The sequence below is a fragment of the Streptomyces sp. EDA2-14 genome, assembly GCF_054963755.1.
In genome coordinates this window covers 328,153-500,729 of sequence record NZ_JBUEGE010000004.1, presented here as the reverse complement: position 1 = coordinate 500,729, position 172,577 = coordinate 328,153, and the positions used below count along the sequence as shown (strand labels likewise).

At 70.7% G+C, this 172,577-nt stretch carries 187 protein-coding genes (1 of these 187 running past the window's edge); 79 read left to right on the top strand and 108 right to left on the bottom strand.

All coding sequences use genetic code 11. The annotated features are described in order from the left end of the window. Positions 1 to 231: 231 nt before the first annotated feature. Positions 232 to 738: a flavin reductase family protein gene (locus ACY34M_RS15525; RefSeq protein WP_462718228.1), complete on the bottom strand. Its 507-nt coding sequence runs from the start codon at positions 736 to 738 to the stop codon at positions 232 to 234. A gap of 208 nt (positions 739 to 946) precedes the next feature. After that, positions 947 to 1,267 carry a TlpA family protein disulfide reductase gene (locus ACY34M_RS15520; protein WP_462718227.1) on the bottom strand — a complete coding sequence of 107 codons (321 nt, stop codon included), beginning with the start codon at positions 1,265 to 1,267 and terminating at the stop codon, positions 947 to 949. A 186-nt stretch (positions 1,268 to 1,453) separates the two neighbouring features. On the opposite strand from ACY34M_RS15520, the gene ACY34M_RS15515 reads away from it, so the two are divergent. Then, complete coding sequence (locus ACY34M_RS15515) at positions 1,454 to 2,179, top strand: lysophospholipid acyltransferase family protein (protein WP_462718226.1); 726 nt, start codon at positions 1,454 to 1,456, stop codon at positions 2,177 to 2,179. A gap of 1 nt (position 2,180) precedes the next feature. On the opposite strand, the gene ACY34M_RS15510 is transcribed toward ACY34M_RS15515, so the two are convergent. From ACY34M_RS15510 to ACY34M_RS15485, 6 genes are all read right to left on the bottom strand, one after another. Further along, positions 2,181 to 2,780, bottom strand: a complete 600-nt coding sequence (locus tag ACY34M_RS15510; protein WP_462718225.1) for a transglutaminase domain-containing protein — start codon at positions 2,778 to 2,780, stop codon at positions 2,181 to 2,183. Between the two features lie 78 nt (positions 2,781 to 2,858). Further along, the gene (locus ACY34M_RS15505; protein WP_462718224.1) at positions 2,859 to 3,929 is read right to left on the bottom strand and encodes a threonine aldolase family protein; all 1,071 of its coding nucleotides are present in this window, start codon (positions 3,927 to 3,929) and stop codon (positions 2,859 to 2,861) included. Next, the gene (locus ACY34M_RS15500) at positions 3,926 to 4,687 is read right to left on the bottom strand and encodes an SDR family NAD(P)-dependent oxidoreductase (RefSeq protein ID WP_462718223.1); all 762 of its coding nucleotides are present in this window, start codon (positions 4,685 to 4,687) and stop codon (positions 3,926 to 3,928) included. The genes ACY34M_RS15505 and ACY34M_RS15500 overlap by 4 nt, the downstream gene beginning before the upstream one ends. 29 nt (positions 4,688 to 4,716) lie before the next feature. Then, positions 4,717 to 6,126, bottom strand: coding sequence for a DUF6421 family protein (locus tag ACY34M_RS15495; RefSeq protein ID WP_462718222.1), 1,410 nt, complete (start codon positions 6,124 to 6,126; stop codon positions 4,717 to 4,719). An 81-nt stretch (positions 6,127 to 6,207) separates the two neighbouring features. Then, a complete protein-coding gene (locus ACY34M_RS15490) occupies positions 6,208 to 7,230 on the bottom strand; it encodes an alpha/beta hydrolase (protein ID WP_462718221.1) in 1,023 nt (340 codons plus the stop codon). Positions 7,231 to 7,294: 64 nt separating this feature from the next. Further along, the gene (locus ACY34M_RS15485; protein WP_462718220.1) at positions 7,295 to 8,425 is read right to left on the bottom strand and encodes an LLM class flavin-dependent oxidoreductase; all 1,131 of its coding nucleotides are present in this window, start codon (positions 8,423 to 8,425) and stop codon (positions 7,295 to 7,297) included. A 147-nt stretch (positions 8,426 to 8,572) separates the two neighbouring features. Here ACY34M_RS15485 and ACY34M_RS15480 point away from each other — a divergent pair, with 147 nt between their 5' ends. The 4 genes from ACY34M_RS15480 to ACY34M_RS15465 all read left to right on the top strand — a co-directional run bounded on the left by ACY34M_RS15480 (position 8,573) and on the right by ACY34M_RS15465 (position 10,694). Then, on the top strand, positions 8,573 to 9,115 hold the full coding sequence (locus ACY34M_RS15480; protein WP_462718219.1) for a heme-binding beta-barrel domain-containing protein: 543 nt from the start codon (positions 8,573 to 8,575) through the stop codon (positions 9,113 to 9,115). Positions 9,116 to 9,140: 25 nt separating this feature from the next. Next, positions 9,141 to 9,743, top strand: coding sequence for a PadR family transcriptional regulator (locus ACY34M_RS15475; RefSeq protein WP_462718218.1), 603 nt, complete (start codon positions 9,141 to 9,143; stop codon positions 9,741 to 9,743). A 78-nt stretch (positions 9,744 to 9,821) separates the two neighbouring features. Next, on the top strand, positions 9,822 to 9,947 hold the full coding sequence (locus ACY34M_RS15470) for a hypothetical protein (RefSeq protein ID WP_462718217.1): 126 nt from the start codon (positions 9,822 to 9,824) through the stop codon (positions 9,945 to 9,947). A gap of 63 nt (positions 9,948 to 10,010) precedes the next feature. Further along, on the top strand, positions 10,011 to 10,694 hold the full coding sequence (locus tag ACY34M_RS15465) for a glycerophosphodiester phosphodiesterase (RefSeq protein WP_462718216.1): 684 nt from the start codon (positions 10,011 to 10,013) through the stop codon (positions 10,692 to 10,694). Here ACY34M_RS15465 and ACY34M_RS15460 read toward each other — a convergent pair whose 3' ends face one another. After that, positions 10,695 to 11,231: a GNAT family N-acetyltransferase gene (locus tag ACY34M_RS15460; protein WP_462718215.1), complete on the bottom strand. Its 537-nt coding sequence runs from the start codon at positions 11,229 to 11,231 to the stop codon at positions 10,695 to 10,697. A 78-nt stretch (positions 11,232 to 11,309) separates the two neighbouring features. Here ACY34M_RS15460 and ACY34M_RS15455 point away from each other — a divergent pair, with 78 nt between their 5' ends. Both ACY34M_RS15455 and ACY34M_RS15450 read left to right on the top strand, forming a co-directional pair. Continuing rightward, positions 11,310 to 11,702, top strand: coding sequence for a VOC family protein (locus ACY34M_RS15455; RefSeq protein WP_462718214.1), 393 nt, complete (start codon positions 11,310 to 11,312; stop codon positions 11,700 to 11,702). Positions 11,703 to 11,953: 251 nt separating this feature from the next. Then, on the top strand, positions 11,954 to 13,384 hold the full coding sequence (locus tag ACY34M_RS15450) for an NAD(P)/FAD-dependent oxidoreductase (protein WP_462718213.1): 1,431 nt from the start codon (positions 11,954 to 11,956) through the stop codon (positions 13,382 to 13,384). 30 nt (positions 13,385 to 13,414) lie between these two features. On the opposite strand, the gene ACY34M_RS15445 is transcribed toward ACY34M_RS15450, so the two are convergent. Further along, positions 13,415 to 14,818, bottom strand: a complete 1,404-nt coding sequence (locus tag ACY34M_RS15445; RefSeq protein WP_462718212.1) for an MFS transporter — start codon at positions 14,816 to 14,818, stop codon at positions 13,415 to 13,417. A 465-nt stretch (positions 14,819 to 15,283) separates the two neighbouring features. Here ACY34M_RS15445 and ACY34M_RS15440 point away from each other — a divergent pair, with 465 nt between their 5' ends. From ACY34M_RS15440 to ACY34M_RS15430, 3 genes are read left to right on the top strand one after another with little or no spacing between them, the layout of a single operon-like run. After that, positions 15,284 to 16,399, top strand: a complete 1,116-nt coding sequence (locus tag ACY34M_RS15440) for a Gfo/Idh/MocA family protein (RefSeq protein WP_462718211.1) — start codon at positions 15,284 to 15,286, stop codon at positions 16,397 to 16,399. After that, positions 16,396 to 17,349, top strand: a complete 954-nt coding sequence (locus ACY34M_RS15435; RefSeq protein WP_462718210.1) for a DUF6807 domain-containing protein — start codon at positions 16,396 to 16,398, stop codon at positions 17,347 to 17,349. Before ACY34M_RS15440 ends, ACY34M_RS15435 begins: the two co-directional genes overlap by 4 nt. Beyond that, the gene (locus tag ACY34M_RS15430; protein WP_462718209.1) at positions 17,343 to 18,098 is read left to right on the top strand and encodes a cupin domain-containing protein; all 756 of its coding nucleotides are present in this window, start codon (positions 17,343 to 17,345) and stop codon (positions 18,096 to 18,098) included. Before ACY34M_RS15435 ends, ACY34M_RS15430 begins: the two co-directional genes overlap by 7 nt. 75 nt (positions 18,099 to 18,173) lie before the next feature. Here ACY34M_RS15430 and ACY34M_RS15425 read toward each other — a convergent pair whose 3' ends face one another. The 3 genes from ACY34M_RS15425 to ACY34M_RS15415 form a co-directional block, all read right to left on the bottom strand. Beyond that, on the bottom strand, positions 18,174 to 19,613 hold the full coding sequence (locus ACY34M_RS15425) for an SMI1/KNR4 family protein (protein WP_462718208.1): 1,440 nt from the start codon (positions 19,611 to 19,613) through the stop codon (positions 18,174 to 18,176). A gap of 101 nt (positions 19,614 to 19,714) precedes the next feature. Continuing rightward, a complete protein-coding gene (locus tag ACY34M_RS15420; protein WP_462718207.1) occupies positions 19,715 to 20,251 on the bottom strand; it encodes a MarR family winged helix-turn-helix transcriptional regulator in 537 nt (178 codons plus the stop codon). Between the two features lie 56 nt (positions 20,252 to 20,307). Beyond that, the gene (locus ACY34M_RS15415) at positions 20,308 to 21,981 is read right to left on the bottom strand and encodes an FUSC family protein (protein ID WP_462718206.1); all 1,674 of its coding nucleotides are present in this window, start codon (positions 21,979 to 21,981) and stop codon (positions 20,308 to 20,310) included. Positions 21,982 to 22,167: 186 nt separating this feature from the next. Between ACY34M_RS15415 and ACY34M_RS15410 the strand changes: the two genes are divergently transcribed. Further along, positions 22,168 to 22,716, top strand: a complete 549-nt coding sequence (locus tag ACY34M_RS15410; protein ID WP_462718252.1) for a DUF5134 domain-containing protein — start codon at positions 22,168 to 22,170, stop codon at positions 22,714 to 22,716. A 6-nt stretch (positions 22,717 to 22,722) separates the two neighbouring features. Here ACY34M_RS15410 and ACY34M_RS15405 read toward each other — a convergent pair whose 3' ends face one another. After that, the gene (locus tag ACY34M_RS15405; protein WP_462718205.1) at positions 22,723 to 22,902 is read right to left on the bottom strand and encodes a hypothetical protein; all 180 of its coding nucleotides are present in this window, start codon (positions 22,900 to 22,902) and stop codon (positions 22,723 to 22,725) included. 147 nt (positions 22,903 to 23,049) lie between these two features. On the opposite strand from ACY34M_RS15405, the gene ACY34M_RS15400 reads away from it, so the two are divergent. From ACY34M_RS15400 to ACY34M_RS15385, 4 genes are all read left to right on the top strand, one after another. After that, on the top strand, positions 23,050 to 23,985 hold the full coding sequence (locus tag ACY34M_RS15400; RefSeq protein ID WP_462718204.1) for a M56 family metallopeptidase: 936 nt from the start codon (positions 23,050 to 23,052) through the stop codon (positions 23,983 to 23,985). A gap of 76 nt (positions 23,986 to 24,061) precedes the next feature. Continuing rightward, positions 24,062 to 24,748 carry a phosphatase PAP2 family protein gene (locus ACY34M_RS15395; protein ID WP_462718203.1) on the top strand — a complete coding sequence of 229 codons (687 nt, stop codon included), beginning with the start codon at positions 24,062 to 24,064 and terminating at the stop codon, positions 24,746 to 24,748. A 33-nt stretch (positions 24,749 to 24,781) separates the two neighbouring features. After that, complete coding sequence (locus ACY34M_RS15390; protein WP_462718202.1) at positions 24,782 to 25,477, top strand: HAD family hydrolase; 696 nt, start codon at positions 24,782 to 24,784, stop codon at positions 25,475 to 25,477. A gap of 178 nt (positions 25,478 to 25,655) precedes the next feature. Beyond that, entirely contained in the window at positions 25,656 to 26,372 is a 717-nt protein-coding gene (locus tag ACY34M_RS15385; RefSeq protein WP_462718201.1) for a TetR/AcrR family transcriptional regulator, read from the top strand. Here ACY34M_RS15385 and ACY34M_RS15380 read toward each other — a convergent pair. Further along, positions 26,360 to 27,859, bottom strand: coding sequence for an LVIVD repeat-containing protein (locus ACY34M_RS15380; protein WP_462718200.1), 1,500 nt, complete (start codon positions 27,857 to 27,859; stop codon positions 26,360 to 26,362). The genes ACY34M_RS15385 and ACY34M_RS15380 overlap by 13 nt on opposite strands. Positions 27,860 to 27,966: 107 nt before the next feature. Between ACY34M_RS15380 and ACY34M_RS15375 the strand changes: the two genes are divergently transcribed. The 3 genes from ACY34M_RS15375 to ACY34M_RS15365 all read left to right on the top strand — a co-directional run bounded on the left by ACY34M_RS15375 (position 27,967) and on the right by ACY34M_RS15365 (position 31,522). Further along, positions 27,967 to 28,605, top strand: coding sequence for a DUF305 domain-containing protein (locus ACY34M_RS15375; protein ID WP_462718199.1), 639 nt, complete (start codon positions 27,967 to 27,969; stop codon positions 28,603 to 28,605). Between the two features lie 94 nt (positions 28,606 to 28,699). After that, on the top strand, positions 28,700 to 30,049 hold the full coding sequence (locus ACY34M_RS15370; RefSeq protein WP_462718198.1) for a ferredoxin--NADP reductase domain-containing protein: 1,350 nt from the start codon (positions 28,700 to 28,702) through the stop codon (positions 30,047 to 30,049). 87 nt (positions 30,050 to 30,136) lie between these two features. After that, the gene (locus ACY34M_RS15365; RefSeq protein WP_462718197.1) at positions 30,137 to 31,522 is read left to right on the top strand and encodes a nucleobase:cation symporter-2 family protein; all 1,386 of its coding nucleotides are present in this window, start codon (positions 30,137 to 30,139) and stop codon (positions 31,520 to 31,522) included. Here the strand turns inward: ACY34M_RS15365 and ACY34M_RS15360 are convergent. Continuing rightward, positions 31,442 to 31,816 carry an ArsR/SmtB family transcription factor gene (locus ACY34M_RS15360; protein ID WP_462718196.1) on the bottom strand — a complete coding sequence of 125 codons (375 nt, stop codon included), beginning with the start codon at positions 31,814 to 31,816 and terminating at the stop codon, positions 31,442 to 31,444. The two genes, ACY34M_RS15365 and ACY34M_RS15360, sit on opposite strands and share 81 nt — an antisense overlap. Positions 31,817 to 31,994: 178 nt before the next feature. Between ACY34M_RS15360 and ACY34M_RS15355 the strand changes: the two genes are divergently transcribed. Next, the gene (locus tag ACY34M_RS15355) at positions 31,995 to 33,077 is read left to right on the top strand and encodes an NADH:flavin oxidoreductase/NADH oxidase (protein WP_462718195.1); all 1,083 of its coding nucleotides are present in this window, start codon (positions 31,995 to 31,997) and stop codon (positions 33,075 to 33,077) included. A 54-nt stretch (positions 33,078 to 33,131) separates the two neighbouring features. On the opposite strand, the gene aztD is transcribed toward ACY34M_RS15355, so the two are convergent. Genes aztD through aztB form a run of 4 tightly spaced genes read right to left on the bottom strand, consistent with a single transcriptional unit; the run spans position 33,132 to position 37,445 of the window. Next, positions 33,132 to 34,337, bottom strand: a complete 1,206-nt coding sequence (gene aztD, locus ACY34M_RS15350) for a zinc metallochaperone AztD (protein WP_462718194.1) — start codon at positions 34,335 to 34,337, stop codon at positions 33,132 to 33,134. A 26-nt stretch (positions 34,338 to 34,363) separates the two neighbouring features. Continuing rightward, entirely contained in the window at positions 34,364 to 35,335 is a 972-nt protein-coding gene (aztC, locus tag ACY34M_RS15345; protein ID WP_462718193.1) for a zinc ABC transporter substrate-binding protein AztC, read from the bottom strand. Continuing rightward, complete coding sequence (locus ACY34M_RS15340; protein WP_462718192.1) at positions 35,332 to 36,558, bottom strand: hypothetical protein; 1,227 nt, start codon at positions 36,556 to 36,558, stop codon at positions 35,332 to 35,334. The genes aztC and ACY34M_RS15340 overlap by 4 nt, the downstream gene beginning before the upstream one ends. After that, positions 36,555 to 37,445 (bottom strand): zinc ABC transporter permease AztB, encoded by an 891-nt coding sequence (aztB, locus tag ACY34M_RS15335; protein WP_462718191.1) that lies wholly within the window; start codon positions 37,443 to 37,445, stop codon positions 36,555 to 36,557. The genes ACY34M_RS15340 and aztB overlap by 4 nt, the downstream gene beginning before the upstream one ends. 14 nt (positions 37,446 to 37,459) lie before the next feature. On the opposite strand from aztB, the gene aztA reads away from it, so the two are divergent. Beyond that, the gene (gene aztA / locus ACY34M_RS15330) at positions 37,460 to 38,203 is read left to right on the top strand and encodes a zinc ABC transporter ATP-binding protein AztA (protein ID WP_462718190.1); all 744 of its coding nucleotides are present in this window, start codon (positions 37,460 to 37,462) and stop codon (positions 38,201 to 38,203) included. Between the two features lie 14 nt (positions 38,204 to 38,217). Here the strand turns inward: aztA and ACY34M_RS15325 are convergent, their stop codons facing one another. Beyond that, entirely contained in the window at positions 38,218 to 38,712 is a 495-nt protein-coding gene (locus ACY34M_RS15325) for a nuclear transport factor 2 family protein (RefSeq protein WP_462718189.1), read from the bottom strand. Between the two features lie 30 nt (positions 38,713 to 38,742). Beyond that, positions 38,743 to 39,555, bottom strand: a complete 813-nt coding sequence (locus ACY34M_RS15320; protein ID WP_462718188.1) for a helix-turn-helix domain-containing protein — start codon at positions 39,553 to 39,555, stop codon at positions 38,743 to 38,745. Between the two features lie 119 nt (positions 39,556 to 39,674). Here ACY34M_RS15320 and ACY34M_RS15315 point away from each other — a divergent pair, with 119 nt between their 5' ends. After that, a complete protein-coding gene (locus ACY34M_RS15315; protein ID WP_462718187.1) occupies positions 39,675 to 40,034 on the top strand; it encodes a nuclear transport factor 2 family protein in 360 nt (119 codons plus the stop codon). A gap of 26 nt (positions 40,035 to 40,060) precedes the next feature. Here the strand turns inward: ACY34M_RS15315 and ACY34M_RS15310 are convergent, their stop codons facing one another. Continuing rightward, the gene (locus tag ACY34M_RS15310) at positions 40,061 to 41,971 is read right to left on the bottom strand and encodes a hypothetical protein (protein ID WP_462718186.1); all 1,911 of its coding nucleotides are present in this window, start codon (positions 41,969 to 41,971) and stop codon (positions 40,061 to 40,063) included. Positions 41,972 to 42,153: 182 nt separating this feature from the next. Here ACY34M_RS15310 and ACY34M_RS15305 point away from each other — a divergent pair, with 182 nt between their 5' ends. Beyond that, on the top strand, positions 42,154 to 43,206 hold the full coding sequence (locus tag ACY34M_RS15305; RefSeq protein WP_462718185.1) for an Lrp/AsnC family transcriptional regulator: 1,053 nt from the start codon (positions 42,154 to 42,156) through the stop codon (positions 43,204 to 43,206). 280 nt (positions 43,207 to 43,486) lie between these two features. On the opposite strand, the gene ACY34M_RS15300 is transcribed toward ACY34M_RS15305, so the two are convergent. The 3 genes from ACY34M_RS15300 to ACY34M_RS15290 form a co-directional block, all read right to left on the bottom strand. Then, positions 43,487 to 44,257: an amino acid ABC transporter ATP-binding protein gene (locus ACY34M_RS15300; RefSeq protein WP_462718251.1), complete on the bottom strand. Its 771-nt coding sequence runs from the start codon at positions 44,255 to 44,257 to the stop codon at positions 43,487 to 43,489. A gap of 110 nt (positions 44,258 to 44,367) precedes the next feature. Next, complete coding sequence (locus ACY34M_RS15295; protein ID WP_462718250.1) at positions 44,368 to 45,156, bottom strand: amino acid ABC transporter permease; 789 nt, start codon at positions 45,154 to 45,156, stop codon at positions 44,368 to 44,370. 59 nt (positions 45,157 to 45,215) lie between these two features. Continuing rightward, positions 45,216 to 46,049 (bottom strand): transporter substrate-binding domain-containing protein, encoded by an 834-nt coding sequence (locus tag ACY34M_RS15290; protein WP_462718184.1) that lies wholly within the window; start codon positions 46,047 to 46,049, stop codon positions 45,216 to 45,218. A 216-nt stretch (positions 46,050 to 46,265) separates the two neighbouring features. On the opposite strand from ACY34M_RS15290, the gene ACY34M_RS15285 reads away from it, so the two are divergent. The 3 genes from ACY34M_RS15285 (at position 46,266) to ACY34M_RS15275 (ending at position 48,962) form a co-directional block, all read left to right on the top strand. Then, positions 46,266 to 47,180: a LysR family transcriptional regulator gene (locus ACY34M_RS15285; RefSeq protein ID WP_462718183.1), complete on the top strand. Its 915-nt coding sequence runs from the start codon at positions 46,266 to 46,268 to the stop codon at positions 47,178 to 47,180. 36 nt (positions 47,181 to 47,216) lie between these two features. Next, a complete protein-coding gene (locus ACY34M_RS15280; RefSeq protein ID WP_462718182.1) occupies positions 47,217 to 47,660 on the top strand; it encodes an RrF2 family transcriptional regulator in 444 nt (147 codons plus the stop codon). A 108-nt stretch (positions 47,661 to 47,768) separates the two neighbouring features. Then, entirely contained in the window at positions 47,769 to 48,962 is a 1,194-nt protein-coding gene (locus tag ACY34M_RS15275; RefSeq protein WP_462718181.1) for a globin domain-containing protein, read from the top strand. Between the two features lie 4 nt (positions 48,963 to 48,966). Here ACY34M_RS15275 and ACY34M_RS15270 read toward each other — a convergent pair whose 3' ends face one another. Continuing rightward, positions 48,967 to 49,581, bottom strand: coding sequence for a nucleotidyltransferase domain-containing protein (locus ACY34M_RS15270; RefSeq protein WP_462718180.1), 615 nt, complete (start codon positions 49,579 to 49,581; stop codon positions 48,967 to 48,969). 134 nt (positions 49,582 to 49,715) lie between these two features. Between ACY34M_RS15270 and ACY34M_RS15265 the strand changes: the two genes are divergently transcribed. Further along, positions 49,716 to 50,546 carry a transporter substrate-binding domain-containing protein gene (locus ACY34M_RS15265; RefSeq protein ID WP_462718179.1) on the top strand — a complete coding sequence of 277 codons (831 nt, stop codon included), beginning with the start codon at positions 49,716 to 49,718 and terminating at the stop codon, positions 50,544 to 50,546. 3 nt (positions 50,547 to 50,549) lie between these two features. On the opposite strand, the gene ACY34M_RS15260 is transcribed toward ACY34M_RS15265, so the two are convergent. Further along, positions 50,550 to 52,130 carry a M81 family metallopeptidase gene (locus ACY34M_RS15260; RefSeq protein WP_462718178.1) on the bottom strand — a complete coding sequence of 527 codons (1,581 nt, stop codon included), beginning with the start codon at positions 52,128 to 52,130 and terminating at the stop codon, positions 50,550 to 50,552. Further along, entirely contained in the window at positions 52,127 to 53,320 is a 1,194-nt protein-coding gene (locus ACY34M_RS15255; RefSeq protein ID WP_462718177.1) for an ROK family protein, read from the bottom strand. Before ACY34M_RS15255 ends, ACY34M_RS15260 begins: the two co-directional genes overlap by 4 nt. A 227-nt stretch (positions 53,321 to 53,547) precedes the next feature. Here ACY34M_RS15255 and ACY34M_RS15250 point away from each other — a divergent pair, with 227 nt between their 5' ends. The 9 genes from ACY34M_RS15250 to ACY34M_RS15210 all read left to right on the top strand — a co-directional run bounded on the left by ACY34M_RS15250 (position 53,548) and on the right by ACY34M_RS15210 (position 64,118). Continuing rightward, the gene (locus tag ACY34M_RS15250; protein WP_462718176.1) at positions 53,548 to 55,413 is read left to right on the top strand and encodes a peptide ABC transporter substrate-binding protein; all 1,866 of its coding nucleotides are present in this window, start codon (positions 53,548 to 53,550) and stop codon (positions 55,411 to 55,413) included. Then, positions 55,410 to 56,360, top strand: coding sequence for an ABC transporter permease (locus ACY34M_RS15245; RefSeq protein ID WP_462718175.1), 951 nt, complete (start codon positions 55,410 to 55,412; stop codon positions 56,358 to 56,360). Before ACY34M_RS15250 ends, ACY34M_RS15245 begins: the two co-directional genes overlap by 4 nt. Then, complete coding sequence (locus ACY34M_RS15240) at positions 56,357 to 57,271, top strand: ABC transporter permease (protein ID WP_462718174.1); 915 nt, start codon at positions 56,357 to 56,359, stop codon at positions 57,269 to 57,271. Before ACY34M_RS15245 ends, ACY34M_RS15240 begins: the two co-directional genes overlap by 4 nt. A gap of 45 nt (positions 57,272 to 57,316) precedes the next feature. Then, positions 57,317 to 59,350 carry an ABC transporter ATP-binding protein gene (locus tag ACY34M_RS15235; protein ID WP_462718173.1) on the top strand — a complete coding sequence of 678 codons (2,034 nt, stop codon included), beginning with the start codon at positions 57,317 to 57,319 and terminating at the stop codon, positions 59,348 to 59,350. 91 nt (positions 59,351 to 59,441) lie between these two features. Continuing rightward, positions 59,442 to 60,530, top strand: coding sequence for a WD40/YVTN/BNR-like repeat-containing protein (locus ACY34M_RS15230; protein WP_462718172.1), 1,089 nt, complete (start codon positions 59,442 to 59,444; stop codon positions 60,528 to 60,530). A gap of 91 nt (positions 60,531 to 60,621) precedes the next feature. Next, entirely contained in the window at positions 60,622 to 61,299 is a 678-nt protein-coding gene (locus ACY34M_RS15225; protein ID WP_462718171.1) for a uracil-DNA glycosylase, read from the top strand. After that, positions 61,296 to 62,348, top strand: coding sequence for an N-acetylglucosamine kinase (locus ACY34M_RS15220; protein WP_462718170.1), 1,053 nt, complete (start codon positions 61,296 to 61,298; stop codon positions 62,346 to 62,348). The genes ACY34M_RS15225 and ACY34M_RS15220 overlap by 4 nt, the downstream gene beginning before the upstream one ends. Positions 62,349 to 62,428: 80 nt before the next feature. After that, positions 62,429 to 63,364, top strand: a complete 936-nt coding sequence (locus tag ACY34M_RS15215) for a sirohydrochlorin chelatase (RefSeq protein ID WP_462718169.1) — start codon at positions 62,429 to 62,431, stop codon at positions 63,362 to 63,364. Between the two features lie 103 nt (positions 63,365 to 63,467). Further along, the gene (locus ACY34M_RS15210; RefSeq protein WP_462718168.1) at positions 63,468 to 64,118 is read left to right on the top strand and encodes a class I SAM-dependent methyltransferase; all 651 of its coding nucleotides are present in this window, start codon (positions 63,468 to 63,470) and stop codon (positions 64,116 to 64,118) included. On the opposite strand, the gene ACY34M_RS15205 is transcribed toward ACY34M_RS15210, so the two are convergent. The 3 genes from ACY34M_RS15205 to ACY34M_RS15195 all read right to left on the bottom strand — a co-directional run bounded on the left by ACY34M_RS15205 (position 64,115) and on the right by ACY34M_RS15195 (position 68,183). Then, positions 64,115 to 65,152: a lactonase family protein gene (locus ACY34M_RS15205; protein ID WP_462718167.1), complete on the bottom strand. Its 1,038-nt coding sequence runs from the start codon at positions 65,150 to 65,152 to the stop codon at positions 64,115 to 64,117. The two genes, ACY34M_RS15210 and ACY34M_RS15205, sit on opposite strands and share 4 nt — an antisense overlap. 61 nt (positions 65,153 to 65,213) lie before the next feature. After that, entirely contained in the window at positions 65,214 to 66,491 is a 1,278-nt protein-coding gene (locus tag ACY34M_RS15200; RefSeq protein ID WP_462718166.1) for a nitric oxide synthase oxygenase, read from the bottom strand. Between the two features lie 207 nt (positions 66,492 to 66,698). Next, complete coding sequence (locus tag ACY34M_RS15195; protein ID WP_462718165.1) at positions 66,699 to 68,183, bottom strand: FUSC family protein; 1,485 nt, start codon at positions 68,181 to 68,183, stop codon at positions 66,699 to 66,701. Between the two features lie 528 nt (positions 68,184 to 68,711). Between ACY34M_RS15195 and ACY34M_RS15190 the strand changes: the two genes are divergently transcribed. After that, the gene (locus ACY34M_RS15190) at positions 68,712 to 69,005 is read left to right on the top strand and encodes a hypothetical protein (protein WP_462718249.1); all 294 of its coding nucleotides are present in this window, start codon (positions 68,712 to 68,714) and stop codon (positions 69,003 to 69,005) included. 193 nt (positions 69,006 to 69,198) lie between these two features. After that, entirely contained in the window at positions 69,199 to 70,167 is a 969-nt protein-coding gene (locus ACY34M_RS15185; protein ID WP_462718164.1) for a phosphotriesterase family protein, read from the top strand. On the opposite strand, the gene ACY34M_RS15180 is transcribed toward ACY34M_RS15185, so the two are convergent. The 5 genes from ACY34M_RS15180 to ACY34M_RS15160 form a co-directional block, all read right to left on the bottom strand. Then, on the bottom strand, positions 70,130 to 70,372 hold the full coding sequence (locus tag ACY34M_RS15180; RefSeq protein ID WP_462718248.1) for a hypothetical protein: 243 nt from the start codon (positions 70,370 to 70,372) through the stop codon (positions 70,130 to 70,132). The genes ACY34M_RS15185 and ACY34M_RS15180 overlap by 38 nt on opposite strands. A gap of 59 nt (positions 70,373 to 70,431) precedes the next feature. Beyond that, the gene (locus ACY34M_RS15175) at positions 70,432 to 71,169 is read right to left on the bottom strand and encodes an HNH endonuclease family protein (RefSeq protein ID WP_462718163.1); all 738 of its coding nucleotides are present in this window, start codon (positions 71,167 to 71,169) and stop codon (positions 70,432 to 70,434) included. A gap of 84 nt (positions 71,170 to 71,253) precedes the next feature. Continuing rightward, positions 71,254 to 71,835, bottom strand: coding sequence for a hydrolase (locus ACY34M_RS15170; RefSeq protein ID WP_462718162.1), 582 nt, complete (start codon positions 71,833 to 71,835; stop codon positions 71,254 to 71,256). A gap of 75 nt (positions 71,836 to 71,910) precedes the next feature. Next, complete coding sequence (locus tag ACY34M_RS15165) at positions 71,911 to 73,314, bottom strand: MFS transporter (RefSeq protein ID WP_462718161.1); 1,404 nt, start codon at positions 73,312 to 73,314, stop codon at positions 71,911 to 71,913. After that, positions 73,311 to 73,766 carry a MarR family winged helix-turn-helix transcriptional regulator gene (locus ACY34M_RS15160; protein WP_462718160.1) on the bottom strand — a complete coding sequence of 152 codons (456 nt, stop codon included), beginning with the start codon at positions 73,764 to 73,766 and terminating at the stop codon, positions 73,311 to 73,313. Before ACY34M_RS15160 ends, ACY34M_RS15165 begins: the two co-directional genes overlap by 4 nt. A 172-nt stretch (positions 73,767 to 73,938) precedes the next feature. On the opposite strand from ACY34M_RS15160, the gene ACY34M_RS15155 reads away from it, so the two are divergent. After that, positions 73,939 to 74,310 carry a DoxX family protein gene (locus ACY34M_RS15155; RefSeq protein WP_462718159.1) on the top strand — a complete coding sequence of 124 codons (372 nt, stop codon included), beginning with the start codon at positions 73,939 to 73,941 and terminating at the stop codon, positions 74,308 to 74,310. Positions 74,311 to 74,315: 5 nt separating this feature from the next. Here ACY34M_RS15155 and ACY34M_RS15150 read toward each other — a convergent pair whose 3' ends face one another. Further along, on the bottom strand, positions 74,316 to 77,240 hold the full coding sequence (locus tag ACY34M_RS15150; RefSeq protein WP_462718247.1) for a carbohydrate binding domain-containing protein: 2,925 nt from the start codon (positions 77,238 to 77,240) through the stop codon (positions 74,316 to 74,318). Between the two features lie 192 nt (positions 77,241 to 77,432). After that, a complete protein-coding gene (gene pulA, locus ACY34M_RS15145) occupies positions 77,433 to 82,745 on the bottom strand; it encodes a pullulanase-type alpha-1,6-glucosidase (protein ID WP_462718158.1) in 5,313 nt (1,770 codons plus the stop codon). A gap of 217 nt (positions 82,746 to 82,962) precedes the next feature. Between pulA and ACY34M_RS15140 the strand changes: the two genes are divergently transcribed. Continuing rightward, the gene (locus tag ACY34M_RS15140) at positions 82,963 to 84,396 is read left to right on the top strand and encodes an alpha-amylase (protein ID WP_462718157.1); all 1,434 of its coding nucleotides are present in this window, start codon (positions 82,963 to 82,965) and stop codon (positions 84,394 to 84,396) included. Positions 84,397 to 84,400: 4 nt separating this feature from the next. Here the strand turns inward: ACY34M_RS15140 and ACY34M_RS15135 are convergent, their stop codons facing one another. The 5 genes from ACY34M_RS15135 to ACY34M_RS15115 form a co-directional block, all read right to left on the bottom strand. Beyond that, complete coding sequence (locus tag ACY34M_RS15135; protein WP_462718156.1) at positions 84,401 to 84,817, bottom strand: hypothetical protein; 417 nt, start codon at positions 84,815 to 84,817, stop codon at positions 84,401 to 84,403. A 2-nt stretch (positions 84,818 to 84,819) separates the two neighbouring features. Beyond that, positions 84,820 to 86,481, bottom strand: coding sequence for a glycoside hydrolase family 13 protein (locus ACY34M_RS15130; RefSeq protein ID WP_462718155.1), 1,662 nt, complete (start codon positions 86,479 to 86,481; stop codon positions 84,820 to 84,822). A gap of 24 nt (positions 86,482 to 86,505) precedes the next feature. Next, positions 86,506 to 87,435 (bottom strand): sugar ABC transporter permease, encoded by a 930-nt coding sequence (locus ACY34M_RS15125; RefSeq protein ID WP_462718154.1) that lies wholly within the window; start codon positions 87,433 to 87,435, stop codon positions 86,506 to 86,508. Between the two features lie 19 nt (positions 87,436 to 87,454). Further along, positions 87,455 to 88,447: a carbohydrate ABC transporter permease gene (locus ACY34M_RS15120; protein WP_462718153.1), complete on the bottom strand. Its 993-nt coding sequence runs from the start codon at positions 88,445 to 88,447 to the stop codon at positions 87,455 to 87,457. Positions 88,448 to 88,549: 102 nt separating this feature from the next. Beyond that, positions 88,550 to 89,824, bottom strand: a complete 1,275-nt coding sequence (locus ACY34M_RS15115; RefSeq protein WP_462718152.1) for an extracellular solute-binding protein — start codon at positions 89,822 to 89,824, stop codon at positions 88,550 to 88,552. Between the two features lie 275 nt (positions 89,825 to 90,099). On the opposite strand from ACY34M_RS15115, the gene ACY34M_RS15110 reads away from it, so the two are divergent. The 6 genes from ACY34M_RS15110 to ACY34M_RS15085 all read left to right on the top strand — a co-directional run bounded on the left by ACY34M_RS15110 (position 90,100) and on the right by ACY34M_RS15085 (position 96,974). Then, complete coding sequence (locus ACY34M_RS15110) at positions 90,100 to 91,185, top strand: LacI family DNA-binding transcriptional regulator (RefSeq protein ID WP_462718151.1); 1,086 nt, start codon at positions 90,100 to 90,102, stop codon at positions 91,183 to 91,185. 578 nt (positions 91,186 to 91,763) lie between these two features. Beyond that, complete coding sequence (locus ACY34M_RS15105) at positions 91,764 to 92,951, top strand: hypothetical protein (RefSeq protein WP_462718150.1); 1,188 nt, start codon at positions 91,764 to 91,766, stop codon at positions 92,949 to 92,951. After that, positions 92,948 to 95,146 (top strand): tetratricopeptide repeat protein, encoded by a 2,199-nt coding sequence (locus ACY34M_RS15100; RefSeq protein WP_462718149.1) that lies wholly within the window; start codon positions 92,948 to 92,950, stop codon positions 95,144 to 95,146. Before ACY34M_RS15105 ends, ACY34M_RS15100 begins: the two co-directional genes overlap by 4 nt. After that, complete coding sequence (locus tag ACY34M_RS15095) at positions 95,143 to 95,682, top strand: flavin reductase family protein (protein ID WP_462718148.1); 540 nt, start codon at positions 95,143 to 95,145, stop codon at positions 95,680 to 95,682. Before ACY34M_RS15100 ends, ACY34M_RS15095 begins: the two co-directional genes overlap by 4 nt. A 57-nt stretch (positions 95,683 to 95,739) precedes the next feature. Continuing rightward, positions 95,740 to 96,225 carry an Lrp/AsnC family transcriptional regulator gene (locus ACY34M_RS15090; RefSeq protein ID WP_462718147.1) on the top strand — a complete coding sequence of 162 codons (486 nt, stop codon included), beginning with the start codon at positions 95,740 to 95,742 and terminating at the stop codon, positions 96,223 to 96,225. Between the two features lie 32 nt (positions 96,226 to 96,257). After that, positions 96,258 to 96,974 carry an HAD family hydrolase gene (locus ACY34M_RS15085; RefSeq protein ID WP_462718146.1) on the top strand — a complete coding sequence of 239 codons (717 nt, stop codon included), beginning with the start codon at positions 96,258 to 96,260 and terminating at the stop codon, positions 96,972 to 96,974. Here the strand turns inward: ACY34M_RS15085 and ACY34M_RS15080 are convergent. After that, complete coding sequence (locus ACY34M_RS15080; protein WP_462718145.1) at positions 96,922 to 98,586, bottom strand: AMP-binding protein; 1,665 nt, start codon at positions 98,584 to 98,586, stop codon at positions 96,922 to 96,924. The genes ACY34M_RS15085 and ACY34M_RS15080 overlap by 53 nt on opposite strands. Positions 98,587 to 98,597: 11 nt before the next feature. Continuing rightward, complete coding sequence (locus ACY34M_RS15075; protein ID WP_462718144.1) at positions 98,598 to 99,251, bottom strand: TetR/AcrR family transcriptional regulator; 654 nt, start codon at positions 99,249 to 99,251, stop codon at positions 98,598 to 98,600. 85 nt (positions 99,252 to 99,336) lie between these two features. On the opposite strand from ACY34M_RS15075, the gene ACY34M_RS15070 reads away from it, so the two are divergent. Both ACY34M_RS15070 and ACY34M_RS15065 read left to right on the top strand, forming a co-directional pair. Then, positions 99,337 to 102,489, top strand: a complete 3,153-nt coding sequence (locus tag ACY34M_RS15070) for a carboxyl transferase domain-containing protein (RefSeq protein ID WP_462718143.1) — start codon at positions 99,337 to 99,339, stop codon at positions 102,487 to 102,489. 29 nt (positions 102,490 to 102,518) lie between these two features. Continuing rightward, complete coding sequence (locus ACY34M_RS15065) at positions 102,519 to 103,550, top strand: Ppx/GppA family phosphatase (RefSeq protein WP_462718142.1); 1,032 nt, start codon at positions 102,519 to 102,521, stop codon at positions 103,548 to 103,550. Here the strand turns inward: ACY34M_RS15065 and ACY34M_RS15060 are convergent. From ACY34M_RS15060 to ACY34M_RS15050, 3 genes are all read right to left on the bottom strand, one after another. Continuing rightward, positions 103,530 to 104,597 (bottom strand): LLM class flavin-dependent oxidoreductase, encoded by a 1,068-nt coding sequence (locus ACY34M_RS15060; RefSeq protein WP_462718141.1) that lies wholly within the window; start codon positions 104,595 to 104,597, stop codon positions 103,530 to 103,532. The genes ACY34M_RS15065 and ACY34M_RS15060 overlap by 21 nt on opposite strands. Next, positions 104,597 to 105,115, bottom strand: coding sequence for an SRPBCC family protein (locus ACY34M_RS15055; RefSeq protein WP_462718140.1), 519 nt, complete (start codon positions 105,113 to 105,115; stop codon positions 104,597 to 104,599). The genes ACY34M_RS15060 and ACY34M_RS15055 overlap by 1 nt, the downstream gene beginning before the upstream one ends. 96 nt (positions 105,116 to 105,211) lie before the next feature. Continuing rightward, positions 105,212 to 105,709, bottom strand: a complete 498-nt coding sequence (locus tag ACY34M_RS15050; RefSeq protein ID WP_462718139.1) for a winged helix-turn-helix transcriptional regulator — start codon at positions 105,707 to 105,709, stop codon at positions 105,212 to 105,214. 146 nt (positions 105,710 to 105,855) lie between these two features. On the opposite strand from ACY34M_RS15050, the gene ACY34M_RS15045 reads away from it, so the two are divergent. Together ACY34M_RS15045 and ACY34M_RS15040 are read left to right on the top strand one after the other, a co-directional pair. After that, positions 105,856 to 106,713, top strand: a complete 858-nt coding sequence (locus ACY34M_RS15045) for an AAA family ATPase (RefSeq protein WP_462718138.1) — start codon at positions 105,856 to 105,858, stop codon at positions 106,711 to 106,713. Beyond that, positions 106,710 to 108,065, top strand: coding sequence for a vWA domain-containing protein (locus tag ACY34M_RS15040; RefSeq protein WP_462718137.1), 1,356 nt, complete (start codon positions 106,710 to 106,712; stop codon positions 108,063 to 108,065). The genes ACY34M_RS15045 and ACY34M_RS15040 overlap by 4 nt, the downstream gene beginning before the upstream one ends. Positions 108,066 to 108,074: 9 nt before the next feature. Here ACY34M_RS15040 and ACY34M_RS15035 read toward each other — a convergent pair whose 3' ends face one another. Next, a complete protein-coding gene (locus tag ACY34M_RS15035) occupies positions 108,075 to 108,317 on the bottom strand; it encodes a hypothetical protein (RefSeq protein ID WP_462718136.1) in 243 nt (80 codons plus the stop codon). Between the two features lie 114 nt (positions 108,318 to 108,431). On the opposite strand from ACY34M_RS15035, the gene ACY34M_RS15030 reads away from it, so the two are divergent. Further along, positions 108,432 to 109,484, top strand: a complete 1,053-nt coding sequence (locus tag ACY34M_RS15030; RefSeq protein ID WP_462718135.1) for an acyltransferase family protein — start codon at positions 108,432 to 108,434, stop codon at positions 109,482 to 109,484. Here the strand turns inward: ACY34M_RS15030 and ACY34M_RS15025 are convergent. Beyond that, positions 109,438 to 110,919, bottom strand: a complete 1,482-nt coding sequence (locus ACY34M_RS15025; RefSeq protein ID WP_462718134.1) for an aminotransferase class I/II-fold pyridoxal phosphate-dependent enzyme — start codon at positions 110,917 to 110,919, stop codon at positions 109,438 to 109,440. The genes ACY34M_RS15030 and ACY34M_RS15025 overlap by 47 nt on opposite strands. A gap of 173 nt (positions 110,920 to 111,092) precedes the next feature. On the opposite strand from ACY34M_RS15025, the gene ACY34M_RS15020 reads away from it, so the two are divergent. After that, positions 111,093 to 112,070 carry a YihY/virulence factor BrkB family protein gene (locus ACY34M_RS15020; protein WP_462718133.1) on the top strand — a complete coding sequence of 326 codons (978 nt, stop codon included), beginning with the start codon at positions 111,093 to 111,095 and terminating at the stop codon, positions 112,068 to 112,070. 9 nt (positions 112,071 to 112,079) lie between these two features. Here the strand turns inward: ACY34M_RS15020 and ACY34M_RS15015 are convergent, their stop codons facing one another. Genes ACY34M_RS15015 through ACY34M_RS15000 form a run of 4 tightly spaced genes read right to left on the bottom strand, consistent with a single transcriptional unit; the run spans position 112,080 to position 116,902 of the window. Beyond that, complete coding sequence (locus ACY34M_RS15015) at positions 112,080 to 113,201, bottom strand: XdhC family protein (RefSeq protein WP_462718132.1); 1,122 nt, start codon at positions 113,199 to 113,201, stop codon at positions 112,080 to 112,082. Then, on the bottom strand, positions 113,194 to 115,323 hold the full coding sequence (locus tag ACY34M_RS15010; protein ID WP_462718131.1) for a xanthine dehydrogenase family protein molybdopterin-binding subunit: 2,130 nt from the start codon (positions 115,321 to 115,323) through the stop codon (positions 113,194 to 113,196). The genes ACY34M_RS15015 and ACY34M_RS15010 overlap by 8 nt, the downstream gene beginning before the upstream one ends. Continuing rightward, entirely contained in the window at positions 115,320 to 116,312 is a 993-nt protein-coding gene (locus tag ACY34M_RS15005; protein ID WP_462718130.1) for an FAD binding domain-containing protein, read from the bottom strand. The genes ACY34M_RS15010 and ACY34M_RS15005 overlap by 4 nt, the downstream gene beginning before the upstream one ends. Next, positions 116,309 to 116,902 carry a (2Fe-2S)-binding protein gene (locus ACY34M_RS15000; protein WP_462718129.1) on the bottom strand — a complete coding sequence of 198 codons (594 nt, stop codon included), beginning with the start codon at positions 116,900 to 116,902 and terminating at the stop codon, positions 116,309 to 116,311. The genes ACY34M_RS15005 and ACY34M_RS15000 overlap by 4 nt, the downstream gene beginning before the upstream one ends. A 212-nt stretch (positions 116,903 to 117,114) precedes the next feature. Here ACY34M_RS15000 and ACY34M_RS14995 point away from each other — a divergent pair, with 212 nt between their 5' ends. Next, entirely contained in the window at positions 117,115 to 117,702 is a 588-nt protein-coding gene (locus ACY34M_RS14995; RefSeq protein WP_462718128.1) for a TetR/AcrR family transcriptional regulator, read from the top strand. On the opposite strand, the gene ACY34M_RS14990 is transcribed toward ACY34M_RS14995, so the two are convergent. Then, entirely contained in the window at positions 117,699 to 118,505 is an 807-nt protein-coding gene (locus tag ACY34M_RS14990) for a LysR family substrate-binding domain-containing protein (protein WP_462718127.1), read from the bottom strand. The genes ACY34M_RS14995 and ACY34M_RS14990 overlap by 4 nt on opposite strands. Before the next feature lie 58 nt (positions 118,506 to 118,563). Here ACY34M_RS14990 and ACY34M_RS14985 point away from each other — a divergent pair, with 58 nt between their 5' ends. After that, positions 118,564 to 118,968, top strand: coding sequence for a DUF5997 family protein (locus ACY34M_RS14985; protein ID WP_462718126.1), 405 nt, complete (start codon positions 118,564 to 118,566; stop codon positions 118,966 to 118,968). 71 nt (positions 118,969 to 119,039) lie between these two features. Here the strand turns inward: ACY34M_RS14985 and ACY34M_RS14980 are convergent, their stop codons facing one another. Together ACY34M_RS14980 and ACY34M_RS14975 are read right to left on the bottom strand one after the other, a co-directional pair. Beyond that, positions 119,040 to 120,278: an MFS transporter gene (locus ACY34M_RS14980; RefSeq protein WP_462718125.1), complete on the bottom strand. Its 1,239-nt coding sequence runs from the start codon at positions 120,276 to 120,278 to the stop codon at positions 119,040 to 119,042. Beyond that, positions 120,275 to 120,862, bottom strand: a complete 588-nt coding sequence (locus ACY34M_RS14975) for a helix-turn-helix domain-containing protein (protein ID WP_462718124.1) — start codon at positions 120,860 to 120,862, stop codon at positions 120,275 to 120,277. The genes ACY34M_RS14980 and ACY34M_RS14975 overlap by 4 nt, the downstream gene beginning before the upstream one ends. A gap of 555 nt (positions 120,863 to 121,417) precedes the next feature. Here ACY34M_RS14975 and ACY34M_RS14970 point away from each other — a divergent pair. Beyond that, positions 121,418 to 122,032: a GntR family transcriptional regulator gene (locus tag ACY34M_RS14970; protein ID WP_462718123.1), complete on the top strand. Its 615-nt coding sequence runs from the start codon at positions 121,418 to 121,420 to the stop codon at positions 122,030 to 122,032. Positions 122,033 to 122,340: 308 nt separating this feature from the next. On the opposite strand, the gene ACY34M_RS14965 is transcribed toward ACY34M_RS14970, so the two are convergent. Beyond that, the gene (locus ACY34M_RS14965) at positions 122,341 to 122,592 is read right to left on the bottom strand and encodes a hypothetical protein (RefSeq protein WP_462718122.1); all 252 of its coding nucleotides are present in this window, start codon (positions 122,590 to 122,592) and stop codon (positions 122,341 to 122,343) included. A gap of 37 nt (positions 122,593 to 122,629) precedes the next feature. On the opposite strand from ACY34M_RS14965, the gene ACY34M_RS14960 reads away from it, so the two are divergent. From ACY34M_RS14960 to ACY34M_RS14950, 3 genes are all read left to right on the top strand, one after another. Then, the gene (locus tag ACY34M_RS14960) at positions 122,630 to 123,103 is read left to right on the top strand and encodes a hypothetical protein (RefSeq protein ID WP_462718121.1); all 474 of its coding nucleotides are present in this window, start codon (positions 122,630 to 122,632) and stop codon (positions 123,101 to 123,103) included. A gap of 25 nt (positions 123,104 to 123,128) precedes the next feature. Beyond that, complete coding sequence (locus tag ACY34M_RS14955; protein WP_462718120.1) at positions 123,129 to 124,463, top strand: helix-turn-helix domain-containing protein; 1,335 nt, start codon at positions 123,129 to 123,131, stop codon at positions 124,461 to 124,463. A gap of 66 nt (positions 124,464 to 124,529) precedes the next feature. Further along, positions 124,530 to 124,706 (top strand): hypothetical protein, encoded by a 177-nt coding sequence (locus ACY34M_RS14950; RefSeq protein ID WP_462718119.1) that lies wholly within the window; start codon positions 124,530 to 124,532, stop codon positions 124,704 to 124,706. On the opposite strand, the gene ACY34M_RS14945 is transcribed toward ACY34M_RS14950, so the two are convergent. After that, entirely contained in the window at positions 124,703 to 124,834 is a 132-nt protein-coding gene (locus ACY34M_RS14945) for a hypothetical protein (RefSeq protein ID WP_462718118.1), read from the bottom strand. The genes ACY34M_RS14950 and ACY34M_RS14945 overlap by 4 nt on opposite strands. A gap of 63 nt (positions 124,835 to 124,897) precedes the next feature. Between ACY34M_RS14945 and ACY34M_RS14940 the strand changes: the two genes are divergently transcribed. Beyond that, positions 124,898 to 125,161: a hypothetical protein gene (locus ACY34M_RS14940; protein ID WP_462718117.1), complete on the top strand. Its 264-nt coding sequence runs from the start codon at positions 124,898 to 124,900 to the stop codon at positions 125,159 to 125,161. Between the two features lie 136 nt (positions 125,162 to 125,297). Here ACY34M_RS14940 and ACY34M_RS14935 read toward each other — a convergent pair whose 3' ends face one another. Next, positions 125,298 to 125,486, bottom strand: a complete 189-nt coding sequence (locus tag ACY34M_RS14935) for a hypothetical protein (protein WP_462718116.1) — start codon at positions 125,484 to 125,486, stop codon at positions 125,298 to 125,300. A 55-nt stretch (positions 125,487 to 125,541) separates the two neighbouring features. Here ACY34M_RS14935 and ACY34M_RS14930 point away from each other — a divergent pair, with 55 nt between their 5' ends. Genes ACY34M_RS14930 through ACY34M_RS14920 form a run of 3 tightly spaced genes read left to right on the top strand, consistent with a single transcriptional unit; the run spans position 125,542 to position 127,060 of the window. Further along, entirely contained in the window at positions 125,542 to 125,913 is a 372-nt protein-coding gene (locus ACY34M_RS14930; RefSeq protein WP_462718115.1) for a hypothetical protein, read from the top strand. 59 nt (positions 125,914 to 125,972) lie between these two features. After that, on the top strand, positions 125,973 to 126,830 hold the full coding sequence (locus tag ACY34M_RS14925) for an ATP-dependent DNA ligase (protein ID WP_462718114.1): 858 nt from the start codon (positions 125,973 to 125,975) through the stop codon (positions 126,828 to 126,830). Between the two features lie 44 nt (positions 126,831 to 126,874). Next, positions 126,875 to 127,060, top strand: coding sequence for a hypothetical protein (locus ACY34M_RS14920; RefSeq protein WP_462718113.1), 186 nt, complete (start codon positions 126,875 to 126,877; stop codon positions 127,058 to 127,060). A gap of 142 nt (positions 127,061 to 127,202) precedes the next feature. Here ACY34M_RS14920 and ACY34M_RS14915 read toward each other — a convergent pair whose 3' ends face one another. Continuing rightward, entirely contained in the window at positions 127,203 to 127,646 is a 444-nt protein-coding gene (locus ACY34M_RS14915; protein WP_462718112.1) for a hypothetical protein, read from the bottom strand. Positions 127,647 to 127,863: 217 nt separating this feature from the next. Further along, positions 127,864 to 128,202 carry a hypothetical protein gene (locus ACY34M_RS14910; protein WP_462718111.1) on the bottom strand — a complete coding sequence of 113 codons (339 nt, stop codon included), beginning with the start codon at positions 128,200 to 128,202 and terminating at the stop codon, positions 127,864 to 127,866. 219 nt (positions 128,203 to 128,421) lie between these two features. Between ACY34M_RS14910 and ACY34M_RS14905 the strand changes: the two genes are divergently transcribed. From ACY34M_RS14905 to ACY34M_RS14875, 7 genes are all read left to right on the top strand, one after another. Next, the gene (locus ACY34M_RS14905) at positions 128,422 to 129,291 is read left to right on the top strand and encodes a recombinase family protein (protein ID WP_462718110.1); all 870 of its coding nucleotides are present in this window, start codon (positions 128,422 to 128,424) and stop codon (positions 129,289 to 129,291) included. A gap of 88 nt (positions 129,292 to 129,379) precedes the next feature. Continuing rightward, entirely contained in the window at positions 129,380 to 129,970 is a 591-nt protein-coding gene (locus ACY34M_RS14900) for a hypothetical protein (protein ID WP_462718109.1), read from the top strand. A 122-nt stretch (positions 129,971 to 130,092) separates the two neighbouring features. Further along, positions 130,093 to 130,464 (top strand): hypothetical protein, encoded by a 372-nt coding sequence (locus ACY34M_RS14895; RefSeq protein WP_462718108.1) that lies wholly within the window; start codon positions 130,093 to 130,095, stop codon positions 130,462 to 130,464. Between the two features lie 2 nt (positions 130,465 to 130,466). Then, the gene (locus ACY34M_RS14890; RefSeq protein WP_462718107.1) at positions 130,467 to 130,718 is read left to right on the top strand and encodes a hypothetical protein; all 252 of its coding nucleotides are present in this window, start codon (positions 130,467 to 130,469) and stop codon (positions 130,716 to 130,718) included. Positions 130,719 to 130,729: 11 nt separating this feature from the next. Next, on the top strand, positions 130,730 to 130,906 hold the full coding sequence (locus tag ACY34M_RS14885) for a hypothetical protein (protein ID WP_462718106.1): 177 nt from the start codon (positions 130,730 to 130,732) through the stop codon (positions 130,904 to 130,906). A gap of 7 nt (positions 130,907 to 130,913) precedes the next feature. After that, positions 130,914 to 131,078 carry a hypothetical protein gene (locus tag ACY34M_RS14880; protein ID WP_462718105.1) on the top strand — a complete coding sequence of 55 codons (165 nt, stop codon included), beginning with the start codon at positions 130,914 to 130,916 and terminating at the stop codon, positions 131,076 to 131,078. Between the two features lie 258 nt (positions 131,079 to 131,336). Beyond that, positions 131,337 to 132,002, top strand: a complete 666-nt coding sequence (locus tag ACY34M_RS14875) for a hypothetical protein (RefSeq protein WP_462718104.1) — start codon at positions 131,337 to 131,339, stop codon at positions 132,000 to 132,002. Positions 132,003 to 132,014: 12 nt separating this feature from the next. Here ACY34M_RS14875 and ACY34M_RS14870 read toward each other — a convergent pair whose 3' ends face one another. From ACY34M_RS14870 to ACY34M_RS14825, 10 genes are read right to left on the bottom strand one after another with little or no spacing between them, the layout of a single operon-like run. Then, positions 132,015 to 132,290 carry a phage fiber-tail adaptor protein gene (locus ACY34M_RS14870; RefSeq protein ID WP_462718103.1) on the bottom strand — a complete coding sequence of 92 codons (276 nt, stop codon included), beginning with the start codon at positions 132,288 to 132,290 and terminating at the stop codon, positions 132,015 to 132,017. Positions 132,291 to 132,292: 2 nt separating this feature from the next. Then, positions 132,293 to 133,213, bottom strand: a complete 921-nt coding sequence (locus tag ACY34M_RS14865) for a hypothetical protein (RefSeq protein ID WP_462718102.1) — start codon at positions 133,211 to 133,213, stop codon at positions 132,293 to 132,295. After that, entirely contained in the window at positions 133,213 to 133,662 is a 450-nt protein-coding gene (locus ACY34M_RS14860) for a hypothetical protein (protein ID WP_462718101.1), read from the bottom strand. The genes ACY34M_RS14865 and ACY34M_RS14860 overlap by 1 nt, the downstream gene beginning before the upstream one ends. Positions 133,663 to 133,664: 2 nt before the next feature. Next, the gene (locus ACY34M_RS14855; RefSeq protein WP_462718100.1) at positions 133,665 to 133,985 is read right to left on the bottom strand and encodes a putative phage holin; all 321 of its coding nucleotides are present in this window, start codon (positions 133,983 to 133,985) and stop codon (positions 133,665 to 133,667) included. After that, positions 133,982 to 134,194 carry a DUF7620 family protein gene (locus tag ACY34M_RS14850; protein ID WP_462718099.1) on the bottom strand — a complete coding sequence of 71 codons (213 nt, stop codon included), beginning with the start codon at positions 134,192 to 134,194 and terminating at the stop codon, positions 133,982 to 133,984. The genes ACY34M_RS14855 and ACY34M_RS14850 overlap by 4 nt, the downstream gene beginning before the upstream one ends. Further along, positions 134,157 to 134,477 carry a hypothetical protein gene (locus ACY34M_RS14845; protein ID WP_462718098.1) on the bottom strand — a complete coding sequence of 107 codons (321 nt, stop codon included), beginning with the start codon at positions 134,475 to 134,477 and terminating at the stop codon, positions 134,157 to 134,159. Before ACY34M_RS14845 ends, ACY34M_RS14850 begins: the two co-directional genes overlap by 38 nt. Before the next feature lie 24 nt (positions 134,478 to 134,501). After that, complete coding sequence (locus ACY34M_RS14840; protein ID WP_462718097.1) at positions 134,502 to 134,867, bottom strand: hypothetical protein; 366 nt, start codon at positions 134,865 to 134,867, stop codon at positions 134,502 to 134,504. A 9-nt stretch (positions 134,868 to 134,876) separates the two neighbouring features. Next, complete coding sequence (locus tag ACY34M_RS14835) at positions 134,877 to 135,230, bottom strand: hypothetical protein (RefSeq protein WP_462718096.1); 354 nt, start codon at positions 135,228 to 135,230, stop codon at positions 134,877 to 134,879. Then, positions 135,227 to 136,024: a CHAP domain-containing protein gene (locus ACY34M_RS14830; protein WP_462718095.1), complete on the bottom strand. Its 798-nt coding sequence runs from the start codon at positions 136,022 to 136,024 to the stop codon at positions 135,227 to 135,229. The genes ACY34M_RS14835 and ACY34M_RS14830 overlap by 4 nt, the downstream gene beginning before the upstream one ends. Continuing rightward, positions 136,021 to 136,203, bottom strand: coding sequence for a hypothetical protein (locus tag ACY34M_RS14825; RefSeq protein WP_462718094.1), 183 nt, complete (start codon positions 136,201 to 136,203; stop codon positions 136,021 to 136,023). The genes ACY34M_RS14830 and ACY34M_RS14825 overlap by 4 nt, the downstream gene beginning before the upstream one ends. A gap of 223 nt (positions 136,204 to 136,426) precedes the next feature. Here ACY34M_RS14825 and ACY34M_RS14820 point away from each other — a divergent pair, with 223 nt between their 5' ends. From ACY34M_RS14820 to ACY34M_RS14805, 4 genes are all read left to right on the top strand, one after another. Then, a complete protein-coding gene (locus ACY34M_RS14820) occupies positions 136,427 to 136,636 on the top strand; it encodes a hypothetical protein (RefSeq protein WP_462718093.1) in 210 nt (69 codons plus the stop codon). After that, positions 136,629 to 137,048, top strand: coding sequence for a helix-turn-helix domain-containing protein (locus ACY34M_RS14815; protein WP_462718092.1), 420 nt, complete (start codon positions 136,629 to 136,631; stop codon positions 137,046 to 137,048). Before ACY34M_RS14820 ends, ACY34M_RS14815 begins: the two co-directional genes overlap by 8 nt. Continuing rightward, positions 137,041 to 137,439: a hypothetical protein gene (locus ACY34M_RS14810; protein ID WP_462718091.1), complete on the top strand. Its 399-nt coding sequence runs from the start codon at positions 137,041 to 137,043 to the stop codon at positions 137,437 to 137,439. Before ACY34M_RS14815 ends, ACY34M_RS14810 begins: the two co-directional genes overlap by 8 nt. A gap of 104 nt (positions 137,440 to 137,543) precedes the next feature. Continuing rightward, positions 137,544 to 137,768 carry a hypothetical protein gene (locus tag ACY34M_RS14805; protein WP_462718090.1) on the top strand — a complete coding sequence of 75 codons (225 nt, stop codon included), beginning with the start codon at positions 137,544 to 137,546 and terminating at the stop codon, positions 137,766 to 137,768. Here ACY34M_RS14805 and ACY34M_RS14800 read toward each other — a convergent pair. The 19 genes from ACY34M_RS14800 to ACY34M_RS14710 all read right to left on the bottom strand — a co-directional run bounded on the left by ACY34M_RS14800 (position 137,765) and on the right by ACY34M_RS14710 (position 158,117). Continuing rightward, positions 137,765 to 138,031 carry a hypothetical protein gene (locus tag ACY34M_RS14800; RefSeq protein ID WP_462718089.1) on the bottom strand — a complete coding sequence of 89 codons (267 nt, stop codon included), beginning with the start codon at positions 138,029 to 138,031 and terminating at the stop codon, positions 137,765 to 137,767. The genes ACY34M_RS14805 and ACY34M_RS14800 overlap by 4 nt on opposite strands. Further along, on the bottom strand, positions 138,031 to 140,691 hold the full coding sequence (locus tag ACY34M_RS14795; RefSeq protein WP_462718088.1) for an SGNH/GDSL hydrolase family protein: 2,661 nt from the start codon (positions 140,689 to 140,691) through the stop codon (positions 138,031 to 138,033). Before ACY34M_RS14795 ends, ACY34M_RS14800 begins: the two co-directional genes overlap by 1 nt. A 20-nt stretch (positions 140,692 to 140,711) precedes the next feature. Next, on the bottom strand, positions 140,712 to 142,619 hold the full coding sequence (locus tag ACY34M_RS14790; protein ID WP_462718087.1) for a right-handed parallel beta-helix repeat-containing protein: 1,908 nt from the start codon (positions 142,617 to 142,619) through the stop codon (positions 140,712 to 140,714). A gap of 22 nt (positions 142,620 to 142,641) precedes the next feature. After that, positions 142,642 to 143,658, bottom strand: a complete 1,017-nt coding sequence (locus ACY34M_RS14785; protein WP_462718086.1) for a hypothetical protein — start codon at positions 143,656 to 143,658, stop codon at positions 142,642 to 142,644. Further along, positions 143,658 to 145,445, bottom strand: a complete 1,788-nt coding sequence (locus tag ACY34M_RS14780) for a Gp37-like protein (protein ID WP_462718085.1) — start codon at positions 145,443 to 145,445, stop codon at positions 143,658 to 143,660. The genes ACY34M_RS14785 and ACY34M_RS14780 overlap by 1 nt, the downstream gene beginning before the upstream one ends. 1 nt (position 145,446) lies before the next feature. Next, entirely contained in the window at positions 145,447 to 146,391 is a 945-nt protein-coding gene (locus ACY34M_RS14775; RefSeq protein ID WP_462718084.1) for a phage distal tail protein, read from the bottom strand. After that, complete coding sequence (locus ACY34M_RS14770) at positions 146,391 to 152,333, bottom strand: peptidoglycan DD-metalloendopeptidase family protein (protein ID WP_462718083.1); 5,943 nt, start codon at positions 152,331 to 152,333, stop codon at positions 146,391 to 146,393. The genes ACY34M_RS14775 and ACY34M_RS14770 overlap by 1 nt, the downstream gene beginning before the upstream one ends. Before the next feature lie 16 nt (positions 152,334 to 152,349). Then, positions 152,350 to 152,739, bottom strand: coding sequence for a hypothetical protein (locus ACY34M_RS14765; RefSeq protein WP_462718082.1), 390 nt, complete (start codon positions 152,737 to 152,739; stop codon positions 152,350 to 152,352). 14 nt (positions 152,740 to 152,753) lie between these two features. After that, positions 152,754 to 153,182 carry a hypothetical protein gene (locus ACY34M_RS14760; protein WP_462718081.1) on the bottom strand — a complete coding sequence of 143 codons (429 nt, stop codon included), beginning with the start codon at positions 153,180 to 153,182 and terminating at the stop codon, positions 152,754 to 152,756. Positions 153,183 to 153,283: 101 nt separating this feature from the next. Further along, on the bottom strand, positions 153,284 to 153,874 hold the full coding sequence (locus ACY34M_RS14755; protein ID WP_462718080.1) for a phage tail tube protein: 591 nt from the start codon (positions 153,872 to 153,874) through the stop codon (positions 153,284 to 153,286). Between the two features lie 9 nt (positions 153,875 to 153,883). Continuing rightward, the gene (locus ACY34M_RS14750; RefSeq protein WP_462718079.1) at positions 153,884 to 154,312 is read right to left on the bottom strand and encodes a hypothetical protein; all 429 of its coding nucleotides are present in this window, start codon (positions 154,310 to 154,312) and stop codon (positions 153,884 to 153,886) included. Positions 154,313 to 154,314: 2 nt separating this feature from the next. Further along, a complete protein-coding gene (locus ACY34M_RS14745; RefSeq protein WP_462718078.1) occupies positions 154,315 to 154,617 on the bottom strand; it encodes a hypothetical protein in 303 nt (100 codons plus the stop codon). 14 nt (positions 154,618 to 154,631) lie between these two features. Further along, entirely contained in the window at positions 154,632 to 154,970 is a 339-nt protein-coding gene (locus ACY34M_RS14740; RefSeq protein ID WP_462718077.1) for an HK97 gp10 family phage protein, read from the bottom strand. Beyond that, complete coding sequence (locus tag ACY34M_RS14735; RefSeq protein ID WP_462718076.1) at positions 154,970 to 155,308, bottom strand: hypothetical protein; 339 nt, start codon at positions 155,306 to 155,308, stop codon at positions 154,970 to 154,972. Before ACY34M_RS14735 ends, ACY34M_RS14740 begins: the two co-directional genes overlap by 1 nt. Continuing rightward, positions 155,308 to 155,682: a head-tail connector protein gene (locus tag ACY34M_RS14730; protein WP_462718075.1), complete on the bottom strand. Its 375-nt coding sequence runs from the start codon at positions 155,680 to 155,682 to the stop codon at positions 155,308 to 155,310. The genes ACY34M_RS14735 and ACY34M_RS14730 overlap by 1 nt, the downstream gene beginning before the upstream one ends. Before the next feature lie 3 nt (positions 155,683 to 155,685). After that, positions 155,686 to 156,027 (bottom strand): hypothetical protein, encoded by a 342-nt coding sequence (locus ACY34M_RS14725; protein ID WP_462718074.1) that lies wholly within the window; start codon positions 156,025 to 156,027, stop codon positions 155,686 to 155,688. Continuing rightward, positions 156,027 to 156,407 carry a hypothetical protein gene (locus tag ACY34M_RS14720; protein ID WP_462718073.1) on the bottom strand — a complete coding sequence of 127 codons (381 nt, stop codon included), beginning with the start codon at positions 156,405 to 156,407 and terminating at the stop codon, positions 156,027 to 156,029. Before ACY34M_RS14720 ends, ACY34M_RS14725 begins: the two co-directional genes overlap by 1 nt. Positions 156,408 to 156,442: 35 nt before the next feature. Then, positions 156,443 to 157,300 (bottom strand): P22 phage major capsid protein family protein, encoded by an 858-nt coding sequence (locus ACY34M_RS14715; RefSeq protein ID WP_462718072.1) that lies wholly within the window; start codon positions 157,298 to 157,300, stop codon positions 156,443 to 156,445. A 19-nt stretch (positions 157,301 to 157,319) separates the two neighbouring features. Beyond that, a complete protein-coding gene (locus ACY34M_RS14710) occupies positions 157,320 to 158,117 on the bottom strand; it encodes a hypothetical protein (protein ID WP_462718071.1) in 798 nt (265 codons plus the stop codon). Positions 158,118 to 158,271: 154 nt separating this feature from the next. Between ACY34M_RS14710 and ACY34M_RS14705 the strand changes: the two genes are divergently transcribed. The 4 genes from ACY34M_RS14705 to ACY34M_RS14690 are packed head-to-tail and all read left to right on the top strand — an operon-like array spanning position 158,272 to position 162,605. After that, complete coding sequence (locus tag ACY34M_RS14705; RefSeq protein ID WP_462718070.1) at positions 158,272 to 159,132, top strand: hypothetical protein; 861 nt, start codon at positions 158,272 to 158,274, stop codon at positions 159,130 to 159,132. Then, entirely contained in the window at positions 159,132 to 159,653 is a 522-nt protein-coding gene (locus tag ACY34M_RS14700; protein ID WP_462718069.1) for a hypothetical protein, read from the top strand. Before ACY34M_RS14705 ends, ACY34M_RS14700 begins: the two co-directional genes overlap by 1 nt. Positions 159,654 to 159,656: 3 nt before the next feature. After that, positions 159,657 to 160,907 (top strand): PBSX family phage terminase large subunit, encoded by a 1,251-nt coding sequence (locus tag ACY34M_RS14695; protein WP_462718068.1) that lies wholly within the window; start codon positions 159,657 to 159,659, stop codon positions 160,905 to 160,907. 15 nt (positions 160,908 to 160,922) lie between these two features. Next, complete coding sequence (locus ACY34M_RS14690) at positions 160,923 to 162,605, top strand: hypothetical protein (RefSeq protein ID WP_462718067.1); 1,683 nt, start codon at positions 160,923 to 160,925, stop codon at positions 162,603 to 162,605. A 234-nt stretch (positions 162,606 to 162,839) separates the two neighbouring features. Here ACY34M_RS14690 and ACY34M_RS14685 read toward each other — a convergent pair whose 3' ends face one another. From ACY34M_RS14685 to ACY34M_RS14650, 8 genes are all read right to left on the bottom strand, one after another. Next, on the bottom strand, positions 162,840 to 163,310 hold the full coding sequence (locus ACY34M_RS14685; RefSeq protein WP_462718066.1) for a hypothetical protein: 471 nt from the start codon (positions 163,308 to 163,310) through the stop codon (positions 162,840 to 162,842). Positions 163,311 to 163,468: 158 nt separating this feature from the next. Then, on the bottom strand, positions 163,469 to 163,648 hold the full coding sequence (locus ACY34M_RS14680) for a hypothetical protein (RefSeq protein WP_462718065.1): 180 nt from the start codon (positions 163,646 to 163,648) through the stop codon (positions 163,469 to 163,471). Further along, complete coding sequence (locus ACY34M_RS14675; protein WP_462718064.1) at positions 163,645 to 164,010, bottom strand: hypothetical protein; 366 nt, start codon at positions 164,008 to 164,010, stop codon at positions 163,645 to 163,647. The genes ACY34M_RS14680 and ACY34M_RS14675 overlap by 4 nt, the downstream gene beginning before the upstream one ends. Before the next feature lie 137 nt (positions 164,011 to 164,147). After that, positions 164,148 to 164,693, bottom strand: coding sequence for a DUF3560 domain-containing protein (locus ACY34M_RS14670; protein WP_462718063.1), 546 nt, complete (start codon positions 164,691 to 164,693; stop codon positions 164,148 to 164,150). Beyond that, entirely contained in the window at positions 164,690 to 164,959 is a 270-nt protein-coding gene (locus ACY34M_RS14665) for a hypothetical protein (RefSeq protein WP_462718062.1), read from the bottom strand. Before ACY34M_RS14665 ends, ACY34M_RS14670 begins: the two co-directional genes overlap by 4 nt. Further along, positions 164,956 to 165,126 (bottom strand): hypothetical protein, encoded by a 171-nt coding sequence (locus ACY34M_RS14660; protein WP_462718061.1) that lies wholly within the window; start codon positions 165,124 to 165,126, stop codon positions 164,956 to 164,958. The genes ACY34M_RS14665 and ACY34M_RS14660 overlap by 4 nt, the downstream gene beginning before the upstream one ends. Before the next feature lie 9 nt (positions 165,127 to 165,135). Continuing rightward, positions 165,136 to 165,528 (bottom strand): hypothetical protein, encoded by a 393-nt coding sequence (locus ACY34M_RS14655; protein ID WP_462718060.1) that lies wholly within the window; start codon positions 165,526 to 165,528, stop codon positions 165,136 to 165,138. Positions 165,529 to 165,599: 71 nt separating this feature from the next. Next, positions 165,600 to 165,926 (bottom strand): hypothetical protein, encoded by a 327-nt coding sequence (locus ACY34M_RS14650; RefSeq protein WP_462718059.1) that lies wholly within the window; start codon positions 165,924 to 165,926, stop codon positions 165,600 to 165,602. Positions 165,927 to 166,055: 129 nt separating this feature from the next. Here ACY34M_RS14650 and ACY34M_RS14645 point away from each other — a divergent pair, with 129 nt between their 5' ends. Genes ACY34M_RS14645 through ACY34M_RS14635 form a run of 3 tightly spaced genes read left to right on the top strand, consistent with a single transcriptional unit; the run spans position 166,056 to position 167,078 of the window. After that, positions 166,056 to 166,325, top strand: a complete 270-nt coding sequence (locus ACY34M_RS14645; RefSeq protein ID WP_462724116.1) for a hypothetical protein — start codon at positions 166,056 to 166,058, stop codon at positions 166,323 to 166,325. After that, the gene (locus ACY34M_RS14640) at positions 166,322 to 166,831 is read left to right on the top strand and encodes a GIY-YIG nuclease family protein (RefSeq protein ID WP_462718057.1); all 510 of its coding nucleotides are present in this window, start codon (positions 166,322 to 166,324) and stop codon (positions 166,829 to 166,831) included. The genes ACY34M_RS14645 and ACY34M_RS14640 overlap by 4 nt, the downstream gene beginning before the upstream one ends. A 49-nt stretch (positions 166,832 to 166,880) precedes the next feature. After that, positions 166,881 to 167,078 carry a hypothetical protein gene (locus ACY34M_RS14635; protein ID WP_462718056.1) on the top strand — a complete coding sequence of 66 codons (198 nt, stop codon included), beginning with the start codon at positions 166,881 to 166,883 and terminating at the stop codon, positions 167,076 to 167,078. 1 nt (position 167,079) lies between these two features. On the opposite strand, the gene ACY34M_RS14630 is transcribed toward ACY34M_RS14635, so the two are convergent. The 8 genes from ACY34M_RS14630 to ACY34M_RS14595 form a co-directional block, all read right to left on the bottom strand. Beyond that, positions 167,080 to 167,370 carry a hypothetical protein gene (locus ACY34M_RS14630; protein ID WP_462718055.1) on the bottom strand — a complete coding sequence of 97 codons (291 nt, stop codon included), beginning with the start codon at positions 167,368 to 167,370 and terminating at the stop codon, positions 167,080 to 167,082. Further along, the gene (locus ACY34M_RS14625) at positions 167,367 to 167,564 is read right to left on the bottom strand and encodes a hypothetical protein (protein ID WP_462718054.1); all 198 of its coding nucleotides are present in this window, start codon (positions 167,562 to 167,564) and stop codon (positions 167,367 to 167,369) included. Before ACY34M_RS14625 ends, ACY34M_RS14630 begins: the two co-directional genes overlap by 4 nt. 48 nt (positions 167,565 to 167,612) lie before the next feature. Beyond that, positions 167,613 to 168,764 carry a DUF2637 domain-containing protein gene (locus tag ACY34M_RS14620; RefSeq protein WP_462718053.1) on the bottom strand — a complete coding sequence of 384 codons (1,152 nt, stop codon included), beginning with the start codon at positions 168,762 to 168,764 and terminating at the stop codon, positions 167,613 to 167,615. A 39-nt stretch (positions 168,765 to 168,803) separates the two neighbouring features. Then, positions 168,804 to 169,265, bottom strand: coding sequence for a hypothetical protein (locus ACY34M_RS14615; RefSeq protein ID WP_462718052.1), 462 nt, complete (start codon positions 169,263 to 169,265; stop codon positions 168,804 to 168,806). 186 nt (positions 169,266 to 169,451) lie between these two features. After that, positions 169,452 to 171,593: a helicase HerA domain-containing protein gene (locus tag ACY34M_RS14610; protein WP_462718051.1), complete on the bottom strand. Its 2,142-nt coding sequence runs from the start codon at positions 171,591 to 171,593 to the stop codon at positions 169,452 to 169,454. Beyond that, entirely contained in the window at positions 171,593 to 172,264 is a 672-nt protein-coding gene (locus ACY34M_RS14605) for a hypothetical protein (RefSeq protein WP_462718050.1), read from the bottom strand. Before ACY34M_RS14605 ends, ACY34M_RS14610 begins: the two co-directional genes overlap by 1 nt. A 2-nt stretch (positions 172,265 to 172,266) precedes the next feature. Then, entirely contained in the window at positions 172,267 to 172,542 is a 276-nt protein-coding gene (locus ACY34M_RS14600) for a hypothetical protein (protein WP_462718049.1), read from the bottom strand. A gap of 13 nt (positions 172,543 to 172,555) precedes the next feature. Further along, on the bottom strand, positions 172,556 to 172,577 hold the 3' portion of the coding sequence (locus ACY34M_RS14595) for a hypothetical protein (protein ID WP_462718048.1). 458 nt of this gene lie beyond the right edge of the window; the window shows 22 of its 480 coding nt (coding positions 459-480); its start codon lies beyond the right edge, outside the window — the gene reads right to left on this strand; the stop codon is at positions 172,556 to 172,558.

The window sequence follows — 172,577 nt, the reverse complement described above, 5'->3', positions numbered from 1 at the left end:
TTAACTGGGCGGCTGTATTGCTGCCAGCTGTACTGGCCCACGCCTGCTGTACTGCTCGGCTGAAACGCCCTCTCGCAGGCAGCATATGCGCCTTGTGCGGACTCTTCCGGTCGGGGCGGCCCGCGCTCCGAAGAAAAGGTTACTCGCCAGTACACCCGGCTTATGCCCACTAAGCAAGCGCTTTGAACTGTGACCTTCCCAACGCTCTGTAATCACGCGACCCAGGAACTCTCAGTCGCGCAGCCCGTTGAAGCGGCCCTGGTGGTACAGCAGCGGGCGGCCGGCGCCCGCCGGGTCGCCGTGGAGCGCCTCCGCGAGCACGATCTGGTGGTCCCCCGCGGGAACCCGCGCGATGACCTTGCAGACCAGCCAGGCGAGCACGCCGTCGAGGATCGGTACGCCCTCCGGGCCCTCGAACCAGCGGGTGGGCGCGCCGAAGCGGTCGGCGCCGCTCTTCGCGAACGTCGCGGCGAGGTCGGCCTGGTGCTCGCCGAGTATGTGCACGCCGACGTGCTCGGCCTCGGCGACGGTCGGCCAGCTCGACGAGCCGAGGCCGATACCGAACGAGATCACCGGGGGCCGTGCGGAGACTGAGGTGAGGGAGGTGGCGGTGAAGCCGACCGGGGCCGCACCGGGCGCGGTGACCACCGCCACTCCCGCCGCGTGCTGTCGGAAGACGGAGCGGAACAGATCGGGGGTGACTGCCTGGGCGGTGCGCAGATCGGGTGTGGCCGTCATGGAGTTGTCCTTCTGGCAGGAGGGTTCGAGCGGGGGTCCGTGGCTGCGTCAGACACGCGGACAGCGGGCGCTCGAACAGCGAGCCAGGTCCACGTGGACCCGCTCGACGAGAAGGAGTTCCGGAGGCATAAGGTCACCCTGACGATACGTGGCGCGTGCAGTCAAGTGCGTTCCGTCATCTGGGAGATGCGTCACGCCCCCCCGCGTCTCAGACGGCTTCGCCCAGCGCGGCGATCACGTCCGCCTTGCGCGGCTGGCCCGCCGCCCGGCGCACCTCGCGGCCGCGCGCGTCCAGGACGAGCACGGTCGGGGTCTTGAGGACCCCGGCGTCGCGCACGAGGTCGAGCCGGGCCTCGGCGTCGATCTCCACATGCGAGACGCCCGGCACCATCGCGGCGACCTCGTCGAGGACCCGGCGGGTGGCCCGGCAGGGGGCACAGAACGCGCTGGAGAACTGCACGAGCGTGGCCCGGTCCCCCAGCTCCTCGCCCAACTGCGCGGCGTCCCACGTCCGTTCACCGACCGACACCCTGCTCCTCCTTTGCTCCGCACCCTTGTGTGCAGCGATTTCCGGCCGTTCGCGTATTCCCGGCACGTGACAAGGATCTCGTACGACCACGGAACCAGGACTGGCCACCCGGCCGTTGATGGGGCACGATCTGCGCAAGCCGGAAAACCTACGGCCGCGTAACTTACTGAAGGGCCAACCCCCTCCATGGCAGAGCTCGTCTACCCTCCGGTCATCGGCGCCGCCCGCACGATGTTCAAGGCGCTCGACCTGAAGATCGACTGCAAGGGCTCGGAGAACATTCCGCGTACCGGCGGAGCAGTCCTGGTCAGCAACCACATCAGCTACCTGGACTTCATCTTCGACGGCCTGGCGGCCCTGCCGCAGAAGCGTCTCGTCCGCTTCATGGCCAAGGAGTCGGTCTTCCGGCACAAGATCTCCGGCCCGCTCATGCGCGGCATGAAGCACATCCCCGTGGACCGCTCCCAGGGTGAGCACGCGTACCAGCACGCGCTGCGGTCGCTGCGCTCCGGCGAGATCATCGGCGTCTTCCCGGAGGCGACGATCTCGGAGTCGTTCACGCTCAAGAGCTTCAAGACGGGTGCCGTGCGCCTGGCCCAGGAGGCCGGAGTGCCGATGATCCCGATGGCACTGTGGGGCACGCAGCGGCTGTGGACCAAGGGGCGCCCGCGCAACTTCAAGCGCCAGCACATCCCGATCACGGTCCGCGTCGGCGAGGCCATGGAGGCGCCGAGCGACCAGTACGCGGGAGCGATCACGCGCCGCCTGCGGACCCGCATGCAGGAGCTGCTGGAGGCCGCACAGCGCGCCTACCCGGTCCGCCCCAAGGGGCCCGACGACACGTGGTGGATGCCGGCGCACCTCGGCGGCACGGCCCCGACCCCCGAAGAGGTCAAGGCCGCCGAGGCCTGAGTCACGCCGGGAGCGCGTCCGGAAGGTGCTCCCACAAGTACGGACGGTCCGGCGCGCCGCGCAGCGCGTCGAGCACCGCCGGGTGCGGCGCGTCGTGGAGCGCCGGGTAGTCCACCTCCCCCGCCGCCGCGTCGGGGACCCACGCCAGCCGCTCACCCTCCAGCGAGAACTGGGCGTCGACGCCCGGCTTGTTCCCCCGGCAGTCCTGCCGGTGCCACGCGCCGCGCAGCCGCACCGCCACCAGGCCGTGCACGCACCAGCCCGCACCCACGTCGTGCGTCAGCCGCTGATAGCAGAGCGCCGTCGGGATGTCCTCGGCGCGCAGCAGCGCGGCCAGCGCGTGCGCCTTCGCGTGGCAGATCCCGGTGCCCTTCTCCAGGACGTCCGACGCCCGCCAGGTGACGCGGAGATCCCCGCTGTCGGCGGAGTGCGGGACGGTGTCCCGCACGTACTCATAGGCGGCTTGAGCGTATGCATATGAATCGGTGACGTCCCGCGCGAGGCGCGCCGACGTCTCGCGCACGAGCGGATGATGATGGTCGATGACGTCGTCGGCCGCCAGATAGCTGGACAAATCAGGGTTCTGCTGGATCAGCTGCATGGCACGCGAGCATAGAAACGCGGCCGACCACCCGTCAATGGATTTACGGTCGACCGCATACCTATGCGTTTTCGGTGGCTACCGCGCCATCTCCTCCTTGAGGGCCGCCACGAAGGAGTCGACGTCCTCCTCGCGCGTGTCGAAGGCGCACATCCAGCGCACATCGCCGGCCGCCTCGTCCCAGAAGTAGAAGCGGTACTTCTTCATCAGACGTTCGGAGACGTCGTGCGGGAGGCGGGCGAAGACGCCGTTGGCCTGCACCGGGTAGAGGATCTCGACGCCGTCGACGGCGCGGGCGCCCTCGGCGAGGCGCTGGGCCATCTCGTTCGCGTGCCGGGCGTTGCGCAGCCACAGGTCCTTGGCGAACAGCGCCTCCAACTGCACCGAGATGAAGCGCATCTTGGAGTGCAGCTGCATGGACAGCTTGCGCAGGTGCTTCATGTGGCGCACCGCGTCCTGGTTGAGGACGACGACGGCCTCGCCGAACAGCGCGCCGTTCTTGGTGCCGCCGAGCGACAGGATGTCGACGCCGACCGCGTTCGTGAACGTCCGCATGGGGACGTCCAGGGACGCGGCGGCGTTGGATATCCGGGAGCCGTCGAGGTGCACGGTCATGCCGCGCTCGTGGGCGTGCTCGCAGATCGCGCGGATCTCGTCGGGCGTGTAGAGCGTGCCGAGTTCGGTGGACTGCGTGATCGAGACGACCTGCGGCATCGCCCGGTGCTCGTCGTCCCAGCCGTAGGCCTGCTGGTCGATCAGCTCGGGGGTGAGCTTACCGTCCGGGGTCGGCACGGTGAGCAGCTTCAGGCCGCCCATCCGCTCCGGGGCGCCGCCCTCGTCCACGTGGATGTGGGCGGACTCGGCGCAGATCACCGCGCCCCAGCGGTCGGTGACCGCCTGGAGCGCGACGACGTTGGCGCCCGTGCCGTTGAACACCGGGAACGCCTCGGCGGTCGGGCCGAAGTGGCTGCGGATGATCGCCTGGAGATGGTCCGTGTACTCGTCCCCGCCGTACGCGACCTGGTGCCCGCCGTTGGCGAGGGCGAGCGCCGCCATCACCTCGGGGTGGCCCCCGGCGTAGTTGTCGCTCGCGAACCCCTGGTTCTCGGGGTCGTGATGCCGGTGGGCATCGGTCTTCGGCGGATTCACGGCTTCTCGGTCAGCCACAGACGGGTCCCGTTCAGTTCGGCGGCGGGCCGCTCCCAGACGCCGGTGATGGCCTCGGCCAGCTCCGTGACGTCCGTGAAGCCCGCGAACTTCGCGTTGGGGCGTTCGGCGCGCATCGCGTCGTGCACCAGCGCCTTGACCACCAGGATCGCAGCCGCCTGCCGCGGTCCCGCCTCGCCCCCCGCCTTGCGGAAGGCGTCGCCGAGCGCGAGCGTCCACGCCTCGGCGGCCGCCTTGGAGGCGGCGTACGCCGCGTTGCCCGCGGTGGGCTTGGAGGCGCCGGCGGCGCTGATGAGCAGGTAGCGACCGCGGTCGCTGCGGGACAGTCCGTCGTGGAACGCGAGGGACGTGTGCTGCACCGTGCGGATCAGGAGCTTTTCGAGCAGGTCCCAGTCGGCGAGGTCGGTGTCGGCGAAGGTCGCGCCGCCGCGCCAGCCGCCCACCAGGTGCACGAGGCCGTCGACGCGGCCGAAGTCCTTCTCGATGCGGCCCGCCCAGTCGCGGGTGGCGTGCAGGTCGAGCAGGTCGACGTTGTCGCCGATGACGGTGGCGCCGCCGTGCGCGTAGCGCGCCTCGTCGACGGCCGCCACCAGGCGCTCGGCGTCGGCGTCGGCCCCGATGACGGTGGCGCCGGCCTCCGCGAGCCGCTTGAGGGTGGCCTTTCCGGCGGGGCCCGCGGCTCCGGCGACCGCGATCACCGCACCGTCCAGCGTGTCCCCGGTCCCGTTGGCGTCGGTCATGACAGTCGCCTCCTGCTGTTCGCGATGGCTCACGCGGCCACCTGCTCGGCACGCTCCGCGGTGATCCCCTTCGTAGAAGCGATCACAGTCTTCAGCTTCTTCGAAAGCGCCTCATAAAACATGCTGAGCGGAAACTCGTCGGGAAGCACCTCGTCCACGAGTTTGCGCGGCGGCAGGGACGTGTCCAGGGCGTCAGGGCCCTTCGCCCAGCGGGAGCCGGGGTGCGGCGACAGGTACGTGGACACCAGGTCGTACGCGGCGAACCAGTGCACCAGCTTCGGGCGGTCGATGCCGTCCCGGTACAGCTGCTCGATCTCGCCGCACAGCTGGTTGGTCACCTCGGGGGCGCGCTTCCAGTCGATGTGCAGCTTGTTGTCGGTCCAGCGGACCACGTCGTGCTTGTGCAGGTACGCGAAGAGGAGCTGGCCGCCCAGACCGTCGTAGTTCTTGACGCGGTCGCCGGTGACCGGGAAGCGGAACATCCGGTCGAAGAGGACGGCGTACTGCACGTCGCGCGCCTGCGGGACGCCTTCGGCCTCCAGCTTCACGGCCTCCTTGAAGGCGGTGAGGTCGCAGCGCAGCTCTTCGAGGCCGTACATCCAGAACGGCTGCCGCTGCTTGATCATGAACGGGTCGAAGGGCAGGTCGCCGTGGCTGTGGGTGCGGTCGTGGACCATGTCCCACAGTACGAACGCCTGCTGGCAGCGCTCCTGGTCGGCGACCATCGCCTCGATGTCCGCGGGCAGTTCGACCCCGAGGATGTCGACGGCGGCCTCGGTGACGCGGCGGAAGCGGGCCGCCTCGCGGTCGCAGAAGATGCCGCCCCAGGAGAAGCGCTCGGGCGCCTCGCGCACGGCGATCGTCTCCGGGAACAGCACCGCCGAGTTCGTGTCGTAGCCGGAGGTGAAGCCCTCGAAGGTAATGCCGCAGAACAGCGGGTTGTCGTACCGGGTCGCCTCCAGCTCGGCGAGCCAGTCCGGCCAGACCATGCGCAGGACGACGGCTTCCAGATTGCGGTCCGGGTTGCCGTTCTGCGTGTACATCGGGAAGACCACCAGGTGCTGGAGGCCGTCCCGGCGCTGCGCGGCGGGCTGGAAGGCGAGCAGCGAGTCCAGGAAGTCCGGGACCCGGAAGCCCTCCTCGGCCCAGCGGCGCAGGTCGTGCACGAGCGCCTCGTGGTACGCGGCGTCGTGCGGCAGCAGCGGGGCGAGCTCCTCGACCGCGGATATGACCCGGTTCAGGATCCGCTCGGCGTCGGCCTTCGCGGGGGCACCTTCGGCCTCGAAGTCGATCGAGCCGTCCTTGCCCTGCAGGGGCCTGAACTCCTCCACGGCGTCCTTGAGCAAGGGCCAGGCCGGGTGTTCCACCACCCTGGGTCCGACCACCTGGACCGGAGAATCCGTCCCCTCCGCGCCAGCCTGCACAAGAATTTCCGTCATGTCCCAACCTCCACGGGAGAACCTCGCGTAAGGACACCGTATGCACGCGAGGTTCTCGACCACAAGGGGGACCTCGGGAAATTATCCTGCGCCACCCCCTTGATCACCGCTGTTTTTCCTGTGGTGGGCGGTGTCGGCGATCGCCTCTACCGCGCCGGCCAGGGCCTGCCGGGCGTCGTCCAGGAGCTCGGGAAACCCGAAGAACCCGTGGAACATCCCCGGGAAGTGCCCCTCCGTGACGGGGACCCCTGCGTCCCGCAGGGCCTTTCCGTACGCCCGCCCCTCGTCGCACAGCGGATCGCAGCCGGCGGTGACGATGTGCGCGGCGGGCAGTCCGGCGAGGTCCTCGGCAAGGAGGGGCGATACGCGGGGGTGGGCGGGGTCGCCGTCGGCCCCGAGGTACTGCTCGCGGAACCAGGCGCAGTGCGCCGCGGTCAGGAAGTAGCCCTCGGAGTTGGCGTCGAAGGAGCCGGACTTCTGGCGGGCGTCGGTGGCCGGGTACACGAGGATCTGCCGGGCGACGGCGGGGCCGCCCTCGTCCCGGGCGATCTGCGCGACGACCGCGGCGAGGTTCCCGCCCGCGCTGTCCCCCGCCACGCTCAACGCCGCCGGATCCGCTCCGAGTTCGTGCGCGTGCTCGGCGACCCAGCACAGGGCGGCGTACGCGTCGTCGACGGCGGCGGGGAACGGGGCCTCCGGCGCGAGCCGGTAGTCGACCGACACGACGACGGCGCCCGCGCCGCGGCACAGCGCGCGGGCGGTGTGGTCATGGCTGTCGAGATCGCAGATGACCCAGCCGCCGCCGTGGAAGAACACGACGACGGGCACCGGCCCCGCCGCCGCGTCGGGCTCCCGCTCCGGCCCCGGCTCCGGCAGGTACACGCGCACGGGTATCGCGGGCGCACCGGGCGGCCCGGGTATCTCCCGGTCCTCGACGGCCCCTACGACCGGCGCGGGAAAGGGCGAATCGGGCGCGGCGGCCAGAATCCGCCGCGCCTCGACGGCATCGGTGACGGCGCCGCCGAGGTCGGGGAACGCGGCGGCGACGGCATCGACGAGCGGGCGCGCTTCGGGGGCGAGGCGGTCGACGGGGGTGGCGGACACGGGCGGCTCCAGGATGGGTGTGGACGTACGGGACGGCGGACGGATTCCTGCCCAGCGAAGGGCCTCACGCACCGCCCTCGCCCCGGAAGTGCGGGATCACCTTCTCGCCCCACTGCCGGAGCGTCTCCATGCACGCCTCCTGCGGCACCGTGCCCATCTGGATCAGGCACATGATCTCGTCGGCGCCCGCGTCGCGGAGGCGTTCGACGTAGGCGATGGCGTCGTCGGCGGTGCCGTACGCGTGGTCGGCGTTGAAGGTGGCCGTGGCGGTGGGGCGGACGGGGATGTGGTGTTCGTGGAGGCGGGCGACGACCTGTTCGGCGGCCCGGCGCATCTCCTCCGCCTCGTCCGCGCCCTCCACGACCGCCTCGTCGGGGATGCCCGCGCCGCCGTACCAGTGGCCGATGGACTGCGCGAAGAAGCGCTGGCCGCGGATGCCGATGTTCCGGGCGGTCTCCCGGTCGTCCAGGACGATCGTCGGGCAGAGGACGGAGAAGTGGTCGTTGACCACCGAGGAGACGAGGCGCTCGGGGGTGCGGGCCGCGATCGCCGCGTCGTAGGCGCCGCGCATGTCGGCGATCGCCTCCGGGCCCGCGAACCCCATCACCAGGGCGCCGACACCCAGTTCGGCGGCCTGGCGCAGCGTCTCCGTGCGGCTGCACGCGAGGAAGAGCGGTGGATGCGGGGTCTGGGCGGGGCGGGGCAGGATCGGGTGCGGGTCGATGTCGAGGAGCGGGCCGTGGTGCTCCAGCTCGTCCTTCTCCCACGCCTTCCCGATGATCCGCAGCGCCTCCTCGACCTCCTGCGTGGTCCGTTCCTTGTCGACGCCGCACAGCGACGTCTCCTGCGTGGTGCCGCCGCGCCCTGCCCCGAGGTCGAGCCGCCCGCCGGACAGCAGATCGAGCATCGCGGCGCGTTCGGCCACGCGCGCGGGGTGGTTGAAGTTGAACGGCATGCACACCACTCCGTGTCCGACGCGGATGCGGGAGGTGCGCGCCGCGACCCAGGTCAGGAAGATCTCCGGCGCGGACATGTGCGCGTACCACTTGAGGGAGTGGTGCTCGACCGCCCAGATCCGGTCGAATCCCATCTCCTCCGCGAGCACGGCCTGTTCGACGCTGTCCCGCAGCAACTGGTGCTCGCGTTCGACGGTGGGGTCGGCGAGCTGGGCCTCGAAGATGACGCTGAACTTCACGGTGCCTCCCGGGAAGCGGACTGGCTGCCATATGACTAATAGCTATATGACGGCTCGTCAGAGATGGGAAGGGCCACGACGCTCCGCACCGGCGATCCGGACACGCTCTACGCTTCCCCGGTAACCCCCTAGCCCCAGGAGTCACCCGTGTTCGACCCCGCGTCCGCGCCGCCCCCGTACCCGTACGGCGAGACCCCCGAGCCGCACCCGCTGCTCACGCCCGTCCTCGGCCTGCTCGGCAGCTGGCACGGCCGCGGACGCGGCGAATACCCCACCCTGGACAGCGACTTCACGTACGCGCAGGAGGTGACGTTCAGCCACGACGGCCGGCCCTTTCTCCACTACGAGGCCCGGGCCTGGCTGATCGACGCCGACGACGCCCCCGTGCGGCCCGCCGCGCGGGAGAGCGGCTGGTGGCGGATCCAGCCGGAGGGTCGCGTCGAGGCGCTGATCACACAGCCCACCGGCATCGCGGAGATCATGGTCGGCCGGGTCACCGACGGCACGGTCGAACTCGCCACGCACACCGTGGGCCTCACCCCCACCGCCAAGCAGGTAGACGCCACGGGGCGGCGTTACGTCGTCGAGGGCGACACCCTCACGTTCAGCCACGACCTCGCGGCCGTCGGGCAGCCGCTCCAGCACCACCTCTCGGCCGAGCTCCGCCGAAAGCAGCCCTTGCGCCCGTGAACTCCGCTGGCTTCAATGCGGAGCCATGCCGACCACGCAGCTGCCGCCGACCGCCTGGGCCGTGCTCGGGCTGCTGTCCTTCCCGCCCGGAGAGCGGACCGGGTACGAGCTGAAGAAGTGGGCGGACGCGTCGCTGCGCTTCTTCTACGGCTCCCCCGCGTTCAGCCAGATCTACGCCGAGCTGCGCAGGCTGGAGGAGAACGGGTACGCCACGTCCCGGCGCTCCGGGCCGGAGGAGCCGCGCACCAAGCGCACGTACGCCATCACACGCGCGGGCAGGGACGCGCTCGCGCAGTGGGCGGCCGGCGACGGGGACACGACCGCCGTGTCGCTGCGTCACCCGGTCCTGCTGCGCGTATGGCTCGGGCATCTCGCCACCCCGGAGCGGCTGCGCACCCTCGTCGAGGAGCATGTGGCGCGCACCGAGGGCGAGTTGAAGGAGGTGCGGGACGCGGCCGCGCGGGCGGACGGCGTGGAGGCGTGGGCTCATCCGCAGATCGCGCTGCGCTGGAGCGAGCGGCATCTGGTGGCCGAAGTGGAGCTCGCGCGGGGCATGTTGGCGGACCTGGCGGCGCTGTCCGCCGCCCCCGAAGTCAACGCGGAGGGAGACGCGCCCACCACCGGGTGAGCGGGCTCGCGCCGGAGGCGATCCGCCCGGTAGGACGGGGCCGCATCCCTGCCCGTACCGCCCGGAGGCGCATCCGCCATGAGTACCCGTGCCGTCCTCGCCGCCGCCGTGATCACCGGATTGATCCTCGGGGTCGTGGGCACCAGAACCCATGACTCCGGCCCGTCCGGCACACACGGTTCCATCGTGGGGACGGCCCGTTAGGGTACGAGTCCTGTCGCGTCCGCGCGGCAGCACCGAGCCGCCGTCGACGGAAGCGAGACGACCTTGAACTTCCTCACCATCGGGCATCGCGGAGCCATGGGGGTCGAACCCGAGAACACCCTGCGGTCCTTCGTCGCCGCCGAGCGCGGGGGGCTCGACATCATCGAGCTCGATCTGCACCTGAGCAAGGACGGCGCGCTCGTCGTCATGCACGACGCGGACGTCGACCGGACCACGGACGGGCACGGGCCCATCGCCGAGAAGACCCTCGCCGAGCTCCGCGGGCTCGACGCGGGGCGCGGCGAGCGCGTGCCGGTGTTCGAGGAGGTGCTGGACGCGGTCGGCTCCCCGCTGCAGGCCGAGATCAAGGACGCGGCGGCGGCCCGGGCGCTCGCCGAGGTGATGCTGCGCCGCGATCTGGTGCACCGCGTCGAGGTGATCTCGTTCCACGACGAGGCGATCGCGGAGATCGCCCGGCTCGTGCCGGGCGTGCGCACCGCGCTCGTCGCCAGCCGCTACGGCACGGGCGTCGTCGAGCGGGCCGTCACGGCCGGTGCCACGACACTGGTGCTCAACATCCGGCGGCTCACCCAGGAGATCGTCGAGCACGCCCGCAAGGCCGATCTGCGGATCATCGGCTGGGTCGTGAACACGCAGGACGATCTGCGGCTCGTGCGGGCGCTCGGCCTCGACGGCGCGACCACGGACTACCCGGAGATCAAGCGCACCGGCCGCTTCACCGCGTGACTACGCGTCCAGTGGCTTGACGAGCAGCTCGAACCTGAGGTCGTCGCGCTGCGGGATGCCGAAGCGCTCGTCGCCGTACGGGAAGGGGCTGAACCGTCCCGTACGGCGGTAGCCGCGGCGCTCGTACCAGGCGATGAGCTCCTCGCGGGCGTCGATCACCGTCATGTGCATCTCGCTGACGCCCCACGTCTCGCGCGCCGTGCGCTCGGCCTCCGCGATGATCGTCTTGCCGAGCCCGGCGCCCTGCTGGGCGGGGCTGACCGCGAACATGCCGAAGTAGGCGTGGTCGCCCCGGTGCTCCAGCTGGCAGCAGGCGACGACCGCGCCGTCCCGCTCCACCGTGAGCAGCCGGCTGTCGGGGTCCTCGATGACCTCGAGGACGCCCTGCGGGTCGGTCCGCTGCCCCTGGAGGATGTCCGCCTCCGTGGTCCAGCCGGCCCGGCTGGAGTCCCCTCGGTAGGCCGACTCGATGAGCGCGACGAGCACGTCGACGTCCTCGGGCTCGGCGTCACGGAAGGCGAGGTCGACGGTGGTCATGGGCGGGTCTCCGGCTTCTCGGGCGACGGCGGGCGGGGCGCCGTCGAGGTTAACGCGACGGCACTACGCTGCGTCGGCATGGTTCACGTACTGAGCAGCAGGGTCCTGATCCACCCGACCGATCCCGAGCGGTCGCGGGCGTTCTACGGGGAGGCGCTGGGCCTCGCCGTGTACCGGGAGTTCGGCACCGGGCCCGAGCGGGGCACCGTGTATTTCCTGGGCGGCGGGTATCTGGAGGTGGCGGGGCGGGCCGCGGAGAGGCCGGTGCCGAGCCTGAAGCTATGGATGCAGGTGGCGGACGTGCGCGCGGCCCACGCGGAGCTGGCCGAGCGGGGCGTCACGGTGGTGCGGGAGCCGGTCGAGGAGCCGTGGGGGCTCGTCGAAATGTGGGTCACGGATCCGGACGGCCACGAGATCGTCCTCGTCGAGGTGCCGGAGCAGCACCCGATCCGGTACCGGCCGGGCATCTGACGACGCCCTGCGGGTCCCCTCCCCCGACGCCCTGCGGGTCCCCTCCCCCGGACTCCCTTCTCGCTCCCTTCTCGCTCCTCTCTCGCTCGAACGGCCTAGGAACTGTTCGCAGGGGTGTCCGGTGGGGTGCGGGGGCCCGTCCGGGGAAGCAGGATGACGTGAGTCAGGATTCGGCCGGGCCAAATCCGGATACGCAGGACCGACGACGCCCCACCGGTCCCACGCAGCCCACCCCAGGAGAGATCCGACATATGACCACTCCGCGGAACACCAGTGCTTCCCGTACGTCGTCCGTCCCCCGGATCCTGATCATCGGTGCCGGATTCGCCGGGATGGAGTGCGCGCACAAACTGGAGAAGGAGCTCAAGCCCGGCGAGGCGGTGCTGCGGCTCATCAGCCCCACCGCCCACCAGCTCTATCTGCCGCTGCTGCCGCACGTGGCCTCCGGCGTGCTCACCCCGCAGTCCGTGGCGGTGCCGCTGCGCCGGATGCTGCGGCGCACCTCGATCGTGCCGGGCGGCGCCATCGGCGTGGACCCGCAGGCCAAGGCCGTCGTCGTTCGGAAGATCAACGGCGAGGTCGAGGTCGAGCACTACGACTACCTGGTGCTGACGCCGGGCAGCGTGACCCGGCAGTTCGACATTCCGGGCCTCGACAAGTACGCGGTCGGCGTGAAGACGCTCGCCGAGGCGGCCTGGATCCGCGACCACGTGATCACGCAGCTGGACCTGGCGGCGGCCAGCTCCGACCCCGCCGAACGCGAGGCGCGGCTGCAGTTCGTGGTGGTCGGCGGCGGCTACGCGGGCACGGAGACGGCCGCGTATCTGCAACGCCTGACGACCGCCGCGGTCAAGCGCTATCCCGGTCTCGACCCGCGGCTCATCAAGTGGCACCTGGTCGATGTGGCGCCCAAGCTCATGCCGGAGCTGGGCGAGCGGCTCGGCGACAAGGCGATGGACATCCTGGAGCGGCGCGGACTGCACGTCTCGCTCGGGGTGTCGGTGGCCAGCGTCACCGAGGACACGGTGACGCTCACCGACGGGCGCGAGCTGCCCTGCCACACGCTGATCTGGACGGCCGGTGTCGCGCCGAGCCCCCTCGTGGCGACCCTCGACGCGGAGACCAACCGCGGCCGGCTCGTCGTGACGCCCGAACTGACCGTGCCCCGGGTCGACGGCGTGTTCGCGCTGGGCGATGCCGCCGCCGTCCCCGACATCGTCAAGGGCGGCGACGCGATGTGCCCGCCGACCGCGCAGCACGCGATGCGGCAGGGCTGGGCCGCGGCCCGCAACATCCTTGCCTCGGTGCGCGGCAAGCCGCTCACGCCCTACCGCCACAAGGACCTCGGCCTCGTCGTCGACCTGGGCGGTATTCAGGCCGTCTCGAAGCCGCTGGGCATCCAGCTGACCGGGCTGCCCGCCCAGGTCGTGGCGCGCGGCTACCACCTGGGCGCGCTGCGCACCCTGACGGCGCGGTTCCGCACGGCGGCCAACTGGGGCCTCAACGCGGTCGCGGGCGACGACTTCGTCCGCACCGGCTTCCAGCGCAACCGCCCCGCGACGCTCCGGGACTTCGAGATGACCGACGCGTACCTCTCCCCCGAGGAACTCCAAACGGTGGTGGCGGCAGAGGTCGAGGGCCGCTCCATGGCCCCGGAAAAGCCCCACCTCCCGATCACCTGACCGACTGGCCGCCGGGCCCGCGCCGCCGTCTCACTTCCCGGCGGCGCGCAGTTCCTCGTACTCCGTGCGGGACAGTGGCGTGGCGTTCGGGGTGCCGAGGTGGGCGAGGGGGATGCGGTAGGTCTCCGGGGACTTCCAGGTCGCGATCGAGGCGACGACGGTGATGACGAGGCAGAGCGTGCCGATGGTGAGCGGCACGTTCGCGGAGCCGGGCGGCGCCACCATCGTGAAGATCGTGGGCAGGAAGGCGACGATCGCCAGGCCGATGTTCTGTGCGAGGGCGAACCCGGTGACGCGGCGGGCCGCGGGGAACAGTTCCTGGAAGAAGCAGGCGAACGTCGCGTTCCAGGACTGGTAGGCGACGCCCCAGGACAGGACCGCGAGGACGAAGGTCAGCGGCACGTTGTTGGCGCCGACCGCCCACAGGTACGGGTAGCAGAGAAGTCCTGCCACCAAGCCTCCGGCGATCATGATGGGGCGGCGGCCGAAGCGGTCGGAGAGGTGGCCGAAGACCGGGACGACGAGCATGCCCGCCACGTTCGCGGCGATCTGGATCCAGAGGTAGACGCTGGTGCTCATGCCGACGCCGTAGCCGGACTGCGTCGCGTAGGCGCCGCCGAACACCGAGACCGTCACGCCGATGACGTTGACCAGCGTCATGCACACCGCGCGGACGATCTCCCGCCAGTTCTCGCGGAACGCCTCGACGAGCGGCACCTTGTGCGCCTCGGGGCCGGTCTCCTGCTGCTCCGCGAAGGTCTTCGTCTCCTCGACGCGCCGCCTGATCAGGAAGCCGGCGAGCACGACCACCGCGCTGAGGACGAACGGGATCCGCCAGCCCCAGGACGTGAAGGCCTCGTCGGACAGCAGCATCGACATGGGCAGGAAGATCGCGGCGCCGAGGATCTGTCCGGCGACGGTGCCGTGCAGGGCGAAGCTCGCGAGGAATCCGCGGCGGCCGTGCGGCGCGTGTTCGATGATCATGGCGCTGGCGCCGCTCAACTCCCCCGCCACGGCGAAGCCTTGCACGAGGCGGACGAGGGTCAGCAGGATCGGCGCGACGATCCCGACCTGTCCGTAGGTGGGCAGCAGCGCCACCATGAACGTGGAGACGCCCATCAGGAGCATGGCCAGGACCAGGACGTTCTTGCGGCCCTTCTTGTCTCCCCAGTGGCCGAGCACCGCGGCACCGATGGGGCGCGCGACGTAGCCGACGGCGTAGGTGCCGAGCGACGCGAGCACGGCGATCGTCGCGTTGCCCTCCGGGAAGAAGATCCCCGGGAAGACGAGCGCCGCCGCCTGGGCGTAGATGAACCAGTCGTAGTACTCGAGGGCACTGCCGATCCAGCCGCTCGCCGCGGCCTTCCTCGACATCGCCCGCCGGGCGGCGGGCGCCTCCGCGGTACGCGACTCCTTCGACGCGGTCACGCTCATGGCTCTCCTTGGTGTGATCCGGCCACCGCACTGAGTAGAAAGCGCTTGCACGACAGACGTCCGCAGTCGTTTTTGAAACGCTCCATTAATTGCGGCTCGCCCGCGGCGGCGACGCTGCTGGACGCGGGACTCCCGGCGTCCGCACTCGGCAGCGGCAGACGGTCGCACCGGACGACCGCCCCGCAGGCGAGGTACATACGAACCCGGCACGGACGCGCCTGTCAATGGATTCCGGGGCTTTTCCCGCCGCGCGGACGGGAGGCGACTGATACGTTTCAAGCGGCTGCCACTCGGACCACGACTTCGAATGCGCGCCGCCAGGGAGTCGCTTCAGGCCACCGCGGCGGCCACCGCCCAAGATCCGGGCCGACCCCCGTCCACCCCTTGTCCGGAGCCGCGCCACCCGCTTAGGGTCGACGCAACGGAAAGCGCTTTCCCTCCGATAGCTCTCCGCGAGGAACCCGCATGCCAAGCCCCTCACAACCGGTCTCCCGCCCGCGTGCCGCCGTCGTCGGCACCGGCGGGATCGTCACCGGCAGCCATCTGCCCGCCCTCACCGCCCTGCGCGACCGCGTCGAGCTCGTCGCCGCCGTCGACGTGGACCAGGGCCGCCTCGACGCCTTCCGCGCGAAGGCCGCCGACGCCGGGTTCGCGGACGTCTCCGCCCACACCGACCTCGGCGCGATGCTCGAAGAGGTGCGGCCCGACCTCGTGCTCATCGGCACCCCGCCGGTCTTCCACCGCGAGCAGACCGTCGCGGCGCTCAAGTCGGGCGCCTGGGTGCTCTGCGAGAAGCCGCTCACCCTGTCCCTCGCCGAGTACGACGAGATCGCCGCCGCCGAGGAGGCCGGCGACGCCTTCGCGTCCGTCGTCTTCCAGCACCGCTACGGCTCCGGCGCCGTGCACGCCCGCTCGCTGCTCACCGAGGGCGCGCTCGGCCGCCCGCTCGTCGCCCACTGCCAGACGACCTGGTACCGCGACGCCGCCTACTACGAGGTGCCCTGGCGCGGCCGTTGGGCCAGCGAGGGCGGCGGCCCCGTCATGGGCCACGGCATCCACCAGTACGACCTGATGCTGCACCTGCTCGGCGAGTGGACCGAGATCCGGGCCATGGCGGCGCGCCTCGTGCACGACACGGAGAGCGAGGACGTGTCGACCGCGCTCGTCCGGTTCAAGGACGGCGCCCTCGCCACGGTCGTCAACTCCGTGCTGTCGCCGGACGAGACGAGCCGTATCCGTATCGACTGCGAGAAGGCCACGGTCGAGCTGACGCACTTGTACGGGCACGGCAACGACGACTGGCAGTACACCCCGGCCCCCGGCGCCGAGCAGCCGCCCGCGCCGACCGAGGACGTGCCCAGCTCGCACACCGCGCAGCTGACCGCGCTGCTCGACGCGTACGACGCCGGCGCCCGCCCGCCCGGCAGCGGCCAGAGCGCCCGCAGCACGCTGGAGTTCGCCGCCGCGCTCTACAAGTCGGCCTTCACCGGCGCGACGGTCACGGCCGGCGAGATCGGCCCCGGCGACCCGTTCTACGCCGCGATGCACGGCGACCACCCGGATTGGAGCCCGCAGCAGTGAGCAGTGACGTCGGGAACACCCTTCAGGTCAACCACCTGCACGGCGACCGCATCGTGGTGCGCTCCGCCGCCACCGGCACGGACCTCTTCTCCTACGTCTACAAGCCGGACCCCGAGGCGTTCGAGGCCCGCAAGCCGTACGTGCATCCGCTGCGCACCCTGTCCGGCAACCTGGTCTCCGGCTACCGGCCGAACGACCACCGCTGGCACAAGGGCCTGCAGATGACGGCCAGCCATCTCTCCGGACAGAACTTCTGGGGCGGCAACTGCTACGTCCACGGCGAGGGCTATCTGCCGCTGCGCGACCGCATCGGCTCGATGCGGCACGACGGCTTCGACTCCGTGGACGCGGGCGACGACGAGCTGTGCTTCACCGAGCGCCTCACCTGGATCGAGAACGGCGGCGCCGAGTGGGCCCGCGAGCGGCGCGGGGTCCGGGTGCACTCGGTGGACGCCGCGTCCGGCTCGTACGCCGTCGACTGGTCGATCGAGCTGACGAACACCCGCGAGGACGGCGAGGCGCTGCGCTTCGGCTCGCCGACGACGGCGGGCCGCGAGATGGCCGGGTACACGGGGCTGCAGTGGCGCGGTCCGCGGGACTTCACCGGCGGCAAGGTCTTCGGGCCTCAAGGGGAGGCGCCGGACAGCGAGTTGATGGGCACGCAGGGCCCGTGGCTGGCGTTCACCGGTGAGCACGACGACGTGGACGCGCACTCCACGCTGGTGTTCGAGCACGCGCCGGAGAACCTCGACGAGTCGGCGGTGATCCACGCCTCGCACTGGTTCGTGCGCTCGCAGCCGATTCCGACGGTCGCGTTCTCCTGGGCGTTCTTCGACGAGTTCGCCCTGCCGGCGGGCGAGACCTTCGGCTACCGGTACCGGATCGTCGTCGCCGACGGCGCCTGGGACACGGAGCGGGTCGCGAGCCGTCTCAAGGAGCTCCCGTGGTGAGCCCCGGCGCGGGCGGCCTGGACCGGCCGCTGCCCGGCGGGATCGGCCTGTCGCACATCTCCGCGTACGACTGGCAGGCGGCGGACGGGGTGTGCGGCGGCAGTCCGCATCTGCACCTGGTGTGCACGGAGGCGTACGTCGTGACGGGCGGGAGCGGCGCCGTGCAGACGCTGAGCCCGGACGGCTACCGGAACACGCCCCTCGAAGCGGGGTCCGTCGCGTGGTTCGAGCCGGGCACGGTGCACCGCATGGTGCGGGGCGATGATCTGCGGGTCACCGTCCTGATGCAGAACAGCGGTCTGCCGGAGGCGGGCGACGCGGTGTTCACGTTCCCGCCGGAGTATCTGGCCGACCGGGAGAAGTACGCGGCCGCGGCCGCTCTTCCGGGGCCCGCGGGTCCCGAGGCGGAGGCCGCCGCGCGCCGTCGCAGGGATCTCGCGGTCGAGGGGTACCTGCCGCTGCGCGAGGCGCTGGAGGCCGGTGACGCGGAGCCGCTGCGCGCGTTCCAGCGGGCGGCGGCCGAGCTGGTCAGGCCGCGTGTCGCCGCCTGGCGCGAGCTGTGGCGCTCCGGCGCCCTGGCCGCCGCCGAGCGCACCGGCGCCCAGCTCGACGCCCTGGAGAAGGGCGCGGCGGACGGCTATCTGTCCGCGTCGACGGCCCACTCCGCGACGCCCACCCGCCACGGCGGCCTGGGCATGTGCGGCCGCCGCGAGGAGTACGGCATCGAGGGCGCGACGCTGCCGCGGTGAGGGGTGAGGGGTGAGGGGTGAGGGGGAGCGCACGAGGCGGGAGGCGTGGGCACTCCGGCACGGTGGCGACAGGTCCTATCCCTCCTCCCCCGTCTCCCCTGTCTCCCCCGTCGCCGGGCCGAGGTCGCCCTTGAGCAGGGTGCGGACGGTCTGCGGGCGGTTCCAGAGGGCCAGGATCTCGTTGGCCAGGTCCACCGTGGAGGGTGGGTTCTGTTGGCCATGGACCGTGATGGAGGCTGCCAAGAGGCCGCGCGGGACCGCCTTCGCGTCGAGCAGTGTCCGCCACTCCTCGGGGCCGAGGCGCAGGTATTCGAGCCGGGTGAGCCGGGCGATCTCCAGCGGGTCGGCAAGTGTGCCGGGGTAGGCGCACAGGGTGCGCAGCCGGGGCAGTCCGACGACCGGGGCGAGGCTGACCGGCGCGTCGTCCCACACGCCGATGGACAGTGCCTCCAGGCCGGGGTGCGCGGCGGCCTCGACGCTCGGTGTGCCCCGGATGTTGACGTGTGCCACAACGGGCCGCTCCTCGGTGTGCGAGGCCAGGGGTGTCTCGTCGTACAGCCTGTGGAGCACCAGGTCCGTCAGGGAGTCCGCGACGAGCTCGGCGCCGACGTCCTCTTCGTGGCCGATGAGGATGATCTGCCCCACGTGCCCGCGCGGGCCCGGCGTCAGGTCGACCGCGAGCCGGTCGCCCCCGCCGTTGTCACCGAACACGATCCAGCCCGGCGAACCGACAAGACCCTGCACGGCGTCGTCGGGTCCGGTGACGACTGCCTCCATGGCGCCGCCATCCCAGTAGCAGGGGCGCGACCCGACGTCGGCGATGGAGAAGGACTCCAGGGGGAACAGCTCCCACCCGACCGCCTCGTCGATCCGCAGCGCGGCCTCGTACTGGATGTCCGAGCCCTGCTCCCACGTCGGGTGGGCCACCCGGTAGAACGCCTTCAGTTCCTCGGGCAGTGCCGTACCGAGCCGCTCCTCCGTGGCGGCGAGCTCCGCCTCGGTCGCGACGGCGGCGTCGGGCACCCGCTCGCGCAGCGTCCGGGCCAGCAACTCCGGGTCCGCCGTCGGGGCCGGGCCCACGCCCGGTGTCGGCTCCGGCAGCCGACGCCAGGGCTCGGGCCGCGCGCCGTCGACCAGGACCAGCGTCCCCGGCTCCGCGCTGCCGATGCCCGTTTCGACGGCGGGGCTCTGCCCCATCACGCGCAGCGCGGTCGCCCCGGCCGGCTCGAACACGACGGAGAAGGTCACCTGGTCGACCCCGGCCGCGTCGAGCGCGTCACGCACCCGGCCCACCGCGTCGGACTCCTCCTGGCGGTCGTCGGCTCGAGCGGCACGCCCCGGCGCGGGCTCCGGCCGCTCCAGCGGAAGGCTCCAATCGCGCCGGCCTATTCGCCCGGCCGCGCGCGCGATGCCGTCGGAATGCCGCCGCGTGCCGCGGTCGCGCAGCAACCGCAGCACCGGGACCCAGGTGGCGAAGTCGTACAGCCCCTCGGAGGTGAGCCTCTGATCAACCATGCGACGACCTTAGAGTCCACCACTGACAACCGCCGCGGGCAGCGCGATCCCGCCGCTCGCGTCACCGACGTGCCCGCCCGGCGCTCGGGCGCGAGCGGCGCCTAGGGCCGGCCGCCGCCCAACCGGCCCTCGAGCTGCAACAGCAATTCACCCAGCAGCAGGCTCAGTTGCTCGTCCTTGCCAGCGCCGAGGCCCGAGAGGACCGCGCTCTCGTACGCGAGCTGGCTCGGCAGCACCTCGTCGACGAGGGCGCGGCCCTCGTCGGTCAGGCTGAGGTGGGAGACGCGACGGTCGCGGGTGTCGCCGCGGCGGTTGATCAGCCCGCGTTCCTGGAGCTGTTTGAGGCGTTTGGTGACGGCGGCGCCGGAGGCGAACGTCTCGCGGGCGAGGTCGCCGGGGGTCAGTTCGCGCCCGGTCCTGCGCAACGTGCCGAGCAGGTCGAACTCGGCCCGGGTCAGGCCCGCGTGCCGGAGCGGCGCGTCCTCGGCCTGCTGGAGCAGGGCGGCGCACCGGTTGATGCGGCCGATGATCTCCATGGGGCCGGTGTCGATGCCGGGGTGCACGGCCTGCCACTGCCGTACGACCGACGACACGATGTCGAGCGGCCCCGTTGCCGCCGCGCCTTGCTGCGTGCTCATGCCTGCCTGACCGGACCTTCCTCATGGGCCGAACGGTGTGCGTCCGCCACTATCCGCTACTGCTGGGTGCCCGCACCACTCGGGGCGGGAGCGCCCGCCTCGCCCGCCTGCCGCCGCACCGTGGCCGCGAGGGTGCGGTGCCCGGCCTGTTCGGAGGCGAGGATCCGCTCCTCGGGCAGGGCGCGCTGCCACCACTCGCCGGCGGCGGTGTCGGCGGCGGCGCGGAGTTCCACGATCGCGGCGACGAGGCCCCGGCGGGCCGTCTCCAGGGCGGCGTGGCCCGGGGCGGGCTGGGCGAGGGTGCGCTCGGCGGCCTCGCGGGCGGTGTCGCTCGCGGTGAGGGCCGCCTCGATGCCGTCGGTGGCGCGTCGGTTGGTGACGGCGATGGCCGCGACGACGCCGAGCACGGCTCCGACGAGGGTGTCGACGAGGCGGTCGCCGATCAGTTCGCCCGGCTCCTGGTAGCGGGCGAACTCGGTGACCAGGAGCGCCATCGGCGTCACGCACAGGCTGCCGAGCCAGTAGTTGCGGGTGATGAGCGCCTCGGCCCCGAAGTTGAAGACGAGGCAGCACAGGACGAGCGCGATCTGGCTGGCGTGGGCGAGCGGGACGACGGCGGCGAAGACGAGGACGCCCGCGATGTTGCCGACGACGCGCTGCACGCCGCGGCTCCAGGACAGCGTGAGGTTGGCCTGGTAGAGCGAGGCGGCGGTGACCAGCGCCCAGTAGGGGCGGCCGACGCCGAGGGCGAGCGAGCCGTATCCGGCGAGCGCGCATCCGACGAAGGTACGCAGGGCGATGGGCAGCACCGGGGAGCCGGGGCCGATCCGGCGCCACAGCGAGGGCTTGCCGCCCGCGATCTCGGCCTCGATGCCGAGCAGCTCGTCGTCCATCCCGGCGATGCGGGCGGGCCGCGGCACCGCTCCCGCGCCGCGCAGTCCGGCCGCCCACGCGCGGAGCTGGGCGGCGTCGGTGTCGCCGGGGGCCGCGATGGCGACCTCGGCACGCAGCACGAGCCGCTCCAGGGCGCGGCGTGCCTCGGTGCGTGCCCCGGTGGCGAGCAGCGACTGCCACGCGCCGTGCACCGCGGCAGCGGCAGCGCCCCTGGCGGGCGCGTGCTCGGGCCGCTCGACGTACGCGGCGGCGGCGTTCAGGGCGCGGGCGGTGGCCCGCCGCTCGGGGCCGTGCGGGCGGACGAGGGCGGGGGCCATGCCCACGATCCAGGACACGGCACCGGCGGCCAGCGTCAGCGCGAGGTGGCCGGGCACCTGGTCGAGGGGCTGCGGCGCGAACAGGGTCGCGGAGCTGATGAACGTGAAGATCAGGTGTCCCGGCGGGCCGATCCGGGTGGCGTCGCAGAGCGCCTTCTGCGCGGCGGCGAGCAGCGCGCCGACGGCGACGAGGACGGCCGCGGACGAGGTGAGCGAGGCGGAGACCTGGGCGACCGCCACCCCGGCGAACATTCCGAGGATCACCCACACGAGGGCACGCGCGCGTGCCGCGTACGGGAGGTGGTGTCCGTACAGGGCGCACAGGCTGCCCGCCATCGTGTACATGGCGAGGTCGAGCCGGCCGAGGGCGAGCAGCGCCAGGTTCGGTATCGCGGTGGCGACGACGACGCTGGTGGCGGGCTTGATCCAGGTGTCGGACGGCTTGTTGAGGCGCAGCACTCCGGCGAGCGGGAGGCGGTGGACGGCGGGGGTGCGTTGTGACGGTGGTGTGCTGCTCATAAGAAAACCTTAGCAGGTGTTTTACCTGTAAAGGATTGGGTGGTGACCACCGTGATCGGTTCCACACCGTCTTCGCGCCCACCCGTGCTCCCCTGCGCCGCCATACGCCCCCGCCCGCCGGGGCATCTCCAGGACGGACACCGACGAGGAACCACCGACGACGAGACGGACAAGATGGGGGACCCGGTGCACGGACCGCTCTCGGCCGCCTGGCTGCTGGTCGCGCTGTGCGCGGCGACCGGCGCGTACTGCCTGCTGCGCCTGCGCAGCGACGTCGAGGAGCAGCGCCGCACGGCCGGCGGCGAGGCCCTGATGGGATTCGGGATGGCGCTGATGGCCGTCCCCGCCGCGGTGCTCGCGCCCCCGCACTGGGTGTGGCTGCTGTACGCGACCGTGTTCGGGGCCGCCGGGCTCCGCGCCCTGTGGGCCGCCCGGAGCGGGGCCCATCACCTGCACCACCTGGTGGGCACGTTCGCCATGGCGTACATGGCGGTGGCGATGGCCGTCCGCCCCGGCGCCCACGCGCAGCACGGCGGCGCGGGCGCCCCGGCGCTGACCGGGGCGCTGCTCCTCTACTTCGCGGTGTACGTCCTGTGGTCGGGCGCCCGCCTCGTCCCGGCCCCGCGGACCGCCGGCGCACCGGCCGCCGCGGGCTGGGGCGACCGCCCGGAACTGGCCCGGGCGTGCCGCCTGTCGATGGGCATCGGAATGCTGGCGATGCTCATGACGATGTAGCGCGCCTCACGGGAAGAACACGATCCCCGCCGCGACGATCACCACCACGGCGATGACGATCAGGGCCGTCCCCAGGAGTCCGCGGTGCTTGACCCGCTGCCTCGGACCGCCGCCGCGCGGCCTGTCCTCGGGCAGCCGGGCTCCCGGCGAGCGCTGGTAGAAGTCGGTGTTTCCAGTGTTCGTCATGGTTGCTCCCTTCTCCTGCGCCACTCCACGAGTGCCCTGCGCGATGCGCCCCAATCACCTCTTGCGCGATCAACGAAACCGTGGCGTGCGTCACTTGAAGGCACAGGCCATACCCGTGGGTAGTGCCTGGCTCATAGGGTGACGGCCATGACGGTCCCCGTAGCACTGTTGCTGCTCGGCTCCCTTGCCGCCCTGATCGCGCCGAGGCTGCTCGCGCGCGCGGACTGGACGGAGCGGGAGCCGATCGTCGCGCTGTGGGCGTGGCAGTGCGTGGTGGCGGGTGTCCTGCTGTGCTGCGCCCTGTCGATGACGTTGAGCGCGGCGGCGGCCTGGGGCGCCGTGCGCGGCCATGTCTTCGCGGCGGCGCCGCACGGGGTCGTGGACGCGTACGCGCTGCGCGCCGCGGGACCCTGGGCGGCCACCGTCGCCGTGACGCTCGCCCTGGGCGGGGTGTGGACGGCGGCGATGCTGGTGCGCGAGGTGCACGGCGCGCGGGCGAGGCGACGCGTGCGGCGCGCGGAACTCCTGGACCGCGCCCCGCTGTTGCCGGGCGAGGAGCCAGGCCCCGACCGCCTCGTGATCCTGGAGGGCAAGCGCCCGGACGCCTGGTGGATGTCGGGTCCGACGCCCCAACTGGTCCTCACCACGGCCGCGTTGCAGCGCCTGAAGGGACGCCGGCTCGATGCGGTGCTCGCGCACGAGATGGGGCACGCGCGGTGGCGGCACGACTGGCTGCTGCACTGCTCGGGCGCGCTGGCCTCCGGTTTCCCGCAGATTCCGGTGTTCGCCTCGTTCCGGGACGAGATGCACCGCCTGGTGGAGCTGGCGGCGGACGACGTGGCCTCGCGGCGCTTCGGCCGCATGAGCATCGCGCTCGCCCTGGTCGAACTGAACGAGGACCGCGGAGTGTTCGGCCCCTGCCCCACGACGCACGCGCACGTCCCGCAGCGCGTGCACCGGCTGCTCGCGCCGCAGTCCCGCCTGACGCCCGCGCACCGGCTGCGCCTCACGGCGGCCGCCGCACTGATCCCGCTCGTGCCGCTCCTGGTCACGTTCGTCCCGGCCCTGCGGGCGCTGGGATAACGGCACGCCGCCCACAGCGCGCCACGCGGCCCGCCGGGATGGCCCGCGCGGCGTCCGATGAGCGAGGATCGTGCCCATGCACCCGGCACGGCTCGACTCCCCGCCCCGACGCCCCCGCACCGTCCGCCCGCTCGCGCTCACGGCCGCCCTGGCCCTGTTCTCCGTTCTCCTGCTCGTCCTGGTGGCGGTCCGCTGGAGCCCGCTGATGGGCGCCGACCGCGATCTCGCCCGCTCCCTGCACGGGCGGGCCCTCGCCGACCCCGGCGTCACCCGCGTAAGCCGCGTCCTGACCGACTGGGTGTGGGACCCCTGGACCATGCGACTGCTGTGCGCGGCGATCGTGGTGGCGCTCCTGCGGAGATCGCGGGACTGGACGCTCGCCGGGTGGGTGGCGGCCACCTGCCTCGTCGGCACGCTGCTGCAGCAGGCCCTGAAGGCGGCCGTCGACCGGCCGCGCCCGGTGTGGCGCGAACCGGTGGACTCGGCGCACTACGCGGCGTATCCCTCGGGGCACGCGATGACGGCGGCCGTGGTGTGCGGGCTCGCCCTGTGGCTGCTGCGGCGGTACGGGGCCGGGCGCCTGCTGTGGCGCACCGCGCTGGCGCTCGCCGTGGTGTCGGTCATCGGCGTCGGCCTGACCCGCCTGTGGCTGGGCGTCCACTGGCCATCGGACGTGCTCGGCGGCTGGCTCCTCGGAGCGCTGACCGTGACGGCGTCCACGGCGGCGTACACCCGATGGATCGCGCCCAATACGCGTGCTTGACCGGCGTGTTCGCCGCGCCGGAGGATCGACGGCATGACGATCAAAGCCGTGCTGTTCGACTTCTCCGGGACGCTCTTCCGCATCGAGTCCACCGAGTCCTGGCTGCGCGCCGCGCTCGACGAGACCGGACTGGCGCTGCCGGCGGCCGAGTTCGCGCGGGCGGCCGAGGGACTGGAGGCGGCGGGGGCGCTGCCGGGCGGCAGCACGCACCAGATGAACGTCCCCGAGCACCTCGCCGAGCTCGTCGCCGTCCGCGACGTCGACGCCACGCGGCACCGCGCCGCGTACACGGGCCTGGCCCGCCAGGTGCCGCTGCCCGACGAGCGGCTCTACGACGCCCTGTACGAGCGGCACATGACGCCCGCCGCCTGGCGGCCCTACCCGGACACCCACGCAGTGCTCGCCGGTCTGCGCGAGCGCGGCGTCCCGGTGGCCGTGGTCAGCAACATCGGATGGGACCCGCGCCCCGTCTTCGCCGGGCACGGCCTCGACCCGTACGTCGACGCGTACGTCCTGTCGTACCGGCACGGCGTCACGAAGCCGCATCCGCGGTTGTTCGCGGCGGCCTGCGAGGAGTTGGGCGTGGCGCCCGGTGACGCGCTGATGGTGGGCGACGACCGGCGCGCGGACGGCGGGGCCGCCGAGCTGGGCTGCGCGCTGCACTTCGTGGACCACCTGCCGACCGGCGACCGGCCCGACGGGCTGCGGCCCGTGCTCGACCTGGTCTGAGCCCAACGGACGACGCCGCCCGTCCGTCGATGCCCCCCCCCGAAGCGGCCGCATTCCGACGATCCCCCGCGTCGCCGGAATACGCCCGCCCCTCCCGTGCGCACCACACCCCAACGGGCCGATGGCCAGGAAGCGCTGAGTATAGTTGGCTGCGAGCCAGTCAACGCAGGAGTCAAGGATGTCCCCCCGCAGCGCATCGGTCAATGAGGAGTTGCGCCGACGTTCCCGCGAGCGGCTTCTTCAGGCGACACTCGAACTCGTCGGGGAGCGCGGGTACGACGCGACGACGCTCGGCGACATCGCCGACCGCGCCCGCTCGGCGCGCGGCCTGGTCTCGTACTACTTCCCCGGAAAGCGGCAGTTGCTGCAGTCCGCGGTGCACCGGCTGATGCACCGCACGCTGGAGGAGGCGCTGGAGCGGGAGCCGCGACCGGGACTCGACGACGGGGACGAGCGGCTCGCCCGCGCCATCGACGCGATCCTGGGCCTGGCCCGGGACCACCCGGTCCTCATGCGCACGCACATGGCGGGGATCCTGCACGCCGAGGGCTTCGTGCAGTGCCCGGAGCAGCAGCGGCTCGCCGCGCTGCTGCGCGAGACCGTCGTACGGCACGGGACGCTCGACGTGGAGACGGACTATCCGCTGCTGCGCGCCCTGTTGATGGGCGCGGTGTTCTCGATCCTGGTGCCCGGCGTGCCGATGCCGATGACGACACTGCGCGCCGAGCTGTTCCGCCGCTACGCACTGGAGTGGCAGCGGGGCTTCCCGCCGGACGACGGGGATGACACGTCGTCCGGCGAGCGCCCCGAGCACGACAGAGCGGCCGATTTCTCACGCTACTTCGAGCCGCTCTCGCCTGCCGTGCCCGAAGGCGAGCCGGTTCAGTCGAAGTAGTCCGGCTGCGTCTGGACGTTCAGCTCACCCAGGCGGATCTTCTGGGCCGGGTCGGTCCGGGCATCCTTGATCTTCAGGACGTCGAAGCCCTTCGCGATGTCGTTCGAGTACACGTACCCGTTGTAGTAGTAGGCGGACCACGAGCCACCGGTCGTCATCTGGTCGGTGGTGAGCGGACCGCGCTCGAAGTAGCCGATCTCCTTGGGCTTGGCGGAGTCGGTGAAGTCCCAGACCGAGACGCCGCCCTGGTACCAGGCCTGCACCATGAGGTCCTTGCCCTTGACCGGGATCAGCGAGCCGTTGTGCGCGACGCAGTTCTCGGTGTCGGCCTGGTGGCGCGGGATCTTGAAGTAGCTCTTGAAGACGAGCTTGCGCTTGTCGCCCTTGCCGGTGATGTCGTAGATGCCGTCGGCGCCGCGGTTCGGGCCGATCTCGGCGTTGCAGGTGGCCGCGCCACCGCCGCCCAACTCATCGGTGAAGACGACCTTGTTGGCCTTCTGGTTGAACGTCGCCGAGTGCCAGAACGCGAAGTTGACGTTGTCCTGGACCTGGTCGATGACCTTCGGGTTCTCCGGGTCCTTGATGGAGAACAGGATGCCGTCGCCCATGCAGGCGCCCGCCGCCAGGTCCTTGGAGGGCAGGACCGTGATGTCGTGGCAGCCGGTGGTCTTGGAGACGCCCGGGTTGGTGGGCGCGCCGGGGTTGCCGCCACCGTCCGCACCCTCACCGGGGAAGAGGACCGGGAAGTTCACGACCGCCGCCTTCTGCGGGGCGTTGCGCGGCACCTTGATGACCGAGATGCCGTCGTGCGGCGGCTGGCAGTCGGGGAACGTCGCGCTGGGCGAGTACGAGGACACGTACACGTAGACGTTCTTCTTCTCCGGCACCAGCGTGTGGGTGTGCGAGCCGCAGGCGGTCTCGACGGCGGCGACGTACTTCGGGTTCTTCTTGTCGCTGATGTCGAAGACCTTCATGCCCTCCCAGGACGACTTCTCGGTCGCCGGCTGGGTGGTGGAGGCGCAGGAGTTGTCGCTGCGGGAGCTGTCCGTGGACAGGAACAGCAGGTTCCCGGAGACGGAGACGTCGTTCTGGGATCCGGGACACAGCACCTGGGCGACCGTCTTCGGTGCCTTCGGGTTGCTGATGTCGAAGACACGGAAGCCGTCGTAGTTCCCGGCGAAGGCGTACTTGCCCTGGAAGGCCAGGTCGGAGTTGGTGCCCGGCAGCGCGTCCTTGGGGATGTTGGTGACGTGCTCGACGTTGTCCGAGTGGACGACCTCGTCCTGGCCGGGTATGTCGCCGGCCGATATCGCCTTCTCGACCTCGGCCTCTGTGCTCTTTGAAACGCTCTTGGGCGCCGCCGACCTGTCGCCCGGGTCGGGCGTCGCCGAGACGGGGCCCGCGGCGAGCAGCGCCGCGAGGAGCCCGGCCGCGGCCGTGGCAACTCCCAGGCGTCTGCGGCGCGTTCGGGGGGAGTACAGGGTCACTGTTGTCTCCTTGATGACGGTGACTTCGTTCGTACGTGAACGGTTCACGGATCTCTCCGAGTATCGTCCTCCTCATGCACAGATCAATAGATGGCAACGTAATCGTCATGAAGGTTGCCGTTGCCGCGCTGGCGGCGGCGCTGGCATTGACCGGGTGCGACTCGGCGGGATCGGGCGACGGCGAGAAGGCCGACTCCGCTGCCTCGACCGGCCCTTCGGTCATCGCGCCGGGCAAGCCGGGCGACGCGGCCGAGACGCTGTCGGCCAAGGACGCGGAGCGGCGCGGTGCGGACGACACCCCGAACTCCGCCGACGTCGGCTACGCGCAGATGATGATCCAGCATCATCAGCAGGCCGTCGAGATGACCGAACTGGCCGCGAAACACGCCAAGTCGGCTCAGGTCAAGCGGCTCGCGGAGCGGATCGCCGCCGCGCAGGGGCCGGAGATCGACGCGATGCGCGGCTGGCTGCAGAAGTACGACAAGGACACCGGGGCGAGCGGCCACCAAGGGCACGGGGAGATGCCGGGGATGGCGACGCCCGCGCAGCTGAAGAAGCTGGAGGCGGCGCGGGGCGCGGCGTTCGACGAGCTGTTCCTGAAGCTGATGATCACGCATCACCAGGGGGCCGTGACGATGGCCACGGAGGTCAAGAGCGGCGGGAACAACGTGCAGGTGGAGGAGATGGCGGACGACGTGATCGCGCAGCAGACGACCGAGATCGAGCGGATGCGCGACATGTCCTGACGTTCCCGCGCGGCGCGCCGCCGCGCCCTCTCCCCCACCGCGCCTCCCGGTGTCATGCTGTGGAACATCAGCAGCTCGGTGGAGGGAGCCTCCCGTGCCGCACATCGCCGTCGTCGGTTCGGGTCCGAGCGGGGTCTACACCGCGCAGGGGCTCGTGCGGCAGGACCGCGTGCCGGACATGCGTGTCGATGTGCTCGACCGGCTGCCCTGCCCGTACGGGCTCGTGCGCTACGGGGTCGCTCCGGACCATGAAAAGATCAAGTCCCTTCAGAACAACCTCCGTTCGATCCTCGAGGACGAGCGGGTGCGTTTTCTCGGCGGGGTGGAGGTCGGCCCGGCCCTGCCGCCCGCCAAGCTCCTGGAGCTGTACGACGCGGTGGTGTACTGCGTGGGCGCGGCGGCCGACCGGCGGCTCGGGGTGCCGGGCGAGGACCTGCCGGGCAGCTGGTCGGCGACCGACTTCGTGGCCTGGTACAGCGCCCACCCGGACGCGTTCGACGGCGGTTTCGTGCGGGGCGTGCGCGCGGCCGTCGCGATCGGCGTGGGCAATGTGGCGGTCGACGTGACTCGGATGCTGGCCCGCGGCGCCGCCGAACTGCTGCCCACCGACATCCCGCACGCCGCGCTCGGCACCCTCGGGGCGAGCGAGGTGCGGGACGTGCACATGGTGGGCAGGCGCGGCCCCTCGCAGGCCCGCTTCACCACGAAGGAGCTGCGTGAACTGGGCGGACTTCCGGACACGGACGTAGTCCTGCACGAGCGGGAATTGGCGCTCGATCCGGCCTACAACGACCCGTCCGGCCTGGCCACCGCCCAGCGGCGCAACGTGGAGGTGCTGCGCGGCTGGGCCGCCGAGCCGTCGCGCGGTGCGCGCCGCCGGATCCATCTGCGGTTCCACCTGAGGCCCGTCGAGCTGCTCGCGGGCGACGACGGGCGGGTGGCCGGGGTGCGCTTCGAGCGGACGCGGCCCGACGGGCACGGGGGCGTGGTCGGTACGGGGGTGTTCGAGGTGGTCGGCGCGGGTCTTGTGCTGAGGTCGGTGGGGTATCGCGGGGTGCCGCTGGAGGGGCTTCCGTTCGACGAGGGCAGTGGCACCGTGCCGCACACGGCGGGGCGGGTGCTGCGGGATGCGCGGGTGGCGCCGGGCGAGTACGTCGCCGGGTGGATCAAGCGCGGCCCGACGGGGGTGATCGGCACCAACCGGCCCTGCGCCAAGGAGACCGTCACCTCGCTCCTGGACGACGCCGCCGTCCTCGTACGGGACGGGGAAGGACCCGCGCGGGATCCGCTGGCCGGGCTGATCGCCGCGGGGGCGCGGCCCGTGCCGTGGGACGGGTGGCGGGCGATCGAGCGGGCCGAGGCGGAGTTGGGGCGGGGCCTCGGGCGCGGCTCCGTCAAGATCCCCGACTGGGACGGCCTGTTGAGCGCGGCCCGCGGTTCGTAGACAACCCGACCCGGTCCGGCGGCGAGGACACGCAGCGGCAACACGGCGGAAATCAACAAAACGTTCAAGGTCTCTACGTTCTCGTGCATGACAACGCACCCCGTGGACCAGGTCCCGCCCGCACGCCAGTTGGTGGCGTTCGGTCTTCAGCACGTTCTCGCCATGTACGCGGGGGCGGTCGCCGTGCCACTGATCGTGGGCGGCGCGATGCGGCTCTCGCCCGCCGACCTCGCGTATCTGATCACCGCCGACCTGCTGGTGTGCGGTGTCGCCACACTCATCCAGTGCGTCGGCGTGTGGCGGTTCGGCATCCGGCTGCCCATCGTGCAGGGCTGTACGTTCGCGGCCGTGTCACCGATGGTGCTGATCGGCACGACGGGCGGCGGGCTGCCGGCGATCTACGGCGCGGTGATCGTGGCGGGGCTCGCCATGATGCTGCTGGCCCCGGTCTTCGGCCGCCTGCTGCGCTTCTTCCCGCCGCTGGTCACCGGCACGGTGATCCTGATCATCGGCCTGTCGCTGCTGCCGACCGCGGGCACCTGGGCCGCGGGCGGCTCCGGCGCCAAGGACTTCGGCGACCCGCGGAACATCGGCCTCGCGGCGTTCGTCCTGGTGCTCGTCCTCGCCGTGCAGCGGTTCGCGCCGCCGGCCCTGAGCCGGATCGCGGTCCTCGTCGGCATCGTGGCGGGCACTGCGGTGGCGATACCGGCCGGGTTCACGGACTTCGGGGCCGTGGGGGGCGCGCACTGGTTCGGGATCAGCACGCCGTTCCACTTCGGCGCCCCGGAGTTCCACCTGGCGGCGATCGTGTCGATGCTGGTGGTGGCGCTGGTGACGATGACGGAGACGACGGGCGACTTCATCGCGGTCGGCGAGATGACCGGCCGCCCGGTGGACCGGCGCGCGCTCGGCGACGGGCTGCGCGCCGACGGCTTCTCCACCGTCCTCGGCGGCGTCTTCAACACCTTCCCGTACACGGCGTTCGCGCAGAACGTGGGTCTGGTCGGCATGACGAAGGTGCGCAGCCGGTGGGTGGTCGCCGTGTCCGGCGGCATCCTGATCCTGCTCGGCCTGCTGCCGAAGCTGGGCGCGGTGGTCGCCGCGATCCCGTCGCCGGTGCTCGGCGGCGCGGGTCTGGTGATGTTCGGGACGGTCGCGGCGAGCGGGCTGAGGACCCTGTCGAAGGTGGGCTTCGAGGGCAACAGCAATCTGACCGTGGTGGCGGTCTCGGTCGCCGTCGGGCTGCTCCCGGTGGGCGTGCCGACGGTCTACGAGAAGTTCCCCGACTGGTTCCAGACGGTGATGGACAGCGGGATCAGCGCGGGCTGTCTGACGGCGATCGCGCTGAACCTCCTGTTCAACCACCTTCCGCAGAAGGCCGGTTCGCCGGATTCAGCTCCCGCCGAGCCGGTCGCTCTGCCGGGCAGCCGCGTCGAGGACACTGTCGAGCAGGCCGGGGAAGAGCGCGTCTAGATCGGCCCTGCGCAGGCCGTTCATCTTGGCGGTCCCCCGGTAGACCTGCTCGATCACGCCGCTCTCGCGCAGCACCCGGAAGTGGTGCGTGGTGGTGGACTTGGTGACGGGCAGGTCGATCTGCGAACAGGACAGCTCGGCCGCCTCGGACGTCGCGATCTCCCGGACGACGGCCAGACGCATCGGGTCGGAGAGCGCGTGCAGCACCGATTCGAGCCGGATCTCCGCGCGGTCGGGGTGCGCGAGCGTGCGACCGCCGGTGGCGGTCTCGGTGTGCGGTGCTGCGGCCGTCATGGACGACTCCCCTTCGCGGTCCGTGGTGCGGGCGGCTCGACGCCTGCGGGGCGTCACGGACATTGTACGAGAGCTATCGTAGTTTGACATCCGCCGTACTACGGTGGCTATCGTACAAGGCAGCTCCTCGTGCAACCCGCGAGGCGATGACGCGATCCGTAACCGAATGGAGTCCGCCGTGAGCGCACTGTTCGAGCCCTACACCCTGCGGTCCCTGACCATCCCCAACCGCGTGTGGATGCCGCCGATGTGCCAGTACAGCGCGGCTCCCGAGGGTCCGCTCACGGGTGCCCCGAACGACTGGCACTTCCAGCACTACGGGGCGCGCGCCGCGGGCGGCACCGGCCTGATCATCGTCGAGGCGACGGCCGTCTCCCCCGAGGGGCGCATCTCGCCGCAGGACCTCGGCATCTGGAACGACACCCAGGTCGAGGCCTTCCGCCGGATCACCTCGTTCCTGAAGTCGCAGAACACGGTGCCGGGCATCCAGCTGGGGCACGCGGGCCGCAAGGCCTCGACCGACCAGCCCTGGAAGGGCGGCGCGCCGGTGGGCCCGGACGCGTACGGCTGGGATGCCGTCGCGCCCAGCGCGGTGCCCTTCGACGAGCAGCACCCGGTCCCGGCCGAGCTGACGGTCGAGGGCATCAAGGAGATCGTCCAGCAGTTCGTCGACGCCACCCGCCGCACGCGGGAGGCCGGCTTCGAGGTCGTCGAGCTGCACGGCGCCCACGGCTACCTCATCGGCGAGTTCCTCTCCCCGCACTCCAACAAGCGCACCGACGAGTACGGCGGCTCCTACGAGAACCGCACCCGGTTCGCCCTGGAGGTCGTCGACGCGGTCCGCGCGGAGTGGCCCGATGAGCTGCCGCTGCTCTTCCGTATCTCCGCCACCGACTGGCTGGAGGACGGCGAAGGCTGGAGCGCCGACGACACCGTCCGCTTCGCCGCCGAGCTGAAGGAGCACGGCGTGGACCTGATCGACGTGTCGACGGGCGGCAACGCGGCGGGCGTCCGCATCCCCCTCGGCCCCGGTTACCAGGTTCCCTTCGCGGCGCGTGTGCGCAACGAGGCCGGGGTCCCAGCCGCCGCGGTCGGCCTGATCACCGAGCCCGAGCAGGCCGAGAAGATCCTCGCGAACGGGGAGGCCGACGCGATCCTCGTCGGCCGCGAGCTGCTGCGCGACCCGTCGTTCGCCCGGCACGCGGCGCGCGAGCTGGGCGCCGAGAGCCACGTCCCGGACCAGTACCACCGGTCCGTCTGAGCGAGCACGGCACGAGAATGCCCCCGCGGTCCCACGGACCGCGGGGGATGCGTGTCAGTGGCCGGCCACCACGCCGGACAGTTCGTTGGTGCCCTTCGGCAGCTTCACGGACGTGATCTTCTCGCCGGTCTCCAGGTCGATGGCGTGCAGGGCCTTCTTGCCGGGTTCGGAGACGTACGCGGTGTGGTCGCGGACGAACAGCGTGGGCCGGGGCTGCTGCCAGTCCAGGGGCTCCCGCCACTCACCGACGGCGTCGATCTTCTTCTCGACCTTTCCCGTGGCCGGGTCGACGACGTGGATCTTTCCGTCGGTGCCCAGGACCAGCGCCTCGCCCTCCGGCCCGCGGGCCAGCGAGCGGAAGGAGTAGCTGGTGCCGAGGTCGACCAGGCGGAGCTTCTTCTTCTCCGTGTCGACGAGGGAGATCCGCGTGGGGCGTTCCAGTTCGGCCTCGGCGTCGGTCTTGTAGTCGCCGAGGAGGACCGGGGAGGCGTCGCTGCCGGCCTGGTTGCCGATGCGGCCGTAGTCGTCCGGGGCGTCGATCTTCGTGAACTCGCCGTCCTTGTAGACGAGAACGCCGTCCTCGCAGCCGACGGCTATGGCCTCGCCCTTGGCGGCGCCCTCGCCGTGCACGCCGGGGCACTTCTCGTTGCGGGCGATCTCCTTGTTGTCCTTGTCGAGGACGAGCACGCCGGTGCGCTTCTCCGCGGTGCCGAGGGTGGTGAGGAGTTCGCCGCCGCGCAGTTCGACGGCCACGCCGTGGTGGGCGTCGGCCGAGGTGTAGCTGCGGCCCTCGGGCTTCTTGTCGCCGCCGAGGTCGGCGGGGTCGAAGACCTCCACCTGACCGGTGCCGTCGGTGAACAGCACGGTCCTGCCCGCGTGGCGGACCACGTGGCCCGGTTCGGAGCCCTTGTACTCGACGCCGGTGAAACGCTGCTGAGTGGCGTCCATGACGCGGAAGCCGCTGTCGGTGGAGACGACGACGTGGTCCTTGTCCCCGGCGGGGTTGAGGCGGTTGAAGCCGGGCAGATCGATCGTGCCGCCGAGCTTCAGGCTCTTGCCGTCGAGGACGTAGAGGCCGCCGTCGAAGCCGGCGACGATCGGGTCCTTGACCGCCTTGGCGGCGCCGGCCGCCTTGCCCGCCTTGGTGTCCTCGGTGTCCTCGCTCCCGCATCCGGTGAGGAGCGCGGACACCGCCAGGAGTCCGGCCGTCGCGGTGGCGGCTCTCCTGCGGGTGGTCTTCGTGACGCTGTGGGTGTTCACCTGCGTGTGTTTCCTTTCGTAGGTATTCATCCGGCCGTCAGGGCCTTGGTCATCGCGGTCGTGTTGGCGCGCATCATCCGCAGGTACGTGTCCGCGCCCTCGCCCTTCGCCGTCAGCGACTCCGAGTACAGCTCCACGACCTGGACCCGGCCGCCCAGCTCCTTGCGCAGCACCTCGGCCAGGCGCGTGGGCTGCGAGGAGTCGGCGAACACGGCGCGTACTCCGGCCTGTTCCATGGCCTGCGTGAGGGAGCGGAGGTCGGCGGAGCTCGGCGAGGCGAGAGTGCTGCCGCTGGGGACGACCGCGCCGATCACGCGGAGGCCGAAGCGGTCGGCGAGGTAGCCGAAGACGTGGTGGTTGGTGACGAGGGCGCGCCGGTCCTCGGGGACGCCGTCGAAGGACTCCGTCATCCACGTGGTGAGCTTCGCGAGTTGCTTGTCGTAGCGGTCGGCCCGCGCCCGCACCTCGCCCGTGTCGATGCCGTCGACGTGCTCGGTGATCTGGTCGGCGATGCGGCTCGCGGCCGTGCGCATCCGGCCCGGGTCGGTCCAGAAGTGCGGGTCGGCCTGTCCGTCCTCGTCGCCGTCGCCGTCGCCCGTACGGAAGGTCATCGGGTCGGCCGCCTTGCCCGCTTCGAAGGTCGCGACGCCGGAGGCGCGGGCGGCTTCGACGTGCCGCAGGACGTTCTCCTCCAGGCCGAGCCCGTTGTAGACGACCAGGTCGGCCCGTTCCAGGTCGGCGGCCTGCCGCGCGGAGAGGCCGAAGGAGTGCGGGTCGGCGTTGGGTTTCATGAGGACGGTGACGTCGGCCTGGTCGCCCGCTATCTGCCGGGTGACGTCGCCGAGGATGTTGGTGGTGACGACGATGCGCGGCCGGTCTCCGTCGGTGGCGCAGGACGTCAGGGTGGCGGTTGCCGCGAGGGCGAGCAGGCCCAGCAGCAGGCTGCGCAGCCGTGCGGTGCCGACCCGTACGCGCTTCTTCGCCTCGTCCGCGCTCATCGGCCGGTCTCCGCCATCAGCGCCGGGGCGATGTCGACGTCGAAGGTGCGGGCGAGGCGCAGGTCGTCGTTGTAGTCGACCTCGAACACCTGCTTGCCCTCGGGGTCGTTGACGTACGCGCGGCTGCGGTCGACCTCGACGACGGGGGCGCTCTCGGTGCTCGGCTTCCCGGTGAGGAGCCGCTTGGTGCGGGTGGTCTCCTTGCCCGTCTCCGGGTCGTAGCCGTGCAGTGCGCCGTCGGTCTCCAGGACGAGCAGCGGCGCTCCTTCCCCGGCGGTGTTCGCGGCGACGACGGGCCCGGTCGCCACCCGCTTCCAGGTGCGCTCGGTGACGTCCAGGATCCACACGGCGTCGTCCCCGGCCCGCGCGGTCAGGGTGTCGCTGCCGGGGCGCTGCTGGAAGTCGGTGGCGCGTTCGGCGGCCGGTACGTCCTTGTCGTACGGGATCGGTTCGGCGGTGAAGCGGCCCTTGTCCTCGCGGACGAGCAGGGCGCCGTCGGCGCAGCCGAGCACGAGGCCGCGGCGGGTGACGGCGTCACCGCGCGGGTCCTCGCACTCCGCGTCCGGGGCGGCGACCCGCTTGCCCTTGCGGTCGAGGACGGTGAGCTTGGTGGTGCCGTCCTCGTCGGTGAGGCCCACCAGGTGCTCCGCGTACGGGATGACAGGTCCGGTGTGCGTGCCCGGCAGCGTGCGGGTGCGCACGAGGTCGCCCTGCTCCTGCTGTGCGCGGTCGTACAGGGCCGCCCGTCCGTCCTTCCCTGTCACGGCGGTCACCGCGACGTCGGCGCGCACGGACGCGCCTTGTCCGACGGGCAGTTCGCCGACGTCGCGGATCGCGGCGCGGTAGTAGTGGACGTGGTCGCCGTGGTCGACGGTCCAGGAGCCGCCGTCGAGGACGTGGGTGTCGCCGGATGCCTGGAGGTAGCCGAAGCGTCCGTCCGTGGCGAGGCGGGAGGCACCCGCGGCGCGGTCGGTCCGGGTCACCTTGCCGGTGACGAGGTCGAGGACGCGGGTGGCCCCGCTGTCGGGGTCGTTGAGGAGCAGCCGGGACTGCTGCTCGGCGCCCTCCTTGGCGCCCGGCACGTAACCGTGCGGAGTGGTGGACGGCGAACTCGCCGCCGATGTGCGGTCGTTGTCCTCCTGGTTCGAGCAGCCCGCGACCAGCAGCGCGGTGAGCGCCAGCGGGACCGAGGCCCATCGCGTGGCGGTGTTTCTGGATATCAAGACAGTGCCTCCGAATTCCTTCGGTCGACTTCGAGCACGGGGGCGGGAGCGGTGGACACGGCTTGGCGTGTGCGGCGGTGGCGGACGCCGGAGGCGAGGTGGGACAGGAAGAAGAGGGTCACCGCGAGCGCCGAGACGGTGGCGCCCGCGGCGGTGCCCAGGTGCCAGGACAGGAGCAGCCCGCCGAAGGTGGCGGCGGCTCCGACGAGCGCGGCGGCGGCCATCACCCCGTGGACACTGCGCGCCCAGGGCAGGGCCGTGGCGGGCGGTGCGATCAGCAGGCCGAGGACGAGCAGCGTGCCCACGATGTGGAACGAGGCGACGATCGCGAGCCCCAGCAGGCCGAGCAGCACGGCGTGCGCGAGCCGCGGGCGCAGGCCCAGGGTGTGCGCCTTGCGGGAGTCGAACGCCAGGGCCAGGAAGGCCCGGTGGCCGAGCACGGAGACGAGGAGCGCCACCAGCAGCGCCGCCCCGAGCAGGACGAGGTCCTGTCCGCGTACGGCGAGGACGTCGCCGAAGAGGATTCCGGTGAGGTCCACGGCGAAGGACTGGGAGCGCGACACGATGATCACGCCGAGCGAGAGCATCCCGACGAACAGCAGCCCGATCCCGGTGTCACGGGACACCCGCCGGGCCCGGCCCAGAGCGGTCACCCCCGCGGTCATCACTGCCGCGCTCGCGACCGCACCCAGCACAGGACTCGCGCCGAGCAGTGCGGCCAACGCGACACCGGGCAGCAGGCCGTGGGACATCGCGTCGCCGAGGAAGGCCATCCCCCTGAGCACCACCCACGTCCCGGCGAGGGCGCATATCGCGGACACCAGGACACCGCCCCACAGGGCGCGCTGAACAAAGGCCACCTCGAACGGGGCCGTCAACCACTCCATGCGAGGACAGTACAATGAAAATCATGTTCAACAAACCGACTGTCTCGCCCGCCCCGCACCCCGGCCGGGCCACCCGTGTCCAGCTCACCGACCTCTGTGCCGGCTATCCGGGCCGCCCGGTCCTCCATCAACTGTCGTGCCGGATCGCGGAGTTGGAGACGACCGCGCTCGTCGGCCCGAACGGCAGCGGCAAGTCCACGCTGCTCGGTGTGCTGGCCGGTGTGATCCGGCCGACATCGGGAGAGGTCCGGCACGACGGGGACCGGCGGCCCGCCTTCGTTCCGCAGCGCGGGGCCGTCGGGGACACGCTGCCGCTGACCGTGCGGCAGACCGTGGACATGGGGCGCTGGGGCGGGCTCGGCGTCTGGCGTCGGCCGACGCGGCGGGACCGGGCCGCGGTCGACGCGGCACTCGACCGGCTCGGCGTCGGTCATCTCGCCGCACGGCAGCTGGGCGAGCTGTCGGGCGGGCAGCGCCAGCGCACGCTGATCGCGCAGGGACTCGCCCAGGAGTCCGACCTGCTGCTCCTGGACGAGCCGACCACGGGACTCGACCCGGAGGCCCGCGATCGCATCGGGTCACTGCTGACGGACCTCGCGGCGGAGGGTGTGACGGTCGTGCAGGCGACCCACGACCTGGCGGCCGCGCGCGCGGCGGATGCCTGCCTGCTGCTGCGGGACGGACACCTCGCCGGGCAGGGCCGCCCCGACGAGGTGCTCACCGAGTCGGCACTGGCCCGGCTCTGGCAGCCGGCCTGACGCCGCCCCGCGGATCAGCGCGGCCGCCCGGCACCACCCAGGTGTTCCGTGGGACCGCCGAAGGCCAGGACCAGCGTGCGCCGCTCCATCAGCCAACGCCCCTCCACCTTGCGGAAGGTGTCCTCGTAGTGCCCTATGTTCGCGGGCGGGCGGGGCGGGACGAGGGTGCCGTCGGTGTGACCGTCGACCCGGTGGGTCACGAAGTACGTGGTGGCGGTGGCGGTGTCCGGGGTTTCGACGGTGACCAGGATGTTCGTGCACAGCCGCCGGGACAGGCGGTCGGCGGGGCGGCCGCCGAAGTAGGCGCGCAGGGCCTCGGTGCCCTGGATCCGCCGGTTGTCCTCGGGCCACTCCCAGACGCCGTCGGGGGTGAAGAGCTCGCAGACCGTGCCGGGGTCCCCGAGGTCGAGGCGGCGCACGAGTTCCAGGATCAGGCGCTCGCAGGCGCGCTCCGCCAGGAGTCGGTGCAGCGGGTCGAGCGGCCCGTCGGCCGGAGTGTCCTCGGTCATCTCCCCGTCCTACCAAGAGCGGTGTTACGCCTACGAGTTCTTTTCGAAGTGGCGGCGCGTCCCGGCGTCCGCCGGGAGGAACGTCTCCAGGTGCAGCCCCTCCAGGGCCGCGTCGGCGGGCGTGGTGAGCTGTGCGGAGGTGCTGAATAAGCGGAGCGGTCCCGCGCTCGGCACGGTGAGTTCCAGGGTGAGGACCGGGCTGCCCGTCGGGGCGGTGCGGGGGACGGCGGTGAGGTGCCGCGCGGTCTCCTCGGCCAGGGCGAAGTGGCGCGGGTCGTGGGTGCGTTCGGCGCGGTGGACCAACTGGTGGTGCAGGTGGGAGGCCCACTGGGTGAAGTTGCGGATCCGTGGGGCCAGGCCCTCCTCGTGCACGCACAGACGGATGACATTGATCGGGGGTTCGAGGAGCCGCGGCGCACACCCTTCGAGCAGCGCCGCGACCCCGTCGTTGGCGTCGACGACGTCCCAGTAGGTGTCCAACAGCAGCGCCGGGTAGGGCATATGGGCGTCGAGGAGGCCCCGCAGCCCGTCCATGACGACCGCGAGCGAGGCGTCCGCGAGGTCCCGGTCCCGGTACTGGGGCGCGTAGCCGCCCGCGAGCAGCAGCTGGTTGCGGTCGCGCAGCGGGACGTCGAGGTGGTCCGCCAGGTGCAGGATCATCTCCGGCGTCGGGTGCGCCCTGCCGGTCTCCACGCGGCTGAGGTGCCGGGTGGAGACGGCGGAGCGGTTCGACAGCTCCTGCTGGCTGAAGCGGCGGCGCTCGCGCCAGCCGCGCAACAGCGGTCCGACGGCGCGGGTGTCCACGGCGTCCAGGGTGTCGGCGGCGTCCACGAGGGTGCTCATGGCGGTGAGCGTACGTCGGTGGGGCGCGCTTTCCATGACCTGTGAGGTCATGGAGGTTCCGGCGCCGCCCGGCCACCGTGGTTCCCGTCAACACACCGCATCACATCGGAGGTTCGACCATGACCACGCACTCCGCAGTCGACGCCTACCTCGCCACCTGGAACGCGGAGGGTGAGCAGCGTACGAAGCTCATCGCCGAGCACTGGGCGTCCGACGCCACCTACACCGACCCGCTGGCCGAGGTGGCGGGCCACGCCGCGCTCGCCGCGCTGATCGACGGGGTGCACCAGCAGTTCCCCGGCTGCGTGTTCACGCAGGTCGGCGACGTGGACGCGCACCACCGGCAGATGCGGTTCCAGTGGGGCCTGGGCCCCGAGGGCGCCGAACCGCTGGCGATCGGCTTCGACGTGCTCGTACTCGACGACGCGGGGCGGATCCGGGACGCGCGGGGATTCCTGGACAAGGTGCCGACCGCCTGAGACCGCACCACCCACCGCCGGCCGGGTCACGACACCTTCCACCCCACCACCGCCGCCGCCCGGCGCGACGCCTTCGATGCCCGGGCGCGCGGGCTCAGCGCCGCCTCCACGCGGCGGCGGACCGGTGCGCAGTACCTGACCGAGCCGTGCTGCCCACCGCGCAACTCGTCCGCGCTGCGCAGCAGTTCGGAAGCGAGGGCGGGCCGGCCGCGGGCCGCCGCGATGTCCGCGGCGAGTTCGGCGGTGCAGGCCGCGCCCGCCGTGTCGTCGTGGGCGAGATGGCTGTGCAGGGCCCGGCCCGCCTCCTCGGCGGCGACCTCCAACGGACCGCCGTCCCAGCGCAGCAGTTCGGCCTGCGCGTGTCCGAGCCACGCCTCCGCCCAGGGGTCGTGCACCTCCGTCGCCCCGGACCGCGGCAGCACCAGATCCTGCGCGGCCTCCGGGTCCGCACGGACGAGGGCGAGCGCGAGGGCCGCCCGGCACGGGGAGCCGCCGGGCCCGAACCCCGGTGTCTCGCCGAGGGTTTCGAGGGCGGACCGGAACGCGCCGGCGGCCTCGCGGACCCGGCCCTGGCGCAGCGCCGCGATCCCCCGCGTGAACGCGATCAGGCCGAGGCACCGGTCGTCGCCGTCCCGCTCGGCCGCCAGGCCGCCCCTCACGAAGGCGGCTTCGGCGGCCTCTGCGTCCCCGCTCAGCGATTCCAGGTATCCGACGAGCCACCACGCGCGGGCGGGGACGGGGCCTTGGTGCAGGCGCAGCACCTTCCGCAGCGCCGTCCGCCCCTCCTGCGCCCGCCCGCACGCCACCCACAGGAACCAGAGGTGCAGCACGGTGTCGAGGGCGACACCCGACTCCGCGGTCGGCGGGAAGGGGCCCGTGCGCGGGTCCATCGCCACGTGGAGGTCCGGCAGCTGACGCAGTACGAGGGCCCGCGCCTCGCGCTGCCGCCCCCGGCTCCACTGCGCGGCGGCCCGCCGGGCGAGTCCCGCGCACCACCGCCGGTGGTGCAGGACGAGCGCCCAGCGCTCCCCCGCCGCGTCCAGGGCGCGCAGACACACCTCGCGCATCGGCCCGGTCAGCCGGGTCCGCGGCCTGCCCGCGAGGCCGCCGTCCCCGCCGGGGTCGCCCGGCACGAGAGCGAAGGGAGCGACCCGCGCCATCAGGACCGGGATCCGCTCGGCGGGCAGCTCGCCGGAGGCGCACACCTCGCGCACCTCGTCCAGGTCGAAGCCCGCCTCGAACACGGCGAGGCGGCGCAGCAGCAGGCGCTCGCCGCGGCTGCTGCGGGCGTAGGACCGCTCGGCGATCGCGACCGCCCGCGACGTGTACGGGCGGCGTTCCACGGGCGCCAGATCGGCGGGGCCGCGCAGCCGGCAGCCCGCGTCCAGGAGCGGGCCGGGCAGGCCGTCGAGGCGGTGGGCGAGGGCGGTGGCGCGGGTGGCGGTCTCGGGGTCGGCCAGCAGCCACGGTCCCGCCGCGTCGGCGAGCAGGTCGACGGCGGCGTGTCCGCGCAGCGGCGGCAGCCGGTGCACCGCTTCGCCGCGCAGCCAGCTCGGGCGGTCCGAGATGCGCAGCACGGTCAGCCCCGGCACGTCCTCCAGGAGCGCGGCGAGCAGGTCGGTCCCCGCGCCGCCGAGGTGCTCCCAGTCGTCCAGGACGAGCAGCGGACGGGTCCGCACGCTCCGTCCCGGCCGGGCGCCGAACCGGTGGCGCAGCCGGACCAGGACGCCGCCGAGCACGCTCGCGTCGAGCCCGGCCCCCGATTCCCACACCACGTCGCGCCCGCCACGCGCGCGTACCTGCTGGACCGCCTCCCGCGCGAGCCGTGTCCTGCCCGCTCCCGACGGGCCCACCAGCGACACCAGGCGCCAGGACGCCAACCGCGTGAGCAGCGCCGCCAGTTCGCGCTCACGCGCCTTCAACTGCCCTTCACTCATACCGACCCACACCTTCACCGAAATCACGTATCCGATGGACGATCACCGCGACGTGTACTTCGATGAGTACTGCGCCACCTGTCGCGCGTGCGACTGGTGACGCATCCGGCGCGCCGCACTACCCATGGTTACGTCATGGCGAGAGCATTCCGGATAGGTGCGGGGTATCGACAAGGAGGTCCATGAAATCGGAGGAATCCGCCGTTTCGGAGGCGGATCTGACGCTGATTCACGCACTGCAGCTCGCCCCGCGTGCCAGTTGGGCCCAACTGTCGGACGAGATCGGCCATTCCGCGGGCACCCTCGCCCGGCGCTGGGCGCGGCTGACGGAGACCGGCGTCGCGTGGAGCGGTGTCCTGCCCGGCGCGGTGTTCGGCGGTGGGACGAGCCTGTGCTCCGCGTGGATCCAGGTGCGCTGCACGGCGGGCGGCGTCGCGGCCACCGCCGCCGAGCTCGCCCGCGATCCGGGCACGCTGTGCGTGGTGCATCTGGCGGGCGCGGCGGACCTGTTGGTCTACTACGCCTGCTACGACACCATGGCGCTCGACCGGTATCTGGGCGAGCGCCTGCATCTGCTGCCCGGTGTGCGGGCCACCCGGGCGCACCTGGTCACCGGGATGCACGGACCGATCTCTCCGCTCAGCCTCCAGCAGCTCGGCCCGGACAGCCGAAGACGGGTGTCCGCGCTCGCCCCGCACCTCGCGCCCGGCGCCGCCCCGCAGCACGGGCTGCCCGACGCCGCCGACCGTGCCCTGCTCCACGCGCTGGCCGGTGACGCCCGGCTCGGCGCGACGGCCCTCGCCAAGGCCTGCGGCCTGAGCGAGACGACGGTGCGCCGCCGCATCGACCGTCTGGAGGCCCGCTCGGGCCTGTGCTACATGGTCAAGCTCGCGCCCCGGTACACGACACGGCCACTGCTCTGCTTCCTCTACCTGAACGTGCCGCCGGGGCAGATCGCCCAGACCGCCGCCGCGGTGCTGCGCCAGCCCGGCACCCGCAACGTGTCGTCCGTGACCGGCCCGCACAACCTGCTGGTCCTCGCCTGGCTGCGCTCCCCCGCCGGGCTCGCCGAGTACGCGGAGCGCCTGACCCGCACGGTCCCCGCGGTCCAGATCATGGAGACGACCGTGGCGCTGCGCGTCCAGAAACTGGGCGCCCAGATCCTGACCCCCAACGGCACCCGCGAACGCCTGGTGGCCCCGGACGTCTGGGGGACGTATCCGCGGACGGGGTGAGAGAGGGCGGGCCGGGCGATCACGCGAGCGGGACACGAGGACGCGCCGCGCAAGAGCGCGCCCCTGGCCAGGGCACGCCTGACCGCAGGACGCACCCGCCAAGAGCGCGCCCCCCGCCGCTACAACTCCCCGCCGGCAGACGCCCACACGCCCCGGGCGCGGCCCCGACAGAAGCGTGCACCCACTGAGAAGCCGCACGCGACAAGCACACGGACCTCCGGCCAAGGGCACGCGCCCGACGAGCGCACAGGCCGGGGGCGCGGTCCCTGGCCTCCCGGCGCTACGACTCTCCGCCGGCAGGCGCTCGGGCGTCTCCCGGGTTCACGACTCGTGCGAGGAACGAGCGGGTGCGTTCGTGGCGTGGGGTGACCAGGACCTGCTCCGGGGTGCCCTCCTCGACGACCACGCCGCCGTCCATGAACACCACGCGGTCCGCGACCTCGCGGGCGAAGCCCATCTCGTGGGTGACGACCATCATCGTCATGCCCTCGTCGGCCAGCGTGCGCATCACGCCGAGCACATCGCCGACGAGCTCCGGGTCGAGCGCGCTGGTCGGCTCGTCGAACAGCATCAGCTCGGGCCCCATCGACAGCGCACGGGCGATGGCGACGCGCTGCTGCTGGCCGCCGGAGAGCTGCGCCGGGAAGGCGGTCTCCTTGTCGGCGAGACCGACGCGGTCGAGGTTCGCGCGGGCCGTCCGCTCCGCCTCCTCGCGGTCGCGCCCGAGGACGCGGCGCTGCGCGATGGTGAGGTTCTCCAGCACGTTCAGGTGCGGGAAGAGGTTGAACTGCTGGAAGACCATGCCGATCCGGCGGCGTACGCGGTCGATGTCGAGGTCGGGGTCCGTGAGGTCGGCCCCGGCCACCACCACCCGCCCCGACGTGGGCTCCTCCAGCAGGTTGGTGCAGCGCAGCAGGGTGGACTTGCCGGAGCCCGAGGGGCCGATGACACAGACCACCTCGCCCTGCGCGACGGTGAAGTCCACCCCGCGCAGCACCTCCAGGTCGCCGAACGACTTGTGCAGTCCCTGGATCTCGATGGCCGCGGTCATGCCGGTGTCCTCGTCCTCGGTGTCGTTCCGTACGTCCTCGGTGTCGTTCCGTACGTCCTCGGTGTCGTTTCGTACGTCCTCGGTGTCGTTGTGGTGCGTCATGCCCCCGCTCACCTCGCCTTCGCGTGCCGCGCCTCGAGGCGGCGGACCAGATAGCCCAGCGGGATGGTGACGAGGAGGTAGCACAGGCCCGCGACGAAGATGGGCGTGCTGTTGGCGGTCTCGCCGGCCAGGTCCCGGCCGAACTTGGTGAGTTCACGTGTCTCCAGGGACACGCCGAGGAAGAGGACCAGCGAGGAGTCCTTGAACAGCAGGACCAGTTCGTTGGTGAGCGGCGGCACGATGACGCGGAAGGCCTGCGGGATGACGATGGAGCGCATCGCCAGGGTCTGCGACATGCCCAGCGTGCGGGCTGCCTCCAGCTGGCCGCGGGGCACGGCCTGGATTCCGGCCCTGATGGTCTCGGCCATGTACGCGGCGGCGACCAGGCCGAGCGCGATGGCCACCTGCCCGTAGACACCACCGGGCAGAGCCGTACCGGGGAAGGCGAGGGGCACACCGACGCCGATGAAGATGAAGATCAGCAGGGCGGGCAGTCCGCGGAAGAACTCGATGTAGATCGAGGCGAGCCACCGGTAGGGGGCCACCGAGGACAGCCGCATCAGGGCGATGACAAGGCCGAGCACGAGCCCGACGCCGAACCCGGTGAGGGTGTAGATCACCGTGTTGACCAGCGCCGTGGTGATCAGCGCCGGGAACATCCGGCGCGCCACGGACGGTTCGAGGAACTGGTGCTGAAGCTGCCCCCAGTCGGCGAGCGACACGGCCAGCAGCACCGCGACGACCAGCACCGCGTACTGGACGGCGCGCGTCACCTTGCGGCGGCGGCGCGGCGACATGCGCCGCCGCGGTGTGTCCCGTCCGGAACCCCCGTCCACCGACGGTGTCTTCACGGTGCTCACTTGGCGGCCACGTCCTTCGGCATCGGGCCGATCCACTGCTCGTACAGCTTCTTGTACGTGCCGTCCTTCTTGGCCTCACCGATCGCCTTGTTGATCGCGGCGAGCAGCTTCGGGTTGCCGCCCTTCTTCACGGCGAAGCCGTACTGCTCGCCGGTGGGGACGGTGCCGACGAGGCGGAACTTGGCGGCGACGGCGGAGTCCTTGAGCCAGTTCTGGACGACCGGGTAGTCCTGGACCAGTACGTCGACCTGGCCGGTGCGCAGCCCGTTGAGCTCGGCGTCGGAGCTCTCGAAGGACTGCGAGTCGACGCCCTTCTTGTGTGCCAGGTCCTCGCCGGTGGTGGCGGCCTGGGAGCCCAGCTTCAGCTTGCCGCCCTTGATGTCCTCGAGGCTCTTCGCGTCGACTCCCTTGCGGGCGAGCAGCGCCTGGTCGGCGTCGAAGTAGGGGTCTGAGAAGTCGAGGTTCTGCTTGCGCTCGGGGGTGATGGTCATGCCGGCGGCGGCGACGTCGCACAGGCCCGCGTTGAGGTCGGCGCCGGTCTTGATGGTCTCGAAGGACTTGTCGATGATGTCCTGCTTGACGTCGAGCCGCTTCGCGACGAGGTCGATCAGGGAGACGTCGAAGCCGACGACCTTGCCGTTCTTCTCCGACTGGAAGGGCGCGTACGGCAGGTGGGTGCAGGTGGTCAGCTTGCCCTTGTGGACCAGCTTCGCCCCGTCGGCGGTCGTCGTGACATCGGCGCTCTTGCTGCACGAGGTCGTCAGGGCCACGAGGCAGGCCGCGACGGCGAGCGGGACACAGCGGCGGGCGAGGCGTGCGGTTGAGGTCACGGTACTTCCCTGGGACGTGGAGGGGCGGACGGTACGCGGCACGAACGCCCGAGAGCACGTCGGTCCGGGGTGCTGGACCGGCACTGACCTCGGGAAACACGGAGATTCGGACACACTGACGCACCGTTGCGGCAAGGTCTACATCGCGTTTCTTTGCCCACCCCAAGAAACACTTATCGATCTTGACTTGCGGGGTGAACTCCATAGCTTGTACGCATGTTTGACTCGCGGCACATCCAGACGTTCGCCGAGGTCGTGCGCACGGGCTCCTACGCGGCGACGGCGCGGGGCCTCGGGTACACGCAGCCCGCCATCAGCCAGCAGATGAAGGCGCTCGAACGCGCCGCGGGCACGCCGCTGTTCGTCCGGGCGGGCCGGGGGCTTCGCCTCACGGACGCGGGGCGGCTGCTGGCCCGGCACGCCACGGGCATCCTCAGCTCCATCGAGACGGCGCACGGCCAGCTGCGGGCGATCACCCGCCTCGAATCGGGGCGGGTGCGCGTCTGCGCCTTCCCCGGCGCGAGCGCCACCCTGCTGCCGACGACGGTGGCCCGGGTCGCCGCGGCCCATCCGGGCGTCCGTGTCGAGCTGTTGGAGGAGGAGCCACCGGACTCGTTGCACGCGCTGCGCGAGGGGCGGTGCGATCTGGCGCTCGCCTTCTCCGGTGACGCCGCCGCCGACGGCGAGGGGGTGTCGGGTCTGGTCGAACTGCCGCTGCTCGACGACCCGCTGCTGGTGCTCCTGCCGACCGGGCACGCCCTCGCCGACCAAGGCCGTGTGGAGCTGGGGCAGTTGGAGCGGGAGCCCTGGATAGCCGGGTGCAGGAGGTGCCGCGGGCACTTCGTCGCCGCCTGCGCGCAGGCGGGTTTCGCGCCGGACATCGTCCACGCCACCGACGACGGTCTCGCGGTGCAGGGCCTGGTGGCCGCCGGGGCGGGCATCGCGCTGGTGCCCGGCATGGCGGTGTCGTCGCTGCGGCACGCCGACGTGGTAGCCCGCCCACTCTCCCCCGCGGACCGCCGCCGCGTGTCCGTGTTCGTGCGCGAAGGACATGAGACGGCGCCGGTCACCGGCCTCGTCCTGCGGATGCTGGGCGAGGTGGCGGGAAAGCTGCGCCCACCCACCCTTTAATTTGCCTTTCAGATGCAACATTAATATTCTGCGGCCATGCGGTTGACGCGATTCACGGATCTCGCCCTGCGCGTCCTGATGCGACTCGCGGTCGAGGAGGGCGAACAGCCCACCACGCGCGAGGTCGCGGGCGCCATGGAGGTGCCGTACACCCACACCGCGAAGGTCGTCGCCAAGCTCCAGCACATGGGGCTCGTGGAGGCGCGGCGCGGCCGGGGCGGCGGGCTCGCGCTCACGGGAGCGGGCCGCTCGGCGTCCATCGGCGGCCTCGTACGGGAGCTCGAAGGTCCGGGGGACGTCGTGGACTGCGAGGGGACGACACCGTGCCCCCTGCGCTCGGCCTGCCGACTGCGGGGAGCGCTGCGCGCAGCGCAGGAGGCGTTCTTCGCGACGCTCGATCCGCTCACCCTCGCCGACCTCGTCGAGGCCCCCACAGGACCACTGTTGGTATCGCTCAGCCCCGCGCCCCCTCCGGGCTGACCCGGCACCCCGAGCGCCGGGCGGCAGCCCACTTCGCACCCTCTCCGAGCCGGGCAACACCCGCACCTTTAAATACGAATCTGAGATTCAGATTAAGGAGTCCTGCCGATGCTCACCGACCAGTCGGCCACCGTCGTCCGCGCCACCCTGCCCGCCGTGGGCGCCGCCATCGAGGACATCACCGGCCTCTTCTACGAGAAGCTGTTCGCGGCCCACCCCGAGCTGCTGCGCGACCTGTTCAACCGCGGCAACCAGGCGGCAGGGTCCCAGCGCCAGGCCCTCGCCGGGTCGATCGCCGCGTTCGCCGCACACCTCGTGAACACCCCGGACGCCCGGCCCGACGTGATGCTGGCCCGCATCGCGCACAAGCACGCATCGCTCGGTGTGCGCGCCGACCAGTACCCTGTCGTGCACCGGCACCTCTTCGAGGCCATCGCCGACGTGCTCGGCGACGCGGTCACCCCGGAGGTCGCGGCGGCCTGGGACGAGGTGTACTGGCTGATGGCGAACGCCCTCATCGCGATCGAGCAGCGGCTCTACGCGGAGCAGGGCGCGGTCGACGGCGACGTCTGGCGGGAGTGGGAGGTGGTGTCCCGCGCCGAGGAGACCCCCGACGTCGCGTCCTTCCTGCTGCGCCCGGCCGACGGCGCCCCTGCCCCCGCGTTCAAGGCGGGCCAGTACGTGTCCGTGCAGATCGAACTCCCCGACGGGGCACGGCAGATCCGCCAGTACAGCCTGACCGGCGCGCCCGCGGCCGAGGGGCGCTCCATCGCGGTGAAGCGGGTCGACGGCGGCGGCGCGACGCCCGACGGCGAGGTGTCGAACCACCTGCACGCGCACGTCCGCGAGGGCGACCGGCTGCGGGTCTCCGCGCCGTACGGCGACCTCGTCCTGACGGCCGACGAGGCGCCCCTGCTGCTCGTCTCCGCCGGTATCGGCTGCACCCCGGTCCTCGCCATGCTGGAGGACCTGGTGGCCACCCGGCACCCGGGCCCGGTCACCGTCGTGCACGCCGACCGCTCCCCCGACACCCACGCGCTGCGCAGGGAGCACGCGGCCCTCGCCGCCAAACTCCCCGACGGCGCCGCCCACTTCTGGTACGAGGAGGGGGCCACGATCGCCCAGCACACGGGCCTCGCCGACCTCACGCAGGTGTCCGTCGCGCCCGGCACGCGCGCGTACCTGTGCGGTCCACTGCCCTTCATGCGGGCCATGCGCGAGCAGTTGCTCGCCAAGGGGGTCGGGGCGGCCGACATCCACTACGAGGTGTTCGGTCCCGACCTGTGGCTGGCCGCGGCCTGACGCCTCAGCCGGCCAGCCGCTCCCGCCAGGGGTGATCGGCCCCGTACGTGGTGGTGAGCGCGTCGACGAGCCACCGGCGCTGCCCCGGCCCCAGCACGGGCAGCGCCGCCTCGAAGTCCACCTCGTCCTTGGGCCGCAGCCCTTTGGCCTTGTAGTGGAGCTGGACTTCGGGGGTGACGGCCGGTGTGCCGTCGGCGGCGGTGAAGCCGAGCGCGTCGAGCGGCCGCCGCAGGCGCGGGTCGCGGCGGGACACCCACTCCCCGCCCTCGGACTCCTCGAGCATGAGCTGGATGCGCCAGGAAGTGCTGCCCGCGGGGCGGCACCAGAAGTCGTGCACGTCGGCCGCGAGCACCTCCCCCGGCTCCCAGGGGCGCAGGCTGCCCGGCGGGTCCGCGGCCCACAACTCCCAGCCGTCCAGGATCTGGTGGGCCAGGTGCTGGTCGCGGCGGAGCAGCATCACGTCGATGTCTCCGTGGGCGCGCAGGGGCCGCCCCGCGGCCAGCTCGATGGCGAGACCGCCGGCCACCCACCAGGGCGCGCCGATCCCCTCGAAGCGAGCGACGACCTCGCTCACGGGGGCCGGGTCCCACGGGTCGAACGGTGCGTCGAGTCGTCTCATGCGCGCAATTCTTCCCTCGCCCCGGCTGCGTGACCGAGCCGTGGACACCGCCTTCACCGGCGCGACCTCTTCTGACATGGTGTGCCACTGAACGATCCGTTCACCCTGCAACCACCCCGTGCCGAGGAGTCGCGATGAGCCGCCGCACGTCCAGACAACGTGTCGCCACCCTGTCCGCCCTGGTCTGCCTGCTGGGCCTGACCGCCGCCGCGCCCGCCGCGCCGTCGGCCACCCAGCAGTCCACCAAGAAGCCGCGGGCGAGCCTGCTCGACACGGTTCCCAGGTCCGGTGTGCTGCGTGTGTGCACGACCGGCGACTACAAGCCGTTCACGTACAAGGACCCGAAGGACGGTTCGTACAGCGGCATCGACATCGACATGGCGAAGGACCTCGCCAAGAGCCTGGACGCCAAGGCCCAGTGGGTGGACACCACGTGGGCGAACCTGTCGGGCGACCTGTCCGCCGGAAAGTGCGACGTCGCCGTCGGCGGTGTCTCGATCACGCTGCCGCGCGCCCGCCAGGTGTACTTCAGCGAGCCCACCCGCGAGGACGGCAAGACGCCGATCGTGCGGTGCGCGGACAAGGACAAGTACCAGACACTCAAGGACATCGACCGGTCAGGGACGACGGTGATCGTCAACCCCGGTGGCACCAATGAGCAGTTCGCCCGCGCGAACATCAAGCAGGCCACCATCAAGGTCCACCCGGACAACCGCACGATCTTCGACGAGATCGTGGCGGGCCGGGCGGACGTGATGATGACGGACGCGAGCGAGACGCTCTACCAGTCCAAGCTCCACCCCGAGCTGTGCTCGATCCACCCCGACAAGCCGTTCTCGTTCGCGGAGAAGGCGTACGCGACGCCGCGCGGCGACCACGACTTCCACAGTTACGTTGACCAGTTCGTGCACCTGGCGACGCACGACGGCACGTACGACAAGTACGAGTCGGAGTGGCTGGACTGAGCGCTAGAGAAGGGTCGGCGTGAGGTCGGGTCCGCCTTCGGAACCGGCCTCGTACGCGTCCTCGTCGAACGGGTACAGCGGGCGCTCCACCCGGTGGTGTCCCAGGCGCAGCAGGTCCTGGTCGACACCGCCGGGGGTGAGCGCGAGCAGCCAGTCGGCGGCCATGTCGTGCAGTTCCGGCTCCAGGTAGCCGATCTTGACGACGACCACGTCGTACGTGCGCGGGTCGATGCCGAGACCGCCCTCGGCCGGGCCCGTGAAGTCGGCGAGCGTGTGGAACGGCTTGCGGCGCTCGACGAGGATCACGGTGAGGCCGCCGACGCGGACGGCCGCCATGTCGACACCGCGGTCGTACGCGCCGCCCGCGACACCGTCCTTGCGGTCGTCGGCGCGCTGCAACGCCTCGACGGTGCCGGTGAGTTCGTACGGTCCGCCGTGGTTCGCGTCGACCTTGCCGCCGACGGAGAGCGTCACCTCGGCGCCGACTCCGGCCTGGAAGCAGGCGGCGACGGCGACCGGGTCGGTGATGCCGGGGTGCACGGCGGTGACCCGGCCCTCCCGGATCTCCTCGTTCTCGAGCAGCTTGCCCAGCATGTACGCGAGGTCGCCCGCGCCACCGGCCGTCGGGTTGTCGCCGGAGTCGCTGATGAGAAAGGGCCGCTTGTCGGAGGCGACCGCCTTGTCGATGCACTCCTCGGCGCCGCCGGTCGGGCCGACGAAGAGGAAGTCCTTGCGGGCGTCCCAGTAGCGGCGGGCCAGCGACTCGGCTTCCTGCGCGGCGAGTTCGGCGTCGTCGCCGGTGACGACGATGGCGGCCTTGCAGCGCGGCTCGTCGGCCCAGGCATAGCCGACCCACATCGCGGCGTCGAGGATGCCCTCCTTGCCCTCGATGTCGGCGAGCGAGGCATAGAGGGACTTCGCGGGCTCCAGGCGGGTGCTGGTCTTCTCGCCGGGCAGCAGGACCGGGACCTGGACCCAGGCGCGGTGCGGCCGCTTGCCCTCGCGCAGGCAGTGCACGAGGTTGCGGGCGGCGCGCTCGCGGGTGTCCCATGCGTCCTCGTGCGGGGCGAGGCGGTGCGCGGTGAGCAGGTCGATCGGCTCGGCGAAGCGGCGCGAGACATTGCCGTGCAGGTCCATCGCCGTGGAGATCACCGGGCGGCCCGCGGCCGGGTCGTCGGGCGTGCCGTTGTGGTCGAGCGCCGCGCGGACCGCCTCCGTGAGGTCGCCCTCGGCGTCGGTGAGGCCGATGACGCTCATGGCGCCGTGGATGTCGTACACGAGCCCGTCGAGCGGGCCCGCCTCCCGTATGCGGGTGACGAGTTCGTTCTTGAGGATCAGGTACGACTCGGCCTCCACCGGGCCGCCGGGCAGAGAGGTCGCGTGCAGCAGCGGCACCCACTCGACGAGCTCGGCGAGGTCGGAGTCCCTTTGCGTCCACGTGTAACGGTCGAGGAGGTCCTGGCCGCGCGTCTGCCGGAAGTCGTCCGTGGTGGAGCGGTGCGGGCAGAACGTGGACGACTCGATACCGATGCCTCCGATGCCGATGCGCAGGCGGCGGCCGGTGATCGGGGTGGTGCTCGTCATGCGTGGACGCTCTCTTCCTTGTGGGCGGGGGCAGGGGCGGTGGCCGACAGGTTCTTGTGCAGCGCCGTGAGCCCGGCGCCGAGCAGGCCCGCGTCGCGGCCCGCGGCCGTCGTGGTGATCTCCAGGTCCGCCGTGGCCAGCGGCAGGCAGCGCTCGTAGAGCACGCCGCGGACGGCGGCGACGAGGGGTTCGGCGGTGGCGAGGACGCCGCCGATGGCGACGGCCCGCGGGTTGAAGAAGTTCACGACGACGGAGAGCACCGTGCCGATGTGCCGTCCCGCCGCGCGGACGAGGGTGGTGGCGACGGGGTCGCCGTCGGCGACGAGCTGAAGCAGCTCGGTGGTGTTCGCCACGTCGACGCCCTGCGCGCCGAGTTCGCGGATGAGGGCGGCGCCGCTCGCGACGGTCTCCAGGCAGCCGATGTTCCCGCAGGAGCACGGCCGCTCCCCCGCCGCCTCCACCCGTACGTGGCTGATGTCTCCGGCGCTGCCGTTGGCGCCGTCGTGCGGGCGGCCCGCGACGATGACGCCGCTGCCGATGCCGCGGCCCGCCTTCACGACGACCATGTGATCGAGCTCGGGCCGTGTGGTGCGGTGCTCGCCGACCGCCATCATCGTGGCGTCGTTGGCGACGGTCACCGGCATGCCGAGCCGCTCGGCAAGGACGTCGCGCAGCGGGTAGCGGTGCCAGCCCGGCATCCGCGAGGGGCTCAGGACACGGCCGTCCGCCGGGTCGACGGGGCCGGGGAAGGAGACGCCGAGGGCGCGCACGGTGCGGCCCGACTCCCGCTGCCGCTCGGCGAGTCGGGTCACCTGCTCGCAGAGCCAGTCGACGGCGGACTCGGGTCCGGCCGTGATGTCGTGCGGCAGGTCGACGGCGTCGTGCACGTCCGCGCCGAGGTCGACGGCGCCGAGCCGCGCGTGGCGGCTGCCGAGGTCGGCGGCGAGCGCGACGCCGCCCTGCGCCTTGACCCGGAGGAGGCGGGGCCTGCGTCCGCCGCGCGAGGCGCCCTCGCCGGACTCGGTGAGCACGCCCTGCGCCACCAGTTCCTGCACGCGCAGCGAGACGGTGGAGGGCGCGAGGCCCAGCTCCCTGACGAGGTCGGCGCGGGAGGAGGCGGCTCCGGACGAGACGAGCCGGAGTATGTGCTGGGCCGAGCCCGGCTCGCCTTCGTTCGCGGTGTCCGCCATCAGGTCCCCCTGGAGACTTGCTTCGATGCGTACTTACTTCGATCAGTTCGTTCGAGGTCGAACCGAACACTAACCACTGGCGAACCAAGTTCGCCAGGCCCCAGGGATTTTGAACTACTTTCCGAATGAACCTATTGACTTGATTCGAACGGCCGACTTAGCGTTCGGGCGCCCCTCGTCGAATCTTCACACGGGGCAGGATCCCGTCCCCTTGGAGGCCCTTCGGCATGCGTTCCCTCAGGTCAAAGGTGCCCGCCGCGCTCGCCCTCGCGGCGGCGCTCGTGGCGCTCACCGGCTGCACGCACGAGGCCGGCGGCATCGCCATGGGCCCGACGGGCGGCACCCCCGTCAAGGGCGGCACGGCCACCATGGCCCTGCCGCCCGCGGCGACCCCGAACTGGATCTTCCCCATCGGCGCACCCGGCTACGGCGCCTCCTACAACTACGGGATCCAGTCACAGCTCTACATGCCCGTGTACGACGCCGTGCAGAAGAAGGGCGAGCTGGTCACGCACGGCCCGAGCACGCTCGGCCGGAAGCCGAAGTACAGCGACGGCAACAAGACGGTGACCGTGCCGCTGCGCAAGGGCGTCACATGGTCCGACGGGACCAAGGTGACCGCCCGCGACCTGGAGTTCTGGTTCAACCTCGTCAAGGCGAACAAAGCCGACTGGGGCAGCTACTCGGTCGGCACCATGCCGGACAACGTCAAGAAGTTCGAGATCGTCGACGAGAACACCGTACGGCTGCGGCTCGACCGCTCGTACAACCCGGACTGGTTCACCGCGAACCAGCTCTCCCTGATGCGCGCCCTGCCGCAGCACGCCTGGGACGCGAAGACCGACGGCGGCAAGGTCGGCGACTTCGACCGCACCACCAAGGGCGCCAAGGCGGTCTTCGCCCGGCTCACCCAGCACGCCAAGAGCCTCGGCTCGTACGGCAGCGACCCGCTGTGGAAGACCGTCAACGGGCCCTGGAAGCTGGCCGGCTGGCAGGACAGCGGACAGGTGACGCTGGTCCCGAACGAGAAGTACACGGGGCCGAAGTCGGAGCGCCCGCGCCTCGACAAGGTCGTCTTCAAACCCTTCACCACCGCCGACTCCGAGTACAACGTGCTGCGCTCAGGCGGCGTCGACTACGGCTACATCCCGCCGTCGGTGCTGGCGCAGAAGGAGAAGTTCGAGGACAAGGGGTACCGCGTCGACCCGTGGGAGGGCTGGGCGGCCACCTACATCGTCTACAACTTCAACTCCACGCACGCGGGCCCGGAGATGAACCAGCTCTACATCCGGCAGGCGATGCAGCACCTCGTCGACCAGAAGGCGATGAGCAAGGTCGTCTGGCAGGGCAGCGCCACCGAGACGCTCGGCCCGGTCCCGGTCACGCCGAAGAGCCAGTACCTGTCGAAGGACATGGCGCACAACCAGTACCCGTTCTCCGTCTCCAAGGCCAGGTCGCTGCTGACGGCGCACGGCTGGAAGACCGTCGACGGCACGGCGCGCTGCGTACGGCCCGGAACCGGCGACGACGAGTGCGGCAAGGGCATCGCCAAGGACGCCCCGCTGGAGCTGACCCTGCTCTCGCAGTCCGGCTCGACCGAGACGACGAACATGATGCAGGAGCTCAAGTCCTCGCTCAGCAAGGCCGGCATCGACCTCACGGTGCGCCAGCAGCCGCTCAACTCCGTGCTCGGCAACTCCGTACCGTGCAAGACGAAGGACCCCGGCTGCAACTGGGACATGTCCTTCTTCGGCACCGCGGGCAGCTGGTACTACCCGCTCAACCCGAGCGGTGAGCAGCTCTTCTCCACGGGCGCCTCCTCCAACTTCGGCAACTACAGCGACGAGAAGGCCGACCGCCTCATCCGGGCCGTGCAGTACGCACCCGACATGAAGGCCGTCCACGAGTACGGCGCGTACCTGGCCGAGCAGCTGCCGGTGATGTGGATGCCGAACCCCGCGTACCAGGTGTCCGTGATCCGCAACGACCTGCGCGGCGTCGAGCAGAACCCGACCGTGACGTTCCAGCCGTCGCACTGGTACTTCGTCAAGGGCGCCAAGTCCAAGAACGACAAGAAGGAGGCCGCGAAGTGACCGGCTTTCTGGTCAAGCGTTTCCTTCAGGCGCTCGTCGTCCTGTTCCTCGTCTCGATCATCGTCTTCACGCTGCTGCACCTGCTGCCGGGCGGACCGGCCCGCGCCATCCTCGGCCCCAAGGGCACCCCGCAGCAGATCGAGCACTTCAACCATGTTCAGGGCTACGACCGTTCGCTGCCCACGCAGTACCTGATGTACATCAAGCGCCTGGTGACCGGCGACCTCGGAGAGTCGTACAAGCTGAACTCGCCGGTGTTCGACCTGCTCACCCAGCGGCTCCCCAAGACGCTGCTGCTCACCGTCATGTCGACGGTTCTCGCGGTGATCATCGCGGTGCCGCTCGGGCTGCTCCAGGCGGTGCGGCGCGGCAAGGCGTCCGACTACGCGCTGACGGGACTCGCGTTCCTGATGTACGCGACGCCGGTGTTCTTCCTCGGACTCGTCATGATCATCCTGTTCGCGCAGGTGCTGCCGATCTTCCCGGCGGAGGCCCCGCAGGGCGAGACGATCGGCCAACTGCTCGGCGACATACCGGGGCTGATCCTGCCGGTGGTGACCATGGCGTTCGGCATCGTGGCCATGTTCAGCCGCTACATGCGCTCGGCGGTCCTCGACAACCTCACCGAGGAATACGTGCGCACGGCCATGGCGAAGGGCCAGTCGAGCCGCCGGATCATGGTCAGGCACGTGCTGCGCAACGCCCTGATCCCGCTCGCCACCCTCCTCGGGCTCTATCTCCCGACCCTGTTCAGCGGCGCCCTCGTCGTCGAGTCGATGTTCAACTACCCCGGCATGGGCCTGCTGTTCTGGAACGCCGCGCAGGGCTCGGACTTCCCCGTCCTCCTCGGCGTGACCCTCGTCGTCGGCATCGCGACCGTCCTCGGCTCGCTGCTCACCGACATCCTGTACGCCGTCCTCGACCCGCGGATCCGGAGCGTGGCATGACCACTGCTGTGACCACCTCATCCATACCGGGAACCATCGACGAGGCTGAGGCCGCGCAGGCCACACCCTCGCTGGCCCGCCGAACCCTGCGCGTGTTCACGGGCAACAAGCTGGCCCTGACCGGCGTCGTCGTGCTCGTCCTGCTGCTGGCCTTCTGCTACCTGGGCCCGCTGCTGCACCCGACGGAGCAGGTCCACACGGACCTGTCCCGGGCGAACCTCTCGCCCGGCGCGTCCGGCCACCTGCTCGGCACCACCGACCTCGGCTACGACATGGTGGGCCGGCTCATGGTCGCCGGACAGACGTCCCTGGAGATCGGCCTCGCGGCGGGCCTCCTGGCGACGCTCTTCGGCACCGTGTACGGCGCCGTCGCCGGATACTTCGGCGGCTGGGTCGACGCGACGATGATGCGGATCACCGACGCCGCGCTCGCCATCCCCGCGATGTTCCTCCTCGTGGTCGTCGCCGCGATCATCACGCCCAGCAAGGGCATCCTGATCCTCATCATCGCGGGCGTCGCCTGGCTCTCCCCCGCCCGTCTGGTGCGCGGCGAGGCGCTGTCGCTGCGCAACCGCGAGTACGTACAAGCCATGCGGATGATGGGCGGTGGCGGCGCCCGCGCCGTGTTCAAACACATCGTCCCGAACGCCATCGGCACGGTCATCGTCAACTGCACCTTCCAGATCGCCGACGCCATCCTCTACGTCAGCTACCTGGCCTTCCTCGGCCTGTCGATCCCGCCGCCGTCCGCCGACTGGGGCTCGATGCTGTCCGCCGGCATCACGTACACGCAGAACGGCTACTGGTGGCTGATCTTCCCGCCGGGCATCGCGATCGTCCTGGTCGTCGCCGCGTTCAACTTCATCGGCGACGGGCTGCGCGACGCGTTCGAAGTACGGCTGCGCAAGTAACGCGCACATGGGACCAGGCAACGTAAGGGATCTAGGGAAGCTGACATGACCGAGCCTCTGCTCAGGATCGAAGACCTGCGCGTCGACATCTCCACGCGCGAGCGCACCGTCCATGCCCTCGACGGCGTCTCCCTGGAACTCGCGCCGGGGGACTCGCTCGGCATCGTCGGCGAGTCCGGCTGCGGAAAGACCATGACGGCGCTCAGCGTCCTCGGCCTACTGCCGCACGGCGGCGAGGTGACCGGCGGGCGCATCGTGTTCGAAGGACACGATCTGGCCGCCGCGCCCGCGCCGGTCCTCCAGGACGTCCGCGGCAACACCATCGGCATGGTGTTCCAGGACCCGCTGACCTCCCTGAATCCGACGATGACGATCGGCGCGCAGGTCGCGGAGCCGCTGCTGCTGCACCGGGACGTGTCCAAGAAGGAGGCGTGGGCGCGCGCCGAGGAGACGCTGCGCCTGGTCGGCATGCCGCAGCCGGCGGAGCGGATGAAGGCGTATCCGCACCAGCTGTCCGGCGGCATGCGCCAGCGCGTCGCCATCGCCATGGCCCTCGTCTGCGAGCCGAAGCTGCTGATCGCGGACGAGCCGACGACGGCGCTCGACGTGACGACGCAGGCCCAGATCCTCGAACTCATCGACGATCTGCGCGAGCGGCTCGGCATGGCGATGATCCTGGTCACGCACGACCTCGGCGTCATCGCGAACCGGGTCGACAAGGTGGCCGTCATGTACGCGGGTCAGGTGGCGGAACAGTCCGATGTACGTGGCCTGTTCGCCCGCCCCCGGCACCGCTACACGGAGGCGCTGTTCGCGGCGCTGCCCGAGCGCGCGGCGGACAACGACACGGAGCTGCACACCGTCCCCGGCCTGCCGCCGAGCCTGACGGTGCGGCCCACGGGGTGCCGGTTCGCGCCGCGCTGCCTGTTCGCGACGGACGAGTGCCGCACCCTTGAGCCGTTCCTCGAGGAGGACGAAGTGCAGGGCGCGGAGCACCGGTTCGCGTGCTTCCACCCGGTGCCGCACGAGGCGGAGGCGGCGGATCCCGACGAGGTGATCGCGCCGCCCGTGATCCCCGCGCAGTCGACGCCCGGTGACGTACTCGTCGAACTCGACACGCTGGTCAAGGAGTTCCCGCTCAAGGGCGGCCCGTTCTCGCGCAGCAAGGGCACGGTCAGCGCGGTCGGCGGGGTGTCGCTGAGCATCCGCAGGGGCGAGACGTTCGGCATGGTCGGCGAGTCCGGCTGCGGCAAGACGACGCTCGGCCGGATCGTGGCGGGCCTGGAGGAGCCGACGGCGGGTTCCGTACGGTTCGGGGGCCGGGACCGCGCCTCGATGTCGCGCGCGGAACGCCGGGCGCACCGCCGCGACGTCCAGCTGATGTTCCAGGACTCGACGGCTGCGATGGACCCGCGGATGCGGGTCGGCGAGATCCTGCGCGAGCCGCTGGTGATCCAGGGCGTCGGCGACCGGGCCGAGCAGGAGAGGCTGATCGGTGAACTCCTCGACGCGGTGGGCCTGCCGCGCGGCGCGGTGCACCGCTACCCGCACGAGTTCTCCGGCGGCCAGCGCCAACGCCTCGGTCTGGCACGGGCGTTGACGCTCTCCCCGGACCTGGTGGTGGCGGACGAGCCGGTCTCGGCGCTCGACGTCTCGGTCCAGGCGCAGATCCTGAACCTGATGCGCGAACTGCAGCGCGAGCGCGGCCTCACCTACCTGTTCATCTCGCACGACCTTGCGGTGGTCCGCTATCTCGCGGACACGGTCGGCGTGATGTACCTGGGCAAGCTGGTGGAGGTGGGCCCCGCGGAGCAGGTCTACAACAACCCGCTGCACCCGTACACGCGCGGACTGCTCGACACGGTCAACGTGCCGGACCCCGAGGCGGCCACCACCGGGACGCCGCTCACGGGCGAGACCCCGTCGGCGGCGAAGCCCCCGTCGGGCTGCCGGTTCCGCACGCGGTGCCCGATCGCGCAGGACGTCTGCGCGACGACGCAGCCGCCGGTGTCGACGCCCGCGACGGCGGACCACCAGGTGGCCTGCCACTTCCCGCTGGCGGTGCCGACACCGGTCTGACCTGCGGCGATGCCCGGTGCGGGGGCCGTTGTCAGTGGCGAGGTGCAGACTGACCGATACCTGGAGACAACGACGTTTCGGAGGTTTCGGCATGGCTGACGTACTGCTGGCAGTGGGTACCCGCAAAGGGCTCTTCCTGGGCCGCAAGCGCGAGGGCGGCACGTTCGAGTTCGACGAGAGCCCGTACTTCAACGCACAGGCCGTGTACTCGGTCGCCATCGACACCCGCGGGGAGCGACCACGGCTCCTCGCGGGCGGCGACAGCGCGCACTACGGACCGTCGGTCTTCCACTCGGACGACCTGGGCCGCTCGTGGACCGAGCCTTCCAAACCCGCCGTGAAGTTCCCCGAGTTCACCGGTACGTCGCTGGAGCGGGTGTGGCAGCTGCACCCGGCGGCGGCGGAACCGGACGTGGTGTACGCGGGCACGGAGCCGGCGGCGCTGTACCGCTCGGAGGACCGCGGCGAGACCTTCGAGCTGTGCCGGCCGCTGTGGGAGCACCCCACGCGCTCGCGGTGGGTGCCGGGCGGCGGCGGGGAGGGACTGCACACGATCCTCACGGACAGGCGGGACCCGCGGGCGGTCACGGTCGCCGTGTCCACGGCGGGCGTCTTCCGTACGACGGACGGCGGGGAGAGCTGGGATCCGGCGAACTCCGGGGTCGCGGCCGTCTTCCTGCCCGATCCGAACCCCGAGTTCGGCCAGTGCGTGCACAAGGTGACGCGGGACGCAGCCGACCCCGACCGCCTCTATCTGCAGAACCACTGGGGCGTGTACCGCAGCGACGACGGCGGCGGGAAGTGGACCGACATCGGCGCGGGCCTCCCGTCCACCTTCGGCTTCGCCGCCGCCGCGCACCCGCACCGCGGCGACACGGCCTACATCTTCCCGATCACCGCGGACAGCGACCGCGTCCCCGCCGACCACCGATGTCGCGTCTACCGCACGGCGGACGGCGGCGGCACATGGGAGCCGCTGACCGCCGGCCTCCCGGAGGGCGACCACTACGGCACGGTGCTGCGGGACGGACTGTGCACGGACGACAACGACCCGGCGGGCGTCTACTTCGGCAACCGCAACGGCGAGGTGTACGCGTCGGCCGACGACGGCGACTCGTGGAAGCAGCTGGCCTCGCACCTGCCGGACGTGCTGTGCGTGCGGGCGGCCGTGGTGGGGTGAGGCGGGCACGCGGCCCACTGCCCTTACCACGACGGGAGGTTGACGGTGGGCGGTTGAGGCGGGGGGCCGGTGCGGCAGTAGGGTGACGCCCGTGGCACCACGACCTCTCCATGAAATCGTCGAAGCGGGCTGGGCGAAAGCCCTCGAGCCCGTGGCCGGGCAGATCTCCGCGATGGGGGAATTCCTCCGCGCGGAGATCGCCGCCGGGCGCACCTACCTCCCGGCGGGCGCCAACGTACTGCGCGCCTTCCAGCAGCCGTTCGACGACGTGCGGGTGCTGATCGTCGGCCAGGATCCCTACCCCACGCCGGGGCACGCCGTCGGCCTCTCGTTCTCCGTGGCCCCGGACGTGAACCCCCTGCCGCCCAGCCTCGTCAACATCTACCGCGAGATGAACACGGACCTGGGGCTGCCGCAGCCGTCGAACGGCGACCTCACCCCGTGGACGCGGCAGGGCGTGCTGCTGTTGAACAGGGCACTCACCGTGGCGCCGCGCCGCCCGGCCTCCCACCGCGACAAGGGCTGGGAGCAGGTCACCGAGCAGGCCATCCGCGCGCTCGCCGCGCGCGGGACGCCGCTCGTGTCGATCCTGTGGGGCCGGGACGCGCGCAATCTGCGGCCGCTGCTCAGCGAATATCCGGCGGTCGAGTCCCCGCACCCCTCCCCCATGTCGGCGGACCGGGGCTTCTTCGGCTCGCGGCCGTTCAGCCGGGCCAACGACCTCCTCGAACGTCAGGGTGCGCAGCCCATCGACTGGCGCCTGTCGTGAGCGCCACCGGGGCCGGGTGGGTGCTCGGCGTGGACTCGGGCGGCTCCGGGCTCCGCGTCGCCCTCGCACCCGCCGACGACCTCGGGCAACCGCTCACGACGGCGTCGTCGGTGCCCGTGCGCACCTCGGCCTCCGGTATCGACCCCGCCCACATGGTGGAGCAACTGCTGCCGATGGCGCGGGAGTTGCTGGGCAAGGCCGTCGGGGACATCGCCCTGTCCGGCGTCGCGCTGGGCGCGGCCGGGATGGCCACCCTCGGCGACGGGCTGCGGGCCGAGCTGCCCGGGCTTCTCGGCCGCGAACTGGGCGTGGAACGGCTTGCGTTGGCCGCCGACGGGGTCACCGCGTACGCGGGCGCGCTCGGGCAGCGGCGCGGCGCGGTCGTCGCCGCGGGCACGGGGATGATCGCCCTCGGCACCGACCTGGTGAGCTGGCGGCGGGCCGACGGGTGGGGGCATCTGCTCGGCGACTGCGGCGGCGGCGCGTGGATCGGGCAGGCCGGTCTCGACGCGGCGATGCGGTCCTTCGACGGACGGCGGGGCGGCAGCAAGGCGCTGCTCGCCCTCGCCGAGGAACGGTTCGGGCCCGCCGGTGAACTGCCAGGCCGGATCTACCCGCGCACCGACCGCCCGGCGGCGCTCGCCGCGTTCGCCCCCGATGTAGCGCGCTGCGCCGCCGAGGACCCGGTGGCCGCGGGCATCCTGCGGGCGGCGGCCGCCCACATCGCCGAGTCCGCCGCGGCGGTCTGCCCGGCCGAAGGCGGTGACGTCGCGCTGACCGGCGGCCTGTTCAAGGCGGGTGAGCCACTGCTCGGCCCGCTGCGGGAGGAGCTCGCGGACCAGCTGCCGGGCGCCGTCGTCGTACCGGCCGCCGGCGACCCCCTGCACGGGGCTCTCGTGATCGCCGCCGCGCTCGCCTCGGACGCATTGCGGCTGCCGCGCGACCCGCGCCTGTGCCACGTGCCCCAGCTCGCGTTCGACGTGCCGCAATTCACTTCGAATATCCCGCACACCCCTCCGGACCAGGACACTTGCAGGATTCGTAACTGAAAGGACAATCTCGGACGGAAACCGCTCACCTGCACCCTGACCGAACAACGAAGCCGGTCGAGCCAGTAGCATGCGGCGCCATGAGCACCCCCACTGGGCCCGCATCCGGCCTGCCCGTACGAATGCCGCGACCCCGACAGCCCGGACGTCACCGTCGTCCGGAACCCGTGGCCGCCCCTGAGGGCGCGCCGTCCCTTGTGCTCGCGGTGCCCGGCACGCCCAGCGCCGCCACGCGCATGCTCGCCGACGAGGTGGTGAGCATCGCCCGTTCCGAGCTGCCCGGTCTGGACGCGCGGGTCGGTTTCGTGGAGGGTGAGCTCACCGACTTCCCGATCTCTGCGGAGTTCCCCTCGCTGGCGTCCGTGCTCGCACACGCCGCGAAGGAGCGCACCGCCCGCTACGAGCAGGCGCTCGCGGCGGGCGTCGAGGCGCAGGAGCCGGCCGGTCCCGTCGGGGTCGTCGTGCCGCTGCTCGCGGGCCCGGACAACGCGCAGCTGCGGCAGATCCGGCAGGCCATCGCCGACAGCCGGGTCGCCGCGGAGCTGACCGACGTGCTCGGCCCGCACCCGCTGCTCGCGGAGGCGCTGCACGTGCGCCTTTCGGAGGCCGGTCTGGCCCGCGCCGACCGCGCCCGCCTCTTCGCCGTGACCACGGCGGCGGACGGGATCATCCTCGCCTCGATAGGCGGCGAGGAGGCCGTGCAGGCCGCCGGGATCACCGGGATGCTGCTCGCCGCGCGGCTCGCCGTGCCGGTGATGGCCGCGGCGCTCGACGAGGAGGGGGCGGTCGCCGCCACCGCCGAGCAGCTGCGCGGTTCCGGTTCGCAGCAGTTGGCGCTCGCGCCGTACCTCATCGGTCCCGAGCTCGATCCGTCCGTGCTGGAGGCTGCCGCCAAGGACGCGGGGTGCGCCGTCGCGGAGCCGCTGGGGGCGTATCCGGCGATGGGCAAGCTCGCCCTTGCCAAGTACACGACGGCGCTGGGCATCACGCCGCAGCCGGTTGCCTCCGGCAGCTGAGCGCTCGGGGGTTGGACAGGGCGGGGGTCCGGGACGGTGTCCCGGACCCCCGCTTTTGCCTGTGTGCCTGACGTGGTTGATCTTTGGCCGTTACCGTCGGGGGATGAGCCTCGATGACGCCTTGGTGACGGAACAGATGGCTTACTACCGGGCTCGGGCGCCCGAGTACGACCGGCCGTACGCGGAGCGGGCCGATCTGCGGGAGTTGTTGCGGGCCAGCGCCCGGTGGCCGGTCCGCGGGGACGTGCTGGAGCTGGCCTGCGGGACCGGACAGTGGACCGCGCAGTTCGCGCCGCGCGTCACGTCGGTGACGGCCGTCGACGCGTCGGAGGAGGTCCTCGCGATCGCACGGGAGCGGGCCTCCGCGCCCAACGTCCGCTTCGAGCAGGCCGATCTGTTCGAGTGGCGGCCGACCCGGCGCTACGACACCGTGTTCTTCGGTTTCTGGCTCTCGCACGTGCCGCCTGCCCGGATGCCGGGGTTCTGGAGCTCCGTCGCCGCCTCCCTCGCCCCGGGCGGCAAGGTGGTCTTCGTCGACGACGGCCCGCCCATGGCCGCGGACGAGGAGGTGCTGATGGGCGAGTCCGTCCCGGCGGCGGTGCGCGAGCTCGACGACGGCAGCCGGTACCGCATCGTGAAGGTCTTCCACGAGGCAGAGGCACTGACCGGGGACCTGGCCTCCCTCGGCTGGGCGGCGGAGGTACGCCCCGCGGCGCAGAACTACCTCGTGGGCGTGGCGGAGCCGGCGGTCTAGGCGAACACCACGCAGGACGGCGCCGGGACCGGCACGCTGCCGCCGCGCACCGGCACCCCCGAATCCCGGTCGACCGCGAACCATGTCACGTCGCCGGAGCGCTCGTTCGCGGCGTACAGGAACCGGCCGGACGGGTCGAGGGCCAGGTCTCGGGGCCAGTCGCCGCCGCAGGGCACGGTGCCGCGCAGGGTCGGCTGCTCGCCGCTCGGGTCGAGGACGAAGAGCGAGAGCAGGTCGGCGCCGCGCGTCACGGTCCACAGGAAGCGCCCGTCGGGGGCGACGACGAGCGCGGAGGGGTACGCGTCGCCGGTCGGCGTCCCCGTGAGGACGGGGATCTCCGTGAGGGGCTTGAGGGTGCCGTCGGCGGCGTCCAGGGCGCAGACCGTCAGCGTCGGGGCCAGCTCGTTGAGGACGTACACGTAGTCGCCCGACGGGTGGAACGCCAGGTGGCGGGGGCCGGAGCCGGGGCGCAGGGCCGTCTCATGGTGCGGGAGGAGACCGCCGTCGGGGGTCTTCGTGTACGTGTGGATCGAGTCGGTGCCCAGGTCGACCGCGAGGGCTCTGGTGCCGGTCGGGTCGGGCAGGATCTGGTGGGCGTGCGGGGACTGCTGGCGCTGCGGGTGCGGGCCCGAGCCCGTGTGCCGGTGGACCTCGACCGCGGACTCGTCCGGGATGCCGTCGGCCCGCAGCCGCACCGAACTGACGCTGCCGGAGCCGTAGTTCGCGGTCAGCACCTGCCCGTCCCACACGGACAGATGGGTGGGGCCCGCGCCGGACACGGCGACCGGCGGCGCGGCGAGCGTCAGCGGCGCCGAGTCCGCGCGGAACGCGGCCACCGCCCCGTCGGCCGTCTCGCTCACCGCGTACAACAGGCCGCCGGAGAGCGTCAGGTAGGAGGGGTCGGGCAGTTCGTCGGTGGCGTCGAGGAGGGTGAGCGAGCCGTCCTTGGGGTCGTGCGCCGCGGTCACGATGCCGCGGCCGCCCGCCGCCGTGAACGATCCGATGTACGCCCGCCCTGCCTGACTTCCGGTCACTGCTTCCCCTTTCGGCGTGCGGGCCCGGCGCCCGTGCCGCCGACGGTAGCAGCGGGCCGCGTCAGCGCGGCTCCCGCCAGGGGGTCGCGGGCCGTCGCGGCGCCGGTTCCTCGCCGCGGGAGCGGGTGTGGGCCGCCGGGTGGTGGACGTAGGCCGGGGTGCTCGGCGCGTTGTCGTACGTGCGGTGGAAGACCGGTGTCGTCGAGCCGGAGAGCGGGGGGACGATCCAGGACCAGTCGGCGCCGACGGCACGGCCGCGGGACTCCTCGCGGGCGAGGTGGGCGAGGAAGCGCCGGGACTCGGTGTGGTGGTCGGCCATGGTGACACCCGCGCTGTCGAAGGAGTGCAGCACGGAGCGGTTCAGCTCGACGAGGGCCCGGTCCTTCCAGAGGGAGCGGTCGGTCGAGGTGTCGAGGCCGAGGCGGTGGGCGAGGTACGGCAGGAGGTTGTAGCGGTCGGTGTCGGCGAGGTTGCGGGCACCGATCTCCGTGCCCATGTACCAGCCGTTGAACGGGGCCGCGCCGTAGCAGACGCCGCCGATCTCCAGGCACATGTTGGCGAGCGCGGGGACCGCGTGCCAGCGCAGGCCGAGCCCGGACCACCAGTCGAACTCCGGGTGGTGCAGCGGCACTTCGAGAACCGCGTCCCGCGGGAGGTCGAAGCAGCGGGGCCGCTGGTGCGGGGCCTGCTGGATCACCAGGGGCAGGACGTCGAAGGGGGTGCCTGGGCCACCGCGCCAGCCGAGGTCGCGGGCGTACGCGGTGAGTCCGGCGCCGCGCGGGTCGCCGATCACGTGGCCGTCGCGCTGTACGTAGCCGGCGTAGCGGATGAGCTGTTCGTTCCAGATGCGGGGGCCGGGGCGGGTCGGCCGGTCGGGGGCGAAGACCGTGATGAGCGGGCGGATGTGGCCGTCGGGCGCCGCCTCGCGCAGATGGTCGGCGCAGGCCGCGGCGATCTCCTCGGCGGTGGCGAGATGGCGCAGGTCGCGGACGCGCAGGGACTGCCAGTAGAGGCGGCCTATGCAGCGGTTGGCGTTGCGCCAGGCGACGCGGGCGCCGAAGGCGAGTTCCTCCGGGGTGTGCGTGTACGTGCCCGTGGCCGCGAGTTCGGCGTCGACCTCGGCGAGGCGGGGGGCCGGGTCGCCGAGGTTCTGCTCGGCGTGGTGCTGGCGGACGAACGCGGCGGCGGCGTGCGCGACGTCGGTGGTGCCGCCAGGGGTGGCGGGCCTGGGGCGGGTGCCTTCGGCGGTGACCGGGCAGCGGTCGTGGCGGGGGGCGGGTTGGCGGTTCGGGGCGAGGGCCAGCCAGCCGGCGGGGTCGGGTGTTCCGTCCCTACGCACGTCGCTTCTCATGGTGCACCCCCAGCGGCTCGACATCGCTGCGAGACAACCACAAGTCGGTGGGGGTGGGCGGTCGGTTACGGCTGTGTGGGGGGCGTGCGGAGTTGTTCTGGGGCGCGGGACCCGCCGTTTTACGCCGCTTCTGGCTCACCATTCAAGCCCCTGCGGCGATTGAGCAGGGGGGTCCGGGGCGGAGCCCCGTGGCCGCTACGCCGCTCGGCGCAACGGAACCGCCAGGTCGGTCAAGGCGCGCTCCAGGGCGTGCAGGTGGGCCAGGACCGGGTGCTCCACGTCCGCGGCCACCGGAGCCGACACGGTAGCGCGGACGCGAGGCGCATCCGTGGTCAGCGCCTCGACCGCCGCCTCCACCCGCTGGCACGCCGCCGCGAGCCGCGCATCGTGCGAGGCCTCAGGATCGGCGGCGACGGACGCGAGCCCACGCACCTCGCGCGCACAGTCGTCGAGCAGCGCGAGCACCTGCCGGGCCCGGCCCTTGCGGGCCTTCACCGGGCTCAGCGGATGCACGAGCGGCGACAGCGAGAGTCGGACGCGGCCGAGGATGTGCTCCAGTTCGGCGACGCGTGGCGCCGGATCGGCGCTCTCGTCGCCGCCGAGCCGCGCCGCCGCCTCGGCCGTGCACGCGTGCACGCACCGCAGCGCCCGCTCCACCCACGCCTCGGTGACGGAGTGCGTGGTCACGGGCAGCAGGAGCAGCACCGCGAGCACCGCGCCGAGCGAGCCGACCGCCGTCTCGGCCACCCGCAGGGCGAGCAGCGCCGGGTCGAGCACGCCCAGGAGCCCGTACAGCATGCTGGCCATGACGGTGACCGCGAGCATCATCCACGTGTAGGAGACGTGGGCGGTGTAGAAGATCCCGAAGACGCTGACCGCGACGATCACGGCGGCGGCCACGGCGTGGTGGTGCAGCGGTACGGCGACCAGGAAACCGAGCACGATACCGAGGACCGTGCCGAGGAACCGGCGAAAGCCCCGCACCACGGTCTCCCCGCGCGATGTCGTCGCCACGAACACCCACCACGTGGCGCCCACGGCCCAGTACCACCGCTGGTCCGAGAGCAGCTGCCCGATGCCGAGCGCGAAGGCGGCCCCCGCGGTCGCCTGCACGGCCTGCCGCGTGGTGATCCGCGCGAGCCCCGCGCCGCCGCTCGGCGCGGGCACGCCGACGGGCGCCGGGAGCCGCCGCTCGTAGCACCACACCCCGAACCGGACGAACGCCGCCGCACCGAGGGACAGCAGCACGGCGACGTAGAGCTCGGGCAGTTGCCGGGGCACGGTGTGCAGGAACTGGGCGGCGAAGAAGGTCATGAACGCGAAGACGCCGAGCGAGTGCCCGCGCGGCCCCCACCGCCGCGCGTACACGCCCGCGCCCACCACGGCGAGGAACGCGAGATCGCGCGCGAGGGGCATGTCGTGCAGGGCCGCGGCGAGCGCCAGCACCGGCAGTCCGACGGCCGGCAGCAGCGCCGTCGTCACCGCCTGCCCGCGCACCGTCGCGTCGGTGACGGTGAACAGGGCGAGCAGCGCGGCGAGCCCGCCGGTGATCGCGCCCGTCAGGGAGTGTCCGGTCGCGCCGCACAGGGCGACGGCGAGCCCGATCCCCAGCACGGCCCGCGTCGCGAACCGCAGCCGTATGCGCCCCGGGTCCGCCGCCACGAACGCCCTCTTCAGCAAAGTGTCCCGCCCCTTTCCGTACCGCGTGTTCACTGCCGACATGGAAAAGGCGCCGCGGAGACCCGTCCGGGTCCGCAGCGCCATCGACGCGTCCATCTCAGCACCTGCGAGGCCTTTGGTTCAACTGTGCCCAATTTCGCTGAGCCATTGGCACAGTCCCTCGTGTCCGTAGCGCCGCACCACCGGGCCATCTGCCCAGCCGTCCACCGCCCGGGCGCGGGCGGTCACGCCGTCCTCGGGGAACGCCCGTGATGCGCGGTGTCTGTGAAGTGACCGTGAAGCGGGTTTCGGGGGCCCTGGACGGGCAACATGCCGCCCGTGACGCACCCCAACGACGGCATGCCGAGCGATGCCCCATACGGTCCCGGTCCGAACCGGCCCCCTTACCGGGGCCCCAACCCGCACGACGGTCCTCCGGAGCCCGCCTACCGCCAGGATCGCGACGTTCCCTACGAGCCGGTCCCGTACGAGCCGGTCCCGCACACCGGGTACGGCCAGAACAACGGGTTCACCCCGAACGGCCGCCCGGTGCGGGGCCGCAACGGGCAGGGCGCGGACCGTCTCGCCCTGGTCGTGCACTCCCTCGCCGACATCGCGGCCGCCTTCCTGGCCCTCTGGATCGTGCTGTACCTGCTCGACGCGAACCAGGCGAACCCGTTCGTCGACTTCGTGCACGGCGTGGCCGACTGGCTCGCGGGCTGGGCGAAGGACATCTTCACGATGGACACGGAGGGGATGCGGGTCTTCTTCAACAACGCGCTGCCCGCGGTGATCTACCTCGTGGTGGGCCACGGCGTCGCCGCCTGGATCCGCCGTCTGTGAACCGCTCGTCCGGCTGGACCTCGGGGCGCCCCCAACGCCCTGCAGGCTCCACCGGCGGGCCCGGTCGGCCCACGGACCGGCCGCTCCCGGATCACACCCGTCCCGCACCTTGACGCCCGCGGGCGCCCGGCGGGACCCTCGGCTCACCTTGAATCCGACGTCAACTCCGACGTCCACATCGAGAGGCGCGCCGATGACGCAGGTCTGGACGGTCCGCGGTCCGGTCGACTCCAGCGAACTCGGGAACGTACTCGTCCACGAACATGTCGTCATCGTCGGCGAGGAGTTCCGGCAGAATTACGCGGCGTGGGACGAGCAGGCCGTCGTCGACGACGCGGTCGCCCAGCTGAACGAGCTCAAGGGGCTCGGCATCGACACGATCCTCGACCCGACGGTGCTCGGCCTCGGCCGGTACATCCCCCGCATTCAGAAGATCGCCGCACGGACCGACCTCAACATCGTCGCGGCGACCGGGCTCTACACGTACGACGACCTGCCGTTCCAGTTCCACTACAACGGGCCGGGCACCCTGTTCGGCGGGCCCGAGCCGCTCGTCGACCTGTTCGTGAAGGACCTGACGGAGGGCATCGCGGACACCGGTGTGCGGGCCGCGTTCCTCAAGTGCGCCATCGAGGAGCAGGGCCTCACCCCCGGCGTCGAGCGGGCCATGCGGGCGGTCGGCCGGGCCTCCGTGCTCACCGGGGCGCCCGTCACCGTGCACACCCATCCGGCCTCGGGCTCGGGGCTCGTAGCGCAGCGCGTGCTCACCGAGGAGGGTGTCGACCTCTCCCGCGTCGTCATCGGGCACTCCGGTGACAGCGACGACCTGGACTATCTGACGCGGCTCGCCGACGCCGGCTCGTACCTCGGCATGGACCGGTTCGGGCTCGACTCGCCGCTGACCACGGATCAGCGGGTCGACACCGTCGTGGAGCTGGTGCGCCGCGGCTACGCGGAGCGGATCACGATCTCGCACGACGCCGCGTGCGTCATCGACTGGTTCGGTGACATCGACCGCGCCGAGGTCGCCCCGCACTGGAACTACCGGCACATCAGCGAGGACGTACTGCCCGCCCTCGCCGACAGGGGTGTGTCCAAGGACGACATCGACACGATCCTGCGGGTCAATCCCCGGCGGACTTTTGAGAACCCGGTGGGCTGACCGCTCCTCCCCCGTCGGCCACGCGGCGCAGCACCTCGGCATGGAGCGCGGCGAGTCCCTCCGGGGGCAGCGGCGCCGGGCTGCCGGTGAGCGTGTACCACTCGTCGGCGCCGGTGTACTGGACGGCGATCCGGGCGCGGTCCGCGCTCTCCCGGATCGTCGAGACGGTCAGGTCGCCGGTGACCACGCCGACCTCGTCGGTCATGGCGCCACCGCGACCGGCGTGCACGTCGTCGGTCAGGGACTCGGCCTTGTCGTCGGCGCTCACGCGGAACACGTTCCCAGCATCGTCGTCAGCTCCTTCTTCTCGGCGTCGGTGACCGTCAGTTCGTACGTCGACTTCACCGACACCCAGGACCGGGCGTACGTGCACCAGTAGTCCTTGGCCTCGGGCTGCCACTCGTCGGGGCCCTGGTCGCCCTTGGAGCGGTTCGAGTGGGCGGACACCGACAGGAGTTGGGGGTGCTTGAGGTCGTTGGCGAACGTCTTGCGCTCTTCCTGCGTCCACTTGTCGGCGCCGGAGCGCCAGGCGTTGGCGAGCGGCACGGTGTGGTCGATGTCGAGGTCCCCGGCGTCCGTGAACTTCTCGCCGTCGTACACGCTCACCCAGTTCCCGGACTCCGCCCGGCACTCGTCGTTCGTCTCGACGTCCTTGCCGTCGCGCTTCAGGACGGCTTCGCGGGTGTCGCAGCTGTCGCCCTGCTCCGCCCAGTGCGGGAACTTGTCGCGGCTGTAGCCGGACATCGATCCGTGCGGCGCCACCTTGAGTTCGGCCAGTTCGTCGCGCGCCTGGTCCGCGCCCGGCACGCCGGGCAGAGTGCCTTCCTGCGCGGGGGCGCCGGCGCTCGCGCCGTCCGACGCCGAGGGACCGGCGCCGTGCGCCCCGTCGTCGGCCGCGCCGCCGCCCACTCCCTGGCAGCCCGCGAGCAGCAGCACCGTGAGCGCGGCGGGCGCCGCCGTCCGCGCCAACCGCCCGAACCCCGTACGTTCCTGAAACCCCATGCCCCGCAACTACCTTCCGTCGGCCGCTTCGAACACACGCAGCGTACGTGGCGGCCGACGGTGCGTCAGGGACCGGGGCGCGGCTCAGTGCGTCGAAGCGAGCAGCTTCAGGATCTCGTCCGTGCTGCCGGTCTCCCCGAGGCGGGGGAAGATCCGCTCGACGCTGCCGCGGTGTCCCTCGGCGTCGAGGTCGGTCATGGCGTCGGTGGCGAGGGTGACGTGGTATCCGTGCTCGTGGGCGGCGCGGGCCGTGGACTCAACGCCGATGCTGGTGGCGACGCCGGTGAGGACGACCTGTGTGATGCCGCGGCGGCGCAGGTGCAGATCGAGGTCGGTGCCGTAGAACGCCGACCAGTTCCGCTTGGTGACGGTGATGTCCTGCGGGTGTCCGGCGAGCGCTTCGGTGATCTCGTCCCAGCCCTCGGGCATGGCACGGCCGCTGCTGGGCGTCTCGGTGCGGCCGGGCACGGTGTCGGAGCCGTCGGCGGCGAACGAGACCCGGACCAGGACGACCGGGAGCCCGGCGGCCCGGAATGCGTCGGCGAGGCGGGCGCTGCGGTCGACGACGTCGGACACGGCGTACGGGGCCCCGGACACCCCCATGAGGCCCTTCTGGAGGTCGACGACGACGAGGGCTGACGTGGGGTCGAGGGTGGTGACAGACATGTGTACTTCCTTAAGGGCGTGCGGTGTTGAGGGAAGGGGGTCGAGGCAAGGGGTGGGTGGTGCGGTGGTGCGGGCTCAGTCCCGGCCGACGCGGCGCAGCGCCCGGTCGGCGGCGGTCACCAGGAGCAGCAGCACGGACACCACGACGAGCATCCAGGCCAGCTCGTGCAGTCCGCCCGTGTCGGCGCCGCCCTTGAAGAACGCGGCGTTGGCGGCGGAGGCGAGCAGCGCGCCGAGATAACTGAAGGTGCGCAGGAGTCCGGCGGACGCTCCGGTGCGCTCGGGGTCGGCCTGGGCGTAGAGGGCGTTCTGGTTGGCGAGGCCGATGAGGCCCTGCGGGATGCCGAAGACCGCGCCGATGACGACGAGGAGCCAGATCGGGCTGCCGGAGTTCAGCCCCAGCAGGGCGGACACACCGACGAGTTGGGCGAGCCCGCCGACCCACAGCTTGCCGCGCACCTGTGCGCGGCGGCCGGTGAGCACGGTGACGCCGATGGCCATCAGGGACATCGGGAGCAGCATGAGTCCCGCCTGCTCGGGGCCGAGTCCGCGGCCGTCCTGGAGCCACTGGCTGTAGCCGTACAGGAACGCGTACGACGTGGTGTACGCGAGGAGTTGGCGCGCGTACGTGGCGAGCAGCGGGGTGTTGCCGCTCAGGACGCGCAGGTCGATGAAGGGGTCGGCGGAGGCCAGCTCGCGGCGGGCGAAGACCGCGCCCGCGACGGCGCCGATCACCGGCAGGTACCAGTGGGCGGTCCCCGGCGACGTCAGGAACAGCATGAACGCGGTGAGCGATCCGGCGAAGAGCAGCATGCCGGGCACGTCCGCCGAGGTCGTGGCGTCGGCCTCGCGGCCCGCCCGGACGTGCTTCGGCAGCCGCAGCGCGCCGAGCACGAGGCAGGCGAGCGAGAGCGGCACGTTGATCGCGAAGATGAGGTGCCAGCCGCCGAGGCCGATGAGCACGCCGCCGAGGGTCGGGCCGATGACGGCGATGACCTGGTTGGAGACCGACAGCGCGGCGAGGATGCCGCTGGGGCTCTTCATGCCGGTGCGCTCGGTCTCCGTGCGCAGCAGATACATGGAGGCCGGGTACGCGGCGGAGGTGCCGAAGCCGAGGAGCACGCGGGAGACGATCAGCACCCAGAAGCTCGGGGCGAGCACGCCGAGCAGGCCCGCGACGCCGACGAGCGCGGTGCCGAGCAGGTAGAGCCTGCGCGGCCCGAACGCGTCGACGAGCCGGCCGATCACCGGCTGGCCGACGGCCGTGGCGAGGTAGAGGGCGGAGACGAGCCAGGCCGTCTGGGACGGCGGCACGCCGAAGGCGTGGCCGATCGGGACGAGCGCGACCGCGAGCATCGACGAGTTGATCGGGTTCAGGATCGACCCGAGGATCATCGGTGCGACGAGGCGCCGGTCGAATCCGTCGGCCGAGCCGCCGCGCCTGCGCACGCTCCGGACGCGCTGGGCTATGCCACTCACGCCTGCGTCACCTCGTCGAGCAGCGCCATCGCCGTGATCACGGCGCGCAGCTGCTCCGCGCTGCCGTGCTCCGCGAGCTGCCCGGCGAGCCAGGCCTGGCGGGCCCGGCGCACGCCCTGGCGGCGCTCGCGTCCCGCGTCGGTGAGCGCGACCACGCGGCGGCGCCCGTCCTCGGGGTCCGGGTGGCGCTCGACGAGGCCGCGCTCCTCCAGGGCGATGACGTGCTTGGCCATCGACTGCGGCCGGACGTTCTCGATCGCCGCGAGGTCGCTCGCGGTCGAGGGCCCGTACTTGTCGAGCCGGGAGAGCACGGACGCCTGGGCGGGCGAGAGCTCGCCCTCCGGGTCCACGTCGAGCGTCATCAGCCGGCGCCGGAGCCGGCTGATGATCACCCACACCTCGTCGGTGGCCCGCGCGGCGAGCTCCTCGACGGATGCACTGTCGTCGTTCATGCCTCCACGGTAGATCGACAGCCCAGGCTGTGCAACCTGGGCTGCACAGTTTGACTGTCGATTGGTGAGGGCTTTACGTGACGACGTATTGGCCGACGCTCTCGACGCCGTTGATTACCGGCGAGTAAGGTCGAGCGCGCCACATCGCACTCCCCCGCCCCAGGAGGCTCACTTGCGCCGCGTCCGTTCCTCCGATCTCCTCGCCGGGCTGCTGGCCGGCGCCGGGGCCGCCCACTTCCTGCTCCCGAAGCAGTTCGACGCGATGGTGCCGCGCCGGCTGCCCGGCTCCCCGCGTGCGTGGACCTACGCCAGCGCGGTGGTGGAGCTGGCGCTCGCGGCGGGCGTCGCCGTGCCGCGCACCCGCTCCCGCTCCGCCACCGCGGCCGCCGCGTTCTTCGTCGCCGTCGTGCCCGCCAACATCAAGATGGCGGCCGACTGGAAGGACCGCCCCGCGCCCGTCAGGCGTGCCGTCCAGGCGCGGGTTCCGCTCCAGATCCCATTGGTGCTGTGGGCCCGCAAGGTGGCCCGCGACGCGACCCGCTGAGGGCACTACTTCAGGTAGGGGCCTGCCGCGCCCACCTTTCCGGGAGCCGCGTTCCTGCCGCCCAGATCGAGGACGTACACCCGCAGATTGCCCTTGCCGGGTGCGGCCGCGGTCAGCGTGCCGTCGGTGACGGTCCGCACGTCGCCGGTGACGGCGTCCTTGTACGTGCCGTTCGGGATGTTCCGGAACGTGGCGCCGTCGGTGACCGTCACCAGGGCGAAACTGTCGACGCCGCTCGCCGCGTCCGTGTAGCGCCGCTTGTACGCCATGTTCCCGGAGATGTCGGCCGTCGAGTACTGGCCCATCTGCAGGGCGGGGACGGCGCGCCGGATCTGGTTGAGCCGCTGGACGTGCTTGACCAGGGGCTGCGCCAGGGTGGTGGCGACGGCGCCGGAGGCGCTGGAGACCGTACCGAAGTCGGAGGCGGTGACGCTGCCCTCCAGCTTGTCGCCGTAGTAGGCGCGGCCGGTCGTCGCCAGCGCGCACGTGGTGCCGCAGTCGATCTTCTGGCCCTTCTGGAACTCGGTCTCGGAGCCGTAGTACAAGGTCGGGATGCCGCGGAACGTCCACATCAGCGACATGTTCTCGGCCCAGGCATCCGTGCCGCCCGCGTACCGTTCACTGCTCTTGTTCGGCCCGTAGTCGTGACTGTCGACGTAGACGACGTTGTAGGTGGCGTCGTTCGTCGAGTCGTCGGAGTCCTTCCCGTTGTGGTACGCGTTGGAGGCGTCGCCGAAGTTCATGTGCATGCGCATGTCGATGATGTTCATGCCGGAGAACTTGCTGTGGTCGGGCGTGTGGTACTTGTTCCCGTCGAGGAAGGCGTTGCTTGAGGTGGGCTGGTTGCCGGTGCCCAACTGCTCCTCGTAGTCGTACTGTTCGAGGGCCGCCTTCTCGTCGTCGGCCGCGTACTCCTTGCGCTCCTTCCATGTGTAGAACTGCGCGGAGTGGTTCACGGATCCGCGGTTCCACTTGTCGTTGACGAAGGCCGCGACCTCGCCGAAGACGAAGAAGTCCTCGGCCTTCTCCGCTCCGAAGCGCTGCGTGACGCGTTCCTGGATGGCGGGCAGGAAGCGGCGGTTCCAGGTGACGCGCGGGATGTGCACGGCCGTGTCGACGCGGAAGCCGTCGACGCCCATGTCGATGTACTTGTTGTAGGCGCCGATCAGATAGTTCTGCACCTGCGCGTTCTCGGTGTTGAAGTCGGCGAGGTCCTCGTGCAGCCAGCACGACCGGGAGTCCTCGCCCTCCCAGTTGCCGATCCAGCACTGGTGGAAGAGTGCCTTGGGGAACATGCCCGATGTGGGGCTCGGCCACTGGCAGTTGTAGATGGTGTAGCCCTCGGGGCTCTTGGCGCCGGTGGGCTTGCCCCAGTTCAGACAGGTGTTGCCGGTGGGCTCGGCCGTGGACCACATGTCGCCGTTGTAGTACGACTTGCCGGAGACGGGCTCCACGGTCAGCCCGTCGTACTCGAAGCCGTCCTGCTTCTGGTCGTAGTACCAGCTCCACTGCGAGTCGCGGACGCCGTACACGGTGGGTGTGTACAGGCCCTTGGCGCCCCAGCGCGAGGAGTGGTTGTAGACCACGTCCTGGTAGATCTTCATGCCCTTGGCGTGGGCGGCGTCGATCAGGTCCTGGTAGGAGGCGCCGGCGGACTCCAGGCGCGGGTCGACCTTGTAGAAGTCGTAGCCGTGATACCCGTGGTAGTCGTAGTCGGAGCGGTTGAGGACGACCGGGGTGATCCAGACGGCGGACATGCCGAGGCCCTTGATGTAGTCGAGCTTCTCGACCAGGCCCTTGAAGTCCCCGCGGAACATGGGGTCGTTGTTGGCGGCGTTGCCGGTCTTCACGTGCTGGCTGCCGCCGCGGTTGTTGGAGCTGTCGCCGTCGTAGAAGCGGGCGGTCAGCACGAAGTAGACGGGGTCCTTGCGGGGATCGCCGCCCAGCGGGGTGCCCGTGCTCTGGGCGGGCTTCTCACCGGTGGTGGCCTTGGCCTCGGCGCTCGCCGCCGAGACGTTGCCGGCCGCGTCGAGCGCCCTGACCGTGTACGTGTAGGTGGTCTTCTCCTCGAGTCCCGTGTCGGAGTACACGGTCGAGGTGACCGGGATGACGGTGGTGCCCTTCGTGCCTCCGGTGCGGGTGACCTGGTAGCCGGTCACGGCGGTGTCGTCGGTGGCCGGGTCCCATGTGAGGACGACGGCGGTGCCGGTCGCCGCGGCCTTGACGTTCTTGGGTGCGGAGGGCGCCGTGATGTCGGGCTCGGCCGCCGCGCAGGGGTCCTTGGCGCCCTTGGTGGCGGTGCCGCCCTTGACGGTGTTGAGGCCCTTGCCCAGCTGATAGTTGGCGCCGTTGTTGTTGTCCCAGGTGCCGTTGCCGTTGTTGAAGGTGGCCTGCCAGCTCGTCGCCGTACCGAGATCGACCGTCCGCTTCACCCACCCCGTGCACGCCGCCTCCATGCCCACACCGGGCACGGTCGTCCAGGACCCGCCGGTCGGCGCCCAGTGCAGGTTCGTCACCGCCCAGTTGGTGGTCGTCGTGTCGTAGTAGACGGTGGCGGAGTTGCCTTCGCCGGGCGTGGTGTCGGCGCACGGGTCGCTGTGGGCCACGACGCCGTCCTTGACGGTGACAGGGCCGGTGCCCAGTTGGTAGTTGCGGCCGCCGTTGTTGTCCCAGGTGCCGTTGCCGTTGTTGAAGGTGGCCTGCCAGGTCGTCGCCGTACCGAGATCGACCGTCCGCTTCACCCACCCCGTGCACGCCGCCTCCATGGCGACGCCGGGCACGGTGGTCCAGGAGCCGCCGGTCGGCGCCCAGTGCAGCTTGTACGTCGACCAGTTGGTGCTGGTCGTGGAGTAGTAGACGGTGGCCGTGGCGGTGTCGGCGGCGCGCGCCGTGGCGGCACCGAACGGGGCGCCGGGCAACAGTGTCACCAGGAGTGCGGCGATCAGGGAGAGCACCGTTCCCGCCAGGCATCTGGAGGGTCTGCGGCGCCTGCGTGTCGATGTGGAGCGGCTCACGAGGACTCCTCTGTGTGGGGCCGCGACAGTGCGGCCGTCAAAGGGGTGGAGCACGTCCGGCCGCCCCCTCGTGCTTCTGACAGGGGACGGCCGGACGGATCGGTGGGGTCAGCGGCCGAAGACCGCGACCGTGCGGGCGGGCACCTCGAAGGTGCCGGAACCCTTGCTGTACGTGGCCGACTTGACGGCGTCGTCCGAGCCGTCGGCCTGCACCGGGTGCAGGCGGTACCCGTCCCCCGCGAGACCGTCGACCGTCTGCTTCTGGCGCTCCGGTGTCGCGTTGAACACCACCACCAGGTCACCGAGCCGCATCGTGATGACGCCCGGCGTCTCGTCCTTGCCGGAGAGCGGGAAGGAGAGCGCCTTCTGCACCTCGGCCGCCGTGGACAGCCGGAAGGCTGGCTCGGTGGTGCGGATCTTCAGGAGGTCCTGGTACGCGGCCGAGGCACCCTCGATCTCCGCGCAGCCCGGAGCCTTCACCGACGCCAGCAAGGGCTTCGCGTAAAGCCACTTGTCCTTGTTGTCGGCGGCCATCGGGAGGCCGCGGCCGAAGCCGTTGCCCGCCGTGCAGTCCCAGCGGATCGCGTTGAACCAGTCGCCGCTGTCGAAGGAGTTGCGGTCGAGGGACTTCGAGCGCAGCAGGTCGGTGCCCGCCTGCGAGAGCGCCGGGCCCTGGGAGAGCGCCGCCGTCGCCATCGCGAGGACCTGCATCCGGGAGCGGTCCGCCGCGGAAGTCGACGCGGGCAGCTTGTACGTCAGCGTGTCGTACAGCGACTCGTTGTCGTGCGCGTCGGCGTAGGCGAGGGCGTCTCCCGGGGCGTCCGCGTACCCGGCGGGCGCGCCGTTGTAGTCGACGTCGGAGCCCTTGACCTGGCGTCCGCTGGTGTCGGTGAAGCCGTACCCCGCCAGGTTCCCCGACAGGCCCACCTTGATGAGGTCCTGGTAGTGCAGCAGCCGGGCCTTCTGCTCGGCTGCTGTGCCGTTCGCCTTCGAGGTGTTGGGGTCGGTGTAGAGGCCGGACGCGAAGCCCTGCACGCCCGGGTCCTCGTCGAACGGCGAGCCGCCGCGCACCGCGTCCCGCGCCCGGTCGGAGAACGTGGCGATGCCGGTGCCCGCCATGTTCTTCTGCGTGGCCTGCTCGAAGCGGGCGTCGTCGGCGATCTCGCCGAAGTTCCAGCCCTCCCCGTAGAGGATGATCTTCTTGCCGTCGACACCGTCCTTCTTCAGGGTCAGGGCGTCGAGGGCCTTGCGCACCGCGAGGATGTTGGCCTTCGGGTGGTGTCCCATCAGGTCGAAGCGGAAGCCGTCGACCTTGTACTCCTTCGCCCAGGTGACGATCGAGTCGACGACCAGCTTGCCCATCATCGTGTTCTCGGGCGCCGTGTTCGAGCAGCAGGTGGAGTTCGCCACCGAGCCGTCGGCCATGAGCCGCTGGTAGTAGCCGGGCACGATCCGGTCCAGGACCGACGTCTTGTCCTGGCCGGCGGACGCGGTGTGGTTGTAGACGACGTCCATGACGACCCGCAGGCCGTCGTCGTTCAGTGACTTGACCATGTCGCGGAACTCGACGGTGCGCCGCGTGCCGTCCGGGTCGCTCGCGTAGGAGCCCTCGGGGACCGTGTAGTGGTACGGGTCGTAGCCCCAGTTGTAGGCGTCCTTGCCGGCCGCCTTGCCGACGCACTCCTGCTGCTTGTCGCTGTCGGGGGCGTACGACTTCAGGTCGCAGTCGGGCGTCGACCGGTCGGACTTCTTCTCCGGGATCGTCGCGATGTCGAAGGCCGGGAGCAGATGGACGTAGGAGGTGCCGGACTTCGCGAGCTCACGCAGGTGCTTGGAGCCGTCGGTGTTCTTGTCGGTGAAGGCGCGGTACGTGCCGCGGTCCTTCGCCGGTGTCGTGCTGTCCTCGACGGAGAAGTCCCGGACGTGGAGCTCCTGGATCTGCGCGTCCTTCATGGGCACGGCCTTGGGCTTGGTCAGCCCCGACCAGCCCTTCGGCGCGAGGGACTTGTCGCCGAGGTCGACGACGAGGCTGCGCTCCGAGTCCGCGGTGAGCGCCACGGAGTACGGGTCGGTGACCTTGTTCGTGACGAGCTTCTGGACACCGGGCGCCCAGACGCGCACGGCGTACCAGTACTCCTTGCCGCGCCAGGCGGCCGCGGCCCCGGTGGCGGACCAGACACCGCTCTTGGCGTCGCGGCGCATGGCCACCGTCCTCCCGCCGAGTTCGAGGGAGACGTCGCGGGCGGTCGGCGCCCACACGGACAGCGTGACCTTGCCGTTCGTGAACACCGGTCCCAGGGACGCCTTTTCGGCGGCGTCCGCGTAGGTGTCGTCGAGCACACCGGCCGTCTGCACACCGGTCGCCGCGAGCAGCGCCCCGTTCGCGGCCCGCTGCGTGGCGATCAGCTGCCCGCGCAGCGCGTCGCGCGTCCGGTCGCGGTCGCGGGCGTCGACGGTGAACGCCGGATAGTCCTTGAGGTGCGGGTACTTCGCCTTCTGGGCGTCGGTGAGGCTGCCGGGGTTCAGGCGCAGCCACCGCCCCTCACTGCTCAGCGCCCCGTCCTCGATGCCGATGCCGCCCTCCGGCGCGTACACCAGTTGCTGGCTGGTGGCGGCGGTGGCCTTCACCTTCCAGACGACGGTGTCGGAGTCGATCCACTGCGCCTCGGACTTCGACAGGTCCAGGTCGGCGCCCGACCCCATGGACGGCAGCAGGTAGCCGGTGTCACCGGAGTTCAGCCACACCTCCTTGCCGTACGTGGCGAAGTCGAGGGAGCGGTCCGTGGGGATGTCCTTCTCGTCGCCCTTGTGAAGGATGTAGCTCAGCGAGGTCGCTCCGTCGGCGAGCGGCACCTCGAAGATCAGGCCGTACGCGTCCTTGCCGGTGGGCTGGAGCGGCTTCGACCAGTCGGTGGGGTTGGCGGCGCCGGTCCAGGTGTGCAGGCCCCAGCCGTCGTAGTCGCCGTCGGGACGGTGCACGTGGACGACGGCCTTCTTCGTGTCCTGCGGCGGGTACGCGCCGTCGGGCTTCGTCGTCTGCTGGCCGTCCTTGCCCTGCTCGACCCAGACCTCGCCGGTCCTGCCGAGGTCGATGGTGCGCTGCGGCCCGTCGGCGGTGCCGGACTTCTCGATCGTGTACGTGATCGAGCTCGCGCCGTCGGGAACCTTCACCCAGGCGAAGGCGCCGTAGGCGTCGCGGCCGACGAACTCGGCGGACGTGTCACCGGCCTTCAGGCGCATGTCGCCGTAGTCGCCGTCCTCCCGCTTGTAGTGGACGACTGCGTAGTCGCGGTCGACGGCCGTGGGCTTCTCGGGGGCGGGGGCCTGCCCCGCCGTCGTGCCGGCGAGGGCGCTCGCGGTGCGTCCGGCGCGGTCCACGACCACCGCCTTGTACCGAAGTGCCGTTCCGGCCTTCACCGTGTCGGGGACGTGCTGCGTGATCTTGTACGGGGCGTGGTCGACGGAGCCGAGGGTGCGCCACTTGCCGTCGCCGACCTGTGCGGCGAAGACGACGCGGGCCGAGGCGGTGGCGCCGGGGTCGGCGGAGAGGGTGACCGTGCCGGTGGCCCCGGCGGTGGGGGCCTTCAGGGAGAGCGTGGGCTTCGCGGCCGGCGCGGGGAGCTTCGACTCGGCGCGCAGCACGAGCGAGGACAGGGCGGGCACGGTGACCTTCACCCGGCCGCCGGACACCGGCTCGACGCCCGAACCGCCGTACAAGGTCCGGAACTTTGCGGACTCGACCGGCAGCTCGACCGTCTTCGCCTCGCTCGCGTTGTTCACGGCGACGACGTACTCACGGTCGTCTCCCGTGCGCGAGAACGCGTACACCGAGTCCTTCGCGTACAGCTCCTTCTGCGCGCCGTCGGTGAGCGCCGGGTTGTCCTTGCGGAGCTTCGACAGCGCGGCGATGGACCTGAACAGCGGGTGCTTCGTGTCGTACGCGGAGTCGGCGTGGGTGCGGTCGGTGCCGAGCTGGTCGTCGTCGAGATAGTCGGCGACCTTCGAACCGAACATCGTCTGCCGGGCGTCCTTGTCGCCGCCCGCGCCGGTGAAGCCCTGCTCGTCGCCGTAGTAGACGACGGGGTTGCCGCGGGACAGGAACATCAGCTCGTTGGCGAGCCTGTCGCGCTGGACGAGTTCCGCGTCGGACGCCTTCGGGTTGTCGGTCTTGAGGAAGGTGCCGATGCGGCCCATGTCGTGGTTGCCGAGGAAGGTGACCTGCTCGTACGCGTTCGCCTTGTCGGTGGCGTACTTGTAGTCGTCGGCGAAGACCTTGCCGAGCTTGTCGGCGGAGGCGCCCTGCGAGGCGTAGGCGCGGGCGGCGTCCTGGAAGGGGAAGTCGAGGGTGGCGTCGAGGCGGCCCTGTGTGACGTACGGGGAGGTCACGTCGGTGTCGGCGGAGTAGACCTCGCCGAACATGAAGAAGTCCTTGCGGCCGTGCGCGGCGGCGTACTTGTCGAGCGCGGTCGCCCACTGGGTCCAGAAGTCCATGTCGACGTGCTTGGTGGTGTCGATGCGGAAGCCGTCGACGGCGAAGTCCCGCACCCACTTCTCATAGATCTTCTCCATCCCGGAGACGACCTCGGGCCGTTCGGTCCACAGGTCGTCGAGACCGGAGAAGTCGCCGTAGGTGGTGGACTCGCCCTCCCAGGTCGAGTCACCCCGGTTGTGGTACATCGTCGGGTCGTTGAGCCAGGAGGGCACCATCTCGCCCGTGTTCTTCGGCGTGTACGGGAAGGAGTCCTCGTCGACCTTCGCCATCGACGTGGCGTCGTCGAAGGGACGGCCCTCGGTGTCGAGGTACGGGTAGGCACCCTTGGGGCGGTAGCCGTACTTCTTCTCCGTGTAGTCGACGGTGTCGGCGGTGTGGTTGGTGATGACGTCGAAGAAGACCTTCATGCCCTTGGCGTGCGCCTTGGATATGAGGTTCTTGAGGTCGGCGTTCGTACCGAAGTGCGGGTCGACCTGCGTGAAGTCGGTGATCCAGTAGCCGTGGTAGCCGGCCGACGCGTCCTTGCCCTCGCCCTGCACCGGCTTGTTCTTGAAGATCGGGGCCAGCCAGATCGCGGTGGTCCCGAGGTCCTTGATGTAGTCGAGGCGGTTCGTCATCCCCTTGAGGTCGCCACCCTGGTAGAACCCCTTGTCGCTGGGGTCGTACCCGGTCGCGAGGCGTGAACCGGTCAGTCCTCCCCTGTCGTTGGTGGTGTCGCCGTTGGCGAAGCGGTCGGGGAGCACGAAGTAGTACTGCTCGCGGGTGAGGTCGTGGCGGTCCGGCTCGGCCGCGAGTTTCCCGTCGGACGGCGGCGCGGGCGGGGCGGCGGCGCGCGCCGCCAGGGGCTGGGCCAGCGTCACGAGGAGCGCGGCGGCCGCGGTGTACGCGGCGGCGCGTCTGTGCGGTACGCGAATCGGACTGCGGCTCACGTCGTGAACTCCTCGCGGGATGCGGTGTATTGGGGCGGACCGGCCACGCGCGTGGGGAGGTGGGGCCGGTCCGCCGCGTGACGGTAACGCCTGCCGGAACGCGCCTGCAAGAGTTGCGAAAGATGTAGCAAGAATTTTCAACTTCCCATTGACGGGGGGTGCTCATCTGACACACGCTCACGACGCGCCACCAGAACCCCACATTCAGGAGCCGCACATGCAGCACAGCAGACCCCTCACACCCAAAAGCCCTCGTCGGCGCCGCCGCACCGCCACCGCGGTGGCCCTGGGCGCCCTCACCCTCGGCGGCATGGTGACCCTGCCGTCCCCGACCGCGACGGCGGCCGACACCGGCACACCCAACGGCGATGTCATCGCCAACCTGTGGCAGTGGAACTGGGCGTCGGTCGCCAAGGAGTGCACCGACACCCTCGACCCGGCGGGCTACGGCGCTGTCCAGGTCGCCCCGCCCCAGGAGTCCCTCAAGCAGGGCGACTACTACTGGTGGGACGTCTACCAGCCGTACTCGTACAAGCTCGACAGCCGTTTCGGCAGCGCGAGCGACTTCAAGTCCATGGTCGACACCTGCCACGGCGCCGGCATCGAGGTCTACACCGACGCCGTCATCAACCACACGTCCGCCCAGGCGGGAACCGGCTACGCGGGCACCGCCATCAGCAACAAGTACGACACCCCGGACTACGATCCGGCCGACAGCGACGACTGCACGAAGACCATCTCCAACTGGTCGGACCAGTACGAGGTCCAGCACTGCGAACTGCTCGGCCTGCCCGATCTGGACACCTCCGAGTCCGGCGTCCGCGAGAAGATCGTCGGCTTCCTCAACAAGCAGATCGACCTGGGCGTCGACGGATTCCGGGTCGACGCCGCCAAGCACATCGAGACCGCCGATCTGAACGCGATCGTCGGCGCGCTGCACAAGACGGGCGCGGGCGACGCCCCGTACATCACACAGGAGGTGTATCCCGGCACACCGCCCTCCACGGGTGACTACTACGGCAACGGCGACGTCCTGGACTTCACGTACGCGTCCGCCATGAAGTCCCAGTTCGGCGGCGGTGACATCGCCAACCTGTCGTCGTTCGGCAGCAGTTGGGGCCTCGCGGACGAGGAGCACTCCAACAGTTTCGTTACCAACCACGACACCGAGCGCAACGGCGACACCCTCAGCTACAAGGACGGCGCGACCGCCACCCTCGCCAATGTCTTCCAACTGGCCCGCGGCTACGGGCGTCCCTCGGTCTACGCGGCGTGGAAGTTCGACCAGAGCGACCAGGCGCCGCCGAACGACGGCAGCGGTTTCGTGACCGGCACGGACTGCTCGGGGGCCTGGGCGTGCCTCGACCGGGACACCGCGATCACCGGGATGGTGGGCTGGCACAACGCGGCGGCCGGCAAGGCGGTCGCCGACTGGCAGTCCCCCTCCTCCAACGTGATCGGCTTCGGGCGTGGCGACGTCGGTTTCGTCGCCATCAACAACTCGTCCGAGCAGAACACGCACACGTACACGACGAGCGTGCCCGACGGCACGTACGACAACGTCGTCGGTGACGGCTCGGTGACCGTCTCCGGCGGCAAGGTGGAGCTCACGGTGCCCGCGAAGGGTGCGGTGGCGTTCCACACCGCGTAGCCGCTCAGCGCGGTTCGCGGGCGCGCCGCATCGCCCACAGCACGTAGGCGGTCGTGCCCGCGACGGCGAGCGCCGCGCCGTAGCCGAACACCATCGCGGCTTCGGGCGGCGCCTCGTCGCAGTGGGCCGAACCGGTGGCGGACACCCAGATACGCACCGAGAACGGTCCGGCGTCCGGTTCGACCGGCTCGTCGAAGTACCCCTTCTCCCCGAGGCCGTGCACGATTCCGTGCACGGCCTCGCCCTGCGGCGACCTCCAGGTGAACGTCTCGCTGGTGTTCGGGTTGCCGACCTGCTTGGCCGTGGCCCAATACCCCCTCACGTAGGTGAGGTTGGCCACCAGCGCATGGCGGAGCGGCAGTGCGAAAGCGGTCAGGACGACCGCCCACACCACCGCTCGCACCACCCACCGCGCTCTCACGGTCAGGCAGTCTGCCACCACACCGTCGTGTCGGCCGGAAGCTCGACGTAGCCGCCGGCCACCTCCACCGGGGCCGAGGAGAGCAGTACGTCGCCCGGGGCCGGGAGGCGGACCGCCGTGGACGTCGTGTTGACCGTGCAGGCGAAGCCGGGGCGTTCGAAGTGGAGGACGCCCTGCGGGGCCTCCGGGTGCCACTTCACGCCGTCGCCCGCACCGAGGCCCGGCGTGCCGCGGCGCAGCGCCAGCGCCGAGCGGTACATCTCCAGCGTCGACTCCGGGTCGCCGGTCTGCGCCTCGACGCTCAGCTCGGCCCAGGTGTCGGGCTGCGGGAGCCAGCTGCCGCCGTCGCCGAAGCCGTACGAGGATCCGGTCCGGGTCCACGGGATCGGCACCCGGCAGCCGTCGCGGAAGCCGTCCTGGCCCTCGGCACGGAAGTACGAAGGGTCCTGGCGCACCTCGTCAGGGAGGTCCGTGACGTCGGGGAGGCCCAGCTCCTCGCCCTGGTAGATGTACGCCGAGCCGGGCAGGGCGAGCATCAGGAGGGTGGCGGCGCGGGCGCGGCGCAGGCCGAGTTCGCGGTCGCCGGGGGTGCGGATCTGGGTGCCGCCGGGCGGGTTGGCGTAGCGGGTGGCGTGCCGGGTCACGTCGTGGTTCGAGAGGACCCAGGTGGCGGGGGCGCCGACGGGGCGCATCGCGTCGAGGGAGCTGTCGATGATCTCGCGCAGCCCCTCGGCGTCCCACGGCGCGCCCAGGTACTGGAAGTTGAAGGCCTGGTGCAGCTCGTCGGCGCGGACGTAGTTGGCGGTGCGCTCGACGGTCGGCGTCCACGCTTCGGCGACGAAGATGCGCTCGCCGTCATATTCGTCGAGGATCGTGCGCCACGAGCGGTAGATCTCGTGCACGCCGTCCTGGTCGAAGAACGGCATGACGTCGTTGCCGAGGAGCTTCAGCTGGTCGTGGCCGCCGATGTCGGGCAGGCCCGCCGCCTTGACGAGGCCGTGGGCGACGTCGACGCGGAAGCCGTCGACACCCATGTCGAGCCAGAAGCGCAGGATGGAGCGGAACTCGTCGGCGACCGCGGGGTGTTCCCAGTTGAGGTCGGGCTGCTCGGGGGCGAAGAGGTGCAGGTACCACTCGCCGTCGGGGAGGCGGGTCCAGGCGGGACCGCCGAAGATGGACTCCCAGTCGTTGGGCGGGAGTTCGCCGTTCGCTCCCTTGCCGGGACGGAAGTGGTAGCGGTCCCGCAGCGGCGAGCCGGGGCCGTCCGCGACCGCCCGCTTGAACCACTCGTGCTGGTCCGAGGAGTGGTTCGGCACCAGGTCGACGATGATGCGCAGATCCAGGGCGTGCGCGTCGCGGATCACCGCGTCGGCGTCGAGCAGCGTGCCGTACATGGGGTCGACGGCCCGGTAGTCGGCGACGTCGTAGCCGCCGTCGGCCTGCGGCGAGGCGTAGAACGGCGACAGCCACACCGCGTCCACGCCCAACTCGCGCAAGTGCGGCAGGCGTCGGCGGATCCCTTCGAGGTCGCCGGTGCCGTCGCCGTCGCTGTCCGCGAAGCTGCGCGGATAGACCTGATAGATGACCGCGTCCCGCCACCAGTCGGTGGACTCGCGGGTCGTGGTGGCGGCCGCCACCGGCTGGTCCGTGGGGTGCTGGCTCATGATGTCCTTGCTGCGTAGCCGGATTCAGCCCTTGGTTCCGCCGGCGGTCAGGCCGGTGACCAGGTGCTTCTGGACAAGGTAGAAGAAAGCGGTCACCGGAATGGCGATCAACACCGCGGTCGCCGCCATGAGGTTCCACTGCGCGTCGTGTTCGCTGACGAAGCTCGACAGGCCGATCGCGAAGGTGTACTTGGTGTCGCTGAGCAGGAACGTATTGGCGAAGGCGACCTCGGCGAACGCCGTGATGAAGGCGTAGAACGCGGCGACGGCGATGCCCGGCTTGGCGAGCGGCAGGATGAGCCGCCAGAAGGTGCCGAAGGGGCTGAGCCCGTCGATCCGGCCGGCCTCGTCGATGTCGGCCGGGATGGTGTCGAAGTACCCCTTCAGCAGCCAGGTGCAGTACGGCACGATCGTCGTGCAGTTGATGAGGATGAGGCCCTGATAGGTGTCGATGAGGCCGAGTTCCGAGAAGATCTCGTAGATCGGCACGATCAGGACGGCGATCGGGAAGGCCTGCGTGAGCAGCAGCACCCACATCAGCGTGCGGTAGCCGGGAAAGCGCATGCGCGAGACGGCGTAGCCGGTGGTCGCGGCGAACAGCACACCGACGAGCGTGGTGCCGAGCGCCACGACCAGCGTCGACGCCGCCCAGTAGAAGAACTGGGTGTGCTGCAGGACGTACGTGTAGTTCTCGAGGGTCGCCTTGCTCGCGATGTTGCCCGGGTGCAGATAGTCGTCCTTGTCGGGCCCCAGCGACAGATACACCAGCCAGACGACGGGGAACAGCGCGACGAGGCCGGCCACGGCGAGGACGCCGTGCGACAGCGCCTTCGCGAGCGGGCTGCGTTCGCCGCGCCTGCGGGTGCGGGTGCGGCGGGGACGGTCGGGAGCGGCCCCGGTCGTGGAGCGCTGCGCGGGGACCCGCTCCGCGGACCGAGTCGTAGTCGTGCTCATGATGTCGGCTCCTGCGGCGTCAGACGGCGAGCTGCTCATTGCGCTTCAACCAGCGGTAGTAGAAGGACGTGAAGACGGTGAGGATCGACAGCAGCAGCACGCCGTACGCGGCGGACTGCGCGAAGTCGCGCGGCTGCTGGCCGAAGCCGAGCCGGTAGGCCCAGGTGACGAGGATCTGGGCGTCCGGTGCCGTGTTGCCGAAGAGCAGGAAGATGATCGCGAACTGGTTGAACGTCCAGATGATGCCGAGCAGGACGACGGTCGAGCTGACCGACCTGAGTCCCGGCAGGGTGATGTGCCGGAAGCGCTGCCAGGCACTGGCACCGTCCATCTCGGCGGCCTCGTACAGCGAGGCGTCGATGGACTGGAGGCCGCCGAGCAGCGAGATCATCATGAACGGCACACCGCACCACGTGTTGACGAGGATCGCGGCGATGCGCTGGAAGGAGGGGTCCTCCAGCCAGCTCGGCTCCGGCAGATGCAGGGAGCCGAGGGCGACGTTGATGATCCCGGAGTCGGCGAGCATGATGCGCCAGGCGAAGACGGTGACGAACGTCGGGACCGCCCACGGCAGGATCAGCAGGAGCCGGTAGAAGGTGCGCCCGCGCAGCTTCTCGTTGAGCAGCAGCGCCAGGCCGAGCCCGATGCAGTAGTGCAGGGCGACGCAGACCGCCGTCCACACGATGGTCCACACGAAGTGCGACCAGAAGCGGTCGTAGGCGGACGGGCCCCACAGGATGTCGGCGTAGTTGTCGAGGCCGATGAACTTGTAGGTGGCCTCGATCTGGTTGACGCCGATGGTGCGGGCCGAGTTGAGGCTGTTGGCGTCGGTGAGCGTCAGGTAGAAGCCGCGCGCCAAGGGGTAGAGGACGAGGACGCCGAGGACGACGACGACCGGAGCGATCATCGCGTACGCGTACCAGTACGTACGGTACGAGTCCTTGAGGCGCCGGATCGGTCCCGGGCGCGGCGCGGGCTTCTTCGCGTCCGGGCGGTCGACGGCAAGGGTCATGCGGGGCACCTTCTGATTCGGGCTGCCTGATTTCGGGCTTCGGCAGGGGTGTGCCGGTTCGCGCCCTCCCCTCCGGGGCGCGAACCGGCCGCTGTCACCTGGTCACTTGGAGAAGCCGGGCAGCAGCTTGGCGAACGAGGTCTCCAGGCTGCTCACGCCCTGGTCCAGGGACTCCTTGCCGGTGGCGACCTTGGGCAGCTCCTGGTCCATCGGCGTCCACAGCGAGCTGTACTCGGGCAGCTCGGGGCGCGGCTGGGCGGCGTCGAGCACCTTCTGGTAGCCGGCGATGCCGGGGTCGGCGGTGACCTTCGCGGTGTAGGCGTCCTCGCGGGTGGGCAGCGTCGAGTTCTTCAGCGCGACCTTCTCCTGCGTCTTCGCCGAGGTCATCCACTTCACGAACTTGAGCGAGGCCGCCTGGTGGGCCTTGTCCGAGCCCGCGTACACGGACAGGTTGTGGCCGCCCGTCGGGGCGCCCGGCTTGCCGCCGGAGCCGGCCGGGACGGTGGCGATGCCCAGGTTCTTCTTGTCCTTGAACGCCGAGCCCTTGTAGAAGTTCGTGATCTCCCACGGGCCCTGGACGATCGAGGCGACCTTGCCGCCCACGAACGCGTCCTGGATGTGCGCGTACGCGTCCGCGGTGGCGTCGGCCTTGTGCAGGCCGGGGCCGTCGAACAGGCCCTTCCAGGCGGTGAGGCCCTTCTTGGCGGCGGCCGAGCCGATGGTGATCTGCTTGCCCTCGGCGTCGACGGTGTCGGTGTTCTCGCCGAACAGGAACGGCTGGGCGTAGTAGCCGGCCGTGGATCCCCAGAAGCCGTCGGCGCCGGTCTTGGACTTGACCTTGGCCGCGTCCTTCTTCAACTGCTCCCACGTGGTGGGCGCCTCGGTGATGCCCGCCTTCTTGAAGAGGGCCTTGTTGTAGACGAAGGCGAGGGTGTCGGTGACCAGCGGGACGCCGTAGGTCTTGCCGTCGAACTGGGCCTGCTCGATGAGGGACGCCTGGAACTTGTCCTTGTCGTCGAGCGCCTCGGTGCCGTCGAGCGGCAGCAGGTAGCTCTTCTTGGCGAACGCCGGGGTCCAGCCGACCTCGGCGCGCAGGACGTCGGGGGCGCCGCTCGCGCCGGCCGCCGTGTCGAACTTGTTCTGCGCCTGGTCGAAGGGGACGTTGACGTACTTGACCTTGATGTCCGGGTTGGCCTTGGTGAACTCCTTGGCCAGCGCCTTGTAGGCGGGCGCCTCGTTGGTCGCGTTGGAGGTGTCCCACCAGGTGATGGTGACCGGGCCCGACGCCTTGTCGCCGCTGTCGTCACTTCCACCGCACGCCGTCGCCGCGAGTGCGAGGGACGCCACCACCGCGGTGGCCACAATGCCACGCCGCATGAGATCTCCTAGAGGGTTGGGCCCGAGTGAGCGACGTGAACGTAACAGCGCTGCAAGCCGGAGGAAAGACCTTGCTGAAAAAATTTGCAGGACTGCCGGGAGGTTATGGGTTCGTGACCTCCAAGTAACCCTGCATGACGGGTGGTTATGCCCCGTTACATGCGCTTATGTGGCACTGCAAGGGCCTGCAAGCTCTTGCCACGAGGCGCCGCCACAGGGATCATCGGGACTCTTGCCCCAGCTCCCCCAGCTCTCGGCCCCCACAAAGGAGTGCGATGACCCAGCTGCCCGCCCAGGCCGCCCGCAAGACGGTGCAGGGCCCGCCCGCGACCGCGCGCCTCGCCGACATCGCGGCGCAGGCGGGGGTGAGCGAGGCGACGGTGAGCCGGGTCCTCAACAGCAAGCCGGGCGTCGCCGCGGCGACCCGCCAGTCCGTGCTCGCCGCGCTCGACGTGCTCGGCTACGAACGCCCGGTGCGGCTGCGCCGGCGCAGCGAAGGGCTCGTCGGCCTGATCACTCCGGAGCTGGAGAACCCGATCTTCCCGGCGCTCGCCCAGGTCATCGGCCAGGCTCTGACCCGCCAGGGCTACACCCCGGTGCTGGCCACGCAGACCCCCGGCGGCTCGACCGAGGACGAGCTGACCGAGATGCTGGTCGACCGGGGCGTCACCGGCATCATCTACGTCTCGGGGCTGCACGCCGACACCACCGCCGACATGCGGCGCTACGAGCAACTGCGCGCGCAGGGCGTGCCGTTCGTGCTCGTGGACGGGTTCTCGCCGCAGGTACGGGCGCCGTTCATCTCGCCGGACGACCGCGCGGCCATGCAGCTGGCGGTCACCCATCTCGGCTCGCTCGGCCACAGCCGGATCGGCCTGGCGCTGGGGCCGAAGCGGTTCGTGCCGGTGCAGCGGAAGACCGAGGGGTTCGTGCGGGCAATGCGGGACCGCTTCGACCTCGCGGCGGACGACATCGAGCGCGACCTCGTGCAGCACTCCCTGTACACGCTGGAGGGCGGGCAGGCGGCGGCCGGTGACCTGATGGACCGGGGCTGCACGGCGGTGGTGTGCGCCAGCGACATGATGGCGCTCGGCGCGATCCGGGCCGCCAGGCAGCGCGGACTCGAGGTGCCGGACGACTTCTCGGTGGTCGGCTTCGACGACTCCTCGCTGATCGCGTTCACGGATCCGCCGCTCACGACGATCCGCAAGCCGGTCCAGGCGATGGGCCAGGCGGCGGTCCGCACGGTCCTCGAGGAGATCGGCGGCACCCCCGCCCCGCACACCGAATTCGTGTTCATGCCGGAGCTGGTGGTGCGGGGTTCGACGGCTTCGGGCCCCGGGGTCACCGGCCGGCGCTGAACCTCAGGACCGGTTGAAGGGCCGGTTGAAGGGCCGGTTGAACGCACCGCCCCGGCTCTCCGTATCCTGCGATGTGTCCGGGGGCGCACCGGACTGCTACGGGGGGCCGTGCGGGAGGTACGGATGGCACGCAGAGCGCACCGCTGATCACGGGTGGCGCGGTCGACCGAAGGCGCCGCGCCCGATTCGATCTCTTCTCATTGTTCCGCAAGCGAACTCTGCTTTCTCTTTTCCCCGTGCAAGGAGAGTGGCTTCCCCCTGCCCAAAAACGGGTCGAAAATCCATTGAGAAAATAATTTGCGGACGTTTCCGTTCCCCGTTGACATGCCTGAATTCGCATGCCAAAGCTTGCTCCAGCACAGCGATTCCGGAATTCGCCCGACCTCGATGATCCGGAAAGGGGGAACACCATGAAGAAGATTTCTGTGCGCAAGGCAGGACCCATCCGTCTGACCACGGCCTGCTACTACCTCTGCGGCGACGCCGCGTAATGCGCCTCCTCGGCCGGGGTCGGACCGCCTTCGGGGTCCGGCCCCGGTCTCCCGCTCCTGCCCGTCTCCCACAAGGGGGTGTGCCGGATGACCGGCACCGTTCGGCTGCACCGGCTCACGATGGTCACCGAGGACGACGGCGTGATGGTCGGCAGGCCCGACACCGGCTCGTACGCGGTGTTCCCCGAGGAGGGGGCGCAGGCGCTGCGGATGTTCGCCGACGGCGCGCCCGTCGCGGAGGTCGCCGACTGGTACGAGCGCACCTGCGGCGGCCCGCTCGACATGGACGACTTCCTGGAGACCCTCGCGGACCTGGGCTTCCTGCACACCGGTGAGCCGGTCGAGGAAGAGCGCCGGGTGCGCTGGCAGGGGCTCGGCCGGGCCGTCTTCTCCTGGCCGGCGTGGATCGCGTACGCCGTGCTGGTGGCGGCCGCGGTGACCGTGATGGTCCGCGATCCGGGGCTGCGGCCCTCGTACCACCAGGTCTTCTTCACGCACTACCTGACGCTCATTCCGCTGACGGTCTTCGCGCTGGCGCTGCCGTGCATCGTCGTGCACGAGGCGTTCCACGCACTCGCCGGGCGGCGCCTCGGCCTCCCGTCCACGCTGGGGATCGGCCGCAGGCTCTACTACCTCGTCGCGGAGACGCGGCTCGATTCGCTGCTCAGCGTCGAACGCCGAAAACGCTATCTGCCGTTCTGCGCGGGCATGTTGGCAGATGTTGTCCTGCTGTCGTTCTTCACGCTGATTTCGCTCGCGCTTGACACAACGGCAATTCCGTCGTGGATTCACAAACTCTGCCTTGCTGTCGCTTTCACCTGCGTCCTGCGGCTCATCTGGCAATTCCTGTTCTATTTGGAGACCGACATCTATTACGTGGTGACGACCGCTACCGGATGCACGGATCTGCAGAATGCGACGCGGTTCCGGCTGCGCGCCGGGATCAGGAAGGCGCTGCGCCGTACGCCGCCGGTGCCGGACACCGAGTGGTCCGAGCGCGACCGCGCCATGGCCCGCAGGTACGCGCCGCTGCTCGTCGCCGGGTACGGGTTCTCGCTCGCCTCGCTGGCCTGGGCGGGCATCCCCACCGCCGTGCGCTTCTGGTCGACGGTCGCCGACCGGCTCGGCGACCCGCACGCCCCGTTCTGGGACCTCGTCGACGCGGCGGGCTTCCTCGCCCTGTCCGGTCTGCAGATCGGGCTGCTCGTCCACGTCACGCTGCGGGACCGGAGGGCCCGGTCCCGTCCCACCACACCGCAAGGAGCCCTGCCATGACCTCACTTCTGTCGACGCGGCACTGGTGGCTCGACCCCACCGCGCACACCACGGCCGCCGGATCGCCGCCGACCCCGTCCCTGGAGGTCCGCTGCCACCGCCGGTTGCGCGGACCGTTCACCGCCGCGCACTTCCTCCTGCACCGGGCCGTACCGCAACTGGTGCAGAAGGACAGCGAGTTGGTGGCCGCCGCGCGGGCCACCGAGGTGGAGTCGATCGCCCCGGAACTGATGGAGATCGTGCCGACGCCGCCGCAGACCCTCACCAACCTCGCCCACGCCAAGGAGCGCACCCGCTTCTACCCGGCGACCCGCGCCCTGCGCATCGCGCACGGCGTCGCCGAACTCCTCATGGACTGGGCGCGGACCGCCCACCCGCGCGGACTCACCCTCTCCTTCCGCGGCCTCGACGAGGCCGACCCCACGGACCGCGATCTGGTGGCCGTGCTGCTGCGGCGCTGCGATCCCGCCACCCTGACCGTGGTCGTGGACGGCGCGGGGGCGGCCGACGACCTGCTCGGCAGGACACTCGCCGCACACGCCCACCGGGTGCCCCGGCTGCCCGTCGTGGACCCGGAGCTGCCGCCCGGCACGGACCTCGCGCAGCTCTACGTCGACAGCGACGGCACGAGCGACGACCCGCGCCTCCTGCGGGCCTACGTGACGGAGCCCGCCGCCGACCGCGCCCGCCGGCACACCGCCCGCGCGGCGCTGCTCGCCGAGCGGGACGAGCCGACGCTGCGGCTCGGCGCGATCCCGTACCACCTGGAGCACGGCACGGACCCGCTGGGCGCGGGCCTCGACGCGCTCGTCGAGGCCGTCAACACCTGCTTCGACAAGGGGTTCTACGAGTCCGTGGTCGACCTCGCCGAACGCGGCCGGCTGCTCCTCGCGGACGCCGAGCGCGACCGCACCTACTGGAACCTGACCCACAAGATCGGCGCCTGCCTCTGCTATCTGGGGCGCGGCGCCGACGCCTTCGCGTACTTCGAGGAGATGCGGCGCGGCTCGCTGTCGCCCGATGTGCACATGGGGACCGCGTACCTCATGGCGATGCTCTACACGCGGTTCCTGCCGAAGGACGCGCACGACGAGGACCTGGCCCTGGCCTGGGTGAACACGGCGATCTCGATCGCGGACGTGCACCCGGACCCGCACAAGCGGATCCTGGTGCGTGCCTTCATGCGCAACGCGCGGGCCCTGGTCGAGCTGCACCGCGGCAACGCCGACGGCTCGCTCGCCCTCGTCGACGAGGCGATGGCCATCACCGACGCCGACTTCGGCCCGGACGAGCAACTCCTGCACCGTTCCGTGCTGTTGTACAACCGGGCGCAGGTGCGCGGCGCGCGCGGCGACCACACCGCCTCGCTCGCCGACTACGACGAGGTGATCCGCCGCGACCCGGACTACGGCGACTACTACTTCGAGCGGGCCGCACAGCACCGCGCGCTCGGGAATCCCCGCGAGGCGCTCGCCGACTACGCGGCGGCGATCCGGCTCACCCCGCCGTTCTACGAGGCGCACTTCAACCGGGCCGACCTGCTGCGCGAGCTGGGCGACGAGGTGGGCGCGCTGCGCGATCTGGACTACGCCCTGTCCCTCGAACCGGACCACGTCGACTCGCTGCTGCACCGCGCGGACCTGTCCCTCGCGCACGGCGACGTCGACCGGGCCCGCGCGGACATCGACCACGGACTCGCCGTGGCGCCGCACCACTCCCAACTCCTGGCGGCACGAGCCGCGTTGTTCGCGGAGCTGGGCGATTCCGGCGCCGCGTACGAGAGCTACTCGGCCGCGCTGGAGGCGGATCCGGGCTGCCTGGCCGCCTGGGCGAACCGGGCCGTCCTCGCCTTCGACGCCGGCCGGTCCGCCGAGGCCGTCGACGACCTGGACGTGGCGCTCTCGCTCAGCGACGACCCCGAGCTGCGCACCAACCGGGCGGTGGCGCTGCAGTCCCTCGGCGAGCACCGGCGCGCCGCCGCCGACCTGGACCGCGTACTGGCGACGGCCGAGGGCGCGCCCGACCCGGAGCTGCTGTACCTCAGGGGCGTCAGCCGGTTCGCGCTCGACGACCCGGACGGGGCGCTCACGGACTGGCGCGCACACCTCGCCGCCTACGAGCAGGGCGGCGCCTCGCCGCACGCCGAGGAGATCCTCGCCCGCACCGGGGCCGCACCCCGGGAGGGCGCGGCGTGACCGCGGAGGCGATGCGTGTCGAACCGGCGATGGTCGAAGCGGCGCGGGCCGACGTCGTGCGGTCCGCGCTGCGCCGGCATGCCAAGGGGGTCGCGGTGGTCACGGTCGGCGGGGAGCCGCCCACCGGGTTCTGTGTCACCTCGCTGGCCTCGCTCTCCCTCGATCCGCCGCTCCTGTCGTTCACGGTGGGCCTGCGGTCGGGGTCGTGGACGGCGGTGCGGGACGCGACATGGGTGATGGTGCAGCTGCTCGCGGCCGGCCAGGAGGAGGTGGCGCGGGTCTTCGCGGGCCCGCGCCACGCCCGCTTCGGACCCCGCACCTCCTGGCACCGCGACCCGCTGGGGCTGCCCGCCCTGGACGGCGTACTGGCCCGCTTCGTGCTCACGCCGGTCGCCCTGCACCCGGTGGGCGACCACGCGCTGGTCATCGGGCTCGTGGTGCGGGCGGGCCGGATCACGGAGGCGGGGCCGCTGGTGCACCACGAGGGGACGTTCGTCGGCCTGCCGGAACCGGGGCGTGACGACAGGCGCCCGTGACTGGGCCATTGGTACAGTCGACGGCGATCGACCGTGCCACCGAAGGAGTCGTCCGCCATGGCCGTGGACCAGCTCGACACCCGAATCCTGCGGCTCCTCCTGGAACAGCCCCGCACCAGCATGCGCGAGTACGCCCGCATCCTGGGCGTGGCCCGCGGCACGCTCCAGGCCCGCATCGACCGGATGGAGCGGGACGGCGTGATCACCGGGGTGCAGCCCTCGCTGTCCCCCGCGGCGCTCGGCCACCCGGTGCTCGCCTTCGTGCACATCGAGGTCACCCAGGGCCATCTGGCGGACGTCGCGGACGAGCTCGCCGGGGTGCCGGAGATCATCGAGGCGCACTCGATCACCGGTGGCGGCGATCTGCTCGCCCGCGTGGCGGCCCGCGACGCGGCGCACCTGGAGGACATCGTCCAGCAGCTCAACCGCGTGCCGGGAGTGGTCCGCACGCGCACCGAGGTGGCGCTGCGCGAGCGTGTCCCGCACCGGGTGCTGCCGCTGGTCGAGTCGGTCGGCAGGGCGGCGGGGGCGCCGCGCGGATGATCGGGGGACCTCGGTCCTGCATCCTGGGTCACATGAGCGACGCGAACCACCCCTCGTACCACTTCGGCGACACCGCGGTCGTCTTCGATCTCGACGGCACCCTCGTCGACAGCGAGCCGAACTATTTCAAGGCCTCTCTGAGCACTCTCGCCCGACGCGGGGTCACCGACTTCACGTGGGCCGACCACGAGACGTACGTCGGGATCTCCACGCTGGAGACCATCGGCATCTGGAAGCGGAAGTACGGCATCGACGTGCCGGACGGCGAGCTGCTCGAGGAGATGAACGCCCGCTATCTGGAGCTGGCGCGCGCCGACACCCATGTCTTCCCGCAGATGCGCCTGTTCGTCGAGCGGCTGCACGCGGCGGGCGTGCCGATGATCGTCGCGTCGGGCTCGTCGCCGGAGGCCATCGACGCGATCCTCACCGGTACGGGGCTGAAGGCGCAGCTGCCGCGGTACGTGTCGGCGGACGAGGTGGAGCACGGGAAGCCCGCTCCCGACGTGTTCCTGGAGGCGGCGCACCGGCTCGCCGCGCGGGCCTCGCACTGTGTGGTCCTGGAGGACGCGGCGCCGGGCGCCGCCGCGGCGCACGCGGCCGGCATGCGCTGCATCGCGCTGCCGTACGTCGCGGCGCAGGCGGACGACCCGGCGTTCACCACGGCGGACCTGCTGTTCAAGGGCGGTCAGGAGGAGTTCACGGCGCGGGCCGCGTGCGAGTGGCTCGAGCGCTCAGCTCCGTCTTCCTGATCTTCCCGGTGGGGGTGAGCGGCAGCTCGTCGAGGATCTCGACGACGTGCGGGACCTTGTACGTCGCCATGTTCCCCGCCGCCCACTCCTTGAGGACGTCCCCCGTGAGCGCGGATCCGGGGACCGTGCGCGCGAAGGCGTAGGGGCGCTGGCCGCTGTCCGGGTCCTCGACGGCGACGACCGCGGCGGCGAGCACGTCGGGGTGCTGGGCGAGCAGTGTCTCCACTTCCGTCGGGAAGACACTCATGCCCTTTACCTTGATCATGTCTTTGTCCCTGCCGAGGTAGTGCAGGCAGCCGTCCTCGTCGAGGGCGCCGATGTCCCCGGTGTGCAGCCAGCCGTCGCGCAGCGCCGCCGCCGTCGCCCCGGGCGCCCGCCAGTACCGGGTGAGCACGGAGGGCCCGCGCACCACGATCTCGCCCCGCTCCCCCAGCGGCAGCGGCTCGCCGGTGGCGAAGTCGACGACCATGAAGTCGGTGCCGGGGACCGGCAGTCCGCAGAACACGGGGTCGCTCAGCAGGTCGTGGTCACCTTCCTGGAAGCCGAGGGTGTTGGTGTCACTGGTGTGTGTCTCGGTCATGCCGTACGAGGCCTCGCGCAGCACGCTGTGCTCGCCGACCGCCGCCTTCCAGCGGGCGCGCAGGGCCGGGGTGAGCTTGCGGATGAAGGAGACGGTGAGCGGCGTCGACAGGCTCGTCAGGTCGTGGCGCGCGAAGTCGGGGTGGTCGAGGAGTTCGAGGTAGTTCTCGACGGTGCCCGCCATGGTGGTGACACCGTGGGTCTCGATGGCGTCGAGGACGTCGGCCGCGTTCCAGCGGGTGAGCAGGATGCTGGTGCCGCCGGAGACCAGCGGGGCGAGGATGCCGAGGTTCTCGCCCGCTATCCAGAAGATGGGCAGGTAGCAGACCGAGACGATGCCGCGCTCGCGCTCCTCGTCGGTGGCCGTGCGCCCGTTGTCGATGGCGGTGGCCGTGTAGACCATGTGCCGCTGGGTGTGTTCGCAGCCCTTGGGCAGCCCGGTGGTGCCGCCCGTGTAGTTGAGGGCGGCGAGCGTGTCGAGATCGTCGGCGACGGGTTCGTGGCGGGGGTGGGCGAGGGCCCGCGGCCAGTCGGTGTCCGCGAGGACGGTGTGCACGGGGGTGTCGGCGCGCACCTCGTCGACGGCGGGCAGCAGCGCGTCCTGCGTGACGAGCAACTGCGGTCCCGCGTCGTTCAGTTCGTGCCGCAGCTCCGCCGCGCGGAACATCGGGTTGACCGGCACGTGCACCGCGCCGATGCGCAGCACGGCGAGCAGGGCGACGACGAAGCGGGCTCCGTTGGGCAGGAACACGCCGACGCGGTCGCCGGGCCGTACTCCCCGGGCGACCATCCAGCCCGCCAACCGGGCGCTCTGGTCGTCGAGTTGCCGGTAGCTGAGGGTCTCGGCCCTGGTGACGATCGCGGGCCGGTCCGGATTGCGGGCGGCCCAGCGGGCCACGTGTGCCGGGAGCGTCAGTTCGCCGCCCTCGTGCCGGGTCCCGGCCGGCTGGCGGCCCGCCCTCGCCCTGTCCTGGCGGGCGCGCAGATCGCGCAGATACGCCTCTGTGTCGCTGGTGGATGTGCCGTGGGACAACGTGCGGCTCCCTACTGCTGCGGTGCTGCTCCGATACCGAGAAGGTGCAGGTACATGACGGTCGCGTCCTCGACCGCCCGGTCGTACGTCTCCGGGCGCTCGGCGACGAGCCGGGCGAACTCGATGCTCATGCCGCCGACCGCGCGGGACAGGGTGAGCGGGTCGACGACCGGGTGCGCCCGGCCCTCCTGCGCGACCCGGCGCACGTAGCGGGCGGCGCGGCGCACCGGACGCTCGCGGATCTCCTCCCACAGGGCGCGCACCTCGGCGTCGCCCCGCGCCTGCTGTTCGAGCAGGCCGAGCAGCGGGAGGTGGCGGGCGTAGGCGGCGATGAACGCGGCCGTGGAGGCATGCGCCACGGCGGCCACGTCGTCGGTGTCCACGCCCGGCACGTCCTGCGCGGTGAGGAACGCGTCCCGCACCCGCCCCGCGAGGACCCGGAAGATCTCTTCCTTGGACGCGAAGTACACATAGAAACCGGCCCGTGACACCTCGGCCCGCACCGTGATGTCGGCGACCGTCGCCGGTCCGTAGCCGAGCCGTCCGAAGACGTGCTCCGCCGCGTCGAGCAGCCGTCCGCGCGCCGGGGCGTCGGTCCGGTCGCGGGCGGTGCGCGTCGCCCATTCCTGCCGCCGGGGCGGTCTGTCCTGCTGACTGCGTGCCACAGCGCCAGAGTATTGACGTTGACGTCAGTGTCAATGAGCATGACGGAATCCGCGTCTGGAACAACCCGACTTCCCGGAGGGGCACATGGGGTCTGCCGCCGTACTCGTCGCCAACCGTGGGGAGATCGCCGTACGGGTCTTGCGCGCGGCGGCCGAACTGGGCCTGCGCACGGTGGCCGTGCACGAACCGGGCGACGAGGCGCATCTGCCCTCGGCGGACGAGACCGTGCCGCTCGCGGCGGGCGGCTATCTCGACGCGGCGACGCTGGTGGCCGCCGCGCGCCGGACCGGCTGCACGTATCTCCACCCCGGTTACGGCTTCCTGAGCGAGTCCGCGGCGCTCGCCCGCGGGTGCGCGGACGCGGGTGTCACGTTCGTGGGCCCGTCGCCTGAGGTGCTCGACCTGTTCGGCGACAAGGCACGCGCCCGTGCGCTCGCCGAGGAGACCGGGGTGCCGGTCCTGCCGGGCACGCGGGGTGACACCAGCCTTGAGGAGGCGCGCACGTTCCTCGCGGACGGGCCCGTGATGGTGAAGGCCGTGGGCGGGGGCGGCGGGCGCGGGATGCGGGTCGTACGGGACGCGGCGGCGCTCGACGAGGCGTGGGACCGGTGCGCATCCGAGGCACAGCAGGCCTTCGGTCGCGCGGAGTTGTACGTGGAGCGGCTGTGGGAGGGCGCCCGGCACATCGAGGTGCAGGTGGTCGGCGACGGCGCCACCGTCGGCCACCTGTGGGAGCGGGACTGCAGCGCGCAGCGCCGCCACCAGAAGCTCGTCGAGATCGCCCCGGCGCCCGGCCTCGACGCGGCGGTGCGCGGCCGGCTCGTGGACGCCGCCCTGCGGCTGGCCCGGGCCGCCCGCTACATGGGTGTCGGCACCGTCGAATTCCTCGTCAGCGGCGAGGAATTCGTGTTCATGGAGGCCAATCCGCGTCTCCAGGTGGAGCACACGGTGACGGAGGAGGTGACCGGCGTCGACCTCGTCGCGACGCAGCTGCGCATCGCGGCGGGCGACACCCTGGCCGACCTGGGGCTCGCCGGGGAACCGCCCGCCCCGCGCGGATTCGCCGTGCAGCTGCGGGTGAACGCGGAGGTCACCGGGCCCGACGGGACGGTACGGCCCTCGGCGGGACACATCACGCGCCTCGACGTGCCGACGGGCCCCGGCATCCGCGTCGACACCGCCGCCCGCACCGGCACGGAGCTGGGTACGCGCTACGACTCGCTGCTCGCCAAGGTCGTCGCACACGCGCCGGGCGGCGACTTCGCGGCGGCGTGCGCACGGGCCCGGCGGGCGCTCGACGAGTTCACGGTCGAGGGCGTACGGACCGGAATCCCCTTCCTGGCGAGGCTGCTCGACCACCCCGGCTGCACGGCGGGCGGCTTCGACACCGGCTTCGTGGAGCGACACCTCCCCGAGCTCGTGCCACCGGCCGCCGCTGCCCCGGAAGCCACCACGGAACCGGGAACGGTGACCGCGCCCATGGCCGGCACGGTCGTCTCCGTCGAGGCGGAGCCCGGTCAGTCCGTCGCCGCCGGAGCCACCCTGCTCGTACTGGAAGCCATGAAGATGGAGCACGTGGTGCGCGCCGAGCACGCGGGGGTCGTCCGCGCGGTGGGCGCGGGAGTCGGTGAAACCGTCGCCGAGGGAGCCGAGTTGGTGCTCCTCGACGTGACGGAGGACGGTGGGACGGCGACAGAGGCGGTCGCCGAGGTCGATCTCGACGCGGTGCGCCCCGACCTCGCGCAGGTCGTCGCGCGGCACGCCTTCGGCCTCGACGAGAACCGCCCCGAGGCCGTCGCCAAGCGGCACGCGGCGGGGCGGCGCACGGCCCGCGAGAACATCGAGGAGCTGTGCGACCCCGGCACGTTCACCGAGTACGGCGCGCTCGCGGTGGCCGCGCAGCGGCGGCGGCGCCCGCTGGACGACCTGATCCGCTCGACGCCCGCCGACGGCATGGTCACCGGCACCGGCCGGATCGGCGGCGCGCCCGCGGTCGCGATGTCGTACGACTACACGGTGCTCGCCGGCACCCAGGGCCACAACAACCACCGCAAGACCGACCGGATGCTGCACCTGGCCGAGGAGCGGGAACTGCCCGTCGTGCTGTTCGCGGAGGGCGGCGGGGGCCGCCCCGGTGACACGGACACCGCGTCGATCGCGGGCCTGGACGTCATGACGTTCCATCAAATGGCGCGGCTGAACGGCAAGGTGCCGCTCGTCGGTATCGCGTCGGGCCGCTGCTTCGCGGGGAACGCGGCGCTCCTCGGCTGCTGCGACGTCGTCATCGCGACGCCCGAGGCGAACATCGGCATGGGCGGCCCCGCCATGATCGAGGGCGGCGGCCTCGGCGTGCACCGCCCCGAGGACATCGGCCCGCTGTCGGTGCAGGTGCCGAACGGGGTCGTGGACCTGCCGGTGGCGGACGACGCGGATGCGGTGCGCGCGGCCCGCGCCTACCTGTCGTACTTCCAGGGCCCGCAGGAGAATTGGGAGGCGCCGGACCCGCGACGGCTGCGCCACGCCGTCCCGGAGAACCGGCGCCGCGCCTACGACATCCGCGCCGCGATCGACGGGCTCGCCGACACGGACTCGGTGCTCGAACTGCGCCGCGGCTTCGGCACCGGCATCATCACGGCGCTCGTCCGGATCGAAGGCCACCCGATGGGCCTGGTCGCCAACAACCCGGCCCACCTCGGCGGCGCCGTCGACCGGGACGCCGCGGACAAGGCGGCGCGGTTCCTGCGGCTGTGCGAGGCGTTCGGGCTCCCGGTGGTCTCACTGTGCGACACACCGGGCTTCATGGTCGGCCCGGAGTCCGAACGCACCGCGACGGTGCGGCAGTTCGCGGACCTGTTCGTCGCGGGCGCCCGCCTCACGGTGCCCCTGGTGTGTCTCGTGCTGCGCAAGGCGTACGGGCTCGGGGCGATGGCCATGATGGGCGGTTCGACGCGGGCGCCGCGCGGCACGGCGGCCTGGCCGAGCGGCGAGTTCGGCGGGATGGGTCTGGAGGGCGCGGTGCGGCTCGGCTACCGGCGCGAACTGGAGGCGATCGCCGACCCCGCCGAGCGGGAGCGGGCCTTCGAGGCGCGCGTCGCGGAGATGTACGAGCACGGCAGGGCCGTGAACGCGGCGGCGGCGCTGGAGATCGACGCGGTCGTCGACCCCGCGGACTCACGGAGTTGGATCATGTCGGTACTGGACATTCCGGTATCGATCCGGCACGCGTCGGGGCATTGATGCACTCAACAAGGGGTACTCCGTCGATCATGCGTATCAGTGTGGTGGATGTGGGCTCGAATACGGTGCGTCTCGCGATCGCGGACGCGCGCGACGGCGCACCGCTGCCGGTGCACACGGCCAAGCGGCGGCTACGCCTGTCCGAACTGGTCGACGGCGACCGGAGACTGGGGCCGCCGGCCGTGGAGCGGCTGATCGACGCGGTACGGGCGGCGGTCGCCGAGGCCGAACGGTGGGGCAGCGACGAACCGTTCGCCTTCGCCACGGCCATCGTCCGTGACGCGCCGAACCGGGACGAGGTGCTCGACGCCGTCGAGGAGGGCACCGGCGTGCGCCTGCGGGTGCTGCCCGGCGAGGTGGAGGCCGAGCTGACCTTCCTCGCGGCCCGCCGCTGGATGGGCTGGCGGGCCGGGCCGCTCGGCGTCCTCGACATCGGCGGCGGCTCCCTCGAAGTGGCCTTCGGGCGTGGCCGGTTGCCGGAGTTCGCGATCTCGCTGCCGCTCGGGGCGGGGCGGCTGACCCGCGAGTTCCTGCCGGGCGACGGGGTGCCGCCGTCGGAGAAGGACCTCAAGGCACTGCGCCGCCATGTGCGGCACCAGCTCAGGGACGTCGCCGCGCGGATCCGCTGGGAGGGGCCGCTGACGGCGGCGGCCACGTCCCGTACGTTCACGCAGTTGGCGCGGCTGTGCGGGGCCCCTCCGGGGCGGTACGGGCCGTTTGTGGCGCGGCAGTTGAGCCGTCAGGCACTCGGCGCGGCGGTCACCGAGCTGGCGGCGCTCCCCGCGGAGCGGCGGGCGGAGCTGCCCGGCATCTCGGCGCCGCGGGCCTCGCAGTCGCTTGCGGGGGCGCTGGTGGGTCATACGGCGATGAAGCTCATGGGCATCCGCCGGCTCACGGTGTGTCCCTGGGCGATCCGGGAGGGTATTTTGCTGCGCCGGATCGAGGGCGACGAGGGCTGGTCCGGTACGGGTCACCCTCCGGCGCTCCATCTGGCGGCCGACCGGGCCCACGCCACGGGGCTCCGCCCCGGACCCCGCGCCTCAATCGCCGGCGGGGCTTGACAGGCCCGCCTCACGTACCAGGTCGATCGCCCGGCCCAGGGTCGCGAGCCGCGAGGCAAGCGTGTCTCCGGCCGGGTACAACCGCACCGTGTCCACCCCCGCCTCCCGCCACACGCCCAACCGCTCCCGCACCATGTCCTGCGTACCGATGAGCGTCGTCGCGAGCACCATCTCGTCGGTGATCAAGTCGGATGCCCCGTCCCGGTCACCCGCCTGCCACCGCTCGCGGACCGCCGCCGCGACCTCCGCCCAGCCCTGCCGGCTGTAGGCCTGGTTGTAGAAGTTGGTCGTGGCGGAGCCCATCCCGCCGAGGCTGAAGGCCAGCTCCTTCTTCCGGCCGCCCACCACGGCCGCCAGCTCCTCCTCGTCCTCGACGAAGTTCACCTCGGCCCCCTGACAGACGTCGAGGTCGGCCCTGGTCCGGCCGGAGGCCGTGAGCCCCGCGTCCAGGTGGTCGAAGTACGCCTCCTTCGCCCCCTCGGGCACGAAGCTCGTCCCGAGCCACCCGTCGGCCACCTCCCCGGTGAGCCGCAGCATCTTCGGCGACAACGTGGCCAGGTAGATCGGCAGTTCGTGCTCGGCCCGCATCGACAACCGCATGGGGCGCGCGTCACCACCCGGCAGCGGCAGTTTGAACTCCCGCCCGTCGTAAGTGATCTTCTCGCCGGTCGCCGCCATCCGCACGATCTCCACGGTCTCCCGCATCCGGGCCAGCGGCCGGGCGAACGGCACCCCGTGCAGCCCCTCGATCACCTGCGGCCCGGACGGACCGAGCCCCAGCAGGAAGCGGCCGTCGGAGATGTTCGACAGGGTGATCGCGGCGCGCGCGATGGCGGCCGGGGTGCGGGTGCCGAGCTGGATGATTCCGGAGCCGAGCAGCATCCGCTCGGTGCGCGCCGCCAAGTAGCCGAGCGGGGACGGCGCTTCGGAGCCCCAGGCCTCGGCGACCCAGCAGATGTCGAGGCCCAGCTTCTCGGCCTCGGTGACGAAGTCGACGGTGTCCCGCCAGTTCCCGCCGGACGCCTCGACGGTGGTGGACGTACGCATCAGACCGCGGCCCCTTCCGCTTCGGCGAGGGACTTCAGCCCGTCGAGCGTCGCGTTCATGCCCCGCTCCCACTCCCGCAGCCGGCCGTGGACGATCTTCTGCTCCTTCTCGGGCATCCGGTCGATGGCGTACGAGAGGCCGGAGCGGCCGGGCCCCATCCGGGCCCACTGCGTCAGCACGGTCGTACCGTCACCCACCGCTTCCAGCGTGAACCGCCATACCGCACTGGGTTGTTCGGGGTCGCCCACGGCCCACGCGAACACCCGCTCCCGCGCGCACTCGACGACGCACGACGTGGTCTCCCACGCGCCGAACGCCTCGTGCCGGCTCCGGCCGAGGAAGCGGGCGCCGACGCCGCGCTCCTCGTCCAGCCACTCGGCCGACTGGAGCTCGGCGCTGAACCGTGGCATCAGGCCGACGTCGGTCACCAGCTCCCACACCCGGCCCGGCGGCGCGGCGATCGTGCGTCGCACCTCGACGGTCGGCGTGTCCGCGTACCGGGCGCCCGTCCACTCCATCGTGCTCCACCTCTCCGTAGAACAGCCTGCGAGCACGAGAGTTTCGTAGATGGACTCACTACGTCAAGAGCAACCCGGCCACCTCGACGAGTCGGTTCAGCGGGTGAAGCGCGCCGCGATCTCCGGACGCCGCGCGAGTTTCTCCGGGTAGCCGGGTCCCATCCGCGCGTGCGTGTCGTCGGCGGTCATCGGCTCACCGCAGTGCGCGCAGACGACCGCGGCCTCGCTCTCGTGCCCGCACCGGTCGTGCTCGAAGACGACGGGCTCGCCCTCCTCGCCGGACAGCCAGCGATTGCCCCAGGCGTTCATGGCGGCGAGCACACCGAAGAAGTCGCGCCCCTTCTCCGTCAGGACGTAGTCGTGGCGCACCGGAGCGGTGTCGTAGACGCGCTTCTCCATCAGCCCGGCCTCGACGAGCCGGCGCAGCCGCTCCGCGAGGGTCGTCCGGGCGATGCCGAGCTCCTGCTGGAACACGTCGAAGCGGGTGATGCCGTAGAACGCCTCGCGCAGCACGAGCGGCGTCCACCAGTCGCCCAGGAGGTCCATGGTGCGGGCGATGGAGCAGGGCCAGTCGGCAAAGGAAGTGCGCCTCATGTCCGTCAGGATACGGACGGGCCCCGGAGAAGGTCTCAGTACAGGACTCGGGACGTGACGTTCACCATGAACCGGGCAGGCCCATTGTGGACGGCCCCCGCACCTGATCACCTGGATCCCTACAACGCACCGAGCTGGAGGCCCCGTTGTTCGCTTCCGTGGACGAAGTCACCACGCGCCTGGCCGGGACCGGCTATCTGGCCTCGCCCGCCGTGGCGACCACCGTCTTCCTGGCCGCCAGGCTCGGCAAGCCGCTGCTCGTCGAGGGCCCGGCGGGCGTGGGCAAGACGGAGCTGGCGAAGGCCGTGGCCGCCATCAGCGACGCCCGCCTGATCCGCCTCCAGTGCTACGAGGGCGTGGACGAGAGCCGCGCGCTCTACGAGTGGAACCACGCCAAGCAGCTGCTGCGCATCACGGCGGGCCGCGACGAGACGTGGGACCAGACCCGTACGGACATCTTCAGCGAGGAGTTCCTGCTCTCCCGCCCGCTGTTGTCGGCGATCCGCGGCGACGACGCGAAGGTCCTGCTCATCGACGAGATGGACAAGGCCGACGTGGAGGTCGAGGGCCTGCTGCTCGAAGTCCTCTCCGACTTCCAGGTGACGGTCCCCGAGCTGGGCACGATCGCCGCCACCCGGCGCCCCTTCGTCGTCCTCACCTCCAACGCGAGCCGCGAGCTGTCGGAGGCGCTGCGCCGCCGCTGCCTCTTCCTCCACATCGGCTTCCCCGAGGAGCAGTTGGAGCGCGACATCGTCGCCCTGAAGGTCCCGGAGCTCGACTCGGTGCTTGCCGAGTCCGTCGTCCGCGTCGTGGGCGCGCTGCGCGCCATGGACCTGCGCAAGGTGCCCTCGGTCGCGGAGACCGTGGACTGGGCGCGCACCCTGCTGACGCTGGGCGCGGACCGCCTCGACGAGGAGGTCGTCCGGGCGTCCCTCGGCGTCGTCCTCAAGCACCAGGAGGACGTGAACACGGCCGCCGCGAAGCTCGACCTGGACGCGGTGTGAGCACCCCCGCACCGGTCGCGGACCGCGTCACCTCGCTGGTACGGGCGCTGCGCGCGCACGGCATCCGGATCGGCACGGGCGAGAGCGTGGACGCGGCGCGGGCGGTGGCGGCGCTCGGCCTCGACAGCCGGGACCACCTGCGCGAGGGCCTGGCCTGCGCGCTCCTGCACGACCAGGGCCAGCGCACGGTCTTCGACCCGGTCTTCGACGTGTACTTCCCGAGCGCGGTGGGCGCACCGGGCGAGGCGGGCCCCGCCGACCGGGACGGCCTGCGCGAGCGCCTCACCGAGGCGCTGGCGGCGAACGACCGCGCGGCGCTGGCCCGCCTGGCGGCCGAGGCGGTGGCCGCGCTGGGCGGCTACGACACGGACGGCTGGTCGTCGCAGCAGACGCTCGACCGGCTGCGCCCGCAGACCCTGCTCGCACCGGTCATGTCGGCGATTCGCGCGGGCGGCAGCGGCCAGTCCGGCGCCTTCACCGACAGGATCGAGGCGGACGAGATCCGCCGCCGCATCGAGGAGTTCCGGGAGGGCGTGCGGGGCGAGGCGCGGCGCCGGGTCGCGGAGGCCCGCGACCGCGACGAACTGGCCCGCCGCATGCCGGTGCGGACACCGGACCGCACTCTGTTCCTCTACGCGGACAAGGCGCAGCTCGCCGAGTTGCGCCGCACGGTCCATCCCCTGGCCCGCAAGCTGGCCACCCGTCTCGCGGCCCGCAGGCGCCGCGCGGCCCGCGGCCACATCGACCTGCGCCGCACGCTGCGCGGTTCGCTGTCGACGGGCGGCGTCCCGATGCGCCCGGTGCTGCGCAGGCGACGTCCGTCGCGTCCGGAACTGGTGCTGCTCTGCGATGTGTCGGGCTCGGTGGCCGGCTTCGCGAACTTCACGATGCTGCTGGTCCAGGCCCTGCACGACCAGTTCAGCAAGATTCGCGTCTTCGCCTTCGTCAACCGGATGGACGAGGTCACCGATCTCATCGCGCACGGCGCCGCGGACGCGGAGGGCCTCGGCGCCCGGATCGCGTCCGAGGCGACGCTGACCGGCTGGCACGGCAGCAGCGACTACGGCACGGCGCTCGGCGAGTTCGTGGAGCGCTACGAGTCCGCGGTCGGCCCGCGCACCACCGTCTTCCTCCTCGGTGACGCCCGCAACAACCAGCAGAACCCGAACCTCCCGGCCCTGCGCCGCATCACCCGCGCCGCCCGCCGCACCTACTGGCTCAACCCGGAGCCCCGATCCCAGTGGGACACGGGCGACTCGGCGGCGTCCACGTACGCGGAGCTGGTGGCGATGCACGAGTGCCGCAACGCCAACCAGCTGAGCGCACTGGTAGGCCGGCTGCTCCCCGTGTAGGGGCCGCGCCTACTTCCGCCTCGTCGTGCGCGGCATCCAGGGCGGTCCCCAGACCAGCGCCAGGGAGAAGAAGGCGCAGGAGATCACGGCGACGAACAGGAGCCGGACGAAGATGCCCGTCTGGCCGAGCAGAGCCACGGACAGAAGTCCCGCACCGACCCACAGCAGCGCACCGATCCCGAAGGCCACCAGGCGCCGGGCTCTGCCGATGGGGGTCCCGGCCGTGCGCGTGACGGGCGTCGTGGACGTCATGGGTGCGGAACCACCCCTCCAGATATAAGTTGAGCAAACTCACCCAAGCGGTGCTCATCAGAATACATGCGCACCTTCTGGACACATGGGCCATTGGTCCCGGACGGAGGCCTGATGCGGGCGGACGGCCGTGACGCGTACTTCGACAACGCCAAGTACCTGGCCATCGTCCTCGTCGCGCTCGGTCACGCCTGGGAACCGCTGCGCGGGGACAGCCGCGTCGCCTCCGCGCTGTACTTCACCGTCTACACGTTCCACATGCCGGCGTTCATCGTGATCTCCGGATACTTCTCTCGGTCGTTCGACGCGAGTCCCCGGCGGATGAAGCGCCTGGTGACGGGCGTACTGGTGCCGTACGTGATCTTCGAGGTCGCGTACTCGTTCTTCAAGCGCACGGTGGGCGACGATCCGCACTACCCGATCACGCTGCTCGACCCCTGGTATCTGACCTGGTTCCTGATCGCGCTGTTCATCTGGCGGATCACCACCCCGCTCTGGAAGATCGTCCGCGCGCCGCTGCCGCTGGCGCTCGCGGTCGCCGTGCTCGCCGCCGTCTCCCCCGACATCGGTGACGACCTGGATCTTCAGCGGGTGCTGCAGTTCCTGCCGTTCTTCGTGCTCGGGCTGTGTCTGCGGCCGGACCACTTCCAGCTGGTGCGGCGCCGCGAGGCCCGCCTGCTGGCCGTTCCCGTGTTCCTGGGTGCGCTGCTCGTCGCGTACTGGGCCTCGCCGCGGATGACGGCCGCCTGGTTCTACCGCCGTGACAGCGCGCAGGAGCTGGGCGCGCCGGGCTGGACGGGTGTGGTGATGACGCTCGCCCTGTTCGGCTGCTCGGTGATCCTGATGGCGTGCTTCTTCGCGTGGGTGCCGGGGCGCCGGCTGTGGTGCACGGCGCTCGGCGCGGGCACCCTGTACGGCTATCTGCTGCACGGCTTCCTGGCGAAGGGCTCCCGCTTCTGGGGCTGGTACGACCACGACTGGGTGCACACGCCGCTCGGCGAGATCACCGTCACCGTGCTCGCGGCGGCGGTCATCACCGCGCTGTGCACGAGACCCGTGCGGTGGCTGTTCCACTGGGCGATGGAGCCCGAGATGGCATGGGCGTTCAAGCGGGACCCCGTCAGGCCGGACGCGGAGCGTCCCGTGCCACCACCCGGAGCGTCCTGAGCGAGGGGTCCGCCGGGTCGGGCACGTTCATGCCGGCCTCGATGCCGGTGCGCAGGTAGGCGACGACCGGTTCGGTGAGCCGCTCCCCCGGCAGCACCGTCGGGATGCCCGGCGGGTACGGGGTGGTCGACTCGGCGGCGATGCGGCCCGCGGCGTCCTCCAGCGGGACCGCCTCGACGGGGCCGAAGTACGCGTCGCGCGGCAGCATGGCCTGCTCCAGGCGGAGGTCGGCCGGTTTCGGCACCGCGACCCGCGGTGCGCCGCTCAGTTCGTGGCGGTGCTCGGCGACGTCCCGCAGGCCGTCGAGGAGCGCGGCGAGCGTCGCCGGGGAGTCGGCGTGGGTGAGCTGGGCCTCGACCCTGCGGTGGTCGGCGATGTGCAGGTCGAGGGCGCGGTGGGCGCGCAGCCAGTCCGCGACGCGGTAACCGGTGGTGTCGAGGTCCGCAACGTCGATGAGGACGGGCAGCGGATCGAGGTCGTGGGCGAGGCCGGGGCCCGTGAGGTCCTCGCGCCCGTACACGTGCAGTCCGTCGATCGCGTCGATGGCCCGCCGGGCCCGCGCCGCCAGGTCGAGGGCGTCGTCGAGGAGCTCGCGGCCGTGCAGCCGCATCTGGCGGCGCCAGCCGTCGAGGCCCGCGTAGATGAGCACGGAGGGGCTGGTGGTGCCGAGCAGATCGGCCCGGGAGGTCAGCGTGGCCGGGTCGATGAGGTCGCCGCGCAGATGGAAGACCGAGCCCTGCTCCAGGCCGCTGCCCATCTTGTGGATGCTGGTGACGCAGACGTCGGCGCCCGCGTCCATCGCCCACGTCGGCAGGTCCGGGTGGAACGGCAGATGCGCGCCCCACGCCTCGTCGACGATCAGCGGCTTTCCGCGCGCGTGGCAGACCTCGGCGAGCGTCCGGAGGTCGGCGCAGCTCCCGTACGGGGTGGGGCTGGTGACCAGGGCGCCGCGCGCGTCGGGGTGGCGGGCGAAGGCCTCCTCGTACGTCTGCGGCGACGGCGGGTGCGCGAGGCCGCGCTCGGCGTCCCACTGCGGTTCGACCCACACGGGGTCGATGCCGCACAGGATCAGCCCGCTCACCACGGACTTGTGGACGTCGCGCCCGATGAGCAGCCGCTCGCCGGGACCGGCGACGCTCAGCATCGCGGCCTTGACCGACAGGGAGCTGCCGCACGTGGTGAAGAAGGTGTGGTCGGCATGGACCGCGTCGGCCATCAGCTTTTCGGCGCGCAGCAGGACGTGGCCGCGCATCCGGCGGTCGTCGAGGCCGCCGTTCGCGAGCACGTCGGAGTGGAACACGGCGTCGCCGAGCACTCTCCTGGCCTGCTCGTCGGCGCCCCGCGCCTGTTTGTGACCGGGCGGCGTGAAGGCGAGCCTGCCGTGCGCGTGGTAGGAGTCCAGGGCTTCCAGAAGGGGGGCGGAGGTGTGGTCCATGGGAGCCGGGTACCGGGTGTGTGGCCTGTTCATTCCACCGCGGCTCTATTCATTCCACCTCCGTGGGGCCCCCGTATCTGCGGCAGATGTTCCGTGCGAGGTGACGGGTCCTGACGTGAGCGGTCCGCGTCGACACGAGGCGTGAGCGGCCCCCGCTCGGGCACTCGTGCGGCATGACCGAGACTTCGGAACCCAAGGACCCGACGGAGCTGCCGGCGCGGTCCTGGTGGGCCGTCCTGCGGCGCACCGGCAAGGAGTTCGTCGACGACGGCCTGCCCGACCGGGCGGCCGCCCTGACCTACTACGGAGTCCTCTCCCTCTTCCCCGCGCTGCTCGTCCTGGTGTCCACGCTCGGGGTGATCGGCGAGCGGGCGACGCAGGGCGCCCTGAACAACCTGCGCCATCTCACGCCGGGTCCGGTACGCGATCTGCTGAACGACGCGGTACGGCAGTTGCAGGACGTGGGCGGAGCCAGCGGGGCGGTCGCGGTGGTGAGTCTGCTCGTGGCCGTCTGGTCGGCCTCGGGGTACGTCGCCGCGTTCATCCGCACCTCGAACGCCGTGTACGACACGCCGGAGGGGCGCCCGGTGTGGAAGCTGGGGCCCCTGCGGATCGCGCTGACCCTCACGTTGATGGTGCTGATGGTGCTGAGCGCGACCATCGTCGTGTTCACCGGTCCGCTGGCCAAGCGCGCGGGCGACGCGCTCGGGGTGGGCGACGCGGCGCTTCTGACGTGGAATGTCGCGAAGTGGCCGGTGCTGCTGGTCCTGGTGGTCCTGATGGTGGCCCTGCTGTTCTGGCGCGCCCCCAACGTGCACGGCCCCGGCTTCCGTTGGCTGAGCCCCGGCAGCTTCCTCGCCGTGCTGCTGTGGATCGCGGCCTCCGGCGGCTTCGCCCTGTACGTGGCCGGGTTCGGCTCGTACAACAAGACGTACGGCGCCCTGGCGGGCGCCGTCGTCTTCCTGATCTGGATGTGGCTGTCGAATCTGGCGCTGCTGCTCGGCCTGGAATTCGACGCCGAACTGGCCCGGCAGCGCGCCATCAGCAGCGGCCACCCCGAGGGCGAGGAGCCGTACACCGAGCCGCGCGACACCCGCAAGTGGCCGGCGCGGCTGCGGCGCCGGATGGCCTGGCGCCGCCGGCCGACGTAGCGAAGGCGGCTAGACCGCGCCGTCACCGTGGATCGCGCCCTCGCCGCCGCGCAGCGGCAGTCCGCTCCCGCCCCGGCGCGCCGAGACGATCTCCGCGCCGATCGACACGGCGGTCTCCTCCGGCGTACGGCCGCCGATGTCGAGACCTATCGGGGAGTTGAGCCGGTCCAATTCGGCCTCGGTCAGTCCCGCCTCGCGCAGCCGCTCCGTCCGGTCGTCGTGCGTGCGCCGCGAGCCCATCGCGCCGACGTACGCGACCGGCAGCCGCAGCGCCACCTCGAGGAGCGGCACGTCGAACTTGGCGTCGTGGGTGAGGACACAGAGCACCGTGCGCTCGTCCGTCGCCGTCGAACGCAGATAGCGGTCGGGCCACTCCACGACCACCTCGTCCGCCTCCGGGAAACGGGCCGGCGTGGCGAAGACGCCACGCGCGTCGCAGAGGGTGACGTGGAAGCCGAGCAGCTTGCCGACCTTGACGAGCGCGCCCGCGAAGTCCACCGCCCCGAACACGATCATCCGGGCGGGCGGCACGCTCGACTCCACGAACAGGGTCACGTCCCCCTCGCAGCGCGCCTTGCTCTGCGGCACCTCGCACAGCCCGGTCCTGCCGAGGTCGAGGAACGCGCGGGCCTGCGCGGCGAGCCCGGCGTCGTCCCCCGACTCCAGGGCGCCCTCGTACGAACCGTCGGGGCGCACCATCAACAGGCCGCCGGTGGAAACGACTTCGCCGGGTCCTTCGAGGACGCGGGCGAGCGCGACCGCCTCGCCGCGGGCCGCGACGGCGAGCGCCGCGAGCACCGCAGGCCGGGACGGCGAGTCGAGGCGCACCGGTTCGACGTGCACCTCGACCACTCCGCCGCAGGTCAGGCCCACGGCGAAGGCGTCGTCGTCGCTGTAGCCGAACCGCTCGCGGGCCGGGGCCCGGTCCGCGAGGGCCTGGACGCACAGTTCGTAGACGGCGCCCTCCACACAGCCGCCGGACACCGAACCGATGACCTCGCCCGCCGTGTCGACGGCGAGGGCCGCGCCGGGCGGCCGGGGCGCGCTGCCGCTCACCGAGACGACGGTGGCGACAGCGAACTCCCGGCCCTGCGCGGCCCATTCGCTCAGTTCGGAGGCCAGATCAAGCATGGTCGCGCCGCGCCTCCGCGAGGAGGATCCGGTCGGGCCGCAGCGGCAGGTCGCGGTGGCGCACACCGGTCGCGTGCCACACGGCGTTGCCGATCGCGGCGGCCGTGCCGACGATGCCGATCTCGCCGACGCCCTTGATGCCGACGGGGTCGTCCGGGTCGGTGTCGTCGACCCAGTGCGCCTCGACGACGGGCACGTCCGCGTTGGCGGCGACGTGGTAGCCCGCGAAGTCGGCGCCGACGTGCCCGCCGCTCTCCGCGTCCCGCACGGCCTCCTCGTGCAGCGCCATGGAGATGCCCCACGTCATGCCGCCCACCAACTGGCTGCGCGCGGTGAGCGGGTTGATGATGCGGCCCGCGGAGAACACGCCCAGCAGGCGCCGCACCCGCACCTCGCCACTGGTGACGTCGACGGCGACCTCGGCGAACTGCGCGCCGTACGAGTAGCGCTCCTTCTGCGCGAGGGCGCCGACCAGTTCGGTGGTGTCGGTGCGGACGGTGAGGCCCTCGGCCGGGATGTCGGCGGTCGGGGACACGCGGTCGCGCAGTTCCCGGCTGGCCGCCATCACGGCCCAGCCCCACGAGCGCGTGCCCATGGAACCGCCGGAGACCCACGCCTGACCGAAGTCGCTGTCGGCGATCCGCACCCGGACCAGACCCTGGTCGACGCCGAGTTCGTCGGCGGCGATCTGGGTCAGCGCGGTGCGGGCGCCGGTGCCGACGTCGGCCGCCGTGATCCGGACGGTGAACGTGCCGTCGTGCTCGGCGGTCACCGAGGCCGTCGACGGGGCGACACCGGACGGGAACGAGCAGGCGGCCACGCCCGTGCCGAGGAGCCAGCGGCCCTCGCGGCGCACGCGCGGTCGCGGGTCGCGTCCCTCCCAGCCGAAGCGGCGGGCGCCGTCCTCGTAGCAGCCGAGGAGATTGCGGCTGCTGAAGGGCAGCCCCGAGACGGGACCGACGTCCGGCTCGTTGCGCACGCGCAGCGCGACCGGGTCCATGCCGAGCTTCTCGGCCAGCTCGTCGAGCGCCGACTCGACGGCGTACGAGCCGGGGGCCTCGCCGGGCGCCCGGACGAACGTCGGGGTCGGCAGGTCCACGGGCACCACGCGGTTGACGGAAGTGTGCGCGTCCGACGCGTACATCACCCGCGCGTACCCGGCGCTCGCCTCGACGAACTCGCGGATGTTCGAGGTGAGGCTCTGCGCGTCGTGCCCGAGGGCGCGCAGCCGTCCGTCGGCGTCGGCGCCGAGCCGGACTCGCTGCGTGGTGGGGCTGCGGTAGCCGGTGAGCGCGAAGACCTGGCGGCGCGTCATGGCGAGCCGGACGGGCCGCTGGAGCTGGGTCGCGGCCATCACGGCGGCGACGTGGTGGGAGCGGACGAGCTTGCCGCCGAAGGCGCCGCCGACGTGCTCGGAGACGACGCGGACGGCCGACGGGTCGAGCGAGAACAGCTGCGCCAGTTCGTCGGCGACCGCCTTGCTGCCCTGGTTGGCGTCGTACACCTCCAGGCGGCCCTCGTCCCAGCGCACGGTCACGGCGTGCGGTTCCATGGCGCCGTGGTGCGTCTCGGGGGTGGTGTAGCGGGCGTCCACGACGGCGGCGGACGCGGCGAGTTCGGCCTCCAGGTCGCCCTTGCTCGCCTCCGAGCCCTCGGGGGCGTAGGTGCCGGGGCGGTCGGCCTCGAAGGCGATGTCGTGCGGCTCGGTGTCGTACTCGACGACGAGCGCCTCCGCGGCCTCCCGCGCCTGCTCGGACGTCTCGGCGACGACGAGCGCGACGGGCCAGCCCGCGTGCAGCACCTTGTCGTGCTGGAAGACGTGCAGGATGCCGTCGGGCGGGCCGAACATGCCCATGTACTCGGTGTTGATCCGCGGCGCGTTGCCGTGGTGCAGGACGGCGAGGACGCCGGGCATGGCGCGCACGGCCTCGTCGCCGACCGAGCGGATCCGGCCGCGCGCGACGTCGGAGAGTACGAGCCAGCCGTGCGCGAGGTCGGTGAACGGGAACTCGCCCGCGTAGCGCGCGGCCCCCGTGACCTTCTCACGGCCCTCGATCCGGCTGCGCCCGACGCCCACGGAGTCCGGTGCCGTGGTGCCGGTCGCTGTGGTGGTCGTCGTCATCGGGTGTCCTCCGAGCCGAGTTCGATGAGCATCGAAACGATCAGATTGCGCATCAGGGGAACCTTGTACGCGCTGTCGGGCAAGGGCTTCGCCGCCGCGAGCTCCGCGTCGGCCGCCGCCGCGTAGCTCACGCCGTCGGCGGGCTGCCCGATCAGCGCGGCCTCCGCGGCGCGGGCCCGCCACGGACGGGAGGCGACCGCGCCGAGCGCGATCCGCGCGTCCCGTACGACACCGTCCTGTACGTCGACGGCGACGGCCGCGGAGCCGATGGCGAAGGCGTACGAGGCGCGCTCGCGGACCTTGCGGTACGCGGAGTGCGCCGCGACGGGCGCGGGCGGCAGGGTGACGCCGGTGATCAGCGCCCCGGCCGGCAGAGCGGTCTCCAGGTGCGGGGTGTCGCCGACGGGCCGGTAGAAGTCGGCGAGCGGCAACTCCCCGCTTCCCTCGGCGGTTTCGTACTCGACGGAGGCGTCGAAGGCGGCCAGCGCGACGCCCATGTCGGAGGGGTGCACGGCCACGCAGTGCTCGCTCGCGCCGAGGATCGCGTGGTTGCGGTGCTCGCCCTCGACGGCCGGGCAGCCGCTGCCGGGCTTTCGCTTGTTGCAGGGCTTGCTGACGTCGGTGAAGTAGCCGCAGCGGGTGCGCTGGAGCAGATTTCCGCCGACGGTGGCCATGTTGCGCAGCTGCCCGGAGGCCCCGGCGAGCACGGCCTGCGCCAACGCCGGGTAGCGGCGGCGCACTTCGGGATGTGCGGCGAGGTCGCTGTTGGTGACGGTGGCGCCGATGCGGAGCCCGCCGTCGGCCGTCACCTCGATGGTGTCGAGCGGGAGTTCCCGCACGTCGACGAGGCGCGCGGGGCGCTCCACGCCGATCTTCATCAGGTCGACGAGGTTGGTGCCGCCGCCGAGGAAGCGCGCCTCGGGGTCGGCGCCGAGCACGGCGACCGCACCGGAGACGTCGGACGCCCGCTCGTATCCGAACTCCTTCACGCCACGGTCTCCTTCGCCTCGTCGCCTGACTGTTCGGCGGCCTTGGCCACCGCTCGCACGATCGACACGTACGCGCCGCAGCGGCACAGGTTTCCGCTCATCCGTTCCCTGATCTCCTCCGGGGTCAGCGGCGGCGGGCCCGCCTCGGGCCGTACGTCGTCGGTGGCGGCGGACGGCCAGCCCGCGGCGTGCTCGTCGAGGACGGCGAGGGCCGAACAGATCTGGCCGGGCGTGCAGTAGCCGCACTGGTAGCCGTCCAGCTCGACGAACGCCTCCTGCACCGGGTGCAGTTGGCCGTCCGCGCGCGCGACGCCCTCGATGGTGGTGATCTCTCGGCCCTCCGCGGCGACCGCGAACTGCAGGCAGGACACGGTCCTGCGCCCGTCGACGAGCACCGTGCAGGCCCCGCACTGCCCCTGGTCGCAGCCCTTCTTCGTGCCGGTCAGGTCGAGCCGCTCGCGCAGGGCGTCGAGCAGCGTGGTGCGGTGGTCGACGGGCAGCGTGTGCTTCTCCCCGTTGATGTTCAGGGTGACGACGCTGGACGTGGACACGGAGGACACGGTGGTGCCGCCGATGTCGGCTGATGACATGTGTGCAGCCTTCTTTCGCGTGTCTGGTACGTGGAGAATCGGCGCTGTACGAAGGACGGGAGCGGACCGGACCCGTGTGCGACCCGGCCCGGCACCCACTAGGGTGTCGACCCTAACCGGACAACTGTCCGTTCAACGGGACACGAACGTAGTGGACAACTGTCCGCTCAGCAAGCACTATTCCCCGCCACGGCCGAAGGAGGAGAACTCGCGTGGGGCACTCGAAGAACCCGGCCGCGCTGCGCTCGGACGCGCAGCGCAATCGCGAGCGCATCCTCGAGGTGGCCCTGGCCGAGTTGACGCGCTCAGCGGACACACCGTTGAGCGCGATCGCGAAGAAGGCGGGCGTCGGGCAGGGCACGTTCTACCGCAACTTCCCCAGCCGTGAGGCGCTCGTCCTCGAGGTGTACCGCTACGAGGTGGAGCAGGTCGCCGACGCGGCCTGCGAGTTGCTGTGCGGCCGCCCGCCGGAGCTGGCGCTGCGCGAGTGGATGGACCGGCTCGCCCAGTACGCGATGGCCAAGGCGGGCCTCGCGGACGCGCTGCGCGAGGCGACGAGCGCGCGCGGCACGATGAAGCAGGTGGCCCACGGCCCCCTGACCGAGGCCGTCACCCACCTCCTGGACGCCAACGAGAAGGCCGGCACGATCCGCCCCGGCGTCACCCCGGACGACTTCATGCTGGCGATCGCGGGCCTGTGGCTGATCGACCCGCGGGGCGACTGGCAGGCACGGGCGGGACGACTGCTCGACCTGGTGATGGACGGGCTGCGGGCGGGGGCGCCCGGGGCGGAACGCTAGGACCGCTTGCGGGGCTTGCCGCCCTTGGCGTTCTTGGCGTTCTTTCCCGGCTTGTTGGCGCTCCTCTTCGACTGCGGCTTCCCGTCCTGGCGGATGCGGCCCGGCTTCACGAAGGGCTTCTTCCCCGGCTGCTGCGGCTTCTTCTTGGGTTCCTTCTTCTCGGGCTCCGCCTGCGTACGGCCCCGCGAGCTGTTCACCGTGCGGCCGCGCACGATGCCGATGAAGTCCTCGACCCGGTCCGTGGTGCGCTCCTCCGGCCAGGCGAGCACCACGCTCGACTCCGGGGCGTCGGTGACCGTGCGGTAGGTGAGGTCGCGGCGGTGGTGCAGGCGGGCGAGCGACATCGGGACGACGAGCAGGCCCACGCCCGCGGCGACCAGCTCGATCGCGTCGGCCGTGGTGGCGGGGCGCTCGAAGGCGGGCTGGCCCGGCGGCCGCTCCCAGCCGAGTACGTCGTCGAGCGGGTGCTGCACGATCTCGTCGGCGAGGTCGGCGAGCGTGACCTCGTCGGCGGCGGTCACGAGGTGGTCCTTCGGGACCACGACCACGGTCTTCTCCGTGTAGAGCGGGATCGCGCTGAAGTACGTGCGGTCGACGGGCAGCCGCACCAGGCCCGCGTCGGCGTCCCCGCGGCGCAGCGCGTCGAACGCCTCCGTGGCGGTCACCTGGAGGAGGTCGAGCGGCACGGCGGGCATGCGCTCGCGCCAGATCCGCACCCACTTGGCGGGCGTGGCCCCGGGAACGTAGGCCAGCCGGAAGCCGGGGTCCGGGAGCGGTGCGGGGGTTTCTTGCGTGCCTGTCACGCCGCAAGGCTACCGGCCGTGGTCAGCGCCGTCCGTCACGCTCGATACCCTTGACCTCATGAGTTCGCACCAGAGCACCCAGACCATGAAGCCCGCGACCGCGGCGAAGAAGCTGGGTGTGTACCTCGAGGCCACGCCCGCCGAGTTCCAGGAGGGCGTCGTCTCGCGCGCCGAGCTGACCGCGCTGCAGGCCGAGCCGCCGCAGTGGCTCGTCGACCTGCGCGCGAACGGACCGCACCCGCGCCCCGTCGTCGCGCAGAAGCTGGGCGTCTCCATCTCGGGGCTGGCCCGCGGCGGCGTCACGGAGGCGCTGACCACGGAGCAGATCGAGGCCATCAAGGCCGAGAACCCCGAGTGGCTGCAGACGGAGCGGGCCACGCAGGCCGACGTCCGCAAGGAGAACGTCCGCGTGAAGAAGCTCCACGCGGAACAGGCGGAGAAGCGGGCGCAGCGCGAGGGCTGACCGGGTGGGGCGTTGCGGTCTACGTTCGGCCTGCGCCCCACCGCACGGGGCTCCGCCCCGGACCCCGCTGCTCAAGCGCCGCAGGGGCTTGAATTGCCCGCCACGGCGCCCCGAGGGAGGACGACCAGCGCCCCCGCCAGGGCGAGCGCCCCGCACACCACCCCGCTCGCCGCGACCCAGCCGCCCGCCGACACCAGCGGAGCCGCCAGCGCCGCGCCGAGGGCGCCCGCCAGGAAGTACAGGAGCAGGTAGACCCCGCTGAGGCTGCCGCTGCGGCGTGGGTCGATGGACAGGACGCGGGTCTGGTTCGCGGCCTGCGCCGTGAAGCAGCCCGCGTCGACCAGGGCGAGGCCCGCGGCCGTCACCACGGGCCGGTCGAGCCCCGTGCACAGCAGCCCCGCCCCGGCGGCCGCGACCACCATGGACCCGGCGATCACCGCCCGCGGCGCGTACCGGTCCCCAAGGCGTCCGGCCACCGGCAACGCCGCGAATCCGAGCGCCCCGGCCAGGCTGTAGAGCCCGATGGCCGCGGCATCGAGCCCGTACGGCGGCTGCGCGAGCCGCACCGTGAGCGCGACCCAGACGAGGCTGAAGGCCAGGTACCAGAGGCTGCCGCTGAGCACGGCGAGCCGCAGGGCCGGGTGCCGCCGCAGCAGCCCGGGCATCGCGGCGAGCGTGCCGAGGTACCCGCCCTCATCGCCTTCGGGCCGCTCCCCCGGCACGAGCGTGCCGAGGTACCCGCCCTCATCGCCTTCGGGCCGCTCCCCCGGCAGCCGCGCCAGGGCCACCGCCCCGCACACCACCACGAGCCCCGCGAACACAAGCAGCATCCCCCGCCAGCCGAGCGCCTCCGCGAGCGCGCCACCGACGAGCCGGCTGAGCAGGATCCCGGCCGACATGCCCGCCGCGACGCCCGCGACGGCCGTCCCGCGCCGCTCCCCCGGCACCCCGCGCCCGGCGATCGTGGACGCCATCGCGCTGACGCTCGCCCCGGCGCCCACCAGCACGTACGCGAGGAGCAGCACGCCGAGGCCGGGCGCGGAGGCGGCGAGCAGCAGGCCCGCCGTGAGCAGCCCGAGCTGCCCCGCGACGAGCCGCCGGGGCGCCGCGCGGTCCGTGAGCGGCAGCAGGAACGCGAATCCGGCGATGCACCCGACCAGCGCGGCCGTGGTGACGAGGCCGACGGCGGACGCGGAGGTGCCCGTGTCGCGGGCGACGTCGCCGAGCGCGGGCTGGATCGCGTAGTTGTTGGCGAGCGCCACCCCGGCGGTGCAGGAGAGCACGGCGACGCCGCCGCGCGGCAGCCTCACGGCGTCTCGTCGCGCACGAGCACCACGGCGTAACGGCAGTCGCGTTCCGTGGAGTTGGCGAAGACGCAGGCGGTGGGCGGGCCGAGTTCGACGGTGTCGCCCGCGTCGAGTTCGTGCACCTCGTCGCCCTCGTGGAACGTGAGGTGTCCTTCGAGCACCCAGATGATCTGCCGGTGGAACGCGAACGCGGCGGCCGGGTACGGGACCTCCGCCCCGGCCGGGAGCCGGACCTCGGCCACCTCCGCCGGGAAGCCGGGTCCCGACACCTGCCGTCGCACGTATCCGGTCTCGGGGTCGTGCCAGTGCGGCGCCCCCTCCGCGCGCCGCACCCGCTCCCCGGCCGCGGCGGGCCCGGGCTCCGGGTCCGGATCGATCAGCGTAGCCACGCTCAGCCGGAAGGCCGCCGACAGCTTGCCGAGGATCACCGCGCTCGGACTGCTCTCGCCGCGCTCGATCCGGTGGATCATCGCCCGCGACACCCCGGACTCCTCGGCCAGCTCCGCAAGGGTCCAGCGGCGCCGGTCGCGCTCCGCGCGGATCCGGGCGCCGATCCGCTCCACCAGGGGGTCTACGATATTGGACATGGATCCAATGTCGGGTACCGGGTGTTCGACGAGTGGCCCACCTGGCGCTACGAGCCCTACCGACGGCCTGATCTGCAAGTTCCTGGAATCGAGTCGGCCGTAGTTACCCCGTGGTTGCACTCTGGTTTCCCGCTTCGGTTCCCATTCGTTTCCCACTCTGTTGGCCGTGACTTGCCTGAATCCCGGACAACCTCTCACGGCACCATGTAGACACACACAGAACCGGGGCCGGACCCCTGCACCCTTGGAGGCGGACGGGGCCCGACCCCGGCCTGTGCTCAACGAGCGACCCGACCGCCAATCACCATCGGAACGGGTGATTGATCGGCACATACAGGGCCGCCGGGCGCCTCCCGCTCCGCCTTCAAGGGGTACGGCGGACGCAGACACCCAACGGGATCCCGCACACTGCCGAACGGCATCCCGAATTCTCATCGCAGTTGCTTCTGGCATAGGCCAGCATGCCGGTGACCTTTGGATATATCCAGCCAACTGCTGTCTTCATAGCTTTCGGACTCAAGTCATGATCAAGAACGATCAACGGCAGGGGTCTGGATGGCAGTCGCGCGCTACAGGCGCATCGCCGACGACATCCGGCAGCGCATCGCCCGCGGCGACTGGACCATCGGCCAGCCCCTACCCTCCCGCCGCCAACTCGCCTCCGAGTACGGCGTCAACGAGCAGACCATGCGCCTCGCCTACGTTCTGCTCCGCAGGACAGGAATCCTCGAGGGCGAGGAGCGGAAACAAGTCGTCGTCGCGCATCCTGCTGCCGTGCGCACTCTCACCGACGTGGACGCCGACTGGCCGTATGCGACCGAGACCACCGACACCCGCCCGCGGCCGGCCACCGAAGAACTTGCCGCGCGACTGGACGTCCCGGCCCGCACACAGTTGCGGCACGAGACGGTCGAGTGCCTGGATCCGGGTGGCCGTTCGGCCATGCTCGTGTCGACCTGGTGGCGGGGCAGGCGAAGGGCACACGTCTCGTTCGTCGCCGAGCTGGGAACGGTCGAGCTCGGCGAGGAGCAGGCACACGCCCTCGGCCTGCTGGTTGACGCGGTCGTCTATCGCGTGGTGCGGACCCGGTTCGATGAGCATGGCTCTCCTGCGGAGACAGCGGACCTGATTCTCCCGATGGACCGGTGGACGATCCGGCTGGGAGGGTGAGTTCACCGGGCGGGGTCTGGGCACGGCGAACTCCTTACTCTCGCGTTCAATGGATATGCCGGGAACCGTTCACAGTGCAATAGTTTCGGCATTCCGTTCGCGCCCCGTGCGAAACAATCACGCCTGGTCAGGCTTGGGCCCACGCTTCACGGCGGTCGGATGCCGGGCCCGTTCTTCCCGCCACGCCCGCTCGAGGCCCCGGCCCTCCGCGCACGGGCGGACACCCCGCCGGCACGCGGGGCAGGCCTGTACGTGGTCGAGGTGCTTGCGGTAGCTGGGCAGCACTGGGAGCGGGCGGATGTGCATGGTCATGCCTCCTGGCGTGTACCGCTTGCGAGGAGGATGCGGGCGATGATCTCGACGCAGGCGTCTTCCTTGCCGCGCTCGCCGACTTCGTAGTCGAAGCCCGTGTAGTAGCGGCCCCTCCGGAGGGTGATCTCCTCGGCAAGCAGGCTGTGGATCGGGTTGGTGACCTGGAGTCGTTTCTCGGGGGCGCAGACGGCGACGGTGAAGCCGCGCTTCTCCAGTAGGGAGGCTAGGTTTTGCAGGTCGGTGTCCACGTGAAGACGATCTCAACAGTGACGGTGGGGGCGGGATATGACATCCAATGACACGGAGTCGATCATGCGGACGGTGGCGTACACGGGCACCCGGAACACGGGGCACCGCAGCCTCGGCGAGTACACGAGCCTGTTCGCCGACTACCTGGCCCCGTTCGGTGACGCCCACTTCTACATCGGCGGCGCGAAGGGCATGGACACCCTCGGGCTGCTGTGGCTGGCCGGTAACACCCCGGCCCGGATCACGATCGTCGTGCCGGGCCGCGTGGACCAGCAGCCGGCCGAGGCCCGTCAGGCCATCGCCCGCTGCCGGGACCGCATCGGCGACATCGTCGAGCTGAAAGCGGTTGAGCTTCGGTCTCCGGCGTATCACGAGCGGAACCGGTACATGGTGGACCGGTCGTCGATGGTGATCGGCTTCCCGCACGGGGACGAGCCCGAGTCGGGTACGTGGCAGACCCTCAACTATGCGGCGGGGCTGCGGAAACCTCGCCTGATCGTCCCCATCTAGTCCCGGTTTGCGCAACGATGGTTGAGTGGACGACAGAACGGCGGGGGCTGCCGCGCTGAAGCGGCTGCGGAAGCGGCGCGGCCTGTCGCTGTCCGCGCTCTCGCAGGCGCTCCTTGAGTCCGCGACTGTGCTGCATCTGCGGCACCTGCCGTGCGCGGCGTCCGTGCAGCGCACCGTCTCCCGGTGGGAGGCTGGCACGGCCGCGCCGGACGACCGGTACCAGTTGCTGCTCGCCCACGTGTACGCGCGGACTCCTGTGGGTCAGGTGTCGCTCGGCGCCGGCTCGGACTTCGCCGAACTCCTGGACGCGCTCGCCTTGTTCGGGGCTTCGGTGCGGCAGTTGGCTGACCTGCGCACCACGATCATCCGTGCCGTCACCGATCAGGGTGGGGCGAGCATGCTGGCTCTGCTGGCGCCCGGCAGCCAGGACGCACTCGCTGCGGCGATCGCCGACCCTGCGCGTACCGACGACTCCATCTGCCGGGACCTCGCCGCGACGGTCGCCAACGTCAACGCGGAGATCGGGAGCCTGCCGTTCGTGCGGCTGCAGCTGCTCCTGTCCCCCGCGGTCGAGGCGTGCCGCCGTCTGCTGGCCGGGCCTGTACCTGCCGAGCTTCAGGCGCAGTTGCGGGGCACTGCGGTCGCCGCGTCCACGCTGGCGGGCAGGCTGGCGTTCGAGACGCGTGACGACACTGCTTCTCGCGCCCTGTACGCGGAAGCCGCCGCCCAGGCGGGCGAGCTGTCGGAGCCGTGGCGGCAGGCCGTTGTCCACATGTCGCACGCGCTGGTGACCCTGTATGCACAGGAGGGCTTGGAGCGGCCGCGGACGCTCGTCGACGCCGCTGTACGAGCGGCCCGATCCGGGGACAGCGTCATCGTCCGGGCGCGTGCCCACGCTCTGCAGGCGGAGATTGCGGCGCGGGCCGGTCTGGAGCGGCAGACGGATGCGGCGCTCGGCCTGTCCTGGTACGACATGGAGGCCGACCACAGCGGGGATCCGTCGTCGAGCAGTTTCACGGCCGGGCATCTGCGCGGCTTCGAGGGCGTCTGTCGGCTGTGGGTGGGTGATCCGGCGGTGGCTCACGACCAGTTCGAGGCGTCGGCGGCAGCGTTGTCGGGCCGTCGGGAGCAGGTGCAGCGGGCGATCGTCACGACCGACCAGGCGCTGGCCCGGATCCGCATGGGCGAGCCGCGGGATGCCGCGGACCTGCTGCACCGGTGCGTGGATGCCGCGGCAACGACCGGAGGCCGCGTCCCGGCGATCCGGCTGCGCAGGGTGCGTCAGGAGCTGCGGCCATGGCGGCGTGAGGACTGGGTGCAGGATCTCGACGACCATCTGATGGGCGTCCTCGGCGCATAGATCGGTATATGCCGTCTCTGGCCTGTGCGTGGCTGATTGTCAGTGGCTGCACGTAGGCTTCTTCACATGATCCCCATCCAGCCGCCTGGCACTGTACGGTCTGCTGCCGAGCTCAACGAGCAGATCCGCGGGCTAATGCTGCGCTCCGGCGGCCGGTTGAGCGCTGAGCAGCGTGCCGAGTACGAGGTACTCATAGTCGAGTGGGCGGCGGCGGTGCGTGGGGAGATCGTGAAGGCGGCCTAGGAGAGGGCCATCCATGCGAGGGCGCCGAAGAAGCCGAATCCACTGGCCATCCACGCCACGGCCATGAACGCCTGGAACAGGCCGTACCGCACGCCGAAGGCTTCCCAGTAGTCGCGCCAAAGTCGCATAGCAGCAGCATGGCAGGGAGCGCCGCTGCCGTGGATGAATGGTGACCGATCTATGATCCGTCCGTGAGCGATGAACCAACCCCGGAGATGATCCAGCTTCAGCAGGCCGCCGATGACGCGTACCGGCGCGTACAGGAGTTGCAGGAACGATTCGGTCCCCCGACGCAAGGCGACGGCTGGACCGACGAGCAGCACGCAGAATGGCAGGGCCTCTGGGAAGCGTGGCTGGAAGCCGCGACAGCCGCCCGGACCACGATCCCGCAGCCGCTCGAGATGGCCGTGAAGAAGATCGTGCGGCACCCCGAAAGCGTCGACGCCGCAGCCTGAGCGCGCGCCGCACCCCCTGCCTCGCGCCCTGAAAGCAGCGCACCCGGCTCCCCCGTCGCTGTACGGGGAAGCCGGGCTCGAGCGCAGCAAGCACTGACGTGCGTAAGCCTACGGGCACGCACCGACAACGCCGGGGCTACGGCCAGGACTTCAGCGTCTCGTCGGTCCCGGTGTCGACCAGGACGATGCGGGCAGTACCGCGGCCGTGGTCGCCGACCCAACGCGTGAACCGACTCTCCGCGTGCGCGCGCTTCTCCCACCAGCCGGTCGCGACGGTGGCGTCGTCGACGGTGAGCATGAGCCGGAATCTGCCCGTCGGATCCATGCCGTGATCGTCTCCCTGGTCGTCGCGTGCACCACCCAAGCATAGAATCGAACGTATGCACGACCTGAATCCGGAGGAGCGCCTCGCCAAACACCGCGCCGTCGAAGCCTGGCTGGAGTACCAGCTCCACCAGACCCGGCAGACCATCGCCGAACTGGAGAAGAAAGCCGCGCAGTGGGAGCGCATGAAAGAGGCCTCCTACCAGGAACGACGCTTCACCATCGAACCAGCGCGCACCGAAGACGGGCCCGAGATCCTGCACCGCGGCAACTGCCGCAAGCAGCAGCCGGCGCCCGTCGACTTCTACCTGCCCGAAGAACTCTCGTGGGAGGCCGGGCAGCGGCGGCTCGTGCCGTGCGACGCGTGCAACCCCATGCCCGGCCTGCGGGGGCGGATGCCGCGCATGCAGTCCGACGAAGGGGCGTGACTGCGTCGTCCGGCCTAGCCCCACACGCGCCCTGCGCCAGCCCGGCCGAGGCTGTGACCGTGGAGTATCCCGTCGCTGTCGCGCTCGCCGAGAACGTTGCCGCGCTGCCCACCGGGCCGGGCTGGTGGTACGAGCCCAAATTCGACGGCGACAGAGCGATCTTGTGGCGGCAGGAGACGGCGCGCATCCAGACCCGAGCAGGGCGCGACGCCACCGAACAATGGATCGACATCGCCACCGCCGCCATGGACCTCCCCAAAGACACGGTCCTCGACGGGGAACTCGTCATCTGGCGCGACGGCCGCACCGACTTCAGCGCCGTCCGCTCGCGTGCGTCGTCCCGCGGCCGACGCCTCGCCGACCTCACCAGCAGGCACCCCGCCACCTACGCCGTGTTCGACTGCCTCATGCTCGCGGGCAAGGATCTCCGCGGGCGGCCCTATATCGATCGTCGCGCCGCCATGCTTGACCTGCTGGCGGACGTGCCGCCGCCGATCCAGGCGGTGCCCGCCACCGACGACCCGGAGGTGGCCCAGGTGTGGTTCGAGCAGCTCCCGGAGCAGGGCATCGAAGGTGTCGTCGCGAAACGCGCCGCCTCCCCATATCGGGCGGCCCGAATCTGGAAGAAGATCCGCCACAGCGAGACCGTAGACGCGCAGGTCGTCGGCTACGTCGGGCCGCCCGGGCGACCTCGCCGGATCGCCGTGCAGTTGCCCGACGGGCGGCGCGTGCTGTCGCGGGCAGTCACCGCGCCCATCGCCGCGGCCGTCGCCCGCCACATCGCGGCGACTGGGGCCGGTGGACGGGAGCACACGGACGGCGGGGAGCCGTACTCGAGCATCGGCCGCGGGCTGATCGTCGAAGTCGCGGCAGGGACCACGCGGCACGCCACGGTCAGCGTCACCCGGCTGCGCTGACTGGCTCACCGGGATTGTCAGTGCAGTCGTCCATGATTATCGACATGGCGATCACGATGGACGACTACGGGCTGACCTGGACTGACAGCACCGGCACCAACCACGCCGCCGTCGCTCACTACGACAAAGGCAGCGCCGACCACCGCAAGGCCGAGCTGGAAGCAGCCGGCTGCACCGCGGTCGAGATCGTGCCGGTGAAGGTCGGGCAGGTGCTCGAAGCGAAGACCTGACGTTCACGTGTCGTTGCCGACCACGGCGTGCGGAACGTGAGAGCTTCGATGCGGCAGCCTCAGGTGACCTCGGTCCGTTCGCTTAGCCGCATCCGTGTCCTGAGGTTGGGCTTGCCCTGAGGCTGCCGCAGACGTGGGCAGGTCAGCAGTAGCCGACCTTCTTGAACCCGACCCAGAACTCGCCCTTGTTGTTCACGCTCGCGTTCTTACCGAACTCCGTGAAGTTGTGGGCGCCCATGATGCGGCCGACACGGCCCTGCGACGTGCTGTTGATGTCGATGTACGGCGGGCCGACCGGGTTCATCACGAACTCTGCGGACGCGTCCCCTGGGGCGCGGGTTCCGCTCGCGTAGCAGGGCGAGAAGTTCGAGCGGCGCAGCACGAGATCCCCGTTGTCCTGCATGGTCACCGTGTAGCCGCTATTGCAGATCGACTGGTTGACGCCCAGCGTTCCGGAGAACGAGCTGCCGATGCAGTTCGCCGCCCGCGCCTTGACCGGCTCTGCGGATGCGGTTCCTCCGAGCGCGGCGACTCCAACGGCACCGGCTGTCAGCGTGACAGCGAGAACACGCTTCACGAAGATCATGAACATTGCTCCTTGATCCTTGAACAATGCACAGGCCGAATCCCCCTCCCCGATGCCCGTGCAGCCGCCGACTCCCGGCCTGCCACCTCAACCTGACACGCCCCTGTCAGCAGCGCATTCCACCTGCACCCGTCCGATACAGGTACGCAAAAAGCGTCCCGTCTCCACGGGGGCGAGAGACGGGACGTTCGCGCAGTCTGGCACGGAGGCCGACGGCTCAGTGGATGTTCCGCCTATGGGCTTCGCGGCGGATCCAGACGGCCAGCCTCTGAGCCCTGAGGGCCCGTTCCCGCTTCTCCCCTGTCAGGAATGGCGGGAGCGCCTTCGGTTCACCGCCCGGTTCAAGGAACCAGTCCGCCTTCCACGCGAGATGGAACTGGTCGGCGTAGGCGTACCAGTCGTCCCAGCTGATGCTGTATCCCGACGGCGGGCAGCAGATGTCCGCGTTGACGGCGTTGAAGAGCTGGTGCGTTTCCTCGCCGCCGAAGTCGGTGTCGTGCGGCTCGCCGAGGTAGCGCGAGATGAACTTGGCTGCGTTGACGCGGCCTGCGTACATGAGTCCTCCCAGACTCGACCGTTTCCAGGCCCCGCGCCTGCATCGAAGGTAGCCCAGGATTCGCGATCTGTCCGAGGCGCTTCCCCCGAGGGATGTTCGCGTTTCATTGGTGGTCCCTCGTGAACTGCAACAGTCGGCGGCGATCGCTGCAGCACGATTCGTTTCATGGGGCGTTTCAAAAGACCTGCGGACTGAAACATCCCCATGAAACAATTGGGCATGGCCGCCGACCCGCACGTCCTCGTCGAGCAACACGACTGCCCGATGTCCACCTGCCAGGCCCCCGCCGGCTCCCCCTGCCGGACAACCAAGGGCCGCGTCGCGATCCAGTACCACACCGCCCGGTTCCGACTCGTGTCGCAACTCAAGAAGGATCTCTCCGTAGCAACTCCCCCGGAGCGGAAGCCCGGACAACGGTGGGAAGCCCTCCCTGCCCCCGACATCGCCAAGACTGGCGGCGCGACCGGCAACGTCCGCATCGGCTACGCCCGCGCCTCCACCGCCCGGCAGTCCATCGACTATCAGATGGACGCGCTCAACGACGCCGACGTCAGCCGCATCTTCTCCGAGAAGGTCAGCACCCGCGTCAGGACTCGGCCTGAGCTGACCAAGGCCATCGAGTTCGCGCGCGAACTCCGCACCACCGGACTCGAAGTGACGCTAGTCGTCCACGAACACAAGCGGCTCGGCCGCGGCTCCGACCTCGTCACGCTCGCCGAAGCGCTCAAGGAGTACGGCATCCGGCTGGAGTTCCTCACCGGCGAACTCCGCGGCGAGCACGACCCGTCCGGACCGATGTTCGCGTTCTGCGCCGCCATGTCTGGCATGGAGCGCGAGTACATCCGCGAGCGCACCCTCGACGGACACGAGACCGCCCGCAAGAACGGCAAGACGATCGGCGGGGCCAGCGTCACCGACAAAGACATGCTCGGCATGGCGCTCCACCTGCGCGGCCAGAACCTCAGCCTGCGCGAGATCGCGGGCAAGCTCGTCATCACCAGCGGCAAGAAGAAGGGGCAGCACCCGTCGCCGGCCACCGTCATGCGACTACTCAGGGACCACGACGAGGCGACGGCGCTCAGCGAGTAACCCGACCGTGCCGCGGTCGGCGCACAACCTTGGGATGCCGCCGGGTGTCAGACATGCGCACCACTTGATCGAATTCCCGGAGTGCCCGATGCCCGACAGCCACCCGTCCGAGGCTGCCCGCTTCATGATTCCCGCGTTCACGCCACCCGACCAAGGACTCGTCGACTGGATGGACGAGGAAGAAGCCGCCATCACTGTCGGGTTGGGCCTCGTCGCGAGAGAGGCAGCGGCGGCCGAGTATGTGCTTCACGGAATCCTCGTTCACCTCAAGGGCGTAGCCAGGGCGTACAGCTTCGAAGCAGCCACTCCAGGCGGAGGCCTGGTGACGAGCTGCAGGTCCGCTTTCAGAAAGCTGCCTGCCGTGCTCGTACCCGCACCGTGCCGTGCCTCGTTGGAACGTGGACTCAATCTCGCCGCCGAGCTATTCGACCTGCGAAATCGAGCGCTGCACGGTTACTGGATCTTCGACCCTGCATCCCAGTCGTGGTTGACCTTGAAGGGCTCTCGGCGCACGCCGCATCCAGAAATCACTTTCTCGGACAGCGGCGAGGTGTGGCAGCTAGCGAGCAGACTTCGCGACCTGCATCAGGGCCTACTCAAGTGGGACATCGCCCACTTCGGCGAACTCTCCGAGCGGGAGGACGGCACTCTCGGCGTCACGTCAGTGAAGCGCCGTTGACGCCTGATCGCCCGCGATACCGCATGTTATCGAGAGTGGTACATGGTCAACTCCGCGCATCATGGCGGCCGTTGGGGGCCAGTACCTTGCGATCAAGACCTTAAGGTCCTTAAGCTCTCTTCATGGAAAAGTCCTACGGCATCGAATCAGCCCGAGCCAAGCTCGGCGAGATCGCCGACCACGCCCGGATCACCGGGGAAGTCGTCCAGCTGACAAGGAACGGTCGAACCGTGGCCGTCATCGGACCCTCCGAAGCGGTACATCCCGGATCCGCGATCCAGATTCTCGTACTGTTCCCCGACTGCGAGTTCACCGTGCCAATGCCTGCCGTCCCTCGCATCGGCGACTACTTCGAGTGGACCGATGACGACGGGGCCGAGTCGTTCTGGCGAGTGGAAGACGTCGTCTGGCCCGCCAGCAGGGGCGGGCTCTCCACTCCGGGGATACAACTCAAGCCCGCATCGCCGCCCGGAACCGAACCGAAGGAAAAGTGACCATGCCGATCATCCGCTCGGACCGCATCAGCGGCACCGTCTATGCCATCGCCACGACCGCCGAGCGCGCGGGCGACATGGCCATCGACTATCTGCGCGACAAGGACGACGACGCCAAGCACCGCCACTACGGCGTCTTCGACGACCGCGACGCCGCAGACAAGGAGCTGTACAACAAGTTCGGCTCCTACGACACCGACCGGGATCGCGTGTACGCGATCAGCCTCGACATCCGCATCGCCGACGAAAAGTGAGGACACCGGACGTGAACTACAACGCCAAGGAACCGTCCAGCTACGAGGAATGCGCCTGTGAGGCTGAACGCCTCCTCAACCAAGCGGCCCAGGCCAACGACGCTGGCGTCATGGCCAGGCGGATTGCCGCCGCCGAAGTGTGGGCCCGCCTCGCGCAGGCCGCCGCCGACCGCACCTCCGAGAAATGAGGACGCCATGACTCGCGAGGAGTACGAGGAGAGGCGCCGTCGCCTGGAGGCGGACGCGGCCGACGCGAAGAAGACGCTCAACCGGGCCCGCTCCGTGTACGACGGCATCTGCGACGAACTGCGCAACCTGCGGATCGACTGGAGCGAGCAGGAGAAGAACGCAGCAAAGTGACGCAGCGAAGCCCCGGCCAGGATCAGTGGCCGGGGCTTCAGCGTGCACTCTACGGCGGAGGGCCGTTACCCGCCGGCTCCGGCCCTCCTATCCACTAGCCGCCTCACGCTGCGGGCGGTGGACGCGTCCGTCGCGTCACGCTCTCGCTCCCCTATATACGGTCCCGCTGCGGCGGGGTAACGACCGCGTGACGGAAGTTCACGTTTCCACCACATGTGTCTTACCGTTTCCTCCGCTATCTCATCCCTGGGGGGAATCATGCGCGTTCGCGCTACTGCAGCCACGGCTGCGCTACTACTGGCCGCTCTGACCGCATGCAGCGGCAGCGAAGAGAAGGCCGAGACGAAGCCGTCCCCGGTCAAGTCGACCGCGGCGTCGAAGAAGAAGGTCGACTGTACCGACGAGGGCCTGTCGCAGGCCGAGTGGATGAAGTCCTGCTCCGAAGAGGGCGGCGACGCGAGCGCCGGACCTGAGGAGGGCGCCGGCACGGGCGGGGACGGGAAGACGAGTGGGTTCAAGTTCGGCGACTCGTTCACGTGGCCTGACGGGGTGAAGGTGAGCGTCGTCGAGGCCAAGGTGTTCAAGGACTGGGATGCGGAGGCGCTCGAGTCGCCCGACCCGAATGCCACGGAGTTCCGGGTGAAGCTGCGCATCACGAACGGCAGTGGCGCGGCCGTGAAGTTGGACGACTTCTCCACTCTGGTGGATGGGGCGGTGAACGGTGGCGAGGCGTCGGCGTCGGTCTTCGAGCGGGGGTCGGATCCGCTCGAGGGCCGTCTCGGTTCGAAGGTCACGGTGACCAAGACTGACGACAACTCCCTGGAGAAGAAGTACGGCAGGAAGATCGTGGTCACGGTGCAGCGCACGAATGATGACGCCGACGTTCTCGACTTCCCCGAGTTCGAGGGCGAGATCATCGGCTGACAGGTTGGCGGCTCACCGGTCCATGATGGTGAGGTAGATGGATCGTTCGTCGATTCGGCCGCCGATGGTGGTGATCTGGCAGGTCAGCTTGCAGGTGGCGCCGACGTCGCCGCCCGACACTCGTTGTGTGACGAGGGTGTCGGTGACGCTCGGCTCGCCGACGGCGGTGAGTCCATCGGGTACGTGGACTGTGGCGGTGCTGATGGTGTCCCCTGCTCCGGCCAGCCAGGGTGCCCAGTCCCAGCTGTAGTCCAGCAGTGCGGCGGGGTCTTTGATGAAGCTGGTCATGCCTACCTCACTGTCAGGGTGCGCCCGTCGGCGGGGATGGTGACCTGCCGGGGTTCGGCAGGGATTTGGATGGTGCGTTTTCGGCTTAGCGCGGTGGCGAGTTGGGGGACGAGCGGGCGCGCCGTGGAGATCTCCAGTGCCGGCGTCAGGCGGGCGGTTTTGAGGCCGGCGAGTGGTTGGGCGGTCTCGATGGCGGCGACGGCGGGGAGAGTGCTCGTCTTGGTTCCGGCGAGAGCCTGCGCTGCGGCATGTTCGGTGGCGGGCGCGAGTCCAGCCGTCTTGGCCCCGTTGAGGAGCTGCGCTGCGGCGGCTTCTGCGACAGCACCCAGGGTCGCGGTCTTCGTTGCCATGAGCGGCTGCACGGTCTCGGCGTCGGTTGCGGTGGGGAGTGTGGCGGTCACGCCTGCGGTGACGTCCGCGGCAGAGAAGTCGTCGTAACGCAGGCCGGACACCGCCATGACGCGCAGTCCGACGGACGTGCCGGTCGCTACGGACGTGTTGACGACGCTGACCCTCTCGATCCCGTTGACGAATCCCTTGATCGTGGATCCGACGGCCTGCACTTTGGCGATGTCTCCGGGTGCGACCGGGACGGCGTAGGTGCCGATCGCGGTGAAGCCGCCGCCGACGACCGCGAAGAGATCCCAGGACGATCCGTTTGTCCGCCACAGGTAGCCGTTGCTGAGCGTCGCGTCGCCGCGGCACCACACGCCTTGGCTGGCGGCCGTGGTGGCGGCGATCGTGACCTGTGCGGAGTGGTCGCTGCTGGCCATCGCGGTGGCGGCGCGAAGGATCGTGTTTCCGCTAGAGGTGTCGGGCGCCAACTGCCCGCCGGTGATCGACCAGTCGCCGGACACCTCCACCCAGCCTGCGCCCAGATCGGTTGAGTCCGCTCGGTTGAAGTCGTCGCTGAAGCTCGCCATCAGTTCGTCGGTGAGGTGGCTCGGAAGAAGTCGCCGCCGCTGAGGGTGAACGCGATGCCGTCTGGGCTCCAGGTCAGGTCGTGTTTGGTGAGCGGGATGATGGCCGCGTCGCTGGGTGCCGTGATGTCGGGGACGTAGCCGATGACGAAGGCGCCGACCTTGTTACCGGTGGGCGATGGCCAGGACACGCCGGCGAAGGCGATGTTCACTCTGTCGTTCGTGTCGTCGACGGTGACGGTTACCCCGGACAAGGTTTTGCGTCCGACGGTGGTCTGCTCGTTCGTGGCGCCGGCCACGACGTCCGCGAACGTGTCCTTGTCGCGGAGGACGGCGTCGGTCTCGAGGGCGTTCTCCTCCAGCGCGATGAGTACGAGGGCGTCGTTCGCGTTGGGCAGGGAGGCGTAGTAGCCGACCTTGCCGAGGGCGATGTTGAAGGTGAACGTGGCCATGGTCAGTCTCCCGACGAGTGTGCGCGTTGAGCTTGGAGGAGGAGCCGCGTGCGCTGGATCATGATGGTGGCGATGGCGAGGACGGTGAGGGTACGGACGCCGCGCATGACGATGGCGAAGCAGCCGTCGGGGAAGAAGCTGACGAGCACGGTGTAGGCGCTGAGCAGTCCTACGGCCGCGGCGAACGCCATGAGGTTGCGGCCGATATCGCTGCGCCACCAGGGCGCCTTCGCGTGGTAGGTCACGATGAAGACGGCGCAGGCGATGGCGGCGAGCGTCGACGCGCCGATGTTGATCCACTGGTCCACGCTGAGGTCCCTCATGATGCTGCTCCTCTGAACGCGGCTTCGATGCGCTCGCGCAGGTGGTTCTCTTGCCGGGCTCGCCGGAGGGGGGCGACGGCCGCGTCGACGCTGGACTGGCGTGCTTCTGCTGCTCGGCGACCGGTCCGAGACCGCTCGAGGGCGGCCTCGGACGCTCGCAGGTCTGGCTTTTCACGGCCCGTAAGGCGGTGCCGGATCCAGGCGATCACCGGGGTTCACCTCCTCCCCGTTGGTCCGCGGCGGTGGGGGGAGCGCCGTGAGGAGGTTGCCGCCGAGTCGGGCCATTTCGAGGAGTTCGTTGGTTTGGTCGTGCTCGACTTTGCGGGCTGCCTCGGACTCGAGGAAGGCGGCCCGCCAGTTGTCGCGGTCGGCTATCAGGTCCTCGTGGGTCTTCCGCGGTATGAGGCGGCCGGTGAGGATGAACAGCACGACGAGGGTGAGGAGTGCGACGGCTCCAGCGTCGGTGACTTGGACGCCGAAAATTTCGCTCACCGGAGCCTCCGCTCGTAGTGCCGGTCAGGCCGCGGTCTTGACGGGGCTGGACTGTTCCAGGGGCGTGGTGGACAGGGGTGGGGTGACGATGAACCGCTCGACGACGGCGAGGAGCGCGGCGATCGAACTCATCCAGAGAGCCTGGCGGTCGGCGGACCAGTCGAGGCCAAGGCCGACGAAGAGTGCCATGACGGCCTGGGCGGTCTGGAGGATGGCGGCGGCCCAGGCGCCGTTGTGGGCGACGAACGCGATGATGATGGCGACGATGCCGGCGGCGATCGCGTTGATGGCGGTCTGGACGCCTGCGGACACGTTGAGTTCGTAGCCGGCGAGCTTCACGGCCGCGGCGATGAGGCCGAGGAGCAGGGCGGGTTCTCTGCGGAGCAGCATGACGGTCTCCTAGATGGGTTGGGCAAGTTGGCGGCAGCCGATGACGGTGCCGGTGGCGTTGCGGACTTCGCGGTACGGGACGAGGAGGTCGTTGCGTTTGGCGGCGAGTCCGAGGGCGACGGGCAGCGAGACGATGTAGGAGACGCCTGCTTCGCGGCCGGGGAGGTCTTGGGCGTGGGTGTACTCGACGAGTGAGACGAGGATGCCGTCGCGGCTCTCGGGGTTGAGTTCGACCATGCCGAGCCGGGCGGGTGTGGCTGCGGGCTCGATGGTGTGCAGCAGCCCATCGTCGAGGTCGTCGCTGCCGTCCTGCCGGTCGCTGCGGTAGATCCGGATGGGGTGCGGCGTCAGGTTGAGGATCACGCGACGACCTTGAACAGGCCGGTCTCGGAGCCGAGGGCCTTCAGCGAGGTCTTGCCGACGTAACCGTTGACGTCGCTGCCGGTCCAGCCGAGCTTGTGCTTGGCGGAGTACTGCTTCTGCCAGCGGCTGTAGGCGTCGGTGGTCATGGTGCCGAGGGATCCGTCGACCCACTTCGCGGCGAGGAGGCCCTTCGCCTTGAGGGCGTTCTCGAGGAGGCGGCCTTCGGTGCGGTGCAGGGCGGAGCCCTGCGCTGCCTTGGTGTCGGCCTTCTGAGAGGCGAGGATGTGCGCGAGAGACACGGACGGCAGCGTCGTCGTCGACGGCGCCTTGTACTTGGGGCGTCCGAATCCGGCGACGTCGTGGACGTACCTTGCCCTGCGAGCGCAGACGTTGGCGGTGTTGCCTTCGATGGTGAGCAGGGTTTTGCCGGAGACGCCGGTGACGATGCCGACGTGGTCGATGGCGCCGATGCTGGAGGAGCCGCCCCAGTCGAAGAAGACGATGTCGCCTCGGCGTATGCCGGTTCCGGCGAAGCCCTTCGTCATGGCGGTCCACTGGCCGGCGGCCTGGAAGCGGGCGGCGTGGGCGACGGTGTAGGCGTAGTCGGTGCCGAAGCAGACGGTGTCGTGGTTGCCGGAGTCGACGGCGGCCCAGGTGATCGTGGCGTTGCACCACGGGAAGTTATAGCTGTACGCCGAGCCGTTGCGCTTGCGGTACCAGTCCTGGATGGAGTTGGGCTCGCCGGTGCCGAGCTTCTTCTCCATGGAGCTGATCATCGCTTCGAGGCCGCTCATGCTGCGTCGCCCCCGTCCGTATGGGCGGGGCCGTAGACGCCGCCCTGGGTGGGCTGCCCGAACTCTTCGGCGAGGAGGGCTTCTTCGTTCTCGACGGTGGGGCCGTTGCCGGTGGGGCGCAGGTGTTGGGCCTGCGCTGCGGCGTCCATGTCTGGGTTGTCGGGTCGGGGGTCGCCCATGGGGGCCTCCTGTGAGGGCTGGTGCGGCAGTCTGCGTCCCCTGCACAGCACTTGACCTCTGAATCATAGGCCAATCACCGCATCAAGCCTACGAATCGAAGGTATTGGCGTATGCTGCGGTGCGAGGAGGCGGACCGGTCCTGCGCCTTCTCCTGCGGCGGGCCCGGTCGTGCGGGCCCGGCCCGCCGCCCTTCCCCGCACGGCCCGCACCCGGAGGCCCGCCATGACAAGGCGCACCCCAGCCCAGAAGCTGGCCCGCAAACTCCAAGCCGAGACCGGCAAGCCCTACACGGCATGCCTCGCCGAGGCCAAGACATCGCTCGCCGAGCAGGGGCCTCCGACCGCCCACTGCCCGGTCAAGCACTGCGATCCCGACTTCTGCGGCGTCCACGCAGAGAGCGGCTGCACCTGGCAGGAGGCCACCGATGCCTGACGTGTTCACCGCCGAGGCGTCTCTGGCCCGCAACGTGCGTGCGGCCCGGAAGTGGCGTGGCGTCTCCCAGAAGCAGCTGTCGGCGCGCATGACCGAGTTGGGTTGTCCGATGAGTGAGGCGACGCTGTGCCAGCTGGAGAACGGGAAGCGGCGTATCGCGGTCGATGAACTCGCCGCGCTCGCGCAGGCCTTCGAGGTGCCGCTGCCGGTGATGCTGGTGGAGCCGTTCACGCCCCGGCCGGTCGAGTCGGAGCGCACGTTCACCGTGGGCCTGGCCGGCGACGCCGTGAAGGGCGTCGTGGCGACGAGCGTCGACACTCGGGACGGCTGGCTGTGGCTGCGGCACGGGTCCCGGACCGTGTTCGGTGCGCCACGGGAGGCAGTGAAGTTCGTGGGGGCAGACGATGACTGAGCACCAGCGGGCAAACGACGAGCTGGCCGGCCTCTGCCACAGGGCCTCATCGGGCAGGCTGGAGGTCAGGGATCTCAAGCCGCTGATGCGGACGCCTGTGACGGTGGCGGAGTGGGATGTGACGCCCGGCCTGCACGAGTGGATCGCACAGAAGGCCGCCAACGCCCCCGCGAGCGAGGCCCGCTGGAGTCGACTCACTGTGCGGCTCCTCGCCATGCACGAGTACACGCAGATTCCCTCGAATCGCGGCCCCGGCTTCTACTGCGGCCCCTGCCACGTCGACGACGGCGTCATCGAGGGCGGCGGCAACTGCCCGACGATCCTCGCCCTCGCCGAGGCCTACGGGCTTGAGGCTGCGGACGAAGAGGACGTGGAGGTGCGGCGTGGGTGAGACGTGGCGGTACTTCCTGCTGACCTTGGCGATCCCCGTCGTCGGCTGGGTTACCACTCTTGGATGGCTGCACTTCTTTCGCGACCTCGCAGGAAGGACTAACCGTGGACAACGGCATCAGGGTCGGTGATCCGGTCTGGGTGGAGTACGAGGAGGGTGGAGAACATCGCCGTCTCACCGCCACCGTCTCCGGGATCACCCAGGAAGGGTTCGTCGCCAGCAACCCAACCCCAGGTTGGGACGAGCTGCGCGGCGAACTGGCTCCGGACGGCTGGACGCTGCGCCTGATGAGGCTTGCCGAGGAGCAGGGTGTCGCCGAGTCCGCCTAGGCCCGCACCACCACACCCAACTGCGCCCCGTAGACGGCCCGGTACTGGTCGGGGGTCCACGTGCGGCCCGCGGCCAGGAAGACGGGTTCGACGCGCGCTCCCCCACGCTCCGTGGCGTCGGCGACGAGGACCCAACCGACGACCACTCCCCCGCCCGGCACGTTCCCCGGATCCGTACCGGCGGGGGCGGTGATGTCGGCGCGCAGGCCGGCGTAGGCGGGCAGCGCCCCGGCGATGCTGCCCGTTCGGAGTCCGTCGCCCATCAGCTGGCCAGGAGTGGGGCTACGACGCCCGCCATGAAGGCGAACCCTGCGTCGGACATGTGGACGGCGTCGGCGCCCGCGGCGCCCGTGCCAGCGTTCGTGCCCCAGTAGCCGAGGCTGTTCCAGTACTGCCAGCTGTTGCGGCCGAGGGTCCACCAGTTGACGATCGCGCAGTTGTAGACGTCGGCGAGGGCGCGGGCCCGCTCGGCGTAGTCCTGGTATTTGAAGTTGACGGTGTCGTGGGTGCCGAGGTGCGGGGTGGCGAGGATGATGTCGGTGTTGCCGGTCGCGGTGCCAGTGTCCCGCACCGCCTTGATCCACTTGGCGACGTTCGCCGCCCACGCATCCCCGGTCAGGTTCGCCGCCGCGTCGTTGGGGCCGGCTGTGTAGATGGCGAGGTCGCAGGGGTAGTCGACGCCGCCGTTCCAGGTGGCGTTGAGTGCGGTGGTCGCGTTGTTCCCGAACGTCGCCGACGTCGCGCCAGCGAGCGCGCAGTTGTTGACGACCACTCCCGAGGCTCGTTCGCCCGCGACGCCGCAGACGGAGAGGAACTGGCCGGTGGATGCGGCGCCGACCTTGAGGACGACGGTGTGGGTGGTGTCGGACAGGCCGGTGACCGTGGTCGTCTGGATCGCAGCAGTGCCGGACGGCTGGGCCACCGACACGTCCGCTGCCCCGTCGATGGAGTACAGCATCGCGGGGCGGGTGCCGGACCCGACGACCGTGTAGATCTTGACGGTGGTGCCGCGCGGCTTGAACGTCAGCGTGCTGCCCGCGACGTCGTTGTAGAGGTAGTTCGCGCCCGGCCCGTACTTCGATCCGCCCTGCAGCCAGGTGCCGGTCGCGGTGACGATGGCGCCGGCCGTGGTCCAGGCGGACAGAGCTGCGGCGTCCCCGGACGAGAGCAGTGCTGCGGACAGGGAGGTCTGCTGGAGGCCGGATCCGCCGTCGCCGTACAGTCCCTGGAGGGTGGTGGCGAGGACGCCGGGCCAGGACTTGGTGCGGGGGTTGGAGGCGTACATGCCCTGCGTGGCGGAGCCGCCGACCGTGACGATGCGGGCGAGCCCGCTGCCTGCTGCTGCGGAGTCGCGCTTGGCCTGCCAGAACTTGCCCCATCCGGGCGGGACGTAGATGCCGGGTCCGCTGGGCGTGCTTGCGGTGGTGTTGCCGATGATGTTGCGTCGGAGTGTGCTGGCGGATGGGTTGACGCTGCTGGTGACCTTGACGTTGGTCTCGCCGTAGATGCGGCTGTTCTCGACCCGGTTCGGCGAGTTGACGTCGATGGTGTTGGCGTCGGCGAACAGCTTGCAGTTCGCGGCGGCGTACAGCAAGCCGGTGGACAGGACGGCGTTGTTGAACGAGTTGGCGCCGAAGGTGAAGGCGGTCAGACCCGCGGTAGCGCGGAGCTGGATGTGGTTGAACCGGAAGTCGTTGTCGGCGCCGCGTTCGACGTGCAGGAGCTTGTCGAAGTCTTCAAGGTTGATGCCGCGCCAGTGGGTGTGGGTGGTGCCCCATCCGCCGGTGCCGTTGACGTGGATGCCGGTGCAGCCGGTTCCGGAGGCGATGGCTTCGCACATCATGAATTCGATCTGGTTCATGACGCCGGTGTTCGTGGTGCTGTCGATCTGGAAGGCGATCTTGTTGTTGCCGACGGACTCGACGAACATGCGCGTGACGGTGCAGTCGCCGGGGTTGAAGTCGGCGTGCTCGGAGAACATGCGGGCCCCGTTGCCGACGCCGCCGAGCTCGAGGTTCTCGAACACCGACCGGAACGGGGAGCCGAGGTGCAGGCCCCACCCGGAGTGCGATCCGTCCCACGGGCCGTTGATCTGCAGGTTCTTGAAGCTGGAGTGCCAGAAGCTGCGGTGGCCGGAGTTCGTTGCGTTCGTCGTCGCCGACGAAATACCGTGTGTGCCGCCCGTAACGCTCACCCCGAAGTCCCCGAAGTGCACCCGGATCACCTTGGACAGGTGCATCGCCGACACCAGCCCCGACGCGGCCACCAGCGTCGTCGACTTCGGACCCTGCCCTCGCAGTCGCACGTCGAGTTCGACGTTGACGTCGTCGGCGCCCTCGAACAGCAGACGAGCAGCCAGGTTGAACGTGCCCGCCGTGAGGACGATCTCGCCGCCGCCGGCCGCCTTGGTGGCGTCGATGGCCTGCTGGATCTGCACATCGTCGGCGACGCCGTCGCACACGTACTGGGCTGCCGCCTTCACGTCACTGGGGGCGGTGGAGGCGGCGACGAGCCTGTAGGCGGAGGCGATGCTGCCGCCACCGGAGCCCGTCGGCAGCTGCTCCGGGGACACCTTCCCGGAGCCGTCGAGCTGCGCCCACCCGCCGGCCGTGCCGCCGGAGGCGATGAAGGTCTGGACGACGTCCCCGAGGTCGGTGGCGATCATCGAGTAGCGGCGTCCGTACCCGAAGTCGACGTAAACGCGGGTCACGCCATCGGGTCCGTTGAAGGCGACGGCGCCGTCGGAGTCGGCGGTGACCTCGGCGATCGGGTTGAGGTTCGGGTCGGTCAGGTCGGTGTACTGGGTGCCGCCCGTCGCGGCCGACCACACGGTGCCGACCGCGCCGGGACGCAGTTGGAGCAGGGTGCCGACGCGTTCCATCGCGTAGTCCGCGGGGCTCCCGCCGAACGGGTGTCGTGCCACGGCGTTCTCTCCTTCAGGTCTTAGGAGACCAGGTTCATTCCGGGGTTGGCGGTGCCCGCCGACCAGTCCGTTACGGGGTTGGATCCAGAGGCGAAGCTGAGGGCCGTCCCGGCGGGCCAGCTGCCGCCGCTGAGGTCGTTGCCGATGACGACGCCGCCGGTGGCGGAGGCTGTGATGTCGACGCCGAGGGCGGTGACGCCGCCCCGGATGATCGTGTTGCTGGTGATGCGTGTCCGTAGGGCGGCGTTGGTGGAGCGGACGGCGGATCCGCGTACTGCGCTGACCCGGTTCTGGGTGACGGTGACGTCGGTCGACAGCTGGACGAAGCAGCCATGCCCGGTGCCGGTGGCGGCGCCGTCGATGGTGTTGTCGGCCATGTAGCCGCCGGTGCAGGTGTCGATGCCGATTGCCGCGCCGATGGCGCCGATGCTGTGGTTGTCCTCGATGCGCGGGTTGGTGCAGTTGATCGCGTAGATGCTGCTCGTTGCGCTGCCCATCACGGTGTTCTCGGTGATGGCCGGCCGGTCGGCCTGGCTGACGTAGATGCCCGTGGACGGACTGTTGATCACCGTGTTGTCGTGGATCCGGATGCCGGTCGGGCGGGCTGCGGAGTATCCGACGACGCGGATCGGCGTGTTCGTCGTCGGCGCCTCGATGTGGTTGTTGGCGACCGTGACCAGGTGGCTGGTCAGGTTGTAGCCGACGGCGGCAGGGTCGGGGCCGGTGATGACGATGCTGCTGGTGCCGGTGCCGGAGATGATGTTGTCGGCGATGATGGCTCGTCGCCACGCGTAGGGCCGCACTGCTTCTTGGCGGGCGCCTTCGATGCGGTTGCCGAGGATCTGGATGTTGTCGTACCAGTCGCCGCTGACGGAGGTGTGGGAGCCGACGGCGCGCCCGAAGGGTCCGAGTCGGCCGCTGCCGCCGAAGTAGCAGTCCGACACCTGGATGTCCTGGGTGACGGTGTTGTCGAACGCTTCGATGGCTCCCGACCCGGTGAGCGCCGAGTCCAGCTGTATCGCCTCGGAGAAGTCCCGAGAGTGATCAAGGGTGTTGTCGGTGAAGCCGAGGAATCTGCAGTTCAGGATCCGGACGTTGCGGGAGGCTGTGATGTCGATCGCGTGCGCGCACGACACGTTCGTGATCGTCACGTCCTGGAAGACGATGTTGCTGTTATGGCCCAGGGTGAACGCGTTGACCAGCCCGGACACGCTGCCAGTGGATCCGTCGTAGGCATTTGCGTCCCAGGTGCCACCTTCGATCCGGATTCCCGACGGCCCCTCAAAGCCGGTGAAGGAATCCCCCGGCCGGTACATGCGCACCAGGCCGTGCACGCCGACCGCTTTGATGGTCGCCCCGTAGGCCGAGACGATCAGGTTCGACGTGACGGCCAGGTAGTCGGTGGTCGCGAAGGTGTGGCCGGCGGGCAGCACGACGATCCCCCCGCCCTGTTGGGCGGCTGCGTCGATGGCGGCCTGGAGGGCTGCCGTGTCGTCTGCGATGCCGTCGCCGACTGCACCGTAGGCCCTGTCCGTCACGATGAACCGGTCGAGAGCCTTGGCCGACTGCCCTGGAGGTATGCGCCCGCCGCCGTCGAGCTGTGCCCAGCCGCCGGGTGTTCCGCCGGAGCTGATCAGTGATTGGACGACATCACCCAGGTCGGTGGCGACGAGCGTGTCACGGCGGCCGTAGCCGAAGTCGACGTAGCAGGCCGCCACGCCGTCCGGCCCGTAGAACGAGACGGCTCCGTCGCTGTCGGCGGTCACGGTGCTTTGCGGGCCGCCCGTAGGGTCCGTGAGGTCGGTGAGCTGTGTTCCGCCGCGGGGTGCGTCCCACACCTCGCCGATGGCGCCGGGGCGGAGTTGCAGGAGGCTGTCGACGCGCTCCATGGCGTAGTCGGCGGGGCTGCCGCCGAAGAGGTGGCGCATGTGTGCTCCCTCCTTGCGGCGCTCAGGCGGTCCAGTAGGAGCCGTCGATGGTCAGGACATCGCCGGTGCGGATGTTGAAAGGCTGGTTGGTCAACAAGTTCAGCGCGTTGGGAGTGTCGTTGACGCTGTTGCCGTTGGAGGTCGGATACCGCAGGCGGGCGATCTTGTTGGTGCCGTCCGTCGTCGGGAAGGTGAACCCGAAACCGACGGCTCCGCCTTCTCCGTTGTCGCTGGTGAACGTCCAGTTAAAAATCGACCGGTGTGCGGACGTGCAGGGCAGCCCGGGCGGCAGCGAAACCTGGATGGGTTCCGTGTATGCGGGCGGGTTGCCTGTGGGGATGAGCTGGATCGTGACGTCGACCCGCTTCCCGACAGCCTGGTAGCGGCCAATGTTCGTCGACCCGGAACCCCAGTTGATGACGGTGGTCGACGAGTTCCAGACCGGGGTGTACGTCGAGTCGTCGACGCCCTTGGTGGCGATCCAGTTCCAGTTGACGCCGTCTCCCAGGTAAAGCTTGCCGCTCTCCGCCATTACTTGGTTCTTCGTCGCTGGGGGGCGTGCGCCCGGCACTGAGGGGATGACGCCCCGGTCGGTGAACCAGCGCCTGTCGACGACGTTGGTGGCCGTCACGACGGATGCTCCGGCGGCGACGGTGCACTGGGCGAGAGGAATCTCCCAGGTGCCGTCGTCGATCTGCGTGAGCGCCGGCGCGCTGGTGCCGCCCGTCTTGTAGACGGCGGTGACGGACTTCGCGGTCAGGTCGGCGCGCAGAACCACCAGGTCGATGCGGGCCGTGCCGCCCGAGTTGGCGGGCACCGAGAGGTTCTTCGTCGAGTTGTTGTGGTAGTAGAAGCCGTTCACGAACGCCCGGCCGGGGGCGACGGCGACGGTGTTGGTTCCGGCGGCCGTGACGGACAGGCTGACGTAGGTGGTGTCGACGGCGTGGACGCCGTCGAGCCCCCAGCGTTTGGCCATGCCGGACCACTGGGTTTGGGTGGTGACGGGGGCGCCGTCGAACGGTGCGCTGAACTCTGCCATCAGGCTGCCTTCCTTGTTTTCAGGCGCCCGACGTCCTTCTTGACCTGGGCGATGTACGAGTAGATGCGGGCGACGACGCCGTCTCCGGTGCTGTCGCCGCCGATGGTGGCCTTGACCTGGGTGCCGTCCGTGGCGCTGTCGGTGAGCGTGACTTCGCCGACGGTGTCCGTGTACCAGTCGCCGCCGCGGAGCTGGGCGGAGATGACGTCGCCGACGTTGTAGTCGCGCCCGTAGCGCAGTTGGGGGATGTCGACCGGGGAGACCGACAGGGAGCCCTTGCCTGCCCCGTTGGACAGCGCCTCGGCGCCTGCCTGGTCCATCTGTGCGGTGAGGTCGACGGACGCGGTGTCGACGGATGTCTGGTCGACGAACTGCTCGAGGACCAGGCCGGGGAACAGGGGGTCGGGGCGGTCGTACACCTTGCAGATGCGGGGGCTGGTGGAGCCTCCGGCGACGACGACGGCGCGGGTGCAGGTGGGCGGTGTGGTGCTGTACGAGGCGTCGGTCAGGTTTCCGAGGCCGAAGGAGAAGCGGGCGGTGCCGGAGCGGTCGGCGGGCGTATAGACCTGGAACTGCAGGGCCGTGCCGACCTGGACGACGCGGAAGCCCAGCCCGGCGGCGCTCGCAATGTCCTGGAGGACGGTCAGCAGGTTGTCGAACTGGTTGACCTCTCGGGTTAGGGCGGGGCCGCGGAGTCCGTTGGTGGCGAGGGTGAGCAGCGGGTGCTTGCGGCTGGTCTGCGCGCCGGGTCCGGCGTTGAGGTTGACGAGGTCGCGCATGCCGGTCTCGGTGGACGCCGTGTCGATCTTGTAGACGGATGCGGTCTGCGATCCGATCGCCGCGGCCGGGGAAGGCCAGCACGTGTAGCGGGAGAGGACTTCGGTGTCGTCGAGGCCGCCGATCGTGAGCTTGCCGGGTTCGCTGGAGGAGCGGGCCCAGTCGACGGTGCGCACCGGCCCGGACAGGATGGTGTCGCCGCGGCTGGTCTGCACGATCAGCCCGTTGCCCTCGACGAGGAGGTCGGCCTGCGGGGAGTCGGCCGACATCTCCAGGGTGTAGGCGCCGAGCATGTTGTGGCGGGGTACCACGCTGAGGCTGGTGTGATCGTCGATGCGGCCGATGCGTTGCAGGTTCTGGTCGCGGGCGTACAGGCGGAGCCGCCCGTCGTCCGACGGCGGGGACAGCACCGAGGCGAGCGCGGCGACGTAGGCGCGGAAGGCGGGGGTGCGCTGTCCGGACTCGCGCATGGCCCGCGACAGGTCGCCGCCGGGGAAGAACGCGGCACGCATCCCGCGGGACAGTTCGAGCTGCACGCCGAGGCCGCGCCGGTTCCGTTGCGTGATGTTGAGGGGGTCGTTGCCGTCGATCTCCTCGGAGGCGATGTCGACGTCGAAGCCGGCCGCGTCGAGTGCCTCGCCGATCTGGTCGCGGAGGACGAGGTCGGCGCCGCCAAGGTGGGTGACCTCGTCGTCGCCGCTGTAGCCGTGGTAGGAGACCGTGTAGTAGACGGACTGCTGCATGGCGACGGCCTGCGGCTCGTCGAAGTGCGTCGACGTGATGTGCAGGACGCTGTTGCCGCTGCTCTTGAGGCCGAGCATGGAGTAGTACTGGCCGCCCGTCGCCAGCGCGACCGCGTTCGCGAGTTCGGTGGTGCCCTGCTCGATGCCGCCGCCGTGGATCGCCAGGTGCGACATGTCCGAGGCAGTGGTGCGCACCTCGATGCGGTAGTCGACGCCGGCGGTCTCGGCGGCGGCGAGGGCCGCCCAGTTCGGGTAGGTGTCGGGCATCTCAGGACCCCAGGTAGCGGGGCGTGTAGGTCATGGCGACGCGGGTGGTGGCGCCGGAGCCGGTGACTGTGAGCGTGAGGTCGTTGACGCCCTCGGCGAGCGCCCACAGTTCGGAGGCTGTCGACATGTCGGGCCACAGGTTGATGCCGCCGTTGAGGACGGCGGTCTGGCGGCGTTCGCGGGTGTCGATGGTGACGACGTCGCCGTTCGCCAGCGTCCGGTTGATGACCAGGACCTGCCCGGTGCTGTCGTTGGTGAGGCTGATCTGGGTGGCGGGCCCGGTGACGGTCCATACGGGGTAGGCGAGGTCGTCGCCGGGGTTGTCGACGGTGACGGCGCCGAGGGTCTGGGAGTCGCCGACGGTGAGTGGCAGGACGGGGAAGAACGTGCCGTCGACGGCGCTCTTCCATTCGTAGCTGTGGGGTTCGCCGATCCAGTACGGGGAGGGGCAGCCGAAGGTGATCGCGTTGATGCACCACCGCTCCCCTGCTGCGTCGAGGGACTCGTCGCCCTCCAAGCCGCCTGTGTAGTAGGCGCCGATCGTTCGTGTTGCCCCGTCCGGTTCGGTGAGCGTCATGGTGCCGACGCCCCGCTTGGGGTTGAGTGACTTGATGAACGCTCGGCGACGAGCCTGGTAGGCGGCGCGGCTGTCGTTGGCCCAGAAGGCCAGCGGCAGCACGATCTCCTTGCCCTGGGCGCGGACGCCGCGCAGCGCGTAGCCGTCGATGCCCGGCGACTCGTCGGTGGAGAAGGCGTAGCCGGGCATGTCGAGGCCCTTGGCGCCGGGCTGCAGCAGCCAGCCCCTCTCCCAGTCCGACAGCTGCGTCGTGACGCCCCGCGGGTCCGTGAAGGAGACCTGCGGCATCTGGTTGATGAGGGTGGGCCACGGGACGCCTTCCCAGGGCGGTTCCGGGGTGACGCCGGTCGGGGGTACGAGGAGAGGCATTAGACCACCACCGTCCGGTTGAGCATGTCTTCTATGGCGAGGGCGTCGAGGACGGACTGCCGGGAGGCGACCTCACGCGTGGTGGCTTGGTAGTGCAGGTGTCGGTCGCCGCCTTGGCGCACGTTGTTCGTGGTCTGTACGCGCGTCGCAGTGGTGGCGGCGGTGGCGCGGACGGTGCGCGCCATGGCCGCGACGGCGTTCGAGGCCTGCGGTGTGGCCGACTCGATGCCCTGGGCGAAGCCCTGCGCCGTGAACGCGCCGATCTCCGCGAACACCCGGCTGGGGCTCTTGATCTTCAGAGCCTTCTTGATGGACTTCTGGATCGCCTTCGCCAGGGCGCTCATCTTGTCCTCGATGGACTTCTGCTGCGCCGTCAGGCCCGTCAAGTAGCCCTTGCCGGACAGGGCTCCCGCGTCGTACATCGCATCTGCCGCGTCCTTGCCGAACTGCGTGGTGATCGACGCGATCGACGACTGCGCCACGTTGATGTCCTTGAGCTCCTGCGGCGTCGCGTCGACGAGGGCCTGCGCGTAGGCCGCGCCCTGCTCCGGTCCGGCCGTAATGATCTGCTGCAGCAGGTCCCGGTTGAGGTTGCGGGCGGCCAGCTTCTTGATGTTCGCCCCGAACTTCTTCACCTGGGCGAGCCGGGTGTTGAGCCCGGCGAGGATGCCGGAGGCGTCGAAGGTGTTACCGCCGTTCGGCAGGGAGGTGAGCGCTGTGAACTGCGCTGCCTGGGTGGTGCTTTCGGTGGCGAGCGTCTTCGCTGCCGTGATCTTCGCCTTGATTTCGTCGCGGGACTTCGCCAGCGTCTGCAGCGCCTTGTTCTGGACGCTGACCTGCTTCAGCAGCTTGTCGTCCAGGGTCGTCTTCACGCCCTTGAACGCGTTCTTCAGGGCCTTCGCGACCTTGTCCATTGCCGCGTCGATCTGCGCCGCCGTGCCGGCCAGTGCCTTGATGAAGTCGGAGCCGACCGACGCCGCGATCGGCCCGGTGCTGATGCGTTTGCCGCCGACCCGGATCACACCGCCCGACGCGTAACCTGCGGACGGCAGGCCGCGGTTGATGCGGAGTCCGCCGACGATGCCGCCGAGCGCGTAGCCGCCGGGCCGGTTGTAGGCCCTGGACAGGGAGCCGTACCTGCTCAGCGCGTAGCGCATGGAGGCGTACACGTTGGCCATCGGGTCGACGCTGACGCCGTACATGAACGGGCCGGTGCGCTTGTACTTCCCGGCGTAGGCCCTGAAGGTTCCCTCGATGACCTGCATGAGGCCGACGCTGGGGTGCCCCATCACCCAGTTGATGTCGTTGCGGTTGACGGCCCTGGGGTTGCCGCCGGACTCCTGGTTCATGCGGCGGAGGGTCGTGTTGGCGAGCGACACGGACTGGCCGACCTGGCGGAGTGCGGACTCGACGACGCCGCGCCAGCGCTGCACGCCCCGGCCGCCGCCGTCCCCGCCTTGCAGGTACGGCATCGGGTCGACCGGCTTGCCGTTCATGCGGGCCTCGAGGTGGAGGTGCGGGCCGGTGACGTTGCCGGTGGCTCCCGACTGTCCGATCCGTGTGCCGCGGGTCACGCGCTGGGTGACCTTGGCTCCGAGCGACGACATGTGCGCGTACAGGGAGGCCAAGCCGCCGCCGTGGTTGACGACGATGTGCTTGCCGTAGGGGCCGCCGGATTCCGCCAGCGACACCATGCCGGTGTCGACGGCGACGACCTTCGTGCCGGTCCTGACGGGGAAGTCGAGGCCGGTGTGGCGGCCGGAGGACCACATGCCGCCGCGCACGCCGAAGCGGGTGCCGAAGGGCCCGTTGACGGGCTTCATCCACCGGCCGGTGCCGTAGGACTCGGCTTCCTTGCCGCGGATGTAGTCGACGGCCTTGTCGATCAGCATCGTCGGCATCCTGCCGACCAGGCCCGGCCACGTCTTCGAGTTGCCGCCCAACGCCTTGCGGATCGCGGCGTTGACCGGCTTGAACGCGGTTTCGGCGAGGTCGGCGAGTCCGCCGCGGGCGGCGTCTGCTCCGCCGCCGAGCGCGTTCTTGATGCCGCTGGTGATGTCCCCGATGATGCCGCCCTCGGCGAAGCCCCGGAACTGGGAGAGCGAACGCCCGGCCATGGCGGCCTGGTTGACGGCGTGGAGGCGGGCCCGCTCATACGGGTCGCGCATGGCTTCGGAGACGTAGACGCCTTCGCCGCGTCGCATGGGGACGAGTTGGTCGTCGCCGTCGCGCCAGGAGGACCAGCCGGGGAGGATGCCGCCGCGGGCGAATCCCTTGGGCAGCTTCATCGGCTTGAGGTTGCCGACGCCTGGAATGTGGGCGGCTGTTGCGTTCCAGACGCTCACGATCCCTTTGTTGTAGATCGTCTCCACCCACACGCGCACGGGCTTCCGGAGGAGATCGCCGAGTTTCCCCCACTGGTCGCTGATCTTGTCGCGCATGTCGCGGAATGCCCCGGTGAAGCGGTCCCGCCATTTGTTGAATCCGTCGCGGACCCGGCGCCAGGCGTCGGACGCGCTGCTGCTCACCCGGTCCCAGAGTTTGTTCCACAGGCGGGAGGCACTGTCGCGCAGGTTGGTGAAGATGCGCACCGTGCGGTCGTACATGTCACCGAACCAGCGGCCGGCGCCCTTGACGATGTCGGGGATCGTCGAGTGGCCGAGCAGCTTGTCGTAGAGCCACGAGAAGAAGTCGCTGATCTTCGTTACGACCCAGCTCACGGCGTCGACCGCGGGCTGCATCCTCTCCTTCATCGCCTGCATGTAGGCGATCAGGCCGGCGAGGGCGGGGAGCACGCTCTGTGTGATCACGTAGGTCGCGAACTGCAGGAGCAGGATCACGAGCTTCGACAGCGGCTCGATCAGCGGAATGATCGCCGGGAGCAGGAAGGTGATGAACTGCGTCGACAGCGTCAGGATCTGCGGCAGCAGCGGGGTGACCGCGATGAGGATCTGGGCGATCGAGTCGGCGAGCTGCACGATCACCGGGATGAGCTGCGGGATGACCGGCAGCAGCTGCCGGACCATGTCCATGAATGCCTTGCCCATCTGCACGCCGACCTGCACCAGCAGATTCACCAGCGCGTTCAGGACCGGCTTCAGCGCGACGCCGAGGGTGGTCGCCATGAGGGTCAACAGCGGCGACAGTTCGTCAATGCTCTTGATCCACTGGTCGAACAGCGGCTTCAGTAGTGGCAGGGCGCCCGCGATCAGGTCGCCGATGACGGTGAGCAGCGGGGACACCGCGGTGACTAGCTTGCCGACGGCGACGGCCGCCAGCTCGAGGATCGGCCCGAGTGCCTCGGCGACCGGCACCAGGGCGGCGCCCAGGGTCTTCAGCAAGTCGTTGATGACCGGGCCGAGGATCCTGCCCAGCGCCTCCACGGTGGGCGCCAGCGCGGCGAGCACCGGCAGGACCGCCTCGATCGCTGCACCCAGGGCTCCCGCAAGCAGCTTCGCCACAGCGTTCAGGGCCTTGAAGATCGAGGTCAGGGCCGCGCGCATCTCGGGGGCCTCGAGGACCCGCCGGATCTCCTTGATCGCGGCGCCGATGGTGCCGAAGAAGTTGCCGCCCGCATCGGACGCCGCCTTGAACACGACCCGGACGATGCCGCCGATGTCGCCGAGCACCTTCCCGAACTCGATCGCCACGTCGAGGGCGGTGTCGATCGCCTTCGTCAGGTTGCCGTTCTTGAACGCCTTGTCGAGCTTGATCATGGCCCGGTCCATGGCGCCGGCCAGGCCCTTTGTCATGCGGTCGAAGGCAGGTTGCGCGGCGACGGACAGCTGGGCGAACCCGGTGACCATCTGGCCCGGCACACGGGACAGGTTGCCGAGGCTGGTCTTGATGCCGTCGAACAGCTTGGCCAGGGTTCCGGCCTTCTCCAGGTTGGAGACCGCATCCAGGGCGTTCTTCGCCATGGTGTTCAGCTCGCCCGCGGCACCGACGAGCCCCTTGCGGACGGCCGGCAGGATCTGCCCGCCGACCTGCTGCATGCGAGTACCGAGGCCCGAGAACAGCCGGTCCTGCACGTCGAGGCGCATCGCCCGCCAGGCCGGCGCCATGCCCTGCAACGCCCCCACGAACGCGCGTGCGTTCGGCGACAGCCGGGCCATCGCCGTGTCCAGCGCGGACGACTGCACGGCGGCCTGCTGCTGCGCCTGCGCCATGCTCCGGGCGGCGTCCGCCACCGCCTCCTGCGCGTCGCGAACCTGCCGCTGCCCCTCCACCTGCGCCTGCGCTACGCCGCGCTGCGCCTCCGACAGGGCGCGCTGCCGGTCCGCGACCTGCTGGTCGGCCTGCGCAACCTGGCGCTTCGCGTCGAGGACCGTCTTGGAGCCGTCGACGCCCGCCTTGTTCGCCGCCGCCGTGTCCTTGGCGAGGCGGGACACTTCGGTGCGCTGCTCGGACAGGGACTGCACGGCGCGGTCTCGGGCGAGTTCGGCCTGCTGGATCTGCAGCTGGGTGGCGGCGGGGTCGTTGCGGGTGCGGGCGAGGTCTTCCTCGGCCTGCTGGACGGCGAGCGTCGCCTCCCGCTCCCCCAGCCGGCCGTCGATGAGCCGGTTGTTCATGTCCTGCAGCTCGCGCACGGCTTCGCGGCGAGCCGCGGTCAGGTCCAACTGGGCCTGCCGGGAGTCGCGTTGCGCGGAGGCGAGGTCGCGTTCTGCTGTGCCGACGGCTCGCTGTGCGGCGCGAACGCGTTCGGCGGCCTGCGTCTGAGCGTCCTGCAGCGACCTCTGGGCGCGGGCGAGGGACCTCTGCGCGGATTCGACCTGCTTCGTCGCCGACGCGGCCTTCGACATCTCGCCCGACGCCGGGGTGAACGCCGCTTTGATGGCGTCGCCGATGCCGGTGGTGCCGACCTTGATGGCGGCGAACCCGCCGATCAGTGTGGCCAGTGCTGGTGCGGCGGTGGCGGCGAGCGGCCCGAGCTGGATGATCGCGGCGCCGAGCGAGGAGATGGACGGTGTGGCGAGGAGAGCTGCCGCGGCGATCATGCCGATACGGCCGCCGAGCATGCCAAGTCCCGCGCTGCCGCCTCCCCCGCTGCCGAGGTTGCCGAGGGCTCCGGTGAGCGCGGCCAGGCCCGTGGTTCTGACACGGACGTTCGCGGTGCGATCCCTCGCGACATGGTTGAGCGCGGTGTTGGCTGCGGTCGTGTCGGCGCGTGCCTGGACCGTCATCTGGCGGCGGCGCGTCAGGTTGGCGATGTCGTCGGCGGCGACGCGGGTATCGACGTCGATGCCGATGCGGACACGCTGCCGCCGGACGAGGTTGCGGATCTCCTGCGCGCCGACCCGCGTGTCCACGTTGGCGCGGATCTGCACGACGCGGTCCTTGCACAGCCGGTCGAGCTGGCGTTCCGCGGCGGCATAGGCTGCCTGCTGGATCTTCGGCAGGACGTCGACGGTGCGCTGCCCGAGGATGCCGTTCAGCCTGGTCTTGGCGGTGGACTCGTCGACGTCGACCGTGACCTTGACGGTGCGGTCACGGGTCAGCCGGTCGAGCGCCTGCCCGGCCTTCGCGGTGTCGGCGTCCGCGGTGACCTTCACCCTGCGGTCAGCCGTGAGTCGGTCGAGTTTCTGCTTGGCGCCGGTGTCGTCGACGTCGACTGTCAGCTTGACCTTGCGGTTCGCTGCCAGCTTGTCGAGCTGGGCCTTCGCCGGACCGGTGTCGAGTTCCAGGCCCAGCTTGACCTTGCGGGTCGTGGTGAGCTTGTCGAGGCGTTCCTTGATGCCGGTGACGTCGAGGTCGGCCTTGACCTTGACCGTGGGCCGCAGCGTGTCGAGGCGGCGCTGGATCGTGTCGCCGATGACGTCCGCGGCCTTGAGGGCACCAGGGCGGACGGCCTTGGGGAGTTCGGCGGCAAGTTCGGTGCCGAAACGGCTGGTGTCGGGGATCAGTGATACCCGCGTGCGCCCAACCGTCGTCGCCTCGGCCATGCCGCCTCCCTCCTACCTATACGCCTTGTGCTTCGAGCTCTCGGATCCGCTGCTTCCACTCGGCGATCTCGTCCGGATCGGCTTCGGGTTGGGCGGGGCTGTACTGGTTGAGCAGGTGCTCGCTGATCGCGACGGCGGCCTCGTCCTCAGTCGCGTCCGACGCGAGCGTCGGCGGGCTGACTGCCTTCATGTCCGGCGGCCGGCCCTTGAGGTGCGCGACCCAGAGGATGCGCACCAGGACCAGGAGCGCGTTGTAGGTGGCGGCTTGCAGGAAGGTGGCGTTGTTCCACCGCTGTTCCTCCTGCTCGCCGCCCGCTGTCGCTGCCTTGGTCGCGGAGTCCTCGGGGAGGGCCTGGACCAGGTCGCGGAGTTCGGACCAGTTCATCGAGCCTTCACCCCAGGACATGGCCCAGAACTCGTCTAGGCGGCGGCCGGGGTAGTAGCGCTGGAGGTCGGCGCGGACGGCTCCTGCATGCTCGTCGAGGAGCTGGAGGAGCCAGAGCCTTCCCCCTCGTCGGTGCCCGCCTCGTCGGCGAGCTGCTCGACGAGCTCCTTGAGTTCGCCGACGGTGATCTGGGCGATGGAGACGAGTTCGTCGAAGGCATCCGGGGGTGAGGCGACGCGCTTGAGGATGTCGAACTGGTCGGTGTCGCCCGCGTCCTGCGCACTGCGGAGGACTTCGATGGGCCAGTAGTCCTGGGTGAGGAACGAGCAGGTCTTCTCGACGACGGTACCGGGGGCCTCCCCGGGGGCTTCGTAGACGACGTCGACGTGCTTGATGCCTGCTGCCTGGGTCTGCTGGGCGCGCAGCTGCTGGAGGCGGATGACCTTGCGGTTCGGCTTGGACATGATCGGTTCCTTCGTGGGCGAGGGCGGGGCGGGGGCAGTGCAGGTGGCCCGTCGTGCCGCCCCCGCCCAGGAGATGAGCGCGACGGACCACCAGTCAGGGGTTACGGGGTGGGGAGGGCGACGTCGGTGACGAAGTGCTGCACCGACTGGGCGCCGCCGGGAGCGGCGAGCGCCGTGAAGGTCAGGCCGAAGTTGGAAGAGTCCTCGGGGTTGTGCTTGATGGACTCGCGGTCGGTGACACCAGCGCGGGCGATCATGATGCGGTGCCGCTTCCCCGACATGATCACGTCGAGACCGAGGGCGATCTCCACCGTGTCCGACAGCGAACCCGAACCGAACGACAGGAACTGCTTCTTCGGAGTGCCCGTCGTCACCGCCGCAGTCGACGCCATGTTCGCGTAGGCGACCTGGTAGTACAGCGACAGCAGCGGCGCCGTGGTCTGCCGGAACGCCAGCTTGAACGTCTGCGTGCGCTTGCGCGCCAGGTCGACGACCGGGGCGTCCTCGCCCCACGCGTCGAGCTGCGTGCGCTCCTCCTCCATAGCCTCCTCGAGACCGTCAGGAGTCACAAAGCCCATGTCGGTGAAATCCGTTCCCCAGACCTCTTCCGGGCCGGTCGGGAACGTGCTGCCCACCTCGGCCATGTACGCCTTGCCGGCGGTACCGACGATGATCGTGGATGCGTCGCCCACGGGAACCTCCTAGATCGCTTGGGGTGGGCTGACGCTCATCCCCAGGGTCATGCCGACGCGGGCGACTCCCGTGTTCGGCTCTTCGGGTCGGTCCTGTGGGCCCGTCTCTTGGCTGATCCGGGTGACGATGCCGTCGGCGGTTTCGCGGCCCGGTAGCAGCTCCCATTCGGCGCAGACGCGCCGGGCAAGCTGCAGTGCGGTGTGATCCGAGTCCGCGTAACAGTCGACGGTGAAGCGGGGGTTGTCCCGGTTGGCGGGGTCGTTCCAGCCGCGCATGTCGGCGATGCCGCCAACGCGGAGCACGCGCACGACCGGGAGGGCTGCGTTCAGGGCGGTGCCTGCGGGCAGCTTCCCGGTGACGAGGACTCCGTCCAGGGCGGCGGCGAGCAGCTGGATGGCGATCTGCTTGCCGTCGGGGAGGACAACCGATGTGGTCATGGCTAGGCCGTCGCCCCGGCGGTGGCCTTGGCCACGTAGTCCTGCAGTTCGGCCTTGGACGCCTTGTCGGCCTTCGTCTTCTCCATGCCGAGGGAGATGGCGTAGGCCCGCCAGTCGGCGACCGGCGCCGAGTCGGCGGGCGCCCCGTTAGGTCCGGGAACGTCGGCCGGGTCCGTGTCCTCGACGGGGACGGCGAAGCCCTTCCACCGGTACACATCGTCGACGGGCACCTCGACGATGTCGCCGGGCTGCTTCCCGTCACGCCAGAACGTGAGCTTCATCTTCACGACGTCGCCGTCAGCCATCAGTTGCTCCTTGATCAGTGATCGCCGCTGGCGGCGTCGAGTGCGGTTGAGAGGGTGTAGCGGGGCGGGTGGATGGAGCGGCCGTGCCGGTCGGTCTGGCTGGTGCCGTGCTCCACGTAGATCGCGTAATGCGTGTTGGCCTCGACGTGCACGGCGCCTTCCGGGTCGTCCTCGGTGATGCGGGAGATCCGTGACCGGTACAGGCCCGTGTCCACGGGCGCGATGGCCTTGGCGACGTCGACGACCTTGTCCATGCGGGCCCGCAGGTCCGCCTGCACCGCCTCGTCGTGAGGCAGATCGAAGTCGATCGCCTCGTCGTCGATCTCCACCTCGATGTCCACGCGAGCAGGCATCAGCCGGCCACCTCCTTGAGGTCGACGACCTGGCCCGACAGCGGGCCCGCTTCCTCGGGGTCGGAGGGCACGCCGTCGACCTGCCAGATACGGCCCTGCCACTTGACGCGCATCCACTCCGTGACCCGCATCGCTCGGCGCGGCATGAACAGGCGGGCCGTGGTGACGGTCTGGTCGCCCGCGTTCTCCGACTCGGTGGAACCCGTGTAGTCGCAGGTGGCCCGCCGCACTTCCGTCTCCACGGCGTTGTCCCAGTCGCGGACCTGCTCGTTGTACGGGCCTGCGACGAGGGGTGCGTCGAGGACGATGACGGACTGGCGTCCGATGTGGCCAGGCATCAGCCCTCCACCCACACGAACGCCTTGAACAGGCCACTGACCTTGAGGACGTCGGCGGCCGAGGAGGCAAGGCGCTGAGTCGCGCCCGCGCCCGCACCGACCGTGCGACGGGTGAAGGAACGCTGGCCGGTCGACATGGACTGCATGTCGTCCTGCGCGCCGGTCTCGTCGTCGCGGTCGATCAGCCACTGCACCTGCTGCACGCACGCGTCGCGCAGCGCCGCCTGCACGTCGGGGTCGTCGACGTCGTATGCGAGGCCGTACAGCGCCCTGTCGATCGCCGTGGACGCCCGCGTCAGCAGGCGCACAGCGTTCTCCGGCGCGGGCTCAGGGGCGAGCCACGCCTCCAGGTCGCTGACGGTCGCATACGGCATCGACTACTCCCCCGCGTCCTGGGCGGTCTCGGCGACCTCGACCCACTCCTGAAGGTCTGCCTTCGTCGACGCCTTCGCCTCGTCCTCGGACATGCCGAGCGACACCGCGTAGGCACGCCAGTCGTCGACCTTCGCGTTGGAGGCGGGCCGCTTCGGCTCGTCGCCGTCGCCAGGCGCCGCGGTCTGCGGCTCGGTGACCTGCTCGCCGGTCGGCTCTTCCGCGGGGGACTCATCCGTCACGGGCACGAGGTGGCCCTTGCGGATCTGCTCCTCCATCTGCGGCGAGTACGGCTCATCGAGGTGCAGGCGCAGGCCGCCCGCACCCTGGAACTCGCGGCCCGCCATCACAGGCCCGCCTTCGGCAGCTTGAGGACCGTGATGGTGCCGGTGAAGCCGGACTCGAAGTCGACGTACATCGACGAGCCGCGCTGCTGGAACCGGGCGCTGGTGAAGGGGCCGAGGAACTCGGAGCCCGTGTTCGCGCCGACCGCCTGGACGTAATCGCCCGAACCGGAGAGCCAGGACTGGCGTCCTGCGCCCGCGCGGACGGTGACGTTCTTGGCGCCGGTCGCGGTGTTGTTGACGCGGAGCACGGTGCGCTCCGGGTCGACGCCGTTGATGACGACGCCGTTCGTGACGAGCGTCGCGTCGATCGTGGTCCCCGCGGGGGACGTGAGGTGCCCGTTCGCGACGAGCGGGCTGTACGGAACAGCGGTGCGAGGCATGAGGAAGCTCCCAGAGTCAGTTAGGGCGACGAGGATCACGCGGGGTCGATGAAGGCGACCGCGATACCGGTCGGGCGCAGGAGCTTCGCGCCGTACACGTGCAGGCCACGGATCGCGTCGGCGATCGTGTTCTGGAGGCGCAGCGCCTCGGTCTCGAGGATCTGCTCGGCGTAGGTGAGCGCACCGGGGTAGCCGGCCTGGATGACCTGCGTGTCACCGGACGGGACCGGGGTGTTGTTCGACTTGAGGATGTCGAAGCCGGCCGCGCGGCCGACCATGCCGTTGCGCAGTCCGGTCTCGGTGCCGGAGGCGTCGACGCGGACGAACCGGTCGTCCTTGAGGAGCGAGCCCTCGAACTCGGGAGAGACGACGACGTAGCGGCCCTCGGTGGGCACGTTGGAACGGTCCAGCTTGGTGCGCAGCGGGACGAGCACCTTGTCGTAGGCGTCGGTCGCCGTCGTGTAGGTGTTGATCGGTGAGCCGGTGGAGCCGAGGACGTTCGAGGAGGCGGCGCCGGTGTAGAGGCTGGCGACGAACGCATCGGCCTTGTCGCGCAACCCGTAGGCGGCGTTCTGGGCCATCTTCGTCATCGGGTTGAGGAGGGCCTGTGCCTTGTCGACGTCGTCGAGGCGGAACGCGAAGGCCTTGGCCTGGTCGATGACGAGGTCCGTGCCCGCCGTCTCGACCTCTTCGTAGTTGAGGTTCGAGTTCTTGTCGTAGTCGAAGATCGTCGGGTCGCCGATTGTCGTGATGTGAACCGACTGGCCCTGGCTGGAGATCTCGCCCTCGTAGTCGCGGTTGACCAGCTGCGGCTGCGCGTAGACGAGGGCGTTCTCCAGGGCATCCAGGAGCTGGGCGGACCAGATCTCCGGCTTGAAGTTGTTGATCGACAACGGAGGCTCCTATGGGCCATCAGCCGCTGCCGAGGTAGGCGTTAAGCCTGCCCTCCTGAACGGCCTGGGTGATCTGCTTGGGTGTCATCCGCGCCACGTCCGCCGCACCCAGCTGCCGCTTGCCTCCCGACGTCCCGCCCATGTCCGCGCCTCCCGCGGGGGTCTCCGGCTTCGGCTCAGCCTTCTTGACGCCGAGCTTGCTGTTGCCTTCGACCGCCGTCTTCACGGCCTTGCCGACTGCCTCGTCGAAGTCGCCCGCAGTCGGGTCGAGCTTCGAGATGGCGTTGGCGAAGGAACGTGAGTCGAGCAGCGCGTCGGGGTCGCCGCCGTGCTTCCCGGCCGTCTTGTAGACGGCGAGTTCGACCTGCATCTGTCGGGTCTCATCGCGGGACGCCTTGGTCTCGCCGCGGGACTCCTCCAGCTGCTTCGCCAACTCCTCCGGGGTGGGCGGCTTGTCCTCGTCGAGCTTGACGCCGGCGGCCTCCGCGAACAACTTGCGCATCGCGGCCTGGTCGTCGGCGGCCTTCTTCTCTGCGGCCTGACGCTTCTGCTTCTCGGCATCGACGTCGCCGCGGAGGTTCTCGACGAGCTTCTCGAACTTCGCCGGGTCGAACTCGCCCTCGAACTTCGGGGACTTCCCCTTGGGTTCGGCGGCGGGTTTCGGCTCTGCGGGTTCGGCGGGCTTGGCGGGTGCTTCGGGTGCGGCCGGCTCTGGCGGAGTCGGTGCGGGTGCCGTCGTCTCGGGCGGGGTGGCCGGCTGGTTGCCGGTGTCCGGGTTCGAGTTGTCGGCGGGTGTTGCGGGGGCGGGGGTCGTCATCGGGAGCCTCCTTGGGCGGCCTGCGCGATGGTGGCGGTGCCTTGACCGCCTCGCGTTGGCGTCGATGTTAACCCTGAACCCGCCTCAATACTGCACAATCAAAGGCAACAAGGCAAGCTTGCCTTTGATTCGAATACCGGAGAGGGGGTGGCGTGTGGACAGCAGCCGCATCGCCGACACCGCACAGCAGCAGCCGGACCGCATCCGCACCCTCGAACAGCGGGCCATCGCCGACGCCACCCGCCCCCTCGCCCAAGCCATCGCCGACGCGCAGGCAGCCGCCGTCACCCGCTGGGTCCGCGAAACCATCGGCCGCCTGGTCCCCGCCCGGCTGAAGGAGTTCGTCGACTGGGTACGCCAACTCCTGCGCCAGGCATTCACGGACAAGGGCAAGCAGGCGCAAGCCGCCGCAGAGCGCGCCGCGTTCAACGCAGCCCAGCAAGGCGCCCAACACGCCTCACGGCTCGCAACCGCGATGCGAGGCACGCCCACCCCGCCCGTGGACCCCGCACTCGGCAGCGAGGCGCAGGGCGCCGCACAGTCCATCCCCGCCGCCGTCGAACAGGCGCAGGGCCACGCGCTCGCCCTGCTCACCGCCGCGACCCTCACCGCCACGGGACTCGCCGGCCTCAACTCCGTGTTCAAGCGGGCCCGGCGCGCCGTCGGCAGGATCTCCACCGCCATGGCCGTCGCCATCACCAGCGCCGCCGCGAACGGCACCCGCCTCGTCGCCCGCGCCCTCGGCGACGACACCCGCCTGCTGTGGGTCGCCGAGATCGGCGCGTGCCCCGCGTGCCAGGCCTACGCCGGACTCACCGTCAAGCCCGGCCAGTTGTTCCCCGGCGGCCTGTCCCTCGACCCGCGGCGCACCGTGTTCGTCACGCCGATCCCCGGCCCGCCGCGCCACCCGCACTGCCGGTGCGCCGCGATCCCGTGGTCCAAGTCGTGGCCGCTCGAGGGCACCCCACTCCCCGCACTGCTGCGCCAGCGCGCACACAACCCCCGGAGGGCCTGATGCCCAGAGAGATCATGGCCGAGGACAAGTGGCCGCTCCTGCGCCAACTCCACGCCGAAGGGCTCGGCAGGAACGAGATCAGCCGCCGGATGGGCATCCAGGGCAGCTGCATCTCCCGTACCGCTGCATACCTGGAGTTGAGCTTCGACCGATCCAAGGTCGAGGCAGCCACGCGCGCCCGCATGGCAGACCTAGCCGAGCGCCGCATCGATCTCGCCGAGCAGTTCCACGACGTCGCCGAAGACTCCCTCGACCGGATCTACCAGGAGACGACGGTCTACGCGTTCGGCGGCAAGGACAACGTCTACGAGGAGCACACCTTCTCCGAGGCGCCCGCGGCCGAACGCCGCGCCCTCGTGACGGCGGCCGGCGCGGCGTCCGACCGGTCACTAAAGCTCGCACCCGTCGCAGCCAGCGGGGGCACGGACGACGCCAAGTCGATGCTCGGGAAGCTTGCCGAAGGCATTGCCGCCATCGTCAACGAGGACGAGGGCCAGACTCAAATGCCTGAGGACGAGTGACGCATGCTGAGTGCGGCCGAGCTCGGGATGTCCCGGAAGCAGTTGGATTTCGTCGCGAACAGTACGGCGCGCATCAACATCGCTTCCGGGTCGATCCGTGCCGGGAAGACGATCTCGACGCTGCTGCGGTGGCTCATGTACGTGGCCACCGCTCCCCTGGGCGGCGAGCTGGCCGTGGTCGCCAAGACGACGAACACGGCCGCGTCCAACGTGTTCATCCCGCTCCAAGACCCGAGCCTGTTCGGGCCGCTCGCCCATCACGTGCACTACACCCGCGGCGCGCCGACGGCCACGATCCTCGGCCGGCCAGTCCGGGTCATAGGCGCCAACGACAGCCGGGCGGAGGAGCGCCTGAGGGGCATGACCTGCGCAGGCGTGCTCGTGGACGAGGCGACGCTCGTGCCGCAGGAGTTCTGGACGCAGCTCCTTGGCCGTATGAGCGTGCCCGGCGCGAAGCTGTTCGCGTCGACGAACCCCGGATCGCCGGCCCACTGGCTGAAGCGGGACTTCATCGACCGTCGCGACGAACTCGGCATCCGTTACTGGCACTTCACGCTCGACGACAACCCGTCCCTGGCCGTCGACTACGTTGCCGCGATCCGCGCCGAATTCGTGGGCCTCTGGTTCCGGCGCTTCGTGCTGGGCGAGTGGATCGCCGCCGAGGGCTCCATCTTCGACATGTGGGACGAGGAGCGGCACGTCGTCGACACGCTTCCCGACATCGCACGCTGGGTTGGCGTCGGCGTTGACTACGGACAGACGAACCCCTTCCACGCGACCCTCCTCGGGCTGGGGCGCGACAGGCGCCTGTACGTCGCCTCGGAGTGGCGCTACGACGGCCGTCAGCAGCGCCGCCAGCTCACCGACCTTGAGTACAGCGAGCGGATGCGCGCCTGGCTCTCCGACGTCCCCGGCGTCGGCGCGGTGCGCCCATCGTTCGTGACGGTCGACCCGTCGGCGGCCTCGTTCATCGCGCAGCTCAGGCGGGACAAGCTCACGCCCACACCGGCCAACAACTCGGTGCTGGACGGAGTACGCACCATGTCGAGCCTGCTGTCCGCGGGCAAGCTGCGCGTCCACTCCTCATGCAAGGCGTTGATCGCCGAAATGCCGGGCTACGCCTGGGACGACAAGGCCGCGGAGAAGGGCGAGGACAAGCCCATCAAGATTGCCGACCACGGGATCGACTCCGCCCGCTATGCCACGTACACGACTCGCCCCTTGTGGCAGCGCCAGCTCGCCATGGCCGCTTAGGAAGGACCCCCTCTCATGCCGCTGCCCACGACGAACGCCCCGTGGCCGCCGCCCCAGTTGGCGATCCCGCACGCCGACATGGACATGTGGCGTGCCTGGTACTCGGGCAACACCGATCATCTGGCCGCCGTGTATGGCGGTGTGGCGAACTACCGCAACAACGCGATCGCCCGCCGCTTCTTCGAGGTCGATGAGCGGCGCGCGGCCGGGGATGAGCTGCGCACGTTCTGGGGGCAGCAGCCGGCCCCGGGCCAGCAGACGGCGAAGCTGCATGTGCCGATCGCCGCGGACATCGCCGAGCTGTCGGCGAACCTGCTGTGGGCGGACGTCCCGCAGGTGACCGTGGATGTCGATTCGACGGACCGTGTGGAGACGACACAGGCGCAGCTGGGGCGCTACCTCGACGACCGCGGGCACGCCAAGATGCGGGAGGCCGCCGAACTCACCGCAGGCCTGTCGAACGCGTACTTGCGGGTCGTATGGGACACCAAGCTGCGTCCACGCCCGTGGACGGACGTCATCGCCCCGGAGGCTGTGGTGCCGACGTGGCGGTGGGGTGCGCTGGCGGAGGCGATCGTGTGGCGGGAGCTGACCCCGCTCAAGGACGAGTCGAAGGTGTGGCGGCTGCTGGAGCATCACACGCCGGGCGTCATCGAGTACGGCCTGTATGAGGGCGGTGTCGACAACATTGGGATGCGCTGCGACACGCTCGCCGCGCACCCCGACACCGAGTATCTGACGTCCCGCACAGACGATCATGGCCGCCAGTCGACTGGCATCGACCGCCTGTTGATTACGCACCTGCCGAATGTGCTGCCGAACCGGGTGTGGGACGGCCTCCCCGACACGTCCCCGCTCGGGCGCTCAGACCTGGCCGGGGTGGAGCCGTTCATGGACTCCCTCGACGAAACCTGGACGAGCTGGCTCCGAGATCTGCGACTGGGCAAGGCCAGGATCCTGCTGCCGCAGTCGATGCTCGACACCGACGGTCCCGGCAGCGGAGGGACGTTCAACCTGGAGCAGGAGGTGCGCGTCGGGCTGAACATGCTCGACGAGGGCGGCAAGGACTCCATCACCGAGGTCCAGTTCCAGATCCGCGTGGACGAGCACGAGCGGACGACGAAGGCGCTCCGCAAGCAGATCCTGTCGTCGGCCGGCTACTCGGCTCAGAGCTTCGGCGAGGAGGGCAACGTCGCGGTCACGGCGACGGAGGTCGCGGCCCGCAAGGAAGAGTCCCTCGCCACCCGCGGCACAAAGATCCTGTACCAGCGGCCTGCATTGTTGGATCACCTGACGACGATGATGATGGTCGACGTCACGCACTGCGGGGCGAAGGACGTCGACCCTGCCGCCGAACTCACCGCGTCGTGGCCGCAGGCCGTACAGCCCGACCCCGAAGCGACGGCGCGCACCTTGCAGCTGCTCGACTCTGCAGGTGCCATCAGCGATTTCATGAAGGTCAAGATGCGCTCCCCCGAGCTCGACGACGAGGAAGTCGAGGCGGAGGTGCGGCGCATCCGCGACGACCAGCGCAACGACCTGGTCCCGGCTGGCGACCCGTTCAACACGGGCGGCGGGCAGGACCCGAACACCGACCAGGAGAGCGGCGACGGCGGCCCGGAGGCGGGAGCAGACGAGGGCCTCGACGAGACGGACGAGGAAGAGGGCGGGGGCTCACGCGGTCTGGCAGCTGCTTAGCGGCGGCGGGCGCCCTTACGCGCGGGGAGGGTTCGGTAGTCGGTCTTCTTGCCGTAGGTCCGCTTGCGTGCTCGTGCCCAGCGGTGGGCGAAGCGCTGCTTGGTGGCGAACATCCACCTCCATTGAGCCTGACTGCGCACCTTGCCGGTGTGCCTTCGTCCCGGCATCGGATCACCTCCTGGAGATCGGTTAACTCCAGTGTTCCCACTTCCGGCGTGCTGAGCGAAGCGCCGGTCAGCACTTCTCCTTGAGGAGGTACCGGGACATGGCGATCTGGTCGTTCTCGTCGTCGCCGGTACTGTCGGCCATCTCGGCGCCCACGATCTCGGGCCCGTCGGCGCGGAGGCGGTCGCAGACGATGTCCTGTTGCTCGGGGTCGGTCTGCTTCCACGCTTCGTCCCAGGCGACTTCGTCGGCGGCGGTGTCGACGATCTCGTCCTTGCGGCCGGTGAGGACGTCGGCGACAACGTCTTGGTATTGCTTCTTGGTGAGTGCGGCGCACTGGGGTTCATCGGAGGCGTCGTGGGCGTTCTCGTCGTCGTAGTCCCGCTCGAGGAGCGCCTGGCAGTCGTAGGCGTCGTAGGTGGGTGACGCGGTGACGACGGTGGTGGGCTGGGGTGCGGCACCCTCGGCCGGCTTGCCGCTGCTGCATCCGGTGATGGCGAGCAGGGCGATGGCTGCTGCGGGCAGGATGGTTCGTCTCATGATTCCCCCGGTGGTGTGGTGGTCTTGTGCCCGGAATGCGGGCGTGCGGATAGGTGACGGCTCAACGGGCCGTGAGGTTGCGCTGGTTGGCGTGGTTACCCGCGGCAGTTGTGAGCCCCAGTCCCTGTCGGCGGGGCTGGGGCTCGACGCGCGGGCGGTCAGCGGCTATGCGCACGGCGTCCGAGGGTCCACGCCATGGCGACCTGTGCGACCAGGTAGGCGCCAAAGCCGATACCGAGCCTCGTGGCGGTGAGGTGCCCGGCGTCGGGCAGCACGATCGCACTCAGCACTCCCAAAGCCACGGCGGCGGAGATCAGTTGGACGCGGAGTTCACTCACTGCTGCTCCTTGGGCTTGATGATCTCGGCGAGTCCGGCTTCCACGTCGACCACGTCGTCGAGGCGGGCCAGCAGCTGCTCGTGCTGCTCGGTCATACGCGCTGTCACCTCATCGCCGGGGTGTGCGTCGGGCAGCTCGATCCCCTTGTCGTCGACGAGGATCAGCGCGTGGAAGCCGGCGCAGGCGAGGCGGTAGCGGCCTGGCGGGCGTCCGTCGACAAGCTCCCACAGGGTTTCGGGGCGCATCCGATGGGTGCGTCGGGCGATGTCGCACTGGGCGCCGTCGGGACAGTTTGCGGGGTGCGTCCAGTCGAGGCTGCGCTCGCCGTCATCGATGAGGGTCAGGTAGTGCGGGTGGTTCACGGTTCAGTCCTCGTCTCGGTCGTAGAGGTTGCCCCAGTAGCGGTCTTCGGCGCGCCCGCTCTCGCGGGGGTCGTCTTCCCACCAGCCATACGGCCGGCCAGGCTCAACCAGCGGCGGCGGGACAGGGGTTGGGGCGGTCATTCGCTGCCCTCAGCGTCGCCGGGGTTGGTGACGGTGAGGCCATCGCGGGTGCGTGACAGGACCCGGTCGTAGGGGCGTTTGGGGTCGTCCCATCCACCGCCTCCGCCGTCGAGTGTCAGCGTCTTCTTGTTGACTCGCTTGACTCGGTAGGTGTCCTGGCTGGTCTCGAAGGTGCGGACGGTGACGATGTCGCCGACACGGAAGTCTTCGGGCTGCCACGATCGCTCGCGTGTACTGGTGATCGCGGTGATCTCATCCTTGGCGTCGGCGCGCACCTTCGCCCACTTCGCGTCCCTCTCGGCTTGCTGGGCGGCTTTGAAGGTTTCGACGGCCCGGTCGGATGCGGCGTCGGCGCGGTTCTTCGCGCGGCGTGCCGAGCGGTATGAGTGGTGGCCGGACAGGAGGGGCTGGCCACCGGCGAACCGGCCGTACATGTTGAACGCCCGCTCGCCTTGCTGCTCGGCGGTCTTGTTCAAGCGGTCGGCTCGCTCTTGGAGCCGGTCGGCCTTTCGGCGCTCGGGGCTGTCTCCGGGGTCGCTCATCGGTACTCCTTCTGCTTCCGTCCGGGCAGGTGCTCCCACCCGTACACGGCGCCCTGGCGGGCGAGTTGTTTGTTGGCGCGGGCGATCTCGGCGAAGCGCAGGTTGCGGCCGTGCTCGCGGGCGTCCGGGTCCTGGCAGGTCTGCGCCTGCGCGGCGAGCAGGACACCCGCCTGCCGGGCAGCCTCCGCCGGGGTCGCGGGCGGGGCCGGGAAGACGTTGGCGAGGGCGGCCGGGCGGGGGATGTTGACGCGCGGGGCGGCAATCACGACGGGCCCTGCGCAGCGTTCTTCCGGTCGGCGATCTTCTGGGCGCCTCGGCGGGTGAAGCTCGGGTGGCGGCTCACGCCGGTGACGGTGTCGTAGACGTAGAAGCTGAACGGCCCGCGCTTTTCCACGACGAAGCGGCGGCGGCTGATTCCGGTGCGGTTCTGCATGACGGCCTCCTATGCGGCCTCCGTGTATGCGGCCTGGTAGAAGGCCGGGCGGGCGAGGTGCTGGGTCTGCTTGTAGCTGGCGAGTCCGACGTACAGGGCGATGTCGAACGGGCTGTACACGTGGACGTGGATCCACTTGCCGGTGGTGCGGTGCTGCACCCAGCAGCGGACGGGCGGGCGTCCGTTGGCGGCGGTGTGCGCCTTCTTGACGTGGCGGCCGTACCAGGACTGGTAGCCGTCCTTGAGGTCGCTGGCGCCGAGTCGGTCGAGGACGTCGCCGGTGCGGACGAGGAGTCCGGTGGCGAGGTCGGCGGCGATGCTGCCGGAGCGGGCCCGGTAGGCGAGCGCCTTCGTGACGGCCTGGGCGGCGGTGCAGGTGCGGCGGCGAAGCTTGGCGTTCAACGGGTCCCCCTGGATACGGATGTGCGGTGGATCGGCGGGCCCGGCCTCCCCCGGCCGGGCGCTGAGGTGGTTCAGTTCTTCCGTGCGAGCAGGTACGGCTTGCGGGCGCGAGGTCCTCGGCGTTCCACCGTGTAGCCAGCGGCTTCGAGGGTCTTGGCGTAGGCGTCGACCATCTCGTGGCGCTCGGCGGCCATCTCGTCGTCGGTCTGGCGGTCGTCGTCCAGGAGGTCGGGCTCGGGGATCAGGTGCGCGACGCGAACCTTGCCGTCGCGGCCCTCGTTGACGACGTATCCCGGGGCGGTGCACTTCCCGTAGCGGTCGCTGACGGAGACCTTGTGCTTGGCGAAGAGGACGCGTGCCGCCTGGTCGACGGTCTGGGAGTAGGTGAAGCGGGCCATCTGGAGCCTCCTTGGCGGTGCCCCTTGCTCGGGGTGTAGCTACACCGTAGGCTCGGGTGTAGCTACACCGCAAGTCGTTCGCCGAAGATTCTGTAGCTACACCGGTAGCTACAGCAGGGAAGAGGGAAGATGGCACAGGTAGCTACACCCGGATACCGTCAGGGCATGTCGCCGAACAAGCCGAAGACCCCCACACGACCGATCCGCGTGGACCTCACGGACTGGGCTGCATTCGGCTACGCCGCCAAGCCCATGGGAACCGACCGCAGCGCAGCCCTGCGCGCCTTCATGGACTGGTACCTGCACAAGCCCGGAGCCAAAGCCCCGACGCGCCCGAGCAAGGATGTAGCCGCAGAGGCACGCCAGAAGGCAGAGGCCGAGCAGGAGGGCGGCGAGTGACAGCAGATGTCGAGCGCACTGCGCTCTACCGCTTCTTCGACTCCACCGAGCGTCTGCTCTACGTCGGCATCACCAAGAGCTTCGGCCAGCGCTGGCTCAACCACTCACGAAAGAAGCAGTGGTGGCCCGAGGTTCAAAGTCACACTGCCGAGTGGTTCGACAGCCGTCCCGAAGCAGAGGCCGCCGAGAAGCAGGCTGTTGTGTCGGAGAGCCCGAAATACAACGTGGTCCACAAACCCCGCCCGCGCCGACTACCCGTGCCGCGGGTGATTCCGCCGCCCCAGGCTCAGGCCGACGAAGGCGCCGACTATTGGACTGTTGCGGACATCGCCGCGCACTGGCGAGTCACGACGCAAACCGTCCGCTCCTACCGGTCCCGGAAACGCGGCGAACTCCCCGAGCCCGACCACGTCTACGGGCGCACCCCGCTCTGGCGGCCGGCGACCATCATCGGGTTCGAGCGACCCGGCCAAGGCGCGCGGACAGACCTGCACCCCGACGCCTAATCCCCCGGTTCCCGCCCCACTCCCCCACGCGCCGCGCCACACTCCAGTCATGGTGTTGCGGTTCACGGTGCAGGGCGATGACGAGGCGGAGACCGCGGAGGGCCTGGCCCTGCTCGTCGCCGCCGGCCTCCAGCTGTCGATGCCGCCACGCGAGTTGACGCTCGGCCGGTGGATGGCCCGCGCCGTACCCCGCATGACGAAGGCCCCGGACGGCGATGGCGACCGGGGCCCTGTCGTGAGCGGGTAGGTCAGGCGCCCTGTACGTCGACGGTGACGTCGATGCCGAGTTCGCGGAGTGCGGTCTCCAGTACGGGCAGGCAGCCACTGCCCGGCAGCCTGAAGTGGTCTGCCGCGCCCGGCGCGTTGAACGCCAGCGAGAGCACGCCGTTCTCGACGCTCGGGGTGGCGCGGGTGAGCATCATCGCGGTGAAGCGCCGCTTCATGGCGACGGCCTGCATCACGGCCGGCCACCAGCCGGGGACACCGTCGACGCTCCGCAGTGACTCTGGCGGGCGGCTGACCCAGGTCGTCGCGGTCATCGCCGCACCTCCTGCGGCTTGGCGCGGACCGCGGTGGCGATGGCGCCGCCTCCGACGGCCAGGACACCGACCGTGCCGGCGACGACCGTGGCGGGCGCGCCGGTCGCCTCGACGACGCCAGCCGCGGCGGCGGAAGCCGCGACGACAGTGGCAGCCATCGCGGGCAGGCGCCTGAGGGTGGGGAGTTGAGTCATGAGATTCCTCTCAGCAGGGTTGGATGTTGCTGGGCTTCTGGGACTGGATCATGCGGAGGCTTGTTCGCCTTCTTCTGGTTCGTCGGGGTCGTCGCCGCGGAGCTTGTTCACTCGGGCCGAGACCCATGCAGGGGACCATCCGGTCTCGCGGGCGATCTTTCGGATCTGCACCTGGTCCTTGTTCACGGCTTCGCGAACGATGTTCATCGCGATGGACTCGGGCACCTTCGGGGTGTTCGCGGCGTCCGGCGTCAGGGTGTTCACGGCGCGCAGTGGGCGCTGTTCGCGAACAGGCGATGCCGAGGTCGGCGGGTGTTCACGGGCCGCCCGCTGTTGTTGTTCACGCCGGGCCTGTACTTCGGCGCGGCGAACAGCTTCCGCCTCTTCTTGGCGCGCTCGTTCACGCTCCCTTTCCTCCCGGTCGGCCTGCTCCCGACGCTCGGCGGCAGCGATCTCGGCGAGCCTGATCTGGGTGGCTCGCTCCTGCTCAGCGGCTAGTTCGGCTGCCTGACGGTCAAGGCGTTCACGCTCGGTCTTCTCGGCGTGCTCGCGTTCCTCTCGGGCGAGGCGGGCCTCGTGCTCACGCTGTTCTCGGGCGTCCTGCTGTGCCTGTTCACGTTGTTCACGGGCCGCCTGCTGGGCGTGCTCGCGCTGTTCACGCTCGCGCTGTTCACGACGGGCTGCAGCCTGTTCACGCTCGGCACGCTGCTCGCGTTCACGGTCCGTCTGCCGCTGTTCGCGTCGGGTCTGTTCGGCGGACTGTTCACGGCGGATCTCGGCGACCGCGGCGGCGATCGTCCGCCGGTATCGAGGGATGGCCTCGCTCGTCGCGATCAGGAGCAGCGGGCAGACCGCGTGCACGCCCACGCCGACGAGGCTGCCGTCGAGTGCGCTGTCGCCGATGTTGAGCCCGAGGGTGAACAGTCCGGTCATCCAGCGCAGGATGGTGGGCCAGGCGCCGCCCTTGACGTTGAAGCCGCTGATCGTGGCGTCCATGCGGACGACGATGATGACGGCCGCGTCGACCACGAGCGGGAGGAGCGGCGCCGTCTGGTCCCACCCGTCCGGGGTGACCCGCTGGACGAGCGGAGTCACGGTGAGCATGGAGAAGACGATGGCGCCGAATGCGATCACCCAGACCAGGCGGAGCGACTTCTCGGCCTGGTCGATTTTGGCTTGCAGGGCGTCCTGGGTCTGCACGGGGAGTTCCTCTCGTGCTGTACAGCGGGTGGTCGGGGGCTAGTTGTGGATCTCGACGTCGCCCCACCACTTCTGGCGGATGACGGTGTTGTAGGTGTTGCCGCCGCTGACTCTGCGCGCCGCGGAGGGGGCCTTGAGCGCGACGATGATGACGGCGAGCCAGAAGAGGCTGCCGCTGGTGATGCCAGCGATGCCGGAGAAGATCTGGCCGACGCCGTAGCCGACACCTGCGGCGAGGGCGCCGCCGCCGGCTCCGGCTCCGATCAGGCGCTGGGCGATCGGGTCGAGGAGCGGCTGCGGGGTGAGGTCACGGGCGGGCATGACCTCCATGGGCTGCACGTACTGCTTCGGCACGGCGACCATGACGCTGGGGTTTTCGGCGGACGGGACCCAGACGGCGGGCTGACGTTCGCCGTAGAGCTCGATCTGACGGTCGGTGGGGCGGAGGGTGGGCTGCCCCGCCGCCTGGGCGGGCGGGTAAAGCTCGGGCGGCGTGTTCACGGCAACTACTCCTTGCGAGGTTCGTTACGTTGCGTAATTGTCAGAAGAAGTGGCGTCTGACTAGTCAGGGGCGTCAGGGCCGTGGTCAGGGCGAAAGTCAGGTGACTTTCCTATAGGCCCCCTCCCGGCCTGACAGTCAGAAGTCAGACCGGGACGTGACAGTCAGGCAGTCACAGAAGGTGACTGCTATGCGGGCACCAGCGGCGAGCGGACGATGTCGTACTCGCCGTGCCTGTCATGGCGGAGGACGCCCTCGCTGACCAGCCTGGCCAGCTCCCCCTGAAGCCACGGCCGTTTCCGTCCGGCGGCGACGGTGACTGGGGCCAGATCCCCGGGGGAGAAAGTGAGCTGGTTGCCTTCGGCCCACTGGTGCAACTGCTCGGCCAGCATGTGGCGGGCCGCCTCGGTGGACAGCTTCTCCTGCTGCGCGAACTGCATCTCGACGTCCTCGGCGTCCTCGGGCATGGCCCCGTCCACATGGATGTCGGCGTAGGGGGCATCCGGCTCGGGGTCGCCGGGGATCAGGCCCATGACCTGCTCGTAAGCGTCTTCCTCGGCCATGGCGACCAACTCCTCCTGGTCAGCGGTCAGATCGCCGCCCGCGTCGTCCCGGCTTGGCGCGGTGTTCACATCGGCTCCTGCGGGGTCGTAGGCCTGGACCGGGGGCGGGGCGGCGGGCAGCGCGGTGCCGCTGACGTGTCCGGTCGCCCGGTTGGTGCCCTTGTGAGCGCGCTGCGCGTACCAGAGACCGAGGGCTTTCGCGGTCGCCTCATCCAGCGGATCCCGGTACGCCGTCCCGGCGTCGACCAGCGCGGCGAGCAGCTCGCGGTCGGTCAACCCGGACCGCAGTTCGGTCGTCCACCGGCTCTGCGGGATGCCCATGCCGCCGGCGTAGGCGTATCCGGGCCGATTCGCCCCCCAGTTGGGGATGGCTCCGGCGTCGGTAACGCTGTCCGGCATGCAGAAGGAGGCATCGCCCGCGTCGTCGACGCCGAAGCAGGCGAACGCCTGGAGGTTCGCACGGACGTCGGTGGACAGGTTCGTCCAGGTGGCGCGCTGGAGGGAGACGACCAGCCAGATCCCGACCGACCGCGCAGCCCGCGCGATCTTGTCTAGTTCCTCGAAGTCGCCGAGGTCAGCGGCTTCCTCAAGCCACAGGCACACCGCGTTCAGGCTGGACGTTGGCTCCCACTGGTCCAGGCCCTCGTCGGCGAGGACGTCGCCGCGCACCTTGATCGCGGCGGGCAGTGACTTGAGCAGGTGCTTGGCGTCGCGGAGGTCGGTGAGGAAGACATCCAGGCCCTGCTTGATGTGGCCGACGGACTGGCGGCCCTTAGAGCAGTCGACCAGCATCACGGTCATCTTGCGGCGGGTCATCAGCAGCGCGAGCAGCCCGCGGGCGAACTCGGACTTGCCGGCGCCGGTGACGCCCATGACGAGGAGGTGCTGGAGGATGGCCGCATCGAACGGGTTGATGGTGAAGGTCTCGCCGTCGGCGTACAGGCCGAGCGGCAGTTCGTCGTTGGGCAGCAGGCCGAGGCGGATCGGCGGGATGAACTCGACGCCGTCTTCCAGCAGGTCGGCGACGCGCAGGTTCAGGGTGGCGAGGGCCGCGTTTCTGGTGTCCGTGGCGACGGTAGCGCCGGACGGTGGGATGCGCGTGGCCGCGGCGAGCTTGGGCAGGGCGGACTGCACGTCCTCGATGGTCTGTCCGGCAGCCAGTTCGACGGGCACCTTGACCATGCCCTTGCCGTTGCCCTTCGCCGACTTGATCTTCAGCTTCTCCAGGCCGACCGCCTCAGCGATCTTCGCGAAGCCGGTATTGCCCTCCACCTGCTCGGTCTCGTCATGGGCGTTCCGCATGACCTGGCGGATGTTCCACGACGCCGAGAAGATCCCGCCGCCCATCAGCCACAGGTCGAGCAGCGGGTGCCCGAACGGCCCAGCCGCCGTGGCGCAGGTCAGCCAGCCCATCCCGGCCGCAACGGACGCGGTCGCCTGGACGCGCCGGAACTTACGGAAGGCGTTGGTACCGCCAGCGACGTTCCAGGTCACAGCGGTGAGAGCGGCGGCTCCGATGCCGAGCCCGGCCGAGGCGAACCCGGCGGTGGCGACGCTGTCGCCCCACATCGCATTGGTGGCCCATCCGGCGATCGGGGGCAGTGAGTAGGCGCCGACCCACGGGGCGGCATACGGCAGGGCTTTGCCCACCAGGTGGCTGACCATCTGCCCGGCGAGGCCGCCCCTGCCGACGGTCAGAGGGATGATCTCTGCGGTCTGGTTGACCTGCCCGTTCGCCGCGATGGCGCGGTTCGTGGTGCGGGTCATCACACGTCATCCATCGTGAACTCGCGGCGGGCCTTGGTCTGCCCGGACTTCTTCCGCTTGGCTTCCTGCTCGGGCTTGACGAAGTGCCGGTCGAAGGCGTGTGCCATCTTCAGCGCGCCGACGCCGAGCGCCTTGGCGGCCTCGGCACTGACTTTCAGGTGCATGGCGACCAGACGAGCCTTGACCCGGCTGGAGGCGCCGAAGGTGTACCACTTGCCCTTGTAGGTGGACAGGACCCCCTGCACCTCTTCGGCCCGCAGGCTGAGGATGAAGTGCAGCTCGCGGCCGAGGCGATTGACGGCCCGCGCGAGGGCGGTGATGTCCTTCGACCCCCGAAACTCGATCTTCTCGATCGCACGGATCATGCCGTCGCCCTGGTGGTTGTCGCCTGCGCCCCTGCCGTTGCCGCCGCCGTTTCCTCCGTTGCCACCGCCGAGGTTGATGGTGACCGGCGGGGCGAAGGAGTTCCCCAGGCCGCCGACGAACCCGCCCGCAGCGGCGCCGGCCGCCGCAGCCCCCTGGGCGGCTCGGGAGCCGTTACTGCCCGCCGACGGCGAGGGGTCCTGCCGCGGCGGCTGTGTCGGCTGCGGTGGAATCGTCGGACTGGCCGGGGTGAAGTCGTCGTCATCATCGGCCCAGTTGTAGGGCTGGGCGCTCGCGGGGGTCGTCATGGTCACTTCTCCTCATGCAGCATGGTGAATCCGAACCAGGCCGGCTGGCGGACCTGGTCCAAATCGGCGTCGGGGTGGTCACCGATCTGGGCCTCGGCCTGGTCGATGAGCGCGTGTGCCGCCTGGAACCGGGCGGCCATGAAGGCGGCGTACAGGTCGGTCAGCCCCCAGCGGGTCCGGCTGGTGGCGACCCGGACGAACAGACGGCCGGCACGCGCCGTAGCCGCGGCGGCGCGGGCTACTAGCGTGGCCAGGGCGGTGCGTCGGGCGCCGTACACGATGGCTCCCCTTTCAGTGGGCGCTGCGGGCGATG

Excerpts from the sequence above, each read along its gene's own strand:
- ACY34M_RS15525 (WP_462718228.1), bottom strand. The coding sequence starts at position 738 with ATGACGGCCACACCCGATCTGCGCACCGCCCAGGCAGTCACCCCCGAT.
- ACY34M_RS15515 (WP_462718226.1), top strand. The coding sequence starts at position 1,454 with ATGGCAGAGCTCGTCTACCCTCCGGTCATCGGCGCCGCCCGCACGATG.
- ACY34M_RS15510 (WP_462718225.1), bottom strand. The coding sequence starts at position 2,780 with ATGCAGCTGATCCAGCAGAACCCTGATTTGTCCAGCTATCTGGCGGCC.
- ACY34M_RS15500 (WP_462718223.1), bottom strand. The coding sequence starts at position 4,687 with ATGACCGACGCCAACGGGACCGGGGACACGCTGGACGGTGCGGTGATC.
- ACY34M_RS15495 (WP_462718222.1), bottom strand. The coding sequence starts at position 6,126 with ATGACGGAAATTCTTGTGCAGGCTGGCGCGGAGGGGACGGATTCTCCG.
- ACY34M_RS15475 (WP_462718218.1), top strand. The coding sequence starts at position 9,141 with ATGCCGACCACGCAGCTGCCGCCGACCGCCTGGGCCGTGCTCGGGCTG.
- ACY34M_RS15470 (WP_462718217.1), top strand. The coding sequence starts at position 9,822 with ATGAGTACCCGTGCCGTCCTCGCCGCCGCCGTGATCACCGGATTGATC.
- ACY34M_RS15460 (WP_462718215.1), bottom strand. The coding sequence starts at position 11,231 with ATGACCACCGTCGACCTCGCCTTCCGTGACGCCGAGCCCGAGGACGTC.
- ACY34M_RS15455 (WP_462718214.1), top strand. The coding sequence starts at position 11,310 with ATGGTTCACGTACTGAGCAGCAGGGTCCTGATCCACCCGACCGATCCC.
- ACY34M_RS15450 (WP_462718213.1), top strand. The coding sequence starts at position 11,954 with ATGACCACTCCGCGGAACACCAGTGCTTCCCGTACGTCGTCCGTCCCC.
- ACY34M_RS15445 (WP_462718212.1), bottom strand. The coding sequence starts at position 14,818 with ATGAGCGTGACCGCGTCGAAGGAGTCGCGTACCGCGGAGGCGCCCGCC.
- ACY34M_RS15440 (WP_462718211.1), top strand. The coding sequence starts at position 15,284 with ATGCCAAGCCCCTCACAACCGGTCTCCCGCCCGCGTGCCGCCGTCGTC.
- ACY34M_RS15425 (WP_462718208.1), bottom strand. The coding sequence starts at position 19,613 with ATGGTTGATCAGAGGCTCACCTCCGAGGGGCTGTACGACTTCGCCACC.
- ACY34M_RS15420 (WP_462718207.1), bottom strand. The coding sequence starts at position 20,251 with ATGAGCACGCAGCAAGGCGCGGCGGCAACGGGGCCGCTCGACATCGTG.
- ACY34M_RS15415 (WP_462718206.1), bottom strand. The coding sequence starts at position 21,981 with ATGAGCAGCACACCACCGTCACAACGCACCCCCGCCGTCCACCGCCTC.
- ACY34M_RS15405 (WP_462718205.1), bottom strand. The coding sequence starts at position 22,902 with ATGACGAACACTGGAAACACCGACTTCTACCAGCGCTCGCCGGGAGCC.
- ACY34M_RS15400 (WP_462718204.1), top strand. The coding sequence starts at position 23,050 with ATGACGGTCCCCGTAGCACTGTTGCTGCTCGGCTCCCTTGCCGCCCTG.
- ACY34M_RS15395 (WP_462718203.1), top strand. The coding sequence starts at position 24,062 with ATGCACCCGGCACGGCTCGACTCCCCGCCCCGACGCCCCCGCACCGTC.
- ACY34M_RS15390 (WP_462718202.1), top strand. The coding sequence starts at position 24,782 with ATGACGATCAAAGCCGTGCTGTTCGACTTCTCCGGGACGCTCTTCCGC.
- ACY34M_RS15385 (WP_462718201.1), top strand. The coding sequence starts at position 25,656 with ATGTCCCCCCGCAGCGCATCGGTCAATGAGGAGTTGCGCCGACGTTCC.
- ACY34M_RS15375 (WP_462718199.1), top strand. The coding sequence starts at position 27,967 with ATGAAGGTTGCCGTTGCCGCGCTGGCGGCGGCGCTGGCATTGACCGGG.
- ACY34M_RS15365 (WP_462718197.1), top strand. The coding sequence starts at position 30,137 with ATGACAACGCACCCCGTGGACCAGGTCCCGCCCGCACGCCAGTTGGTG.
- ACY34M_RS15360 (WP_462718196.1), bottom strand. The coding sequence starts at position 31,816 with ATGACGGCCGCAGCACCGCACACCGAGACCGCCACCGGCGGTCGCACG.
- aztC (WP_462718193.1), bottom strand. The coding sequence starts at position 35,335 with ATGAGCGCGGACGAGGCGAAGAAGCGCGTACGGGTCGGCACCGCACGG.
- aztB (WP_462718191.1), bottom strand. The coding sequence starts at position 37,445 with ATGGAGTGGTTGACGGCCCCGTTCGAGGTGGCCTTTGTTCAGCGCGCC.
- aztA (WP_462718190.1), top strand. The coding sequence starts at position 37,460 with ATGAAAATCATGTTCAACAAACCGACTGTCTCGCCCGCCCCGCACCCC.
- ACY34M_RS15325 (WP_462718189.1), bottom strand. The coding sequence starts at position 38,712 with ATGACCGAGGACACTCCGGCCGACGGGCCGCTCGACCCGCTGCACCGA.
- ACY34M_RS15320 (WP_462718188.1), bottom strand. The coding sequence starts at position 39,555 with ATGAGCACCCTCGTGGACGCCGCCGACACCCTGGACGCCGTGGACACC.
- ACY34M_RS15315 (WP_462718187.1), top strand. The coding sequence starts at position 39,675 with ATGACCACGCACTCCGCAGTCGACGCCTACCTCGCCACCTGGAACGCG.
- ACY34M_RS15310 (WP_462718186.1), bottom strand. The coding sequence starts at position 41,971 with ATGAGTGAAGGGCAGTTGAAGGCGCGTGAGCGCGAACTGGCGGCGCTG.
- ACY34M_RS15305 (WP_462718185.1), top strand. The coding sequence starts at position 42,154 with ATGAAATCGGAGGAATCCGCCGTTTCGGAGGCGGATCTGACGCTGATT.
- ACY34M_RS15300 (WP_462718251.1), bottom strand. The coding sequence starts at position 44,257 with ATGACCGCGGCCATCGAGATCCAGGGACTGCACAAGTCGTTCGGCGAC.
- ACY34M_RS15295 (WP_462718250.1), bottom strand. The coding sequence starts at position 45,156 with ATGTCGCCGCGCCGCCGCCGCAAGGTGACGCGCGCCGTCCAGTACGCG.
- ACY34M_RS15285 (WP_462718183.1), top strand. The coding sequence starts at position 46,266 with ATGTTTGACTCGCGGCACATCCAGACGTTCGCCGAGGTCGTGCGCACG.
- ACY34M_RS15280 (WP_462718182.1), top strand. The coding sequence starts at position 47,217 with ATGCGGTTGACGCGATTCACGGATCTCGCCCTGCGCGTCCTGATGCGA.
- ACY34M_RS15275 (WP_462718181.1), top strand. The coding sequence starts at position 47,769 with ATGCTCACCGACCAGTCGGCCACCGTCGTCCGCGCCACCCTGCCCGCC.
- ACY34M_RS15270 (WP_462718180.1), bottom strand. The coding sequence starts at position 49,581 with ATGAGACGACTCGACGCACCGTTCGACCCGTGGGACCCGGCCCCCGTG.
- ACY34M_RS15265 (WP_462718179.1), top strand. The coding sequence starts at position 49,716 with ATGAGCCGCCGCACGTCCAGACAACGTGTCGCCACCCTGTCCGCCCTG.
- ACY34M_RS15260 (WP_462718178.1), bottom strand. The coding sequence starts at position 52,130 with ATGACGAGCACCACCCCGATCACCGGCCGCCGCCTGCGCATCGGCATC.
- ACY34M_RS15255 (WP_462718177.1), bottom strand. The coding sequence starts at position 53,320 with ATGGCGGACACCGCGAACGAAGGCGAGCCGGGCTCGGCCCAGCACATA.
- ACY34M_RS15250 (WP_462718176.1), top strand. The coding sequence starts at position 53,548 with ATGCGTTCCCTCAGGTCAAAGGTGCCCGCCGCGCTCGCCCTCGCGGCG.
- ACY34M_RS15240 (WP_462718174.1), top strand. The coding sequence starts at position 56,357 with ATGACCACTGCTGTGACCACCTCATCCATACCGGGAACCATCGACGAG.
- ACY34M_RS15235 (WP_462718173.1), top strand. The coding sequence starts at position 57,317 with ATGACCGAGCCTCTGCTCAGGATCGAAGACCTGCGCGTCGACATCTCC.
- ACY34M_RS15230 (WP_462718172.1), top strand. The coding sequence starts at position 59,442 with ATGGCTGACGTACTGCTGGCAGTGGGTACCCGCAAAGGGCTCTTCCTG.
- ACY34M_RS15215 (WP_462718169.1), top strand. The coding sequence starts at position 62,429 with ATGAGCACCCCCACTGGGCCCGCATCCGGCCTGCCCGTACGAATGCCG.
- ACY34M_RS15210 (WP_462718168.1), top strand. The coding sequence starts at position 63,468 with ATGAGCCTCGATGACGCCTTGGTGACGGAACAGATGGCTTACTACCGG.
- ACY34M_RS15185 (WP_462718164.1), top strand. The coding sequence starts at position 69,199 with ATGACGCAGGTCTGGACGGTCCGCGGTCCGGTCGACTCCAGCGAACTC.
- ACY34M_RS15180 (WP_462718248.1), bottom strand. The coding sequence starts at position 70,372 with ATGACCGACGAGGTCGGCGTGGTCACCGGCGACCTGACCGTCTCGACG.
- ACY34M_RS15175 (WP_462718163.1), bottom strand. The coding sequence starts at position 71,169 with ATGGGGTTTCAGGAACGTACGGGGTTCGGGCGGTTGGCGCGGACGGCG.
- ACY34M_RS15170 (WP_462718162.1), bottom strand. The coding sequence starts at position 71,835 with ATGTCTGTCACCACCCTCGACCCCACGTCAGCCCTCGTCGTCGTCGAC.
- ACY34M_RS15160 (WP_462718160.1), bottom strand. The coding sequence starts at position 73,766 with ATGAACGACGACAGTGCATCCGTCGAGGAGCTCGCCGCGCGGGCCACC.
- ACY34M_RS15140 (WP_462718157.1), top strand. The coding sequence starts at position 82,963 with ATGCAGCACAGCAGACCCCTCACACCCAAAAGCCCTCGTCGGCGCCGC.
- ACY34M_RS15130 (WP_462718155.1), bottom strand. The coding sequence starts at position 86,481 with ATGAGCCAGCACCCCACGGACCAGCCGGTGGCGGCCGCCACCACGACC.
- ACY34M_RS15125 (WP_462718154.1), bottom strand. The coding sequence starts at position 87,435 with ATGAGCACGACTACGACTCGGTCCGCGGAGCGGGTCCCCGCGCAGCGC.
- ACY34M_RS15120 (WP_462718153.1), bottom strand. The coding sequence starts at position 88,447 with ATGACCCTTGCCGTCGACCGCCCGGACGCGAAGAAGCCCGCGCCGCGC.
- ACY34M_RS15115 (WP_462718152.1), bottom strand. The coding sequence starts at position 89,824 with ATGCGGCGTGGCATTGTGGCCACCGCGGTGGTGGCGTCCCTCGCACTC.
- ACY34M_RS15110 (WP_462718151.1), top strand. The coding sequence starts at position 90,100 with ATGACCCAGCTGCCCGCCCAGGCCGCCCGCAAGACGGTGCAGGGCCCG.
- ACY34M_RS15105 (WP_462718150.1), top strand. The coding sequence starts at position 91,764 with ATGACCGGCACCGTTCGGCTGCACCGGCTCACGATGGTCACCGAGGAC.
- ACY34M_RS15100 (WP_462718149.1), top strand. The coding sequence starts at position 92,948 with ATGACCTCACTTCTGTCGACGCGGCACTGGTGGCTCGACCCCACCGCG.
- ACY34M_RS15090 (WP_462718147.1), top strand. The coding sequence starts at position 95,740 with ATGGCCGTGGACCAGCTCGACACCCGAATCCTGCGGCTCCTCCTGGAA.
- ACY34M_RS15085 (WP_462718146.1), top strand. The coding sequence starts at position 96,258 with ATGAGCGACGCGAACCACCCCTCGTACCACTTCGGCGACACCGCGGTC.
- ACY34M_RS15070 (WP_462718143.1), top strand. The coding sequence starts at position 99,337 with ATGGGGTCTGCCGCCGTACTCGTCGCCAACCGTGGGGAGATCGCCGTA.
- ACY34M_RS15065 (WP_462718142.1), top strand. The coding sequence starts at position 102,519 with ATGCGTATCAGTGTGGTGGATGTGGGCTCGAATACGGTGCGTCTCGCG.
- ACY34M_RS15060 (WP_462718141.1), bottom strand. The coding sequence starts at position 104,597 with ATGCGTACGTCCACCACCGTCGAGGCGTCCGGCGGGAACTGGCGGGAC.
- ACY34M_RS15055 (WP_462718140.1), bottom strand. The coding sequence starts at position 105,115 with ATGGAGTGGACGGGCGCCCGGTACGCGGACACGCCGACCGTCGAGGTG.
- ACY34M_RS15050 (WP_462718139.1), bottom strand. The coding sequence starts at position 105,709 with ATGAGGCGCACTTCCTTTGCCGACTGGCCCTGCTCCATCGCCCGCACC.
- ACY34M_RS15035 (WP_462718136.1), bottom strand. The coding sequence starts at position 108,317 with ATGACGTCCACGACGCCCGTCACGCGCACGGCCGGGACCCCCATCGGC.
- ACY34M_RS15030 (WP_462718135.1), top strand. The coding sequence starts at position 108,432 with ATGCGGGCGGACGGCCGTGACGCGTACTTCGACAACGCCAAGTACCTG.
- ACY34M_RS15025 (WP_462718134.1), bottom strand. The coding sequence starts at position 110,919 with ATGGACCACACCTCCGCCCCCCTTCTGGAAGCCCTGGACTCCTACCAC.
- ACY34M_RS15020 (WP_462718133.1), top strand. The coding sequence starts at position 111,093 with ATGACCGAGACTTCGGAACCCAAGGACCCGACGGAGCTGCCGGCGCGG.
- ACY34M_RS15015 (WP_462718132.1), bottom strand. The coding sequence starts at position 113,201 with ATGCTTGATCTGGCCTCCGAACTGAGCGAATGGGCCGCGCAGGGCCGG.
- ACY34M_RS15010 (WP_462718131.1), bottom strand. The coding sequence starts at position 115,323 with ATGACGACGACCACCACAGCGACCGGCACCACGGCACCGGACTCCGTG.
- ACY34M_RS15000 (WP_462718129.1), bottom strand. The coding sequence starts at position 116,902 with ATGTCATCAGCCGACATCGGCGGCACCACCGTGTCCTCCGTGTCCACG.
- ACY34M_RS14985 (WP_462718126.1), top strand. The coding sequence starts at position 118,564 with ATGAGTTCGCACCAGAGCACCCAGACCATGAAGCCCGCGACCGCGGCG.
- ACY34M_RS14975 (WP_462718124.1), bottom strand. The coding sequence starts at position 120,862 with ATGTCCAATATCGTAGACCCCCTGGTGGAGCGGATCGGCGCCCGGATC.
- ACY34M_RS14970 (WP_462718123.1), top strand. The coding sequence starts at position 121,418 with ATGGCAGTCGCGCGCTACAGGCGCATCGCCGACGACATCCGGCAGCGC.
- ACY34M_RS14960 (WP_462718121.1), top strand. The coding sequence starts at position 122,630 with ATGACATCCAATGACACGGAGTCGATCATGCGGACGGTGGCGTACACG.
- ACY34M_RS14950 (WP_462718119.1), top strand. The coding sequence starts at position 124,530 with ATGATCCCCATCCAGCCGCCTGGCACTGTACGGTCTGCTGCCGAGCTC.
- ACY34M_RS14945 (WP_462718118.1), bottom strand. The coding sequence starts at position 124,834 with ATGCGACTTTGGCGCGACTACTGGGAAGCCTTCGGCGTGCGGTACGGC.
- ACY34M_RS14935 (WP_462718116.1), bottom strand. The coding sequence starts at position 125,486 with ATGGATCCGACGGGCAGATTCCGGCTCATGCTCACCGTCGACGACGCC.
- ACY34M_RS14930 (WP_462718115.1), top strand. The coding sequence starts at position 125,542 with ATGCACGACCTGAATCCGGAGGAGCGCCTCGCCAAACACCGCGCCGTC.
- ACY34M_RS14920 (WP_462718113.1), top strand. The coding sequence starts at position 126,875 with ATGGCGATCACGATGGACGACTACGGGCTGACCTGGACTGACAGCACC.
- ACY34M_RS14915 (WP_462718112.1), bottom strand. The coding sequence starts at position 127,646 with ATGATCTTCGTGAAGCGTGTTCTCGCTGTCACGCTGACAGCCGGTGCC.
- ACY34M_RS14910 (WP_462718111.1), bottom strand. The coding sequence starts at position 128,202 with ATGTACGCAGGCCGCGTCAACGCAGCCAAGTTCATCTCGCGCTACCTC.
- ACY34M_RS14905 (WP_462718110.1), top strand. The coding sequence starts at position 128,422 with ATGGCCGCCGACCCGCACGTCCTCGTCGAGCAACACGACTGCCCGATG.
- ACY34M_RS14900 (WP_462718109.1), top strand. The coding sequence starts at position 129,380 with ATGCCCGACAGCCACCCGTCCGAGGCTGCCCGCTTCATGATTCCCGCG.
- ACY34M_RS14895 (WP_462718108.1), top strand. The coding sequence starts at position 130,093 with ATGGAAAAGTCCTACGGCATCGAATCAGCCCGAGCCAAGCTCGGCGAG.
- ACY34M_RS14890 (WP_462718107.1), top strand. The coding sequence starts at position 130,467 with ATGCCGATCATCCGCTCGGACCGCATCAGCGGCACCGTCTATGCCATC.
- ACY34M_RS14880 (WP_462718105.1), top strand. The coding sequence starts at position 130,914 with ATGACTCGCGAGGAGTACGAGGAGAGGCGCCGTCGCCTGGAGGCGGAC.
- ACY34M_RS14875 (WP_462718104.1), top strand. The coding sequence starts at position 131,337 with ATGCGCGTTCGCGCTACTGCAGCCACGGCTGCGCTACTACTGGCCGCT.
- ACY34M_RS14870 (WP_462718103.1), bottom strand. The coding sequence starts at position 132,290 with ATGACCAGCTTCATCAAAGACCCCGCCGCACTGCTGGACTACAGCTGG.
- ACY34M_RS14865 (WP_462718102.1), bottom strand. The coding sequence starts at position 133,213 with ATGGCGAGCTTCAGCGACGACTTCAACCGAGCGGACTCAACCGATCTG.
- ACY34M_RS14860 (WP_462718101.1), bottom strand. The coding sequence starts at position 133,662 with ATGGCCACGTTCACCTTCAACATCGCCCTCGGCAAGGTCGGCTACTAC.
- ACY34M_RS14855 (WP_462718100.1), bottom strand. The coding sequence starts at position 133,985 with ATGAGGGACCTCAGCGTGGACCAGTGGATCAACATCGGCGCGTCGACG.
- ACY34M_RS14840 (WP_462718097.1), bottom strand. The coding sequence starts at position 134,867 with ATGCTGCTCCGCAGAGAACCCGCCCTGCTCCTCGGCCTCATCGCCGCG.
- ACY34M_RS14830 (WP_462718095.1), bottom strand. The coding sequence starts at position 136,024 with ATGAGCGGCCTCGAAGCGATGATCAGCTCCATGGAGAAGAAGCTCGGC.
- ACY34M_RS14825 (WP_462718094.1), bottom strand. The coding sequence starts at position 136,203 with ATGGGCGACCCCCGACCCGACAACCCAGACATGGACGCCGCAGCGCAG.
- ACY34M_RS14820 (WP_462718093.1), top strand. The coding sequence starts at position 136,427 with ATGACAAGGCGCACCCCAGCCCAGAAGCTGGCCCGCAAACTCCAAGCC.
- ACY34M_RS14815 (WP_462718092.1), top strand. The coding sequence starts at position 136,629 with ATGCCTGACGTGTTCACCGCCGAGGCGTCTCTGGCCCGCAACGTGCGT.
- ACY34M_RS14810 (WP_462718091.1), top strand. The coding sequence starts at position 137,041 with ATGACTGAGCACCAGCGGGCAAACGACGAGCTGGCCGGCCTCTGCCAC.
- ACY34M_RS14800 (WP_462718089.1), bottom strand. The coding sequence starts at position 138,031 with ATGGGCGACGGACTCCGAACGGGCAGCATCGCCGGGGCGCTGCCCGCC.
- ACY34M_RS14790 (WP_462718087.1), bottom strand. The coding sequence starts at position 142,619 with ATGCGCCACCTCTTCGGCGGCAGCCCCGCCGACTACGCCATGGAGCGC.
- ACY34M_RS14785 (WP_462718086.1), bottom strand. The coding sequence starts at position 143,658 with ATGGCAGAGTTCAGCGCACCGTTCGACGGCGCCCCCGTCACCACCCAA.
- ACY34M_RS14780 (WP_462718085.1), bottom strand. The coding sequence starts at position 145,445 with ATGCCCGACACCTACCCGAACTGGGCGGCCCTCGCCGCCGCCGAGACC.
- ACY34M_RS14775 (WP_462718084.1), bottom strand. The coding sequence starts at position 146,391 with ATGCCTCTCCTCGTACCCCCGACCGGCGTCACCCCGGAACCGCCCTGG.
- ACY34M_RS14770 (WP_462718083.1), bottom strand. The coding sequence starts at position 152,333 with ATGGCCGAGGCGACGACGGTTGGGCGCACGCGGGTATCACTGATCCCC.
- ACY34M_RS14765 (WP_462718082.1), bottom strand. The coding sequence starts at position 152,739 with ATGTCCTGGGGTGAAGGCTCGATGAACTGGTCCGAACTCCGCGACCTG.
- ACY34M_RS14760 (WP_462718081.1), bottom strand. The coding sequence starts at position 153,182 with ATGTCCAAGCCGAACCGCAAGGTCATCCGCCTCCAGCAGCTGCGCGCC.
- ACY34M_RS14750 (WP_462718079.1), bottom strand. The coding sequence starts at position 154,312 with ATGACCACATCGGTTGTCCTCCCCGACGGCAAGCAGATCGCCATCCAG.
- ACY34M_RS14745 (WP_462718078.1), bottom strand. The coding sequence starts at position 154,617 with ATGGCTGACGGCGACGTCGTGAAGATGAAGCTCACGTTCTGGCGTGAC.
- ACY34M_RS14740 (WP_462718077.1), bottom strand. The coding sequence starts at position 154,970 with ATGCCTGCTCGCGTGGACATCGAGGTGGAGATCGACGACGAGGCGATC.
- ACY34M_RS14735 (WP_462718076.1), bottom strand. The coding sequence starts at position 155,308 with ATGCCTGGCCACATCGGACGCCAGTCCGTCATCGTCCTCGACGCACCC.
- ACY34M_RS14730 (WP_462718075.1), bottom strand. The coding sequence starts at position 155,682 with ATGCCGTATGCGACCGTCAGCGACCTGGAGGCGTGGCTCGCCCCTGAG.
- ACY34M_RS14725 (WP_462718074.1), bottom strand. The coding sequence starts at position 156,027 with ATGGCGGGCCGCGAGTTCCAGGGTGCGGGCGGCCTGCGCCTGCACCTC.
- ACY34M_RS14720 (WP_462718073.1), bottom strand. The coding sequence starts at position 156,407 with ATGCCTCGCACCGCTGTTCCGTACAGCCCGCTCGTCGCGAACGGGCAC.
- ACY34M_RS14710 (WP_462718071.1), bottom strand. The coding sequence starts at position 158,117 with ATGACGACCCCCGCCCCCGCAACACCCGCCGACAACTCGAACCCGGAC.
- ACY34M_RS14700 (WP_462718069.1), top strand. The coding sequence starts at position 159,132 with ATGCCCAGAGAGATCATGGCCGAGGACAAGTGGCCGCTCCTGCGCCAA.
- ACY34M_RS14695 (WP_462718068.1), top strand. The coding sequence starts at position 159,657 with ATGCTGAGTGCGGCCGAGCTCGGGATGTCCCGGAAGCAGTTGGATTTC.
- ACY34M_RS14690 (WP_462718067.1), top strand. The coding sequence starts at position 160,923 with ATGCCGCTGCCCACGACGAACGCCCCGTGGCCGCCGCCCCAGTTGGCG.
- ACY34M_RS14685 (WP_462718066.1), bottom strand. The coding sequence starts at position 163,310 with ATGAGACGAACCATCCTGCCCGCAGCAGCCATCGCCCTGCTCGCCATC.
- ACY34M_RS14670 (WP_462718063.1), bottom strand. The coding sequence starts at position 164,693 with ATGAGCGACCCCGGAGACAGCCCCGAGCGCCGAAAGGCCGACCGGCTC.
- ACY34M_RS14660 (WP_462718061.1), bottom strand. The coding sequence starts at position 165,126 with ATGCAGAACCGCACCGGAATCAGCCGCCGCCGCTTCGTCGTGGAAAAG.
- ACY34M_RS14650 (WP_462718059.1), bottom strand. The coding sequence starts at position 165,926 with ATGGCCCGCTTCACCTACTCCCAGACCGTCGACCAGGCGGCACGCGTC.
- ACY34M_RS14645 (WP_462724116.1), top strand. The coding sequence starts at position 166,056 with ATGGCACAGGTAGCTACACCCGGATACCGTCAGGGCATGTCGCCGAAC.
- ACY34M_RS14635 (WP_462718056.1), top strand. The coding sequence starts at position 166,881 with ATGGTGTTGCGGTTCACGGTGCAGGGCGATGACGAGGCGGAGACCGCG.
- ACY34M_RS14630 (WP_462718055.1), bottom strand. The coding sequence starts at position 167,370 with ATGACCGCGACGACCTGGGTCAGCCGCCCGCCAGAGTCACTGCGGAGC.
- ACY34M_RS14625 (WP_462718054.1), bottom strand. The coding sequence starts at position 167,564 with ATGACTCAACTCCCCACCCTCAGGCGCCTGCCCGCGATGGCTGCCACT.
- ACY34M_RS14610 (WP_462718051.1), bottom strand. The coding sequence starts at position 171,593 with ATGACCCGCACCACGAACCGCGCCATCGCGGCGAACGGGCAGGTCAAC.
- ACY34M_RS14605 (WP_462718050.1), bottom strand. The coding sequence starts at position 172,264 with ATGACGACCCCCGCGAGCGCCCAGCCCTACAACTGGGCCGATGATGAC.